Source organism: Heyndrickxia camelliae, from assembly GCF_002844575.1.
Classification (GTDB): domain Bacteria; phylum Bacillota; class Bacilli; order Bacillales; family Bacillaceae_C; genus Margalitia; species Margalitia camelliae.
In genome coordinates, this window is record NZ_PIQO01000003.1 from 57,672 (window position 1) to 288,357 (window position 230,686).

Annotated in this window: 252 protein-coding genes, 1 other RNA gene, 1 pseudogene, 2 riboswitches and 1 other annotated feature (2 of these 257 only partly in view); of the genes and pseudogenes, 48 read left to right on the forward strand and 206 right to left on the reverse strand. The window is 35.6% G+C overall.

What is annotated here, in order from left to right; all coding sequences use genetic code 11:
• Together CWO92_RS05375 and CWO92_RS05380 are read right to left on the reverse strand one after the other, a co-directional pair.
• Positions 1-198 carry the 5' portion of a hypothetical protein gene (locus tag CWO92_RS05375; RefSeq protein ID WP_101353181.1) on the reverse strand. The gene continues 567 nt to the left of window position 1, outside the view, so the window shows 198 of its 765 coding nt (coding positions 1-198); it begins with the start codon at positions 196-198; its stop codon lies beyond the left edge, outside the window.
• Positions 199-336: 138 nt separating this feature from the next.
• Positions 337-660 (reverse strand): DUF4870 domain-containing protein, encoded by a 324-nt coding sequence (locus CWO92_RS05380; protein ID WP_199256890.1) that lies wholly within the window; start codon positions 658-660, stop codon positions 337-339.
• A 165-nt stretch (positions 661-825) separates the two neighbouring features.
• On the opposite strand from CWO92_RS05380, the gene CWO92_RS05385 reads away from it, so the two are divergent.
• The 3 genes from CWO92_RS05385 (at position 826) to CWO92_RS05395 (ending at position 3,148) form a co-directional block, all read left to right on the forward strand.
• Entirely contained in the window at positions 826-1,608 is a 783-nt protein-coding gene (locus CWO92_RS05385) for an undecaprenyl-diphosphate phosphatase (protein WP_165786625.1), read from the forward strand.
• A 14-nt stretch (positions 1,609-1,622) separates the two neighbouring features.
• A complete protein-coding gene (gene uptA / locus CWO92_RS05390) occupies positions 1,623-2,219 on the forward strand; it encodes an undecaprenyl phosphate transporter UptA (protein ID WP_101353184.1) in 597 nt (198 codons plus the stop codon).
• A gap of 368 nt (positions 2,220-2,587) precedes the next feature.
• Positions 2,588-3,148, forward strand: a complete 561-nt coding sequence (locus CWO92_RS05395) for a GNAT family N-acetyltransferase (RefSeq protein ID WP_101353185.1) — start codon at positions 2,588-2,590, stop codon at positions 3,146-3,148.
• Between the two features lie 397 nt (positions 3,149-3,545).
• Here the strand turns inward: CWO92_RS05395 and CWO92_RS05400 are convergent, their stop codons facing one another.
• Both CWO92_RS05400 and CWO92_RS05405 read right to left on the reverse strand, forming a co-directional pair.
• Complete coding sequence (locus tag CWO92_RS05400) at positions 3,546-3,863, reverse strand: IS3 family transposase (protein ID WP_101353186.1); 318 nt, start codon at positions 3,861-3,863, stop codon at positions 3,546-3,548.
• A 109-nt stretch (positions 3,864-3,972) separates the two neighbouring features.
• Positions 3,973-4,116 (reverse strand): DUF2639 domain-containing protein, encoded by a 144-nt coding sequence (locus tag CWO92_RS05405; protein WP_101353187.1) that lies wholly within the window; start codon positions 4,114-4,116, stop codon positions 3,973-3,975.
• Positions 4,117-4,238: 122 nt separating this feature from the next.
• On the opposite strand from CWO92_RS05405, the gene CWO92_RS05410 reads away from it, so the two are divergent.
• The gene (locus CWO92_RS05410; RefSeq protein WP_101353504.1) at positions 4,239-5,603 is read left to right on the forward strand and encodes an MATE family efflux transporter; all 1,365 of its coding nucleotides are present in this window, start codon (positions 4,239-4,241) and stop codon (positions 5,601-5,603) included.
• Between the two features lie 43 nt (positions 5,604-5,646).
• Here CWO92_RS05410 and CWO92_RS05415 read toward each other — a convergent pair whose 3' ends face one another.
• Positions 5,647-6,324 carry a CAP domain-containing protein gene (locus tag CWO92_RS05415; protein WP_101353188.1) on the reverse strand — a complete coding sequence of 226 codons (678 nt, stop codon included), beginning with the start codon at positions 6,322-6,324 and terminating at the stop codon, positions 5,647-5,649.
• Positions 6,325-6,734: 410 nt separating this feature from the next.
• Between CWO92_RS05415 and CWO92_RS05420 the strand changes: the two genes are divergently transcribed.
• From CWO92_RS05420 to CWO92_RS05435, 4 genes are all read left to right on the forward strand, one after another.
• A complete protein-coding gene (locus tag CWO92_RS05420; RefSeq protein WP_101353189.1) occupies positions 6,735-6,989 on the forward strand; it encodes a DNA alkylation repair protein in 255 nt (84 codons plus the stop codon).
• 271 nt (positions 6,990-7,260) lie between these two features.
• On the forward strand, positions 7,261-7,476 hold the full coding sequence (locus CWO92_RS05425; protein ID WP_199256889.1) for a helix-turn-helix transcriptional regulator: 216 nt from the start codon (positions 7,261-7,263) through the stop codon (positions 7,474-7,476).
• A gap of 17 nt (positions 7,477-7,493) precedes the next feature.
• Positions 7,494-7,892, forward strand: a complete 399-nt coding sequence (locus CWO92_RS05430; RefSeq protein ID WP_101353190.1) for a hypothetical protein — start codon at positions 7,494-7,496, stop codon at positions 7,890-7,892.
• Positions 7,893-7,938: 46 nt separating this feature from the next.
• Positions 7,939-8,355, forward strand: a complete 417-nt coding sequence (locus CWO92_RS05435; protein ID WP_101353191.1) for a hypothetical protein — start codon at positions 7,939-7,941, stop codon at positions 8,353-8,355.
• A 147-nt stretch (positions 8,356-8,502) separates the two neighbouring features.
• Here CWO92_RS05435 and CWO92_RS05440 read toward each other — a convergent pair whose 3' ends face one another.
• The 4 genes from CWO92_RS05440 to deoD form a co-directional block, all read right to left on the reverse strand.
• Positions 8,503-9,984 carry a lmo1851 family serine protease gene (locus tag CWO92_RS05440; protein ID WP_199256888.1) on the reverse strand — a complete coding sequence of 494 codons (1,482 nt, stop codon included), beginning with the start codon at positions 9,982-9,984 and terminating at the stop codon, positions 8,503-8,505.
• A gap of 167 nt (positions 9,985-10,151) precedes the next feature.
• The gene (locus CWO92_RS05445) at positions 10,152-10,742 is read right to left on the reverse strand and encodes a YitT family protein (protein ID WP_101353193.1); all 591 of its coding nucleotides are present in this window, start codon (positions 10,740-10,742) and stop codon (positions 10,152-10,154) included.
• Between the two features lie 119 nt (positions 10,743-10,861).
• Positions 10,862-11,680 (reverse strand): M15 family metallopeptidase, encoded by an 819-nt coding sequence (locus CWO92_RS05450; RefSeq protein WP_101353506.1) that lies wholly within the window; start codon positions 11,678-11,680, stop codon positions 10,862-10,864.
• Positions 11,681-11,833: 153 nt separating this feature from the next.
• Complete coding sequence (gene deoD, locus CWO92_RS05455) at positions 11,834-12,535, reverse strand: purine-nucleoside phosphorylase (protein ID WP_101353194.1); 702 nt, start codon at positions 12,533-12,535, stop codon at positions 11,834-11,836.
• A 127-nt stretch (positions 12,536-12,662) separates the two neighbouring features.
• Between deoD and yoyE the strand changes: the two genes are divergently transcribed.
• Positions 12,663-12,788, forward strand: coding sequence for a protein YoyE (gene yoyE, locus CWO92_RS05460; protein ID WP_101353195.1), 126 nt, complete (start codon positions 12,663-12,665; stop codon positions 12,786-12,788).
• Positions 12,789-12,838: 50 nt separating this feature from the next.
• Here yoyE and CWO92_RS05465 read toward each other — a convergent pair whose 3' ends face one another.
• From CWO92_RS05465 to CWO92_RS05480, 4 genes are all read right to left on the reverse strand, one after another.
• The gene (locus CWO92_RS05465) at positions 12,839-13,159 is read right to left on the reverse strand and encodes a hypothetical protein (protein WP_101353196.1); all 321 of its coding nucleotides are present in this window, start codon (positions 13,157-13,159) and stop codon (positions 12,839-12,841) included.
• Between the two features lie 164 nt (positions 13,160-13,323).
• Entirely contained in the window at positions 13,324-13,491 is a 168-nt protein-coding gene (locus CWO92_RS05470; RefSeq protein WP_101353197.1) for a YozD family protein, read from the reverse strand.
• Between the two features lie 97 nt (positions 13,492-13,588).
• Positions 13,589-14,254, reverse strand: coding sequence for a germination protein YodN (yodN, locus tag CWO92_RS05475; protein WP_101353198.1), 666 nt, complete (start codon positions 14,252-14,254; stop codon positions 13,589-13,591).
• Between the two features lie 169 nt (positions 14,255-14,423).
• Complete coding sequence (locus CWO92_RS05480; protein ID WP_101353199.1) at positions 14,424-14,654, reverse strand: YozE family protein; 231 nt, start codon at positions 14,652-14,654, stop codon at positions 14,424-14,426.
• A 257-nt stretch (positions 14,655-14,911) separates the two neighbouring features.
• Here CWO92_RS05480 and CWO92_RS05485 point away from each other — a divergent pair, with 257 nt between their 5' ends.
• Entirely contained in the window at positions 14,912-16,711 is a 1,800-nt protein-coding gene (locus CWO92_RS05485) for a methyl-accepting chemotaxis protein (protein WP_101353200.1), read from the forward strand.
• Positions 16,712-16,974: 263 nt separating this feature from the next.
• On the opposite strand, the gene CWO92_RS05490 is transcribed toward CWO92_RS05485, so the two are convergent.
• From CWO92_RS05490 to msrA, 3 genes are all read right to left on the reverse strand, one after another.
• The gene (locus CWO92_RS05490) at positions 16,975-17,130 is read right to left on the reverse strand and encodes a YjcZ family sporulation protein (protein ID WP_101353201.1); all 156 of its coding nucleotides are present in this window, start codon (positions 17,128-17,130) and stop codon (positions 16,975-16,977) included.
• A 110-nt stretch (positions 17,131-17,240) separates the two neighbouring features.
• The gene (gene msrB, locus CWO92_RS05495) at positions 17,241-17,666 is read right to left on the reverse strand and encodes a peptide-methionine (R)-S-oxide reductase MsrB (RefSeq protein WP_199256886.1); all 426 of its coding nucleotides are present in this window, start codon (positions 17,664-17,666) and stop codon (positions 17,241-17,243) included.
• Positions 17,653-18,192, reverse strand: coding sequence for a peptide-methionine (S)-S-oxide reductase MsrA (msrA, locus tag CWO92_RS05500; RefSeq protein WP_101353202.1), 540 nt, complete (start codon positions 18,190-18,192; stop codon positions 17,653-17,655). Before msrA ends, msrB begins: the two co-directional genes overlap by 14 nt.
• A 135-nt stretch (positions 18,193-18,327) precedes the next feature.
• Between msrA and CWO92_RS05505 the strand changes: the two genes are divergently transcribed.
• A complete protein-coding gene (locus CWO92_RS05505; RefSeq protein WP_101353203.1) occupies positions 18,328-19,038 on the forward strand; it encodes a DUF4397 domain-containing protein in 711 nt (236 codons plus the stop codon).
• Positions 19,039-19,128: 90 nt separating this feature from the next.
• On the opposite strand, the gene CWO92_RS05510 is transcribed toward CWO92_RS05505, so the two are convergent.
• The 7 genes from CWO92_RS05510 to CWO92_RS05540 form a co-directional block, all read right to left on the reverse strand.
• Positions 19,129-19,722, reverse strand: a complete 594-nt coding sequence (locus tag CWO92_RS05510) for a YpmS family protein (protein WP_101353204.1) — start codon at positions 19,720-19,722, stop codon at positions 19,129-19,131.
• Positions 19,723-19,737: 15 nt separating this feature from the next.
• Positions 19,738-20,505 carry an SGNH/GDSL hydrolase family protein gene (locus CWO92_RS05515; protein ID WP_101353205.1) on the reverse strand — a complete coding sequence of 256 codons (768 nt, stop codon included), beginning with the start codon at positions 20,503-20,505 and terminating at the stop codon, positions 19,738-19,740.
• A 260-nt stretch (positions 20,506-20,765) separates the two neighbouring features.
• Positions 20,766-21,251 (reverse strand): dihydrofolate reductase, encoded by a 486-nt coding sequence (locus tag CWO92_RS05520; RefSeq protein WP_101353206.1) that lies wholly within the window; start codon positions 21,249-21,251, stop codon positions 20,766-20,768.
• A complete protein-coding gene (locus tag CWO92_RS05525) occupies positions 21,248-22,042 on the reverse strand; it encodes a thymidylate synthase (protein ID WP_101353207.1) in 795 nt (264 codons plus the stop codon). Before CWO92_RS05525 ends, CWO92_RS05520 begins: the two co-directional genes overlap by 4 nt.
• 18 nt (positions 22,043-22,060) lie before the next feature.
• Positions 22,061-22,750 (reverse strand): anthrax toxin lethal factor-related metalloendopeptidase, encoded by a 690-nt coding sequence (locus CWO92_RS05530; RefSeq protein WP_101353208.1) that lies wholly within the window; start codon positions 22,748-22,750, stop codon positions 22,061-22,063.
• Positions 22,751-22,981: 231 nt separating this feature from the next.
• Entirely contained in the window at positions 22,982-24,010 is a 1,029-nt protein-coding gene (locus tag CWO92_RS05535) for an ABC transporter permease (RefSeq protein WP_101353209.1), read from the reverse strand.
• Positions 24,010-24,741, reverse strand: coding sequence for an ABC transporter ATP-binding protein (locus CWO92_RS05540; RefSeq protein WP_235851564.1), 732 nt, complete (start codon positions 24,739-24,741; stop codon positions 24,010-24,012). Before CWO92_RS05540 ends, CWO92_RS05535 begins: the two co-directional genes overlap by 1 nt.
• A gap of 196 nt (positions 24,742-24,937) precedes the next feature.
• On the opposite strand from CWO92_RS05540, the gene CWO92_RS05545 reads away from it, so the two are divergent.
• Entirely contained in the window at positions 24,938-25,555 is a 618-nt protein-coding gene (locus CWO92_RS05545; RefSeq protein ID WP_101353210.1) for a TetR/AcrR family transcriptional regulator, read from the forward strand.
• A gap of 185 nt (positions 25,556-25,740) precedes the next feature.
• On the opposite strand, the gene CWO92_RS05550 is transcribed toward CWO92_RS05545, so the two are convergent.
• From CWO92_RS05550 to CWO92_RS05590, 9 genes are all read right to left on the reverse strand, one after another.
• The gene (locus tag CWO92_RS05550; RefSeq protein ID WP_101353211.1) at positions 25,741-26,328 is read right to left on the reverse strand and encodes a YpjP family protein; all 588 of its coding nucleotides are present in this window, start codon (positions 26,326-26,328) and stop codon (positions 25,741-25,743) included.
• A gap of 242 nt (positions 26,329-26,570) precedes the next feature.
• Positions 26,571-27,005 (reverse strand): BrxA/BrxB family bacilliredoxin, encoded by a 435-nt coding sequence (locus tag CWO92_RS05555; RefSeq protein WP_101353212.1) that lies wholly within the window; start codon positions 27,003-27,005, stop codon positions 26,571-26,573.
• Between the two features lie 24 nt (positions 27,006-27,029).
• Entirely contained in the window at positions 27,030-28,154 is a 1,125-nt protein-coding gene (locus tag CWO92_RS05560; RefSeq protein ID WP_101353213.1) for a conserved virulence factor C family protein, read from the reverse strand.
• A 35-nt stretch (positions 28,155-28,189) separates the two neighbouring features.
• The gene (locus CWO92_RS05565; RefSeq protein ID WP_101353214.1) at positions 28,190-30,064 is read right to left on the reverse strand and encodes an ABC-F family ATP-binding cassette domain-containing protein; all 1,875 of its coding nucleotides are present in this window, start codon (positions 30,062-30,064) and stop codon (positions 28,190-28,192) included.
• On the reverse strand, positions 30,045-30,659 hold the full coding sequence (locus tag CWO92_RS05570; protein ID WP_101353509.1) for an HD domain-containing protein: 615 nt from the start codon (positions 30,657-30,659) through the stop codon (positions 30,045-30,047). The genes CWO92_RS05565 and CWO92_RS05570 overlap by 20 nt, the downstream gene beginning before the upstream one ends.
• Before the next feature lie 174 nt (positions 30,660-30,833).
• Positions 30,834-31,688, reverse strand: a complete 855-nt coding sequence (locus CWO92_RS05575; RefSeq protein ID WP_101353215.1) for an amidohydrolase family protein — start codon at positions 31,686-31,688, stop codon at positions 30,834-30,836.
• A 41-nt stretch (positions 31,689-31,729) separates the two neighbouring features.
• Positions 31,730-33,418, reverse strand: a complete 1,689-nt coding sequence (locus CWO92_RS05580; protein WP_101353216.1) for a formate--tetrahydrofolate ligase — start codon at positions 33,416-33,418, stop codon at positions 31,730-31,732.
• 58 nt (positions 33,419-33,476) lie between these two features.
• Positions 33,477-34,181, reverse strand: a complete 705-nt coding sequence (locus CWO92_RS05585; protein WP_101353217.1) for an AIM24 family protein — start codon at positions 34,179-34,181, stop codon at positions 33,477-33,479.
• The gene (locus tag CWO92_RS05590) at positions 34,181-34,873 is read right to left on the reverse strand and encodes a class I SAM-dependent methyltransferase (protein WP_101353218.1); all 693 of its coding nucleotides are present in this window, start codon (positions 34,871-34,873) and stop codon (positions 34,181-34,183) included. The genes CWO92_RS05585 and CWO92_RS05590 overlap by 1 nt, the downstream gene beginning before the upstream one ends.
• Before the next feature lie 165 nt (positions 34,874-35,038).
• On the opposite strand from CWO92_RS05590, the gene CWO92_RS05595 reads away from it, so the two are divergent.
• Together CWO92_RS05595 and CWO92_RS05600 are read left to right on the forward strand one after the other, a co-directional pair.
• Positions 35,039-35,257 carry a DUF3892 domain-containing protein gene (locus CWO92_RS05595; RefSeq protein ID WP_101353219.1) on the forward strand — a complete coding sequence of 73 codons (219 nt, stop codon included), beginning with the start codon at positions 35,039-35,041 and terminating at the stop codon, positions 35,255-35,257.
• A gap of 159 nt (positions 35,258-35,416) precedes the next feature.
• Positions 35,417-36,720: pseudogene (locus tag CWO92_RS05600) on the forward strand (IS3 family transposase).
• Between the two features lie 61 nt (positions 36,721-36,781).
• Here the strand turns inward: CWO92_RS05600 and mntR are convergent.
• Positions 36,782-37,207 (reverse strand): transcriptional regulator MntR, encoded by a 426-nt coding sequence (gene mntR, locus CWO92_RS05605; protein ID WP_101353220.1) that lies wholly within the window; start codon positions 37,205-37,207, stop codon positions 36,782-36,784.
• A 466-nt stretch (positions 37,208-37,673) separates the two neighbouring features.
• On the opposite strand from mntR, the gene cspD reads away from it, so the two are divergent.
• Positions 37,674-37,877, forward strand: coding sequence for a cold-shock protein CspD (gene cspD, locus CWO92_RS05610; RefSeq protein ID WP_055739493.1), 204 nt, complete (start codon positions 37,674-37,676; stop codon positions 37,875-37,877).
• Between the two features lie 72 nt (positions 37,878-37,949).
• On the opposite strand, the gene CWO92_RS05615 is transcribed toward cspD, so the two are convergent.
• Together CWO92_RS05615 and CWO92_RS05620 are read right to left on the reverse strand one after the other, a co-directional pair.
• Positions 37,950-38,126, reverse strand: a complete 177-nt coding sequence (locus tag CWO92_RS05615; protein WP_101353221.1) for a zinc-finger domain-containing protein — start codon at positions 38,124-38,126, stop codon at positions 37,950-37,952.
• 87 nt (positions 38,127-38,213) lie between these two features.
• A complete protein-coding gene (locus tag CWO92_RS05620; protein ID WP_101353222.1) occupies positions 38,214-38,870 on the reverse strand; it encodes a reverse transcriptase-like protein in 657 nt (218 codons plus the stop codon).
• A 248-nt stretch (positions 38,871-39,118) separates the two neighbouring features.
• Here CWO92_RS05620 and CWO92_RS05625 point away from each other — a divergent pair, with 248 nt between their 5' ends.
• Together CWO92_RS05625 and CWO92_RS05630 are read left to right on the forward strand one after the other, a co-directional pair.
• Positions 39,119-39,529: a reverse transcriptase-like protein gene (locus CWO92_RS05625; protein WP_101353223.1), complete on the forward strand. Its 411-nt coding sequence runs from the start codon at positions 39,119-39,121 to the stop codon at positions 39,527-39,529.
• On the forward strand, positions 39,522-40,451 hold the full coding sequence (locus tag CWO92_RS05630; RefSeq protein WP_101353224.1) for a DMT family transporter: 930 nt from the start codon (positions 39,522-39,524) through the stop codon (positions 40,449-40,451). Before CWO92_RS05625 ends, CWO92_RS05630 begins: the two co-directional genes overlap by 8 nt.
• A 31-nt stretch (positions 40,452-40,482) precedes the next feature.
• Here the strand turns inward: CWO92_RS05630 and CWO92_RS05635 are convergent, their stop codons facing one another.
• A complete protein-coding gene (locus CWO92_RS05635; protein WP_101353225.1) occupies positions 40,483-40,764 on the reverse strand; it encodes a DUF6123 family protein in 282 nt (93 codons plus the stop codon).
• Between the two features lie 158 nt (positions 40,765-40,922).
• Between CWO92_RS05635 and sspL the strand changes: the two genes are divergently transcribed.
• Positions 40,923-41,075 carry a small, acid-soluble spore protein L gene (sspL, locus tag CWO92_RS05640; protein WP_101353226.1) on the forward strand — a complete coding sequence of 51 codons (153 nt, stop codon included), beginning with the start codon at positions 40,923-40,925 and terminating at the stop codon, positions 41,073-41,075.
• Positions 41,076-41,284: 209 nt separating this feature from the next.
• On the opposite strand, the gene CWO92_RS05645 is transcribed toward sspL, so the two are convergent.
• The 6 genes from CWO92_RS05645 to CWO92_RS05670 form a co-directional block, all read right to left on the reverse strand.
• Positions 41,285-42,187 carry a 5'-3' exonuclease gene (locus CWO92_RS05645; protein WP_101353227.1) on the reverse strand — a complete coding sequence of 301 codons (903 nt, stop codon included), beginning with the start codon at positions 42,185-42,187 and terminating at the stop codon, positions 41,285-41,287.
• A gap of 63 nt (positions 42,188-42,250) precedes the next feature.
• Positions 42,251-43,081, reverse strand: a complete 831-nt coding sequence (locus CWO92_RS05650; RefSeq protein ID WP_101353228.1) for a sulfurtransferase — start codon at positions 43,079-43,081, stop codon at positions 42,251-42,253.
• 41 nt (positions 43,082-43,122) lie between these two features.
• On the reverse strand, positions 43,123-43,347 hold the full coding sequence (locus tag CWO92_RS05655) for a hypothetical protein (protein ID WP_101353229.1): 225 nt from the start codon (positions 43,345-43,347) through the stop codon (positions 43,123-43,125).
• A 24-nt stretch (positions 43,348-43,371) separates the two neighbouring features.
• On the reverse strand, positions 43,372-46,983 hold the full coding sequence (locus tag CWO92_RS05660) for a dynamin family protein (RefSeq protein WP_101353230.1): 3,612 nt from the start codon (positions 46,981-46,983) through the stop codon (positions 43,372-43,374).
• Positions 46,984-47,099: 116 nt separating this feature from the next.
• Entirely contained in the window at positions 47,100-47,660 is a 561-nt protein-coding gene (locus CWO92_RS05665; RefSeq protein WP_101353231.1) for an isoprenylcysteine carboxyl methyltransferase family protein, read from the reverse strand.
• A 3-nt stretch (positions 47,661-47,663) separates the two neighbouring features.
• Complete coding sequence (locus tag CWO92_RS05670) at positions 47,664-48,734, reverse strand: type III polyketide synthase (RefSeq protein WP_101353232.1); 1,071 nt, start codon at positions 48,732-48,734, stop codon at positions 47,664-47,666.
• Between the two features lie 280 nt (positions 48,735-49,014).
• Here CWO92_RS05670 and CWO92_RS05675 point away from each other — a divergent pair, with 280 nt between their 5' ends.
• Positions 49,015-49,467, forward strand: coding sequence for a chemotaxis protein CheX (locus CWO92_RS05675; RefSeq protein WP_101353233.1), 453 nt, complete (start codon positions 49,015-49,017; stop codon positions 49,465-49,467).
• A gap of 32 nt (positions 49,468-49,499) precedes the next feature.
• Here CWO92_RS05675 and CWO92_RS05680 read toward each other — a convergent pair whose 3' ends face one another.
• The 10 genes from CWO92_RS05680 to CWO92_RS05720 all read right to left on the reverse strand — a co-directional run bounded on the left by CWO92_RS05680 (position 49,500) and on the right by CWO92_RS05720 (position 61,457).
• Positions 49,500-50,270, reverse strand: coding sequence for an SDR family NAD(P)-dependent oxidoreductase (locus CWO92_RS05680; protein ID WP_101353234.1), 771 nt, complete (start codon positions 50,268-50,270; stop codon positions 49,500-49,502).
• Between the two features lie 364 nt (positions 50,271-50,634).
• Positions 50,635-52,161 (reverse strand): carboxypeptidase M32, encoded by a 1,527-nt coding sequence (locus CWO92_RS05685; protein ID WP_101353235.1) that lies wholly within the window; start codon positions 52,159-52,161, stop codon positions 50,635-50,637.
• 212 nt (positions 52,162-52,373) lie between these two features.
• Positions 52,374-54,308, reverse strand: coding sequence for an ATP-dependent DNA helicase (locus CWO92_RS05690; RefSeq protein ID WP_101353236.1), 1,935 nt, complete (start codon positions 54,306-54,308; stop codon positions 52,374-52,376).
• Between the two features lie 87 nt (positions 54,309-54,395).
• Positions 54,396-54,569 (reverse strand): hypothetical protein, encoded by a 174-nt coding sequence (locus tag CWO92_RS25245; protein WP_158176025.1) that lies wholly within the window; start codon positions 54,567-54,569, stop codon positions 54,396-54,398.
• A gap of 72 nt (positions 54,570-54,641) precedes the next feature.
• Complete coding sequence (locus CWO92_RS05695; protein WP_101353510.1) at positions 54,642-55,781, reverse strand: THUMP domain-containing class I SAM-dependent RNA methyltransferase; 1,140 nt, start codon at positions 55,779-55,781, stop codon at positions 54,642-54,644.
• 111 nt (positions 55,782-55,892) lie between these two features.
• An RNA gene (gene rnpB, locus CWO92_RS05700) (RNase P RNA component class B) lies at positions 55,893-56,281 on the reverse strand.
• 77 nt (positions 56,282-56,358) lie between these two features.
• Positions 56,359-56,679, reverse strand: a complete 321-nt coding sequence (gene gpsB / locus CWO92_RS05705; protein WP_101353237.1) for a cell division regulator GpsB — start codon at positions 56,677-56,679, stop codon at positions 56,359-56,361.
• 79 nt (positions 56,680-56,758) lie between these two features.
• Positions 56,759-57,310: an SLOG family protein gene (locus CWO92_RS05710; RefSeq protein WP_133120533.1), complete on the reverse strand. Its 552-nt coding sequence runs from the start codon at positions 57,308-57,310 to the stop codon at positions 56,759-56,761.
• Positions 57,311-57,926: 616 nt separating this feature from the next.
• Positions 57,927-59,174 carry a ribonuclease H-like domain-containing protein gene (locus CWO92_RS05715; protein WP_165786607.1) on the reverse strand — a complete coding sequence of 416 codons (1,248 nt, stop codon included), beginning with the start codon at positions 59,172-59,174 and terminating at the stop codon, positions 57,927-57,929.
• 24 nt (positions 59,175-59,198) lie between these two features.
• The gene (locus CWO92_RS05720) at positions 59,199-61,457 is read right to left on the reverse strand and encodes a DEAD/DEAH box helicase (protein ID WP_101353239.1); all 2,259 of its coding nucleotides are present in this window, start codon (positions 61,455-61,457) and stop codon (positions 59,199-59,201) included.
• A 179-nt stretch (positions 61,458-61,636) separates the two neighbouring features.
• Here CWO92_RS05720 and CWO92_RS05725 point away from each other — a divergent pair, with 179 nt between their 5' ends.
• Positions 61,637-62,104 carry an Hsp20/alpha crystallin family protein gene (locus CWO92_RS05725; protein WP_101353240.1) on the forward strand — a complete coding sequence of 156 codons (468 nt, stop codon included), beginning with the start codon at positions 61,637-61,639 and terminating at the stop codon, positions 62,102-62,104.
• Positions 62,105-62,223: 119 nt separating this feature from the next.
• Here the strand turns inward: CWO92_RS05725 and CWO92_RS05730 are convergent, their stop codons facing one another.
• The 3 genes from CWO92_RS05730 to CWO92_RS05740 form a co-directional block, all read right to left on the reverse strand.
• Entirely contained in the window at positions 62,224-62,724 is a 501-nt protein-coding gene (locus CWO92_RS05730) for a YppG family protein (RefSeq protein WP_235851565.1), read from the reverse strand.
• A 119-nt stretch (positions 62,725-62,843) separates the two neighbouring features.
• The gene (locus CWO92_RS05735; RefSeq protein ID WP_101353241.1) at positions 62,844-63,221 is read right to left on the reverse strand and encodes a YppE family protein; all 378 of its coding nucleotides are present in this window, start codon (positions 63,219-63,221) and stop codon (positions 62,844-62,846) included.
• A 130-nt stretch (positions 63,222-63,351) separates the two neighbouring features.
• Entirely contained in the window at positions 63,352-63,567 is a 216-nt protein-coding gene (locus CWO92_RS05740; protein ID WP_101353242.1) for a hypothetical protein, read from the reverse strand.
• A 531-nt stretch (positions 63,568-64,098) separates the two neighbouring features.
• Here CWO92_RS05740 and recU point away from each other — a divergent pair.
• Both recU and CWO92_RS05750 read left to right on the forward strand, forming a co-directional pair.
• Positions 64,099-64,719, forward strand: a complete 621-nt coding sequence (recU, locus tag CWO92_RS05745; RefSeq protein WP_101353243.1) for a Holliday junction resolvase RecU — start codon at positions 64,099-64,101, stop codon at positions 64,717-64,719.
• A 130-nt stretch (positions 64,720-64,849) separates the two neighbouring features.
• Positions 64,850-67,534, forward strand: coding sequence for a transglycosylase domain-containing protein (locus tag CWO92_RS05750; protein ID WP_101353244.1), 2,685 nt, complete (start codon positions 64,850-64,852; stop codon positions 67,532-67,534).
• A 69-nt stretch (positions 67,535-67,603) separates the two neighbouring features.
• On the opposite strand, the gene CWO92_RS05755 is transcribed toward CWO92_RS05750, so the two are convergent.
• The 17 genes from CWO92_RS05755 to CWO92_RS05835 all read right to left on the reverse strand — a co-directional run bounded on the left by CWO92_RS05755 (position 67,604) and on the right by CWO92_RS05835 (position 82,887).
• On the reverse strand, positions 67,604-68,005 hold the full coding sequence (locus CWO92_RS05755) for a YpoC family protein (RefSeq protein ID WP_158177058.1): 402 nt from the start codon (positions 68,003-68,005) through the stop codon (positions 67,604-67,606).
• A gap of 87 nt (positions 68,006-68,092) precedes the next feature.
• Entirely contained in the window at positions 68,093-68,746 is a 654-nt protein-coding gene (gene nth / locus CWO92_RS05760) for an endonuclease III (RefSeq protein WP_101353246.1), read from the reverse strand.
• 80 nt (positions 68,747-68,826) lie between these two features.
• Positions 68,827-69,525, reverse strand: coding sequence for a DnaD domain-containing protein (locus tag CWO92_RS05765; RefSeq protein WP_101353247.1), 699 nt, complete (start codon positions 69,523-69,525; stop codon positions 68,827-68,829).
• A gap of 235 nt (positions 69,526-69,760) precedes the next feature.
• Positions 69,761-70,960, reverse strand: a complete 1,200-nt coding sequence (locus CWO92_RS05770) for a pyridoxal phosphate-dependent aminotransferase (RefSeq protein ID WP_101353248.1) — start codon at positions 70,958-70,960, stop codon at positions 69,761-69,763.
• Positions 70,961-70,989: 29 nt separating this feature from the next.
• On the reverse strand, positions 70,990-71,472 hold the full coding sequence (locus CWO92_RS05775) for a cell wall elongation regulator TseB-like domain-containing protein (RefSeq protein ID WP_101353249.1): 483 nt from the start codon (positions 71,470-71,472) through the stop codon (positions 70,990-70,992).
• Between the two features lie 10 nt (positions 71,473-71,482).
• Positions 71,483-71,653, reverse strand: a complete 171-nt coding sequence (locus CWO92_RS05780) for a YpmA family protein (protein ID WP_101353250.1) — start codon at positions 71,651-71,653, stop codon at positions 71,483-71,485.
• 200 nt (positions 71,654-71,853) lie between these two features.
• Positions 71,854-74,664, reverse strand: a complete 2,811-nt coding sequence (gene dinG, locus CWO92_RS05785; RefSeq protein ID WP_101353251.1) for an ATP-dependent DNA helicase DinG — start codon at positions 74,662-74,664, stop codon at positions 71,854-71,856.
• A gap of 234 nt (positions 74,665-74,898) precedes the next feature.
• Positions 74,899-75,285, reverse strand: a complete 387-nt coding sequence (gene panD, locus CWO92_RS05790; protein WP_101353252.1) for an aspartate 1-decarboxylase — start codon at positions 75,283-75,285, stop codon at positions 74,899-74,901.
• A 25-nt stretch (positions 75,286-75,310) separates the two neighbouring features.
• Positions 75,311-76,159 (reverse strand): pantoate--beta-alanine ligase, encoded by an 849-nt coding sequence (gene panC / locus CWO92_RS05795; RefSeq protein WP_101353253.1) that lies wholly within the window; start codon positions 76,157-76,159, stop codon positions 75,311-75,313.
• 3 nt (positions 76,160-76,162) lie between these two features.
• Entirely contained in the window at positions 76,163-76,996 is an 834-nt protein-coding gene (gene panB / locus CWO92_RS05800; RefSeq protein ID WP_101353254.1) for a 3-methyl-2-oxobutanoate hydroxymethyltransferase, read from the reverse strand.
• 288 nt (positions 76,997-77,284) lie between these two features.
• Positions 77,285-78,265, reverse strand: coding sequence for a biotin--[acetyl-CoA-carboxylase] ligase (locus tag CWO92_RS05805; RefSeq protein WP_101353255.1), 981 nt, complete (start codon positions 78,263-78,265; stop codon positions 77,285-77,287).
• Positions 78,238-79,443, reverse strand: a complete 1,206-nt coding sequence (locus CWO92_RS05810; RefSeq protein WP_101353256.1) for a CCA tRNA nucleotidyltransferase — start codon at positions 79,441-79,443, stop codon at positions 78,238-78,240. Before CWO92_RS05810 ends, CWO92_RS05805 begins: the two co-directional genes overlap by 28 nt.
• Complete coding sequence (gene bshA / locus CWO92_RS05815; RefSeq protein ID WP_101353257.1) at positions 79,440-80,591, reverse strand: N-acetyl-alpha-D-glucosaminyl L-malate synthase BshA; 1,152 nt, start codon at positions 80,589-80,591, stop codon at positions 79,440-79,442. Before bshA ends, CWO92_RS05810 begins: the two co-directional genes overlap by 4 nt.
• The gene (gene bshB1 / locus CWO92_RS05820; protein ID WP_101353258.1) at positions 80,576-81,295 is read right to left on the reverse strand and encodes a bacillithiol biosynthesis deacetylase BshB1; all 720 of its coding nucleotides are present in this window, start codon (positions 81,293-81,295) and stop codon (positions 80,576-80,578) included. Before bshB1 ends, bshA begins: the two co-directional genes overlap by 16 nt.
• Entirely contained in the window at positions 81,292-81,699 is a 408-nt protein-coding gene (gene mgsA / locus CWO92_RS05825; protein WP_101353259.1) for a methylglyoxal synthase, read from the reverse strand. Before mgsA ends, bshB1 begins: the two co-directional genes overlap by 4 nt.
• Before the next feature lie 19 nt (positions 81,700-81,718).
• Positions 81,719-82,519, reverse strand: coding sequence for a 4-hydroxy-tetrahydrodipicolinate reductase (gene dapB / locus CWO92_RS05830; RefSeq protein ID WP_101353260.1), 801 nt, complete (start codon positions 82,517-82,519; stop codon positions 81,719-81,721).
• Between the two features lie 41 nt (positions 82,520-82,560).
• Positions 82,561-82,887 (reverse strand): nucleotide pyrophosphohydrolase, encoded by a 327-nt coding sequence (locus CWO92_RS05835; RefSeq protein ID WP_101353261.1) that lies wholly within the window; start codon positions 82,885-82,887, stop codon positions 82,561-82,563.
• A gap of 187 nt (positions 82,888-83,074) precedes the next feature.
• Between CWO92_RS05835 and CWO92_RS05840 the strand changes: the two genes are divergently transcribed.
• Positions 83,075-83,947 (forward strand): YitT family protein, encoded by an 873-nt coding sequence (locus tag CWO92_RS05840; protein ID WP_101353262.1) that lies wholly within the window; start codon positions 83,075-83,077, stop codon positions 83,945-83,947.
• Positions 83,948-84,043: 96 nt separating this feature from the next.
• Here CWO92_RS05840 and CWO92_RS05845 read toward each other — a convergent pair whose 3' ends face one another.
• From CWO92_RS05845 to CWO92_RS05990, 30 genes are all read right to left on the reverse strand, one after another.
• Positions 84,044-84,727: a zinc metallopeptidase gene (locus tag CWO92_RS05845; protein ID WP_101353263.1), complete on the reverse strand. Its 684-nt coding sequence runs from the start codon at positions 84,725-84,727 to the stop codon at positions 84,044-84,046.
• 57 nt (positions 84,728-84,784) lie between these two features.
• The gene (gene ypjB / locus CWO92_RS05850) at positions 84,785-85,579 is read right to left on the reverse strand and encodes a sporulation protein YpjB (RefSeq protein WP_101353264.1); all 795 of its coding nucleotides are present in this window, start codon (positions 85,577-85,579) and stop codon (positions 84,785-84,787) included.
• A 66-nt stretch (positions 85,580-85,645) separates the two neighbouring features.
• Positions 85,646-86,251, reverse strand: coding sequence for a lipoprotein heptaprenylglyceryl N-acetyltransferase LhaT (gene lhaT / locus CWO92_RS05855; protein ID WP_101353265.1), 606 nt, complete (start codon positions 86,249-86,251; stop codon positions 85,646-85,648).
• Positions 86,252-86,343: 92 nt separating this feature from the next.
• The gene (locus CWO92_RS05860) at positions 86,344-87,117 is read right to left on the reverse strand and encodes a menaquinol-cytochrome c reductase cytochrome b/c subunit (RefSeq protein ID WP_101353266.1); all 774 of its coding nucleotides are present in this window, start codon (positions 87,115-87,117) and stop codon (positions 86,344-86,346) included.
• 51 nt (positions 87,118-87,168) lie between these two features.
• Entirely contained in the window at positions 87,169-87,843 is a 675-nt protein-coding gene (qcrB, locus tag CWO92_RS05865; RefSeq protein ID WP_101353267.1) for a menaquinol-cytochrome c reductase cytochrome b subunit, read from the reverse strand.
• Positions 87,844-87,857: 14 nt separating this feature from the next.
• Complete coding sequence (locus CWO92_RS05870; protein ID WP_101353268.1) at positions 87,858-88,367, reverse strand: QcrA and Rieske domain-containing protein; 510 nt, start codon at positions 88,365-88,367, stop codon at positions 87,858-87,860.
• Between the two features lie 229 nt (positions 88,368-88,596).
• Complete coding sequence (locus tag CWO92_RS05875; RefSeq protein ID WP_101353269.1) at positions 88,597-89,058, reverse strand: YpiF family protein; 462 nt, start codon at positions 89,056-89,058, stop codon at positions 88,597-88,599.
• A 118-nt stretch (positions 89,059-89,176) separates the two neighbouring features.
• On the reverse strand, positions 89,177-89,767 hold the full coding sequence (locus CWO92_RS05880) for a ReoY family proteolytic degradation factor (protein WP_101353270.1): 591 nt from the start codon (positions 89,765-89,767) through the stop codon (positions 89,177-89,179).
• A complete protein-coding gene (locus CWO92_RS05885; RefSeq protein WP_101353271.1) occupies positions 89,760-91,022 on the reverse strand; it encodes a tetratricopeptide repeat protein in 1,263 nt (420 codons plus the stop codon). The genes CWO92_RS05880 and CWO92_RS05885 overlap by 8 nt, the downstream gene beginning before the upstream one ends.
• Positions 91,023-91,048: 26 nt before the next feature.
• Positions 91,049-91,927, reverse strand: a complete 879-nt coding sequence (locus CWO92_RS05890) for a hypothetical protein (protein WP_101353272.1) — start codon at positions 91,925-91,927, stop codon at positions 91,049-91,051.
• 100 nt (positions 91,928-92,027) lie between these two features.
• Positions 92,028-93,317, reverse strand: a complete 1,290-nt coding sequence (gene aroA / locus CWO92_RS05895; RefSeq protein ID WP_101353273.1) for a 3-phosphoshikimate 1-carboxyvinyltransferase — start codon at positions 93,315-93,317, stop codon at positions 92,028-92,030.
• A gap of 30 nt (positions 93,318-93,347) precedes the next feature.
• Complete coding sequence (locus tag CWO92_RS05900; RefSeq protein ID WP_101353274.1) at positions 93,348-94,451, reverse strand: prephenate dehydrogenase; 1,104 nt, start codon at positions 94,449-94,451, stop codon at positions 93,348-93,350.
• Between the two features lie 31 nt (positions 94,452-94,482).
• The gene (hisC, locus tag CWO92_RS05905; protein ID WP_101353275.1) at positions 94,483-95,583 is read right to left on the reverse strand and encodes a histidinol-phosphate transaminase; all 1,101 of its coding nucleotides are present in this window, start codon (positions 95,581-95,583) and stop codon (positions 94,483-94,485) included.
• Positions 95,558-95,962 carry a chorismate mutase gene (gene aroH / locus CWO92_RS05910; RefSeq protein WP_101353276.1) on the reverse strand — a complete coding sequence of 135 codons (405 nt, stop codon included), beginning with the start codon at positions 95,960-95,962 and terminating at the stop codon, positions 95,558-95,560. Before aroH ends, hisC begins: the two co-directional genes overlap by 26 nt.
• A gap of 25 nt (positions 95,963-95,987) precedes the next feature.
• Complete coding sequence (gene aroB / locus CWO92_RS05915) at positions 95,988-97,052, reverse strand: 3-dehydroquinate synthase (RefSeq protein ID WP_101353513.1); 1,065 nt, start codon at positions 97,050-97,052, stop codon at positions 95,988-95,990.
• A gap of 4 nt (positions 97,053-97,056) precedes the next feature.
• Entirely contained in the window at positions 97,057-98,229 is a 1,173-nt protein-coding gene (aroC, locus tag CWO92_RS05920) for a chorismate synthase (protein WP_101353277.1), read from the reverse strand.
• A 149-nt stretch (positions 98,230-98,378) separates the two neighbouring features.
• The gene (locus CWO92_RS05925; protein ID WP_101353278.1) at positions 98,379-99,152 is read right to left on the reverse strand and encodes a CheR family methyltransferase; all 774 of its coding nucleotides are present in this window, start codon (positions 99,150-99,152) and stop codon (positions 98,379-98,381) included.
• 108 nt (positions 99,153-99,260) lie between these two features.
• Positions 99,261-99,707: a nucleoside-diphosphate kinase gene (gene ndk, locus CWO92_RS05930; protein ID WP_101353279.1), complete on the reverse strand. Its 447-nt coding sequence runs from the start codon at positions 99,705-99,707 to the stop codon at positions 99,261-99,263.
• Positions 99,708-99,884: 177 nt separating this feature from the next.
• Positions 99,885-100,847 (reverse strand): heptaprenyl diphosphate synthase component II, encoded by a 963-nt coding sequence (gene hepT / locus CWO92_RS05935; RefSeq protein ID WP_101353280.1) that lies wholly within the window; start codon positions 100,845-100,847, stop codon positions 99,885-99,887.
• Positions 100,848-100,863: 16 nt separating this feature from the next.
• Positions 100,864-101,565, reverse strand: a complete 702-nt coding sequence (locus tag CWO92_RS05940) for a demethylmenaquinone methyltransferase (RefSeq protein WP_101353281.1) — start codon at positions 101,563-101,565, stop codon at positions 100,864-100,866.
• 2 nt (positions 101,566-101,567) lie between these two features.
• The gene (locus tag CWO92_RS05945) at positions 101,568-102,386 is read right to left on the reverse strand and encodes a heptaprenyl diphosphate synthase component 1 (protein WP_165786608.1); all 819 of its coding nucleotides are present in this window, start codon (positions 102,384-102,386) and stop codon (positions 101,568-101,570) included.
• A gap of 144 nt (positions 102,387-102,530) precedes the next feature.
• On the reverse strand, positions 102,531-102,764 hold the full coding sequence (mtrB, locus tag CWO92_RS05950; RefSeq protein ID WP_101353283.1) for a trp RNA-binding attenuation protein MtrB: 234 nt from the start codon (positions 102,762-102,764) through the stop codon (positions 102,531-102,533).
• A 27-nt stretch (positions 102,765-102,791) separates the two neighbouring features.
• Complete coding sequence (gene folE, locus CWO92_RS05955) at positions 102,792-103,358, reverse strand: GTP cyclohydrolase I FolE (protein ID WP_101353284.1); 567 nt, start codon at positions 103,356-103,358, stop codon at positions 102,792-102,794.
• Between the two features lie 384 nt (positions 103,359-103,742).
• A complete protein-coding gene (locus CWO92_RS05960; protein WP_101353285.1) occupies positions 103,743-104,015 on the reverse strand; it encodes an HU family DNA-binding protein in 273 nt (90 codons plus the stop codon).
• A 446-nt stretch (positions 104,016-104,461) separates the two neighbouring features.
• The gene (spoIVA, locus tag CWO92_RS05965) at positions 104,462-105,940 is read right to left on the reverse strand and encodes a stage IV sporulation protein A (RefSeq protein ID WP_101353286.1); all 1,479 of its coding nucleotides are present in this window, start codon (positions 105,938-105,940) and stop codon (positions 104,462-104,464) included.
• Between the two features lie 275 nt (positions 105,941-106,215).
• Complete coding sequence (locus tag CWO92_RS05970) at positions 106,216-106,926, reverse strand: YphF family lipoprotein (protein WP_101353287.1); 711 nt, start codon at positions 106,924-106,926, stop codon at positions 106,216-106,218.
• A gap of 64 nt (positions 106,927-106,990) precedes the next feature.
• A complete protein-coding gene (locus tag CWO92_RS05975) occupies positions 106,991-107,194 on the reverse strand; it encodes a DUF2768 domain-containing protein (RefSeq protein WP_101353288.1) in 204 nt (67 codons plus the stop codon).
• Between the two features lie 513 nt (positions 107,195-107,707).
• Positions 107,708-108,748 carry an NAD(P)H-dependent glycerol-3-phosphate dehydrogenase gene (locus CWO92_RS05980; protein ID WP_101353289.1) on the reverse strand — a complete coding sequence of 347 codons (1,041 nt, stop codon included), beginning with the start codon at positions 108,746-108,748 and terminating at the stop codon, positions 107,708-107,710.
• Positions 108,749-108,768: 20 nt separating this feature from the next.
• Positions 108,769-110,079, reverse strand: coding sequence for a ribosome biogenesis GTPase Der (der, locus tag CWO92_RS05985; RefSeq protein ID WP_101353290.1), 1,311 nt, complete (start codon positions 110,077-110,079; stop codon positions 108,769-108,771).
• 262 nt (positions 110,080-110,341) lie between these two features.
• On the reverse strand, positions 110,342-110,944 hold the full coding sequence (locus CWO92_RS05990) for a YphA family membrane protein (protein ID WP_101353291.1): 603 nt from the start codon (positions 110,942-110,944) through the stop codon (positions 110,342-110,344).
• Between the two features lie 179 nt (positions 110,945-111,123).
• On the opposite strand from CWO92_RS05990, the gene CWO92_RS05995 reads away from it, so the two are divergent.
• A complete protein-coding gene (locus CWO92_RS05995; protein ID WP_101353292.1) occupies positions 111,124-111,258 on the forward strand; it encodes a YpzI family protein in 135 nt (44 codons plus the stop codon).
• Positions 111,259-111,390: 132 nt separating this feature from the next.
• Here CWO92_RS05995 and rpsA read toward each other — a convergent pair whose 3' ends face one another.
• From rpsA to prsW, 8 genes are all read right to left on the reverse strand, one after another.
• Complete coding sequence (gene rpsA, locus CWO92_RS06000; RefSeq protein ID WP_101353293.1) at positions 111,391-112,527, reverse strand: 30S ribosomal protein S1; 1,137 nt, start codon at positions 112,525-112,527, stop codon at positions 111,391-111,393.
• Positions 112,528-112,708: 181 nt separating this feature from the next.
• Positions 112,709-113,290 carry a lysophospholipid acyltransferase family protein gene (locus CWO92_RS06005; protein ID WP_101353294.1) on the reverse strand — a complete coding sequence of 194 codons (582 nt, stop codon included), beginning with the start codon at positions 113,288-113,290 and terminating at the stop codon, positions 112,709-112,711.
• Positions 113,291-113,295: 5 nt separating this feature from the next.
• Positions 113,296-113,964: a (d)CMP kinase gene (gene cmk, locus CWO92_RS06010; RefSeq protein WP_101353295.1), complete on the reverse strand. Its 669-nt coding sequence runs from the start codon at positions 113,962-113,964 to the stop codon at positions 113,296-113,298.
• 132 nt (positions 113,965-114,096) lie between these two features.
• Positions 114,097-114,282, reverse strand: coding sequence for a DUF5359 family protein (locus CWO92_RS06015; protein WP_101353296.1), 186 nt, complete (start codon positions 114,280-114,282; stop codon positions 114,097-114,099).
• A 78-nt stretch (positions 114,283-114,360) separates the two neighbouring features.
• Entirely contained in the window at positions 114,361-115,008 is a 648-nt protein-coding gene (locus CWO92_RS06020) for a flagellar brake protein (RefSeq protein WP_101353297.1), read from the reverse strand.
• Between the two features lie 344 nt (positions 115,009-115,352).
• The gene (ypeB, locus tag CWO92_RS06025; RefSeq protein ID WP_101353298.1) at positions 115,353-116,702 is read right to left on the reverse strand and encodes a germination protein YpeB; all 1,350 of its coding nucleotides are present in this window, start codon (positions 116,700-116,702) and stop codon (positions 115,353-115,355) included.
• Positions 116,703-116,715: 13 nt separating this feature from the next.
• Positions 116,716-117,546 (reverse strand): spore cortex-lytic enzyme, encoded by an 831-nt coding sequence (gene sleB, locus CWO92_RS06030; protein WP_101353299.1) that lies wholly within the window; start codon positions 117,544-117,546, stop codon positions 116,716-116,718.
• Between the two features lie 171 nt (positions 117,547-117,717).
• Positions 117,718-118,392: a glutamic-type intramembrane protease PrsW gene (gene prsW, locus CWO92_RS06035; RefSeq protein WP_101353300.1), complete on the reverse strand. Its 675-nt coding sequence runs from the start codon at positions 118,390-118,392 to the stop codon at positions 117,718-117,720.
• Positions 118,393-118,545: 153 nt separating this feature from the next.
• On the opposite strand from prsW, the gene CWO92_RS06040 reads away from it, so the two are divergent.
• Positions 118,546-119,520, forward strand: a complete 975-nt coding sequence (locus tag CWO92_RS06040) for an asparaginase (protein WP_101353301.1) — start codon at positions 118,546-118,548, stop codon at positions 119,518-119,520.
• A gap of 34 nt (positions 119,521-119,554) precedes the next feature.
• Here the strand turns inward: CWO92_RS06040 and CWO92_RS06045 are convergent, their stop codons facing one another.
• The 4 genes from CWO92_RS06045 to CWO92_RS06060 all read right to left on the reverse strand — a co-directional run bounded on the left by CWO92_RS06045 (position 119,555) and on the right by CWO92_RS06060 (position 123,606).
• Entirely contained in the window at positions 119,555-120,517 is a 963-nt protein-coding gene (locus CWO92_RS06045) for a YpdA family putative bacillithiol disulfide reductase (protein WP_101353302.1), read from the reverse strand.
• A 214-nt stretch (positions 120,518-120,731) separates the two neighbouring features.
• Entirely contained in the window at positions 120,732-122,009 is a 1,278-nt protein-coding gene (locus tag CWO92_RS06050; protein ID WP_101353303.1) for a Glu/Leu/Phe/Val family dehydrogenase, read from the reverse strand.
• A 185-nt stretch (positions 122,010-122,194) separates the two neighbouring features.
• Complete coding sequence (locus tag CWO92_RS06055; RefSeq protein WP_101353304.1) at positions 122,195-122,746, reverse strand: adaptor protein MecA; 552 nt, start codon at positions 122,744-122,746, stop codon at positions 122,195-122,197.
• Between the two features lie 95 nt (positions 122,747-122,841).
• On the reverse strand, positions 122,842-123,606 hold the full coding sequence (locus CWO92_RS06060; RefSeq protein ID WP_101353305.1) for a metallophosphoesterase: 765 nt from the start codon (positions 123,604-123,606) through the stop codon (positions 122,842-122,844).
• Positions 123,607-123,945: 339 nt separating this feature from the next.
• Here CWO92_RS06060 and CWO92_RS06065 point away from each other — a divergent pair, with 339 nt between their 5' ends.
• The 3 genes from CWO92_RS06065 to CWO92_RS06075 are packed head-to-tail and all read left to right on the forward strand — an operon-like array spanning position 123,946 to position 125,035.
• Positions 123,946-124,164, forward strand: a complete 219-nt coding sequence (locus tag CWO92_RS06065; RefSeq protein ID WP_101353306.1) for a spore coat associated protein CotJA — start codon at positions 123,946-123,948, stop codon at positions 124,162-124,164.
• Positions 124,165-124,171: 7 nt separating this feature from the next.
• Positions 124,172-124,432 (forward strand): spore coat protein CotJB, encoded by a 261-nt coding sequence (locus CWO92_RS06070; RefSeq protein ID WP_101353307.1) that lies wholly within the window; start codon positions 124,172-124,174, stop codon positions 124,430-124,432.
• 33 nt (positions 124,433-124,465) lie between these two features.
• Complete coding sequence (locus CWO92_RS06075; RefSeq protein ID WP_101353308.1) at positions 124,466-125,035, forward strand: manganese catalase family protein; 570 nt, start codon at positions 124,466-124,468, stop codon at positions 125,033-125,035.
• A 6-nt stretch (positions 125,036-125,041) separates the two neighbouring features.
• On the opposite strand, the gene CWO92_RS06080 is transcribed toward CWO92_RS06075, so the two are convergent.
• The 5 genes from CWO92_RS06080 to CWO92_RS06100 all read right to left on the reverse strand — a co-directional run bounded on the left by CWO92_RS06080 (position 125,042) and on the right by CWO92_RS06100 (position 129,409).
• A complete protein-coding gene (locus CWO92_RS06080; RefSeq protein ID WP_101353309.1) occupies positions 125,042-125,497 on the reverse strand; it encodes a DUF2663 family protein in 456 nt (151 codons plus the stop codon).
• 116 nt (positions 125,498-125,613) lie between these two features.
• On the reverse strand, positions 125,614-126,309 hold the full coding sequence (locus CWO92_RS06085; protein ID WP_101353310.1) for a LysM peptidoglycan-binding domain-containing protein: 696 nt from the start codon (positions 126,307-126,309) through the stop codon (positions 125,614-125,616).
• A gap of 13 nt (positions 126,310-126,322) precedes the next feature.
• Entirely contained in the window at positions 126,323-126,901 is a 579-nt protein-coding gene (locus CWO92_RS06090) for a CPBP family intramembrane glutamic endopeptidase (RefSeq protein WP_101353311.1), read from the reverse strand.
• Positions 126,902-126,911: 10 nt separating this feature from the next.
• Positions 126,912-128,369: a RecQ family ATP-dependent DNA helicase gene (locus CWO92_RS06095; protein WP_437177514.1), complete on the reverse strand. Its 1,458-nt coding sequence runs from the start codon at positions 128,367-128,369 to the stop codon at positions 126,912-126,914.
• Positions 128,366-129,409 carry a YpbB family protein gene (locus tag CWO92_RS06100; protein WP_101353313.1) on the reverse strand — a complete coding sequence of 348 codons (1,044 nt, stop codon included), beginning with the start codon at positions 129,407-129,409 and terminating at the stop codon, positions 128,366-128,368. The genes CWO92_RS06095 and CWO92_RS06100 overlap by 4 nt, the downstream gene beginning before the upstream one ends.
• A 208-nt stretch (positions 129,410-129,617) precedes the next feature.
• Between CWO92_RS06100 and CWO92_RS06105 the strand changes: the two genes are divergently transcribed.
• Positions 129,618-129,866 (forward strand): ferredoxin, encoded by a 249-nt coding sequence (locus CWO92_RS06105; protein WP_101353314.1) that lies wholly within the window; start codon positions 129,618-129,620, stop codon positions 129,864-129,866.
• 36 nt (positions 129,867-129,902) lie between these two features.
• On the opposite strand, the gene CWO92_RS06110 is transcribed toward CWO92_RS06105, so the two are convergent.
• From CWO92_RS06110 to CWO92_RS06180, 15 genes are all read right to left on the reverse strand, one after another.
• Positions 129,903-130,460, reverse strand: coding sequence for an ECF transporter S component (locus CWO92_RS06110; protein ID WP_101353315.1), 558 nt, complete (start codon positions 130,458-130,460; stop codon positions 129,903-129,905).
• A 153-nt stretch (positions 130,461-130,613) separates the two neighbouring features.
• Positions 130,614-130,748, reverse strand: a riboswitch (FMN riboswitch).
• A 95-nt stretch (positions 130,749-130,843) separates the two neighbouring features.
• Complete coding sequence (locus CWO92_RS06115; protein WP_207767784.1) at positions 130,844-131,710, reverse strand: peptidoglycan DD-metalloendopeptidase family protein; 867 nt, start codon at positions 131,708-131,710, stop codon at positions 130,844-130,846.
• A gap of 240 nt (positions 131,711-131,950) precedes the next feature.
• Complete coding sequence (locus CWO92_RS06120; protein WP_101353317.1) at positions 131,951-133,120, reverse strand: hypothetical protein; 1,170 nt, start codon at positions 133,118-133,120, stop codon at positions 131,951-131,953.
• Entirely contained in the window at positions 133,113-133,649 is a 537-nt protein-coding gene (gene sigX / locus CWO92_RS06125; protein WP_101353318.1) for an RNA polymerase sigma factor SigX, read from the reverse strand. The genes CWO92_RS06120 and sigX overlap by 8 nt, the downstream gene beginning before the upstream one ends.
• A gap of 261 nt (positions 133,650-133,910) precedes the next feature.
• A complete protein-coding gene (locus CWO92_RS06130) occupies positions 133,911-135,683 on the reverse strand; it encodes an ATP-binding protein (protein WP_101353319.1) in 1,773 nt (590 codons plus the stop codon).
• Positions 135,680-136,396 carry a response regulator transcription factor gene (locus tag CWO92_RS06135; protein ID WP_101353320.1) on the reverse strand — a complete coding sequence of 239 codons (717 nt, stop codon included), beginning with the start codon at positions 136,394-136,396 and terminating at the stop codon, positions 135,680-135,682. Before CWO92_RS06135 ends, CWO92_RS06130 begins: the two co-directional genes overlap by 4 nt.
• A gap of 101 nt (positions 136,397-136,497) precedes the next feature.
• Positions 136,498-137,700: a c-type cytochrome biogenesis protein CcsB gene (gene ccsB / locus CWO92_RS06140; protein WP_437177515.1), complete on the reverse strand. Its 1,203-nt coding sequence runs from the start codon at positions 137,698-137,700 to the stop codon at positions 136,498-136,500.
• A 15-nt stretch (positions 137,701-137,715) separates the two neighbouring features.
• Positions 137,716-139,359, reverse strand: a complete 1,644-nt coding sequence (gene resB / locus CWO92_RS06145) for a cytochrome c biogenesis protein ResB (RefSeq protein ID WP_101353322.1) — start codon at positions 139,357-139,359, stop codon at positions 137,716-137,718.
• 17 nt (positions 139,360-139,376) lie between these two features.
• Positions 139,377-139,916 carry a thiol-disulfide oxidoreductase ResA gene (gene resA, locus CWO92_RS06150; RefSeq protein ID WP_101353323.1) on the reverse strand — a complete coding sequence of 180 codons (540 nt, stop codon included), beginning with the start codon at positions 139,914-139,916 and terminating at the stop codon, positions 139,377-139,379.
• Positions 139,917-140,019: 103 nt separating this feature from the next.
• Entirely contained in the window at positions 140,020-140,751 is a 732-nt protein-coding gene (rluB, locus tag CWO92_RS06155; RefSeq protein WP_101353324.1) for a 23S rRNA pseudouridine(2605) synthase RluB, read from the reverse strand.
• A 293-nt stretch (positions 140,752-141,044) separates the two neighbouring features.
• The gene (locus CWO92_RS06160; protein ID WP_101353325.1) at positions 141,045-141,575 is read right to left on the reverse strand and encodes a spore maturation protein; all 531 of its coding nucleotides are present in this window, start codon (positions 141,573-141,575) and stop codon (positions 141,045-141,047) included.
• A 5-nt stretch (positions 141,576-141,580) separates the two neighbouring features.
• A complete protein-coding gene (locus tag CWO92_RS06165; RefSeq protein ID WP_101353326.1) occupies positions 141,581-142,168 on the reverse strand; it encodes a nucleoside recognition domain-containing protein in 588 nt (195 codons plus the stop codon).
• On the reverse strand, positions 142,161-143,279 hold the full coding sequence (locus CWO92_RS06170) for a D-alanyl-D-alanine carboxypeptidase family protein (protein ID WP_101353327.1): 1,119 nt from the start codon (positions 143,277-143,279) through the stop codon (positions 142,161-142,163). Before CWO92_RS06170 ends, CWO92_RS06165 begins: the two co-directional genes overlap by 8 nt.
• 189 nt (positions 143,280-143,468) lie before the next feature.
• A complete protein-coding gene (gene scpB, locus CWO92_RS06175) occupies positions 143,469-144,053 on the reverse strand; it encodes an SMC-Scp complex subunit ScpB (protein WP_101353328.1) in 585 nt (194 codons plus the stop codon).
• On the reverse strand, positions 144,054-144,803 hold the full coding sequence (locus CWO92_RS06180; RefSeq protein ID WP_101353329.1) for a segregation/condensation protein A: 750 nt from the start codon (positions 144,801-144,803) through the stop codon (positions 144,054-144,056).
• 255 nt (positions 144,804-145,058) lie between these two features.
• Here CWO92_RS06180 and CWO92_RS06185 point away from each other — a divergent pair, with 255 nt between their 5' ends.
• Positions 145,059-145,151 carry a YjcZ family sporulation protein gene (locus tag CWO92_RS06185; RefSeq protein WP_083489277.1) on the forward strand — a complete coding sequence of 31 codons (93 nt, stop codon included), beginning with the start codon at positions 145,059-145,061 and terminating at the stop codon, positions 145,149-145,151.
• 147 nt (positions 145,152-145,298) lie between these two features.
• Positions 145,299-145,778 carry a DUF309 domain-containing protein gene (locus CWO92_RS06190; protein WP_101353330.1) on the forward strand — a complete coding sequence of 160 codons (480 nt, stop codon included), beginning with the start codon at positions 145,299-145,301 and terminating at the stop codon, positions 145,776-145,778.
• A gap of 66 nt (positions 145,779-145,844) precedes the next feature.
• Here the strand turns inward: CWO92_RS06190 and CWO92_RS06195 are convergent, their stop codons facing one another.
• The 20 genes from CWO92_RS06195 to CWO92_RS06290 all read right to left on the reverse strand — a co-directional run bounded on the left by CWO92_RS06195 (position 145,845) and on the right by CWO92_RS06290 (position 163,911).
• A complete protein-coding gene (locus tag CWO92_RS06195) occupies positions 145,845-146,207 on the reverse strand; it encodes a GNAT family N-acetyltransferase (protein WP_101353331.1) in 363 nt (120 codons plus the stop codon).
• A gap of 336 nt (positions 146,208-146,543) precedes the next feature.
• Positions 146,544-147,872: a diaminopimelate decarboxylase gene (lysA, locus tag CWO92_RS06200; RefSeq protein ID WP_101353332.1), complete on the reverse strand. Its 1,329-nt coding sequence runs from the start codon at positions 147,870-147,872 to the stop codon at positions 146,544-146,546.
• 301 nt (positions 147,873-148,173) lie between these two features.
• Positions 148,174-149,655 (reverse strand): spore germination protein, encoded by a 1,482-nt coding sequence (locus tag CWO92_RS06205; RefSeq protein WP_101353333.1) that lies wholly within the window; start codon positions 149,653-149,655, stop codon positions 148,174-148,176.
• Positions 149,609-150,211 (reverse strand): stage V sporulation protein SpoVABEA, encoded by a 603-nt coding sequence (gene spoVAEA, locus CWO92_RS06210; RefSeq protein WP_101353514.1) that lies wholly within the window; start codon positions 150,209-150,211, stop codon positions 149,609-149,611. Before spoVAEA ends, CWO92_RS06205 begins: the two co-directional genes overlap by 47 nt.
• A gap of 30 nt (positions 150,212-150,241) precedes the next feature.
• Positions 150,242-150,664, reverse strand: coding sequence for a stage V sporulation protein AB (locus CWO92_RS06215; protein WP_101353334.1), 423 nt, complete (start codon positions 150,662-150,664; stop codon positions 150,242-150,244).
• Entirely contained in the window at positions 150,654-151,274 is a 621-nt protein-coding gene (locus CWO92_RS06220; protein ID WP_101353335.1) for a stage V sporulation protein AA, read from the reverse strand. Before CWO92_RS06220 ends, CWO92_RS06215 begins: the two co-directional genes overlap by 11 nt.
• A gap of 102 nt (positions 151,275-151,376) precedes the next feature.
• Positions 151,377-152,135 carry an RNA polymerase sporulation sigma factor SigF gene (sigF, locus tag CWO92_RS06225; protein WP_101353336.1) on the reverse strand — a complete coding sequence of 253 codons (759 nt, stop codon included), beginning with the start codon at positions 152,133-152,135 and terminating at the stop codon, positions 151,377-151,379.
• Between the two features lie 12 nt (positions 152,136-152,147).
• Positions 152,148-152,588, reverse strand: coding sequence for an anti-sigma F factor (spoIIAB, locus tag CWO92_RS06230; protein WP_101353337.1), 441 nt, complete (start codon positions 152,586-152,588; stop codon positions 152,148-152,150).
• A 2-nt stretch (positions 152,589-152,590) separates the two neighbouring features.
• The gene (gene spoIIAA, locus CWO92_RS06235) at positions 152,591-152,941 is read right to left on the reverse strand and encodes an anti-sigma F factor antagonist (protein ID WP_101353338.1); all 351 of its coding nucleotides are present in this window, start codon (positions 152,939-152,941) and stop codon (positions 152,591-152,593) included.
• Between the two features lie 149 nt (positions 152,942-153,090).
• Positions 153,091-154,260 carry a D-alanyl-D-alanine carboxypeptidase family protein gene (locus tag CWO92_RS06240; RefSeq protein WP_101353339.1) on the reverse strand — a complete coding sequence of 390 codons (1,170 nt, stop codon included), beginning with the start codon at positions 154,258-154,260 and terminating at the stop codon, positions 153,091-153,093.
• Between the two features lie 353 nt (positions 154,261-154,613).
• Positions 154,614-155,918: a pyrimidine-nucleoside phosphorylase gene (locus tag CWO92_RS06245; protein ID WP_101353340.1), complete on the reverse strand. Its 1,305-nt coding sequence runs from the start codon at positions 155,916-155,918 to the stop codon at positions 154,614-154,616.
• Positions 155,918-156,748, reverse strand: coding sequence for a purine-nucleoside phosphorylase (locus CWO92_RS06250; protein WP_101353341.1), 831 nt, complete (start codon positions 156,746-156,748; stop codon positions 155,918-155,920). The genes CWO92_RS06245 and CWO92_RS06250 overlap by 1 nt, the downstream gene beginning before the upstream one ends.
• An 11-nt stretch (positions 156,749-156,759) precedes the next feature.
• Positions 156,760-157,947, reverse strand: a complete 1,188-nt coding sequence (gene deoB / locus CWO92_RS06255; RefSeq protein ID WP_101353342.1) for a phosphopentomutase — start codon at positions 157,945-157,947, stop codon at positions 156,760-156,762.
• A gap of 345 nt (positions 157,948-158,292) precedes the next feature.
• Entirely contained in the window at positions 158,293-159,186 is an 894-nt protein-coding gene (gene xerD, locus CWO92_RS06260; protein WP_101353515.1) for a site-specific tyrosine recombinase XerD, read from the reverse strand.
• Between the two features lie 5 nt (positions 159,187-159,191).
• Entirely contained in the window at positions 159,192-159,413 is a 222-nt protein-coding gene (locus CWO92_RS06265; protein ID WP_101353343.1) for a YqzK family protein, read from the reverse strand.
• A 112-nt stretch (positions 159,414-159,525) separates the two neighbouring features.
• The gene (gene fur, locus CWO92_RS06270; protein ID WP_101353344.1) at positions 159,526-159,999 is read right to left on the reverse strand and encodes a ferric iron uptake transcriptional regulator; all 474 of its coding nucleotides are present in this window, start codon (positions 159,997-159,999) and stop codon (positions 159,526-159,528) included.
• A gap of 112 nt (positions 160,000-160,111) precedes the next feature.
• Positions 160,112-160,762 carry a stage II sporulation protein M gene (spoIIM, locus tag CWO92_RS06275; protein ID WP_101353345.1) on the reverse strand — a complete coding sequence of 217 codons (651 nt, stop codon included), beginning with the start codon at positions 160,760-160,762 and terminating at the stop codon, positions 160,112-160,114.
• A gap of 239 nt (positions 160,763-161,001) precedes the next feature.
• A complete protein-coding gene (locus tag CWO92_RS25930) occupies positions 161,002-162,183 on the reverse strand; it encodes a class I SAM-dependent methyltransferase (RefSeq protein ID WP_233270120.1) in 1,182 nt (393 codons plus the stop codon).
• 14 nt (positions 162,184-162,197) lie between these two features.
• The gene (locus tag CWO92_RS06285; protein WP_101353346.1) at positions 162,198-163,361 is read right to left on the reverse strand and encodes an endonuclease Q family protein; all 1,164 of its coding nucleotides are present in this window, start codon (positions 163,359-163,361) and stop codon (positions 162,198-162,200) included.
• Positions 163,354-163,911, reverse strand: coding sequence for an NUDIX hydrolase (locus CWO92_RS06290; RefSeq protein WP_101353347.1), 558 nt, complete (start codon positions 163,909-163,911; stop codon positions 163,354-163,356). Before CWO92_RS06290 ends, CWO92_RS06285 begins: the two co-directional genes overlap by 8 nt.
• Positions 163,912-164,014: 103 nt before the next feature.
• Here CWO92_RS06290 and mciZ point away from each other — a divergent pair, with 103 nt between their 5' ends.
• From mciZ to CWO92_RS06310, 4 genes are all read left to right on the forward strand, one after another.
• Positions 164,015-164,143 (forward strand): Z-ring formation inhibitor MciZ, encoded by a 129-nt coding sequence (gene mciZ, locus CWO92_RS06295; RefSeq protein ID WP_101353348.1) that lies wholly within the window; start codon positions 164,015-164,017, stop codon positions 164,141-164,143.
• A 70-nt stretch (positions 164,144-164,213) separates the two neighbouring features.
• Positions 164,214-165,125 (forward strand): aldo/keto reductase, encoded by a 912-nt coding sequence (locus CWO92_RS06300; protein WP_101353349.1) that lies wholly within the window; start codon positions 164,214-164,216, stop codon positions 165,123-165,125.
• 493 nt (positions 165,126-165,618) lie between these two features.
• Positions 165,619-165,702, forward strand: a riboswitch (cyclic di-GMP riboswitch).
• Between the two features lie 32 nt (positions 165,703-165,734).
• Positions 165,735-165,878, forward strand: coding sequence for an anti-repressor SinI family protein (locus tag CWO92_RS06305; RefSeq protein WP_101353517.1), 144 nt, complete (start codon positions 165,735-165,737; stop codon positions 165,876-165,878).
• Between the two features lie 143 nt (positions 165,879-166,021).
• Complete coding sequence (locus tag CWO92_RS06310; protein WP_101353350.1) at positions 166,022-166,351, forward strand: helix-turn-helix domain-containing protein; 330 nt, start codon at positions 166,022-166,024, stop codon at positions 166,349-166,351.
• Between the two features lie 45 nt (positions 166,352-166,396).
• Here the strand turns inward: CWO92_RS06310 and CWO92_RS06315 are convergent, their stop codons facing one another.
• The 4 genes from CWO92_RS06315 to CWO92_RS06330 all read right to left on the reverse strand — a co-directional run bounded on the left by CWO92_RS06315 (position 166,397) and on the right by CWO92_RS06330 (position 169,340).
• Positions 166,397-166,654, reverse strand: a complete 258-nt coding sequence (locus CWO92_RS06315; protein ID WP_321207809.1) for a DUF3886 domain-containing protein — start codon at positions 166,652-166,654, stop codon at positions 166,397-166,399.
• Positions 166,655-166,738: 84 nt separating this feature from the next.
• On the reverse strand, positions 166,739-167,407 hold the full coding sequence (locus tag CWO92_RS06320) for a CoA transferase subunit B (protein WP_101353351.1): 669 nt from the start codon (positions 167,405-167,407) through the stop codon (positions 166,739-166,741).
• A 30-nt stretch (positions 167,408-167,437) separates the two neighbouring features.
• Positions 167,438-168,127 (reverse strand): CoA transferase subunit A, encoded by a 690-nt coding sequence (locus CWO92_RS06325; RefSeq protein WP_101353352.1) that lies wholly within the window; start codon positions 168,125-168,127, stop codon positions 167,438-167,440.
• A gap of 25 nt (positions 168,128-168,152) precedes the next feature.
• A complete protein-coding gene (locus CWO92_RS06330) occupies positions 168,153-169,340 on the reverse strand; it encodes an acetyl-CoA C-acetyltransferase (RefSeq protein ID WP_101353353.1) in 1,188 nt (395 codons plus the stop codon).
• A 255-nt stretch (positions 169,341-169,595) separates the two neighbouring features.
• Here CWO92_RS06330 and CWO92_RS06335 point away from each other — a divergent pair, with 255 nt between their 5' ends.
• From CWO92_RS06335 to CWO92_RS06355, 6 genes are all read left to right on the forward strand, one after another.
• Complete coding sequence (locus CWO92_RS06335) at positions 169,596-170,255, forward strand: 5-bromo-4-chloroindolyl phosphate hydrolysis family protein (protein WP_321207808.1); 660 nt, start codon at positions 169,596-169,598, stop codon at positions 170,253-170,255.
• The gene (locus tag CWO92_RS06340) at positions 170,252-171,430 is read left to right on the forward strand and encodes a toxic anion resistance protein (protein WP_101353354.1); all 1,179 of its coding nucleotides are present in this window, start codon (positions 170,252-170,254) and stop codon (positions 171,428-171,430) included. The genes CWO92_RS06335 and CWO92_RS06340 overlap by 4 nt, the downstream gene beginning before the upstream one ends.
• A gap of 261 nt (positions 171,431-171,691) precedes the next feature.
• Positions 171,692-172,591: a hydroxymethylglutaryl-CoA lyase gene (locus CWO92_RS06345; RefSeq protein WP_101353355.1), complete on the forward strand. Its 900-nt coding sequence runs from the start codon at positions 171,692-171,694 to the stop codon at positions 172,589-172,591.
• Positions 172,592-172,658: 67 nt separating this feature from the next.
• Positions 172,659-172,790 carry a hypothetical protein gene (locus tag CWO92_RS26255; protein ID WP_268877577.1) on the forward strand — a complete coding sequence of 44 codons (132 nt, stop codon included), beginning with the start codon at positions 172,659-172,661 and terminating at the stop codon, positions 172,788-172,790.
• A gap of 89 nt (positions 172,791-172,879) precedes the next feature.
• Positions 172,880-173,806 carry an alpha/beta hydrolase gene (locus CWO92_RS06350; RefSeq protein WP_233270118.1) on the forward strand — a complete coding sequence of 309 codons (927 nt, stop codon included), beginning with the start codon at positions 172,880-172,882 and terminating at the stop codon, positions 173,804-173,806.
• A 74-nt stretch (positions 173,807-173,880) separates the two neighbouring features.
• Entirely contained in the window at positions 173,881-174,093 is a 213-nt protein-coding gene (locus CWO92_RS06355; RefSeq protein WP_101353356.1) for a CDGSH iron-sulfur domain-containing protein, read from the forward strand.
• Between the two features lie 36 nt (positions 174,094-174,129).
• On the opposite strand, the gene CWO92_RS06360 is transcribed toward CWO92_RS06355, so the two are convergent.
• The 7 genes from CWO92_RS06360 to CWO92_RS06390 all read right to left on the reverse strand — a co-directional run bounded on the left by CWO92_RS06360 (position 174,130) and on the right by CWO92_RS06390 (position 180,870).
• Positions 174,130-174,462, reverse strand: a complete 333-nt coding sequence (locus CWO92_RS06360; RefSeq protein WP_101353357.1) for a YolD-like family protein — start codon at positions 174,460-174,462, stop codon at positions 174,130-174,132.
• Positions 174,459-175,679, reverse strand: a complete 1,221-nt coding sequence (locus CWO92_RS06365; protein ID WP_101353521.1) for a Y-family DNA polymerase — start codon at positions 175,677-175,679, stop codon at positions 174,459-174,461. Before CWO92_RS06365 ends, CWO92_RS06360 begins: the two co-directional genes overlap by 4 nt.
• Positions 175,680-175,926: 247 nt before the next feature.
• On the reverse strand, positions 175,927-176,103 hold the full coding sequence (locus CWO92_RS06370) for a FeoB-associated Cys-rich membrane protein (RefSeq protein ID WP_101353358.1): 177 nt from the start codon (positions 176,101-176,103) through the stop codon (positions 175,927-175,929).
• A gap of 13 nt (positions 176,104-176,116) precedes the next feature.
• Complete coding sequence (gene feoB / locus CWO92_RS06375; RefSeq protein WP_101353359.1) at positions 176,117-178,126, reverse strand: ferrous iron transport protein B; 2,010 nt, start codon at positions 178,124-178,126, stop codon at positions 176,117-176,119.
• Positions 178,123-178,356 carry a FeoA family protein gene (locus CWO92_RS06380; protein WP_101353360.1) on the reverse strand — a complete coding sequence of 78 codons (234 nt, stop codon included), beginning with the start codon at positions 178,354-178,356 and terminating at the stop codon, positions 178,123-178,125. The genes feoB and CWO92_RS06380 overlap by 4 nt, the downstream gene beginning before the upstream one ends.
• Before the next feature lie 189 nt (positions 178,357-178,545).
• On the reverse strand, positions 178,546-179,343 hold the full coding sequence (locus CWO92_RS06385) for an SDR family NAD(P)-dependent oxidoreductase (protein WP_101353361.1): 798 nt from the start codon (positions 179,341-179,343) through the stop codon (positions 178,546-178,548).
• A 561-nt stretch (positions 179,344-179,904) separates the two neighbouring features.
• On the reverse strand, positions 179,905-180,870 hold the full coding sequence (locus CWO92_RS06390) for an MBL fold metallo-hydrolase (RefSeq protein WP_101353362.1): 966 nt from the start codon (positions 180,868-180,870) through the stop codon (positions 179,905-179,907).
• A 182-nt stretch (positions 180,871-181,052) separates the two neighbouring features.
• Positions 181,053-181,263, forward strand: a binding site (T-box leader).
• A gap of 45 nt (positions 181,264-181,308) precedes the next feature.
• Here CWO92_RS06390 and proC point away from each other — a divergent pair.
• Together proC and namA are read left to right on the forward strand one after the other, a co-directional pair.
• Positions 181,309-182,124, forward strand: a complete 816-nt coding sequence (gene proC / locus CWO92_RS06395) for a pyrroline-5-carboxylate reductase (protein ID WP_101353363.1) — start codon at positions 181,309-181,311, stop codon at positions 182,122-182,124.
• A gap of 79 nt (positions 182,125-182,203) precedes the next feature.
• On the forward strand, positions 182,204-183,223 hold the full coding sequence (namA, locus tag CWO92_RS06400) for an NADPH dehydrogenase NamA (RefSeq protein ID WP_101353364.1): 1,020 nt from the start codon (positions 182,204-182,206) through the stop codon (positions 183,221-183,223).
• Between the two features lie 58 nt (positions 183,224-183,281).
• On the opposite strand, the gene rnz is transcribed toward namA, so the two are convergent.
• A complete protein-coding gene (gene rnz / locus CWO92_RS06405) occupies positions 183,282-184,208 on the reverse strand; it encodes a ribonuclease Z (RefSeq protein ID WP_101353365.1) in 927 nt (308 codons plus the stop codon).
• 199 nt (positions 184,209-184,407) lie between these two features.
• On the opposite strand from rnz, the gene zwf reads away from it, so the two are divergent.
• Positions 184,408-185,910, forward strand: a complete 1,503-nt coding sequence (gene zwf, locus CWO92_RS06410) for a glucose-6-phosphate dehydrogenase (RefSeq protein WP_101353366.1) — start codon at positions 184,408-184,410, stop codon at positions 185,908-185,910.
• Between the two features lie 182 nt (positions 185,911-186,092).
• Positions 186,093-186,542, forward strand: a complete 450-nt coding sequence (locus CWO92_RS06415; protein WP_101353367.1) for a YueI family protein — start codon at positions 186,093-186,095, stop codon at positions 186,540-186,542.
• Here the strand turns inward: CWO92_RS06415 and CWO92_RS06420 are convergent.
• From CWO92_RS06420 to mce, 5 genes are all read right to left on the reverse strand, one after another.
• Positions 186,539-187,774, reverse strand: coding sequence for a DNA polymerase IV (locus CWO92_RS06420; protein WP_101353368.1), 1,236 nt, complete (start codon positions 187,772-187,774; stop codon positions 186,539-186,541). The two genes, CWO92_RS06415 and CWO92_RS06420, sit on opposite strands and share 4 nt — an antisense overlap.
• A gap of 239 nt (positions 187,775-188,013) precedes the next feature.
• Complete coding sequence (locus tag CWO92_RS06425; RefSeq protein WP_101353369.1) at positions 188,014-188,493, reverse strand: chemotaxis protein CheW; 480 nt, start codon at positions 188,491-188,493, stop codon at positions 188,014-188,016.
• A 49-nt stretch (positions 188,494-188,542) separates the two neighbouring features.
• A complete protein-coding gene (locus CWO92_RS06430) occupies positions 188,543-189,664 on the reverse strand; it encodes a tripeptidase T (protein ID WP_101353370.1) in 1,122 nt (373 codons plus the stop codon).
• A gap of 145 nt (positions 189,665-189,809) precedes the next feature.
• Positions 189,810-191,357: an acyl-CoA carboxylase subunit beta gene (locus tag CWO92_RS06435; RefSeq protein WP_101353371.1), complete on the reverse strand. Its 1,548-nt coding sequence runs from the start codon at positions 191,355-191,357 to the stop codon at positions 189,810-189,812.
• A 42-nt stretch (positions 191,358-191,399) separates the two neighbouring features.
• Positions 191,400-191,798 (reverse strand): methylmalonyl-CoA epimerase, encoded by a 399-nt coding sequence (gene mce / locus CWO92_RS06440; protein ID WP_101353372.1) that lies wholly within the window; start codon positions 191,796-191,798, stop codon positions 191,400-191,402.
• 179 nt (positions 191,799-191,977) lie between these two features.
• Between mce and prli42 the strand changes: the two genes are divergently transcribed.
• Entirely contained in the window at positions 191,978-192,070 is a 93-nt protein-coding gene (gene prli42 / locus CWO92_RS06445; protein ID WP_101353373.1) for a stressosome-associated protein Prli42, read from the forward strand.
• Positions 192,071-192,139: 69 nt separating this feature from the next.
• On the opposite strand, the gene CWO92_RS06450 is transcribed toward prli42, so the two are convergent.
• From CWO92_RS06450 to CWO92_RS06505, 12 genes are all read right to left on the reverse strand, one after another.
• Positions 192,140-192,577: a BrxA/BrxB family bacilliredoxin gene (locus CWO92_RS06450; RefSeq protein WP_101353522.1), complete on the reverse strand. Its 438-nt coding sequence runs from the start codon at positions 192,575-192,577 to the stop codon at positions 192,140-192,142.
• Positions 192,578-192,795: 218 nt separating this feature from the next.
• The gene (gene meaB / locus CWO92_RS06455; protein ID WP_101353374.1) at positions 192,796-193,920 is read right to left on the reverse strand and encodes a methylmalonyl Co-A mutase-associated GTPase MeaB; all 1,125 of its coding nucleotides are present in this window, start codon (positions 193,918-193,920) and stop codon (positions 192,796-192,798) included.
• Positions 193,921-196,092, reverse strand: a complete 2,172-nt coding sequence (gene scpA / locus CWO92_RS06460; RefSeq protein ID WP_101353375.1) for a methylmalonyl-CoA mutase — start codon at positions 196,090-196,092, stop codon at positions 193,921-193,923.
• 7 nt (positions 196,093-196,099) lie between these two features.
• Positions 196,100-197,944, reverse strand: a complete 1,845-nt coding sequence (locus tag CWO92_RS06465) for a methylmalonyl-CoA mutase family protein (protein ID WP_101353376.1) — start codon at positions 197,942-197,944, stop codon at positions 196,100-196,102.
• Between the two features lie 732 nt (positions 197,945-198,676).
• Complete coding sequence (locus CWO92_RS06470; protein ID WP_101353377.1) at positions 198,677-199,960, reverse strand: dihydrolipoamide acetyltransferase family protein; 1,284 nt, start codon at positions 199,958-199,960, stop codon at positions 198,677-198,679.
• 18 nt (positions 199,961-199,978) lie between these two features.
• The gene (locus CWO92_RS06475) at positions 199,979-200,962 is read right to left on the reverse strand and encodes an alpha-ketoacid dehydrogenase subunit beta (RefSeq protein WP_101353378.1); all 984 of its coding nucleotides are present in this window, start codon (positions 200,960-200,962) and stop codon (positions 199,979-199,981) included.
• A gap of 22 nt (positions 200,963-200,984) precedes the next feature.
• On the reverse strand, positions 200,985-201,929 hold the full coding sequence (locus CWO92_RS06480) for a thiamine pyrophosphate-dependent dehydrogenase E1 component subunit alpha (RefSeq protein ID WP_235851568.1): 945 nt from the start codon (positions 201,927-201,929) through the stop codon (positions 200,985-200,987).
• 249 nt (positions 201,930-202,178) lie between these two features.
• Positions 202,179-203,603 carry a dihydrolipoyl dehydrogenase gene (gene lpdA / locus CWO92_RS06485; RefSeq protein WP_101353380.1) on the reverse strand — a complete coding sequence of 475 codons (1,425 nt, stop codon included), beginning with the start codon at positions 203,601-203,603 and terminating at the stop codon, positions 202,179-202,181.
• Positions 203,604-203,617: 14 nt separating this feature from the next.
• Positions 203,618-204,727: a butyrate kinase gene (buk, locus tag CWO92_RS06490; RefSeq protein ID WP_101353381.1), complete on the reverse strand. Its 1,110-nt coding sequence runs from the start codon at positions 204,725-204,727 to the stop codon at positions 203,618-203,620.
• Between the two features lie 231 nt (positions 204,728-204,958).
• Positions 204,959-206,056: a branched-chain amino acid dehydrogenase gene (gene bcd, locus CWO92_RS06495; protein ID WP_101353382.1), complete on the reverse strand. Its 1,098-nt coding sequence runs from the start codon at positions 206,054-206,056 to the stop codon at positions 204,959-204,961.
• Between the two features lie 13 nt (positions 206,057-206,069).
• Positions 206,070-206,978: a phosphate butyryltransferase gene (gene yqiS, locus CWO92_RS06500; protein WP_101353383.1), complete on the reverse strand. Its 909-nt coding sequence runs from the start codon at positions 206,976-206,978 to the stop codon at positions 206,070-206,072.
• Positions 206,979-207,170: 192 nt separating this feature from the next.
• Positions 207,171-209,234, reverse strand: a complete 2,064-nt coding sequence (locus CWO92_RS06505; protein WP_101353384.1) for a sigma-54 interaction domain-containing protein — start codon at positions 209,232-209,234, stop codon at positions 207,171-207,173.
• Positions 209,235-209,354: 120 nt separating this feature from the next.
• On the opposite strand from CWO92_RS06505, the gene CWO92_RS06510 reads away from it, so the two are divergent.
• Entirely contained in the window at positions 209,355-209,594 is a 240-nt protein-coding gene (locus CWO92_RS06510) for a DUF2627 domain-containing protein (protein ID WP_101353385.1), read from the forward strand.
• A gap of 30 nt (positions 209,595-209,624) precedes the next feature.
• Here CWO92_RS06510 and CWO92_RS06515 read toward each other — a convergent pair whose 3' ends face one another.
• Positions 209,625-210,365, reverse strand: coding sequence for a glycerophosphodiester phosphodiesterase (locus tag CWO92_RS06515; RefSeq protein WP_101353386.1), 741 nt, complete (start codon positions 210,363-210,365; stop codon positions 209,625-209,627).
• Positions 210,366-210,651: 286 nt separating this feature from the next.
• Here CWO92_RS06515 and CWO92_RS06520 point away from each other — a divergent pair, with 286 nt between their 5' ends.
• Positions 210,652-210,852 (forward strand): cold-shock protein, encoded by a 201-nt coding sequence (locus CWO92_RS06520; RefSeq protein ID WP_101353387.1) that lies wholly within the window; start codon positions 210,652-210,654, stop codon positions 210,850-210,852.
• Positions 210,853-211,036: 184 nt separating this feature from the next.
• Here the strand turns inward: CWO92_RS06520 and spo0A are convergent, their stop codons facing one another.
• From spo0A to spoIIIAA, 22 genes are all read right to left on the reverse strand, one after another.
• A complete protein-coding gene (gene spo0A / locus CWO92_RS06525; RefSeq protein ID WP_101353388.1) occupies positions 211,037-211,825 on the reverse strand; it encodes a sporulation transcription factor Spo0A in 789 nt (262 codons plus the stop codon).
• A gap of 273 nt (positions 211,826-212,098) precedes the next feature.
• Positions 212,099-213,388 (reverse strand): SpoIVB peptidase, encoded by a 1,290-nt coding sequence (gene spoIVB, locus CWO92_RS06530; RefSeq protein ID WP_437177517.1) that lies wholly within the window; start codon positions 213,386-213,388, stop codon positions 212,099-212,101.
• A gap of 160 nt (positions 213,389-213,548) precedes the next feature.
• Complete coding sequence (recN, locus tag CWO92_RS06535) at positions 213,549-215,261, reverse strand: DNA repair protein RecN (protein WP_101353390.1); 1,713 nt, start codon at positions 215,259-215,261, stop codon at positions 213,549-213,551.
• A 21-nt stretch (positions 215,262-215,282) separates the two neighbouring features.
• Positions 215,283-215,732, reverse strand: coding sequence for a transcriptional regulator AhrC/ArgR (gene ahrC / locus CWO92_RS06540; protein ID WP_101353391.1), 450 nt, complete (start codon positions 215,730-215,732; stop codon positions 215,283-215,285).
• A 209-nt stretch (positions 215,733-215,941) separates the two neighbouring features.
• Positions 215,942-216,781 carry a TlyA family RNA methyltransferase gene (locus tag CWO92_RS06545; protein WP_101353392.1) on the reverse strand — a complete coding sequence of 280 codons (840 nt, stop codon included), beginning with the start codon at positions 216,779-216,781 and terminating at the stop codon, positions 215,942-215,944.
• Between the two features lie 2 nt (positions 216,782-216,783).
• A complete protein-coding gene (gene dxs / locus CWO92_RS06550; protein ID WP_101353393.1) occupies positions 216,784-218,676 on the reverse strand; it encodes a 1-deoxy-D-xylulose-5-phosphate synthase in 1,893 nt (630 codons plus the stop codon).
• A 240-nt stretch (positions 218,677-218,916) separates the two neighbouring features.
• Positions 218,917-219,777, reverse strand: a complete 861-nt coding sequence (locus tag CWO92_RS06555; RefSeq protein ID WP_101353523.1) for a polyprenyl synthetase family protein — start codon at positions 219,775-219,777, stop codon at positions 218,917-218,919.
• Positions 219,778-219,800: 23 nt separating this feature from the next.
• On the reverse strand, positions 219,801-220,028 hold the full coding sequence (xseB, locus tag CWO92_RS06560) for an exodeoxyribonuclease VII small subunit (protein ID WP_101353394.1): 228 nt from the start codon (positions 220,026-220,028) through the stop codon (positions 219,801-219,803).
• Positions 220,021-221,376: an exodeoxyribonuclease VII large subunit gene (gene xseA, locus CWO92_RS06565; RefSeq protein WP_101353395.1), complete on the reverse strand. Its 1,356-nt coding sequence runs from the start codon at positions 221,374-221,376 to the stop codon at positions 220,021-220,023. The genes xseB and xseA overlap by 8 nt, the downstream gene beginning before the upstream one ends.
• A gap of 329 nt (positions 221,377-221,705) precedes the next feature.
• A complete protein-coding gene (folD, locus tag CWO92_RS06570; RefSeq protein WP_101353396.1) occupies positions 221,706-222,566 on the reverse strand; it encodes a bifunctional methylenetetrahydrofolate dehydrogenase/methenyltetrahydrofolate cyclohydrolase FolD in 861 nt (286 codons plus the stop codon).
• Between the two features lie 60 nt (positions 222,567-222,626).
• On the reverse strand, positions 222,627-223,019 hold the full coding sequence (gene nusB / locus CWO92_RS06575; protein WP_165786626.1) for a transcription antitermination factor NusB: 393 nt from the start codon (positions 223,017-223,019) through the stop codon (positions 222,627-222,629).
• A 261-nt stretch (positions 223,020-223,280) separates the two neighbouring features.
• Positions 223,281-223,694 (reverse strand): Asp23/Gls24 family envelope stress response protein, encoded by a 414-nt coding sequence (locus CWO92_RS06580; protein WP_101353398.1) that lies wholly within the window; start codon positions 223,692-223,694, stop codon positions 223,281-223,283.
• A gap of 20 nt (positions 223,695-223,714) precedes the next feature.
• Complete coding sequence (accC, locus tag CWO92_RS06585) at positions 223,715-225,064, reverse strand: acetyl-CoA carboxylase biotin carboxylase subunit (protein ID WP_101353399.1); 1,350 nt, start codon at positions 225,062-225,064, stop codon at positions 223,715-223,717.
• 13 nt (positions 225,065-225,077) lie between these two features.
• Positions 225,078-225,578 carry an acetyl-CoA carboxylase biotin carboxyl carrier protein gene (accB, locus tag CWO92_RS06590; RefSeq protein ID WP_101353400.1) on the reverse strand — a complete coding sequence of 167 codons (501 nt, stop codon included), beginning with the start codon at positions 225,576-225,578 and terminating at the stop codon, positions 225,078-225,080.
• Between the two features lie 409 nt (positions 225,579-225,987).
• On the reverse strand, positions 225,988-226,536 hold the full coding sequence (locus CWO92_RS06595; protein ID WP_101353401.1) for a SpoIIIAH-like family protein: 549 nt from the start codon (positions 226,534-226,536) through the stop codon (positions 225,988-225,990).
• Between the two features lie 12 nt (positions 226,537-226,548).
• Positions 226,549-227,211, reverse strand: a complete 663-nt coding sequence (gene spoIIIAG, locus CWO92_RS06600; RefSeq protein WP_101353402.1) for a stage III sporulation protein AG — start codon at positions 227,209-227,211, stop codon at positions 226,549-226,551.
• 4 nt (positions 227,212-227,215) lie between these two features.
• A complete protein-coding gene (gene spoIIIAF / locus CWO92_RS06605; RefSeq protein ID WP_101353403.1) occupies positions 227,216-227,827 on the reverse strand; it encodes a stage III sporulation protein AF in 612 nt (203 codons plus the stop codon).
• 35 nt (positions 227,828-227,862) lie between these two features.
• The gene (spoIIIAE, locus tag CWO92_RS06610) at positions 227,863-229,050 is read right to left on the reverse strand and encodes a stage III sporulation protein AE (protein WP_101353404.1); all 1,188 of its coding nucleotides are present in this window, start codon (positions 229,048-229,050) and stop codon (positions 227,863-227,865) included.
• 32 nt (positions 229,051-229,082) lie between these two features.
• Positions 229,083-229,466 (reverse strand): stage III sporulation protein AD, encoded by a 384-nt coding sequence (gene spoIIIAD, locus CWO92_RS06615; RefSeq protein WP_101353405.1) that lies wholly within the window; start codon positions 229,464-229,466, stop codon positions 229,083-229,085.
• A gap of 50 nt (positions 229,467-229,516) precedes the next feature.
• The gene (gene spoIIIAC / locus CWO92_RS06620; RefSeq protein ID WP_101353406.1) at positions 229,517-229,720 is read right to left on the reverse strand and encodes a stage III sporulation protein AC; all 204 of its coding nucleotides are present in this window, start codon (positions 229,718-229,720) and stop codon (positions 229,517-229,519) included.
• Positions 229,721-229,739: 19 nt separating this feature from the next.
• Positions 229,740-230,255, reverse strand: a complete 516-nt coding sequence (gene spoIIIAB, locus CWO92_RS06625) for a stage III sporulation protein SpoIIIAB (protein ID WP_101353407.1) — start codon at positions 230,253-230,255, stop codon at positions 229,740-229,742.
• On the reverse strand, positions 230,252-230,686 hold the 3' portion of the coding sequence (gene spoIIIAA / locus CWO92_RS06630; RefSeq protein WP_101353408.1) for a stage III sporulation protein AA. The gene runs 492 nt beyond the window's last position; only the last 435 of its 927 coding nucleotides appear in the window; the start codon falls outside the window, past its right edge; the stop codon is at positions 230,252-230,254. Before spoIIIAA ends, spoIIIAB begins: the two co-directional genes overlap by 4 nt.

Below are 230,686 nucleotides of genomic sequence, written 5' to 3' on the forward strand. Positions count from 1 at the left end.
CCCTCTGAAACTGAAGTATGCATATCTAACAAAAAAATAGACTAATAGCATGATTACCCCTGTTGTAATCCATTTAAATAAAAAGGGAAACCCTACTGAGCCAAATAAAAATAAACATCCTATTAAAAATAATCCAACTAGAATAACCTGATTTAAATAGATCCTTGACATAACGGAATAATATTCTTTTATATTCATGTCTAATTCACCCTATTTGTAGATTCTCTCTAGTATATGTTTCTATCTATCTTTTCATGATTCCAGATTTTTAATTTAATATAATGAAAACGATATCATCCTGAACATAAAAAAACCTCTATTAATTAGAGGATTTTTTTATCTTAGGAAGCGAATAACCAATGGAATTTGGTACCGTTCTCCTTCGTATGATTTTACTGCTGCAATTATCGTAAAGAGGAAAACAAGAATGCCAATAATGCCTAGTAATATTCCACCAATTAAAATAATCACGAGCAATAGACTGATTAGACTATAAATAGAATAAGAAATAAGAAAGTTGAAATATTCCTTACCATGATAATCAATGAATGCGGACTCCTCTTTCTTAAGCAGCCAAATAATTAACGGTCCGATAAAAACAGTAAAAAAACTTGAAATATAAATTAATGTTGCCAAAAGCCTTTCATCTTTAGATGCCATTTTCATTCCCCCTGAATCTAATCATCTCTATAGCATATACGATGAGGAAAGAAAAAAGATACATAATTTATTCTTTTCTTTTTTTGGACATCCTCAAACATGTTTTGCATATCATTTAATATGTTGTCCTTTTAGGAAATTTTTCATTGAAGGAGTATGGATATGCTGTCGAATATACAAGCTTTTATCTTAGGAATCATTCAAGGACTTACAGAATTTCTGCCCATTTCAAGTACGGGACACTTATTTATCGGCCGGCATCTATTTGGCTTGGATGAAGCAGGCCTATTCTTAGATACGATGCTCCATGTTGGTACCTTACTCGCAGTTCTAGTTGTTTATAAGGATGATCTCTTTCATATTATAAGACACCCTTTTAGTAAACTTACCAAAATCATGATTGTTGGAACAATCCCAGCCGTTATTGCAGGATTTTTATTTAAAGATTTTTTTGATTCCATCTCCAAATCAGGAAGTACCATCGGATGGGAATTTTTAGCAACAGGTTGCATTTTATGGTGGGCCGAGAGTGCCAAGAAACAAGGTCATAAGAAACTCGAAAATATTAGTTATTCAGATGCCCTAGTAATTGGAACATTTCAAGCTGCCGCAATTTTCCCAGCCCTGTCCAGATCTGGGTTAACGATTGCAGCAGGTCTGTTGCGAAAATTGGACAGAGAAACGGCTGCTTATTTTTCTTTCTTATTATCCACTCCAGCTATTTTTGGGGGCATCATTTTACAGGGGAAAGATATTTTCACTGGACAAGCAGAAAGTATCACTCTCATGAGTCTTCTGTTTGGAACGATTGCATCTGCTATATTCGGTTATATTGCAATTGTGGGAATGATTAACTATCTGAAAAAGAAATCTCTAAAAATATTTGCCTATTATGTATGGTTTCTAGGTTTTGGTATCATTGCTCTCCAGACTATTGGAATTTTTTAGTGGAGTTGAGAAAGATGAATCATGAATGGATTGTAAATGCATTGGAACAGTTAGGAAACCTCGGATTTTTCGGAATTGCACTTGCCTTAATGATAGAAGTGATCCCGAGTGAACTTGTACTTGCTTATGGCGGCTTTTTAATTGCAAAAGGGGAGCTATCTTTTATTAGTGCCACGATTGCTGGAATAGTTGGCGGGACCATAGCACAAGTATTTTTATACTGGCTTGGATACTATGGCGGCAGACCTTTCTTTGAGAAATATGGAAAGTTCTTATTAATTAAGAAAAAGCATTTAGACGCATCGGAAAGATGGTTTCAAAAATATGGTACTATTGTGATTTTCACCGCAAGATTTATACCCATTGTTCGTCACGCGATTTCTATTCCAGCAGGAATAGCGAAAATGAAATTTTCCCAATTTATCCTTTACACAACTACTGCAATGCTCCCTTGGACAATCCTTTTTTTATTGCTTGGTATTCAATTAAATAATCATTGGGAACAAATTAGCGATGTTGCGGGTGATTACATAAAACCTATTATTATTATTGCCATAATTATATTAAGTTTGTATTTTTTGATTCATTACGCAAAAAGTAAAAAAAAATAAATGTCGAGGTTAGTAAAAATTGGTCATAAAATATTAATATTTATCCTATTTTCATTTGAGAAGTTTTATTGTAATATACAAAAAGAAAGTAAAAATTTATTATGTTTCATTAACTATGTTAAAGCAAAAGGAGTTTTTTCAAAGTAGATAATTACCTTAAGAATCATTCTTTAAGGTATTTAAAAGTAAAATATAACTTTTTGATGTTTTACATCAATTAGGGAAGGCAAATGGTGCGCCACCAGCTAACGTTTAGACTGGTTCTAGTGGGTTCGATTCCCACCCCGAAATTTTTTAGGCAATTTTAAAAAATTTCGAGGGTGGGTCTTCACTTCTTTAGGAGGACTGCCCTCTTTGGAGGGATATCGATGCTCAAGAAACGAGATCTAAACGGGCAAGAAAATTCTTGTTTATTTGAACTTATGACGCACCCTGATGTCTTCCCTTTCGTTCGCCACAAAGCATATTCACATGATGAATTCCTTTTTTTAACTAAGCAGACGATTGAGGCAGAAGAACGTGGAGAATTAATTTCCAGAACAATTTTAGATGAATGGGGAAGCCCGATAGGAACGATTAATTTATTTGATATAAAAGACAATGCAGGTTTTTTAGGAACATGGATTGGCAAACCATATCACGGAAAAGGCTATAATCAGCTCGCTAAAAATGATTTCTTTCAGGAATTATTTTATGAATTAGGGATTGAGACTATTTTTATGCGTATCCGAAAAGAGAATGTACGCTCCCTAAGGGCAGCTGAAAAACTTCCATATGTAGTCAAAGCAAATGAAACGAGAAAATGTATATTCAATCAATTAAATGATAAAGAATATATTTACGATTTATATGAAATATCTAAGGACCAATACTCCCTTTATTTAATGAGAAATGATGAATTACAAGAAGAACAAGCATTAGAAGCATAAAAACTCGCCTGTTAGTGAAGTGAACCAAAAGAGTTAGACAAATATATATTTTAAACAGCATATTAGACCTGAGTCCGGCATTTTACTGGACTCAGGTCTTTTAACTTTTTCTTTATACATACTTGATCTGAATGAAAGATTAACTCATCCTCTGGATTTAAAACCCCTAAAGCTTGTTCAAGCATATCTCCTTACTAAATCAAAAGTGGGGCGATATAAGAGATGACCTCACTATTGAACAAATCAAGAATAGGAGGTAGATAGAGTTTTTGCCCAAAATGGCTGAATTCTGTAACATCTGTTACCCATTTCCGTTTAGGTCTGTTGGCATGGAAATCCCTATTTAGAACATTAGGCGCAACTCTCCCTACATTTCCGCGATAGGACTTTTATTTCTTCATTCAGACCTGGCACTTAAAATCCCCCTCTGGTTCATTAGCTTAAGGACAGTCTTTGGGTCAAGAATCAATCCTTTTTTATCAAGCTCTTTTTTATTCTTCGGTGTCTTATAATGACCTTTATGTTGAGGATATATTTCTTGTATTACTTCTTTCACCTTTGTATATTTATCGGGGCAATCCATATGTTTTGTCCAATAATAATATGTGTTTCTTTTGATACGCGCCATCTTGATCAGCTCAGCGCTTCTATATTCATTCCTTAGTTCAAAAATTACTTGCGTTTTGAGTTTTGTTGTAATTTTTGCTGCTCTCAAACTAAGGCATTCAACTTTTTTATATCTAAATTTGCCATAAAAAAACTGCACCAAAATTGTTTAGTTTTGTGTCTAACAATTTTGGTACAGTTCATTAATTGGCGAGTTTTTATTTATTTACTTTTTCATTATAAAGATTTCTAATTACCCATGTTTTGTATTTCTCTAGCTTTTTTCGTTCAACAGGGTGGTAACGCACACCCATTTGTTTTAATTCTTGAACATACCAGCCTTTTGAATATTTGTATGCCATCCCCTATCTCCTCCTCATTAGCTTGTCCAATATCACTATATGAGCAAGAAAAAAATATATTACTTACATTTGCAAATGATTATGTTATAATGGATAAATTCATTTTATATGAGGTACAAACGATGAAACAGACATTTACGACAAAAGGAAAGCTTATCCAATTAATAACCATTCTTATACCGATTCTTTTCACGCAATTAGCTATGTACTCTATGAATTTCTTTGACACGATGATGTCAGGTAAGTATTCGAAGACTGATCTTGCAGGTGTTGCAATCGGCTCGTCTTTGTGGGTTCCAGTCTTTACTGGACTTAGTGGCATTTTACTTTCTATCACACCAATAATTGCTCATCTTGTTGGTGGCAAGAAAAATAAGGATGTCGCCTTTTCTGTTATTCAGGGTATTTACGCTGCTATATTCCTTGCCATTATCATTTTAGTTATCGGAAGCTTTGCACTTAAACCTATATTACAGCAAATGAATTTAGAAGCTCATGTTAGAAATGTGGCAAAGTATTATTTAGTAGCTCTTTCTTTCGGCATTATTCCTTTATTTATTTATAATGTTTTAAGATCCTTTATGGATGCATTAGGAATGACAAGAGTTACGATGATTATCACGTTGCTCTCTCTTCCCATCAATGTTGCATTGAATTTTTTATTTATTTTCGGAAATGCAGGCATGCCTAAGCTTGGTGGAGTTGGTTCTGGTGTCGCATCGGCTATTACATACTGGCTCATAATGTTTATAGCATTCGCTGTAATCCATTTTCAAAAACCATTCTCAAGTTTTATGATTTTTAAAAAATGGTATCCGGTATCTTTTAAAAAATGGAAAGAAATTTTTGTGTTAGGAATCCCAATTGGTCTCTCCACATTCTTTGAAACCAGTATTTTTGCGGCTGTTACATTAGTTATGGCGAAATATGGTACAAATATTATTGCAGCACATCAAATTGCGATTAATTTCTCTTCGCTTTTATATATGATTCCATTAAGCATTTCAATGGCAATGACCATCGTTATCGGGTATGAAGTTGGCGCAGAACGATTCGATGATGCTCGACAGTACAGTAAACTCGGTATTAGTATTGCGGTTGTAATGGCATTTATATTAGGAATACTATTACTTACAAACAATGAGCTCGTCGCTAAAGTATATAGCAATGATATAAAGGTTATTGCTTTAACGACTCATTTCTTATTATATGCAGTATTTTTTCAATTGTCAGATGCCATCCAAGCACCTGTCCAAGGAGCACTTAGAGGATATAAGGATGTTAACGTTACCTTTATTATGGCTTTCATTTCTTATTGGATAATAGGATTGCCTTTTGGGTATGTCATTGCAAACTATACAAACTTTGGGCCATACGGATATTGGCTCGGTCTTATCACAGGGCTAGCAGTAGGTGCTATTACCCTATCCTTACGATTATTTTATGTACTGAGAAAAAAAGGAAAAACTAGAATAGGATTACAATAAAACGTAAAGACCATGGAGCATACCATGGTCTTTTGTATATCATTTAATTTCCAATGAATTCTTGTGTCCAATAATTTCCGTTTGCAACAAATCCTACACCAATTGCCGTGTAATTTTTATTAAGAATATTTGCACGGTGACCTGGAGAATTCATCCATCCATTTACTACTTCCTGAGGTGTTTTTTGACCCATGGCAATATTTTCTCCCGCTGCCCGGTACGTAATACCGAATTTTTTCATCATATCAAACGGTGATCCATAAGTAGGACTTGTATGATCAAAATAGTGGTTAACTGCCATATCATTTGCCTTTGTATGTGCCATCTTACTTAATGTTGTGTTGATTTTTAAAGCAGGAAGTCCATTCTTTTTTCGCTCTTGATTTGTTAAGTCAACTACTTTCTTTTCATACGCACTTAATTGATAGTTTGTTTGATTAGTACTAGTTGTCTTATTTGATTTTTTGTTAGTATTCGTATTTTTAACTTTTTGTACATTTTGAGTTGGCTGCTTTACAGATTGAGCATGATTTTGTGTAGAATTTACATTGTACTGTTTCTTAATAGTGTTTAACCAAGCCTGTAAGTCTTGGATATTAGTTGTTTTAAATTCATATTTAACTTCATTCGTTTTTACTTCTGCCGCATCAGCTTTATGATGGAGCATTGGTCCTGCTAATAATGCTAAGGCAGTTGCTGTTATAATTAGTGGTTTCATCATCGAAATTTCCTCCTCACATAGTGAAAATCTATCACACAAAAATCTTACCATATGATTTTTGTAATATTTGAGGGGAAATCTACCATTATATTAATGTATGAATCATATTTTAATATCGGTCTAATAAATCCTACTATACCTGATATCGAGACTAACAGATGATATAGGAATAAAAGTAATTTTAGTAATATAAAGGTTATACATCCATTAATTATTATAAAAAATAGGCTTGACAGTTTTTTTAAATGACACTACATATAACTTTTTTTTCAATAGTATTTCAATATTCTCTTCTTTTTATCTAAATTTTCATCCTTTTATCAGCGCTAAAGTATAGATTTCACATTTACATATAATGAGAAAAGTGTGGAAAACTATATCTAGAACCTATCATGTAGGAGGTAGATAAAATGCATGGTCCATACTGTTGTCCTAATTGCAAAACAAATCGGTCCAGGTTCAATATTATACAGCAAGTACCTCAAGCGGTAAAAATGGATCCCAGGTCAGGAGATATAGTTGAAGAATATGATAATAATGCGGTTAATCCATTTCATATTCCGTATAAAGGACCTGAATACCGTGTTCAATGTGCAGCATGCGGACTTATTGAGGATGAAAGGACATTCCTTAAATTTGGTGAAAACACTGCACAAACATACTAATATTTAGAAATACTATGGCCCGATATAATCGGGCTTTTTATTATCATTTCCTTTATTGAAGAAAAAGAAATCGATATAAAAAATAAGAGTGTCTCTTTATAAACTTCATTGCATTACATTACATAATAAAAAAATGGAACCAATATTTTCGCACTTTTTTCTATTTTTTTAAGAAAGTATTAGTCTAACACCAAATGTAAAATAAACTTGACATTTTGTTAAATATACTTTACCCTTTTAGTAAGCTCACTTGAAAGGGGACTTAATTTTTGTGGATGTAAATAAACCCTTATTGTCAAGCCGAATTCATATATTAAGGGCGGAACATAAAATGACTCAAAAAGATCTCGCTGACAAAGTAGGCGTTAGTAGGCAAACAATAATTTCTATTGAAAAAGGAAATTACACCCCTTCGCTTTTGCTCGCCTATAGAATTGCGAAAACCTTTGGAAAAACAATTGAAGAAGTATTTATTTTTGAAGACTAGGAGAGGTGGAAATAAATTTGCGACACAGAACATTTTCATATGTAATTATCTTAATAGTCGGGGGGATGTTATTTGTTTTATCTGAAATATTAGGTCGCATTGATTCGTTTTGGGGAGGATTAGGGCTAGCATTGTTTATTCTTGCAACACTACGGTTGTTTCAAGTATTACGTTTAAAAACTAGTAAAGACTATGCTAAAAAATGGAATATTGATGTCAATGACGAGCGATATATATATATTTCAAAAGATGCTCGGTCTAAAGCCTTTTATTATTCTGTGATTATTGAAGCAATTTTAATGATTATTTTTACAACATTGGATATGACAGAATACACCAAGATTTTAAGCTGTCTGTTTGTAGGTCAACTGCTAATTTATTTCATTTTATACTTCGTACTAAGAAAAACGTCTTGAAGAACAAGATAATCATTCACCTTAAGGTGAAAAAGGAGGTACTTTCATGAAATCGTTCACACTAAATTATTACATTATTACTTGGTTGATTCTTTTAGTTATTTCCGTTAGCACTATAATAAAATTATTTGTCGACGACCACCCCTTACGTTTTATTTTTGTTTTATTATTTATTATTGGTTTATTTGTTGGATACTTCCGATACCTTATGCGTAAAAAGAGAGACTCAATAAAACAAAAAAGTAAGTATCAAGGTTTTGGATTACTTTTATTATTTATCTTAATCTATATGGGGATAAAAACAGGAATAAGAGAGTTTGTAAGCAGTAAAGTATCAAGTCAAGATTATGGTATCGTTTTTGCTTTCTTTATTTTGGGACTTTTCATATCTTATTATGCACTATACTCTTTTTATCTTTGGAATTTAAGAAAAAATGGAATGAATGGAGTAACGAGAAAATAGCAAAAAAATAATGCCGCCTCAAAAAAAAACGCATTTCCATGACATTTATATTTTTCAAAAAAAGTACGAAATCATTTTGATTTCGTACTCTTTTTGCTAGGTGATTTGTGGTTAAAGAGAACCATTTACAATTGTATCCGGAAACCCTTATTTTTCACTTAAGACCTCAACGGCTTTTTTTACCTGAGGATCATCTTTAATTATTTTTTCACGAAGCTTGTTCATTAACTCAACTGTAGTTTCTCCTTCAAGAATACCAGTCACCTTAAGATCTTCAGCCTTTTGAAATTCTTCCACAGCATTTACAGTTTGACTGTCGTATAATCCATCTACTTTACCTGGATTATAACCTATTGCCTTCAACATTTGTTCAGCTGTTTTTATAGTGCTGGAGACATCTGATTGCTTCCATTTCTTACTTGGATCAAGAATAGGTAGGCTGGCATATTTCGGCAAGTCTACTTTATAATCCGGTTGGATGCCTTTTTCATGAATCCATTCACCATTAGGAGTTAACCATTTAGCCACTGTAAATTTAACATCGGATCCATCTTTGAAGTTCGTAGCTGTTTGCACTGTTCCCTTTCCAAACGATTTATGACCGATCAATGGAATACTTGCCGATTCTTTAAGGGCTGCTGCTGTGATTTCAGATGCACTTGCACTCCCCTCATCTATAATGACTACCACAGGTACATCAATCTTCTTACCATCTTTTGCAACCTCTTGTCCACGTTTGCCATTACGGTCCTCCGTTTGAACAATTACTTTACCTTCTGGAACAAATAGATTACAAATTTTTATCGCTTGGTCTAATAATCCTCCTGGATTTTGACGCATATCAAGGATTAATGATTTCATCCCTTTTTTGCCCATATCATCTAAAGCTTTTTCCAGTTCACTATAAGTATTCTCTGAAAAGCTTGTAATTTGTACTTTAGCAATCCCATTTTTCATCATTTCAGCATAAACCGTGTTAATAGGAATGGTATCACGTACAATCGTCAATTCAGCTGTTTCTTTAGAGCCAACGGGTTGAATCGTCAGCTTCACACTTGTCCCTTTTTTCCCGCGAATTAGTAATACCGCTTCATTGGCAGACATTCCCCGAATACTTTTACCATCAACGGATAATATTTTATCATTCGGCTTAAGACCCGCTTTTTCAGCCGGAGAGCCTTTAATAGGTGATACAACAGTTATAAAACCGTCTTTTTCCTGAATTTCTGCGCCAATTCCTTCAAAGGATGAAGAGATGCTTTCGTTAAATTGTTTTGCCTCGTCCTCAGACATGTAATCAGAGTATGGATCCCCTAGAGCATCTACCATTCCATTAATGGCACCATTTATTAATGTTTTCTTGTCCACTTTTTTATAGTAATTACTTTCTAATTTGTCATACACGGCATACAACTTATCAAATTCCGGCCGATTGTTTGCAACTCCTACATTTACAGCTTTTTTATCCCCGAATGCCAGAACAAGCGTAGTTACACCTGCCGTAGCAAATACGAGTATAAAAATAAGCATCACAAAGGTAAATTTCTTCATTCGAATAAAGCCATTTATGTTTTCTGTTGAAGGCTCAACACCCTTCTTTTCTTCTTCCAAGACATTCACCACTTTCATTCCCATATACAAGACGCGGGTAAATCTGTATTTTATGTAAAAAATATTAACTTCTTTATTTTATCAGCTTTTATCGAATTACGAAAGAAAAGGTTTTTTAAACGTAAAAAAATCACAAACTTTGTTATATTTTATCTAATTATTCCTCCTTTTATTTGGCTATTCATCTACTCTATATACCTTATGGTTAAGATGGATGTAAATATCCCAACTGCAATAGTTGCTAATAGGGAAAATAAAAAAATATGAAGTCCCAAAAATTTCATACCCAATAAAAGTACAATGGTGTCCAATACGAAAATAATAATTCCAACATTGATATTTGAAAATCCCCCGACCATCTGTGCAAACAAATCCAGTCCATCCCCGGCAACACCTGTTTGAAGAATAAAGCCTGCCCCCAGCCCTATAAAGATTCCCCCAACAATTGCACTTGGAAATATTGGTAAGTTAATTCTATCGGATAAAAAGGCAAACAAATCTAAAAAAAAGGAACAGAAGATTAATCCTATAAGGCTGTTATAAAAATAACGACGATAATAAATAAAAGCAAATATATATAAAGGTATACTTAGGCATATCATGCTTACACTGGTGGGGATTTCGAAGAAGTAATAGATAATTAATGCAATTCCCATCAAACCTCCATCAATTAATTGATGGGGAATTAAAAATCCATTTACACCAATAGACAATAAAATACTTCCTAAAATGATTTGTCCAACTTTTTGTATTGTTCTCTCCTCCACCATTTTCATCTAGCCTGTCTATAAAAATAGTTTATGAGAAGAAATTATTTTCATGCCCAATTTAAAGGTGGCTTCTCCTGTCCTAGTAATTAGGATTAAAACTATACAAAAAAAGCGGGTGTCCCCGCTTATGCCTTTTTAACATGCTGAAAATATTCTTCTAATGTCCAATTGTTTTTATATATTACTTCCGCTGCTTTTTTCCCAACGTATCTAAAATGCCATGGCTCATATTCATATTTAGTTACATTTTCTTTGTCTTTCGGATACCTCAAAATAAAGCCAAACTCATGAGCATGATCATGAAGCCATCTTCCTTCCTTTTCATTTCCAAATTTCTCCGTAAGAAGATAATTTTCCTTTTGACTTGTTATATCCATTGCAAGACCAGTTTGGTGCTCACTTTCACCTGGAAATGCAACAGCCTGAGCTGCTTTTTCTTTCCCTACATTCGCAACCTCTGCATCAAATAATGTTTTTTGCCTTTTGTAAGATCGATAGCCGGAAGCAGCATAAAGAATAACATTATCCTGTTTAGCTGCAGAAAACATTTGTTCAAGAGCTGCAGCTGCTTCTTTTCTCATATAACTTTTTTCAATATCCTGATTGCCGAAAGAGAAAGCAACTTTCGGACGAACAAGATCATTAGGCGCATAATCCCCTAATGAATACTCTTTATTAACTAGGGCCAGAGTATTGGACGTATTCTGGATCATCTTTATTCCGTTTACAACCTTAACTTGATTGAAATATTCTGCATTCAACAATAAATCAGGATCAGTGTTGTCTGTATTCTTTTGCACTATTTCTTTACCTGTTGAATGACTATTTCCGTTTGATACTTTTTCTTGATTGTTTTTAGCATTGGTATCTGTAGCTTTATATTGACCCAAACTACATCCACCTAACAAAAAAATAACTGCTGTCAATATTAAAATGCGTTTCATCATGTCACCTTTCCTCTAAATCCCTAAAAAAATTTCCCACAGTTAAGAGTTTATCAAAGAAATGCAAGAAAAGAATAGGTAAAAATATGAATTTTTGATTAACCCTATCGATAAAAAACAAAAAGTCTCTTCATGAGACTTTTTGAAATGTCTTTATTTAATTGCGGATTCAAGAGCTACTTCAATCATATCATTAAAAGTTAATTGACGCTCTTCTGCTGAAGTTTCTTCTCCAGTGAGAATATGATCGCTAACCGTCAGAATAGAAAGCGCTTTTCGATTGTATTTTGCAGCGAGAGTATACAAAGCAGCTGTTTCCATTTCGATTGCAAGAATACCGTATTTTGCCCATTTCTCGTGATCAGCATTGTCATTATAAAACATATCTGCTGTAAATACACTACCCACTTTAAGGTTTAAACCTTTTTCTAAACCTCTGTCATAAGCTTTCTTCAATAATTCAAAATTAGCGGTCGGTGCATAATCAATGCCCCCAAATGTTAGTCGATTCATTTGTGAATCCGTTGACGCTGTCATTGCTATAATAACATCTCTAACCTTAACGTCCTTTTGGATAGCACCGCATGTTCCAACACGAATTAAATTTTGAACATTATAGCTCTGCATTAATTCGTTTACATAGATTGAAATAGATGGAACTCCCATCCCTGTTCCCTGAACAGATACTCGTTTACCTTTATACGTACCTGTATATCCAAACATATTTCGAACCTCATTATAGCATGTCACCTGTTCTAAAAACGTTTCAGCAATATATTTTGCTCGAAGTGGATCTCCAGGTAAAAGAACCGTCTCCGCAATTTCGTTTTCTTTAGCACCGATATGTACACTCATTATATAATCTCCTTTCCATTCATAGTACATTTTATATTTTTAAAGCATTTGTTGCAATCCTATTCGTGTAATGATAAAAGCATTTTTGGAAACGCTAAAAAAGAACATTGCAAGGAGGGAAAATACAATGGGCAAGAAACATCGAAATCGAATTAATGGTCAAAAGAAAAATAATCATATTCCTGAAGATGAGATTATCGCAGAACAAGAGGCACATGGAAAAGAATATTCTGCAAATAAGCGAAAAAAATAAAAGTGCTTGGCTTCCCCTTCTTTTGGAGTTGGAAGCCAAGCCTTTTTTATTCAGCTTATATGTATTCTATTGACTGTTTTCCATCCTCCAGATTTCAATTGGTAGTAATAATGCCCATTTCTCCCTTCATCGATAAAAACGATATCTCCTGTTCCTAAATATCGTGCATAGTAATCCTTTGGAAGGGAATCGATTGTATTAAATATGGCAAAGACTTTGTAAAGAACATCTTCATGGTTCTTTCCAGCTATTTTTAATTGATAAACATTTTTAAATCCTTTTTTCTGTCCAAATTTAGGCGTCTGAAATAGAGTAATATCATACTCCGTATCGCGACTTTGATTTCGTTTAAGCGTTTTTAACAATTGCATAGAACTGCTCCCTTCATTTCTCTCTTAATATATGTATTCAAAAATGAAAGGCGCGAATCCTCTTTCGAAATTCCACTTCTTTTGTCTATTTTTATCGCTTTATTAACTTTAAATGAAAACCACCTCTTTCAAAGAGGTGGTTGATGTCATTCCTATCTTCCATCTTAATCTAATTCTTCATCGATTATGCATTTTGCAATTAAGTAGTCAAATGTGATATCGGCGATTTCTTCCAGTTCTTCTTCTTTTGGTGCATAACCCCTTTTAACAAGCTCTTTGAAAAAGAACTCAGCAATTTCTTCCGTGTCAATAAACACTTCAATTTCCCGCATAAAAAATCGCCTCCTTCTGTTATAAAAGTATGTTCTTACAATACTTTTATGCAACATTTCATATGGATATGAATAAACATTGCAAGCTAAGAATATTTCATCCTGTATGCCTTCTAATCTTATTGTTGCTTTTATTTAAAAGGTCTGATAGTTGGTTCTTAATGGAATCCATCATCTCAATATAATAAGAATCTGAGAACATAATATACATCGTTTTATAATCATTATACATATCTAGTAATGCATCGATTTTATTAATAAATTGCTCCTTTGGTGAAGGAAGCAGCAAAGGCTTTTTTGCTTTTTTAACCGGATAAATGAATCCATACTTTTTCAAATAGCTTTCTGCAACATCTGATTCTGCTACTAATATCAACTCGTTTTCATCAGCTTCCAACCATTCCCCATCGGTAATTCTCGTTAACTCATAGATAATATCTTCCCAAGCATCTTCTTTATAACGCCAAATTTCTGTTCTAAAGCCTACCACTTTGAAAAGCTCGTCAAGATACCCTTTCACTTGCACTAAATCTCCGAAGAAGAACTTATACTCAATATCTATCTGTTCTTTTTCCATTATTTCCCCTTTAAAGTCAGATAATAACACTAATCCATTAAACTTAAACAAACCACCATTATCATTAACTTCATAATAATATTGTCCATCTATATACTTAATATCTGAAACCTTTCCAACCGTTCCATATTTAATAATAACAACAGTATCCCCTATCTTAAATTGTGGTTTTTCCTTATTGTCCATTGCCTCCCGTCTCCTTGAAATCTGTAAAGTAATTGCTAATAAATTATATGCAAGAAATGATTGAAACGATTGTTTGATTAAGCCTTTTTAAAATAGGGTAAAAGAAAAATTGCAAATGACTACATAAACTCATTCATGTTTTACCGGGCATTAATATTATCATCACACTTTATAAGTCCTTCTTTTCTTCGAATATATACAGTTCCCAAGCACGATCAAAAATCGACATGGAGTCTAAGTAGCTTCCATTCATCTCCAAGTATATGCTTAGTTCGTTATAATCTGTTGATTGTTTTGGAAATCCATGATCCTTATATGCAGAATTCGCAAAATGAGAAAGTTCATCCTTCGATTTCGCATCACGATATTTCATTAAGTAATGGTAAAAAGATTTGTTCATCATACATACGCCCTTTTATATTAAAATCTTGAGTTTACTATACAGGAAGATATAATGAGCGTAAAGTTTTCAATATTACTTGCATTTATATATTAAGCGAATGGTAATATAAGGGAATAAAATAAGTCTAATGTTACATATTAGCCAATTTTTCGACAAATAATCGCTAGAATAACTAGATTATTCAGATACATATTAGTAAAATAATCATTAGATAATTTGGCATACTGTATCTCTAAATCATAGGGGGGAACAAAATGGGAAAAAAAGATAGAAATATTCCTAAGCTGAAAAAGCCAAAAAAAATAAAGGTCCAAAAAGAAAGGATCCCAAAACAAAGAAAAATCTCATTTTCTTATTTACAAACCATCAGAGGGAAAATCACTATCTCTTTCGGAATTCTTACCATTCTTTTACTTGTATTAACCATTACATCATATATGAATATGAACAAGCTGGAAAATGAAATTAACCGAGTTATGGGACATGATCTAGTAATCCAAAAGAAAATACAGGGTGTTCTCCAATCAGCTTATAAAATGGAATCGGCTGAAAGAGGATATGCAATTACAGGAGATAAAAGTTTCTTAGATCCTTATTATACTAATAAAGATTCCATAGATAAAACTATTAAAGATCTTAAATCCCTTGTAAAAGGTGATAAAACAAGCCTTAATAAGCTAGGAGCAATCGAAGAGTCCTACTATTATTGGACAGGTTCAATCGATAATGTAATCCAAGCACGTCAATTTCAAAGTGAAAATGATGCAAGAGACTTAATTAAAGATGCAAATGGCAAAAATTACATGGGGAAAATGGAAGCAGATATTCAGGCATTTGATAATGGTCAAACAAAATCATCCCAAGCTCGAATTGACAGTTTACATACAATGGTTAAAATAATGGAAGCTGTTTCGATTCTCTTATCCTTATTAGCCGTCCTTCTTACTATTATTCTTTCCATTGCCTTATCAAGGGGCATTAAATCAAATGTGAAGAAAATAAGCAAATCCATCCTTGAAATCGCTAATGCTGGAGGAGATTTAACAAAGAGGATTCAAGTTAAATCGAATGATGAACTTTCCGGTCTTGCTAAAGATACAAATATACTTATTGATGGCATTGCAAGGCTTGTAAAAGATGTTGCAAAAATGGCTGAGAATGTTTCCGTAAGCAGTGAAGAATTGCTTGCTTCTGCTGAAGAAACGGCACGGACGATTATGTCTATAGCTGAAACCTCAAGTGAAATTGCTACAGGTAGCGAAAAGACTACCACACAGATGAATCAATCTTTAGAAAAAATGAATGCACTCAATGAAGTAGTAGAAGTTTTAGGCGAACTTGCAGATCGTGTAAAAGTGGCGGCATTAAATATGGAAGCCTCTGCGAAAACAGGAGAAGAATCAGTGAAAGAAGCATCCGTTAAAATTATGAGCATTGAAGAAACAATAGCAAACACTAGCTCTACCGTCGAATCCTTAGGAAAAAAATCGGATGAAATAACGAAAATCATTAATACTATAACTGGAATTGCTGGACAAACAAACTTGTTAGCATTAAATGCTGCAATAGAAGCTGCAAGAGCAGGCGAACACGGCCGCGGATTTGCTGTGGTTGCTGATGAGGTTAGAAAATTAGCAGAGCAATCTCAAAATGCTGCAAAAGAAGTTGCCACTATTGTCCATTCCATTCAAAATGAAGTAAATACAGTTATAGAGCAAAATAATGAAGGAGTTCAAGCAGTTATTTCTGGAGTTGAAATTTCAAATGAAACAACACAATCTTTACAAAAAATACTGAATCACACAAATGATACAACAGAAGTTATTGGGGAAATGGTTACGCAAATTAAACGTACCCTCCTTTTAAGCAGAGAAGTATCAAATGCCTTTGCTGCTGTTGGTCAAATTGCCGAGATTACTGCTTCTCATACAGAAACGACAGCAGCAGCTTCCGAGGAAGGTTCTGCAGCTATGGAAGAAGTAACAGCATCCGCTTCAGAATTATCAAAACAAGCTGAAAACTTACGTCAACTAGTATCTAATTTTAAAATGTAATAGACTTTCATTTAAGAGTTTGCATATAATTTTTAATTGTAAAAAAGTCTCCAATATTTTTGTGGCCACTGAAAAACTCTTTTTAATCTCAAGGGAATACAAAAAGGTCGTTTTCCGTCTGAGTTTTAGGCGAAAAATGGCCTTTTTCCTTTCTTTAATAAAGTAAAAGGCAATTGAAAATTCAAATAAATGAACTTTTCAACTGCCTTTTAAAATTTGCGGCTTTTTCAGTGGCCACATATTTTTAGGGGACTTTTTTCAATCTAATTTATCCAACACGCTCCAATTATTATGAGTAAAATAAACAAGACTACAATTAAGGCAAAGCTATTTCTATAGCCTCCGCCATACCCATACCCGCAGCATCCATCATAAACGGGATAGCAGCAACCGTATCCGCCATAACCTCCGTAGTGCATACCTGTCAACTCCTCAAATGAAATTTTTAATTTTTCATTTTAGGATATGATATAAACCTAAAAGTGGAATGTGCATTCGCCTATAAACAATGGTGAATTTAATCAAATAGCTACGAAAATAATTTGAGATATTTTCCATATCCCTCAGCTTCTAGTGCACTTTTGGGAATAAATTTTAAAGAGGCAGAATTAATGCAGTATCTTAATTTTGTTGGACCTGGTCCATCATCAAATACATGCCCCAAATGAGAATTCGCGGTTTTACTTCTAACTTCTGTCCTAATCATTCCATGACTCGTATCCAGCTTTTCGATAACTTCCTCTTCCTCTATTGGCTTTGTAAAGCTAGGCCAACCACAACCAGCATCATATTTATCCCTGGAACTAAATAATGGCTTACCAGAAACAACATCTACATATATTCCTTCTTCAAATTGATTCCAGTATTCATTTTGAAAAGGCGGTTCTGTTGCATTATTTTGTGTAACTTCAAATTGGATTGGACTTAACTTCTTTTTTAATTCATTTGGATTCAATTTGATCACCCCAATATTTTTTTATAAAGCCAGCTCTTCCAGACCCTTCGTGATAGGCATGATAATGAACAGGATTCTTTTGATAATAATGCTGATGATATTCCTCAGCAGGATAAAACGTAGAAGCTGGGACAATTTCCACCACAATTGGCTTTTTAAATTTACCGCTTTCTTGAAGCTCTTTTTTCGATTGCTCTGCCATTTGTCTTTGCTTTTCAGAATGATAAAATATGGCTGGTCTGTAAGATGAACCCCTATCATAAAATTGTCCTCCAGCATCTGTAGGATCTATTTGCTGCCAAAAAATTGATAATAGCTTGTCATATGGAAAGATACTTGAATCAAATGTTATCTGGACTGCTTCTATATGCCCTGTTAAACCGGAACAAACTTCTTCATAGGTCGGATTTTGCTTCGTTCCACCGGTATATCCAGAAATAACGCTTATGATCCCTGGCTGTTCATCAAATGGTTTTACCATACACCAAAAACATCCTCCTGCAAAGGTAGCCAATTCCTTAGACATCCACTTACCTCCTATCGATATGTAAACTATATATAAAATTATAAATCATCCTTTGCTTTAACACTAGAAACTCGTGTCACCACCCCATAGGCACCCGAATATAGTGTATCAACAATAAAAATGGAGCGATAGTTCATGAAAAATCAATCTTATTATCTTCAAAGGGCCGCTCAATATAACTTGCTAGCAGATTATTTTAAATATAAAGATCCTGCAGCTCATATCCAATATTATCAGAAACACTTGGAATACTTGAATAAAGCACTATGGTTAAGCAGAGCTAATAATGGTTTAAACCCCGTTTACGTACGATTTTTAAACGCAACAAAAGCTGTAGCCAATATTGACATATATACAAATGGCAAAATGTTAATAAAAGACCTTCCTTTTAAGAATATTACTCCATATTATACTTTACATGAAGGCAAACATCATCTAGACATATATCCGGCAGGAAATCAAATATCCACTATCATTAACAAAAATATTAGATTTGAAACCGGCCATGCCTATACTTTGGCGACCGTTGCCACAAATAATAAATTACAATTATTAACTTTTGAAGATTTCCCAGAGGTTTCTTCACAAGAAGCAAAAGTGAAGTTTATCCATTTAACATCAGAATATCCGTCCGTAAATGTTCTTATGAAAAACAAAGAAACACTTTTTAAAAACATAACATATAAAGCTTCAACAGAATATACAACAATGAAACCAACAGCAACCAATATTGAAGTGGTAGATAATGAAACAAGTAAAGTAATTCATAATCTAGAGGATATTGAAATTTCCTCTTCAAAATCTTTTACAATTTTCTTTGTAGATTCTCAATTAATGATTGTTTGAGTATAGTACAGGGTTCCTTGTACTTCGGTGATACTGAACTTAGAAAAGATTTAATAAGCAGGTGCCTATCCAAAGCACCTGCTTATTAGGTTAATTTTCAACTGGGAAAAGTAACGAAAAGGAAATATCATTTTCCCTTAAGTTAAATTTATCCAGCCTGGCTCTTATATCACTTTTACCGATATCCATCTTTTGTAACCCAACATAAACTGTTTTTTCATCAGGGTTAATACTAACCCAGTCGGGGAGTTTATAGGAATTCTTAATAAACTTCAGAACATAAGTAACTGGCAGATTTAGATGTCCAATAGAGATTGTTTTCTGCTTTAAAATTAAATCCCCATTATTAAGCGCCTTAGGCTGAAATGTCATTTTTAATAATACATTCTCTGAGAAGACTGGTAAAGAACCCGTCAACTCAACATCATTTTTCAAGTAAACATTATATTTTATCGGCCCGTCTAAACCCTCCTTCTCAATATAATGGTTAATAAGTTTATTAAGATCTGCTTTATTAGTTTTGATATGAAATTGCACAAATTTATCATTATTTATCGTTGTATTTGGCAGGGTTTCTTTTCCTGTGGGCAAAAAAGCAAAAAAACCGATAACGAAAATAAATAACACAATAATGATTAATAAAGTAAAGAAAGCTATTTTCCAGCGATTTTTAACATTGTTCATTTTAATACCTCACGGCTATTTTCTGAATTGATCGAGCTTATTTTCAGCTAATATTTTTCCTACACGTTCCGCTATTAACTTATACCCTTTATCATTAGGATGAAAATCATCGGAGTAAAATAAATCTTCATTTTGATTTTCAAAAATATCACTAACCGGTACAAATTGCGTGTTATCATACTGCATTATTGTTTTTTTACTTGCTTCATTCCAATTTTCTACAATCTGATCTAATTCCTTAATATCAGAAAACCATTTTGAAAAAGGATTATAAATGCCTATTAACACAATTCCAACATTTGGCTTATATTCCCGAATCGTTTTAAGAATTTCATTTAACCTTAATTGATACCCTTTAATGGCAGACTGAAACTTTGCTATCTTCAATTCTGTAAAATTGTCCCTGAAGACTTTCATTACATCATTACCGCCTATTGTTATCATAACAATATCACTGTTTTTTATATCACTTTTAACTTTTGGTTCCTTAAGTTTTTTTAATAATTGGTCGGTTCGGTTCCCTCTTACACCGAAATTATCATAAGTGAATTTACCTATTTCCTTTTTCGTTTCCATTATATCTTTCAAATATGGAATATATCCACCGCGTTTCGTACTATCTCCTACCCCTTCTGTAAGGGAGTCCCCAACGGCAACCATGTGCAGATTCTTAGGCACAGGCTTTTCTGTCATATTAGTCTGCTTCGGTTGATTGATTGTATGAACAGCACAGCCGGTCATTAGTATAACAATAGCGAAAAGGAAGGTGAGTTTTTTTATCATTTTATTCCCCCCGCTTAAAGAAATCCTTTCTATTGTAACATTTTCATGCGCTTATAACATCTATTTTAATATAATGCTAGTCTCCTTTATTTTAAAAAGGGATTTCCTATTTTTATACCTAATACTATTCATTATGTTATCTTTGAAGTTATCATGCGAAAAAAAAGGTCTCCTTTATTCAGGAGACACTTTTACGTTTATGATTATCGTGGACTGAAATTTAATGATAGTAGTCCGCCTAACTAATAACTTAATAACCATCATGCTCTTTCATATATTTGAAACTCGTAATCATAAGGGTTTGCTTCGTTCTTCAAGCCTTTTTCATTGGATATGAGCTTCCATTCCGACCAGTCAATAAGCGGAAAATATGTATCTCCTTCAAATTCCTCATCAATTTTGGTAACGTATAGCCGGTCAGCTTCTTCCATAAATAATCCGAAGATAGCTGCACCTCCAGTAATAAATACCTCATCATCAGTTTCATTCATCCAGTTTAATAACTCATTCTTTGTTTTAAAAATTAAACAACCATCTGCTTGAAAATGATCATCCTTCGTTAAGATAATGTTTGTTCTTCCAGGTAAAGGTTTTCCAATTGATTCGTAAGTCTTACGCCCCATAACAATGGGATGGCCCATAGTCGTTCTTTTAAAATACTTTAGATCTTCTGGTATATGCCAAGGCAATTGATTATTTTTTCCGATAACACCTTTTTTATCCTCTGCCCATAATAAAGAAATCATACACTGACAACTCCTTTGATATGTGGATGTGGATGATAGTCCTGCAGAGAAAAATCTTCATAACGAAAATCAAAAATAGATTTCACATCTGGATTTATCACCATTTTTGGCAAACTTTTAGGTTCTCTTGTTAGTTGAAGCTTAACTTGTTCCAGATGATTGGTATAAATATGGGCATCTCCTAATGTATGAATAAAATCACCAGGCTGTAATTCACATACTTGTGCGATCATCATGGTTAATAGAGCATAGGAGGCAATATTAAATGGAACTCCGAGAAAAATATCTGCAGAGCGTTGATACAGTTGGCAAGATAATTTTCCATCTGCCACATAAAACTGAAAAAAACAATGGCATGGAGGAAGTGCCATCTTATCAATTTCTCCAACATTCCAGGCATTAACAATCAGTCTACGTGAATTAGGATTAGTTTTGATTTGTTGGATAACATCTGATATTTGGTCAACGGTTTCCCCACTTGCGGATTCCCAAGATCTCCATTGGTGCCCGTATACAGGACCAAGCTCCCCAGCCTCATCTGCCCATTCATTCCAAATTCTAACACCATTTTCTTGGAGATACTTTACATTTGTGTCTCCTTTAAGCATCCACAGTAATTCATATATGATAGACTTTAAATGTAATTTCTTTGTTGTTAGCAGAGGAAAACCTTTTCCAAGATCGAATCTCATTTGATAGCCAAATGTGCTGATAGTGCCTGTGCCGGTTCGGTCTCCTTTTAACGTTCCATTTTCTAAAACATGTTTACATAAATCCAAATATTGTTTCATCTTAACACCCCTTTAACCCTATGATAATGAAGAAATGAATTGATATGTCATAGGGGCAAATTTTTTCAATTGCATTTTCGTCTCATTAGAATAGTAAAACATCGCAAAGCATTCAGCAAAGTATTCTTCCTGATAAGAAATAAAATAATCATTGCCTGGAAACAGTTTGGATGCTTCCGATTTCCAAATGGGGATAAACGCCTGCACCTTTTTACCATTGTACAGATAATGCTCCAATGAATGAGCAAGTTCATGAAGCTCCAGATTAACTGAACCGTGCCCTTTTCCTTTATCACTATAACCGATTTTCACCAGAACTATCTTAGAACCGCCAATTCCTGGTACATCATCCCATTTAATGGAATGGTTTTGATAACCTCTTGGTGTCTTTCCTTTTAAATAGGCTGCTGACGGATTATCTGTCAATTTGCCGACAAATAATTTAATTTTTATGCCTTTGTTATCCGCCTTTTCTAAAATGGATGGTGGCAAATAGTTTAACCTGGTAAGGATTTTTCTTACTTCTTCCTTATCATAATTAGATTGCTTTGGCAAAACAACCATATCCCCCAGTAATGCCTCAGAATGTAAATGAACAGATGAATAAAGAGCACTATTCATTAATAATATACCATCTAAAGATGGTTTTGATAGACCTAAAAGTAAAATCGCACATAAAACAAAAAGATATGCTATTTTTTTGCGCATATGAATGCACTTCCTATGTTAATTGCTTTGCAGTTTAGGAGTTTCATTATATCATAGAGTGAATTCATTATTTATCATTCATTGCTGGCATAATTAGTAAAAAAAGGAGACATGCTTAGTAAAGTTTTTTGAGTAGAATATATTAAATATAAGGATACTAATTCCATAAAAAATGATATTCATGCCGTTTTTTAAGCCATTTATTATCTATTGCAAAACTTGCGCAGAATTTCATAGCTGTCTAAATTTTTTCAATGCTAATGTATTTAGTAAAAATAATAGAAGTGCATAGGAGATTTGGCCAAGCAGATAACCCCAAATTTGAAAAAAACTGTCTCCATAAACCATGACAGCTTTAATCGCTGCTGCACCATAATAAATAGGCATAATATAGCACAGATCCCCAAGATGATATGGAATTAAGTCTAAAGGTATCAACCCCGAGAAAAACACTTGTGGAATGATGGTAAATGGAATCATCTGTACCAATTGCAGTTCTGTACTGGCAAATACAGAAATCATGGCACCATACGAAACTGCAGTCACGGCTAATAATACCATTGCAAGCAGAATCCAACCAATGTTCCCAACCGAACTTAATTTCAAGACAAAAATAGAATAGAATACAATAAGAACAGCTTGAATGACTGCAAACACACTATACCCTAGGGTATAACCAAGTATGACCTCGCTGCGTTTTATTGGCGTCATTAACAACCTTTCTAATGTCCCACCGCTTCGCTCTCTCACAAGTGCCATTCCTGAAATAATAAACACTAGGAAAAATGAGAACAACGCAAGAAAAACATAGCCAAGAGTATCAAATGTTGACGCTTCTTGTTTTCCATATACATAGGATATATTTATTTTTGCTGAAGGATTCAAGGCGGCCATCGCTTTCTGAATCTCAGAAGCTGCCTTCGCTCCTTTTTTTGAAGCCTCATACAACGTTATTTCCATTCCGGAATTTTTGTCTAGATTAAAAACTGCATCCACATGTTGATGATCCATCAAATAGTGTTTTGCATGTTGAACATGGTTGTTCGAAATATTTACAACTTTTAAGTCTTGCGCTTTCAACGAGGTTACAATAGAGGCTTTTATAGCATGTTGATTAATTCCAACTGTCGGCACATAATCGGAATCCCCTAATAGGAAATAAACCAAGGTCAAAATCAATAGTGGTGCAACTATGATCATCATCACACTACGTTTGTCATTCATTGTTTGACGGATCACACGTTTGGCTAAATATATCATTAATCATCACCGCCTCCGATTGTTCTGGAAGCAATGAAAAATAGTTCTTCGACTCGTCCGCTTTCTGTTTTTGCAAGCAGCAAATTCACAGCATCATATTGAATCAAAGAACCATTATAAATGAGTGCCGCTTTATCGCACTCTGTTACTTCATCCATTACATGTGTGGAAACGATGATAGTTGTTCCTGATTTTTTGAGTTGCTGAAATTGATTCCAAATCTTGCGACGTAGCACAGGATCGATTCCAACTGTCGGTTCATCTAAGAATAGTACTTCCGGTTGGTGGAAAATGGAAACTGCTAATGAAAGCCGCTTCTTCATTCCACCGGAAAAATTCTTCACTAGTTTCTTTCGATGCTCGGTTAAATCCACTATAGTAAGGACTTTATCTATTCGCTTTTCCAATTGACTTTTATTCAAATCGTAAAGACCTCCAAAAAAATGTAAATTGTCTTCAGCAGAAAGATCGTCGTACAATGCATCATTCTGCGGCATGAATCCTATCTTTTTTAACATATTCCGATTAGGCATTGGCACGTCCGCAAATTGAATAGTTCCTTTATCCGGTGTAATTGCTCCAATCATCAAACGAATCATTGTTGTTTTCCCCGAACCAGAAGGACCAAGCAAACAACATATTTCTCCCGTCGGTATTGTAAATGAGATATCTTTTATCACTTGTTTCTTTTCAAAGCTTTTACAGACATGAGAGACCTTAATATCCATCATGCTCCACCCCCACATTTGAAATTACAATTGTTTCAATTCCCTTCTTTTCGGTTAAAATAATAAACAACGTGTTGTTTTGTTTATCTAAAATTATAATTTTGGTTTAAAAGGTAAGCAATAATCAGAAATTGTGGATATGTCGGTTATCCAACACCTTTTGCAAATGTGTCTATAAAAAATTGGAGGAGGATACGGTATGATAGATAATAGTTCAGATTTACGAGTTATTCGTACAAGAGAAGCCATCAAGAATGCCTTGATAGAACTAATAGATGAAAAAGGTTTTGAGGCGATTACTGTTAAAGACATTACAACTAGGGCAAAGATCAATCGCGGAACTTTTTATAGTCATTATCAGGATAAGTATGATTTAATGACAAAATGTGAGGAAGAAGTGATGAATGAGTTAGCGGAAAAGATAGTAGAAAACTTTCCGAGTATCATTGAAAATTTAGGAGCTAACTCAACGAATTCAACGCCCTTTACTATTCTTCTTCCCTTTTTTGAATATTTATATCGTAACAAGGGACTTATGAAGGCACTGTTGGATCCAAAAGGTGACTTATCATTCCAAACAAGATTGAAAGAATTTATGTTAAAAACCCTATTCGAAAATAATAGAACCCCGATTCTTAAGGAAAAAAATCTGTTAGTTCCGCCTGAATATTTAATTTCCTATATTGGTTCAGCACATTTAGGTGTTATTCAACAATGGTTAAATAAGGATCAAAAGGAATCCCCACAAGAGATAGCTCGAATTATATCCACATTGTCGATAAATGGTCCATTTTTTGCGGCAGGTTTGAAAAAGTAATGGATAGATGGTTAGTAGCTACTTTTTGATACTTACCTATTTTTTACTTTTTGGTTCAATTTTAGGTATTCACTACTAATGCCACCACAAGTTTCCCAAAATGATAAACGCACAGATATCCAATTACTGTGCGTTTTCGGTGTATTTTACTATGATTTTCATTACCATTTAATGGGTATTTCAGATTAAGCACTCATCCATTTTGGCGGAGTGTTTTTATCCCAGTATATTGTACCGAGTGCATAATGTTTTTGATAATTATCATATTGCACATGGTAGTGAAAATTAAAATAATATCCATCCATTGGTGGATGGTCTCTTCTTACATGAAAGCGAATAATATCCTCATTGGTATCTGTGTTATAAATATGGAAAATTTTCTCTCCCACGCCCCCGCTTGGCGATTCAGAAACCGCCAAGGAGTCTAGCTTTTCTTCTGGATACTCAGCAATGGTCATTTCAATAGCATTTTGTATATTTGGTAAAATAACCTGTCTAAATTCATCTTCAATCACAGGTGCTATTTTCACGCCAAATTTCTCTATTGATTGTTTTTCCGCTTCCTGCATGACAGTGTTAATAAATCGTTCCTTATCATCCTTCGTTTCCTCTAATGTTGAATAATTTTGATTTTGTGACTGTTGATTATGCTTTTGCTGTTCTGATTTATCAACGTCCTGATTCCCATTCCAAAAAGCATGTGTGGGAGTAACCATTCCAAATGTAAAGATGGAAACGAGTACAACAATCGATTTTTTCATCCATTTCTTCACGGCTACCTCCCCTTTCCCACATATTGTTTTCGTTATTTATTTTGTATTATGCTTTCATTCTATTATGGAAAATGTTTATTAAATCAATCTTAATTTTTCATTATATATCTATTATTTTACACTGAAACGTTTTCTTTTTATAGGGAGATTTTGTCTAAATTGTTTCCATTTTTCGAAGTTTACCTTTTCCCCCCTAATTAGTAGCATATAAAAATAGGAGTGTTCAATACACCCCCATATTACTAACAATATTTTTGAAAAGAGTCTGTTAAATTATGAACAATTTCTTCTACTTCATGATCCTCAATATCATCACGCGGAATAAAATGTAAAACTTCCTTCCCTTTAAGAATAGCCATGGAAGGAGAAGACGGTTCATAATTTACAAAATACTCTCGCATTTTAGCAGTAGCTTCTTTGTCTTGACCAGCAAAAACTGTTACAAGATGGTCTGGTTTTTTGGAGCTTGTTTGAACAGCTTGCACTGCAGCAGGTCTTGCTAATCCTGCGGCACATCCACAAACGGAATTGACAACCACAAGAGTAGTGCCTTCCACAGATTCCATAAATGTTTCTACGTCTTGAGCAGTAGCAAGCTCTTTGAAATTCGCCTGAACAAGTTCTTCTCTCATCGGTTTTACTATTTGTTTCATATACTCTTCATATGCCATTGACATTTTCATTTCCTCCTAAAATTCTATTTAATTAGACTTTCTAGCTTCTGTCATCTGCTTCCAAACAGAACCTTGAGCAGCTTCCCCACCCTCGATCCTTTCAATCGCCATTTTTACTTGAAGCCGAACTTCAAACTCTGGATCATTCTCTGCTTCCTTTAAGGCTGGAAGTGCTGACTCATCTCCTTCTTCATAAAGAAACATAGCTGCCCGCCAACGGACTATTTTACTAGAATCTTTTAAAGCATCTGCCATTGGCATAATAGCTTCTTTAAAACCGAGATCCGACAATGCGTCTCCTGCTGTTCTTCTAACCGTGACTACCTTGTCTTTCAACCCTTTGTAAAGGTAAGGAAGCACCACTCTATCTTTAATCATGCCAAAATACACAACGGCCAATCTTCGAATTGATGCCTTTTCATCCTGAAGGGCTTTTTCAAGAACGGGTAGATCCTCGAGGGTTGGATCCTCCATTTGTTCTAATAGCTGATATCGTTTACGCCAATCCGGATCATCTAACATCTCAACTGTTACCTTTTGCATTTTCTTCTTTTCTAACTCTGCGGTTGGATTTTGAGCGACAGATACAATTTTATTTAGACGTTCGTCAGGATAGGCAGCAATGATTTCTTCTACCACTTCATTTCCAACTTGCTCTAAATCTCCGTATCGTACACCTTGTTCTTTCCATTTTCTTAAGAAAACATAATTATCTCCAGGAAGCTGTGCTTTTTGCATTGCCTCCAAAAAGTTTCCAGGTAAACCAAAACGTTTTTCTTGATCCCCTTCCACCAGTTTTACCTGCAAAGGTATTCCCTTAAACATTTGAATGAAGACATTTACTTCACCAAAGTGTTCATTTATTTTTTGGTCTTGTGTATTCTGCCTTAGATCCTCTTCACCAAATGCTAATCTAATTTTTGGTAAAATATCCTGCCAATCTACACGCCCATTCCGTTCTACTGCAAGGAAGTCCGCAACATGGTAAACCCCCTTCACACCTTCTATACCAAGGATAGTTTGAATAATTGACGGGGCATCTTCGGCATGCTCTGCTTTATAATTGGAACTTTTTCCAGCAGGCAATTCTTCATTTAAGATTATTTTCATTGTATTCGGACTTGGGGTAGGTTCTATCGTAACTATTTTCATTTGATTTTCACCTCTTTAATCTTTGCTATGGTTGATTACACTAATTCAGACAAATATGTCCATCTTTCAATTAACTTCTCTAACGTTTCATCTTGTACCGCAATTTCATCCATAATCTTTTGTGCTTTTTCAAAATCACTACCAATATTATTTAACTCTTCTTGAAGCGATTCTATTTTCTGCTCTGTCTGGGCTATTTTTTCATCGATTTCTTCCCATTCTTTTTTCTCCATGTAACTCATTTTTTTTGTTTTATTATTTACCCTTTTAGCTACACTAGGAGCAGTTTCCTTTATTTCTTTTCTGGCTTCTGCCTGTTTTATATCTAGATATTCACTGTACGTACCAAAAAAACGATTTATATTTCCATCACCATTAAAGATTAATAGCTGATCTGCCGTTTTGTCTAGATAATATCTATCATGTGAAACAGATATAACAACTCCCGGAAATTCCTCTAAATAGTCTTCTAATACGGTCAAGGTTTGCGTATCCAAATCATTAGTAGGCTCATCAAGCAGTAGTACATTTGGTTTCTCCATTAGAAGTCTTAATAAATATAATCTTCGTTTTTCTCCTCCGGATAATTTCCGAATCGGTGTTCCATGAGAATATAAGGGAAACAAAAATCTTTCTAGCATTTGCGCGGCTGATATCGTATCACCATCTTTAGTAATTACGGAATCTCCATATTCCCGAATATATTCAATCATTCTTTTCGATTCATCCATATCTTCGTTTTCTTGCTTATAATATGCGATTTTAACAGTCTGCCCTGTTATTATAGTTCCACCAGTTAAGGGAATGGATCCAGCTATGAGATTCATGAAAGTCGACTTCCCACTTCCATTTTTACCAATGATACCGATTCTGTCTCCAGGTTTTACAAGCCAGTTAAAGTCTTTTAAAATAACTCGTTCTCCAAAAGATTTGAAAGCATCTACGAATTCAAACACTTGCTTTCCAAGTCGGCTACCTTGAATAGCAAAATCAACATTCTCATTAGACTTAACTTTTCCTATAGAACCTTCTAGCTCTTCAAAACGATCGATTCTTGCTTTTTGCTTTGTAGATCTTGCCTTTGCACCACGTCTCATCCAGGCAAGTTCATTCCGGTAAAGATTCTTTCTTTTACTTTCTGCTGCTAGATTTTCTTCTTCTCTAATTGATTTTGCTTCGATGAAATCTTGATAATTACCTTTGTAAGAATAAAGCTTACCATGGTCTAATTCAAATATTCGATTAACCACAGAGTCTAAGAAATAACGGTCATGTGTTACAAGTAATACCGCACCAGGATATTTATTTAAATAATCCTCCAACCATTTAACGGATTCATAATCCAAATGATTGGTTGGTTCATCCAAAATTAGTAAATCAGGTGTTTCAATTAAAACCTGCGCTAAAGCAACTCGTTTTTTTTGACCCCCGGAAAGATTTCCAGTTTGTACGGAATAATCGAGTATCCCCAATTTGGTCAGAATTGTTTTGGCATTTGCATTTGCATCCCAAGCATTTTGAGCATCCATTTGTTTATGCAATGAGAATAATTGATCTTGCAAGTCTGCATTAGAAGGGTCCCTCTCCAATTTCATTAATAAAGTTTCATATGCTTTAAATAGTTGGATAATGGCTGCTTCTCCCTGGAAGACTTGCTCTAAGACCGTTAATTCAGGATTTAATTCCGGATTTTGTGATAAATATCCGATAGAATATTGATTTGGATGGATGATCTCTCCAGAATCAGTTTCATCCACTTTTGCTAAAATTTTAAGCAAACTTGATTTTCCTGTTCCGTTTACCCCAATAATTCCTATTCTTTCCTTTTCGCTTATGTGAAAAGAAATTTGGTTAAAAAGTTGTTTTTCACCATATGTTTTTGAAAGCCCTTCAACCGTTATTGACTTCATAATCACCGTTCCATTCTTTAAAAAACTGCTTTAAAAAGGTTTCTAAATATTGATGTCTTTCCAAAGCAATTTGTTTACCTGTATTTGTGAGCATTTTATCTTTTAATAATAACAATTTTTCATAAAAATGATGGACAGTCGAGGACTTACCTGTTCTATATTCTTGAATGGTCATATTTTCTCTGGAGTGTAAATTCGGATCGTAGAGAAGCTGCCCTTTTTTCCCACCATAAGCAAATGCCCTTGCAATTCCAATCGCACCGATGGCATCGAGACGATCCGCATCCCTTACGGCCATTTGTTCAAACGTATGTAATGTTGACTCATTACCGCCTTTAAAAGAAATGTTCTCAATTATATCAATTATTGCAGATGCTTGAGGAGTGGAAAGTGATAACGATTGTATGAAACTTCTTAATTTATTTTTCCCTTCCTCCAAAGAAGAATTTAATTTTTCATCTGATATATCATGAAGTAATGAGGCCATTTCAATCACAAAAAGATCCCCTTGGCCTTCACATTTTGCAATATATAAAGCCAACTTCCGAACTCGATCAATATGGTACCAATCATGTCCGGTTGAATCCATTCCCATTTCATGTTGAACAAAGCGTTCCGTTCTTTTAATAATTTGTTTCACTTGGTTCCTCTCCCCTTAACAACATTTTACCATGATTGTATATAAAAAAATATTTACGTGCTTTAAATTACAAATGCACCAAGCGCCTTGCATATCAGTGAACGGATATGCAAGGCGCCATGTGTTTTCTTACGATACATAATTTTTAATTTTCGGAAACACCTTTAATGCATTTTGAAAAAATACCTCTTCCCAATGTTCTTCTGGTATAAGTGACTTAATGAAATCAATATAGACTGCTATTGGAGCCAGTGGCCAGTCAGTGCCAAATAGCAATCTATCATAGTGATCGCAATAATCAAGTGCATGTTTCAAATGATTGAAAAATCGACTATTAAGTTTTGCTCTAAAATCGGCTTTCGTTCCTACTAACAGCCCTGATAAGTCAGCATACATATTGGAATTTTTGTAAACTACCTCTGCACCTGTCAATACCCAAGGATCTCCGAAATGAGCCATCATAAATCTTACATTACGATACCCTACAGCCACTTCATCTAGCGTTAGTGGGTGGGAATATTTCAAGAGACCTCTCTCCGAATACGTATCACCTGTATGGAACACAACTGGCAAATCATACTTTTCCGCCAACGCATAAACAGGATCATAAATTTTATCAAAAGCATAAAAAGGATAATATCCTAAATAAATTTTAATTCCTACTACATTCGACTTTTGAAGCTCTTTTTCCAAATTTATAAGTGATTTCTCATTTAATGTATAAGGATTAATACCCGCACAATACATAATGTTAGACGGAATGCTATCTTCTAGATCTAGCCCCATTGGAGTTCTTGCCTCAGGATTCGGAAAACCGGAACTCTCCGTTTCTGTTAAGCCCATCCCAACTCCTAAAATTACTCCTGTCTCTTCATATTCTTTGATAATTCCTTCATTGGAATAATCAACAAAGGAAAGTTTCTTTGCTGTATCACGGAATTCCTTTATATTCGATAAATGCATATGAGCGTCAATAATTTTCACATCTATGACTCCTAAAATTTTATTTTTCAAAAACATATGATTTAAAATAATCCGATTGCCCTTCCCTTATCATCAACATCCATGTTATAAGCTGCAGGACGTTTTGGAAGTCCAGGCATGGTCATAATGTCACCCGTGATGGCAACGATAAAGCCTGCACCAAGCTTTGGTTTTAATTCTCTAACATGGACAATAAAATCTCGCGGTCTTCCTAACTTACTTGGATCATCGGATAAAGAATATTGCGTCTTAGCCATACAAACAGGCAGTTTATCCCAGCCAAACTGTTTAAAATCATTTAATTGTTTTAATGCTTGTGCTGAAAAATCTACATCTTTTCCTCCATAAACCTGTTGGATAATAGTCCGTATTTTTTCCTCTAATGATGATTCCAATTTATATAACGGTTTAAATGCAGGATGACTATTCTCTATTACATCCAACACTTTTCGAGCCAACTCAATACCACCTTGCCCACCTTTCTCCCACACTTCCGTTAATGCCACAGAAATACCATTCTTTTCACACCAATTTTGCAAGAGAGAGATCTCTGATTTAGTATCAGAGGTGAAACGATTAATGGCAACCACAAAAGGCAAACCGAATCGTTCAACGGTTTCTACATGTTTTTTCAGATTTTCAAGGCCTGCTTCCAGCGCTGCCACATTTTCATCTGATAGCTCATTTTTAGCTACTCCCCCATGCATTTTTAGTGCTCTAATTGTTGCGACTATCACAACAGCGGAAGGTGTTAGCCCCGCTGATCTCGCCTTGATGTTTAAGAACTTTTCTGCTCCTAAATCTGCACCAAACCCTGATTCGGTAACAACATAATCTGCTAATTTCAGTGCTGTTTTTGTTGCCATAACACTGTTACACCCATGTGCAATATTTGCAAAAGGTCCACCGTGGACAAGTGCCGGAGTATGTTCAATCGTTTGTACTAAGTTTGGTTTAAGCGCTTCTTTTAATAATAAAGCCAGCGCTCCTTCCACTCCTAAATCACCGACGGTAACCGGCTGCTTATCATAATTATAAGCTATCACCATTTTTGATAATCGCAGCTTTAGATCTTGTAGGTCGCTTGCTAAACATAAGACCGCCATAATCTCAGAAGCTACCGTTATATCAAAACCATCTTCCCTCGGTACACCCTGACCTGGTCCACCAAGGCCAATCACAATCTCCCTCAAAGCACGATCATTCAAGTCTAAACATCTTTTCCAAACTATTCTTCTAGGGTCAATCTGCAGCTGATTTCCTTGTTGAATATGGTTATCCATTAACGCAGCAAGTGCATTGTTTGCCGTTGTTATGGCATGTATATCACCGGTAAAGTGAAGATTTATATCCTCCATTGGCAGTACCTGAGAATACCCCCCACCAGTAGCGCCACCTTTCATTCCCATAGTAGGACCTAAGGATGGCTCCCGAAGTGCTATCATTACTTTTTTGCCAATAGAATGCAAAGCATCACTTAGTCCTACGGTAACAGTAGATTTCCCTTCTCCAGCAGGAGTAGGATTAATGGAAGTGACGAGAATCAACTTCCCATCTGTATTCGTTTGTACATTATGTATTTTTTCAAAAGAAATCTTAGCTTTATACTTACCGTAAAAATCTAGGTCATCTTCTGTTAAACCAATTTTTTTCGCAATATCCTTAATAGGCAATAACGTGGATTGTTGAGCAATTTCAATATCCGATTTTACCATTTTGTTCGTACTCATTTTCTATTTTCCTCCAGTATACGATTTAATCGACTTTGTTTTATATTTACCCCTAGCGCTACCCCTTTGAATCATTCGAGAAATAAACTTCTTCATAAGGCTGTACAACTACAAATCCATTACCAGAAAATTTCATTTGTATAGATTCCCCGCTCCCACGTCCGAGAAATGTTTTAAATGACATATCGGTTATAAAGTCCGGTTTTAATTGTCCAGACCAAGCTACCGTCGCATTTGGATCCGTAAAAACTGGATTATCAGGTGTAACCAATAATGTTAAAGGCTCGTAATGAGAGGTAATAGCGATTCTACCTGACCCTTCCAGTCTCACATTAAAAATTCCACCCGCTAGCATTCCTGCAATCCGTTTCATTAGTTTTATATCCCATTCGATGCTTTGTTCAAAAGCTAATAAATTGTTCCCGTTCACAATGATAGCATCCTCTTTCAAATGGAGAATGGAAATTTTTTTGCCTTGATCTGCAATATACAATTTCCCATTTCCTGTTGCTTTCATTAATGATGTCCCTTCCCCTGTTAATGCCTTTTTAAACAGTCTGCCAAGACCATGTTCAAGAATTCCCTCACGTTCAAATTTGATATTGCCGCGATAAGAAACCATAGACCCAGCCTTTGCCCATACTTGACCATTTAAATTGATTTCAAGAAGCCTCGGTGTTTCTAGTTCAAATAAGCCTTGATGCTTATCCTCTTGCAATGTCTTTTGGATAAACTCTTCTATCGAATATCTTGAATCCTCCATTATTTATCACCTCTATTAGTTGTTTTTTTAAAAATAAATAGAGTGATAAAACTTAGTGCCTGCTTTAGCTCATTCGAAAGCTCCTTTAGATGATTTTCTGTAACGCCACGTTTATAAACCTTTGATTCGGCTACCTTTTCCCAACCATGTTTCATCGCTAGTTTTTCAAATTCCCAAGGCATCATTGTATTACATATCGCTTCCTTGCCTTCTAATCTTGGGAAACTATTCATTCTAGGCATTGCTGTCGGTCCTAAAATACCAAAACACCCATAGCCATCAATTGTTAATATTCTTTTCATTTCATCAAGTGCTTCTAGCGGTCTCTCTATCCATTCTAAAGAATTAATGGCCATTACACTGTTAAATTCACCGTCCTTAAATGGGGTTTTTAGTAAACTGCCTTGAACAAAGGTCACATCATCGTTTTCATAGTTTTTGGCTAGTGCAACCATTTTATCGGAAATATCCATTCCTACTACTTTATATCCTTTCTTACTCAATAAAAAAGAACCATATCCATCGCCACAGCCTAAATCAGCAACCCGTCCTTTAGGTATGTGTTTGGTGAAAAATGGAATAATTTCTCTTCTGCTGCCATGTAACCACATATTTTGAGATTTGGAATGCCAGTTTTCCGCATTTTGATCCCAACTTCTCTTGGTTTCTTGTTCCCATGAAAATGAATTCACTTAATTCCCCCCTTAATTCACAAATCTCTTATAAAATATTAAATATTTATGTTTGAATTCCCTCTAATTTAACCAAAATATTATTATCCTTTCATTTTCATCACATCTTTATCCTCTATCTTTGTGATGAATAAATGGAATATCATAAGCAAGGGAGTAATTTAAATGGAACACATTATCAAGGTTCAACGAAATTATAAAGGTGAAATTATTAGTTTCGAAACATCGGAGGGAAGAATCATTTCCTACCGAAAGGCACTTATGGAAACAGAAGATGGCATAATCGAAGGTACAAATATTGACTGGAATCATGATGGAAATGTCTATTTATATAATAGTGATGAAAATGATAAAAACTTCTCAAATTATCCTCCGATATATTAAAACCATATAAAAAAAGAACCATCAAAGTTTGAACTATACCCCCGGATACTGGACACTGATAAAAAAAGTGCCCAATATCCGGGGTTTTTATGTTTAAATAGATTTAATGAATATGGGCGGAGGATTACTATGAGTAAGAATATATAAAATGAATTTCAAATCAAAGAACTTGAGAAGAATCCTAATATTTCGAGTGTTTCCGACCGGTAAATCTCTTACAGTCCGGAATTTAAGATGAAAACAGTAACAGAGTATAAAAGTGGTAAAACTCTATCCCAAATCTTTATTGAACATGGTTTCGATTTAGAGATGATTGGGAAGGAACAGCCTAAGCGTTGCCTAAAACGCTGGCGAGATACTTTTCGGAAATTTGGAGAGGAAGGTTTCCTTACAGAACGTCGTGGCAAAGGGAGTACGGGACGCCCTTCTTCAAAAGAGCTTTCTATAGAAGATAAACTTAGAAAGGCAGAGCCAAGGATTAAGTTTCTTGAGGCAGAGAATGATTTCTTAAAAAAGCTAGAGGAGTTAGAAAGGCAGGCGGTGAAGAAAAAACAATCCTAACTACAGATGAGAAGTATACTTTAATCGAGAAAACTATTAGAACACATCAGTTAAAGAAGTCTGTATCCTACCTATGTGAACGGGCTGGTATAAGCAGAAGTGGCTACTATGATTGATTGAATGCTTCACCAATACGTGCACATCGTGACGAACAGGATGAAATGGACATAAAGTTAATCCAAGAAGTCTTCTTAAACAAAAAAGAAAAGATAGGCGCTCTCCAAATTAAAATGATTATGGAGAATGATTATTCAGTTGTCATGAATCATAAGAAAATTAGGCGTCTGATGGCAAAGTATAATCTTGAAACAAAGGTTAGAAAAGCAAATCCTTATCGAAAGATGGCAAAGGCAACTCAGGAACATTTAACTTGCCCTAATCTTCTTAGCCGGGAGTTCGTTCAAGAGGAGCCAGGGAAAGTCCTGCTTACAGACATTACATATCTCTATTATGGAAAAGGCCAAAAAGCATATCTCTCTTGTGTAAAGAACGGATCTACAAGAGAAATTGTTGCTTATCACCTGTCCACATCCTTAACAATGGATATCGTTTATGAGACTTTAAAAAAACTAAAACAAGCTATTGGCCATCATTTTCATCCAGAAGCCATATTACATTCTGATCAAGGCTTCCACTATACTCACCCCTTGTTCCAAAGTAAAGTAAAAAAGCTTGGTCTAACACAATCCATGTCCCGAAAGGGAAATTGTTGGTACAATGCACCGATGGAAAGCTTCTTTGGTCACTTTAAGGATTTGGCAGATTATAAATCACTTGATAATTTAAAAGATGTTAAAAGTGAAGTAGATCGAGTAATCGAGGAGTATAACAATTATCGTTACCAATGGGGATTGAATAAAATGACCCCGGTACAATACCGGAGTCATCAAATATCTGCTTAGCACTTTTTTTAAACTGTCCGTAAACTGGGTTACAGTTCAGTTTTGAAGGTTCTTTTCTTTTTTATAACTCTTCTTCATTTTTCTCTTGTAATACTTTTAATGCTGTAACCCGTTCTGGATTTTCCTCAAAAAACTGTACTAAATCACCGATTCTATCGATAGAATTCCAGCTTAAATGATGTTCAATTCCTTCAACGTCCTGATAAATGTTTTCCTCTTTAACACCGATTATTTGAAGAAATTTTTCTAATAGATCATGACGATCTACTAATCGTTTTCCAATTTTCTTACCTTTCGATGTTAATACTAAGCCACGGTATTTTTCATATACTAAATAATCATCTTTATCTAGCTTTTGTACCATTTTTGTTACCGAGGAGGGATGGACAGAAAGAGCTTCTGCAATATCTGATACACGTGCATAACCTTTACTTTCAATCAATAAATAAATTTGTTCTATATAATCTTCCATACTTGGTGTTGGCATCCCTAAACCCCCATTATGTAAGGCACTTTTCTTCAGCATTACTATTTTCAAAATGTAAACTATTTAATTCATCTTCCTACCAACTATATAATGAAACTTTATGAAAAGATGCCTAAAACTTAAACATATTAAAATTTTCCACTATGTGAAAAGCAAATGAATAAAACGAAGTGTGTACATTCTATTTAATAACTCATCATACAAATTTTACTATAGATATTTTAATTAAACAAGAAAACATCCAATTCTTAAACGAAGCAAGGAGTTTTGTTTCTTTTTCCTCCTATTCTGAAAAAATAAAAAATTTACCTAAACTTTCTTGACTCCCTAATTCTGTTGGTGTATATTTATTTTAACATTAAACTTATTATATCGCCTGATTCCATTAGATTATGCAATATATGCGTTTGATGTTACATTTTTTCTTGGCACTATGTGCTTTAAAGATTTAGGAGGATTAAGAAACATGCAAAACGGTAAAGTAAAATGGTTTAACAACGAAAAAGGCTTTGGATTTATTGAAGTTGAAGGCGGAGACGATGTATTCGTACACTTCACAGCTATTCAAGGTGAAGGTTTTAAAACGTTAGAAGAAGGCCAAGAAGTTTCTTTTGAAATCGTTGAAGGAAACCGCGGACCACAAGCTGCTAACGTAACTAAATTATCTTAATTATAAAATGAACAAGGCTGGCATTTTAATATGTCAGCCTTTTATTGTTCATTTACTTATGTTTACAAAAAACTAGGTCAGTCTTTTTCCAACTTCCTTTAATTTCTCACCTATCGTGCACTTTTCAATACAAAAACGATGGGCATATGTCTTACTATGTTCCTTTTGTAAGGTAGATTTTATAAAGCACCCTTCACAATAATATTCTATGATAGAATCAACTTCCTGCAAGAGTTTTTTCCTTTCCATTCAATCTCTTCCTTTTATAGCTATTTTCTATAATGGTGTTCTAATTTGGCAACTAACAACAATGTTTAAGAAAATAGCCTAAATAAATTAGTTTATCTTTAAATGACTAGAAATATCCTTCCCTTCCAGTGCTTGTGAGGCTAGCTGATCTGCCTCTTTATTATCCTTACGTGAAATTGGCATGTAAGTAGGTTTTATTCCAAGTACTTTTAACTTTTCCTCTATCCTATCTAGCCAATCATTTAATACCTTCTCAAAGCACGGCCACTCTCCAGATAATTGTTTTAGAACACCTTGAGAATCCCCTTTGATTATGCAGGGCACGTGATGAGCTTGTATTTCCTCCAATAAAGCAACAGCATTATACAATGCAATATACTCTGCTTCATTATTGGTTTGAATCGAATCGATTTTTGCATTTTGCCGATATCTAAATTTCTCTGTACCGATTTGGTAATAAAGAACCATGCCAATCCCCGCGGTTCCAGATTGTCGATCAAATCCTCCGTCAAAATATATCGTACAATTGCTGGGTTCTTTTTTTACTTGGTCTTTTAACTTTAAGTATTCTTTTTTAGTCCATTCCGTTCCCATTTCATCTATTATCATCAAGTCCTTTACACGTCCAGTATTATAAATATCATCCAAAGATCTATCCAATAATTCTTGGGATATCCAATCGGATTCAAAAGGTATTTCGGCTGTTTTTGCACCTCGGTACAGCCATTTAATTTTCACTTTCATATCATAGCACCTCATAAGATGAAATTAAAACGATTTACTTTTTAACATTCATTATACCAATAATCGTATACAGCAATTCCATGATATTGTAAGTTTTTTGCGGTAAATTTTCGTGTAAACTTTTATTATAAAATATAACAAGTTTATAAAAATTATGATATTCTAACTGATATGCACTGTATAAAAGGAAAAATTGATAACTATATATAATTAGTAGCTTTCACCCTTACAATGAAGGAGAATGACCATTGATTGAGGTATATATTGATGGAGCAAGTGCCGGCGATCCTGGTGACAGTGGTGCTGGTGTCTTTATTAAAGTAAATGGCAAGGTGGAACGATATGCTATTCCACTTGGGCAAAAAAACAATCATGAAGCAGAGTATTTAGCTTTAATTAAGAGTTTGGAAATTTGCATTAAAAATGGATTTAAAATAATTTCGGTCCGTTCTGATTCAAAGGCAGTCGTTCAAGCAGTTGAGAAAGAATTTGCTAAAAAAGAACCATATCGGTCACTGCTTGAAGAAGCACTGAAATTAACAAAACAATTAGATTTATTTTTTATCAAATGGGTTCCTAGTTCAGAAAATAAAACAGCTGATGAACTCGCAAGAAAAGCAATACGTTTGAATAAAAAAGAGGGATTACAGCATGAGTAAAAGATTTTGGGCAGAATTTGGCTTATTGCTTGTTGCATTCATTTGGGGCACTACTTTTGTAGTTGTTCAAAATGCTATAGAATTTTTGCCTCCGCTTACGTTCAATGCGGTACGTTTTTTTATCGCAGGCATTATCCTTTTTATTATCTATCTACTACAAGAAAAAGGGAAAATAACAGCTACAGGAAGACAACTACTTCCGGGGATTTTGCTTGGTATATGTTTATTTGTCGGTTATGCTTTTCAAACAATGGGACTTATGTATACTACCCCCTCAAAAGCTGGTTTTATCACGGGATTAAGTGTAGTCATGGTACCATTATTAACCTTTCTAATCTATAAAAACCATCCGACACCAAAAACAATAATGGGTTCTATTGGGGCTGCCTTGGGGCTATATTTACTAGCTGCCAAAAATAGCACTGGTCTTTCCATTGGGGATGGCTTGGTTCTTATTTGTGCCTTCGGATTTGCTTTTCATATTATTTTAACAGACCATGTTACAAAAAAAGTTCCTGTCTTGTTGTTAACAACTGTGCAAATTTTCACCGTAGCTCTATTATGTGCGATTAGTGCCATAGTATTTGAAAACTGGAAGGTGGTACTGCAATCCAGCCATATATTTTCCAACACAACCATAATGGCGATAATTATAACTGCGGTATTAGGAACAGCATTTGCCTTTTTTATGCAAATGAACGCACAAAGATTTACCTCTCCGACAAGAGTGGGGATTATTTTAACAATGGAACCTGTTTTCGCAGCTATCACATCCTTTATCACCATAAACGAAAGATTATCTTTTTATGGTATCATCGGTTGTATTTTAATCTTTTTCGGAATGATCATCAGCGAACTTCCTATTGAAAAAACAATTCCTTTTTCTTTCTTAAAGAAACGATTTTTAGACAGAAAATTGTAGAACAAAAAAAGAGGTGTTTTTTCACCTCTTTTTATATTGTCAATAAACCAATCTTCTCAGCATATTTAAATGCATGATTTCTGGAATGAATATTATTATGTTTTAACGATTCTAGTAATGAAATATAGAAGCTTCCATCAAATTCTTTTTGTGTTTTTAATGTAATTTCGATTGCGGCTTTTATGATGGAGTCACTTGCAGCTGTGTATTGTTTTCCAAAATAGATAAAGCCAATAACATCATCGGCAAATTTAAAGCCTTTTCTGCGAAGATCCAATAAAAAATCATCTAATGGTAATTCTTTTTTTTTCAAATACTCTCCCTCACTAACCTGTCACCTAGAAGTAATCCCCTTATTCACCTTTTTTATTTTACAATATTTTTATTTGCATGACTATATAGCTGATTATGAAAATCCTTTAAATTAATATAACTGAATAATTACATTAGAAAATTGGGGATTCTAGTAAAATGGAGGTGAGGGAAGTGACGAAAAAAAATAATAATCGTGGAACAAAGGCTCCAGGAGTTACCCCGCAAGGATATGGCCAGGATACAGAATTTGCAGCCAATGATCCAAAATCCAAGCTGGAAAATGCAGCGAAAAAGAGCAATACAAAATAAGTAAAAATGCACCAAAGTGCCTTGCCCATCAACGCACAAACTCGCAGGGGCTTCGATAAAGATAATGGAACCCCGTAAGGTTATTTCTCGAGTGAAATGGGCACTTTATTTTCTGCTGATGTTGACCCAAGACATGGAAGTCTCCTAGTCGATGTCCTGCTTGCGTTAGAAAAAATAAGAGCAATCGCATTTTGTGATTGCTCTTACCATTAGGCTTGTCTTGCAAGATTTGCCCACTTACTTTGAATTAGATGTCTTCGGATACTTTTTAATTCTAAATCATCAATATAGGATAGAAATTCGGGCGCTATATCCGTTATAACAGATTCCTCCAAGGAAAATGTTAATGGTACATCACATTTTATTTCAGCTAACTCTCGGGACATATGAAGCATCTCGAGATCCTCTTCAATTTTTTTCTTTTGAGTTGGGGTCAATTGTGAAAGATTTTGAAGCAACTCTTGAATTGTCCCATATTGTTGGATTAGCTTTAAGGCAGTTTTTTCACCAATTCCCTTAACCCCAGGATATCCATCACTTGTATCACCCATCAAAGCTTTTACATCAATGAATTGCAACGGTGAAATTCCATACTCTTCATAAAATATATTCGGCGAGTATGTTTTATAATTCCCAAATCCTTTTTGAATGATATTTACTTGTATTTGATGATCAACAAGCTGCAAGAGATCCTTATCTCCTGTTAAGATAGAGACCGGAATATCATTTTGCACCGATTTCGCAATCGTTCCAATGCAATCGTCCGCTTCAAAACCAACAACCCCAATATTAGGTATGTTGAAAGCCGTTACGACATCCTTCACTAAATCAAACTGAGGTATTAATTCAACAGGCGGTGCTTGCCTATTTGCTTTATACCCATCAAACTTTTCGTTTCGGAACGTTTTGCTACCCATGTCCCAACAAACAACTGCATGGGTGGGGGTCATTTCTTCTATAGCGGTAAGTAAATGTCTCATAAAGCCTTGTACGGCATTAGTAGGCATCCCTTTAGAATTAATCATATATTGACCAGTAACACTTGTAGCATAAAAAGCACGAAATAAAAGTGCCATGCCGTCTACCAGTAATAAATGTGATGAGTTTCTCAATTGATCACCTCAGGCTATTTTGTTTTCCTTTTCCATTATAACATGGATTCCTTTAGAAATATTCTATTCGCCTAATTCTACAGAATTTTCCTCGTATGAAATCCAATCCGAATAACTACCTGCATATAATTTTACATTCTTAAAGCCCGCCTCTTTTAAAGCAATGAAATTTGGGGTTGCGGTTATTCCTGACCCACAATAAACAATAATTGGTGTTTCCATTTTAATATGGGCGAATCTTTCTCTTTGTTTTTCAACTGACTTCCAGCAACCATTGGAAAACCCATCTTCCCATTCAATATTAATCGCACCAGGAATATGGCCAGGCTTTTTATCAATTGGTTCTTCTAGCCCTAAATAACGATTTCTTGCTCGTGAATCTATTAATATCGCAGTTTGACTTGAGATATTTTCTTTTACGTCTTCATAGGATGCCAATAAGTTATGTTGAATATTCATGGTGAAAGATGTTTTATTGAAAGTAGGCACTGCTTGAGAAACAATATTTCCATTTTGAATCCATTTTGTATAGCCGCCATCTAAAATAAAGATATTTGTATGTCCTAAATATGATAACAACCACCAAAAACGTCCTGCAAATGAACCTTCTCCATTGTCATATACAATAACCGTAGTGGTTGAATCGATACCAGCACTCTCTATTTTCTCTTGCAATTGAACTAAATCAGGAAGAGGATGCCTCCCCCCATGTTCGGATAGTTCTCCCGACAAATCATCTTCCAAATAAAAAAAAACAGCCCCGGGTATATGATTATTCTGATATGCTTCCCATCCAGCTTGTGGTTTTCCTAATGTAAACCGGCAATCTACTACCCTAACATTAGCATCTGTAAGATGTTCGACTAACCATTCCTGACTTTTAATGTATTTCATCCCATCCCACTCCTCTTTCACTCATTTACTACCAAGTTATTCTAAGATTCTTTATCTATGTTATTATCACTTTTTAACGGAGTTGCTTGTCGTCTTTCTTTTTCGATTAACCTAAGAACATGTTCCTTCGGAGTCCAGCAATTAAATTGATAACTAGGTTTAGTATCATACCCTAAACGTTCACACTTATATTTCATATTTCCATCCATCCTAAATGCGTGAAAATGAATGCAAGTTGCACAAGCATGAAATCTGCTGCCTTTCATCCCCATCCCCCCGTAACAACAATGTTACTTTGCAAGTTTTTCCCGTATAGCCGTCCATTCCTCTAGATCGATTTTTTCATGGAGAACAGCGAGCATTGCTTTAAATTGTTCATTTATGTCTTCATGTATATGGTGAAGCAATCCTGTAAATTCTTGCTCCACAAATGGATTAAAATATTCCTCCAGCCTTAATTTCTGCTCTTCTAAATAAAGGTCCGCAAGCGGTTTTAATAATTGCTGAAGTTCTTCCTCCATTAATTTCTTTTCATTTTTTTCAAAAAATGATTTTGCATTTTTAAAATACTTAAATGTCTTTTCTAATTGAGTGCGGTCTATATTGATAAAAGCAGATGGAAATTCCAATGTCGGGATAGAACCAATTTCATAATCTGATACCGTTATGGTTGATTGGAATTTGGCTATTTGTTCTTTAAATTGATCAAGTCTTTTTTGGAATAAATCTTTTAAATAATTTTCTATTCTTAATGATGTAGCACGCATTTCTTGTGCAAAATCATACCCTAAGCTTTCTAAAAGTTCACTCAGAGCTTTGTTCAATGATGATTTTTCATTATTTTGTAATGTTGCAGGGTTAAAGGATTCCTTAAAGAAGTCACTGAATCGATAAAATGTTCTTTGATTAACATAAAACAATAGCTCCTGCAGTTCTTGTTTTAGCTTGGTTAAAATGATTGTAGGTTTGGATTGTTTCAATTGCTCTTCGATTTTTTCCTGGTTTAACACTAATTGTTTTCTTCTGTTTTCCTTTTCTTCTTGACTTTCAAGAGCTGTTTCAATTAGCTGATCAATCATCTTTATTGCTCTTTGAACTTCATTGTATGCTGCTTGAATACTCATTCTCATAAGATCATTAGATAAGAATGCTTCAAAAGATTTTTTAAATTCTACAATCCCTGAGTCTTGCTTTTCTTTTTGTAGCGCAAGTAAACTGGAAACTCCAAATAGTTTAGGAAATCGGATACCATATTGGGTTAATTGATCATGAACATAGCTCTTGACATCATTTAATTCTTCTTCTGAGTCTGCAAGATCGATAGCATTTACAATAAAAAACATTTTATCTAGCTCGAAAGCATCTTTTACTCGCCCTAACTGAATTAAAAATTCCCTATCTGCTTTTGAAAAAGCATGATTATAGTAAGTTACGAACAGGACTGCATCGGAATTTTTGATATATTCAAAGGCTACACCTGTATGTCTAGCATTAATGGAATCTGCTCCAGGTGTATCTACCAGGGTTATCCCTTGTCTTGTCAGCTCACTATCAAAATATAGATCAATGGATTCTACAAAGCATGATTGTGACTCATTTGCCACAAATCCCTTGAATTCTTCCAAACCGACCATAATATCTTGACCCAGTTTATCTTGATAGACTTCATATCCTTTTAAGAAAGCGTGTAAAAATGATAGATGAATTTTCTGACGAGCTTCTTTTGTCTCGTGAATTTGAGAAATAATACTACCCGCTTCATCTAAACTTTCACATACAGCATTAAACTCCTTTAAGGATTTTTGAATATCGTCTAGTAAGTGTATTTTGCTTTTCAAATGGATTACTGCTGTTCCATGTAAGTGTTCCTGAGTAGGAGGACAAATTCGATTGATAGCCGCTGTCGTTGGATTTGGAGAAACCGGCAACACTTTTTCTCCAATAAGCGCATTAGCAAATGATGATTTCCCGGCACTGAATGCCCCAAATAACGCAATAGTAAACTGTTTATTTTCAATTCTTGCTTTCTTTGATAAGATATGATCGGTTATCCGTGCAAAACCTGGTTTATTTTTTAACAAATCTGCCGTTTGCTGCAATTTAGGAACAATTAATTCTGCTGAATAGCTATCTTCTTCACCTATTTTTGTATCATCCAACGTTGTGCTAATTTTTTGTTGTACTTTTTCTGATGTCTTTTCCTTCCCTTGTTCTTTATCATACACTCGGAACACCGTTTCCTCTTTTTTCCACTCCTGTTGAATATCCTGATATATCTCTCGAACATCAGCTATTGGTGTATAGACCTTCTCTTCTTTTACATTCCTCATTACCGATAATTCTCGAAGCCTTCTTATCGCATCTGTGTATTTTTTCACATTGCTCCACTCACCAGAAAGTGTATCACGTTCATTTTGAATGACATACTCCAATTGTTGTTGAACATTCAATTTAAACTTTTCCAATTCTTGATGTGCTAATTTTTTTAAAGAATCCGCAACTTCTTCACAATAATGGAGGACGTATTCACCTGACATTCTAGCCCCTTTTCTAACCAAATCTTTTAATAAACTAGTTTCAAAGTGAATGGATAAATTTTGAGCAGCTAACTGCAATTCATCATTCTCCAGTTTTGCTGTTTTTAAGATTCTTCCTGCGAATTCTCTTGTATGCCATACTAACCCTGATTCTACTTGTGTATTTAATTGCTTAAAAAACTCCTCTAATCTTTTTACCCTTTCTTCTTCCGTTTTTTTCTTACTAAATAATAGTCCCATTTTGAAATCAGGCTGGGCAGATTCTACGTATGCCTTCGCTAACTCCCTTATTTCAAACGGCATTAAATAGGCATTCTTAAGTATTTTGGTTCTCTCTTCATCAAATGATTTACTCCAACTTTCTAGCTGAGCATCCAATTCCTTCATTTTCTCATGGAGATTTTGTTCTTTAGCCAATAAAGACTGCTTTTCATTAATAGACAAGTCCTTTAAGAATTCTTTATCATTAGCTGCCTTTTCTTCCTCTTGTTCTTCCAACCATTTAAAATGTTCTTGAATTAATAGATTAACCGCTGATTGAATAGAAGATGAGAGGCGGCTTTCTTTTTGTTCCAATACCTCATTAACAAGCGACTTCACTTTTACATATTCATTGTGGTCGTTTTTTCCATCTTTTAGTGTTGTATAAAAAATTCCATTTGGATGAACATTCCATGCGGAAAAAGATTCTTCTACCGATCGTTTAAAATCGGCAAACGATAATTCCTCGTCCTTATGCTTATCAATTTGATTAATAATTAAATAAAGCTCTACTCCATGCTGCAGCAATTCTTTTGTATATAGAAAGTTCAATTCCGATTGTACATGGTTATAGTCCATCACATAAAAAACGATATCAGCTAAATGAATAGCAGACTCCGTTGATATACGATGTGCATCATCAGTGGAATCCACTCCCGGTGTATCCATGATAATCACTTGATCTGGAAGATCTGTTTGTTTCTTTCCAATTTCAATTTCTGTGACATTTCCATTTTTGCAAAATTCTTTCACTGTTTGAAAATTGTATGGAGCTTCGAATAAATATGGCGCTTCATCTTTATAAAAAACTTTTGCATAATCAGTAGCGGTTTTATGAATCTTAACTAAATTTGCGCTGGTTGGAATTGGGCTTGAGGGTAAAAGCTTTTCCCCAAGTAAAGTGTTGATCATCGTTGACTTACCTGCGGAAAAATGACCGCAAAATGCGATTATGAAATCATGGTTGTTTATTTTTTTCAATAATTTCTCCGATTTCTCAACTCTTTCACTATCACCATTTTCCTTAAAGCGTTCATATAAACTAACTAGTTGATTGATAGCTTCTGTGGTGTTGCCTATTTCGATTGTTTTTGTTTTTATCATGTTGGTACAAACTCCCCAAAAGTAATATATTTCAATACTTTTATTGTAACGGATTTTCTCTTGTTTCCCAATATAAAAAAACGTTTATCAGAAATAGATAAACGCCTGGCACAAGTTTATTTCTTTTTTATTCTAAATAATAATTGGCTTTCCACCTTTTGCTCTTCCAAATAATTCGTATATAAACCGAGCATTTTTTCTTCAGCAGGTATTCTTACAGCTAAAATAAACTGATTTAAAATAAAAAACGCACTTAATGTGTAATATGCTTGGAACATAAACGGAATAATAAATAACTCCAGGGTTACAATTATATAATTGGGATGCTTAAACCACCGATACGGACCTTTTTTGACTATAGTAGTATTCGGCAACACAAGTATTTTAGTATTCCAAAATCGCCCCAATGCTGTGATCACCCAAATTCTTCCGACCTGAGTTAGCCCAAATAGGACAAGGAATATCCACCAATTCGAAATCATTGTTCTTTTAAGCCCGTATACCTCTATTACTAAAGACAAGAAAAAGCAAGCATGAATAAACACCATGATTTTATAATGATTTCTTCCCGCTTCTATAGCTCCTTGCTTTTTAATCCAAATTTCATTTTTCTTGGCTATCCATAGTTCGACCAAACGCTGAATGATGACAATGCTAATAAAAATTATTAAAAACAATGACTAATCCCACCTTAATAGTAGTTGTTCTGAGCTAAATCCTGGGCCAAGAGCCATAGCGAGACCCCATTCCTGAGATTGAATTTCTCTTTCCAAGATTCTTTTTAAAACATAAAAGATGGTTACAGATGACATATTTCCATATTTTTTTAATACAAACCTAGTATCATTGGTTAACTCCTCTTCTAAACCCAGTGCTTGAACATATGCATCTATGACTTTCTTACCACCGGGATGTGCAATTAAATGTTGGATATTCTCTACCTTTAGTTGATAACCGGCTAGAAATTCTTGAACTTTTGGCTGCAACCATTTCCTTACAATCATTGGAATATCTTTTGAAAAAATAACATGTAATCCGTCGTTTTTAATATCCCAGCCCATGACATCTAACGAATCCTTAAACAGTATGGATTGTGTTCCAATTATGGAGGGAAGCGAGGAAACAGTTGGAAGTTGTACGTCTGCTTCATCCCCAACTAATAATGTACATGCAGCACCATCAGCAAATAATGAACTGCCAATTAAGTTACTTTTTGTAAGATCATTTTTTTGAAAAGTTAAACTGCAAAGTTCAATCGATAATAACAGAATCTTCGCTTTTGGAAATGCTAGACAATACTCGAATGCTCTTGATAGTCCTGCTGCACCTCCGACACATCCCAATCCCCAAATAGGAATTCGTTTTACATCCCACCGGAAAGGTAACTTATTCATTATTCTCGCTTCCAAGCTTGGCGTCGCTAGGCCTGTTGTGCATATAGTAAAAATTGCCTCTATTTCCTGATAGTCTATTCCTTTATTATGAAGACAATTTTCAATTGCTGCGATTCCCAATTTTTCTGCCATTTCAATAAAAAGGCTATTTTTTTCAGCAAATGAATGTTCTTCACCATACCAATCAATGTTTTTTACAAAATAGCGTGATTCAATTTCTGCATTTTGAAAAACGGATAATAATCGCTCTATATCTCGGAAACCACTTGAAAATAACTTTTTTGCAAAGAGCATGGCATCTTTTTGAGGAATAATGTTTTCAGGAATCCCAAGCCCTACAGAAAATATTTTTGGCATATCTAAAATTCTCCTTCTTTCTATATAAGGATATGTTTTCCATTAAATGAAATGTTATGTAGATACCCTATGAAGAAAAAGTAAGAGAAATAAAAAATGCTCCATATTAGGAGCAAAATTGTTTTGAAGGAGTTGCTGTGCATTTCCAATTATATACGCGATATTACCCAGTAAGAAAGACCTAAATTATTTCCAGCAAACTAATTTTTCGAAAAATTACTCTCTTCTAAAAACAAAATATGTTAGTATGTTTTTATGATAAAATTCAGGGGGTTACGGCATGACAAATAGTAAAAAAATAACAGCCGTATTAAATGGGACTATTGAATCTATTCATTCTGTCTTGCCAATCCAAGTGGAATTCCAACAACCAACACTGTTTAATTCTCCTTATAGCCAGCATACCATTGGGGTTTTGATTGGGGTTACGGGAGATATTAAAGGAAGAATCATTATAGATGGGGAAGTAGAAGTTTTCTCCAAAATTGGAGAAGTAATGTTTGGGATGCCGGTAATGGGAGAAATGCTTGAAAGCTTTGCCGGTGAGTTAGGTAATATGATAGCTGGAAATATTTCAACACAAATTTCGAATAAAGGATTTTTAATTGATATTACCCCTCCTACTGTAATTGTTGGGCATTCTAAGATTTCAAGTTTTTCCAAGGCGATACGCCTTCCGATACAAATGGGGGAAATTGGAGAAATCAACATCATTTTATTGATAGAGCAATAGAGAAAAGCGCCGCTTTTGGCGCCTTTCTTTGATTAAAATCCTTGAATGGTCATTCCGCCATCTACAAAGATTGTTTGTCCATTCATATATTTACTTGCTTCTGATGCCAAAAATACTGCTGGGCCAACTAACTCCTCTAATTCCCCAACTCTTTTCATCGGAGTAACAGCCAATATATCTTTTACATACTCTTTATCCTGCAACAATTTTTCCGTTAAGGGTGTTTTGAAATACCATGGACCAATTGCATTCACATTAATATTATATTTTCCCCATTCAAGAGCCAACACCTTGGTCATTTGAATTAATGCTGCCTTTGTAGCGGCATAAGCCACACCAGTTCTTAATGCTACATGCCCGCCTACTGAGGTAATGGTAATAATCTTACCTGCTTTCTTTTCTTTCATATGTCTTCCAACCTCTTGTGAAAACATAAAGGCTGATTTCAAGTTTGTATCCATAATTTGCTGCCATTCTTCATCTGTTACATCGAGTGCCTTCGACCTGATATTCATTCCTGCATTATTTACTAATATATCAATACTTCCTGTCTCATTAATAATTTGCTCAATTGCTGATTTTACTTGTTCCCTCTTTGTAACGTCTGCTTTCACAATATAAGATTTTTGGCCTAATTTCTCAATTTCTGCAGCAGTTGATTGTAAATCCGCTTCCGTGCGAGCAATCACCCCGACATCTGCACCAGCCTCTGCCATTCCGATTGCAATAGCCCGTCCTATTCCTCTTCCAGCACCAGTCACAATCACTGTTTTACCTTCAAGGCTAAAAGATGGTAAATACAATTCCTACACTTCCCTTCTGTTATAAGTAAATTATGTATTTTTTAATAATTTATAAGATGATTGTATCATAAAATAGCGCTAATCCTTAGAAAGTGTAACAATTCAGCCATTATTTTAATACAATAAAATAAATATGTTAAAGTGAGTGACAGCACAATGGAGAAATATTATTGCGATCATTGCAGAACACTATCTGACACAGCTGGAAAATGTGAAAGTTGCGGAAGGGATATAAATAAAAAGATTGAAATTGAGGTCCAGTACCAAACAAACGTATGGGCTTTGCCAAAAAGGCAGTGAACAAGTAAGATTTTCTAAGCTTGTATAGAAATTCAGTAAAAAAGAGACCTATTGGTCTCTTTTTTTACTGAATTTCTAAAGGTAAATCGTATACCTTTGTATATTTATCTTTTAAATAATCGATTAAATATTTTGCATTTAAACCTTCACCTGTAACATCTTGCAAAATTTCAAGTGGTTTCTTTAATTTTCCATACTGATGAATGTTTTTAGTAAGCCACTCGCGAATTGGCGATAAATTTCCTTCTGCTAATAATTCATCAAAGTTAGGTATAGCTTTTAGCATGCTATTCTTAAATTGTGCTGCGTACATATATCCAAGTGCATAGGAAGGAAAATACCCGAAATCTCCACCCGACCAATGCACGTCCTGAAGAACCCCTTCTCTGTCATTAGCAGGACGAATTCCTAAATATTCTTCGTATTTATCATTCCAAATTTGCGGTAAATCCTTTACTTCAATCTCATCATTAAACAAACCCTTTTCGATTTCGTAACGAATGATAATATGAAGTGGATATGTTAACATATCCGCTTCTATTCTAATAAAGGATGGTTTAGACTCATTAATAGCCCTATAAAAATCTTGCAGCGAAACGGTATCATATTCCCCATTAGCATATTCCTTCAATAAATCATAATTATGCTTCCAGAATGAAAAATCACGACCAACAAAATTTTCATAAAAAAGGGATTGTGATTCATGTATTCCCATAGAAGTTCCACTGCACAACGGAGTTCCAATCAAATCTTTGGATATATTTTGTTCATAAAGCGCATGACCACCTTCATGAATAGTGCCAAAAACCGCAGTTCTCCAGTCGTTTTCGTCATATCTTGTAGTAACCCGCACATCCCCCGGGTTTAAACCGGTTGCAAAGGGGTGTATTGTCTCGTCTAATCTTCCGGATTTAAAATTGTAACCCATTTGATCTAGTATTTTCAAGCTGAAATCCTTTTGTTTTTGCTTAGGAAAGGACTCAAATAAGAACGAAGTCTCCGGTTTATTTGGAGAGTCAGCAATCTTTTGTACCAGCGAGACAATAGCATCTCTCACTTCGCCAAATACTTTATCCAAGACCTCCACTGTTATCCCAGGTTCATACATATCTAATAATGTATTATATTTATTACCTTCGTATCCCCAATACTCAACAAATTTCTTCTTATATTCCACGATTTTCTCTAAATAAGGCTGAAACATTGCGAAATCAGCTTTTGCTCTTGCTTCCTCCCAAACACTTTCCGCCTTTGACTGTAATACAACATATTCCTGATATTCCTTTGCAGGAATCTTTTTATTTAAGTCGTAGTTTTTCTTGCATTCCTCTAATGTTTTCTTTGTAATTTCAGATAATTCTTCAGATACACCTGATAAACTAGCAATATAAGCAGCCATTTCTTCTGAAGTGGACATTTTAAATAGTTCAGATGAGAGTACCCCTATAACCTCTGAGCGTTGTTCCACTCCGTTTTTCGGTGCGCCAGTTCGTAAATCCCAAAAAATTAAACCTAGTGCTTCCCCGTATGCCTGCATTTTTTTTACATAATCCAAGAATTCCTTTTCAATTTCACTTATATGGTCACTCATGTATGTACCTCCAATTTAAAATTCCGGCTCTTTCATTTTATCATATTGTTCTGAAAAGGGAGAACAATTAGTTTCGCAAAAAAACTTTATATAAAATAGAGCAATCATTTTATATAAAGTTTTTTAAAGTAGAGTGACGATATGGATGATGTTTTCCAATAACAAAGTTAGTTGGTTGTATAAAATTTTCATCATAAAAAAAACCCTCCCCATTAATTGGAGAAGGTTGCTTCCACAGGCAAAATAGCCTTAATATATTCCATTATAATTTCATTTTCTGCTTTCTTTAACCACAGTTGGATGTTTCCGCTATCGCTGGAGCTACGGATTAGCCGTCCAATCCCCTGCTTTAATCGCAATAACATATAAGGAAGATCCACATCATAAAATGAGTTGTCACTATTTTTTCGCTTTGCTTCAAACACAGGATCATGCGGAGGAAAAGGTAATTCATTAATGATTACATTCGACAACGATGGTCCTGGTATGTCCAACCCTTCCCATAAGTGATACGAACATAGGACGGTTTCTTCATTATTCTGGAACTGTTCAACGAGCCTACTTATTTCTCCATCACCTTCAAAAATAATGGGGAAAGGAATATCATTTTTTTGTTGTATATATTTTTTAAACTCTAGCATGGTTTCATTTGTATTAAACAGAATTAATGTTTTACCATTTGCTATTTTAATAGAATTAACATATTCAGCCCATTTATGTACTTTAGGGTAATGATCCTCAATATGAATAGAAATATTCATTTGTTGAGAATAGTCAAATGGGGATTCTACCCTTAAAGATAAATATTCATTGATACCAAGACTTTTGCAAATATAAGAGAAGTCCCCTTCATTTGAAAGTGTCGCCGAAGAGAAAATATAAGGTATATTCTTAGAGAATACCTCTTCACGTAGGATTTCTTCTACTAATCTTGGCATTATAACTAGTGTATGGTAATTATCGGTCATTTCAAACCATGCAATCCCGTTTTTATCCTGAATAAATAATTTTAAAGAATATAATATTTGCTCCAGATACTCTTCCACAATTCGTAGGTCATATTCATTTAATACAAACAATTCACTTTCATATACAAATTGCTCTGTTAACTGATTAATTAAATGATACAGTGTTCTAGCACTATCCATTAATTCATCGGTTTTATTGATTTCGTATCTCTCTGATCCTCGTACCTTTATAGCTTTCCGGCTAATGAAATGAAATAATTTTTCACTTTCATATAAGACATTTTCCATCATATATAGAGTTTCCTCACGAACATCATTGCTCATCAATCTATTCAATAATGTTTCGAGAGTTTCTGAAGTAAATTTGTATGTTAACGCTTTTTGACATGCATATTCCAATAAATGTCCTTCATCAAAGATAACGCAGCTTACTTCCGGAAGCAGAGGTCTTTGCCCCTCTCGTTTCCTAGAATCTTTCGTCCATATATGCTCCATATAAAAATCATGCGAACAAACTATTATATCAGCGGCATCGCGATAATATTCTCTGTGCAATGTCTGTCCACAACGATGCCTCAACTCACAGGAAAGACAATCCTGAAGAGAATCCCATGCAATACTTTTCCATTCATCTTCCGTTAAGAAAGGATAGTCTTTTCGATCACCATACTTTTCAAACTTTTGCATGGATCCCTGGCTTTGCACAAAGCGAGGGAGAGTATCATAAACGGATGATATTCCTTCGGTAGCTTTTTTTCCTACCTCCAGATCTAATTTCTTCAGACATAAATATTGGTCCCTTGCTTTAGCTAGCCTCACATCGATTTCTAATTCAAGTGCATCTTCTATTTTTTTTATGTCTCCTTCTTTTTTAACAAGCTGCTCTATTAACGATTCATCCGCACATGCTATGAGGGCAGGCTTCCCTGTATATCTTGCATAGCATAAAGCATATAATAAATACACAATTGTCTTTCCTGTGCCTACACCAGCTTCTGCAAACATTATTTTTTTTTCTTTAAATGCCTTTTCTAATTGGAATGCCATATATATTTGCTCATCACGTAATTCAAAACCTTTTTCGGGGAGTAAATCATAAAAGACATCTCCAATCCAGTCCCCTAAACGATCATAAAACGAATCTGTTTTCGTAAGTAAAAATGGTAATGGTTGTTTCATCCTATCCTCCAACACCTTTATATGTTAATTGTCTATTATAAGCTTCCATCAGCAAATGAAAACGCAAGTGCAAACTTACACTCGCGTTCATAATGCTGGTCTGTCTTTTTCCAATGTGTACATAATTGCATCATTCAATGTTTCTTTTGCTTCCATTAAATGTTGTAACGCCAAACCAGACGGTGGTTCTTGAGCACTTACCGCATCATAGGTTTGCTTCAGTGCTTTTGAAATGGCTTCGAAGTCTAAAGTATCTTTCATCAACAATTCCTCACCCCAATTGGAAATATACGTACAGTATACTCTGGAAAGGAATGTATCATACCATCATTTTTATTGTTTTGGAGGTTTAGGGCCCCAGAATTGATATAAATCTGTTCGGATAAATCCATTAAATAATTTTCGTTTCTTGGTAGCCTTTTTGCCATATACTTCTTCAAATTGTTCATAAGAGGTTAATATATAAACGGACCAGGTATCTAATTTCGAAAACGTTCTACCCATTTCCTCATACATTTTTTCCACTTCTTTGCGGTCTCCTAAACGTTCGCCATATGGAGGATTCCCCACAATAACTCCAAACTCATCATTAGAAGTAAAGTCGGTTACCTGCATTTGTTTAAAATGAATCAGGTCACCAAGTCCAGCCTCCATTGCATTCCCTTTCGCAACATGAACCATTCGATGGTCAATGTCTGAACCGATAATATTTAAAGGCTGATCATACTTGGCTAGATCTTCTGCTTCAATTCTTGCATTATCCCATACAGATTGGTTCATCCACGACCAAGTTTCAGAAATAAATTCACGGTTAAATCCCGGAGCAATATTTTGGCCGATTAAAGCCGCCTCAATTGGAATCGTTCCAGATCCGCAAAAAGGGTCACAGAATGGTTTATCCGGCCGCCAATTTGTCAATTGAATTAAAGCTGCAGCAAGTGTCTCTTTTAGAGGTGCTTCCCCTTGATCCACACGGTAGCCCCGTTTATGAAGTCCTGCTCCACTAGTATCAATTGTAATTGTGGCAACATCCTTAAGTAGAGAAAGCTCCACTTTAAACAATGGGCCCGTTTCCTCTAACCATGATGATTTTTTATAATGCATCTTCAGTTTTTCCACTATAGCTTTTTTCACAATAGCTTGACAGTCAGGTACACTAAATAGTTTTGATTTGACTGATTTCCCTTGGACAGGAAATTCTGCATCAACAGGTAAATAATCCCCCCAATTTAACGCCTTGGTTTTCTCGAATAATTCATCAAAGGTATATGCTTTAAATTCGCCTACCATTATTTTAATGCGATCGGCGGTTCGCAGCCAAAGATTGCATCTGGCAATAGCAGATTCATCTCCTTGAAAAATTACTTTTCCATTCTCAACCTTTGTTTCATAGCCGAGTGCTTTTACTTCTTTCGCCACAATTGCTTCTAATCCCATTGCTGCTGTTGCGATGATTGTATATTGTTTTGACATATTTTCACCCTTATACGGTTCTCTCTTTACTTGATATGTAAATTTAAGCATAATAATAGCTCTCCTACAAGTGGAGAGCACAATTATATTCGTATTAATACCAAAATAACGTTCTGTAAGCCATGTTTTGTACCATTGTACTACAAGCGATTGGTATTATCTCGTACTCCGGTGGTAATCATCTATCTCCAAGCATATTTACTTGTCTCTTTCTTCGTTCATTTCCTCAGAAAGAGTGCCTCTACCATAATTTGAGTTTCTCGCTCGCGGGGTTTACCTCGTTCCACCCTTGAAATTTCTCTCAAGGCTACGTCACTGTGGCACTTTCAAGGTAGTCATTCCATATCCTAAAAGGACTTAGGAATTTTCCCTGCCGTCAGACTAAACATTAGCCTGCCCTAGCTTATGACTTCGCTAGGCACGATCACTACGGGCATCTCAGCACCGTGCGAGCATGGACTTTCCTCTACAACAAAAAGTTGCAGCGATTACCCGAACGTTATTTATCAGCTTAACGCCGCTTTACTATTATAATTAACTTTTCCCTGATTTTCAACTTGTAAAATTATCCAGTTGATTAATCATTTAATTTACTGCCAAATACATGCTTTTCCAAATTAGATAATCTTTTTAAAATATCAAAATTAGTAGTTCCTGTAGTTGGCTGCAATGGTTGTGATGGCTGCTGTCTCCGATATGATGAAGAATCATCAGCTTGTTTCTTAAGTCGCATAATTTCATGTTGTAGATCCTCTATTGTTTGATGGAATGTTTCATAATCTTTAATAATTAAGTCTAAAAATTTATCTACATCCTCAGGCTTATAGCCCCGAACAGAAGTTTTAAAATCTTTTTCCAATATATCTTTTGCAGTTAATTTTATTTTATCTGATAACATTTCAAACACCACCTCGTTTATGCACAAAGCTTTTATTTTATTTTTTCAAATATCGATTTGTTTGTCAATTTATATCGTACTAGTAAGAATTCCATTGCTCTTCTTCCATTATAGATTGCAAATCATTAAAATCAATGGTTCTTATATCATAAGAATTCTCTTGCTTATATTTTTTGGCTTCATCAAAAAGATACTTAGGTGATCCACTATTTTGCTCATCATAGACTATGAGTAGTCCATCACTTTTATGAAGAAATATTTTGTTTTTATTCTTAAATGCTTGTGGATTTTGATATGGTTGTTTAGAGATGGATTCCACAAAATCTGCTTGTGCCAGTACCATTTCATATATTTCCTTATTATTTTCATTCCATTTTTCTTCTTGGTTAAGGAAAGGGGTTAATACTGCTAACTTTAAGTCAGGGTATTCATTTTGGAGGTCCAAAGCTACTTCCGCTGCCCAAAGTTCAACCCCTAATTGACCGGAAATCAATATCCACTCTAAGCCGTCTTCCAAATATCGTATTATCTCTTTATTTAAAGCCATTTTTATATATTTTATAGCTTGATGGTTGGCGGAGAAAATTCCTAACTCAAATGGTTTATAACCCGAAATACATAGAACTTTCACCATATGTTTTCTCCTTCATTTATGTAATTGAAAACAAGGATGATGAATCATCCTTGTTTTGCACATTTTATAGGTTCTGACGCAATCATAACTCCATTCATGTTCATAATACATAAAAAAGTTATGATAAAACGCTGCTACATGACGCCTATTTTAAAGGGAATAATGATTATTCTCTTTATAAAAATGTATAAAAGCTATCTTTTAAACTAGAGAAGAGTACTGCCGTTAAACCAACAATAACAAAGAAAATAACCAGCAATGTCCGATACATTTGATTGATCCTAACCTCCACTTATTCATTGCAAACAATATGTGTATTACTAAAATCAAAAGAAAGAACCTTTTATAAGGTTCAAAAAGAAGTAGCTAAAATATTAATCTTATATTGTTTAAAGCAACTAAAATCCTGCTTTTTAATAGAGACGAATAAACGCTAATTTAAGTTTCACTTTATTTTACAATGAATAATATTTCGACACAATCTATCAAACTGAATAAAAATATGATTTTTTTATGACAACATTGTAGGATATTGTCATTTTTTAATCATAAAAATAAAACATCGGTCGAAATATGCGCTTCCCCAGGAAATAGAATATTAGAAATAATGCCATTACTTCTTCTTTAACCTGTTTAATCTTTTGTTTGCATCCTCGAGGAATGTATCTTCTTTCTTAACGGAGTTGCAACTTTCATGCAAGGCAATAGCTTTCCGAACATATTCTATGGCAAGCTGATAATCCTTAAATTGGTGCTCCATGAGTTTCGCTAATTCAATATACGCCTGCTGTTGAATATTATTACCATCCCCATAGAAAGCTACTTCTGTCCACAACTGTTTTGCCGATTCATATTCCCTGCGTCTTTTTAATTTATAAGCAAGCTCATATTTAGCCTCAAGATTATCCTCTTCAGCAATAAGTGAGTATGTTTCAATCGCTTTTTTTTCTTCTCCGATATAATCAAACCATTTCCCAATAAGCAGCTTTTCTTCATTGCTTTGCATAGGATCTGCCTGTAAAATTTGCAATGTTAAATGCGTGTATAAGGTGATCAGCGAAAGAATATCATTTTCATTATGCTTTAATATTTCAATCACACCTTCAGGATTTTTGCGGTCCACATAATCAAAATAAATCATCGGCGCCAAATATCCGGGGATATCATCCTGTCTCTCAAATTGGAGAATTTCCTTTTCTACATTCACTAATTTCACTTTATCCATCTTTGTCTTCCAAAGCCTTCTAGATGCATGATATAAATCAAAATGTCCGAATGATGGCAACTTAGGCAAATGATCGCGGATTAATGTATGCCTTGTTTTAACCTGTGGCCAGTCAAAAGCTTTCCCATTATATGTGACTAAAGTCGTATAATTAATATTTTCAAGAAAGCTATAGTATAATGGGACCTCCATTCCAGGTTCGGGCAAAAAATGCTGCTTTAAAATGACTTCATGATCGGTAACACTTGCATATCCTAAAATAAAAATCGTGTTCCCCGCTCCTCCCCCCAGTCCTGTTGTTTCTGTATCGAAGAAAAACAAATCAGACGGAAGAAAACCTTTAGCAGATAACGGATGATTCCCATCATATTGTTTCCAAAGTTCAACCGCTCTTAAAAATTCCCGAAATGAATATTTTCCATGAATATGATCAAGTGGATAATGAACCTCGCGTATTAGACAGTATTCATCATCTTTCATATACGGTCTTGCATTTGCAGTCTCCCATATATCTAAAAAGGGAATATCATAAGCAGTCGATACTGCCTCTTCTTTGTTATGGATCGGCGTCATTTTATCTTTTTCTTCGCGCACAATATGATGTTTCATTCGATTTAGTTTATTTAATAATGACATGATAACCGTCCCCAATTAAATTCATTATTTTTCCATATAGGTAAGTAAAGTAGATACCAACCGCTTTGCATTTTTGGTGGTGTGCTCTATCCCAATACAGGATGGACAGCCATTTTGGCATGGGCAACTCATTACTAATTCTTTCGCTCTGTTAATAATTTCCGTTATGTTCTCATATACCTTTTCACTTAAACCAATTCCACCAGGATATCGGTCGTATAAAAAGACTGTCGGCTTTTCATTATGCACAGCTTTTATTTGCGGCACTACATGAATATCATGCGGATCACACATGACAAAGAGCGGTACAATTGACTTGAATAAATTTGCCATGCCTACTAAACCAGCTTCCAACTCTTCCTTTTCTTCTTCCATTGGCAAGGAAATCCATGCTGCATTTGTATGAAGTTCCATTTCCGGTAAATGGATGGGGCCAGAACCGATATTTTCATGCGTATTAAATTTTATTTTCTTAAAAATGGTTGCCATTGCTTGTACGGAAACATCCCCATATCCTACTTCAAGCCTTTCCGCTTTCTTCATCTTATCCACTTCTAAAACACTTAGTTTTACTGCTAAATTTGCATCGGTATAGTAATCTACATCCACTTCGCGAACATAGGCTTTTTTTTCTTCCCAATCAAGCTCTTCCACCTGATATTGAATTCCTTGATGAAGATAAATTGCCTCATCATGCAGCAATGTTAATGCGCTAAATTGATCCATTTCTCCTATAACGTGAACATTCGCCTTCTCACTAATATCAATTATGACAACATTTTCCTGTGAAGCAGACCTGAGACTGATGTTATGTGCAGGAAAAGATTCATTCATCCAATACCATTTATCTCGATTAAAATGTAATACACGTTCATCTACTAAAAATTCTAGAATATCTTCAATATTAATATCTCCAAAACGCTCTCCTTGGTAAAATGGCAGTTCATATGCAGCACACTTAATATGGTCAATGAGAATCACTAGATTGTTCGGATTAATTCTAGCAGTCTCTGGATTTTGTTCAAAGAAATATTCTGGATGTTCAATAATAAATTGGTCTATTGGGGAGGAACTGGCAACCATTATGATAAGTGCTTCTCCATGTCTTCTTCCGGCACGCCCAGCTTGCTGCCAAGCACTAGCAATGGTACCAGGATATCCAGTCATTAAACATACTTGCAACCTTCCGATATCGACACCCAATTCCAACGCATTTGTACTAACAACACCGTAAATGTCTCCATGCCTTAGTCCTTTTTCAATTTCCCGCCTCTGTGTAGGTAAATACCCGCCGCGATAGCCACGAATGGACTTAGGCCCAAATTGATGTTTAACAGCCTCCTGTAGGTAAGTCAGGATAACCTCTACCCGGACACGGCTTTTTGCAAAGACAATCGTTTGGATTTTATTCTTTAAAAGCTCTTTTGCAATATTTCTAACTTCTAATGTTGCACTTCTACGAATATTTAAAGGTTTATTGACAATTGGAGGATTATAAAAAACAAAATGCTTTCTTCCTGAAGGTGCGCCATTATTGTTAATTAATTCCATCTTATTACCAGTTAGGTTTTCAGCTAATTCTCTCGGATTAGCAATTGTGGCTGATGTACAAATAAATATAGGATCACTGCCATAGTATTTGCAAATTCTTTTTAGCCGTCGAATCACATTAGCAACATGACTGCCAAAAACACCTCTGTAAATATGCAATTCATCAATAATAACATATTTTAGATTTTCAAAGAAGGAAACCCATTTTGTATGATGAGGCAAAATTGCCGAATGAAGCATATCCGGATTTGTGATTACTATATGCCCAGCTTTACGTACTTTTTGCCGAATATTAGAAGCAGTATCCCCGTCATATGTATAACTATTCACCTTAACTCCAGCATCTTCAATAATTTCATTTATTTCACTTTTTTGATCTTGTGCAAGTGCTTTTGTAGGAAACATATAAAGTGCACGTGAATTTTCGTCCTCAATAATAGATTGCAAAACAGGAAGATTATAGCATAATGTTTTCCCTGAAGCGGTAGGTGTTACCGCTACAAAACCCTTCTTTTGTTTTGCCAGCTCATACGCCGTCCCTTGATGTGTATAGAGTTCCGATATGCCCCTTTCTTGAAGTGCCTTTTTTAAATTCGGATGAATGGTGTCTGGCAATGGAACCGTTTTAGCTTCTTTTTCCTCTATTGTATGCCAATGTACAATTTGTTCTTTAAATTGTCTATCTTCTTTTAATAAATGAATAATCTCACTTAAATTCTTTTTTTTAAACACAACGTTCACCTCAATACTATCATTTTAGCGAATAAACGTTCGTTAAGAAAGCATTTTTTGCTGATTTACATATACTTCCTATAAAAGTGAAAACATCAGAAACAAATGCAAATAGCACCTTTTTTCTTTCTCCCTCATACACTGATTTTGAAAATCTCTGTTTGAAAGGAGCCTTTGGAATGACAGACAAACCGGATAAATTTGAAAAAAACTCTCTTCATGAACCTTTTCAAGGTTTGATGCGTTCGATGAATAATATTTTTCAGGAACCTCCTATTAAAGGATTCCTAGAAAGCATTGACGAGTTTTTTGCGGCACCGTTCCCATTTTCTGCTTTCCCAGTAGAGCTTAATGAAACCGATAAAGAATATATCATAACTGCAAAGCTTTCCGGTGTTAAAAAGGACCAAATCAATTTAGATATTTTCCAACAGTACATTACTATTACGGTAGAAAATGTAGAGTCAACCACACAAGAAAATCAAAACCAAAAATCAATTTTCAAGAAGAGCTCTATGCAACGATCTTCGAGAACTATCCCATTGGCAAAACCAATAAAAGAAGACAAGGTAAAGGCAAATTATGAGGATGGGTTACTCACTATATATGTACCTAAGGAAAATGGGAAACGGCTGAAAATTGAATGAATAGCAATAAAAAAGGAATCAGCATATTATCTGGTTCCTCATTTTTTATGCAATCTTTATTAATAAACAAAGGTGTTCATGTTTTAAAAACCAATTCTTTATAGTCTTGTAAAAAGTCTCTATGGCTTAAATAAACCACCAAGCCCTTTTACCATCGTGGACACTTGTGTAACAGCATTCATCATTTGACCAGCAGTATTCACCATTTTGTTAAAATCAATAGAACCATCCTGAGATTTAAAAGAATTGATGATAGAATTCATCCCGCCCGTTGGTGGCTTGACATTATAGTTGGACTTTGGATACGGATTAGAATATGGTTTATAGCTATTTAATTCATTTGGTTTAGCTGGTTGAAGTGGATTTTGAAAAAGCTGCTGTTGTATAGGAAATTCATTCCCTTGGGGATTGTACATGGACGATGGATTATATCCCCCATATGCTTGATAACCATTTGAAAATTGCTGTCCAGGATAAAGATATGGTTGATGGAAACCTTGGTGCACAAAAGGAACAGTCGGAAAATTCATGTGGTTATACATCGGCTGCGAAGGAATAGTATTTTGGTAATTTCTACCAGTTTCTGATGATCTATAGGCATTATATCCATTCATGTTCATATGCTTATCCTCCTAAACATCGGGTCATACTAATACAATTTATGAACATGAATAAAAAGGGTGATTTGTCTAAAAGCAGAAACCCATTAAATTCTTGAAATTATTTCTGCGATAAGTTCCTACATTCCATTGCGTTCAGATATCTCAATCTCATCTAATACTCTATTCAATACATAATCAACGGATTGAATATGTCCCTTAAATTTTTTAAGACTTGTTTCGGGATAAAACGCTCTTACTGACACCATTTGAATATTTTCGGTAAGAGTTTTTAATTGAATGGGATGCAGATGCTTTGGTCTTGTAATTTCCAACCAACTCTGCGCTTTTGGCAGCCATTCATCACATATGGTTTTTACACGATCTGCAAATGGCTTAACATCCTTAAAAAAATCACCAGCTTCGTTTGTTTCTCGTGCCTTTTCATATGCTTGTAAGGCAAATTGATTTAACTCTATTAGTAACTTGGTTTGTTTTTTTAATTGCTCAATGTCCATTTTATCCTCCGATGTGTCAGATTAAAATACAGAGAAAATGTAGCAGTAAAGCTACTAAATGCACATTAATTATATTTTTTTCCGTTTATATATGTCAAAATTAATGCAATGAAAAAAAACGTTAAGAATATTATGCTAACGACGGAATAATTGTATAAGAAGGATTTTTATATAACTTTTCTTCTATTGAAGCGATTTTTTTCTCTAATTGTTGATATCCAAGCTCTACTTGCCGAGCAGCATTACTTTTTTCTATGTCCATTCGACTTTCCATTTTCTTTTCTATTTCGAAAATCATCTGGTCTAATTCTTCCAGCATTTGTAACACTTCATTTTTTTCAATCATAATCAAGACCTCCAAACAAGTAGTTTTGCATTATATATTCTGTCTTCCTTTCCATCTCCCTTCCCACTTGACAAAACTAGAAGCATTTCGGCAAAGAAAGTGTTCTTAGCAAAAAAGCAGCGTCATTTCGACAACTGTGCATGATGTAAATGAATATTGAACACACTATCGAGTGGAGGTGGTTCTTACATGGATAGCAAAGAAAAGAAACAACAAGAAAGAACGGAGAAAAAACAAGATACTAAAGCTGGACATGGTAATCCTAAGCTTTCAGGACCGAATAGACCATCAATCTAATTTGTGAAATGTAAAAAGGAAAAGCGGTAATTGAGACATGCTTTTCCTTTTTACATTTCACAAAAAATATAAGAAATTTTAAATGCTATAAATTTGACACATTTTTTTCTGTTAGTGAAACAAACAACGTTTCATATTCGTTGTATAATGGTATACAAAAATTGAAGTAATTTTATTCACCATCAGCAGCATATTTTTGCTATGATATAATTTAGCTTGTGAGGTGATAAGCTAATGGATCTCCACTATCCAAATGGAAAAAAATATGTTCAGATGGAAACCGTCAAAAAGAAAGCAACATTTGCGAAAAATATATCGTATAGTAATAGAGGAATGACACTGGAATCAGATTTAAATGAAACCAATGTATATTATTTGGAACAAGGAATAGCCGTCATTCACAAAAAACCGACTCCTGTACAGATTGTTCAGGTAGATTACAAATCGCGCAGTACTGCGGTGATTAGAGAAGCTTATTTTAAACAGCCCTCGACGACTGATTATAATGGTGTATATCGTGGTAGATATATAGACTTTGAGGCAAAAGAAACCCAAAATGCAACTTCTTTTCCGCTGCAAAATTTTCACGCTCACCAAATAGAGCACATGAAAAGAATTGTAGATCAAAATGGTATTTGTTTTGTCATTCTTCGTTTTGCCAAGACAGAAGAAATTTTTCTATTAGAAAGCCAGTATCTTTTTATATTTTGGGATAGGATGATATTAGGCGGTCGAAAATCCATTAAAAAAGAAGAAATTGAAGAAGTAGGTCATAAGATTTTACTAGGAATGCAACCTCGAATCGATTATATTAATATAATTAATTCCTTATATCAATTTGAGGAAACTGAATAATGTTTTTGAACAACAACTTTAAATAAGATATTTTTCGTATTTAACGTTTTCGTTAATCTACACTCTAATAATTGGAGACTGCGAAAAAAGTCTAAATACCTTTTAAAGTTGGGAAGAGAGGAAATTTTTTATGGCAGATAAATATCAAACACGAGAGGAACGACGAAAACTGCAGCAGGGAAAACCTGCAAATAAAAAAGATAAACGTAAAAAGCGTTCTATATTCAAACGTTTGTTCCTTGCATTTTTTCTCATTTGTTTGATTGGATTGTTATCCGGAGTTGCTACCTTTGCATATTATGCAAGCAACGCCCCGAAATTAAACAAGAAAATGTTAACAGACCCTGTGGCTTCCACAATATATGACAAGTATAATAAACCAGTTGAAACAATAGGGTCAGTAAATCGTAATTATGTTAGATATGATGATCTTCCAAAATTAGTGGAAGATGCAGTATTAGCCACGGAGGATGATCGTTTTTATAAACACCATGGGATTGACCCAATTCGCTTAGGCGGTGCGATTTGGGCCAATGTAACTCGCGGATTTGGATCAGAAGGAGCTAGTACCATTACGCAACAAGTAGTAAAGATGTCTTTCTTAACCGATCAAAAGACATTAAAGCGTAAAGCCCAGGAGGCTTGGTTATCCCTGCAACTAGAAAGGCAATATACAAAACATGAAATATTAGAAATGTACTTAAACAAAATCTATATGGGAAATGGCGTTCATGGAATCGCTACTGCTGCAAAGTATTATTATAATAAAAGCTTAGATGAACTAAAGCTTCCGCAGGTGGCCGAACTTGCTGGAATTCAGCAAAGTCCAAATAACTACAATCCATTTGACAATCCTGAATTAGCTGAAAAAAGAAGAAATATTGTGCTTTCCCTGATGTATCAGCATCATAAAATCACAAAACAGGAAATGGAAGAAGCGAAAAAAGTTCCTATTACCTACGGATTAGTAAAAAAAGAAAAGCGTACAAAAGCGAAACAAAAATATGATGCTTTTGTGGATGCTGTGATTGATGAAGTAAATTCAATGGGTGATTATAATGTTTTCACAGATGGATTAAAAATCTATACTACATTAGATCCAAAAGCCCAAGAATATACAGAAAAAATGTTAAATACCAACCAAGTCATTAATTATCCAGATGATAAATTTCAAGCTGGTGTTACCTTGTTGGATACGAAAACCGGTGAGGTTCGTGCTATCGGTGGCTCTCGTAATCCAAAAGTCTTACGTGGAATCAATTATGCTATAGATACAAAACGTTCCTCAGGATCCACCATTAAACCAATTTTGGACTATGGTCCTGCTATTGAATATTTGAAATGGTCGACTTATCATCAGTTAATGGATACACCTACCAATTATCAACATGGGAATATCCCTTTACATGATTGGGACGGAAGATATGAAGGCCAAATGTCAATGCGTACGGCACTTTACAAATCAAGGAACATTCCTGCGTACAAGACTTTTATGGAAGTTGGTTTCGATAATGCGAAGAAATTTTCCTCTAATTTAGGATTTAACTTCCAAAACCTTGTGGAATCGTCTTCCATTGGTGAGGATGTTACTTCTATGCAAATGGCTGGTGCATACGCTGCATTTGGAAATAATGGTATATACAATAAACCGCATACAGTAAGAAAAATTGTCCTTCGCGATGGTGATACAGTTGTCAAAAATGAAATAAAACCAAAAATTGCGATGAGCGATTATACGGCATATATGATTACAGATATGTTAAAAGATGTTCTTACTGCTCCATCCGGTACTGGTAGAGATGCATATGTACCTGGTTTGAATCTTGCAGGAAAAACGGGTACGACTAACTATACTGATGATGAAATGCGAAAATGGAATATACCTACTTCAAGTGCTGTACCAGATGCATGGTTTGCTGGATACAACACAGATTATACATGTGCGATATGGACTGGATATCCTGAAAGGAAGAATTATATTGCACCAGGGCCAGATCAGCATATTGCACAGCTAATGTTCAAGCATTTAATAAGTTACGTAGAACAAGGAAAAAATCCTGAAGACTTTAAAATGCCAAACAGTGTTGTGAAATTACCGGTTGAAATCGGCACCAACCCAGCCCAAAAACCAAGTGCATCAACACCAAAGGATAAAATCACTTATGAATTATTTGTGAGGGGTCATGATGAACCATCTCAAATATCGCAAACATATAGTAAACTGGAGTCCCCTACAAATGTTAAAGGGAACTATAATAAAGATACAAATGAGATTAACCTTTCATGGAATCATCCTAAAGCGAATGTCACCTTTGAAATTACAAGTTCCCTTAATAAAGGGTCTAAAAAGAGTTTAGGTGCAACAAGCGATAAAACACTGACCATTGCCGATGTTAAACCAGGTACGTATACCTTTGAAATAACTGCCGTTCAAGATGGTGTACGCAGTAAGCCAGCTGTTATATCCATTACCGTTCCAGATCCAAACAAAACGGGTAATGAGCAAGATAATGGTGATACCGGAGACGGCAATACCAATAACAATAACAATGATAATGGAAACAATAATAATAATAATAATAATAATAATAATAATGGTAATGGAAACAAGGATACCGGTAATAATGGTAATACGGATAATACGGGTAATACCGATACCGGTAATAATGGTAATACGGATAATACGGGTAATAATGGCAATGGAAACAATAATGGTAATGATAATTCAAGCGGAAACGGAAATGTGAATGACAATAGTGGTGGAGATAATCAGACACAGCCTCCTACTTCGCCTGGTGATAATAATAACGGATAACAATATAGGAGTGTTTAATTAAACACTCCTATCAATAAGAAAACAAAAATAAGGCTTCTTCCAGAAGCCTTATTTTTGTTTATATTTTTCGATTGCAATCTTTTTGGCAAAGTGTTTTTGCTGTTCAATAAATAGCTCTGAGAGTTGGATATAGGCAGGATAAGAATTGCATTTTTTTAATATAAAGCTTAAACGTTCTTCGACGTTAACAGATTTACATACTAAAAATTCAACATGCTTTTGCCATTCAGATAGTCGAACTGGTACATTATTGCTCCAAAATAAAAGTGAGAAGTATAGTTCAATTCCTTTTAACATATATAATTTGATTTCCTTATTGCGAGCCTTTAAGACGGAAATCAATTCGTCTTTTATTTCTGTCCATTTTTTTACGATTAATGGAATTTGAATTTCCGAGCACAACCACGGTGTGTCTGCGCTATCCATAGTAAAGTATAACAATTCAGGCAAAAAGAAAACTCTCTCCCCTTTCGTGTCTACTATGGAATTAGGAAAAAATAAAGGATGTCGAAGTTCCTTAGGTACGATAATCTGCAATTATATCACTTTCTTTTTCATTCGTTTTTTTCCTTCACGGCATAACTCTAATAATGGGCAACTATCACATTGTGGGTTCTGCGCTTTACAATGATAGCGGCCAAAGAATATCATGCGATGATGAGTAATGGACCATTCTTCACGCGGTACTTTTCTCATCAGCGTTTTTTCTACCTCTAAAACACTGTCTTTATAACGGCAGAATCCAAGGCGCTTACTTACCCTTTCAACATGAGTATCAACAGCGATGGCAGGTTTACCAAATGCAACCGATACAACTACATTTGCCGTTTTTCTGCCAACTCCTGGTAACTTGGTTAATTCATCACGATCTCTTGGAACTACTCCATTAAAATCTGTAATAAGCATTTGACAGAGCTTTTGGATATTCTTCGCCTTATTTCTGTATAAACCTATCGACCTTATATCACTTTGCAGTTCTTCCAGAGAAACTGCCAAATAGTCTTCTGGTGTTTCATATTTTTGAAATAACTTTTTTGTTACCTTATTTACTAAAGCATCCGTACACTGAGCCGATAAAGAAACTGCAATAACTAATTCAAAGGGATTAGAATGAATTAATTCACAATGTGCTTCCGGGAACATCCTCCCCATTTCGTCCAGGCAAAATCGAATTTGTGCTTGGTTTAACATCTATATACCACCTTGCTATATGCATGTAATCCTGTCTAATCTAGCACAAGCATTCATCAAGGCGCTTGCGCTTCTCTTATTTATTGCTCCAACCAATTATAAAAAGGAACAGTATTTGAACTTTTTGGTGTAACATTCGTGGATTTGCGTTGTTGTCCACGAAACTTTTGACTATGTTTGTTGGCCTGTTCAACCGTTTTAACCCCATTCTTTTTCCATTCAAAGAGAATTCTGTCAATATATCTAAAATTTAATTTTCCGGATAAAACGGATTCTTTTAAAGCAGCTTTTATCACCTCAGGATTATGTTGATCCTGATCAAGCCACATCGCTAAAGTTTCACATTCTAATGGGGATAATGGCCTTCCGAATTCCATTTCAAATGTGGAATATAAATTCGTTTCTTGCATGAGATTCTGTTCCAGCTCGTCCTGCTTTTTATCGTAAATCAACTCTTCAACAAGCTTTTCCCATAAAGGTTTTAACGAGTATTTTTCATAGCGAATATTATTTTCTGCATAACGTTCTTCAATAGATATAAATTTGTTTTGCAGTAGTCTTCCAAGAATGGACGCACAAATACTGTCCGGAATCGTCATTCTATTTGCAAGTTCTTCAGGGGTTGGGAAATCTTTCCCTTTTTCCAAAAAGGAATGAACTTGTAATAGTAACACTAGCTCTGTTTCATTTAAGCCAATTTTCTTGTATTTTGAAAATAATAGTTGCGGAATTTGAAGATTACCTTCTTCTATCCACGTCATCATTAACTCTTTATCCATAATCGGACACCTCATGTTTAAGTATATCATGCTGCAAGGTTCTTGAGAATCGAAATAGATTTCCATTCTGCTACGTTTGCAAAAAGAAATCGGCAACATATGTTGCCGATAAATATAGGAAGGATATAATCGATTAAGAATGAATGGTTTTACGAATCATGCTCCAGTCCAGAAACATACACCGTTATTTCTAGCCTCAATCTCTCATTAGAGTGTGGCACAGACTTTGGAGTGCTTACTTTTGTAAAGCCCTTTTTTCCGTTATGAAAGATGAGATTCTGGTCAGAGCATTTTCGAAATTCTCCAATGATGTAGCGTAAGAAAGTCGAATATAATCTGGTGCACCAAATCCTGAACCCGGAATTACTGCAACATTTGCTTCTTCTAATAACCCTTTAGCAAACTCATCAACAGATTCATATCCAGTGATTTTCGCTGCTTCCAGTACATTTACGAAAAAGTAAAATGCTCCTTGAGGCTTTACACAACGAAATCCGGGAATACTTATTAACTTTGGATAGATTGTATTTAATCTTTCTTCAAATGCTTTTCTCATCTCTTCCACCGGTTCTTGTGTACCATTGTAAGCTGCAATGGTGCCATATTGAGAAGGTGTAGTTGGATTTGAGGTTGAATGGCTTGCCAAATCCGTCATTGCTTTTATAATTTTTTCATTACCTGCTGCATAGCCAATTCTCCAACCAGTCATGGAGTGTGATTTTGAAACTCCATTAATAATGATTGTTTGTTCTTTTATGGACGGTGATATCTGAGCAATAGATATATGATTATGACCATCATACACGAGTTTTTCATATATTTCATCGGAAACAATGATAATGCCATGTTCTACACAAATTTCTCCTAGTAACTTTAATTCTTCCTCTGTATAAATCATCCCAGTAGGATTGCTTGGAGAATTCAGGATAAATGCTTTCGTTTTATCTGTAATAGCTCCCTTTAATTGTTCTGGTGTTATCTTAAATTGATTTTCCTCTGAACCATTGATAAAAACAGATTTTCCGCCTGCAAGCTTTACCTGTTCCGGATAACTTACCCAGTATGGGATAGGAATAATTACCTCATCTTCCTCATCTAAGATAACTTGAAAAAGTGTATATAATGCGTGTTTAGCACCATTTGTAACAATAACCTCTGATGGCTTATAATCAATACCTTGATCACGAATAAATTTATCGATAATTGCTTTTTTTAAGGCAGGTAGGCCTCCTGTTGCAGTATATTTTGTTTTTCCTTCTCTCATTGAAAGTATTGCCGCCTCAATTATTTGTTGAGGTGTATTAAAATCCGGCTCACCTGCACCTAGACCGATTACGCTGATCCCTTCTGCCTTCATTTCATTTGCTTTTGCCGTAATGGCCAATGTTGATGATGGAGTTAATGCACTAACACGTTTTGCCAAAGAAAATTCCATTTTTTCTCCCTGCCTTTTCTATCCACATTTTAAATATTTTCAATTAAAGTTGAATGGTTACTTGTTTTTAGAAAATCAACATAAAAATAATTTAACTTTTTAGTTTTGTCTAAGAAAGAAATTTCCCAAACAGGTACATCGTCTTTCATTCCTAGACGAATGCCTAAAATTTTATTAGGTGTCTTTTTCTCCATAAGTTTATTAAGAGCTACTTTTTTTGATATACCATCTGCCCATTTTATAGTAGTTACTTTCTCTTTTTTGTCTAGCGGAATCCAGACGGCAACTTTACTACCACCCTTCTGTTTTCCCACAACAACTGAATAGGCGTGATTACCATTATACTGATAAAACTGATCTGTTGAAACTAAATTTGCTTTTTGTTTGGCATCACTTATGGCAGTCTTTTCTGCAGAGTTTAATGGTTTAACCGCTTGAAAGTATACATTTACAAAGAAACCGATTACTATTACTACAACAACTAAACTAATTCCTAATATCCATTTTTTCATAATTACCCTCTTATGTACGATATATCGTAAAAATTGCCTTATTATCGTCTTTTGAATCCAATCCAAGACCAAACATTAAATCATCCTCTTTTAACGTTCGATTTAGCGCGTCCACAATTTTATATAAATCAGGATGATGATCAATCTTTACAGATGATAATACTTTAATTTTACTGTCCATCTGCATCCCCCTTTTCACACAAATTTTGTTACTCATATTGAATTCAAATCAGGCAACAATAGTATTAATAACACTTCATCATTATAACAGTAAATCCACAGTAAATGATGATTAATTAATATTTAAAAAATACTTCTAGTCCACACTTATTTTCGCTGCAGAATTGCAGCATTTTTTTTGATCATTAGTATAATACATTTTTATAGCCATTTTTCAATACTGTCGATAATATCCGATAAATTGCCATGCTCAATTGGCACAGATGGAATTGATTTAATAAATGCCTTTCCGTAATTGGTTGTTTCAATTCTTCTGTCAAATACGATAATAACTCCTCTGTCGGTACTCCTTCTAATAAGGCGGCCAAAACCTTGCTTGAATCGAATAATGGCTTCCGGTAGCGAATGAGCTGTAAATGAATTGATTCCTCTTTGCTTGTAATATTCGTTGATGGCCTCTGTAATTGGATCATCTGGTGAAGAAAACGGCAATCGTACCATCACTAAACAAGATAAATCTTCTCCTGGTATATCAACACCCTCCCAAAAACTATTGGTGCCAAATAAAATCGCTTTTTCAAAGCGCTGGAAATTCTTTGTTAATCTTGTTCTGCTTCCAGAAGTGATGCCTTGAGCAATAAGGATGAATTCCTCTAATAAACCGCAAGATTTAATATAATCATGAACCAGCCTCAATAATTCATAAGATGTAAACAATACAAGCATTCGCCCTTTAGTTACTTGCGCAATTCCAATAAGATGATTGGTTATGACTTCCGCATATTCTTGTATCGACACTTGCTGAATTTCAGGTATATCATTTGGAATATATAATTTTGTCAGCTCTTGGTAAGGAAAGGGAGAAGGAATACTTCTTTCCGTTACTTTTAGACCGGTGTTAAGTCCAATCCCCTCTTTAAAATAATGAAAAGATTGATCTATCGTTAACGTAGCAGATGTAAGCACAACACTATTCATTTTTTTAAATAGCTTCTCATTCAGCTCCAACTGCACCGAGACCGGCTGCGCTTGTATAGATATACTATTTGGTAGGGCTCGTTTATCGCCTTCTATCCAATATACATGATGGTCAAGCGGCTGAATTACAAGAGCACCTATACTTAATTGAAGTTCTTTTAATTCTTGGCTATATCCATATATCTCTTCCAGTACAGCTTTTTCTTTGTTATTTAGCTGTTCACTCTTTTGATTTAAAGAATCTAATCTTTCTTGAATGCCTTTTCGAATATCTATTAATAATGCGACTATTTGCTCCGCACCCAATTTTATTTTATCCCAATTATATTTATTTCTGTTTTCCTTTGTTAATCTAATTCGAAATTTTGGAAGTGATTTTTCTTTTTTATGATGAGAATGCTGCATAAATTGGCCAATCATCATAAATAATTCATCTATTGCAAGATCGAGCTCATGAACCATAAAATCGAGTTCAAAAGCATGGGTCTTTACTGTGATATTTTGAGCTTCTGTTAATTTTTCAAGTTGGTAATTCAATTGTTTCTTTTCATATATACCTAAACGACTTAACAAAAACTTACTTTGATTATAGCTAACTTTAATGGATAAATGCTGACGTGCTGCCTGCTCTAAATGATGAGCCTCATCAATGATAAGATGTGAAAAGTCAGGAAATAATTTTATATCTTGGACCAGTTCTGTCAGAAGCATGGAATGATTAGTAATAATAACATCCGCATCTTGTGCCGTTTTTTTCGCTTGCAAGTAAAAATCACGAGAAATCCATGGATCCTTTTCCTTTGTTAAATGCCACCCATCATGCTTGATTCTATTCCAATAAACACTGCTTCCACTGGATAAATTTAATTCATCTACATCCCCTGTTGTTGTTTGAGTAAGCCATACTAAAATTTGCATCTTTGTTAAGAGAGAATCATATTGCCAATCTCTTTCACGAAGAGATTGTTCAAATTTAAACATATTGACATAATGACTTCTCCCCTTTAATAAAACGGTTTTAAAGGAAAAAGGCAGCAAATTAGATAAAGTTTTTATTTCCTTTTTCAATAGTTGTTCCTGCAGTTGCACTGTATAAGTACTTATCACAACAGGTGTTCGTTCTTTACACGCAAAATAAATGCTTGGGAGTAAATAGGCAATAGATTTTCCGATTCCAGTACCTGCTTCAATGACTGCATATTTCTTTTCTTGAAAGGAAGTATGGACAATATCCATCATTTCAAATTGTCCCATTCTGCGCTCGTAATATTCTATGAATGGAGTCAGTAATCTCTCTTTTTCCTCCGTTGTTTCAGGATATTCATACCTTTCCCTGTAATTATCGGTTTTTACTGAAGTTTGTTTTTTCTTTATTGCAATACCTCGAAAGACTTCCAAATCATCTGGTAAATCTTCTATATGCTTTCTTTTCTCCTCGATAATTTCATCAAGTAGGAGGTCAATATCACTCTTTACATGCATAGCAAGGTCTGCAAGCTTTTCAAGTGTAACAAGTGGAAGCTGCTTTGCTTTATCCATTAAATATAAAAGCAGTTCAGCTGTAACCAGTGCATCACTATCCGCCTGATGTGGTCTATCATGTGATAATGATAAGCTTTCTGCAAGTTCAATAAGCTTGAAACTATCTGAGGTAGGGAGCATTATTTTTGCCAATTCAACGGTATCAATCATATTTCCATCAAATTGAGGAACTCCCACTCTTTCAAATTCATTTTGAAGAAATTGCAGATCAAATAATACGTTATGAGCAACGAAAATACATCCTTGTATATAATCCCGGAGAAATGGGGCAATCTTATCAAAGGATGGAGCATCTTTCACCATTCCTTTATTGATTCCTGTCAATTCCTCAATAAAAGGAGGAATTGATATTCCAGGATTCACAAAGGTGGTGTATTGATCTATTATTTTTTCTTTATCCATTTTTACTGCAGAAAGTTGTATAATTCTTTCTCCTTTTTTTGGAGAATTTCCTGTTGTTTCAATATCTACAACAACAAATTGCTGATTCATAAAATCACCTAATTTTATTTATGTGCGTAATTCTAAGGGTTGTTTTAGCGCTTGGCGGTTATATTACACGGAATGCCCTGCTTAGTAAAGAGCTTTCTTCTATGTCCAAACTATTAAAAGGCCTAATAAACTGATACTCCTGCACTTTTCTAATAGTGTAGCATAATTTCTTATCGCAATACATAATTACAATGGAAAAAACCGTACCATTTATAGATACGGTTTTTTATCCATTTACCTAATTATAGTAGCTTCAGGTTCATATGAAATCATTTCTTTAATATGATTATGTTCATCCATTATTGCAATTTTGGGGATATGACTTGATAGATGTTCCTCAGGTATCAGGGCATAGGAAATAATAATAACAATATCTCCTACTTGGACTAATCTTGCAGCTGCCCCGTTTAAACAAATAACACCGCTGCCCCTTTTTCCTGCAATAATATATGTTTCAAGTCGTGCGCCATTATTATTATTTACTATTTGAACCTTTTCGTTTTCAACCATCCCTACGGCATCCAATATATCTTGATCTATGGTTATACTGCCAACATAATTTAAGTTTGCTTCGGTTACGGTTGCACGGTGTATTTTTCCATTCATCATTGTGCGAAACATGATGTATCCTCCTCATACTTTGCAATCAAGCTAATTCCATAATTAAATTATCGATGAGTCTTGCCTTTGAAAATTGAACTGCAATCGCAATAATAAATTTTCCTTTTAATTCGGTTATAGGCTTTAGGGACGGATATTGATATATTTCTATATATTCGATGGTTCCACTTGTAGTGGTATTGATATGATTTTCGATTTCTGAAATAATCTTATTGATATCCCTTTCCCCATTTTCAATCGAAGATCTTGCAGTCTGTAAACTTTTATGAAGTTGGGTAGCCTCTTTTCTTTCCTGTGCATTTAAATAGACATTTCGAGAGCTTTTCGCAAGTCCATCTTCTTCCCGAACAGTATCTACAGGCACTAATTCAATCGGAAAGAAAAAATCTTCTATTAGACTATCCACCACTGCTACCTGTTGAGCATCCTTTAACCCAAAATACACCCGATTTGGAGAAACAAGATGAAATAATTTGGTGAGAACAGTAACCACTCCATCGAAGTGACCTTCACGTTTTTTTCCACATAATACATTAACCCGATTGTAGACGGTCATCTGAATGGATAAAGAGTTTGGATACATTTCTTCCACTGATGGAACAAATAAATAATCTACGCCCGCATTTTCTGCTAACTGTTCATCTCTTTTCAGATCTCTCGGATACGTTTCGAAATCTTCATTTGGACCAAATTGAAGAGGATTTACAAAAATACTCATGATAACAATATCATTATTTTCACGAGCTTTACTTGCTAAAGTAAGATGTCCTTCATGAAGATACCCCATTGTGGGAACAAATCCAATTGTTCTTCCTTTTTGTTTATGATGCAATGATATATTTTGAATTTCTTGTCTCGTCGTTATTACCTTCATGATTTACTTTCCTCCGTAGATATGAATTAACTCTTCATTTTTCATGGAATAACTATGGCCTTCTTCTGGAAAGGTTCCGTTTTTAACATCGCGGATATATTGACCTATACTTTCCATAGCAACCCTGTTCACATCTCCATATTTTTTCACAAATTTCGGAACTCTGTTAACTCCAAAGGACAATAAATCATGAAATACTAAAACCTGTCCATCGGTATATACACCTGCGCCTATTCCAATAGTAGGAATAGTTAATTGTGTTGTTACTTGTTCCGCAATTTGTTTCGGAACACACTCTAACACAACAGCAAATGCACCCGCTTCTTCACACATTTTTGCGTCTATAATTAACTGTTTGGCAGCTTCAGCCGTCTTTCCTTGCACCTTATACCCTCCGAAAATTCCAACCATCTGCGGAGTTAACCCCAAATGTGCCATAACAGGTATGCCAGAAGCTGTTAGAGCACGTATCATAGAAATAACATCGCCGCTGCCTTCCACTTTTACAGCATGAGCACCGCCATCCTGTACAATTCTGGCAGCAGACTGCAAGGTTTGTTCGCGGCTTAAATGATAACTCATAAAAGGCATATCTGTTACAACAAAGGTATTTTTAGCACCTCGTTTTACCGCTTTAGTATGATGAATCATGTCATCTACAGTCACAGGTATAGTTGAATCATACCCAAGAACTACCATTCCTAAAGAATCTCCCACAAGAATCATATCAATGCCTGCTTCCTCAGCAAGTTTGGCACTTGGATAATCATAAGCCGTCAGCATTGAAATTTTTTCTCCATTTTCTTTCATTTTAAAAAAATCTGTTGTTTGTTTCATACAATTTCCCCTCTCATTTTGGTCAGGTGGTATGCCTTACCTGCCATTTCCTCTGGGAAGAAGGTGAAACATTAATTTATTAAAACAAAAAGAGTCCTTCGCAAGGCAGAAGGACTCCTGTAGTATTTATTGATTGTTTCGACCCTCTGTCCCCGTCCATTTTGGATCAAGGCAGAACATTATTTAGTTACGTTTGGATAAAATAAGGTGCAGTTCCTAAGGATACTACCCAATCAAAGTATAGCAAATTTGTATGTAAATGACTATTTCTTTTTTTATTCAAAAAGACTATTTAATTTCTATATCTGCTGAATATATCTCATGAATTTGTCCATTATAATCTTGAATTTTCAGGACACCTTCGTCTGTGATTCCTAGTGCCTTACCGGCTATATTACCGGAGATAGTTCTTGCTATAATATCTTTACCTAAAGAAACAGCATAGCTTTCCCAAAGAAGCTTTAATGGTGCAAAACCATTCTTCAAATAAATTAAATAGTATTTTTCAAGATTCTCCAAAAGTCTTTTTACAAGATTAGAGCGAGATATTTCCTTTCCAGTTTCAATCGCAAGAGAGGTTGCAATATCATGCAGCTCAATAGGGAAATCCGCTTCCTTTTGATTTACATTCATGCCTATTCCCATGATAATAGCATCTATCTTATCGGAGTCAGCTTGTAGTTCTGTTAATATTCCTGTAATTTTTTTACCATTTAATAATAAATCATTTGGCCACTTAATATCCGGACTAATCTTACAAACATCCTCAATAGCTTGTGCAACTGCTACAGCTGCTATTAACGTGAATTGCGGCGCCTTTGCAGGAGGGAGCTTCGGCCTTAAGACAAGGCTCATCCATATACCTGTGTATTTAGGAGAATGCCAGACACGCGCTAATCTTCCACGTCCATTTGTTTGTTCTTCAGCAATAACTAGGGTTCCATCCGGACACCCCTCTTGTGCAAGACGATGCGCGACTTTTTGAGTGGAATCTGTTGATTCTAAGTAATGAATGGTTTTGCCAAAGATAGTTGTTTTTAATCCTAATCTCAATTCATTTTCCGTCATATTTTTAGGAGTATTAATAATTCTGTATCCTTTATTTCGAATTGCCTCCAGCTCAAATCCTTCTTTTCGCAATTCCTCGATATGTTTCCAAATCGCTGTTCTGGAACAACCTAATATATCTGCTAATGCTTGGCCTGAAAGAAACTCTCCATTTGCATTAGAAAACGCTTCTATTAGTTTCGTTCTTGTCGGTGATTGCATTGATTCAAAATCCACCCCTTTATGGCATCCTTACTATTTTCAATCTTTTTAAGCAATACTGCTTCTTCTATATCTTTTAAAGCATTTTTTATCCAAGGTCCAGCAGGCCTATTTAACCAGTAGATTAAATCCTTGCCCGTAACCTGTAATTCTTCTCTGCTTTTAATCACTAAACTGTTATATTTATTAGTAATGTCATCATATACTTTTGTGATACTCTGTTTTTGCAAAGTCCGATAAACTGTTTCAATGTCAATAGCCATTTCTAGATTTAAAGGATATAAAGTCAACTCTGACCATTCCTTGAGTTCTCTACCTTTTAAAAACCGAAGACAAGTTGTTAAATATTTTATTTTATGATTAGGAAGACGCCATTTCTTTAAATAATCAACAGGTTCACCAGATTGAAAGTATAGAATGATTAACCACATTTGGTTTTCCGTTAATATATCTATTTGAAAATCGCTACATTTGGTTAAAGATATTTTTGTGTCGATAGGATTTGGCATAAACTCAACCAGGTTTGTATCCAGTAAGATAGATATAGCGGATGTTTTGGCAGTACCGCTCAGCAATTTTACAAATTCGTTTGTAATTCTTTCTACTGCAATAAAATTTAATAAATGTGCATGTTGAGTCAGTGCATTACGCGTGTTCTGATCAATAGAGAATTCAAGTTGACTAACAAATCGCACTGCTCTCATCATTCTTAAAGCATCTTCTCGAAATCGACTTTCCGCTGCACCTACTGTCCGGATGATTTTCTTTTCGATATCTTGTTTACCATCAAAGGGATCCTTTAAATTGCCGAACTGATCCATAGCAATGGCATTCATCGTAAAATCTCGTCTTTCTAAATCCATTTTTAGCGATCGAATAAATGACACCTTATCAGGATGACGATGATCTTTGTACTGCGATTCTGATCGAAAAGTAGTTACTTCATACTTTTTATCTTGGTATAATACTAAAACAGTGCCGTGTTCAATTCCAATGTCAACGGTTCGGTTAAATATATTTTTAATCTCTTCCGGGGTTGCGGATGTGGCAATATCAACATCTGAGATGGTACGTTTTAATAAAAGATCCCGTATTGATCCACCTACAAAATACGCTTCGAAACCGTATTTTTCTATTCTTTTTAAAATTGGTATTGCTTGCAGGAATGGTTCTTTCATTTAACTACCTTTTCCCCTTTTGAAATTAATTGGTAATAAATTTCTTCATACTGATTTACAATTTTCTTTGACATAAAATCTTCCCTAACGCTGGCTACAGCATTCGCAGAAAATACTTCATGAAGTATCGGATCTGTTAATAAATGCAAAGCTTTTTCAGCAATAGCATCAATATCTCCCACTTCACAAATATACCCATTTTTTCCATCTTGGATAACTTCAGGAATACCTCCAATATTTGTACCAATACAAGGAACTCCGCAAGCCATTGCTTCAAGGGCAACTAATCCAAAACTTTCCTTTTGCGAGAGCAATAATTTTAAATCACTAATAGAATATAATTCCTCTAAATTATCTTGCCTTCCTAAAAGCAGGACCTTGTCCTCTAATTTTAGTTCATTCACTAATTTGCATATGACTGTCATTTCGGGACCATCTCCAACCAATAATAACTTAGCAGGGATTGATTCACTGATTTTCGCAAATGCCCTGACGACGTCCTGGACTCTTTTGACAGCCCGAAAGTTTGATACATGAATAATAACCTTCTCATGCGGTAAAATGCCATATTCCTCACGTAAATGCTTAGAATCTACCTTTTTATAGACACGCTCATCAATAAAATTATAAACAGTTTGTATCTCTTTTTGCGGTTGAATTAGATCATAAGTTTGTTGAACAAGTGCCTTAGAAACCGCTGTGACATAATCAGATTTCTCGATGCCAAACCGAATAGCATCTGTTAATGAAGGATCATATCCTAACACTGTTATATCTGTTCCATGTAAAGTAGTCACAATTTCCACATTCGTCCCAGCCATTTGCTTTGCAAGGATAGCACATATAGCATGAGGAATTGCATAATGAACATGAAGTATCTGTAAATTTTCTCTTTTTACGACTTCTGCCATTTTACTAGCTAACGCAATATCATATGGGGGATATTGGAAGACAGCATATTGATTTACCTCTACCTGATGATAATAAATATTATGATACATTTTATTTAGTCTAAAAGGGATACTAGATGTTATAAAATGAATTTCATGTCCTCTTTCTGCAAGCAGCTTTCCTAATTCCGTTGCAATAACCCCAGATCCACCAACACTTGGATAACAAGTAATGCCAATCTTTAGTTTATTTTCCATTCTGTATTCACATCCAAATTGAGTAAAATAGGTTTCTTTGATTTAAACCCTTCTGCATATACTGTTCCAACCTCTTTACCAAATAGACGTTCACGGGCCTGAACGGTTTCGATATACCCATCTGTTAATGGGGTTTTTACTCCGTCACTTGTTTCGACAAATTGACTTTTATAAGCAAAAAGGCTTTCAACTTTTTTATCCATATAGTCTGTAATATCTACGGTAAAGTCAGGACGATGAAATCCATTAATCATATAGTGATACATACCATTTGGCTTATGTGCAGATAAGGGACTTGGAGTTGTAATTTTACGTATTCCAGCAGAAAAGTATGCTTCTTCCACTAGATGAGAACAATTTGCATGATCTGGATGGCGGTCCTCATAATATGGAGCAAATACTAAAGCTGGTCTATATGTACGGATGATTTCAACAATTTTTAGGATATTATCTTCGTTTTTATAAAGTCCGCGATCAGGCAGATTTAATGTAATCCGTTCATTAACACCTAATATTTCAGCAGCTTTCATTGCCTCAACTTGCCTCATTTCAACCGTTCCGTTCGAAGATAGTTCCGCTTTTGTTAAATCACATATAACTACTTTCTTTCCTTCATTGGTCCATTTCGCAATAGAACCGCCCATGCCGATTTCGACATCGTCTGCATGGGCACCAAATGCTAATATATCTATGTCGTTACTCATTGAATTTCACCTCTAGTAATCGATCTCCAATTAATATCTCCTTTTTCTAGGCCTCTAACCAACACTTCAGCCGTACCCATATTGGTAGCAAGTGGAACTGAATATACATCACATAGTCTCATTAATGCGGATACATCTGGTTCATGTGGCTGAGCGGTTAAAGGATCTCGAAAGAATATAACTAAATCAAGAAGATTCTTTGCAATCAATGCTCCTATTTCCTGATCTCCTCCATACGGACCGGATTGGAAACGATGCACCTTCATTCCAGTTGCCTCCATTATTCTTTTTCCAGTTGTTCCAGTAGCATATAAATGATGCTTCTGAAAAATATGCTGATATGCTAAAACAAACCTAACCATATCTTCTTTCTTTTTATCATGGGCAATCAAAGCTATCTCCATAACATCCATCCCCCCAATCTTAATCTAATATATTTTCTAAACCATACACGAGTGTAGCGATATTTAATACCGTATTAATAGAAACTTTAACACCTGACATAAACGATGCTCTATTATAGGAATCATGTCGGATTGTTAATGATTGACCATCCGCACCAAATAATACTTGCTGGTGAGCAATTAAACCTGGCAGCCTAACACTGTGAATATGCATCCCATCCATGTTTGCACCACGTGCTCCATTAAGGGTTTCCTTTTCATTCGGATGTCCTTGTTCTTTCTTTTCTCTGGATTCTGAAATCATTTGAGCTGTTTTTACAGCTGTTCCGGAAGGTGCATCCAGTTTTTGATCATGATGAAGTTCAATAATTTCAACATCTGGAAAAAATTTTGCGGCCATTTGTGAAAATTTCATCATAAGCACTGCACCGATAGCAAAATTCGGTGCAATGATACAACCAATTTGCTTTTCCTCTGCCAAATCAGAAAGTTCTTCCAATTGTTCCTTTGTAAAACCTGTGGTACCTACAACAGGTCTTACACCATTCAAAATCGCGGTTTTAGTATGTAAATATCCCGTTTCCGGTGTTGTTAAATCTACTAGAACATCTGCATGGCTCTTTTGTAAACATTCCTCAATATTTGTATAAATCGGTACATTGATATTCGAAAATCCAGGAATTTCAGAAAGCAGCTTTCCATCATTTTTATGATCAAGAACACTAACTAATTCAAATTCTTCAGTTTCCTGTATCATTTTAACTGCTTCTTTTCCCATCCGCCCTCTTGGTCCGGCAACAATTATTTTTACTGTTTTCATGTAAATCTTCCTTTACCATTTATTTATATCGAACAAAAAAATTACTTTCTCGTCCATCTATCCCTGTCTCTAGTATTAAACTTATGCATAACATGATTATGTGCTTCTTCTAAATCAATATGTAATGAATTTGCCAGACACATGACGACAAATTGTACATCTCCTAATTCTTCTTCAATTGTTCTTTCTTTTTCCGTACTCTTCTTTGGTTTCTCACCATAATAATGATTTACTTCCCGTGCAAGTTCGCCTAATTCTTCTGTCAACCTAGCAAGCATAGCTAATGGGCTGAAATAGCCTTCTTTAAATTGACTTATATATTGATCCACTTCTTCTTGCATTTCTTTCATTGTTTTATGATCGCTCATGTCTAGCACCCCTATCTTCTTTACATGTTCTCTGCAAATCGTCCCATTTCCATGTTAGCCAAATATCTTTTTATTTACAAATGTTTTAAATCAATTCATGAATGTATTTGATAGTTTTCTTCCCATTATATATAATAAGGACGCTAAGCATTGTAATGTTTTATACATATACAGGAGGAACTGCTGCATGGGTTTGGATTTGAAAATAAAGAACATCCTCTTTATATTGCTAGGATCTGCAATCTTTGGTTTTGGTATTGTCCATTTTAATATTGAAAACCATCTTGCAGAGGGTGGATTTACAGGTATTACTTTAATTCTACTTGCTAAATTAGGGATAAATCCATCTTATACAAACTTAGCTCTTAACATCCCAGTTTTTATTATCGGGTGGAGGATGCTTGGTAAGAAATCATTTTTATACACTATTATTGGTACGGTTGGAACTTCAGTGTTTTTATGGATTTTCCAGAGAGATCCTTTAAGTTTTCCTTTAACAGATGACTTATTTCTTGCTTCCCTGTTTGCAGGAGCTTTTATCGGTATTGGATTAGGTATTATCTTCCGATACGGAGGAACTTCCGGTGGGGTCGATATCATTGCAAGACTATTTTTTAAATATAAGGGCTGGGCAATGGGGAGAACCATGTTCATTTTTGACGCTTGTGTTATTACACTTTCCCTTATTACTTATTTGGATTATCGCCATGCAATGTATACTCTGGTAGCAGTATTCGTTGGAGCAAGAGTAATTGACTTTATGCAAGAAGGGGCATATACAGCAAGGGGAACCTTAATTATTTCAGAAAAATATAATGATATTGCTGACAAAATTATGAAAGAAATGGATAGAGGTGTAACCGTTCTAAGGGGGCATGGCTACTATTCGAAAGCTGACAAAGAAGTACTTTATTGTGTCGTTGGCAAAAATGAGATATCCCGTTTAAAAGGTATCATTAATTCTATCGACCCTCATGCCTTCGTATCTGTAACGATTGTCCATGATGTATTAGGTGAAGGCTTTACATTAGACGAGAATAAGGAACCAATTGAAAAATAAAAAAATGTAAGCCGATTTTAACTTAAAATGGACAGAGACAGAACTTAATCACATCATTTTGAAAGAGAAAGGACTATCCACATGATAGTCCTTTTCTTAATCCTCGTTTCGATTCATATTTGTAAAAATTAACACCATTCTGAGTAATTCTATTACCGCAACTGCTGCCGCTGCAACATAAGTTAATGCAGCTGCATTTAAAACTTTCCTTGCTTGCCGTTCTTCGATATTATTGATAATTCCCAATCCTACCATTTGATTCATTGCTCTTGAGGAAGCATTAAATTCAACAGGTAAAGTGACAAGCTGAAATAAAACTCCGGCAGCCATTAGAATGATTCCGAGCAATAGCATATTAGGAATACTTGCTATCAAACCAATCATTAAAAAAATCCAGGATGCATTTGAGCCTATGTTGGCAATCGGGACTAATGTATGACGAAACCGTAATGCAGCATAACGTTCTTTATCCTGTATAGCATGCCCCACTTCATGAGCCGCAACAGCAGCACCTGCAACGGAGTATCCATGATAATTATCTGAAGATAAGTGAACTGTTTTTGACATCGGATTGTAATGGTCACTTAAAAAACCTTGATGTTCTACTACTCTAACGTCATATAATCCATTTTCATCAAGAATTCTTCTTGCTACTTGAGCACCGGTCATACCTGCAGTAGACTCCACCCTAGAGTATTTACCCATCGTTCTTTTCACTCTAAGTTGTGCCCAAATCGGTATTAAGGCAATAATGATGAAGTAAATGAAAAATGCTCCCATTTTCAGCCTCCATTATCTTTATATTACTAATCATTCTATTCAATTTTGCTATAAAGGTCAATCATTATGCTCAGTACGTTTTCTGTCTTCTTTTTGTCCCATATATTTTCTCCATCCTACGTAAGAGAGGGTAAAAATAATAATGGATCCTGTTGTAAAAATAACCCACCAAAGGGATGGATCTGTTTCATCTTTGGACATATCCTCAAATACTTTCTGCAAGTCATTTCCCAAAACCTCCATTTGCGCTTGTTGAGACTGACTTTGCACCATACTGCCTCTATACTTGTCGATAAAAGATATTTTTGCATTAAGTTTTTCCAATTGATTATTAGGTAGATCTACCGCCAAGCTTGGCTCAATAATAGAATACTCTGATAAAAAATTGTTTAAATTCGCTTGAAATTGTTCAAACTCCCCTTGTTTCGCCGCATCTTTAGCATGATTAAATGCAGAGAGGATTGGCTGTCTCATATTAGTCCACAACGGCTGATAGTGAGAGTTCAAAGCATCTACTACGAGGCGAAAAGCCGTTACATCCTTTAATTTCTGCTCAGGTAAGGTATTCATGCTAGTCACAGACTTTAAAGCCTGATTTTGTGCATTCCTTAATGCCCTTACTTCGTCCAAAGAAAATAGAGCTTCCTTCTTAGTAAATTTGGATAATTGATTCGAAAAAGATTGTAGAAGTAGTGTTGCTTCCTTATAATGATTCATTTTCGTTACTTGCAATATTTCATCTGCAGTATCATCCATTTCTTTTAATGGCATCGATAACGGTGCAGTAGCTTTTGCATGATGAATGGATAAAAGAATGATAGATAATAGAAGGAATATCGTTTTAAGTTTCATTTCTTGTCCCCCCTCCAAACTACTACTATGTGTATGTGAGTTGGGACAAGAGTAGACCAAAAACAACTAGACAGGCTTACCATTCATGGATAGTTCCAAACGATTCTTTCTTATACACAAATAATAAGAAAGAACTAGTGATAAGATACTTAACCAAAATGTAAAATAACCAATTTCCCGAACATATATGTATAAATCTTGGTATTGTGGAAATTGCATAAATACATAGTCAATAATATCATTATGTAAGGTCCAAATTGCCGCAATTAACAAGTAACGTAATTTTATCCTATAAAATGGCGCATATAAAAGTCCTTCAATGGCCATCGCACCATGTGAAATGATAAGCATATAACCCTCCCATGGCAAATAGCCAGTTACCATCTTTGTAAGGATATTCATTACTACTGCCCAAATACCATATTTGAATAGCGTAACAATTGCAAGAGCTTCAAATAATGGCCAATTCTTCCGAAATAAAAATGCTATTAATACGAATACAAAAAATAAACTTGCAGTTGGACTATCAGGAACAAACGGTAGGAATTGTAATGGCGTCACATTTAGTTGTCCTCTGTACCAATAGTATCCATATACCGTTCCTATAATATTGATGATTAATAAAACCCATAAGATTCTTCGATCTGCTAAAAAAGGGTACAATAATCGCAAAAAGAGCACCTCAATTACAATATTGTAATTTTTAATAATTCAAATTTCTAAAAGTGAAATAAAAGCTGGCAAAAAGCCAGCTTTTGTTTTACTTATTTAGATTTCAAACTAGCAATAAATTCTGCAAGTTTTTTCAACTCATCTGGAGAACCTTTAAATTGATTTGGTGGCATTTTACCCATACCGTGCTGAGCAATTTTCTCAATTTCTGCTGGCTTTAATCCAGTATCAATCAGAGAAGGTGCTGCTGCACCACCTTTTAAGGTATCTCCATGACAAGTGATACATGTTTGTTTTGCGAAAATTTTATAGCCTTCAGCATTTTTATCAATATCCACTTGAGCTACAATCTTACCTTGTTCATGAACTTTAGCCCAATCTTCATGAGCTGCCGCTTCCCAAGTTAGATAAATGACAGAAGCTAGAGCAAGCAGCATAAAACCTGTTGCAAATGGACGCTTCATAGGACGGCGTTCTGGTCCGCGATCAATAAATGGAGCAAGCAATAAACCTCCAAATGCTAAACCAGGAATAGCGATAATACCGATGACACTATATGGGCCAGATGCATATGAATATTTTAGTAATTGATAAAGGAATAAGAAATACCAGTCAGGTAATGGAATGTAACCTGTATCCGTAGGATCCGCAATACGCTCTAACGGTGACGGATGCGCTACAGTAAGACATAAGAAACCGATTAAGAAAACGGCACCAACTAACCATTCTTTTAAAAGAAAATTTGGCCAAAAGGCTTCCGTTTTACCTGGATATTCCGAATAATCTTTCGGAATCATTTGTTTGCGATGAGACGGAGCAGCAACACGCGAGTCGCCGACAAACTTCATTCCTTTTCCACGATGCATTTAGTCCCCCTCCTTCGTTAAGTAGCTGTCAATTTTTAATTACTCTGAATTTTAAAGCGGTCCCGAAATACCTTGCTTACGAATCATTAAGAAATGAGCTGCCATTAAGGCCATTAAAATACCTGGTAAGAAAAATACGTGAATGGCAAAGAAACGAGTTAAAGTTTGTGCACCAACGATATCAGGGTGACCAGATAGTAAAATCTTTGCATAAGGACCGATTAATGGAACTGAATCAGCAATTTGCAGACCTACCTTTGTAGCGAATAACGCTTTCATATCCCAAGGCAGTAAATATCCTGTAAATCCCAGACCCATCATTACAAAGAAAATAAGTACCCCCACGATCCAGTTCAGTTCACGTGGTTTTTTGTATGCTCCTTGGAAAAATACACGTAACGTATGTAAGAAAATCATTACAATTACCAGACTAGCGCCCCAATGATGCATACCACGAACAATTTGCCCGAAAGCCACTTCATTTTGAAGATAATAAACAGATTGCCAAGCATTCTTTATATCCGGCACATAATACATGGTTAAAAACATACCAGATAATATTTGAATGACAGTAACAAAGAATGTTAATCCACCAAAACAATAGACAAATGCACTAAAATGATGTGCAGGGTTTACATGTTCTGGTACCTCATGATCAGCAATATCCCGCCACAAAGGCGTAATATCTAAACGCTCGTCAACCCAATCATATAGTTTATTAAGCATGAATTACGCCTCCTTTATTTAACGAAAACATTTGCTTCTGGTTTACCTAAATACAAATAACCGTCTTTTACTTTTGTTGGATAAGTATCCAACGGTTTGGCAGGTGGTGTGCCCGGTACATTTTTACCATTTTTCTCATAACGACCACCATGACAAGGACAATAGAATTGATTTGGATGGTCTTTATTTGCGTTCCAGTTTACTGTGCAACCCAAATGCTTACAAATAGGTGACAAAGCAACAATATCTCCCTTGCTGTCCTTATACACCCAAGCAGTTTGTGTTACATTTGACTTATACCATGCATCCACTTGTTCATATGTAAAGTCAATCTTTTTTGGCTGATCCGTTAAATCGCTTACTTTTAGCTTCGTAGCATGAAAATCGCCACCAGCCTCCGTCTTTAACACTGGATCAACTGCAAAACGCACCATCGGCATCAAAATTCCAGCAGCCATAAAGCCACCTACACCAGTAAGTGTATAGCTAAGAAACTGACGTCTTGAAACAGGATTCTTGCTCATCCCTTTTCCCCCCTCTAGCAGTAAGGTAAGTCCACTGGACATAAATATCGCACAAATACAAATCTAGGACATAATCATGATATATCAAACATAATAGAAGGTCAATAACCTCCCCTAGCAAAAGTTGACAACAATGTGACGGAAAATCGAATTTTTTCTTGCCAATTTTGTCCTATTTTACGCATTAGTGAGAAAGAAATAACCAAAATATCTCATCAATATTGCTACATTATATATTTTGCCATTTTTGCACTATAATATTTATTAATTGTTTCACTTGATCCTCTAATATCGAATGTTTAAATTGCTCCTCCATGTTTTCTAGAGGAATTGATGGAAGCCAAATCACATCATCAGAGAAGGACTCATTTTTATCTCTCCAAAAACTATCAGAGGTAATATAAAAGACATGTGCAAAATCACTCTCCTTAATTTTCTCCTCCCATTCGTGCAATAAATTTAACTTCCTTGCTTCATCTGTTTCTAATAGATACGTAATTGGAGGCAGCAAGAGCATTCTTCCCCTAAACTGTCTTTCAAGATGGAGTGTTAATAAACTAATGAACTCTCCTTGAGATGCTGATTGTTTCAAATTTTCTCCAAGTGAAACAGGAATAAGTGGAACAATGGCAGTATCAATAAATTGCTTTTCTTTCAAATAGAGTTCAATATCTTTTCCATTCCAATTCATAAAAACACTCCTATACTTATTAATTGACGCAATTTTATCATATCATGCAAAATATTTTTTTTTCAAACGTTAATAGGAAGCAATCCTCTTGTTATTGACACAAGAGGATTGCTTCCTATTATAATCCTTTTAGCTGTTCTGTTAGAGTTAAAAACGCTTCTCGATCGTTTCGATCCAAAGCATCATCAATCTCCTTCAAGATTTTTTCCTTTTGAAAGCTTTTAATGCTTCGTTGCAAGAATTTTTCAGCAAGTTTTCTATCTTCCTCATTAATCCTCAATAGTTTCGGCATAAACGGATTTTCTTCTAAAACAGCAGCATAATGATATGAAATATTCGCATCTTTAAAATTTAGTTGAATATAAATATCTTCGTCGCGATTTAGTCGAATGTCGTGAAATGATTTTTCCGCATCTGTTGTCATTATATTTTCTTTGTAAAAACGAAACGGAACAAGATCAACACAATGGGTTGACATTATAAGACCTCTTGGACAATACTGTGCTTCCTCTACGAAGTGAACCTTTTCCATCAATTGGTCATGACTCATAAGATAATTCAAGATCCAAACTGATTCTCTTCTCTTTAATTGATAATGATTTAAAAACCAGCGAATAAAATCCTTCTTCTCGTTGACAGATACAGGAGTTGCAGCCAAAGGAATCCCTCCTCTGCATAATGTTAGTATAGTCCATTCATTATTAATCATGTTCAAAACGTTCCAAAAGCGTAATCCACTCTTCATTGGTAGGGTCTTCTTTCAATAAGTACTGAAAAATTTGTGCCGCTTCATCTCTCTTTCCTTCTTCAATAAGGAAATATCCATATTCCTCAAGGAATTCAAGGTTATTCTTTAAATCATTATATGCGAGTTCATAATATTTTAATGCCTGTGAATATTGTTCTAAATGCTGATAAGCTACCGCCATATCCCAGTAAATAGTCGGATCTGACTCACCTTCATTTTCCATTTGTGAAGAAATATCTATTACATCTTCATATCGTTTTTGATGTAAAAATAATTTATTTAATGTAAGGGCTGCATCAATATATCCGGGATCAAGTGCTAACGCTTGGCGAAAATACTCTTCCGCTAATGATTCATTTCCGGATTTTAATGCGATTTTCCCTCCAAATTGATACAGTTCCTTATTAAATTCATCTACTTTTAACCCCGCTTGAACAATTTCTAATGCATTGTCCACTTCTTCCTCATGCTCATATGCTCTCCCTAAATATAAATAAAGTGAGTGGAATTCAGGATCTATTTCCTTGAGCTTTAGAAAGATTTCAATGGATTTTCGATAAAATCCCGCTTTATAAGCAGTTAAACCAAAACCGAAAAGTGTATTGATTTCCAAATGTTCATCAAGAGCCTGATCAAAGTGCGGCAATGCTTCCTCAAATTCTCCCGCCGCGCTAAGTACTTCTGCTAATCGGCTGTGGATATTATTTCCGGCAATCGTTTCATGCCCTTGATTTAGGATTGCTCTATAATATTGTATAGCACCGACATAGTTTCCACTGGCAGCGTATAGTTCACCTAATGCAAAATCAACTATCGGTTCTTCAGGGAGTATTTCCTTAGCTTCCAGTAATTTTCGTTCACTAACCTCTAGCAATCCTTGCATTTGATATAGATCTGCCAATAAAAGCAATGCCCTAGGATAATCGGGATCCGTCTCCATAATAGTATCGAGTTGAGCGATAGCTTCATCCTCTTGATCCAAATCCAAATAAACCTCTGATAATAATATCTTCAACTCTCCCTCATCGGGAAAGGTATGAATCAATTGTTCATATAACTCCTTCGCCTCTTGAAGAAAGCCAAGCTGGTGAAGCTCCTCCGCTGACATAAATAGTTCTTCATCCGCTCCTGTTTCTTTAATAATCCTGAAATACTTATCAGCTTGTTCCATATTACCTTCTTCTATATGCTTTAACATTTGCTGTACATTTGACATAATACTACCCTTTCCAAACGTAAAATTTATACAAACAGAGAAGTTCTTTCTATCCTAATTTCTTCTCCAAAACCCGGTCGATAAGTAACCTCATTACAAGTAGTTGTAATGAGCCCTTTATGAACCATTATAGCTAACCTATCTTTATCATAATGAAAAGGGACGTGTTCATCAACTTTATCGGCTTTGAAATATAAGTTATAGTTAATTTCGCTTCCAATACTTAAATCTCCTCTTTTCGGATACACACCAAATTTCTTCAAATATTTCACTGCAATTGGTGTTTTTTCAGGAATTTCATCGAATAAATGTGAAATCTTTTCTTTGCTTAGTATTTCATCCCAATTTTTCAACAGATTTTTCTTTGCTTTTTGCTCGCCTGAAAAAACTGGAACTAGTACTGGATTGTAAGGAAACATAGCTTCTTTTATCCAACCCCATGGCTTTTCATATAAATCCTCTATGTTTTTTAATTCGACAAAAATAATAGGGATTTTATTTCGTTTGCATTTTCGAATAATATTGGTGGAGAGTTTTTCCAGTGGAAGTTTTACAGCAATGACATAATCAATCGGACTGTTTAGGAAAGAGGTTCGCTTTTTTCGCAGTTCATCCTCAAACTGACTTTCATACTGAATAGTAAAAGCATTAATGATGGTACCAGTCCCTTTCAATAAAAAATTCTCGGTATAATACTTCTTCATCTCTTGAAATTCGGAAGGAAGGGAAGTAAGGTCAAGCATTACATGAGTAGGAGTCATAATGTACTCGGAAAGGTTCATTCTTACATAATTATTTCTCATAAAGGAATCCTTTATAGAATAGATTTTGTTATCTTTAATCAGTATGGAAGTAGTCTTCTCCATATTTTCCATTTCTATATTGGCTTTTTCAATGATATACATTTTTGTCCCTCCCATTTATTAATTCTATAGACAAGCTATGAATAAATGGGGAGGAAAATGACAAAAAAGAAACTAGCTTTTAGTTTCTTTTTTGTTAAATTTATTTAAGGAGCGCTTGTAAATCTTCAAAAAAATTAGGATAAGATACTTCAACCGCTTCATAATCTTCTAAGATTACTTTTTCCTTACAAATTAATGAAGCGACTCCTAACATCATGCCTATCCGATGATCGCCAAGACTGGAGACAGTCCCTCCGTGTAAGGTTGTTTTTCCTATGATTATCATCCCATCTTCGGTAGGTACAATATTAGCACCTAATTGTGACAGTTCTCTTGCAACAGCATCAATTCTATTTGTTTCCTTTACTTTTAATTCTTCGGCATTTTTTATAATGGTTGTTCCTTCTGCTTGTGTAGCTAATAATGCAATAATAGGGAGTTCATCTATTAACCTTGGAATTAAATCTCCTGATATTTCTATGCCTTTTAATATTGAAGTTCTGACTGTTATAGTACCTACAGGTTCATAGGAAGCGTCTTTATTCATCTCAATCGAAATATCGGCACCCATTTTAATTAATACATCAATAATACCTGTTCTTGTTGGATTTAATCCCACATTTTCTAATTTCACTTCACTATTTTCCATGATTGCAGCGGCAACCATAAAGAAAGCAGCTGAAGAAATATCTCCAGGCACATCTACTACTGTACCTGTTAACTGTTGATTTCCTTGAACCGAAATTTGGTTATTTCGAATAGAGATTTCACCACCAAAATGCTGAATCATTTTTTCCGTATGATCTCTCGTAGCTGCCGGTTCTATTATGGTAGTTTCCCCATTCGCTTGCAAACCCGCAAGTAATAAGCATGATTTCACTTGAGCACTTGCAACTGGAAGTTCATAAGTAATAGATGTTAATGGACTTCCTTGGATTGCAATCGGGGTATAATTCCCATTCTCACGTCCATTGATTTTTGCTCCCATCTGTCTTAAAGGCAGAACAACACGGTTCATTGGTCTTTTAGCAATCGAATCATCGCCTATTACCACGGAATGAAATGGACGTCCTGCAAGAATCCCCAACATTAGCCGGGTTGTCGTGCCGGAATTTCCCACATCAAGGACGGAGGCAGGTTCTTTCAATCCACTCCATCCTTCTCCATAAATCACTATTTCATTGTCCTCTTGAATAATATTAACGCCTAACTTTCGAAAACAAGAAATCGTGCTTAAGCAATCCGCTCCAAATAAAAAATTTCTTACTATTGTCTTACCGCTTGATATTGCTCCGAACATAATTGCCCGGTGGGAAATAGACTTATCCCCGGGCACCTTAATTGTTCCTTGTATACTGTGCCTGTTAAAATTAAGCTGTTTTACTTCCATTTGTATTCACCCTTTTCAAAAACAAACGAATTATTGGATAAATAAATCATAACTGGTTCTTTTTTCAAGGCATTCTTTTGCCCGACTTCTATCTCTCTCATTTTGAAAACTTATTCTTAAAACACCATAAATGTCTTCTCTTGTTTCTAATATCTTAATATTTGTTATACTGATTCTTTCCTCCGCTAAATAACCAGTAATTTCGGATATAATCCCCGGATAATCGGGAATATCGATAAACAAATCATAGAACGAATGGATAACACCAGTGGAATGAACAGGTAGTTCATCCCGAAATATTTTTGCTTCCAGAAAAAAGGTATAAAGCTTATCAAAATTTTCCGCTTGTATTAATTCAGTTACATAATTCATTTTTGCTATCCATTGTTTTAACAATCTTACTAATACATCTTTGTTCAATAAGCTAATACTTGCCCACATTGTTGGATCACTGGATGCAATTCTTGTTATATCACGGAAACCGCCCGCAGCAAGTCGTGAAAGTAAAGGAAAATTTTCTTGTGCATCCTTTGCTTGTTCTACTAAAGAAGAAGCAATAATATGCGGAAGATGGCTTAATATTCCTGTCATTTCATCATGATCATCTGCAGAAAGTTCAATAAATCTTGCTTTTGTTCCTTTAAACCATTCTTTTAATGTATTAACTTGTTCCGATCCTTGGTTAGAGCTTGGTGTAAATATATAAAACGCATTTTCAAAAAGTTGTTCTTTTGCAGCTGTAATACCGCTTTTATGGGAACCTGCCATCGGATGACCGCCAATAAACTGTATAGCTTTGTCATGAAAAATAGTTGCTTTTTCTACAATTGACTTTTTGGTACTTCCTGTATCTGTAATTAGAACATTTTCTCTAAGTGAAAAATTCACTAGTTGTTCCATCAACTTTTGCGTTTCCAAAACAGGAGTTGCTAATATAATTAAGTCAGCTAATTCTGACCCCTTCTGAAAAGATTCAGTTCCTTCATCAATAATTTTTAGAATAATTGCTTTTTCTATTTCTTCTTTATTCACATCATATCCATAAATAACAGCTTCCGGATGCTGTTTTTTTATATTTAAGGCAAGTGAACCTCCAATTAAACCAAGACCGACAATAAATACATTCCCGCGCATGAAAATCCTCCTGTAGAAAATACAATCAAGTCTATTTTATGAAAGAATTTAATTCTATACATTCCTTAATAGCGTTTCTAACTTGTTGGTTTTGTTCTTCTAAACCTAGGGTTATCCGTACACCCGTTGGGAATCCTAGCGCCTTTCCTGAACGAACAATGATTCCTTTTGTTAATAAAAACTGTGATACACTATCTCCATCTAACCCAAAGTCTATTAAAATGAAATTTCCTTGTGTTGGATAATAACCCAAATTATTTTCTTGGCAGAAATTATAATATTTTTGTTTTTCCACTTCGTTTTTGGAACGACAATTTTCAACGAATTTTTGATCCAATAAAGCTGTAGAAGCTGCCAACTGGCCAAGTACATTTGTATTAAAAGGAGGTCGGGTTGGTTCAATACTTTGAATATTGTCAATGGATGAGATTCCGTAACCTACACGAAAACTTGCCAAACCATATATTTTTGAAAAAGTTCTCATGATAATTAAATTTGGAAACTGGTCGATAAGCGCTAGCGAATCATATGCCACATCTTTGTCTACATATTCATAATAGGCCTCATCTAAAACTACCAATACATCGTTTGGAACTTGTTCCAAAAATGGTTGTAACGCTTCTTTGGGTATATAAGTACCTGTTGGATTATTTGGACTGCACACCCATACAATAGCTGTGTTTGCATCGATTTGAGAAAGCATCCCTCTTAAATCATGCTCACCATTGATGAGATCTACTTCCCGAACTTCCGCACCCTCGATAACGGCATTATGCTTATATTGTGAAAAAGTTGGATTTGCCATAACGGTATTCTTTCCAGGTTCAAGCAATGCCCTTGAAATAATTTGTATCAGTTCATCTGTTCCATTTGTAAAAATAAGCTGACGCGGATCTACTTTTAAATGCCCCGCCATTGTGTCACGAAGATTTGAGGCATTACCATCCGGATATAGAATAAAGGATGCTTGAAAATTCCTTAATGCTTGGTCCACTTTCGGTGAATATCCATATGGATTTTCATTGGATGCCAATTTTACAATGGTATCAAGTTGATATTGTTTTTTCACTTCATCTATTGTTTTCCCCGGCTTGTAAGCCTCTAGATTAAGAATTTGATTTTTCCATTTCATCTTCATTATCCTCCCTAGTTACGGCTAAATCTGGACGCAAAACAACTGCATTATTTAAATATATATGGTTGATTTCATCTTGAGGTTTGTTTGTATTAACGTGAAGCATCACTCTTATACAAAAAGGCAAGCTATTTATGACAGGAATTTCTTGCATGCACATAATCGGAACAAACTTCCAATCTGGAAATCTTCTTAATGCCTTTGAAGGAAAAGCGGCATTAATATCCGACGTTACAGATATGAAAACAGAAGCAACATCTGCTGCTTCTACTTCATTTGCTTCAATCATTTTACGCAATAATTCATCTGCGGCATCTATAACAAGATCTTCTTGATTATGAAAAACTGTTGTTGCACCTCTAATTCCGCGAATCATTTCCTTCTCCCCTTTATCATCTTTCTTATGTTTGCAATAAATGAAAGGTTTTCTGTAAAATTGCTTGATCAACTTTTTGCAAGATAGGTATTCCTATCTCTTGTAATAATACAAATGTCGGTGAGTTTGAAACAGATTTTTTATCCCTAACCATCCATTCATATACTGCATCATAATCCATGTTTGCTGGTATTCTCCATTTATATCCTAACCTTTCAAGCCATGAGACAAATTCCTTGATAGAAAACGGAAGTTGAAATACTTCCTTACTAAGCTGAAGAGCATAAACGATGCCAATCATTACAGCTTCCCCATGCGTTAAATTTCCATAGCCAGCATTTGCCTCTAACGCATGACCAAGGGTATGGCCAAAATTTAGATAGGCACGTATGTTTCGTTCCTTTTCGTCCAAATGAACAATATTAGCTTTTACTTCCATTCCCTTTCGTAAATACTTCTGCATGTCATGTATTGGAATAGATTCAAGGGAGTCTACCTTCTCCATTAATTCTTGTAAGAATCTTGAATCGGAAATTAATGCATGTTTAATAACTTCTGCAAACCCGCTTCTTTTTTCCCTGCTTGGTAGAGTCGTTAAAAATTGAACGTCATAAAGAACGAATTCAGGTTGATAAAAAGCACCAACCATATTTTTTCCTAACGAATGATTGATGGCAACCTTACCACCAATGGCACTGTCATGAGCCAATATCGTCGTAGGAATTTGAATAAAAGGAATCCCTCTCATATAAGTTGCAGCCACAAAACCTGCTAAATCTCCTATTGCTCCTCCTCCAAATGCTAATACGACCGACCTTCTATCAAATCCGTTTTGAAGGGCAAATGAAATACATTCCTCATAAACTGAAAAAGTTTTTGCATCTTCACCATTAGGGGCAATAAAGATATGCGTTTCCTTGTCAGGAAGATATTTCTGCAAAGTCTGCAAATACAATGATTCAATATGTTTATCCGTTATAATGTAAAGTTTTGAATAACCTTCTAATTTTTCGGTTAATTGATTTATAATTTCATTCCCTATATAGACGGGGTAATTTTTAGATGAAGTATAAATATCTAAGGTATCCATATTTTTAAAACTTCCTTGCATATTCTCTTTGTTCAGCAATGATTTTTTGTAAAGCATCAAAACGATCGCTAGAGAATTGTTCTAAAATAGCTGTGGCCAGTTCCCACGCAACTACTGCTTCTGCGACAACGCTTGCGGCAGGTACAGCACAGCTATCGGACCTTTCAATACTTGCAGTAAATGGTTCCTTTGTTTCAATATCCACACTCTGCAATGGCTTATACAAAGTTGGAATAGGTTTCATAACCCCTCTTACTACGATAGGCATACCTGTTGACATACCACCTTCAAAACCGCCGAGGTTGTTAGTTCTACGAGTATATCCATCATTCTCATCCCAAATAATTTCATCATGAACCTGGCTGCCTGGCTTTCTAGCCATTTCAAATCCTAATCCAAATTCTACACCTTTAAAGGCATTGATACTTACAATCGCTCTTGCAATACGAGCATCCAATTTCCGATCAAAGTGAACATAACTTCCAACACCAGCAGGCATTCCTTCCACAATGACCTCGACAATTCCTCCGATGGAATCCCCGTTTTTCTTTGCCAAATCAATTGCTTCCATCATTTGTTTTTCTGCCGATTCATCAAATACACGAACCGGAGAATCTTCTGTTTTTTGTTGTAATTGTTTTATGTTTTTATAGATAGGAGGGTTTGCCTTTACACCGCCAATTTCCAGAACATGTCCTGCTACTTCTATTCCTAGTAACGAAAGTAATTTTTTCGCTACCGCTCCAGCTGCGACCCTAACTGTCGTTTCTCTTGCGGACGATCGTTCCAGAACATTTCTCATGTCGCGATGTCCATATTTAATACCTCCAACTAAATCCGCATGTCCAGGTCGCGGTCTACTTACCTTTCGCTTAACTTCTTCTATTTCGGTATCTTCAATAGGCTCTATGCCCATTATTTTTGTCCAATGCTTCCAATCATTATTTTCCACTATTAATGCTAGCGGCGAACCAAGAGTATAACCGTGTCTTACACCGCTGGCAATATTTACTTTGTCCTTTTCAATTTGCATTCTTCTACCGCGACCATAACCTTTTTGCCTACGAGCAAGTTCTGCATTAATATCTTCTGCTGTTAAAGGCATTCCTGAAGGTAATCCTTCTATTATAGTGGTAAGCTGCGGCCCATGCGATTCACCGGCTGTTAAATATCTCATTATTATATACCCCCTTCATCACTTTAAAGGAATTATGTATCACTATATCATAAACCCATTGCACAACATAGTACATAATTAAAAAAATTAGAATTTTTTATCCTTTTAGCACTTTTAAATGACAAAAAACTGTTGCAGGCAACAGTTTTTTACACTTTTCTGTAGAAAAATGTATCTTCAATTTCAAACCCATACTTTATAGGGTTAAAGATTTGCTCTGTACTTCCTACAAAAAGTACACCACCCGGTTTTAACGCATCACTAAATTTTTGGTATAAGATTTCTTTCGCTTCCTCCGTAAAATAAATTAATACATTTCGACATACAATTAAATCAAAATTCTTCTCAAACTTATCTGCCAGTAAATTATGCTTTTTAAAACTTACTGTTCTTTTTACAGATTCTGCAATTTCATAATAGTCACCTTGTTTTTTAAAGTACTTTTCTATTATATTCATTGGCACTTCTTGTAGAGATCGTTTCGGATAAATACCTATCTTCGCCTTCTGTATTGCATTCGCATCAATATCAGTAGCCAGTACGGAAATATTACTTAAAGGCATGTAAGACGATAAAACAAGCGATAAAGTATAGGGCTCTTCTCCTGTTGATGATGCGGCACTCCATACTTTTAATGGCTGGCTATTTTTTATTAGTCTTGGCAAAATTTTATTTTCCAAAACATCCCATCTTTGTTTATTGCGGTAAAATTCCGATACATTGATTGTCATTCGATCTAAAAACTCATTAAATAAATCAATATCTAAGTTCAATCCTTTAAAAAAATCCTGAAAGGAAGAAAACCCTTTTTTTTCATAGAAAGTGGTAAGTCTTCTTTTCATTTGTGCCTCTTTATACAATGCTAAATCAATTCCTGTTTTTCCCTTCACTTGAAGGATAAATTCTTGATAATCACGATCCATAATGAACTCCCAAATATTATTTTCAATTTAATTATAGCGAAATTTATCCTATTTGGATAAAAAATTTTGCAAATGAAAAAGGATTGGTAGTTAACCAATCCAAAAGTTTTAATAAATCCAATCGTTAATTAGTTTTGTATACTCTACTAATTCTTCTTGTTTAAAGAACAAACCAATTTCTCTTTCAGCACTTTCAGGCGAATCAGAACCATGGATAACGTTCTTACTAACCGTGACACCAAAATCACCGCGTATTGTTCCCGGTAGTGCATCCTTAGGATTAGTAGATCCCATCATTTGACGAGCCGTAGCAATGACATTTTCACCTTCCCATACCATTGCAAATACTGGACTAGATGTAATAAACTGAACAAGTTCTCCAAAGAATGGGCGTTCTTTATGCTCACCATAGTGTTTTTCTGCTAGTTCTGTTGACACTTTCATTAATTTTGCACCAACCAAATGAAAACCCTTTCTCTCAAATCGAGAAATTATTTCACCGATTAATTGTCTCTGTACGCCATCTGGTTTCACCATTAAAAATGTTTTTTCCATTAATACCACTCCTAGTTATGTATCTTGGTTGATACGGGAAATACCCATGAAAATAGTAACATTAATAACGAATTTTGACAATAAATAAATTGATAACGCTTTCGAATCAATTACGTGTGTAAAAATTATAATTATTCCTTTTTTTGCATTATGAAAGTTACTGTTTCAATTAAAAATTTAATATTTACGTTTACCGACGAAATTTGCAATCTCTATTAATGATTTTTTAGTGCGATTATCAGGAAGTTCTTTTAAAACAGATAAAGCCTTTTGTAGATAACGCTGACTTAGCTGATGGGCTTTCTCAATTGCACCCGTTTCTTTAATAGCAGCAATGATATCGTTCATCTCATCTTTACTCATATTCTCGTGTACGGTTAAGATTTTATTTTTGGCATTCCTATCATTCATGGCATAAAGAACCGGCAGTGTTATATTCCCTTGGAGAAGATCGCCACCCGCAGGCTTTCCAAGCACTTTTTCGGTACCGGTAAAATCAAGAATATCATCGGTAATCTGATAGGACATTCCAACAAGATATCCAAATTGAAAAAGTTTTTTATGTATATCTTCGCTTGTTCCAGAAACAATAGCCCCTAATTGGCAACTAGTAGCAATAAGTAAGGCTGTTTTTCTTTTAATACGTCTTAAATAATCTCTTAAAGTTTGATTAAAACGATACTTGTCTTTTATTTGCTCAATTTCGCCAAAACATACTTCGGCAATCGTATTAGCCAAAATCCGATGTGCCTCTACATTATCAATTTTGGTCATATACTCTAGTGAACATGCTAATATATAGTCACCAGTATACATTGCAACACGGTTATCCCATTTTGCATTGACCGTAAGTTTTCCCCTTCTTAGTTCCGCATTATCAATAACATCGTCATGAACCAGGGAGGCCATATGAATCAGTTCTAACGCAACCGCAACATTTTTTATTGCTTGGATGTCATATTTCCCAAATTTTGCAGAAAGCAATACAAAGATTGGCCGCAATCTTTTTCCACCAGCGTCAATTAAATTAAGCGATGCTTTTTGGATCAAATCCGAATCAGAGGTAATGGCTTTATGAAGCTCTTTTTCAATTAGATCTATATCCGCTTTCATGAACGAATACATCATTTGTAATTTCATATTATATCCACCCAGCTTATTGTCTCTCTTTATACCCTATATGCGATGCAGCCACACCTCCGCTGTATGGCTTATATTGAATATTAATAAACCCAGCTTTTTCAAACATTACTGCTAATTCCTTCATACCCGGAAAATCTCTTGCTGATTCTTGTAACCAAGAATACTCTGAATAGCTTTTTGCCAATAATTTCCCCAGAACAGGCATTATATAGCGAAAATAAAAATAATAACCTTGTTTAAAGCCAAACATTGTAGGCTGAGAAGTCTCCAAGCAAACCGCCATTCCACCAGGCTTTACTACTCGAAACATTTCTTTTAATACATGCATATAATCCGGAACGTTTCTAAGGCCGAATCCGATTGTAACATAATCAAAAGTATTATCATCAAATGGGAGTTCCATTGCATTCCCGTGGATCAGCTCAACTTGTGGTAATCCAGATACTTTTTCCTGACCAATTTTTAGCATATTTTCGCTAAAATCCAGTCCGTAAACTTTCCCATTTGGTCCTACTGCATTTGCGAGCGCTATTGTCCAGTCTGCAGTTCCACAGCATACATCAAGAGCTTTTGCACCTTCTTGCACATTCATTTTCTTCATCGTATCTCTTCGCCATTTTACATGCTGTTGAAAGCTGATAACTGAATTCATTTTATCGTAATTATCATATATTTTTTCAAATACGGTATGGACACGTTCTTCCTTTGTTGACATGTTTACCCTTCCTCCAATTGTATATTTAACACTGTATTCCGTTCCATCACCAGAAACTTCATCCTTTGACCTAATAAGAGACTTGGATTTTTTAAATCTTTTATATACTCCTTTAATCGGTTTTTCGATAATGTAATGTATTGATCACAAGTATTCACAATTTTTCTTTTTAATTCTGCGGACAATTCATGAAATGCCAATTGTTTTGTAGGGAATAGGCACTTCACAAGCGCCTCAAACATTTCAGATGTATGGCCGATATTCACCTTTTCTTTTTCACTTAATAGCCGATTTAAAAATAAAAAATCTTCTACAATAGGAGTTAAATGACTATTTCCGAAATAGCTGCAAAACTTTGTTACAATGGAAGATTCTGCCCTTATTAGGTTTTTCATATATGTATCAATGTCTATACCTTCATTTCGATAAAGAACAATTTTAGATTCATTAACAATTTTAATTCCTTCTGCTAATGCTTTAATTAAAGGGATATTATCCACTTCAGCCAAAATTTTATAATACAATCCACTATAGTAATCTCCAGATAAAACTAGAAGCTGTCGTTTTTTTAAATCTTCACCGAAGTTAGTTACTTTGCCATGGGTATCAAGGGCAATTTGAATAAGCATCGCACTAGTGACAACCTTTGCCATGTCATTCTTCGAAATATTGCTATCCATCATACTATTTAACAAAAGAATGATGCGATCCTCATCAATGAAAGGAAGCTCAATATATTTATATAAATAATAATGCTTAATCTTTTGTTGGATGTTCTCCTTAATGGAGGCCACTAGTTTTAATGATTCCTGCAATGACATAACCCTTAATCCCCATTTCTTTCCTGGATAAATATCCTTTTTCTCTTTGTTCAAGAAAATAGAACAAAATATATTATAACATAAAAACATTTAAACTGTATGTATTTGTGATATATTTCACTAGTTTCCTTTCCTACAAACTCTTTATTTATTCGATTCACTGTTTAATTCGGCAATACTTGTATATATTTTAGCATTCCCTCTAATTTTTATCGCCGATGTATGCTCTGTAAATTGAGCTATCATTACTTCGCCGCTATCTAATTTTTCCGTATGATGGAATCTAGTGTCACTTCCCCTAGTCAATCCAATTACACTTACACCATCATCTATTGCCTTAATAACAATAAAATCATTATTTCCATTCGACGGTTTCATCGCTTCTTCCTCCTTACATATGAAAAATTAATTCTTCATTAATAAAAGAACCTCGGACCTAATGGAATCATTCGTTTTGAAAATCCCTCGTGCTCCAGTAGTAATAGTTTTTGTTCCAGGCTTTTTTATACCGCGCATGGTCATGCATAATTGTTCTGCTTCCAACATAATGAATACACCTAGTGGATTAAGCTTATTCATCAATAAATCGGCAAGGGCTGCAGTCATTCTTTCTTGCAATTGCGGCCTACTAGCAATAGACTCAACCGCTCTAGCTAATTTGCTTAAACCGGCAACCTTCCCTTCTTGCGGAATGTATGCAATATGTGCCTTCCCAAAGAAGGGAATAAGATGATGCTCACACATAGAATAAAAAGATATATCTTTTACTAGTACAAGTTCTTCATGATCTTCACTATAGATTGTATCAAAAAATTCACTAGGGTCCTGCTCTAATCCTGAGAATATTTCCTTATACATTTTTGCAACTCGTTCTGGAGTATCCACTAAACCTTCTCGTTCAGGATTTTCACCAATGGCCTCTAGAATCATCCGAACACCTTGTTCAATCTTCTTTAAGCTCACCTCGTCCATTGCTTACTCTCCTCAATAATATTTTATATTATGGCTTTTTTCTCTTAATTTGTATCTTTTGTAAAAGAAAATCTTCATTTCTTCGTTTATCTTATAAATAGTATCCTTTTTAAGAAAAGATACCCCAAAGTGCAGTCTAGTTTGGGGTTTATCCCAAATTACAAAAAACAATTTATACAAAAACAGCCTTTATAATATATAAATCCTTTCATGCTTTTCAATAAACAAAATAAAGTGATAACTTTTTTATATTAGCACACACTTTGGTAGTCAGCAAAATTCAATTTCTTATTCATATGATGAATGAGATGAAAAAAAGTTGGGAAAATAAAAAGGACTGCAAAATGCAGTCCTTTTATTCATACGCTCAAAGTTAATATGTACTTATTTAACAGCGTCTTTAAGCGCTTTACCAGGTTTGAATGCAGGTACTTTGCTAGCTGCGATTTCAATTTCTTCACCAGTTTGTGGATTACGTCCTTTACGTGCCGCACGTTCACGAACCTCGAAGTTACCGAATCCGATTAATTGTACTTTATCACCATTAGCTAATGCATTTTGAATTGTATCGAAAATAGCATCAACAGCTTTTGTAGCGTCTTTTTTTGATAATTCTGTGCTTTCAGCAACAGCATTGATAAGTTCTGTTTTGTTCATGCCATTCACCTCCTCCCAAAAAGGAACATTTTTTTGTTAATTATTACATTTGTAAACAAATTCAACGGTTTCTATACATAAATAGTGAAAAAACCGTATTGAACGTTGTTGATTCCTGTAACAACAACAATTCTGATAAAAGATTATCATATTAAAATAGGCTTAGCAAGAATAATTATTGATTTAATGGGAAACTTTTCATAAAAAAATTGTAAAAGTGAAGCTCCACAAGCCTAGCTTACTAATTTCGCAGTCTTTTATTGAGATAATCAATACAGCGATAAGAGACAAGTCGATATTGACTTATCGTGCAAAAAAATGCGGAAATCCGCTATCTAATAGGCTCTCTGGTGCTAGAAATTAAGCCAGTAATATATTTATGTGAAATGAATAAAATGTGAACCAAAAAAAAGAAGTGTCATTTTTTAATGACACCTCTTTTTGCTTTATAAAATAATAGCGATTAGGCCGCCAGATCCCTCATTGATGATTCTTTCAAGTGTTTCTTTTAATTTATAGCGTGCATTCTCCGGCATAAGGGAAAGTTTTGCATGAATACCCTCACGGACAATGGAGCTTAAATTTCGCCCAAATATATCAGAATTCCAAATGGACAGTGGATCATCTTCAAAATCCTGCATCAAGTACCTCACTAGTTCCTCGCTTTGCTTTTCTGTACCAATGATTGGTGCGAATTCAGATTCTACATCTACTTTAATCATATGGATGGATGGCGCTACGGCTTTTAAACGAACCCCGAATCTTGATCCCTGGCGGATAATTTCCGGTTCATCTAAACTCATGTCTTGAAGAGACGGCGAAGCAATTCCATAACCAGTTTGTTTCACCATTTTTAATGCATCAGAAATTTGATCATATTCCCTTTTTGCATGGGCAAAATCCTGCATTAATTCCAGTAGATGATCTTTTCCGCGTATCTCTACTCCTACAATTTCTTTTAACACCTGGTCATACAGTTCATCCGGTGCAAACAAGTCAATTTCTGCTACACCTTGCCCCATTTCGATTCCTGCTAATCCCGCATTTTCAATAAAATCATACTCATTGAAATATTGAACAACGCGATCAACATCTCTTAATCTTTTAATATCTTTTACCGTTTCTTTCACGGCTTCCTGATAATTTTCCCTTAACCAATGGTTCTCTTTTAAGACCATTACCCAACTAGGAAGATTAACATTGACTTCAAGTACTGGGAATTCATATAATGCTTCACGAAGTACGTTTAATACATCCCCTTCGCGCATGCTTTCAACAGACATTGCCACCACTGGAATATCATATTTTTCCGCAAGTGACACTCTAAGTGATTCTGTTTCCGGATGATGCGGTCTAGCAGAGTTGATAACCATAATAAACGGCTTACCTACTTCTTTTAATTCAGCAATCACCCGTTCCTCTGCATCAACATAGTCATAGCGAGGAATTTCTCCAATTGAACCATCTGTTGTAATCACAACGCCTATTACAGAATGTTCTTGAATAACTTTTCTTGTTCCAATTTCGGCTGCCTCATGAAAGGATATAGGTTCCTCATACCAAGGTGTATGAATCATTCGTGGACCATTTTCGTCTTCGTAGCCTTTTGCACCTGGTACTGTGTATCCTACACAATCAACAAGACGAATATTGACATCAAGACCTTCGCCCACATGTACCGAAACGGCTTGGTTAGGTACAAATTTCGGCTCTGTTGTCATGATTGTTTTTCCTGCCGCACTTTGCGGTAACTCATCTTGTGCTCTATTTCTGTCTGCTTCATTTGAGATATTGGGTAAAACAACCAGTTCCATAAACTTTTTAATAAATGTAGACTTGCCGGTACGAACTGCTCCCACCACTCCTAAGTAAATGTCTCCACCAGTTCTTTCAGCGATATCTTTAAAAATATCTACCTTTTCCAAGAGATTCCCTCCCCACATTAAGTTACCGGGACATTACATCCGTTAAATATGATTGGACAATATATGTGTATGATGTTGTCCTATTATGTTATGACTAAAAAAGAGTAATTTTTTTATAGATTTAATTATAATTAGCGTTCAAAAAGATAGAAAAATAATAAACGTCTCATGGATTTAGGAGACAAATGCTAGTTTCTTTTCGCTTTTTGAACAACTGCTTATAATAAATAAAAACCCTTCCTCTACAATATATATTGTCTGAGAAAGGGTTATGACTATTTTGTCAAAAAGACTGGTTCATTTTTTTTATTAATGGTATATGGTAGTGAATACGCTGGAACAAAGGAAGAATCCTTTGTTAAAATGGATCTGATATCATCACCTTGTTTGTATGTAGCATGACCTTTTTTTAGGGCTTGATATAAATCCATTCGATAATCCACAAAAATATCTCCTGAACCATTAATAACAAAAGGAAGATTGTTATTTGTATATGGCGATACAACATAAGGCTCATCTTTATATCCTAATTTCTTAAAGTTAATGGTGTAAACATTATATGCAACTTGTTTACCAAAAGGAGGATACCCTTGGGCAGTAATACGTATCTTAATTTCACGTATTTTTTCGGCGATACGTAAATCAAATATTTTTACTGTAGGGTTCTTCTCTGCGTCAATAATGACATATTGAAAGATCCCGCCGTTTTCATAGGAATTCCCCGGCGATTCGGACATATATCTACTCTGAATTAATTTATTAAAATCTACAGGATACTTTTCATAGATTGAAGCACTTTTTTCCTCCGTTTTGATTGGGAGGATTCCATCGTTATCTTTTTTAAATTTCTCAACAGCTGTTTGGACCGTTTGAATTTGATCATCAAATGGAACTTGATTTTTTGATAACTTATCTTGAGGATATAAACATCCGCTCAACAATGATATAGAAGTAATCAGAATAATGCTAAGTACTATATTTTTCAAACCTATGGGACATCCTTTCTTGGTCAATACTAGACATATTTAAATGAAGTAAAATCCTTACATGTTAACCATTTGTCGGTCCGCTTAAAACAACGTAAAACATCATTAATCCTCCAACTATTAAACATATGTACGCTACTAATGCAGTAATAAATTTAAATGCCTTTGACTTTAATTTGTATCTGCTTACATAAATGGTTATCATCGCTATCGCCATGATTCCCATGGCAGCAATAGAGATCCACATTTTGAGCATGGACAGTGACATCCATCAAACCACCTTTATAAAATATATTAATATAAAATAAGAATGCATACTCGCACAATATTATATCATAAGGCAATGAAAATTGAATAAAATGACTTTGTCGAAAATAGAAAAATATAAGAACAGAAACGCAAAACTCCTCCATCATCGGCGTACGGATGAATTAAATTCAAAGTGTGATTTTACATATGTGGACTTAGCTAGAGAGACGGAGTAATCCCAGCAGATAAACCTATATCAACATGAAGATAAGTAAAAAAAAGTTACCCAGAAGGCTGAATTTTATCATTTCCTTTAAAGTAAAAAAAACAGAAGTAAGGGAGCGTTTCCTTACTTCTGTCTAAAAAATAGACAAATACCCATACCTTTGGCTCAAAGCTAATTACTTCATAGCATTTTATGCTACAAACTGTTGGTTGGTATCCTCGAATGCCCATATAATAAAATTCTTGTCTAAAGAAATTCTAAAATATCAATGGACTATAACGTATGAAACAGTGTTTTTATCAGTGACTATACACCTAAGCCATTCGTTAAATCTTCCATTTCATTGGTTTTTAATCGTCCCATTAATATATCAACCGCTTCCTTCGGGTTTTTATCATCGAATAGAACTTGATATAGTGCTTTGGTTATTGGCATCTTCACATTATATTTTTCCGAAAGCTGGTAGGCCGCTTTTGTCGTCCTGACACCTTCTACAACCATCCCCATACTTTCCAGAACTTCATCTAAATTTTTACCTTTTCCAAGCATGTTTCCCGCACGCCAGTTTCTAGAATGTACACTTGTACAAGTTACTATTAAATCTCCTATACCAGATAATCCTAAAAAGGTTAAAGGGTTTGCCCCCATCTTTGTTCCAAGCCGGGCAATCTCCGTTAAACCTCTAGTTATCAAGGCAGCTTTCGCATTATCACCATAGCCCAATCCATCAGAAATACCAGCAGCAAGAGCAATAATATTTTTTAATGCTCCACCTATCTCTACACCAATTACATCAGGATTTGTATAAACACGGAAATGTTGATTCATAAAAAGATCTTGTACCATATTGGCTGCATCCATGTTTTCCGAAGAAACCGTTACGGTCGTTGGATGTCTTAAACTAACTTCTTCAGCGTGACTTGGTCCTGACAGGACAACAATATCTTTAAGGATTTCCGATGGGAATTCCTGCTTGATCATTTCAGAAATTCGGAGCAACGAATCTGGTTCTATCCCCTTGCTTACATGTACAATGGTCAATGGACTTTTTTGAAAGCCACGAATTTCTCCAAGAACTTCCCTTATAGCCTTTGTAGGAACAGCAAGAATCATGGTCTCTATATTTTCTAAAGCTGCAGACAATGAGCTTATACCGATAATGGAATCCGGAAGATTTAAATTAGGTAAATACTTAACATTTGTGTGCCGGCTATTAATTTCATCAATCTGTTCTTGCTTATGCCCCCACAATCGTACTTCATGTCCATTATCTGCCAAAACCAATGCTAATGCAGTTCCCCAGCTTCCTGCCCCAATAACTGCTATTTTTTCTTTTTTATTAGACAATGATATCACCTGCTCAAATGTTATTTTCTTTGACGTGACAAAATTCGAATCGGTGTTCCCTCAAAATCAAATGCATCTCGAATTCGATTTTCCAAAAATCTCTCATACGAAAAATGCATTAATTCGGGATTATTCACAAAAACAACAAAAGTTGGCGGTTTTACCGATACTTGTGTGGAATAATAAATTCGTAGCCTTTGTCCCTTATCCGTCGGTGTTGGATTCATCGCTACTGCATCCATAATAACCTCATTTAAGATGCTAGATTGCACCCTTAATGAATGGTTTTCACTAACCCTTCTTATTACAGGGATTAAATTATTCACCCTTTTCTTAGTCTTAGCTGACACAAAGACAATTGGTGCATAGCTTAAAAAGAGAAAATGTTCTCGTATCTTTTCTTCAAATTTCTTCATCGTTTTCTCATCTTTTTCTACCGCATCCCATTTGTTAACAACTATTACTATTGCCCTTCCAGCTTCATGCGCATATCCAGCAATACGTTTATCCTGTTCTCTAATGCCTTCCTCACCGTTTATGACAACACAAACAACATCTGACCGTTCAATAGCTCTTAATGCACGCAACACACTATATTTTTCTGTACTTTCATAAACTTTTCCTTTTTTTCGCATCCCAGCCGTATCAATAATGACATATTCCTGATCTTCAAATGTATAAGATGAATCTATTGCATCACGTGTAGTGCCCTCAATATCACTTACAATCACACGTTCTTCCCCTAGTATAGCATTTACGAGTGAAGATTTTCCAACATTTGGACGACCGATAAAGCTGAATTTAATTACATCATCATCATAGACTATTTCATCCTGCTTAGGAAAATGCTTTGCGGCCTCATCTAGTAAATCCCCTAAGCCGATACCGTGTGCACCAGAAATCGGAAACGGCTCTCCAAAACCGAGGGCGTAGAAATCATATATTTGATCCCTCATTTCGGGATTATCAATTTTATTTACTCCTAACACAACAGGTTTTTGCGACCGATATAATATTTTTGCTACCATCTCATCAGCTGTCGTTACACCTTCACGGCCACTTACGATAAAAATGATGACATCCGCTTCATCAATGGCGATTTCAGCTTGAGCGCGGATTTGTTCTAAAAAGGGTTCATCCCCTATATCAATACCGCCAGTATCAATAATATTAAAATCATGTGTAAGCCACTCCGCAGAACTATATATACGGTCCCTAGTAACACCAGGAATATCCTCTACAATCGAAATACGTTCTCCAACGATTCGATTAAATATTGTGGATTTCCCCACATTTGGACGACCTACGATAGCGACAACAGGCTTTGCCACTTCTATCACCCTTTCATCTATTTCTATTCATTTTCATGCGTCATTTACTAATCCACTATTATTTTATACTACTTTAAATTAAATACTTTCGGAATTGATATGTATTATCACTATAATCAACTAAAGATCTGGAAATACAATCTATTTTGCAAATATTATATTTTTAATAGGCACTAGCTATAATAGTTTAACAATAATATGGTCTGCAATCAATGAAAGATTCCATTACTATTCACCAATCAATCATTTTCTTTACCGCATCTCATCCATGTTTTTGTTTTCCAACGGAGTTTTTTAATGACATATTGGAAGATATATGTTGGATAAAAAACCATGTTAATGTAATAAAAAAGTAAATGGCGCAAATATCTAAGTAATCTCCGGAACAAGCATTATACGTAAATTCCCATTTAGACAATATAACCCCATAGACTATTTCTCCTTGTATTGTGCCCAGAACGGAGCAAACTAAATGAGAAAATAGACTTTTTGGATAAAGAATTTGTGCAATAAGAAAGATCAAGATTGCGGTCATAACATGGTAATCAAGAATCAACCAAACTGGATCATATAAAATCATTAATAAATAACCTGTATAGCCGGTTATCATAATAATAATGGCAATCATCATAAAGATTCTTTTGGAAAAAGCAAGAAATGCAATATACACATATCCGATAATTAGAAATATTATGGCAGGAACTTGAATGCTCAAAGGTGCGATATGAACTTTATATGGAAATACAATAATGAAGACTAATGAAAGAAATGCTAACGGAAAGCGAAACTTATTTTGCTTGTGCATAAGAAAAGTGGCAACAATCCATGTCCCCCACAAGAATCCAATAAATATCGAGCCTGGCACTTTTTTCTCTCCCTTCTTTAACCATTATTCATTATGGGAAAATAAAAAAATTTCTAATCGTGAATAGCAAATATTTATGGAGATATCCTTATGATAGAAGCGGTTCAACTATTAGGGGTATTCCCTAAATGGTAATTATCAGGTTGATCCTTTCTACTTTTATTTAAGGGGGTGTTTCGATGGGAAAAGATAGACAAGAGAAAAAATTAAGAAAGAGCAAAAAAGTGGAGTCAGATAGAGACCAGGCATTACATTATGATGGTGCAACCAGATTAGAAGGACCTGAGGAAGCCCGAAAGAGACAGCGTGGATAAGATAGGTAGGCAAATTTTATGATAGCAAAAGAAAAAGGGACATAAGAAATATGCGCCCCTTTTCTTTTGCTAATACTAAGAAATTAGCCAGTATTAAATTCGTATTACTTTACAATGCATGTTTACTTTCTCTTACTTTAAATTTTTTAATTTATCTCCGATCACTTCACCAAGCTGAAATCCTTTGGTTTCTTCTGGCAATTCATATTCAATATGATTGTCAGCATCTTTTTCCTCTAATTCCTTTATGCTTAGGGAAAGTCTTTGTTCCTTTTCATTAACATCTAGAACTTTTACTTGGACTTGTTGTCCTTCTTTTAACACTTCATGAGGAGTTCCAATATGTTTGTGGGAAATTTGCGAAATATGCACAAGACCTTCTACCCCTGGATATACTTCGACAAATGCCCCAAATGATACAATTCGTTTTACTACACCTGTTAAAATCGAATCAACTGCAGCTTTTTCTTCAATATTCGTCCAAGGTCCCGGTTGTGTTTCTTTAATGGATAATGAAATTCTTTCATTATCTAAATCCACAGAAAGCACCTTGACTTGGACCTTTTCACCCTCATGTACAACATCTGATGGCATTGAAACATGGTTATGAGATAGCTGGGATATATGAACTAATCCGTCCACTCCTCCTATATCAACAAATGCACCAAAATTAGTAATTCGTTGTACCACGCCTTCTAATATTTGGCCGGCACTAATGTTTTTTAATACTTGTTTTTTCTTTTGTTCCTTTTCTGTTTCAATGACAGCACGGTGAGAGAGAATAAGACGATTTTTCTCCTGATCTAGTTCAACAATTTTAAATGAAATTGTTTTGCCTTTATAATCCGAGAAATCTTCCACGTAATGATCCTCTACCAATGATGCTGGTACAAATCCCCGAACTCCGAGGTCTACTACCAGACCACCTTTTACAACATCGTTTACAACCGCATCGAAAACATCACCATTTTCAAAACGACGTTTCATTTCTTCCCATGCTTTCTCTGCATCCGCTTTTCGCTTAGACACAACTAATGCATCTTCTTCTACCTTTGTTACCACTAATTCGAGTTCGTCTCCTACTTTCACCACATCAGAAGCATGTTCCACATGCAGACTTGATAGTTCGCTTATTGGAATAATACCATCAAGTTTACTTCCATCAATTGAAACAAGCACTTGCTTTTCTTCAATTTTGGTTACAGTTCCTTTAACTTTATCATTCTCAGAAAAAGTTTTGACTTCCACTTGACTCATATCTTCTGTCATATGTACTCCTCCTTAATCGAACTGCTGAAAACTTTCGCCCTTCCTTAATAGTGGAATAAAGACAAGAGTTCAGTTAAATGAAAAGCTTTGTAGCTAATCGTCTAATATCTAATAATTCAAAAAAGATATTCTCTCTACTAACTTCTTACAAATATGAAAATTTGTCAAGTAAAGTAGTCCCTTATCGATGTTTTTCTATAAGCGTACGAATATTATTCATAATTACTTCCGTAACCTCATCCGCACTTGCTTTATTCTCCCTGTAATAGGACATATCAATAGGTTCCCCATAAATAACTTTAAGCTTTTTAAAAGGTTTATATGGTCCAATAATCGCACAAGGTACAACATGTGCATTGGATCTTAATGCAAAGAAACCTGCACCAGCAAGTCCCTTTCCGAGTTCTCCCGTCTTACTTCGATGGCCTTCAGGAAATAATCCTAATACTTTATTTTCTTTGAGTGCACCCAAGCCTTTTCTAAGAGCCTCACGATCACTCATTCCCCTTTTAACGGGAAATGCATTTAATTTTGTGACTAGCGTTTTAATAACTGGTGTATTAAACAGCTCTTCTTTTGCCATAAAGACAACTGGACGGGGACATGTAATACCGACAACAGGAGGATCTAAGTTATCTATATGATTGGAACATAAAAGAACACCGCCGTCTTTTGGAAATGATTCCAAGCCAATAACCTCCATACGATATAGAGGCTTAAGTATCGAATGAACGACAACCTTAGCAAATGAATAAAATGTCACGACTATCAAATCCTTTCAAGGACAAGATGCATGATTTTATCCACCACTTCACCAATGCTTAAGGAAGTAGTGTCTAACTCGATAGCATCTTCTGCCTTACGCAATGGAGCAACTTCTCTTTCAGAATCTAATTTGTCCCTTAACTCAATTTCTTCTTTTAGTTTATTTAAATCAGAAGGAAAGCCTTTGGAAATATTTTCTGCGTGCCTTCTTTCCGCTCGTTCATCCACACTAGCTAATAAAAATATTTTCAATTCTGCATTTGGTATGACATGAGTGCCTATATCTCTGCCATCCATTACAATGCCACCGTTTTTAGCAAAATCCTTTTGACGTCGGACCATTTCTTCTCGTACAGAACGGTATTTTGACACAATGGAAACAGAATTTGTCACTTCCGCTTCACGGATTGCATTTGTCACATTCATTCCATCAACAAATACTGATTGACCATTTTCACTAGCCACCAACTTAATTTCGGTATCAAGCAAAAGTTCTGCCAGAGCATGTTCATTATCTAAACTAACGCGATTTTGAAGGGCTTTGTAAGTTAATGATCGATACATCGCTCCTGTATCAATATAAATATATGATAATTTTTCTGCGATAATCTTCGCTACGGTACTTTTCCCGGCAGCGGCGGGTCCATCAATTGCAATTCTAATTTTTTTCAATGCTTCTTCACCTACTAATCCTAATCCTATGTAATTATCTTTCTTATATTAACACAAAAATGGTAATTTAGTGATACATCATAAATGTTTTTCAGTTATAAATAGAAAAAAAGACAGGATATTCTTCTGTCTTTATGGATTACTTTTCCATGTTTCCATGATGGGTGTTTCGTTTTGTTGATTGACTCCTTCATAATAAGTGATTCTTTGTAAATCTTTTAAATTCTGAAAGTGTTGGAAAATAAATTGAAAAAAAACTAGTAATAGAAAATGGAAAATAACTATTTTAAGGATCCATCTTTCTATAGTTTTCATCATTTCACACCCCCTGTAAATAATGATATCATTGTTTACATTATTGGGATTTTAAAAACGTTCTATACTTTCATACCGTATTTAAGATAGTCCTTTTTTTCTAAGCTCTAATTGCCTTTCAAAGCAGAATCTTAATAACACTTGTTTTTCTTTAGCACTAATGTCTTTAAATTTAAGCGATGCTATATGTTTACCGTCTTTTTCCCACATGCGGATTACATAGAATGGCAATCTTAGATACATATGTCCTGATTGTAAAGGCAAGACAAATAATCCTTCCCCCTCTTCATTTTGATCGACTTTTATATTCATTGGAAGAAGAACTGCACATCCTCCAGCACTAATATCCTCCGTAATAGTAGGAATTTGCTGATTTGATTGAGGTAATGATACTGAAACATCCACAGCTGTTTCAATACGAACAAATTGCCTTCGCTGTATTTTAATTAATTGATCATCTCCGGGAAAATGAAGAATAATTAGCGGGATGTTTTTTTTCACTTTTCCAATTACTTGAGTCCTAAATTTATAGGCAACATTATTTTCCGAAATAAGCACCGCATCGAATGATATTGAATTTGCTAAGAAAGTAGTTCTATTAGTTTTTAAATTTTTAGGATAATCAATATAAATCCGATCTTCTTCAATATCTGCAATTTTACACCTATATTTTTCATCTAAATCATTATCTAACGGTTCCAGTGTTAAAGACATTCCAATTTTCAGCATCTGTAATTTACACTTCCCTACGACTTTTCTCAATACTATAACTATTTTACCAATAATGATAAAAATATTAAATTAGCTCAGTAGTATATTTTCTGTTTATATTTAAAAAGTCTCTTTACTTAACCTTTGTATAAAATCTAAGAGCAGATTTTAATCTGTTGCAATTTACATATAGTAAAAATCGGCAGTAGGATTTTCACAGTAATTTTCTACAATTAAATGAAAAACGGAATGTAGAAAAGAGCTCGAATCCTATCCATTTCAAAGATTATATACTTATACGAAAAGTAAACAATTTTTGTGAAAGTAGCCTATAAAAAAAAGAAAAGCCTAAACAGCTTTTCTTATAAAGCATTTTTATATATTGCTTCAGCATTTTTAAATTTTTCTACTTTTTCTTCGACACCAGTAGTCGCATTAATATATATACGGTATGTGTCGTTTCCTAAAGTTCCTAAAAATTCATAGCAAAGAACTTCCTCATTAAGATCATTCACAATAAGCGCTAATCGATCTTCCATAATCTTAAGTTTCGGATTTATATATCCTTTCGCTTCCGTCAAGCTTAATGTTGGCTTGGGTATGTTGCGCTTATAGTGACTTTGCAAATAATCCTCTATCGTAAAGCCAATCACCTGACCATTATCGAGGGCAATTTTCATTTTAATGGTTTCGGGATAAATTCTTATTCCGTTTTGAACTGTTACAAAGGAATAAACGCCGACAGTATCATATTGAGAACTTTCAAAACTTTGCATCCCCTCAAAATGATGGCTCTTTAAAAAACTTAAGGCCATTCTCTCTCCATCATTTAAGCTTATTTTTTGTTTTCCGATTTTACGCTGGTTCATATACCATATCGGATGGCCGCCTTTTTTGCTTATATCCATTACTTCTTCTATATTATTTTTCCCTTTTAAGGTCACACTGTAAAAGCCAAATTTAGCTCCTTTCTTACTTTCAGTCACTTTCACTACATCGGCATCCTTCATAGCTGAATACCCTTTTGCAATCTTTTCTACCTCTGCCTTTGACATGATTTTCCCCTGTACATGCTGGTAATTCTCGTCCCTTTTGCTGTAGCTTACAAAGGAAGGATTATCCATATTTGCCTCGTCATACCCTTTGGCTGTTTTTTCAACAGTCTTAAAACCATCAATAATCGTGTTGTCTGACGCTTCTTTTCCAGTTGCAAGCGCTAATTCAACATCCATCCATCGTAAGTTATTTTTTAGAACCAGATGTTGAACATGACGAAGCTCTCCTTGAATATCCTCACTCTGACTGTAAAGTTTTTTCAATGTACTATATTCTTGGTCTGTTAATGGTTTTTTATCTAAATCTCTTATAGCTGTTTGGTAACTAAAACTTCCTATCTTCGTCAGGAATTCCTCTGTTTTGTTAAATGGTAATAATGATAGAGGCAGCTGTCCCACACTATTATGTGCTTCCGATGTTAATCTCCAAACTTCTGCCAATCCAGGGGATAAAGATTTTCTAGAATTCATAGCAAGTGTTGTACCGATTTTATCGTGCAGAAGGTCCATCTGAAAGGCTAAATTATGGAAGGCACGTTGATAGTTATTCTCTGAGTTAATTAAAATCGCATTCTTTTCACGATGTTCTTGATATCCCCAGACAGCTGTACCCACTACTCCGAGTGACAAAATCGTAATTATTATTCCTCTGATCAACTTTCATCACCCCTTATTTACAAAAAATATGTTTACCAATTTGCTTGATTTGCGGTCTACTCCAAATCCATTTACTCGTGGCGGTTGCAGGGTTAAAATAATATAATGCATTGCCTGTTGGATCCCACCCATTAATCGCATCCATCACTGCATTCTCGGCGGTTTTGTTTGGAGTCAACCAAATTTGTCCGTCTGCTACAGCAGTAAATGCGCCCGGCTGAAAAATAACCCCTGACACAGTATTAGGAAAAGAAGAACTTTCAACACGATTTAAAATAACAGCGGCTACTGCAACCTGCCCTTCATAAGGCTCTCCTCTCGATTCTCCGTATACTGCATTCGACATCAGCTTAATATCATTTTGAGAATAGCCATTTGGCACATTAGTAGCCGTTACATTGGATGTATTATTTGGCTTTGTGGAATTGGCATTGGTGGAGGAGGATTTTGGCTTAATTTGTTTATCGATATCTACTCCACCATAATACGTAAAATCATTGCCTTTTCGTATTTGTTCCATGACAAAATCCCTATTATAATTTGAAGCCGATACTAATTTTGCTTTTGTGCTTGCTCCTGCCAATCCATCAATAGGAAGTCCAAATTTCTCTTGAAAATTTCTCAATGCCCAATATGTACCCCAACCAAAAACACCATCAATCTTCCCTTTATAGTAACCAATATTTTGTAAACGTGCCTGCAATTCTATTACATCGTCACCTGTAGCACCGCGCTGAATTATCTGATTTGAAAAAGCTTTTACACTATGCTGCACGTTTGTAATCGATACTAAGGGTACTATCACTACAATGAAGAAAACTTTCAATAAGGAGCTATACTTCATGAATCTAACCCTCCAAGAATAATGTTGAATTATCACTAGTTTTTGAAATTGGAGGTATTTTATTCAAAAAAAATATAAATGGTGGAATGCTATTGGGTAGGGGGGGATTATTTGAATTTACCTTTTTTAATCAGCGGGTTTGAATAAAACCCACTGATTAAGAAAGCTGCTTTATTTTTCTATTGCCTTTTGATGAAGTTTTTCTGTTAATATATGGGCATGCTTTACTTTTCTTAAACCATACCACCAGAGGAATAACATAAAAGGAATCATACAATAAATCCAATTTTTAACCGAAATCAGGATATAATCATAAATTCCATGAAGCAAGAAGGAGATAAAAAAGGATAAAAATAACCATTTTATATAATTTTTATCGCTGGAGAATTTCCCTTTTCCCAAATAATATCCCATTACAACACCAAATAAAGCGTGGCTTGAAACAGGAAGCAATGCACGTCCAATTGCAACTTCAATACCGCTGCTAATCAGTGATAAAATATTTTCCACTGTTGCAAAACCAAGGGAAACACTAACACCATATACAATTCCATCATATGGTTCATTAAAATCTCCATGCGTATATACGGTAAAAAATAAAATAAACCATTTAAAAAACTCCTCGAGCAAGGCAGTACTTATAAATGCATTTTCTATTTTCCCTTGCATAATATGTTCGGTTATTAAAACATGTTGTATAAACATAATCGGAAAAGTTAAAATTGCCCCATACATAAAAGATTTAAAAACGAGCAAAATCGGTTCTTGTTCATATTGATCCTTTAAATAAAAGTAACTCAGTAGTGCAAGTCCTGGTGCTATACCCGCTGATATAATAACCAGCATGAAACGCCCTCTTTTCTTTCTGTTTTCTTAATCGTATCATGTATATATACGGATGGAAACAACATAATCAAAAAGTACTATTTTAAACAATATTTACCATCCACTTAAACAGAAGCATGTTTACTATTATTTCACAGCTTTGGAGGAAATCATATGAAAAAAAATATATTAGTTATTCATACTGGCGGGACAATATCTATGTTTGAAGATCATGAGACTGGAGCAGTGAAACCAGGAGAAGAAAATCCATTAACATCACAAACTTCGACTCTTTCTGATCTCGCTAATTTAATCATTAAGGAACCTTTTAATCTTCCTTCACCACATATTACTACCAATGAAATGTTATTTTTAAAGGATATGATTATGGAGGAATATCAAAATAATCAAATAGATGGAGTTGTGATTACCCATGGAACAGACACATTAGAAGAAACCGCATATTTTCTTGATTTGACAATTCCTCATGATTTTCCGATTGTAGTTACAGGTGCAATGCGATCAAGCAATGAAATTGGTTCTGATGGATTATATAACTTGATATCATCCATTCGTGTTGCTGAATGTGATGGTGCAAAAGGAAAAGGCGTCCTAGTTGTATTAAATGATGAAATTCATACAGCAAAAAATGTTACAAAAACCCATACTAGTAATGTCTCAACCTTTCAAAGTCCTCAATATGGACCAATTGGCATCGTTGCTAAACAAGGAATCATTTTCCATCATCAGCCTACTGATAGAGAATTTTACAGCATAAACAATATTTCAAAGAAAGTGGCATTAATAAAGGCACATGCTGGAATGGATTCTTCTCTACTTTTCGCTATAAAAGATATGCAATATGATGGAGTTGTGATTGAAGCCTTAGGACAAGGGAATTTACCTCCTGCTACAGTTGAAGGAGTCCAATCGCTGATAGATGAAAATATTCCTGTTGTTGTTGTATCTCGCTGTTTTAATGGAATTGTACAAGATGTTTATGGGTATGAAGGCGGAGGAAAAAGGTTGAAAGAAATGGGTGCCATTTTTTCAAACGGCCTCAATGGCCAAAAAGCAAGGATTAAACTCCTCATAACACTATCCTACACACAAAATATTAAAGAGATTGAAGAAATTTTTCATCATTAAAAAATAAAAACTCCCGCTTATGGGAGTTTCATTTTTATTCACGATTTTTTATTGCATTGGCAATGAGTCCACCATGGAACCGTCCATTTTCAATAAAGATTTCATTTGCATTATTACCCGCAGCTATAACACCCGCGATAAAAATTCCTGGGATATTAGTTTCCATTGTTTCTTCATCAAAATTTGGTTTTCCGGTTTCTTGATCTATAGTAACACCCATATTTTGGATAAAATGATGATCTGGATGGTAACCGGTCATCGCAAATACAAAATCATTTTTAATTTCCTTTTTTATTCCATTTACTTCATAAATCAAACTTTTATCTTTTATTTCTACCACATTTGCCTTAAATTCCATTCGAATCGCCCCGTTACGGATAAGGGAGTCAAACTCTGGCAAAATCCATGGCTTTACACTTTGGGAATACTCACTTCCTCGATATAAAACGGTAACTCTTGCTCCCGCCTTATTTAATTCAATGGCTGCATCAACTGCAGAATTCTTTCCACCAATAACGGTTACATCCATGTCGAAGAAAGGATGTGGCTCCTTAAAATAATGTAAGACCTTATCTAAATCTTCTCCAGGGATATTCATATAATTTGGGTGATCATAATAACCGGTTGCTACAATTACATACGGTGTGCAATATTGACCTTTTGAGGTATTTACAATAAATATATTGTTTTCCTTTTCTACATTCATTACCATTTCGTAACGATTTACTCTAATATTTTTTCTTTTCGTTACTTCCCGATAATAAGTTAATGCTTGATTCCGCTTTGGTTTTAAGTTTTCTGTAATAAAAGGAACTTCCCCAATCTCTAATTTTTCGCTTGAACTAAAAAAGGTTTGGTGTGTTGGATAATGGTAAATAGAATTTACTATATTCCCCTTTTCGATAATCAGCGGATTCTTTCCGATGTCTTGCAGTGCAATTGCTGCTGCTAAACCACACGGACCGCCACCTACAATAATACAATCCTCTTGTTGCATAAGTTTCACCTCTATAATTACACTAAAAATCAGTACTAATTTAATAATTACGATTTCTAATTAATTCGCCCTCAGGCGCATGTAAACAGTATTTATCATAAATGAAAAGAAATCCCCTATCAACATGATAGGAGATTTCCTTTTTTCCTGCAATGAAATTGATTGGAAAAGATAATTAAAATAAGTCCGGCAATAATGTAAAGGTTAGAATAAATTAAATCCAACCTCTAAAACGTGAGGCTTCCGCTGCTTTTCGAACTCCAACCATATATGCCGCAAGTCTCATATCTACTCTTCTAGTTTGTGCTGTATTATAAACATTTTCAAAAGAATGCACTAATACTTTTTCAAGTTTCTCATCAATTTCTTCTTCTGACCAATAATAACCTTGATTATTTTGTACCCACTCGAAGTAAGAAACGGTAACTCCACCTGAAGAGGCTAAAACATCAGGAACTAATAATATACCTCGTTCTGTTAAAATACGCGTCGCTTCAAGAGTCGTTGGGCCATTTGCAGCCTCTACAACAATTTGTGCACGAATATTATGTGCATTTTCTTCTGTGATTTGGTTTTCAATCGCTGCTGGAACGAGAATATCACAATCTAATTCCAATAATTCTTTATTTGTTATTGTATTATCAAAAAGTTTTGTAACTGTCCCAAAACTATCTCTTCGATCAAGTAAATAATCTATATCTAGCCCGTCTGGATCATAAAGTGCACCATAAGCATCAGATATTCCGATGACTTTTGCACCCTCGTCATGCATGAATTTGGATAAAAAGCTTCCTGCGTTACCGAATCCTTGAACAACTACACGTGCGCCTTTGAGGTTTATGCCTTTGCGTTTTGCAGCTTCATGAATACAAATCGTAACACCTTTTGCAGTTGCAGATTCACGGCCATGAGATCCACCCAGTACTAATGGCTTTCCAGTAATAAATCCAGGAGAATTAAATTCATCGATACGGCTGTACTCGTCCATCATCCATGCCATAATTTGTGAATTCGTGAATACATCAGGTGCTGGGATATCCTTGGTAGGACCAACAATTTGACTGATAGCCCGAACATATCCGCGACTCAAAGCCTCAAGCTCTCGGAAAGACATTTCACGAGGATCACAAATAATGCCTCCCTTTCCTCCTCCATACGGCAGATTCACAATTCCACACTTTAATGTCATCCAGATGGATAGTGCCTTTACTTCATTTTCTGTTACATTTGGATGAAAGCGAATTCCGCCTTTTGTAGGACCCACGGCATCATTATGCTGTGCACGATATCCGGTAAATATTTTGGTGGTACCATCATCCATTCGAACCGGTATCTTAACTGTTAACATTCTCATAGGTTCTTTTAACAATTCGTACACTTCTTCAGGATATCCGAGTTTTTCTAATGCCTCATGGATAACTGTTTGTGTTGATTTTAAAACATCATGTTTTTCTTCTAATGCTTTTTGTTCTGCACCCTTCTCGGCTGCCATTATTGCAAACCTCCTAAATATTCACTCTGTAATAAAAGTATCAGCCTTTCAGACATAGTATACACTTTTAGTACATGATTGCAATATATAAAATAATACTTTTTAATATTTTGTAACCGTTGCCATTCTAACCATAACAAAAAAGGAAGTTCATTTGCATGAGACCTCCTTGAGTAATTTTTTTATTATTTTGAAAAATAGCTCACGATAACATCTAATGCATACTGAGAAATAATCGGCAATCCGTACTCTTCCAAAAATTCAGCCGAGATGTTCGTTTGTGTTCCATATTCTTCACATAAAAACGTTAACGACTGCAAATCATTTGAGTGAATTATTAAGTAATATTGATTTTCAAATTGTAGAAGCTTACTATCTATATTTAACTTTAAATTTTCTACACACAAGGACAGCAAAATAACGTCTTCAATGGACTCAAAACAATATATACCATATTGGTTGGTATGATTATTGGCAGTATCCTCTTCCACTACATCAGTTATTTCGTCCATCGTTAATATTAATACAATTTCCTTTGGGTTCAGAGAAAAAATTTCAATGGAGATGGAATCTGTCATCTCAAAATGATATTCTTCCTTCGCAACCTCCACCATTTCATCAAATAAATCATGCCAAATAAAGGATTCCAATCCTTCTTCCAGGAACCCTTTTTTTACTAGTTCCTCAAACGTAATCGAGTACTTTAATTTGTTTTGTGATAAACGTTCTAACTTCATTTAACTTCGCCCCCTGAACTTTGGCTCTTATCACCATAGTATGAAAAGGGCGTTAGATGGTTCATTTCAATTCCATTTATGAAAAGCTGTTCGTTTTATTCCTTTTTTATCGTGATGAAATGTGCTTCAGGCTTTGCACCAAGTCTTAAAGGCAGCATACTTGTTCCATAGCCATTGCTTACAAATAATGTAGTAACAGCTGATTTATATATCCCGCCCTTTCGATATGGGGTAAACCCCAAAACCTGGATTTGACCGCCATGTGTATGCCCGCTCATAACAAAAGAAATATTATCTTCTTCACTCATTTTCGCTATAATATCGGGGTTATGACTTATCAGCAATTTAAAATCTGCAAACTCTGTACCATGTAAAGCTAAATCTAACCGATCATTTTCCTGTGATAAGTCATCAATTCCTAATATAGCGATGGAGTCTCCATTCGGTGCCCGAAAAATGACTGATTCATTTCTCAACACTCTTACCTGGTATTCCTTTAAAATTTTCAGTAATTTAGACTCCTCTACTTCATAATCATTATTTCCCCAAACAAAAAAAAGCGGGCCTATTCTTTTAAGTAATTGTAAATTATACTCCACTCTGCTTACTGGTACTCCTTTTTCTAGCAAATCTCCTCCTATTATAACAAGATCCGCTTGTTTTTCGAGGTTACTTATCATTGCTTCCTGAACTTTTCGGCGATGAATATCAGAAATAAAAAATATTTTCATATCTTTAAATCCAGCTGGATAATCCGGAAAAGTAATTGTCTGATGTAATACTTGATTTAAAGATGCTTCTTTAAACATGTAAAATATTAACAGTAAAATAAGAATTAAGATAACCAATATTTGTACCATCCATTACCTCCAAAATATGGAACAATCAAATCATAAAAATTAAAGTAGATATTCCAGTTTAATATTTATATACATGATAATAAAAATCCTCCCTGGCGTGAGAGGAGTCCATAAACAATCTTTCGTACATAATTTTAGTCGTGATGGAAGCGTGCTAGTTTTTTCCACTATTTCAGATTCACTCCCCCGACTGTTTATCAATTCATTTTTAATACCTCAATAAATTCAAATAATTTCTTTAATCTAAAATTACAATTTAGTCTGTCCCCTAAAATTAAAGACATTTTATATATTCATTTCCCATACACTTAAATAGGTAATGCATAAGGAGGGGAAAAAATGTCTTCAAATTATAAAAGCTATAAACCATTTGTTAGTCCATTCGATCCATGTCCACCAATTTTAGAAAAAACCTATTCTACCCCACCCCAATTATATATGGGATTTCAACCGCCAAATTTACCACAATTTTCACCGCTTGAAGCTTTAAAAACAGGGACATTATGGAAACCATTTTATGATCCTTATTATAGTCCATACGAAAGAGCGAGGGAGTGATTAATTCATGAAAGAATTACCGCCTGAATATTATCAAATGCTGGAAGAAATCCAAGCACTTGATTTTGTTATTGTGGAATTAACCTTATATTTAGATACCCATCCAGATGATCATGAAGCCATTCAACAATATAATATGCTAATTAAGCAAAGAAAACCGTTAAGAAAGGAGTTTGAAAAACGCTTCGGTTCACTAACAAGTTTTGGCTATAGTTATTCTCATTATCCGTGGGAATGGAAAGAAGCACCGTGGCCATGGCAAGTATAAATATTTCATTTCAAAAGGAGTGATCAGAAGAATATGTGGGTATATGAAAAAAAGCTTCAATATCCAGTAAGAGTTAGCACATGTAATCCTATGCTTGCAAAATTCCTTATTGAACAATATGGCGGTGCAGATGGGGAACTAGCAGCAGCTTTGCGCTATCTAAATCAGCGCTACACCATTCCTGATAAAGTAATCGGACTTTTGAATGATATTGGAACCGAAGAATTTGCTCATTTAGAAATGATCGCTACGATGGTCTATAAGCTAACAAAAGACGCGACACCAGACCAATTAAAACAAGCTGGACTGGCATCACATTATGTTGACCATGATTCAGCTTTATTTTATCACAATGCTGCTGGTGTACCGTGGACAGCTACGTATATTCAAGCAAAAGGTGATCCGATAGCAGATCTATATGAAGATATTGCTGCAGAAGAAAAGGCAAGAGCTACGTATCAATGGATAATCAATATGAGTGATGATCCTGATTTAAATGATGGATTAAGATTTTTACGTGAAAGAGAAATTGTCCATTCCCAGCGCTTTCGTGAGGCAGTAGAAATTATCAAAGAAGATAGGGAGAAAAGGAAATTTTTTTAGAACTCCCTATTTAGCTTCATGATATAAATTAATATCATATTGTTTTTTCATCATTTCAAATATCTCATGACGTGTTTTCCATGCTTCTTCTTTCCAAAGATCTTTGCTTCTATCGATGATTTCACATCGCAATTCATGGTACTCTTTTTCATATTTTTCTTTTTTGTCATAAAGAACCTTCGTTGCTCCTAAAAAAAAGACGGCAAGAAATAAGAAAAACATATGATTTTGGTTGTTAAAGATGATGGAAAAAATCTCAAAAAAAGAATAGGAATAAGGCTGTAAAACTATATGGTACATGAGATATAAGATGGTAAAACAGTAAAAAACACTTATCCACAAAAGATAAAAATGGTAACTTTTGTATCTATCGAATTTTCTTTTTTTATTCACAACATTTTGCAGCATTTGTTTTGTTGCTTTATCCGTCCTATCACTTAAATTTAAAATGGAAGAGTCCATTCATCATCACCTCCCGGCCTTAACACTCTTAGTATATTTTATGAGGCTGTCCTATAACTATGTCAGGGAAAAGAAAAAGAGCAGCAATTTTTTGTGAAAAATAGCTGCTCTTTTTCTTATTTTGGTAATGGTATTTGCAAGGTTTGGCCAACTTGTATTTCATTATTGACAATATGATTCTGCTCAATAATTTTTGCTATGCCATCCTTTGAATGGTAATATTTCATAGCGATACTAAACAATGTTTCCTTCGGCTGAACAACATGATTTATCATTTGGATATCGGAAGTATCATTTGTTTGCACACTTGTTGCTTGTTCTCTATTATCTGACACCTTTTGCTCCTGGTTTACTTCCTCCACCTTATTTTTCGTATTTTGGACTGTAGTTGTTCCATTCTTGGTAATGTTGTGAGTTGAATCAGAATTGTGATCATTTATGATTGCATCTTCATTTGACTTTTTATCCGTATTCGCCACTATTTTTTTATCTTGAGAAGAATCATGATTATCTGTTTCATATAAAACTTCCTCCCCGCCTGGAGATTCCAAAGAGCCTGTTTTTAACGGCGATTGGTGATGAGAAAAATATGTATAGGCAACAATAGTACTGATGGGTAATAGAATAAAAAATGTTAAAAGTACCTTTAATAAAGGGAAGTTTCTTTTTTTCTTTTTCTTCCGCTTCTTAGAATGATGGAGTTCCATCCGCGAAAGAATTACTTCTTCTCCATCGTTATCAACTATATTATTTACCTTCTCCAGCCTTTGTTTCTTCTTTTCAACCTGGTCGATATATGTTTCAGAATACATATAATCCCCCTATTCATTTCTTCCTTAGCTTAATTGCAATGCCTAAAAACAAATCAATGATGAAATGCATAGTGATAGTTGTAAGCAAATGATGATCGGAAAACTCATAAACAGCACCGATCCAAAAACTAAGAATGACGATGTTAATAATAAGAAACCAATGTCCCCAATACCTAATATGAACTAATGCAAAGATGATACTACCGACAATTATTCCGAAATGGGTTTGTATAATTCCGCGAAACAATACTTCTTCACAAAACGCAATTAATAGGGTTAAACCGATAATCTCAAAAACAGATCGACTTTGAAATATCTTTTCATTAATCCCACCATCATCGTAATAACTCTGCGGTAACACTTTCATTAGAAATAAATCTAGAATCACTACCAATATCCCATTTGGGATTCCTATTACATATATAGACGAATCAAATCGAAAAAGGTTGAAAAATGAAGATATATCTTTTATAAAAAATATACCTAAAATAATAGAAATCGTTAATAGGACTATTTGAGTAGCAATGATATGAAATGTTAATTCTTTTTTGGAAAGCTGCCCGATGATTTCCGCCTGATTCATTTTTTTCATGTAAATAACATCACTTTCTTAATAATAAATTTTGAAGCAACACTTCCCATGGTTCATTAACTTTTTTGGTTTCAGTCGTTTCATGCGCTTCATAATCACTCAAATTAATCCCACAATTGTCACAGCATCTTTCCACTTCAACTGCTGCTTTTGCTTCATTAAAATATGATAATATCCCCAGTCTCCTACACATATTGGATTTAATCCACTTGTCCATTTGTGCAATTTTCACTTGTTTATATTGAAGCCGCTCATCCCTTATTTGTTTTATTTGTTCGACTTGTTGTCTAGTAGGTACTTTGGACGGTAGATAGAATTCAAGAAACCGTTTCTGTGTGTCTGTCAGTTCTAAGCCATTAGAGGCGGACGGTTGATTAAGATTGTCTACATATATATCAATTTGATAGTCGGAAGGTAACTCATTTTCCATCAATTGAGTAGGGAGCTGTATATCACCAGGACTATCCAATAAAATTGCAATACTTTTGCTACCGTCTCTGCCTGCCCTTCCTATTTCCTGCAAATAGGATTCTAGGCTCTGGGGCATATGAAAATGGAGCACAAATCGAATATTCGTTTTATTAATTCCCATACCAAACGCACTTGTAGCACATATTATGTCTAATTCATCAAATAGAAATTGCTGCTGGATCAACATTCTTTGTTCCTGTTCCATTCCACCATGGTATGCTGCTGTATTCAAAAGACCATCTTCTTTCAAAATGTGTACCATTTCTTCACAAACTTTTTTACTAGAAAAATATATAATTCCGGGTTTTTCAAGTTTCTTGACTAACCATCGCATTTCTTTTATCTTTTCTTCATAGTTTTGAACACGATGGACGACCATGGAAATATTAGGACGATCTACAGAAAATATACACTCCTCTACTGCAGGGAGCTCTAACAACTGAACGATATCCTTCCGAACTTCCTCTGTTGCAGTTGCTGTTAATGCAAGAGATGTTGGAGCCCCTAACTGCTTTCTTATCTCACCTAACCGTAAATAATCGGGACGAAAATCATATCCCCATTGTGATATACAGTGAGCTTCATCAATCACAAATAATGAAATAGACACCTTTTTGCAGTATTCTAAAACAGCTGGAATAGAAAGCATTTCAGGAGAGATATAGATGAACTTATACTGATGAAGAGACTTTAATATCTGATATCGTTCATTTGCTGACAGAAAGGAATTTATCGCCACCACTTTCTTCTCACCCATCATTCTCATTTGCTCTACTTGGTCTTGCATTAATGAGATTAGTGGAGATACAATAAGGACCGTTCCTTGCAATAAATAACCAGGAAGCTGATAACATAACGATTTGCCAGTTCCTGTTGGAAGCATAGCCATAGTATGCTTGCCTTTTAAAACCGAATGAATGACTTCTTCCTGCCCAGGTCGAAATGATTGAAAATGAAAATACTTTTGTAATGCCTCATATATATTCAACTTAATCACCTATTTTTAGCTAGAGCCAATCTAATGTGAAAGTAAGAGACCCCCTCCAGCTGTTCTTTAATTAGTTTGAGTTTTTGTTTTCCCATCCTCTTCGCTATTCTCATAATTTTTTCTTCTGTATCGGAGTCTATAAAAGTCCTTATACTAAATTCTGGATTATTTAATGCTATTTCAATAATATGGTCCTGAATCGTGCTTTCTTTTAAATTTCTTATCTTTGAAATTTCGGAAATCGTATAGTTTTTTAATAGAAGCTTATACGTCTCGACAGTAGATTTTGTCATTGGAAATGGTTCATCTATGTCTTGCATAATCGAAAATAATATAGGATAACTATGCCTATTACCCAATACTTGTTCCACTACATAATGAAGTAAATGTAAAAATCGGAACCAGTATTCCGTCGTTTCCATTGACAGTTTGTCTGCTGTTTGTTCGACTGTTTTCCCAATTTGGTTATATCCAGTTAATCGATAAACGAACATTTCAGGGCTTTCAGGTGGATTCTTTGAAAAAATAGTATAAAGTTCATTGTAAATTGCTTCACCTAATTGATGCTTTGTCATTTTTTGAGACAATATAAATTGTCTTACCCATCTTAATAACTTCGTATCTCGAGTAATAGGGTAATAAAGACGACTGTCATGGACTAAGTTTGATAATACCTGAATTAGAATACATAGCCTGTTCCAAATAATAAACGGTTGCTCCTGATATTTCATGCCATTAAGAAAAGACGGAAAAGAATAGTTCGAAAAAAAAGCATTGATTTGTTCTACACCTTTATTTGTCAGGAAATACTGATTATTTTCTTTCACTTCTAATAATCCCTTGTTAATAAGCGATTGAATACATTCATCAAAGTCTGACCGCTTTAAATATGGGAATGTATAAAATAAAGCCTTTATCTGATAAAGATAAGCGTCTTGAATCGTTTGACTTGATTTTTTCCCTTTTATTAAGTGAAACACTGCATAGACAGAACGCTCACTTTTCAATTTTTTTAAAATCCATAATATTAATGCTTCCAAAAAAGTCATGAGAAACACCTATTGTCTTTTTATGTCTAATTTTAGCATATTTTTGCCGGATAACAGCATTATTTACGAACAAAATTAGAAGAATTTCCTATACTGAACCTTTTTATTGAAATGTATAAGAGGGAGACTTAGAATTAGATGTGGGGAAAATTTTATTTGTGTTTAAAAAGGAAGTAACTATAGATATGTTCCGGGAGGTTTAGCATTTATGCCTAAATATACAATTGTTGATAGAGATACATGTATTGCTTGTGGTGCTTGCGGGGCAGCTGCACCAGATATATTCGATTATGATGATGAGGGGCTTTCCTTTAACATTCTGGATGATAATCAAGGAACCGAGGAAATTCCAGAAATACTTGAAGAGGACTTAATGGATGCTTTTGAAGGATGTCCCACTGAATCCATAAAAATTGCTGAAGAGCCTTTTGATGGGGATCCTTTAAAATATGAATAATAAATAAGCATGCAGCGATTGCTGCATGCTTATTTTTTACTTTACAAGTGTATTTTTTTCTATCCATTTTTGAAGTCTTATAAATAGAAGCATGAAAAGGACGGTTACCGCTAAGCCTTTTACAAGATTAAATGGCAAGACAGCCGAAATTACATATGCTTTAGGAAGCTCATAATGCATTAGTGCAAGATAGGCAGGCAAAATGACAAAATAGTTTAAAATACTCATTAATATCGCTAAGGAAATGGTTCCAATAATCAAACCAATTGTCATGCCTTTTTTTGTTTTATTATGTTTATAAACGAAATATGTCGGAAGAACGAAGAAAATTCCTGACAAAATATTAGCAAAATGACCAATGGGAATACCTGATTCACTTCCCCATGTAAAATAATCAAGAAGATTTTTAATAAGCTCCACTATTATAGCAGCCACAGGCCCGAATAAAATGGCAGCAACCAATGCTGGAATATCACTAAAATCAATTGTTAAAAAGTTGGAAAATGGTGTTGGGATTTTGATTGCCATCAATACATAAGCCAAGCTGCTCAGCAACGCAATGCTTACATACGTCTTTAATTTCATTTTTTTCAAAGTTCCTCTCTCCTTTTGAGATTCACCTCAGCTTGAAGAAAGGTTGCCACATACCAACAAATAAAATACCCCCAAAGAATATTTTCTTTGAGGGAGAATTTAAGGCATGCATAAATAGGTATTCAAATGTAAGCTATTTGAATACTGGCCAACCTTCACCTTCTCCCATCCAGACTTTACTGTCGGCTTTGGAATCACACCAAATCCTGCCCTTAACAGGCTCGCGGGCTTAGAAGCAAACGCTTCATTACCGCCGGTCGGGAATTTCACCCAGCCCCGAAGATGAATCATATTCTTTTATTCGTTACTATTATAACGCAATTAAGATTCTTTGTGAAGATATTAATATCACACATAAACTAAACTTTATCTGCTGTATCCTGTTATTTAGAAATAATTCTACTATTGAATATGTTTAAATGCTGTGGTTCTAATACAATCCGCTGATTTGGAAAAATAAGATTTTTATTTTTTATATGATTTAAAGATGTTAATGTTTCAATAGGAATATCTAGTTTTTTTGAGATATCAAAAAGGGTGTCCCCTTTTTTTACCACATAGATGATTTGTTTATCGAAAGTATTTTGGACATCAGCTGCATTATATGTTACTTGTACCTTTTGATCGATAAGACCAACTGGTAATTCTTCTGCTTTTGCTAATGGTTTTAAAACTTCATTTGACGATTCTTCCTCCGATGACTTAGTTACTTCAGCCGCACCATACGGATTATGCTTTAGTGCAGACACAAGCTTACCAATTTCACCATTTCCATAGACAATAAAAGGATCTATTGCATTCTTTTTATCTAGTGTCCATTTACCATCATGAATTTCAAAATGTAGATGCGTTCCTGTCGATTCACCTGTATTCCCCATTAACCCTACTGTTTCTCCTTGTTGAACTTTGTCTCCTTCTGACACAGTTCGTTTAGCTAAATGCGCATATACTGTTTCAAATCCGTTTTTATGGTGAAGAAAAACTACATTTCCGTATGTATAAGAATAATAAGATTTAACTACTTTTCCAGCAGCTGCAGCATATACCGGGGATTTATATGTACCGGCTATATCTATTCCCTTATGGTCCCCTCCTCTAGAGTCAAATATATCGGATATTTCTCCTTTTGCAGGAAAAAACCATTGTTCTGTACTAGTTTTAATATTTATATCAGAAGCCTGAACATTTCCGGTATTTATGATAAACATTACACAAATAGCCATTAACAATTGGATTATGACCTTATTCATCATCTTCTCCTCCTTGGACTACTCTTGCTTTACCATATGAGCGTGTATTCCATATTAGAACATAATGACAGAATTGAGTTTACTAGAGCAAAATTTAGTGTATACGGAACGGGAAAATATATACATAAAATAGTAAAATCTATCCAATCATGTTTAAAAAATGGAGAAAAAGATAATAAAAAGAAGCCAATATAGCATTGGCTTCTACTACTTTTCCTAAAATGAATTAAATACATTATATTATTCCATACTAATCTTATTTGGTGCAATTGGAACTTCCACCGGTTTAGAAAAATCGAATCCATCCCATTGGACCGGTTTCACATTTTCAAATTGTACCGATTTAAATCCAAAATTCTTTGCGGTAAGCAAAATTGCTTCTATCATATCCATTGGATTTTCTTCTTTGTCTATTTGTACACTATTTGTAAATTGTACAATTGCCTGATTCTTATTTTCTTCACGGACCTTCATATTTATGTCCTGCCCAATAACGGGTTGGTGAAAATCATCAGGCATAGTCTTCATAGCATCCAGCGCAGATTGATAACTCGAAAACGTTTCATCTGTTGGCAATAAATAATCTTTTCCATCGCTGGATGTATATAAATAGTATGCAGTTTGCGGAGTTTTATTTATTTCTTGACTTTCTATTTCCCCTAACTCTCCGATTTCAATCGGTCTGCCATTTTCGTCTGAAAAATCAACTAACTTTACATCTTGATAGGCAAAAGAATATTGAACCATTCTATTCAAATTAAGTTGAATTGATTCGTTAATCGAAGGAACATCCTTTTTGGCAATGGTAATATGTAATATTTTGGTATCTGCATCATACGCTAAACCCCCATGTATCAGCAGAAAATTATCTAAAGCCGGTGTTTTTTGAGCAAGGGTTTTTCCTATTGTTTTGTATTGATTTACCCAGTCTGAATTATCCTTTTTTGGCGCTAGCACACTTACTGGCACTACAACTGCATCATTAGTTAAAACTGCATAAGTAAATACATTGTTTTCTTTTAAGTCTTCATGATAAACTGCAGTTTTGCTAATTAGATCCTTGTCGCTTCGATTAGCATTAACATCCGGTTTATCCTGTTCGGTTTTCTTTAATTCTGCCTTTTGCTTACTAGCTGTCATTGCTACAGCTTCTTTATGGTCAGATCTATCTAAGGAACTACTTTGTTTTTCCTCTTGGCTGAAAAAAATAGGAGAAATTACAACCATTAAAATAACAACGGCAAGAAGAGACAATGCTGGTATAAAAAGCATTTTCTTACTTTTTGTTTTTTTAATCATTTGCTTTTGAACACTATAATATATATCATCAATATTTCGATTATCTTTTATTTTTGGCATATTACGAAGTAGCTCTTCTACATGATTTTCATCAAAAGGATGATTAGCCATATTGCTGCATTCCTCCTTCATGACCCTTTTCATTCATCAGTTTTCTTAGGATAATTAATGCACGGTGTTGGGTTGTTTTGACCTTACTTTCGCTCCACCCCAATATTTCAGCTGTTTCAGAAATACTGAAATTATTTATGTAACGGAAAATAATTACTGTCTTTTGATCCTTTGTACACAGATTCAAGCAATAATATAAGAGACGTATATGTTCGTTTTTGACCACAATTTCCTCTGGTAATGGTCCTATATCGCTCACCTGATTATGCTTCCATTCGAAAGTTTCCATTATTCTGTTTTTTAAGCTTTTTTGTTTGCGAAAATAGTCAATTGCAACATTTCTGGCTATCGAAAAAAGCCATGTTTTTTCTGAACTTTTCCCTTCGAAATTATGATAAGATTTTAAGACTCTGATATAGACATCCTGTGTCAAATCTTCTGCCACATCTCGATTTTTTACCATATAAACTAAAAATTGAAATATGTCTTGATGATATTTGTTATATATTTCTTGAAAGACGGAGTCCATTTTCCCCCTCCTTCGCTATTAATATAGTCGTAAATAACAATAAAAAAGTTACAAAATACATAAAATTTTTACTTGTCTTATTCTACCAAAAAACAAAAAGAAATGCGCTATTTTTTCGCATTTCTTTTTTTAAACAAAAAAGTTATAACTGCTATCCTTTGCCTTACTGAAGCGCCTATCGGCCAGTGGATGAATAGAAACACAGGAGCTTTTCTTGTTTCTCATGAAACAAGATTTCTCGTCAGTTTTTTTGCATAATAATTACGATGAGTATGGCAAAAAGAAGGAAAATGTCGTCCCTTGACCGATTTTGCTCTTTACCGAAATATGTCCATTATGTGCATCCACTATATTTTTAGCAATAGCAAGTCCTAATCCTGTACCTGATTTGCCGCGTGTTCGTGCTTTATCGGCTTTGTAAAAGCGTTCAAACACAAATGGCAAATCCTCCTCAGGAATTCCCGATCCATTATCTTCCACATGGACGATAATCCCATTATTCTTACTATCTACTATGACTTTTACAGTACCATGTTGTTGTGTATGTCGAATCGCATTATCTATTAGATTTGTTAATACTTGTTCAATTCGATCTGGATCTAAATCAATAGGTGGGTACTCATCTGATGTAAAATCATAAGAAAGCTGGACGTTTTGATCGCGGGCAAGACCTTGAAATTTATTTGTAACCCGCTCAATAAATGGTTTGATTTCTGTTTCTTCACTATACAAGGATATATGCCCAGCTTCCATTCTAGCTAAATCAAGCAATTCATTGACAAGTCTGCCAATCCTCAATGTCTCATCATAGATAATCTTGGCAAATTCTTTCTTTTCCTCATCCGTAGCAGCAATATCATCGATAATTGCCTCACTATATCCCTGTAGCATTGCAATAGGTGTCCGTAATTCATGTGACACATTGGCAATAAAATCATCCCGAAGTTTATCCAATTTTCGTTCTTCCGTCATATCCCGCAAAACAGCAACTGCTCCACGAACATCTCTTTGATTATATAATGGGCTGACAATTACCACATAAGAATGTCCCAGTATTTTCAATTCGTCTGTTTGTTCTTTTTCGGTATCAATTACTTTTTGAAGTAAATCCAATATTTCTTCGGGGGCAGAAAGATTTAGATTTTGATTGGGATCATTTAACCATTGCTGCAAGAACTTTTCACCAGGGGGATTGGTAATTAAAATGGTCCCATCTCGGTCAAACGTTAATACTCCATCAGCCATACTGCTTAAAATGGATGTTAATTGCTCTTTTTCTTGTTGGAGATCATTCATATTATTTTCTAATTGCCTTCCCATTTGATTAAATGCGGTTGCCAATTCCCCGATTTCATCATGTGTTAATATTGGCACCTTGGTATCAAATTTTCCTTTTGCCACTTCAAACGCGGCTAGCCTCATTCTTCTTAAAGGCGCAGCAATTCTTGTCGACAAGAAAAAAGCAAAGAAAGTCGTTAGAATGATGGCAATACCAGCAGAAAGCAAAATAATTTTTGTTGTTTGCTGTGTCGTATCCTTCAATACATTTAATGATTGATAGATAAAGATTGCTCCATTATCACCATTTTCAACTTGTAAAGGTACACCAACTACTAATGTATTATCATAGCGGTTTCGAGATTTATCATTCGGAGGTTCAACCTCTTTATTCACCGTCTTTGCACCACGAAAAACCTTTGAAAGCTGTGAATCATTTAAGATTTTTTCTGGGGTGATATTTTTATCTCTTCTTGAAGATGAGTAAAAAACATTTCTTTTATTGTAAGCAATTATCACTTGAGTCGGCTTATCCACTATCTCTAGTGCCATTTGAATTCCTTCATTATCATTTGGATGTTCTTCTACAATATGTGCAATTTTATTCGCTGTTGTTTCTAGTTCCTGCTTAATTTGCGTAACATGATAACTTTCAAAAAACTCCAGGAGTAAAATTGTAAGAATAAAAAGGACAAAAGACACTAAAAGCAAGATAGTTAGCCATAGTTTGCCTACAACACTTTTCCAAATCTTCATTCAGTCGTAACCTCAAATTTATACCCAACACCCCATACAGTAATAATCATTTTCGCGGCATTTTCCGACACACGATTTAACTTTTCTCTGAGTCTTTTCACGTGAGTATCGACAGTCCTTAAATCACCAAAAAACTCATAATGCCAGACTTCTTTTAATAAATGTTCCCGATCAAATACCTTATCCGGTGATTTTGCAAGGAAATATAGTAATTCATACTCTTTTGGAGTGAGGTTCACTTCTACCCCATCTGCTGTCACACGATGTGCATCATTGTCGATAGACAAATGCGGAAAAACAATTACATCTTTCGCCTTTGTATCCGTATTTAGAAAACTTGTAGTGGACGATCTTCTTAACAAAGCCTTAACCCTTAAAACAACCTCACGTGGACTAAAAGGTTTAACGATATAGTCATCAGTTCCGACTTCGAATCCTTCCACACGGTTTGCCTCTTCGCCTTTTGCTGTCAACATGATAACAGGAGTAGATTTTACAGCACGAAGTTCCTTACAAACCTCAATTCCATTTTTTCCAGGCATCATTAAGTCAAGTAAAATACAATCATAATCATTTTGGAGCGCTTTTAGTAGAGCAGTTTCTCCATCTTCTGCTTCTTCAATGAAATAATTTTCTCTTTCCAGATACATTTTTAATAATCTTCTAATTCGATCCTCATCATCTACTACTAAAATTCTTGCTTCATATTCCATCAAAATGACCCCCTACTATCCTTTTTGAAAAAAGCCTCCACATGAGTGAAGGCTAAATATTTTTCTGACGAAGCTTCGTCACCATTCATCTAGTTAAGTATTTACGCATAAGAATGCAAGCCTGCAATCACTAAATTGACTGCTATAAGGTTAAACATAATAATGGCAAATCCAATTACGGCAAGCCAAGCGGATTTACTGCCATGCCATCCTTTTGAAAGTCGCAAGTGTAAAAACGCCGCATAGAATAACCATGTAATAAGCGCCCACACTTCTTTCGGATCCCAGCTCCAGGCCTTACTCCACGCTACTTGCGCCCATATCATGGCAAAGATTAGCGCTCCTAATGTAAAAACCGGAAATCCAATTAACACTGAGCGATAACTAATCTCATCTACTAAGTCTAGTTTAATATTCTTTACCAAAGGCTGCAACATAGCGCCAATTCGTTTGCGACCAATTAAGCGAATGAGAATATATAACACAAGACCTGTAATAGCAGACCAAATAACTGTATTTAATTTCACCGCATTTATAAGGGCAGGAACATTAAATAATGGCTTAAATTGATCTTGATTTTGCAATTTCCCTTCATGAGGACCAACAATTGCCGGAAGATCGAAAGTCAAACCTTGTTTACCCACTTGTTCTACGCCATCCTTGTCAACCCAATCAAATCTCTGTGTATAATTTGCTGCATGGAATATGGATGTAATAATAATGAAACCAACTACGGATATTAGAATATACATGACAAATTCCAGCCAAAATGTACTTTTGCTTTTCCTTGATTGGTTTATAGACTTTACCAGATAAATTAATCCCGCTGCAAAACTAATAGCAAGAATAGCTTCACCCGCTGCAGCAGTCGTAACATGAATATGCAGCCAATAACTTCTTAATGATGGCACCAGCGGATTAACTTCTCTTGGAAACATGCTTGCATAAGCAATGATTAGAAGTGCTACAGGCAAGGCAAATACTCCCAATACAGCTGTCCGATAGATAAAGAATATAATAATAAAAGCAGCAACTAGCATCATTCCGAAGAAGGTGGTGAATTCGAACATATTACTAACAGGTGCATGTCCAGAGACAACCCAACGCAATATAAAATATCCTAGTTGACAAACAAATCCAACAATAGAAATGGTAATACCTATTAATCCCCAACGATTCATTGATGCGCCTTCAGCTTTTTTGGATTTGCTTCGAATGGCACCGCCAAAAAAGAACGTCCCAATTAAATATAAAATGAAAGCAACAAACAATAAATTACTGCTTATATTTAATAGATGATTCATTTCCATCCCTCCTTATTATACCTCTTTCTCTTTTTCTTTCTCTTTCTTTCCCTCTTGTTGATCCTTTGGCACTGGAAGGCCAGTACCATCTAATATCGCCGCTAACTCTTTTTTAATTCCGTAATAATTTTTGTTTGTATGAGCTGCTATTAGAACATTTCCTTCTTTTCTTTGCAGCCAAATCCTTCGGTGATTCCAATAAGCCCCTTGAATAACTCCTATCATAAAGATAGCACCACCAACTGCCAAAATCCATAAAGTTAAATCTTTATGAACCGTTAAAGCGGAAACATTTCTTGTCTCGATACCAGCAAACGACATCTTATAATCATTATTACCGAGTGGCTCTACATTTTGTCTGATTGCAACAAAGCTTACTTCGCCTTTTGGATGTTCTGGTGAATACATTCTAAATAAAAACGCTGGGTTATCTGGAATTGGTGAACTTGATTGCGGTTCTCCATCCTTTGCAAAGCCTGTAAAATTAGGATAATACCCGATTAATTTTACTTTATATCCTTTTTGAAGATCATAAACATCTTTTGGATTGAACAGATCTATTTTCACTTGACCAAATGTCTTTTTGGTCTTTTTATTCTCTAATTGCAAGGTCATGGTCTTTAACTCATTGGGTTTATAGTCCATTTGATAAACCGAATAATGCGCAAATTCCAATGGATGATTCACTTTTATTTCATCATCTTTTACCTTCGCTAATTTACCTGATTCCCCAGGGAGTGCACCTTCTTTACGTTTATACAATGTGACATTTGTTTGAAAGTTTTTGGCTACAGTCCCAACTCTGTCTAGTGCTTGATTAAAGGCTTCATTATCTTTTCCCTTTTGATATGTATCCAAAATAAATTTGTTGTTTTTCAATAAGTACTTTTCATGTGTACCAGGAATTACCTTCGTTTCACCCTCACGTATCCATAGCAGTTCATCCACATACATTCCTGGAACAAAGCGAAGCATAGCCCCAATTAGAAATATAATAAGTCCAATGTGATTTACGTATGGACCCCATCTGGAAAAACGATTCTTTTCCGCGAATAAATTCCCGTTTTCTTCTTTAACACGGTAATGTTTCTCTTTTAATCTTTCCTTAACCTTTGCAAACGATTGATCTCCCGTTATGGCAGCATCAATATAAAGCCGTTGACGCTTCATAAAGCCCTCATGCCTTGTAACACGCTGATTTTTCAAAGCTCTGTGAAGCGGAATAAATCGATCCAAACTACATATAACCAGCGAAACACCGATTGCTGCTATTAGTAATAAATACCACCAAGAGCCGTATAAATCCTCAAACCCTAATTTATACCATAGCTGGCCAACCCATCCGTACTCCTTATGATAATATTCTTCAGGAGTAAGGTTTGTAGGCAGCATATCCTTTTGCGGAAAGATGGTTCCTAAAGAGGAAGCAACTAATGTAAGGACTATTAGCCACACTCCAACTTTTACAGAAGAAAAGAAATTCCATATTTTATCTATAATTGTTTTATTATAAGTTTGGGAACGTCTTGCACTTCCTTCATAGCGCATATCGTGCAGCTTTTCCTTTTGCGCATTCTCCGTTAGCGCTTTCCCACAGGATTCACAAAGAATAGTGCCAACTGGATTGACGTGTCCGCACTCACATTTCATGTCATTCATATGTAAAACTCCTTAGGTTAAGGTTTAATACTTTCCATAAACCCTTTAAAATCATTTTTCGTTAAATTTGCGTTACCAACAATCACTTTTTTTACCTTTCCATCAGGACCAATCAGAACGGAATGCGGCAAATCATCTACTCCATAAACACTTTGCACATCCCTGTCCTTATCGATTAAGATTGGAAAAGATAATTTATATTGCTTGACAAATTTGTTAACGATAAATTTTGCTTCCCCTACATCTACTGCCAGTATTTCAACGCCTTTGTTCTTGTATGATTTATAGACATCATCCATGTAGGGCATTTCTGATTTACATGGCGGGCAATAAGTTCCCCAGAAGTTTAAAAATACACCCTTCCCCTTATAATCCGAAAGTCGATGTGTATTGCCCTGCATATCCTTTAGCACAAAATCTGGGGCTTTATCTCCAACATTAATCTTTCCTTGATTATCTTTGTTCAGATTTGCATACAATGTATAGCCAACCGCTGCTAATAAAATAATTAAAATTGCTGTCCGTATGTATAATCTTTGCTTTTTTTTCTGAGACACTCTTGCAACCTCCAATCTGTAAAACGGTCACATACTATGCCCTTCATTATATCATTTTCTGAACAATAGCTAAAAAACATATTTGAAGGTTATGTGAACCTTTTTAAATACCGCTTCCGCTCTCTGCCATGGCCCGCAATTGTTTCACCTCATGCGGAGTTAATTCGCGAATTTCACCGGCATTTATTCCGCTTAAGGTTAAAAATGCAAACCTTTCACGCCTTAACTTCATTACTGGATGCCCTATAGCTTCAAGCATTCTCCTCACTTGACGATTCCTTCCCTCATGTATTGTTAATTCAATAATCGATTTTTGCTTTTTCTTATCAAATGAGAGCATCTTTACTTTTGCTGGGGCGGTTTTCCCATCTTCAAGATGGATCCCTTTTTCTAATTGCTTCAATGCCATTTTCGTTGGAATCCCCTGTACTTTTGCTACATACGTCTTATTTATTTCATAGCGTGGGTGCATAAGCAAATTAGCAAATTCCCCATCGTTCGTTAATAATAACAAACCCGATGTGTCATAATCCAAACGCCCGATTGGATAGACCCTTTCCTTAATGGCAGGGAGAAAATCTGTCACTACCTTTCTGCCTTTATCGTCTGATACTGCCGAAATTACACCCCTTGGTTTATAAAATAGTAAATAAACCTTTTCCTCTTTTTCTAGTGGTATCCCTTCCACCTCAATTTTATCGGTTGCAGATACCTTTGTGCCAAGCTCTGTTACCACTTTTCCATTTACTTTCACTTTTCCCTCTATAATTAATCCTTCAGCCTTACGGCGGGACGCAACACCTGCTTGTGCAATTACCTTTTGCAGCCTTTCCATTATCTTCACCTCAAATTATTTACTTATCAATGGCTTTTTCCTTCTACTTTGTTGCTAATTCAACCAAACATCCTTGCAGCCCCTTGAATGGAATACTATCTTATGAAAGCTGCACCGACACTTGATTGATAAGCTTTTTTACACAAAGTTTGAAAAGGAACAATGAATACGAAAACAGCCATGTCCTTTATGAATTATTACATATGAACAGAAAAAAGCAAAGAAACTATTCTTTTTCAGTCTACCCTTTTCAGACAAAATAAAAAACTAGCTGTAAAATAGCTAGTTTGTTTTTATCCGAACATTAAAGAAACGATAATAATAGCTGCAGCAATTCCAACTAAGTCGGCCAGAAGCCCAACTTTTAATGCATCCCCCATTTTCTTAATCCCGACCGCTCCAAAATAGACTGTTAACACATATAGAGTTGTATCCGTACTTCCCTGGATTGTAGAGGCAAGTCTTCCGATATATGAATCAGGATGATGAACAGATAAGATATCACTCATTAATCCTAATGCAGCATTTCCGGATATCGGTCTTATCAATGCAAGTGGAACAATTTCTGTTGGCACACCCAACCAATCAAGCAGCGGCCGCAAAAATTGGACAAAAAAATCAAGTGCACCAGATTCTCGGAAAACGGTAATGGCTACAAGCATCCCTACCAAAAAAGGGATGATGGATACGGCGATTTTAATTCCTTCCTTGCCACCTTCCACAAAAGCTTCATATGCAGGAATCTTCTTCCAAACGCTATATAGTAAAATGAACCCTATTAATAAAGGGATGATCCATATCGAAACTAGCGATATCCATTGCATTTTTTTCACCCCTTACGCGTTCTTTTATAATGATAGTAACGATCAATTAATATAGCAGCGATTGTCGCAATGAATGTAGCGATTAAAGTGGGACCTACAATTTCTGTTGGAGATGCAGATCGATAGTTCATTCTAATGGCAATAACCGTAGTCGGCACAAGCGTCAGCCCAGAGGTATTCAAGGCTAAAAAAGTAATCATCGATCTGCTTGCCACTGGTTTTCCGCCATTTAATTCCTTCAACTGTTCCATCGCTTTTATCCCTAATGGAGTAGCTGCATTTCCAAGCCCAAACATATTTGCCATAATATTAGATACAATATACCCTAGGGCAGGATGGTCTTCCGGAACTTCTGGAAATAACTTTTTAATAATAGGATGAAACAACCGAGACAACTTATCTAATAATCCGGATTCTTGAGCAATCCTCATAATTCCTAACCAAAATACTAAAATACTTATAAGTCCGATACATAATGTTACCGCCTCGTTCGCAGAATGAAAAATCGCCTCATTGACAGCCTTCATTTTCCCATTCACAGCTGCAAAAATTAGTCCGATGATGGTCATTCCTATCCAAATATAATTAACCATTTGTTTTCACACCCATTTGGATTAAAAATACGTGCAAGAATTCTTTAATCCAACCTTCTTTCGCTTTTTTATTTGAAGCATGATAATAAATTGGCACCGTACGTATCTGGGTATTATTTAAATAAATAACAGCCTTTCCAACTATGTCAGGAATTTTTTCATTATCCTTCCAGCTTTTACTCGGTTTCATTAATTTATATTCAATCTCTACTGCGTTTCTTTCTTGCTTCGTTAATGGATAATCTACCTCATGTTTAATATATACATTGTTTTTTAAGTATTTATTTTTAATAGCAGAAATTTTACCTTGCTTCAAAATGACAGTAGAATCAAAATTCTTAAATCCGTATTCGAACATGGATATATGGTCATTCCAGTCGTCTGGATCATTCAAAGTAACGGCGATAAGATTTTCACCGTTCTTTGAGGCAGTTGTAACAAGTGTACGTTTGGCAAGTTTCGTAAAACCAGTTTTACCTCCGGTACAGTATTTGTATTTTTCTGTTAGAAGGCGGTTTTTATTTCTCCAGCCTTTATAAAATTTTGTTCCGGATATTTTTTGATAGGTTTTATTTTGCATGGCATATCTTGTCAGCAAAGCCATATCATAAGCAGTGGAAAAATGATCCATCTTGCTGTTATCCAGACCATTAGGATTGGAAAAATGTGTATTATTCATTCCGATTTCCTTTGCCTTTTGATTCATTAAAAATACAAAACCTTCTATACTTCCACCAACAGTTTCAGCAATAGCATTCGCTGCATCATTGCCTGATCTGAGCATCAAACCATAAACTAAATCCTCAAGCTTGATTTTATCTCCCGGCTTTAAATAAATCGAAGAACCTTCCGTACGGACAGCTCTATCGCTAACGGTGACTGTTTTATTTAATTTACCTGATTCTATCGCTAGTATAGCTGTCATGATTTTTGTGATAGAGGCAATTCTGCTAACCTCATTCGCATTTTTTTCATACAGGATTCTTCCGCTGTCTTGATCCATTAATATAGCACTCCTAGCACCTGCTGCTCCTGTAACGGCGGAAGTGCGCGGAGGAAAAACGGTTAAAATAAGGACAATAACAACAAGAAGGAATATGACTCTTTTCATGAATGTGCCCCTCTTCCTATAATCTTTAATACCATTCCAGATAACTCTTGTAAAAAAATTCTTTGTACAAGTCTATGCTGGACAAGGAAGATTATGATATGAAATTAAGGTCATGGAAAAGTGGCAAAAAAAAGATGCCTTATAAGCATAGCGGCACTTATAAAGCATCTTTGCAACGTTGAACCATTATTAATCTAATGTTTCTTGAAACTTTTCAAAAAATAAATCAGCATCCTCTTGTGGAAAATCATCCTCTACTTTTTCCGGAAGGGGAGGTAGTTCTTTTAAATCCTTTAAACCAAAGTAATCTAAAAATTCCTTTGTCGTTCCATATAAAATGGCTCTGCCAGTTCCATTTGCACGCCCCACATCTTTTATCAAACCTTTGGAAAGCAGTGTTTGCAATGGGCGTTCTGTTTTAACGCCCCGTATATCCTCAATTTCCAGCCTAGTAATCGGCTGTTTGTAGGATATGATTGCTAAAGTCTCCAAAGCGGCTTGTGATAGTGTATGCATTCCAGGAGACTCCACAAGTCTTTTTAAATAGATAGAATGTTCTTTTTTAGTTGCCAATTGAAAGGTATCGGCAACCTCTATTAATGTAATCCCACGATTAGGATTTTGCTCATACTCCTCTTTCAACATTTCTATTAATTCAACCGCTTGAAAGTCTTCAATTTCCAAAACAGTCTTAATTTGTTTTAACGAAAGTCCTTCATCACCAGCAGCAAATAGCAAGCTTTCAAGAATCCCGAGCCAATTTACGATTTCCATTCAGTTCACTCCTTTTTGCCGTGATATAAAAATTTCTTGGAAATTTCCTTCCTGTTCAACAAATACTTCATTTCGTTTCATAAGTTCAAGGATAGCCAGAAAGGTAACAACAATATGATCTTTATTGGGAAATGGAAATAAAGAAGTGAAGCTTCTTTTACCAGAAGAAATAGACACTTCTCTTAAGATTTCATCCATTCGCTTCTCAATGGATATTTCTTGGCGCGTTATTTTTGTTGATAATGGCTTTTGCAATTTTTTTCTTCTTAATAGCTTATTTAAAGCACCAATCATATCATATACAGATATATCCATGTCCAATTTATCCGGCTGGATATCTTTCATATATTCCGTTAAATCGATCGGAGGTTTCGTAAACATCTGACTCCGATCTTCTTCCAAATGTTTCAACTCCAATGCCGCTTCTTTATATTTCTTATATTCAATAAGTTTTTCTACCAGATCGTCACGAGGATCCTGTTCTTCAAATTCAAAATCCTCTTCCAGTAATTCTTCATTCTGTTGAGGAAGCAACATTCTACTCTTGATTGCCAAGAGTGTTGCGGCCATTACTAAATATTCGCTTGCTACATCAAGCTCCAATACTTTCATTGCATGAACATATATTAAGTATTGCTCTGTTATTTCCGCCATAGGAATATCATAAATATCTATTTCCAAACGATTAATTAAATGGAGTAGAAGATCTAAAGGACCTTCAAAAGCCTCTATTTTCACATTGTATTCCATCAAATCACCAATTCCGATTTCTCCAAAACTTTATCATATCTTCATTTTTGAACATTATTTATAAGGTTTCTGCTTTTTAAGTATAGAGGATATTGGCTTCTAGGGAAACAAAAAATTATTTTCTGACAATTACTATTCCCACGTATGTGAAATTGTCCCAATATAATTCTCCTTCAAATTAGGCTTAGGCCTATACAAACCATACTATGCAATCATAGTATACATCGAACAAAACTATTTTAGGAGGTTATATAAATGGCCGATGGATTCGGATACGGCGGCGGCTTTGCGTTAATTGTTGTTTTATTTATTTTGTTAATAATTGTTGGTAGTGCTTATATCTACTAGGCCTTTAAAGTTTTAAAAAGAGAAAGAGAAATTGGTTCTAAACCGATTTCTCTTTTTGTTAATACGCAATTCTCTCCCCTCCTTCAAACAAATACATTTACTTTATGCTAAAATTTATCTAGTTTGAATTAGAGAGGAGTACCTTTTTTGAAAGTTCCAAAAGCATATATAGATTTTTTAATACATTTTCACGGAGACCGAGACTATTTCGAGTGTCATGAGATTTTGGAGCACTATTGGAAACAAACAGAACCTGATAATCGAAGTTCTGTTTGGGTTGGATTTATTCAATTAGCAGTTGCACAATACCATTATAGACGCAAAAATGATATTGGAGCTAAAAAATTAGTAAAAAAATCCATAGAAATTCTTAAACAAAGAAGCATAGAACTAACGAATCTTGGAATCGATACAATTAAATTTTATATGTTATTAGAAGGCTTACAAACTTCATATGAAAATGGCGATGTATATAAAAATATTAATTTGCCTATAACCAATCCACATATATTAAGTATGTGCAAAAAAGAATGTGGTAATTTAGGTTTAGAATGGTGCAGTGACGATGAGATTATTCCTGATTTCATACTCCATCGTCATCTTCATAAAAACCATAAAAAAAATTAACATTCAATTGCTTCTGCAATAAATGAACAAGACTGACATATATTTATACATAGAAAAAGACTCTGACTATTCGTCAGAGCCTTCTTCATGAAAGTCGCATTTATCAAAAAAGCTTTCCGTTTGTTCATTAGGTATTAATTTTTTCTCTTCGTAAATATGCTTTAGTGCTCTCAGCATATTACTGCCGATACCTTCATGCCGGTGTGAAGGATTTACCGAAATATGCTGGATTTCAACCGTATCGCCTTTTAAAACAACTCCTACAAGTCCTATAACATCATCTTCTTTCCACAAGAAAAGCTGCCAGTCTTCATCGGTTTCGTACTGCTTCATCGTTTGCTGCAACTTTTTTAAATCCTTTTCATTTGGCATAAATGATAAGAGTCCCATAGCAATTTTCTCAAAGGCCTTCTTATACCTAATTAACATAAAATATCCCTCGATTATTGTTCTTTTACTTTTTTACCATTATGAACAAATTGTCATAAAAGTAAACCTACCAGAGTTACTGTACATTATAAACGATTCCTATCATACTAGAATCCTATAAAATATTCAAGACAGTTCGTTACTTATTTACCAGAAAAAACCAATAGTACAATCCCCATCCTAATGCAATTATGCAAATGATGATGAATAACAATATGTTATTTTTCTTCAAATTATTACACTCCCAACACCATATTAGCACTATTAATGAACATAATTTATTATGATTCACTTGTCAATATAGTGTATGGTGTTAATGCAATAGATAAATTACAATTAAAGAGTTTCTACAATGGAACGCTCTTTTAAAGGAAGATCTAAGCGAATGATATCTTCATATGTTTCTCTTTTGATAACTAATTGATCCTTTCCCCCCTCTACAAATACAACAGGTGGTCTAGGAATGCGATTATAGTTATTCGCCATGGAATAGCCGTATGCTCCTGTACAGAAGACTGCAAGCAAATCGGAACTGTCCGTTTTTGGCAATGGCAAATCCCATATAAGCATATCTCCAGATTCACAGCATTTTCCAGCTATTGATACGGTTTCCTCTACTTTATCATTCGGTCGATTTGCAAGGACGGCTTCATATTTCGCCTCATATAGTGCAGGACGTATATTATCGCTCATTCCTCCATCAACAGCTATATACTTTCTAACATTCGGTACTTCCTTACTTGATCCGACACTGTACAAGGTTGTTCCCGCTTCTCCAACAAGTGATCTGCCGGGTTCAATCCATATTTCTGGCATTTGTAAACCAAGTTGACGAGTCTGTTCCTGTACTTCACGAATAATTTCATTGACATAAACTGAAGGAGATAAAGGTGCATCATCATCTGTATATCGGATACCAAAGCCGCCACCTAAATTTAATACTTTAGGGAAATAAGAAAGGTTTTCATTCCATTCTGCTAATTTTTGTATAATCTTCTTTGCAGCTAATACAAATCCTGTTGTTTCAAAGATTTGCGACCCAATATGACAATGAATCCCTAAAACCTCTAAGTATTCAGAAGATAGTGCTCTTTGTAATGCAGCATCCGCCTGACCATTTTGTAAATCAAAACCGAACTTTGAATCTTCTTGCCCAGTTAGGATATAGTCATGGGTATGTGCCTCAATACCAGGTGTAACCCTTAATAGTATGGAAATATTCTGTTTCTTCCCCTTACACAACTGTTCCAGCATCTCAAGTTCGTAAAAATTGTCCACTACAATACAACCTATTTTATAATGTAGGGCCATTTCTAATTCTTCCTTACTTTTGTTATTGCCGTGAAAATGAATTCTTTCGGTAGGAAAATTAGCTGCTATTGCAGTATATAACTCTCCTCCTGAAACAACATCCAGCGATAAGCCTTCTTCATTAACCAGATTTAACATTGCTATTGATGAAAAAGCTTTACTGGCATACGCTACTTGTGCCTTAACAGCTAATTTTTCAAAAGTGTTTTTAAATCCTCTTGCCCGATTTCTGATCAATTCAACATCATATACATATAAAGGGGTACCATACTTTTCTACTAATTCGATGGTATCAACCCCACCAATTTCAAGATGGCCTTTTTTATTCACTTTTGATGTTCCATGAAAATACATACCTTTCCCTCTTCCCTTAGCAATATCACAAATCACTTTATACCTTAACTGTTATAAGAAAAGGGACAGCCCGTCCAATGACAAACTGTCCGTAATATCCTTTGTAAATAAGATTAATTTATCACATTAAAGCGTTATTTGCAAAGGCTCTTTTCTTATTCTTTTGTTTTAATCTTCGAATTAATTTCTACTTGCTACTTTTGATCATAAGTGGGCATGCTGTTTAACCCAAAAAAGCTTTTATAGATAGTAAAACAATGGTAAAAAGATATTATTTATGCGAAAAGATTTTCCAAGTTTTTTAAGAATTAGGCGGCTGCCTAAATCGATCTCTCGGCTGTACGATGCTTGGACGAACAGCCGAGCCAGGAACGGTACGTCTAATTATTATTTGTGTAAATGCTTGTGGGTTAAATGGAATGAATGGCCACAAATAAGGAGCATTTAATGTTTTAATTTGTGTCAAAAACAATAAAAATATGGTGCTGCCAATTACAAAACCCGGAACTTTAAACAATGCTACGGCCAACAATAGAAAAACTCGTACCATTTTATTGGCCACACTTAACTCATAACTAGGTGTTGCAAATGTACCAATTGCCGCAACGGATACATATAAAATAACCTCTGCTGTAAATAACCCAACTTCAACTGCAATTTGCCCAATTAAAACTGCAGCAATTAAGCCCATAGCAGTGGCTAGTGGCGTTGGAGTATGGATAGCTGCTATTCTAAGAAATTCAATTCCCATATCCGCTAACAGAATTTGAATAAGGATTGGAATATGGGTATGTTTGTTTGGTCCAATAAATTCTAATTTATCAGGAAGTAATGATGGCTCAACTACAAATAAAAACCATAATGGCAATAAAAATATCGATGTAAGTATACCTAAATAACGTACCCAGCGAATAAAGGTCCCTACCGCAGGAGCATTTCTATATTCTTCCGCATGCTGAGAATGATGAAAAAAGGTGGCAGGTGTTATCATTACACTTGGCGAAGTGTCAATAAATATCAATACATGACCTTCTAAAAGATGGACCGATCCAACATCCGCTCTTTCTGTATACCTTACTAGAGGATAAGGATTATATCTTTGTTTTAATAAAAATTCCTCTACCGTCTTGTCTGCCATTGTGATTCCATCGACATCAATCGTTTTTAGTTCTTTCCTAATCGTTTCTACGAGATCAGCATTTGCAACACCTTCAATATACGCAATGGAAACATCTGTTTTTGATCGCTCTCCAATTTTCATCATTTCAAATCGCAGCCTTTCATCACGAATTCGGCGTCTTGTCAAGGCTGTATTAATGATGATATTTTCAACGTACCCATCGCGTGAACCTCGAACTACTTTTTCTGTATCGGGTTCTTGCGGTTGACGTCCTGGATAGCTTCTTACATCCACAATAATTGCTTCTCCGGAACCCTCAACCACGATACCGATTAAGCCTGATAAAACTTGAATAACCATTTCATCTATTGTTTTGACTATTTGTACCTGCTGATGTACAATCCTATTTTTTACAAGATCATATACTTTTGAAGAAAGTCGTTCTGTATCATTTAATGTTACTAAATACTCTAGTATTTCAATAATAAAACTCGTGTCTGCTAATCCATTCACATAATAAAAATGAATATTCTTTTTGAGGACGGTAATCTTTCTGACTCCTAAATCAAAGCTAGTACCTAAACCTACCCTTTTCTTATAAAAGTCCTCCAGATCCTCAAGACTCTTCGGAATTGGTTCCTTTGTTAAATCTGATTCGGTCATTAAAACCACTCCTCTCTAGAATTAATTTGACTGCTTCCATCGTAACTGGGGAGCCATTCGCATAGTGATCTATTTTTCCCATCTTGCCGATATCCCCTATCCCGACAATGATGGGAACATTTAATTGATCCAGACAGTATACCGTATCGCCATTAATTCTTTGCAGCTCCAGATCTGGTTCTCCGAACTTATCAACACCGTATGGCGTTAAAGTCCCGTTTCGATCAATGCTCACATCTACTTTTGACCATTCTCTATGATGAGTATTTGATGAAACAGCCAGTATACCTAACACCTCAATATCCTTATGGTTTGCAACATACATTAAAGCTTGTTCCCCCCTGCCCTCTCCTACATAGCCACTATCATCAAACATCACAAACACAGGGTCACTATGTGCACTTTTAATCATTTTTACAATCTCTTCGCCACTAAGCTGGGACGGATTTCCCGCTGATTGCGAAATGCATCTGCCTCCAACTTCTCTTGCAACCAGCTCTATTGCATGTTTTGCATATTCATCACCATCTGTAATTAATATCACCTGACGCTTCATATTCATGCAAAAAATTCCTTTCAGGTCAAATTAACGGTCGACGAAGTAAAACCAATGAAACAATGATCCACAAACCTTTCCAAAAACAATTGCCATTAGAGCAACAATTAAATGCCCATCTACACCAATACGTTTGGTTAAAATGGGAATAACATTTACTACCTCCGTTAATGCAGCAGCTAACATCCCTACAAACACTCCACAAAATAAACCAATCGGGATTAGAAATATAGGTGAAAGATAAAAGGTAGTATCTTGTAAGCTAACCCAATTTCCAAAGATAGTTCCTAATACAATGGACCATTCGTACTGATAAATTTTTTGATGTGTTTTTGTTAATTGAGTCAGTCTAGGGACAATGCCTAGTACCGTTAAAAAGGCAACAAAGCCACACCCAACTATTAAGCCACCAGCAAATCCAATAAAAACCAATATAATAGTATTAATGATCATCTAAATGCCTAATTGCTTCCTTATTTTCATTTACAATCACATATTGATCTAAATCTTGCTGGTAGTTAAAAATCTCTACTTCTAACGGACTAGGTTCTTCATTAAAACGTTTCTTGAAAATATGGTTAAAAAAAATGATCATCCCAAGTCCAAGACCGATGGAATATGGAATTTGTAAAATTAATGGTTTGCTAACGTACTCTCCTGTAATCATTTTATAGATTTTTTGATGAACTTCTTGCATACTTACATCTTCGTGAAAGTTCATGATAGCAAGGGCAGAACCAATGAAAAGCAGCAGCCAAATTAAAATAAAAAAGGGGAAGGAGACTTTTCGTTTTTTGTAAATTACCTCTACAATGGTCTGCGAGGGACCAATTAGTTGAATATCCAACCCACTCCATTTCTGAGTAAGGGCATCAATAATTTTCATCACATCTATTACTACTGTATTTTTATCCTCTTTTGTTACTTGATAAATAAAGAGCTGTTTTAGTTGATGCAAATATTTCTCAGGCGCAATGATTTGGGCAATATCACTTAAAGTAATTTTGCTATTTTGATTTACCTCCACTTTATTTCTCATTCGTATGTAAATGGAATCTTCCATTTTATTTCATCCCCTGCTATTTTTATTTCTGTATACTGTAGTATGTGGAAAGTACAATACAATCATTCATCGTTAAAATGGTGTAACAAAAAACCGCAGGAATTATAATTCCATACGGTCCTTCATTTGTTCCAGTATTTTCTTCTCCAGTCTCGATACTTGGACTTGAGATATTCCAAGTCTTTCCGCAACCTCCGATTGAGTTTGATCTTTATAATATCTTAAATAAACAATCAGCCGTTCGCGGTCATCAAGACCTCTTATAGCCTCTTTTAACGCTATTTTATCAAACCATTTTTGATCATTTTGATCAGCAATCTGGTCTAATAATGTAATCGGATCTCCATCATTTTCATATACTGTTTCATGTATTGAAGATGGCGCTCGGCTTGCTTCCTGTGCCATGATAACGTCTTCAACCGGAATATCCAAATGAAGAGCAATTTCATTAACAGTTGGAATTCTGCCATTGGTTTTCGACAACTCGTCCTTCGCTTTTCGAATGCGGTTACCAATTTCTTTTAAGGATCTGCTTACCTTTACAGTCCCGTCGTCACGTATAAAACGTTGAATTTCTCCAATGATCATCGGAACTGCATAGGTCGAAAACTTTACATCATAGGATAAATCAAATTTGTCTACCGATTTTAATAGACCAATACATCCTATTTGAAATAAATCATCCGGTTCATAGCCTCGATTTAAGAAGCGTTGAACTACCGACCATACAAGCCGCATGTTTTTTTCCACAATTTGATTACGTGCTTCCTGATCTCCTTCTTGGCTTTTATGGATCAAATCCTTTACTTCTTGATCCTTTAAAAAAGTCTGTTTATTCTCCTTCTTTACCTCCACATCCATTGGCACGACTCCTTAATTACATAAGGCATTTTTTAAAGCCAAATGCTTTTTTAAACGAACAATGGTGCCTAATCCTGGTTGTGATTCAATCTCAATATTGTCCATGAAGTTTTCCATAATTGTAAAGCCCATTCCTGACCTTTCCATTTCAGGTTTTGTTGTAAAAAGGGGCTGACGTGCTTCTTCAATATCTGAAATCCCGACTCCTTCATCCCGAATTGTTAAGTCAATATAGCCGTCCTCGATTGCTACATTAATATAGACAATGCCTGACGGATCACCCTCATATCCATGGATAATCGCATTCGTTACGGCCTCAGATACTACCGTCTTAATTTCAGTAAGTTCGTCCAAGGTTGGATCTAACTGCGCTATAAAAGCAGCTACAGTTACTCTGGCAAAGGATTCATTCTGGCTTAGTGCATAAAACTGCAATTGCATTTCATTTCTCATTGCTACGCAACCCCCAATCTTTGCAGTGCATATTGTTCAGATTCATCCAAACGAATAATTTTAAACAAACCGGACATTTCAAATAACCGTTTGACTGCAGGAGAGATTGCGCAAACAACCATTTCACCATTTTTTTGTTTTACTTGTTTATATCTGCCAAGGATTACCCCTAAGCCGGAACTGTCCATAAAAGTTAAATGCTCTAAATTTAATACAAGATGCTGAATATCATATTTCTCAATAGCATTTGTTACTTCACTGCGAAGTGTTTCCGCTGTATGGTGATCTAATTCTCCTTTTAATCGTATACACAATACATCTTGCTTCACTTCTAAATCAATTGTAAGACTCACTTTTTCACACAGCCTCCTTAATTCTGTTATAGTGAGTCAATTCGATATTTTCCCTTCGTTTTCCTTCTTGTTGACAAAACTAGAAGCAAGTCGCTAAAATTTGCGAATGTTCGACGTTTATACGATTTAAGAAGATTGGAGAATGTTTTTTAACTTTTTGTAAATAAACCGAAGGAACGTTTAAAGAGCTTCCACCATCCGGCACTCTTCACATTTTCCTTTGCAACTAAATTAGACTTAACAATCACTTTCCCACCTTTTTGGACGGTTAATGTCCCAACAATATCCCCTTTATGAATTGGCGCTTTTAAATTCTTTTTAAAGGCCTTTTCTTTTACGAGATTATCCATTTTTTCGCCTTTTTTCGTTAAAACCGATATCGGTTCACTCGTGACGGCGTGGACGAATTTTTCTTCACCCTTACTTACTTTAACTTTTCCCAGAGTTTGACCACTTTTATATAATGGATGAGTAGCATATTGAGAGAATGCAAAATCAAGCATTTTGGAAACCTGTGCATTTCTTACTTTTGTGGATGGAGCACCAAAAACCACTGCAATAACTCTCATGTTGTCTTTCTTTGCCGTTGCTGTTAAACAGAATTTTGCTTCATTGGTAAAGCCGGTTTTCAAACCATCTACTCCTGGATAAAATTTAACAAGTTTATTGGTATTGACTAACCAGAATTTTTTATCGGTATTTTCTCGTAAGTAATCTTCATATGTACCGGTAAATTTTGTGATCTTTTCATATTTCAGTAGTTCCTTTGCCATCATTGCCATATCATAAGCAGAGCTGTAATGGTCTTTTACAGGCAAACCGGTAGTATTTTGAAAATGGGTATTTTTTAATCCAAGTGCTTTTGCTTCTTTATTCATCATTTCAACAAAGGCATCTTCACTTCCAGCAATTTTCTCAGCCATCGCAACCGCTGCATCATTTGCAGATCCAATCGCAATTCCTTTTAGCATTTGTTCTACAGTCATTTCCTCACCTGGCTCAAGGAAAATTTGCGAACCACCCATGGATGCTGCATATTCACTAGTCCGAACTTTTTCATTCCATGAAAGAGTTCCTTTGTCGATAGCCTTCATAATTAGAAGCATCGTCATTATTTTCGTCATGGATGCTGGCGCAAGTTTTTCATGACTATTCTTGTCATATAAAATAGTTCCTGTATCTCTCTCAATTAAAATTGCCGACTTTGCCTCCGGCGCTAAATCTGTTTTGCTTTCTGCTGCATAGGAATGGCCATTACCGATTCCTATACTGGAAAAAATAATGAAAGAACAAAGGATGAAACTACCTATCTTTTTCATAAAGACCCCTCCAAAATTTCCTGTTAGTTGTTTAAAAAATTACTAACTTATGATTGTATTCATTACCATCAAGGGTACTACCAGGTGTGATGGAAATTCACAATATGCATAACCACATTTTTTCCAATTTAAGCATTTTTATTCAAGCGTTTCCTTTGAAAAATAAAGAAAATCTAAGGTGAAAAGCGAAATGGGTCTTGCGATAATCGCAGTGAATGCAAGAAAATTCTCTGCTAACAAATAAGGAAATAGTAGAATTTTTACACAAAAATAAAGAAAGGTGAATTTGAGAGTACTCAAATTCACCTTTCTCACTATTTGAAGCTAGTTATGTCCCAGCCCTCATAATTTAATTATAGTGTTATTTCTTCTTGAATTAATTTTGGTGCTGCTACTTTTTGGCTTGAAATTTTGATATTTTGATATAATTTTTCTTTTACTTCATCTATATTTTCCTGATTGGAGTAAATGGTCACAAGTGACTCTCCTTTTTTCACTTGATCCCCTATTTTTTTCTGTAATACAAGGCCGACTGCGAGATCAATTTCTGATTCTTTCGTCGCTCTTCCTGCACCTAGCATCATCGCGGCAGTACCAATCTCATCCGCAACGATTTCAGAAATATAACCATCCTCTAAAGATGGTAATTCCACTTGGTATTCAGCCTGTGGAAGTTTAGAAGGATCATCTACGACCGATGCATCTCCACCTTGTGATTGTAGGAATGTCTTGAAGGTTTCAAGTGCCTTTCCGTTCGCTATTACTTCTTTTAGTTTTTCTCTAGCTTCGTCAGTAGATGATGCTTTCCCTCCAAGATAAACCATATAACTGCCTAATGTTAAGCATAATTCTGTTAAATCTTCCGGCCCATGCCCTCTTAGTGTGTCAACTGCTTCTTTTACCTCAAGCGCATTCCCGATGGCGAAACCTAGTGGTTGACTCATATCCGATATAATCGCCATTGTTTTTCTTCCAACATTATTTCCAATATTGACCATAGCCTTAGCAAGCTCTCTGGCGTCGTCCAATGTTTTCATAAAGGCTCCAGAACCAGTCTTAACATCTAAACAAATTGCATCTGCACCTGCTGCAATTTTTTTACTCATAATGGAACTTGCGATTAAAGGAATGCTGTCCACCGTTGCTGTCACATCGCGCAGCGCATAAAGTTTCTTATCAGCTGGTGTAAGGTTTCCACTTTGACCAATGACAGCAATTTTATTTTCATTCACTAAACGAATAAACTCATCATTTTCTATTTCAACATGAAATCCAGAAACCGATTCCAATTTATCTATAGTTCCACCAGTATGACCTAATCCGCGTCCACTCATCTTTGCGACAGGTACACCAAGTGATGCTACAAGCGGACCCAATACAAGAGTCGTAGTATCCCCTACTCCGCCTGTTGAATGCTTATCTACCTTAATGCCTTGAATTCCAGACAGATCAATCGTATCACCAGAGTGCACCATTGCCATCGTTAAGTCGGCACGTTCCCGCTCATTCATCCCTTGGAAGAAAATAGCCATTGTCAGTGCACTAATTTGATAATCTGGAATCGTATTATTGGTGTATCCCTCTATAATAAATTTAATTTCATCCGTCGATAATTCTTGTCCATCACGTTTTTTCTCAATTAAATCAACCATTCTCATCATTCTTCACCCATCTTTATCGTTTTTATGACTTCTTTTACATATGCCAAAAATTGAGATCGGACTTTATTCGTCGTTTCTATTACTTCATCATGTGTTAATGGCTGATCTAAGATACCGGCTGCCATATTAGAAATACAAGAAATACCAAGAACCTTAAGATCTGCATGACGTGCCACAATTACTTCTGGAACAGTAGACATTCCTACTGCATCTCCACCCAGATTACGAAGCATCTTCACTTCTGCAGGTGTTTCATATGTCGGACCAGTATTTCCTACATATACACCTTCCTGGATGGATATCTGCAATTTGTCAGCTACTTCTTTAGCAGTCCTTCGTAATTCCTTGTTATAAGCTTCGGACATATCAGGGAAGCGCGGTCCTAATCTGCCATCATTTTGACCGATTAACGGGTTATACCCCATGTTATTAATATGGTCGGATATAATCATTAAATCACCGGGCTGGAAGTTTTCATTTATACCGCCTGCTGCATTAGTTACGATAAGAATTTCAACCCCAAGCTGTTTCATAACACGGACTGGAAAAGTAACTTGATCCAAACTATAACCTTCATAATAATGAAACCGCCCCTGCATGGCTACGACTTCTTTTTCACTTAATGAACCAAACACTAGCTGGCCAGCATGTCCGGCAACTGTCGAAACAGGAAAATCTGGAATCTCATTATAGGGAATTTTGATCGGATTTTTGATTTCATCTGCCAGAACCCCTAATCCAGACCCTAAAATTAATCCTATTTTTGGCTTTCCAGTATATTTATTTTGTAAAAATTGTGTGGCCCTTTCAATTTGAGTATACTCCACTTGGTTTCCCCCTAATTTTTTAATTCTTTTAAAAACGTGGTTCCATACTGCGGCATCTTAACATGGAAGTTGTCAGCAACCATTGCACCAATATCTGCAAATGTTTCTCTTAAAGGCAATTCCTTTCCACCTTGAAAACGTTTGGAATAAACAATTAATGGCACGAATTCTCGCGTATGGTCTGTACCATGATGGATTGGGTCATTCCCGTGATCAGCCGTAATAATTAATAAGTCGTCATCTGTCATTTTTTCAAATACCTCGGGCAGCCTTGCATCAAATTCCTCCAAAGCTTTTCCATACCCAATCGGATCTCTGCGATGCCCAAACATCGCATCAAAATCAACAAGATTAACAAAACTTAAACCTGTAAAATCTTTGTCAAAGGTTTGTATAAATTTATCCATTCCGTCCATATTGGAAGTTGTTCTAATCGCTTCTGTAACCCCTTCCCCATCATATATATCAGAAATTTTCCCGATTGCAATAACATCGAAATGACTGTCCTTTAATTCATTCATAACGGTACGATCAAAAGGCTTTAATGCATAATCATGGCGATTAGGTGTTCTTGTAAAATTACCTGGCTCCCCTACAAACGGACGTGCTATTACACGACCAACCATATATTTTTCGTCTAGGGTTAATTCCCTTGCAATTTCACAAATTTTATATAATTCATCCAAAGGTACAATATCTTCATGGGCAGCTATTTGTAATACAGAATCAGCGGATGTATATACAATAATAGCTCCTGTCTCCATATGTTCTTTGCCAAGCTCTACTAATATTTCAGTTCCACTAGCAGGTTTATTTCCGATTACCTTTCTCCCTGTTTTTTCCTCTAATTCATGAATTAATTCAGCAGGAAATCCTTCAGGAAATACCTGAAATGGAGTTTTAATATTCAACCCCATAATTTCCCAATGCCCGGTCATCGTGTCTTTACCATTCGAAGCTTCCTGCATTTTAGTATAATATGCCAATGGTTTTTCTTCCTTCTTAATTCCTTGTATCTCTCTAATATTCGATAGACCTAATTTCCCCATATTCGGCATATGGAGACCATTCATTTTCTCTGCAATATGGCCTAATGTATCTGCACCCTTGTCATTAAATTTTTCTGCATCAGGTGCTTCACCAATTCCTACAGAATCCATTACAATTAAATGAATTCTTTTATATGTATAATCAGACATTTTAAAACCTCCGTTTCAAAAATTTAAGCGCTTTAATTTTTCTTTAAATGATATCATTCCCACTACTTCCGCCGATAACCTTGCAGCTTTACTTGTAAGAGGTCTGACTTCTCTATTTCATTTTACAAATTAAATACCCATTAGACAAGAAAAACCGCTAATATATTTAGCGGAAAAAAATAAATGCGGAAGCGACTTGCCCATCTGCGTACGATGAGTGAAATTTGAAATGTAATTTTACTAATGTTGACTTTTTTGTAGGAAGGAGACGGAGAAATCCGCTGACCTATATACAGTAATCATTCAAATTTCTTCTTTGAAAGAAGCTACTTATCTATCAATTTATTATGCGCGTGGGTGATGTTTGGAATAGACATCCTTAAGTCTAATTTTTGATACATGGGTATATATCTGAGTAGTAGAAATATCAGCATGCCCCAACATTTCCTGCACTGCACGTAAATCAGCACCATTTTCTAATAAATGAGTGGCAAAAGAATGTCTTAATGTATGCGGTGTTAAATCTTTTTCAATATTAGCCTTTTGGGCAAGTCCCTTTAGGATTTTCCAAAACCCTTGCCTGGTTAAACGTTTACCGTGATGATTTAAAAATAACGCTTCTGTTGAATTATGCTTGGACTTAAGCTTCGGACGACCATCCTTTATGTATTTATCAATTACACTGCTTGCTGTTTTCCCGATAGGAATAATTCTTTCTTTATTCCCCTTTCCTATACATCTTATAAATCCCATTGTCAGATGAAGATCATCCAAATTGAGTTGAATTAATTCACTTACACGAATACCAGTTGCATATAGCAGTTCTAGCATTGCACGATCACGTATTCCTAAGGGAGTATCTTCATCAGGAGACTCTAATAATGCCTCCACTTCGGATAAATTTAAAACCTTTGGAAGTGTTTTTTCAATTTGGGGAGATTCAATATGCACAGATGGGTCTTGTTCTGTAGCTTTTTCACGTAATAAAAATTGGTGAAAGGATCGTACAGAAGCCACATGCCGCGCTAATGTTTTTGATGATTTCCCCTGTTGCTTCAAATGATGCAGAAAATGAACTATATGCACCCTTGTAATATCATTTAAAGAAGTAATTTGTTCTACTTTTTGAATATATAATAAATAACTTTTTAGATCCCTTTCATAGGACATAATGGTATTCTTCGATAATCCTTTTTCGACCACCATAAAGTGGATAAAATCCTTCAATCGGTCTTCCATTTGCATTACTCCCCATCCAAATAAAAAAGTAACAGTCGATCTACCCAACTAGAATCCTTCGTATTAGTAGAATCCACTTTAATTGCTGTCCCTTTTGGCTCGTCATATCGATGATAATTTTCGTATTCTTGATTTACCCACATAATACCATAGTAGAAAAGTAAAGTGCACCCGGTAAATAAGATAAATACTTTTAGTGTTTTAAAAAAAAGTCTTATTCCAGACATGTATATTTCGTCCTTCCCTCAGCATTTTCATATACTTAATACAAGCTATGACAGACTTGAGGGATTTTATACCTCTATCTATGAATAATATAAAAGAAAAGACTGACTTCTATTATTTAGAGTCAGCCTCACCTTCTTGATTTTCTAGTTTATCATGGCATCGCCAACAAATTCCATGAAACGTCAGACGATGATCCTTAATTTTAAAATTCCAGCGTTTTTCAACAATTGCCTCAACATCTTCAAGCAAATCTTCTTGTATTTCATCCACTGCACCACATTCAATACATACTAGGTGATGATGAAAATGGGCTGCGCCTTCCTGGCGTAAATCATAGCGAGAAACTCCGTCACCAAAATTAATTTTATCGACAACTTTTAATTCTGTAAGCAATTCTAAAGTGCGATAAACAGTAGCTAACCCAATTTCTGGTGATTTTTCTTTTACAAGGAGGTAAACATCTTCAGCACTTAAATGGTCTTCTTCATTTTCAAGCAATACCCGTACGGTTGCCTCGCGCTGCGGAGTTAACTTATAACTTGCTGAGTGTAATTGCTTTTTTATTCTCTCGATACGACTTTCCATCTAAAAGGATCCTCCCTTGCCCACTATCACACTAATTATAGCAGAAGGAGTTCATTTTTCAAAATAAAATTATTCTCATTTGGAAAGTATACTTCTTATCAAATAATAATGATTATTTTTGAATATAGGTAACAACCGATTTCATTAATGACGGAGATATATAGGCTTCAATTCCTGCAGCTATCGCGATAGCACCAACCGCTATCAGCATCGAAACTACATACCCTGAAAAAAGCGAAAAAAATGGAAAGGCTAATGTTTGTTTGACAAAAATCTTACGTATTAGCTGAAAGGAAAAGCATACCGACACGACGGCGATAAAAATAAACATGGGAATAATAAAAAGATTTTGCGGTAATACGGATACAAACGAAAGCAGAAATCCACTCCAGCCCATTTGATTCACTAAAAAGCCAACGGAAAATCCTACAACGACTCCTTTTAAAAACAATAAGATAAGGATTAGAGGAAGTCCAATGATAGAGATTCCTAGTAGCCACATAAACCCCAAGAATTTTATATTATGAAGGAAGCTTAGTCTAAATAAATCAGATGAAGCGGCAACCTTATTATTCGAAACTACTCCAAAGAATTGATTTAAATAATAATATAAATCATCCTTTTGCGTAGCAGAAAGGCTATTAACAATAATTGCTCCGAAAACGATACCCATTAAAAACAAGACAATAACAAACCAATAAATTGAGGAGTATTCATGGACATGATTAATGATAGGATTAGACTGCAACTTTTTTTTCCTCATTTTCTATCCTCCTGATTTTCTTTTACTAGAAACCTGCTAGCTTTTCGCTTTTTTAGTTTTCTATTAAAATTTATGCAGCTATTTGCTAGGTTATGCCTAATTGCAAATAAGCTTCAAAATCCATAATGGAGGAAAAATAAACATGGCCACCATTTCTGGTGACCAATATCCGTAAGACGAGCAGACGCTGTTGCTAAACCTAAACTATATTTAAAAGGTTTAAATTTATAAACTGAATACTATATCTTTCTAGCAACTAATGTAAATGTCTTCGGCAAACCAATATCATGAATTTTATGATTTGGTTCTTCTTCAAGAACCTCAATCAGCATTCCGGACTGCCCTATAGTCGTAATCAATTCTCCTAAAGTCCATTTTCTTTGTAAAACCTCTTCCGTACCTTCATTGATCTCTTGCGGCATATGCTTGCTAAATGCGACTTCTCGCTTAAAAAGAGCAGGATCAAAATAATTACCTGTTACTTTATGTTTTTTTCCAGAAGAAGTGATTAGTTTTGTAGATATTGGATGGAATTCATGCAAGATAAATTTACCATCCTTCCGAAGCAAATTGGAGATTATTTCTGCTAAAGGAAAAAGGTCAATAAAATAGTGTAATACACCAAGTTCCATCAAAACATAATCGTATTTCTCCTTATGCTCTTCTATATGCAGCGATAAGATATCGGAAACAATATAATCGAGTGATACTTTGGCCGCACTTGCTACTTCCCGGGCAAACGCTTGATTTTCTTTGGAAAAATCAACGATAGTCACTTGAGCTCCCAGTAAAGATAGTGCAACACCTTTAATTCCGTTTGACCCCATTACATGCATTACCTTCTTACCTGAAAGATGGCTGAAGTATTTATAAAAAGGATGCAGTCTCCAGCTCGGATTTTGCTTTACTTTTTCTGCCACAACAGCGGGGTCTCCATGTCGGTTTAATAATGCTTCATAATTATGCTGGTTCCAAGCTTCTTCATTGTGAATCGTCATTGCCTGCTGTTGTTTTTTCAGAAACTCACTTATTAGTCTAGTCTCCACTGCATGATTACCATTATAAAGATAGTGATAGAAAGAGATACACCAAAACGAAGTGTTATCCTTTACAATTTCCACACGATATGGATTCGTTCGAATGGTTGTATTAAAAAAACACTGGAAATATAACGTATATCCGTTATATTTTGCTTGATAAGAAGCGAAAACTTGATTCCTTTTCAGCTCTGAAATCGATTCATATGGGAAAAGAGCATAGATTTTTTCCAATACATCCCATTGTACCTCAAGAAATACCTCGTTTAAAGGATCTAATTCTACACCCTGTATCCAGAGGGAAGTCGATTCCACAAATTGATACGGAATGTCTTCATTATCCAATCTCTTAGCTAATTCGCTTAATAGTTGAAAATAATTCATTTCTCTCCACCGTATTATTTAGTATTTTCCACTTTTCCATACTGCCCGCCTCCGCCAGCTGTTAACTGCAATGTTCCTTGTCTAGCATGCATAATCATATCAGCTAAATCAGGCTTTACTACTTTTTTTATTTCATCTATTGGAACATTGTGCAAAATATTCATCTCTGTTCCGAAAAAATCTAATAGTTTTTGCAATGTTTTTGGGCCCAGTCCGGGTAAAAAATCAAGTGGAACCTGATGGACATATGGAGGCCGCTTTGGACGTGGTTGATCTTTTGCAAGTTCTTTAATCCGTTCTGACACTCCCTTCGTAAAATGAGTGGAGCCACAATGTGGACAAATGTCGGCTACTTTAGGCTCAAAGCATTTTGCACATGTTGTTCGATAATATTTACCTAGGTATGGGTTCAGCCCATAGTTTGCAATTATTTCATTACCATCTTTACCATGTAAAGCTTTTTTTAATGCAGTGAATGTAGGAGACTCCAGCTTCATCACCTGATATTCACGAGCAATTTTTCCTAATGAATGAGCGTCTGAGTCACTTACAAAAGTAAAATGGTGCAACTCTTGGATTTGGTCTGCCATCTCTGTGTTGGAGCTTAGACCTAATTCAATTCCGTCAATCAAATCGGGATCAAGAATTTCCGAAAGAGATTTCTCTACTCCTTTTCCATATAAGCTTTTAAATGGAGTGAAGACATGCGCAGGAATAAATATACCGCCTAATGATTTAATTTTCTTCTGTAATGGTTTTGCACCCTCATGAATCCTCTGTGTGCTTAGTTGAACATTTTTTACTTTTGTTTGATACCACATCGAAAAGTCCTTTAAGGCGGTTAAAGTAGGAAAAAAACCAAGGACATGAATCGGTCCTTTACAATTCTCATCGTTTACTTCTATTTCAACACCAGGAATTAGCGTGACTGTTTCTTGAAAGAGGAACCCCCCCTCTTCCATTTCTCGTAATTCACCGCTATGCATCAAATCTTCTATTTCAGCAATGACCTCCGGAGAATGACAGTCAATGATTCCTACTATATCCAATCCTTTAGGAAATTTCGCCGTCTTTAAGATATTCGTTAGTGTTAATGTTTTTGATGCCGTAATTTTTACAGGTTTTCCGGTTTTGGTCCTGCCGATATGAATGTGGAGGTCGACAAAATAATTATTCATGTGTCTTCAGAGCCTCTTTCAATTGTAGATACTGAATCGCATATAGAGTTTTGGCATCATAGATTTTCTTTTCCTGGATTAATTGGATAGCTTCATCCAGTGTAACTTCTAATAATTCCACGAATTCATCTTCATCCGCACTTTTCGGATGGTCTAATTTCTTTAAACCTTTTGCCAAATACAAATGAATTAGTTCATCAGCAAAGCCTGGCGATGTATAGAAGGAATTTATTAGCTCCAGTTCTTCACATGCATAACCAGTTTCCTCTTCCAGCTCCCTTATTGCTGTTATTTCTGGCTTTTCTCCTGGCTCTAATTTGCCAGCAGGAATTTCGACTAATGCCCTATCCATCGGTTTACGAAATTGATCTACCAAAATAATTTTATTATCTGGTGTAATAGCTAAAATTGCCACTGCTCCAGGATGTTTTATAATTTCCCGCTTGGCAGACTTACCATTTGGTAGCTCCACTTCATCTATCTGCAATCGAACTACCTTTCCCTCAAAAATTTTCTCTGACTTGATGGTTTTTTCTTCAAATTTATGCATCGCTAACGCTCCTTGTTCTATTCCATGGATTACTCTTCATACATTTTAACAAATAAAAAAAGCAGAGGCGAATGTAAAATCCGTTAAATAAAGGAGATATAATATGAAAATATATGTGCATTCAAAAGGAATTACTATGTGCGGTAAGGCGTGGGAAATAAGAGAGCAATTAAAGCTTTATAGAAAACAGTATTACTATGTACTTGATTGGATTAAGTTAGTTAATCGCTAGCAAATATTTTGTTAAACTGAGACATTATTCGCTAAAATAGAGAAAAAGAAGTGAAAGGAAGCTTTATTATATGAAAAAAAATAGATTAGGAAGCTCTGATTTATACGTCTCTGCACTTGGTTTAGGATGCATGTCTCTCGGAACGGATGAAAAGCATGCACAAGCGTTGATAACTGCAGCATTAGAGGAAGGAATCAATTATTTTGATACGGCCGATTTATATGATCATGGAGTAAATGAAGAGATTGTTGGAAAAGCATTAAAAGAAGTCCGCGATCAAGTTATTATTGCAACAAAAGTGGGAAATCGTTGGAATAAGGATCATTCTGGCTGGAGCTGGGATCCTTCCAAAAAATATATCAAGGAAGCAGTAAAACAAAGTCTTAAAAGATTGCAAACAGATTATATCGATTTATATCAGCTCCACGGCGGTACCATTGAGGATAATTTAGAGGAAACCATTGAAGCGTTTGAGGAATTAAAATCGGATGGATTTATTCGGTATTATGGAATATCCTCTATTCGTCCTAATGTCATTCGTCAATATATAGAAAAGTCTTCTATTATAAGTATTATGATGCAATATAGCCTTTTGGATAGACGACCAGAGGAAATTTCACCATTGATTAAAGAGCATGGGGTCAGTGTTGTTACCAGGGGGCCGCTTGCAAAGGGGTTATTAAGCGAAAAATGGCCGGACAAGCTTACTGAAAAGGGATATTTAGATTATTCCTATGAGGAGCTAACCGAATTACTTACAAGCATACAAGAAAAGTTAGTATCTGAGAATAGATCTATGACAGAATTAGCCCTACAGTTTAATTTAGCAAATGAAACTGTATCTTCTATTGTTGCTGGAGCTAGTTCCGTTAAACAAATACGAATAAATGCACAGGCAGTACGCTCCAATCCTTTAAATGATAATGAAAAAAAGATCCTACGGACATTGTCAAAGCAAAACATTTATAAAGATCATCGATAAGTAAAAATCGTCATGGCCTTATTTTTCGGCTTATAGATTATTCACGAACTGATGAAACTGGCACTTCAATTTTCACTTAGTGAAAAAAGGCACCCCCTTTTTACTGAGTAAAAACTACTAGACAGAGACTAGGTTTGGTAAAAAGTTAATACATGCCCCCTTTGATATGAAGGTCTTGTAATCAAGGCCCTTTTTCTTTTTGGGGGTACAAGTTCAAAAAACTTTCAACAATTTCTTCTCCCCTTTTACAAATAATTGTATGTTTTCCTATATTTTTTCAGAAGAAAAACGAGACACCAAGTACCTTTAAAGTTCTTTTTTACCAAAATGCGACAAATCCATTTAATTTGCCCAGAAATTCACGCTTCTAAACTAATCCTTCAATCTATTATTTCAACTTTTCGACATCGACATTTTTTTCGAGTATCGCTATAGTAATTTCTTTATACTCAAAATATAGAGAGAAAATAATAGATACTTAGTATGAATAATTATCAGAAAAGGGCAAACTTATTGAAAAGTAAGGACGCAAAGTCACAGGTCTAATGTTTGATACGATGACGGCTGGGCTACCTGAAATACATTGTATTTTAGGAGGTAAAAATGAAAATGGAAAAGAATTTATTGCCTGGTGCACAAAAACTGGATCAAGAATGGGTTGATTTAATTTTAGCTGCACTTGATATGGGAATTTCTGTTCAAGAGATCAAGGACTTCTTTCAACAAAAATCTAGTGAGTTAGATGTAATGTAATGGATGTTTTTACCTGTTAGTGACTATACTTACTTTTATCCGTTGCACATTTTAATTATTATAATTTTTTTGCAAATCCGTTCTAAATATGGAACCTTAATTTCGTTATATGTTATAATTAAGCGAAGGATGGTGACATACTTATGATTGGACAACGCATAAAAAATATTCGATTACAAAAGAAACTATCATTATCAGAACTTGCAGAGAGAGCAGGCATTGCAAAATCTTATCTTAGTTCCATCGAACGAAATATACAATCAAATCCTTCTGTTCAATTTCTAGAAAAAGTATCAGCCGTTTTGGGAGTTTCCGTACATACTCTACTCCATGATGAAGAAGAAGGACTAAACAATGCAGAACTAGATTCTGAATGGGAACAGCTAGTACGCGAAGCAATGAATTCTGGTGTTTCCAAAAATGAATTTCGAGAATTTCTAGAATTTAATAAATGGAAAATCAATAATAAATAAAGCGTTCATAGACAACAAGAACGCTTTACTGTTTTTATCCTATTTCTATTTAAACTTTTTCCAATCCATCGGATTTTCATTTAATAATTCTTCAAAGGATTTATTCTTTTCTTTTTGTCTTCTTTCTTTTCTCTTCCGTTCTTCCTCTTGAAGCTTTTGCTGTTCTTCTTCTTGCTTTAATTGTTGCTGAGCCTGTTTTAATTTCAACAATATATCTTGATTCAAAGAATCTCCTAATGTTAATTTTTCATCTTGTTTTTCTTTTTTAGGTTGATGCTTTTGCTGTTTTTTCATTTTGGTCATTTTTAATTCTCCCTTAATTGTTAAATGAAGAAAGGAGAATAGGTGGTTCTTTTCCCTACTCTCCTAATCATTTTACTATAATGACTAATAAGCTTCTAGTTGTACATCTTTTGGAACTATTACATTTGGTTCTGTAGAAGCTAGTACATCCTCTACTGTATATCCTTTTGCAACTTCCCTTAATATGAGTCCTTGACTGGACACATCCATTACGGCTCTATCAGTAATAATTCGATTAACTACACCTTTCCCTGTTAAAGGAAGACTGCATTTTTTGAGAATTTTAGGCTCGCCATTTTTATTTACATGGTCCATGATGACAATGATTTTTTGCGCACCGTGGACTAAATCCATCGCTCCGCCCATTCCCTTTATCATTTTTCCAGGGATCATCCAATTAGCTAAATCACCTGTCTCGGATACTTCCATTCCTCCCAATATGGCTATGTTTATATGGCCTCCGCGAATCATTGCAAACGATTCTGCACTATCAAAATATGCTGCACCAGCAATGGCAGTAACTGTTTCTTTTCCGGCATTTATTAAATCAGCATCTACCTCTTCCTCTGTAGGATAAGGGCCTATACCTAATAAACCATTTTCTGATTGCAGCACCACCTGCTTATTTTCAGATATATAATTTGCTACTAAAGTCGGCATCCCAATTCCCAGATTTACATAGTGACCATCTTCAATTTCCTTTTCCGCCCTTTTGGCAATCTTTTCCCGCACTAAACCTTTATCTGCTGACATGCTCCTCTCTCCTCCCTCTCCAGTGATAGATTATTTGCTGATGGTTCTTCTCTCAATGCGTTTTACCTGATTTCCTTGAATGACTCTTTGCACATATATGCTTGGAGTATGTATAAAGTTTGCATCCAGATCGCCTATTTCATAAAGTTCCTCTACTTCTGCAATCGTGACCTTTCCAGCAGCCGCAATCATTGGGTTAAAATTCCGTGCTGTTTTGTTGTATACTAAATTCCCCATTTTGTCGCCTTTCCAAGCACGAATTAAACTAAAATCTGCCGTTAAGGCCGCTTCCAAAACATATTCTTTTCCATTAAACATCCTAGTTTCTTTTCCATCTGCAATCGGGGTACCAACTCCTGCAGGCGTATAAAATGCCGGAATACCCGCTCCGCCTGCACGGATTTTTTCTGCTAAAGTACCTTGCGGAGTTAATTCCACTTCCAATTCGCCTGCTAATACTTGCCGCTCGAATTCTTTATTCTCACCAACATATGAACCTATCATTTTTTTAATCTGTTTATTCTGTAAAAGCGGCCCTAATCCCCAATCATCTACCCCACAGTTATTGGAAATCACCGTTAAATCTTTTACACCTTTTTCGACAAGTGCAAGAATTAAATTTTCCGGAATTCCGCAAAGGCCAAAACCGCCAACCATTAAAGTTGCACCATCGTGTATATCTGCTACAGCTTCCTGAAAGGATGTATATACCTGTTTCATTTATTCCCTCTCCCCTCTTGATTTCTTAAGCTAATTCAACAACCGTGGCTACCCCTTGCCCGCCGCCAATACAGAGCGTAGCCAAACCGTTTTTGACCTGTCTTCTTTGCATTTCATGAATAAGTGTGACAAGGATTCTTGCCCCACTTGCTCCAATTGGATGTCCAAGAGCAATTGCCCCGCCATTAACATTCAAAATCTCTTTATTAAAATTCAATTCTCTATCAACAGCCAAAGATTGCGCAGCGAATGCTTCGTTTGCTTCAATGAGCCCCATTTCTTCTAAGGACATGTTTGCCTTTTCCAAAGCCTTTTTGACAGCTATCACTGGGCCAATACCCATTACACTAGGATCCACCCCTGCATTTGCGTTTGCTTTTATGGTTACAAGCGGTTTAATCCCTAACTCATTTGCCTTTTTTCTTGACATGACGACAACCGCTGCTGCTCCATCATTTATTCCAGAGGCATTTCCTGCAGTCACCGAACCGTCTTTTTTGAAAGCAGGTCTTAATGAGCTTAATTTCTCGACTGTTGTCCCTTTCTTAGGATATTCATCTGTATCAAAAAGAATCGGATCGCCTTTTCTTTGTGGAATTTCCACCGCTACGATTTCATCCTTGAACTTGCCTTCTTCGATTGCTTTTATCGCTTTTCTTTGGCTTTCAGCAGAGAATTGGTCTTGTTCCTCTCGAGAAATTTGATAGCGTTCACACAAATTTTCAGCCGTGATTCCCATATGATAATCATTAAACGCACACCATAATCCATCTGTAATCATACTATCCACTAGTTTTTGGTCTCCCATTTTAAAGCCATCCCGTGCACCCTTTAATAAATATGGCGCCTGACTCATGTTTTCCATTCCGCCGGCAATAATTATATCTGCATCCCCTGCAATGATTGATTGGGCTGCAAGATGAACAGCTTTTAGCCCTGAACCGCAAACTTTATTTATAGTCATAGAAGAAACACTTTCTGGAACCCCTGCTTTAATAGCAGCTTGACGTGCTGGATTTTGTCCCAGCCCTGCTTGAAGAACATTTCCCATAATGACTTCGTCCACCTGATCTCCTTGTAATCCAGCTCTCTCCAGTGCCTGTTTGATTACAATTCCACCAAGATCTGGAGCAGATATATTTTTCAACGATCCATTGAAACTTCCTATTGCTGTTCTCACAGCGCTTACTATTACGACTTCCTGTTTTTCCATTCTTCAAACCCCCTCATTTATATATAAACATTGTAAACGTTATCATTACCTTCCCTCTACATTTTCGATAAAAATTTTGATTTTCCTGCTGAAAATATAGGTCATTATTTGCCGTTAATGTACTTAAGATGTATAGTACAATACTACTAGAGATGTATTTCTTTCCTTCACGATATTTTTTATAATAGAGGTTAGTGAAACCTTTTTACTTATCATTCGTATTTGAGTTGTAGTGCTCTAGATTGGAGTCGATTTATGATGAAATCATTATTTTCCTTTATTACCCGTATAATTATTGCAATCCCTGTTGCAGTACTTGTTTGGGTGATTAGCTATTTTGGGTTTGAGCAGGCCTTTTTCCCATCATCGATTTTCGCCATATTAGGTGGCGCAATCATATACTTAATAATTAAATGGATTAGTACAAGAAAGTTTTTGAAAAGGCATCAACTAACTCGAAAAGAATTGACATATATTGTCCAAAATCTTAAAGAAGCAAAAAAGAAAATTCACCGCCTTCAAAAAGTATTCTTTAATGTTCGAAACATTGGTGCATTTAAGCAAATGCTTGATTTAATTCGGCTTGTGAAAAGAATTTATTCAATTATAAAAAAAGAGCCAAGAAGATTTTATCAGGCGGAGAAATTCTTTTTCTATCATTTAGATTCTATTGTGGAATTGTCCGAAAAATACGCATTTTTAGCTGCGCAGCCTGTAAAAAATAATGAATTATACTTTTCTTTAAAAGATACACGCAATACTTTAAAGGAGTTAAAAAGGACGATAGAGAATGATTTATATGAAGTATTATCGAAAGATATTGATCATCTCGAGTTTGAACTAAATGTAGCAAAGCATTCCTTGAAAACACCAATAGACCCTCTTATAGATGAAGAAAGGAGATCGACAAAATGAGTGAGTCAAAAGAAAGCTTGTGGCAAGAAGATATAAGTGATGGATTGGATGATTTACTTTCCAATCCATTTGGAGAAAAAGAACTTGTAATTCAAGAATCTCCTACAGTTACCCAAGCGGAAAAGCCACAGAGGCTAATTGATGTTTTGCCGGAAGCAAATCGCGAAAAGGCAAGGCAGTTAGCAGAACAAATTGATCCAAAAAATCATCAGGCAATTATTATGTACGGAACACAAGCACAATCAAAGCTTTTAAATTTCTCCCATTCCATGCTAGATCATGTTCAAAAAAAGGATATAGGAGAAATTGGTGAAATATTAGGCGATTTAATGAGGAAATTACAACAGGTTAATCCTGAAGAATTATCTCCTGAAAAGAAAGGGCTATTTTCAAGAATGTTTGGGAAAATCTCCAGTTCTGTTCAAGAGGTGTTATCAAAGTACCAAAAAACAGGTGCACAAATCGATAGAATTAGCGTTAAATTGGAGCTTTCAAAAAAAACACTTTTATCTGATATAAATATGCTCGAGCAACTCTATGAGAAGAATAAAGACTATTTTCATGCTCTAAATATTTATATTGCTGCAGGCGAACTAAAGGTAGAAGAATTATACACAAAGACTATTCCAGAATTAAAGAAAAAAGCGGAAGAAACCGGCGATCAAATGGCCTTTCAAGATGTGAATGACATGATTCAATTTGCAGATCGTCTGGAAAAGCGACTACATGATTTAAAATTGAGCAGACAAATCACGATTCAAAGTGCGCCGCAAATCAGATTAATCCAAAATACAAATCAAGCATTAGCGGAAAAAATTCAATCATCCATAATGACGGCCATTCCACTTTGGAAGAATCAAATTGCGATTGCATTAACGCTCATACGTCAACGAAGTGCGGTTGAGGCTCAAAAACAAGTTTCTAAAACAACCAATGACCTGCTACTTAAAAATGCGGAAATGCTCAAATCAAATACAATCGAATCTGCAAAAGAAAATGAACGCGGACTTGTTGATATTGAAACATTAAAAAAGACACAAGAAAATCTTGTTTCTACTTTAGAAGAAACACTTCGCATCCAACAAGAAGGACGTGCAAAACGCTATCAAGCTGAACAAGAACTGATCACCATGGAGAACGAACTGAAGCAAAAATTATTGAATCTAAAATCTTGACAACGAATGCAAAAACTCCTTGCTCATCGATATACGGATGAATGCAATTTCAAGTGTAACGGATGTTGACTTATCCTAGAAAGGGACGGAGAAGTTATAGACTATTTTTTTAATAGGTTATCCATATTATTAATTTATGTTTTACTTAAAGTTAACAAAGGCAATGTCCTATTTTATGACATTGCTCTTTTTTATGAAAAATCATTATTGCAATTCTACGTCCCCTCTTTTTACAATAGATATATAGGCAAAGGGGGAGAAATGATGGATTTACCTACAAAAGTTACAATTATCGAGGTTGGGCCTCGCGATGGGCTTCAAAATGAGAAATACTTTGTTCCAACGGATGTTAAAAATAAATTTATTGGGCAGTTAAAATCTGCCGGACTAATAGAAATGGAATTAACCTCATTTGTGTCACCAAAATGGGTTCCACAAATGCAAGATGCTGCAGAGATTGTTTCAGCTAATTCCACAGATACATATCGAAATATTGTACTAGCCCCTAACCGTAAGGGAGTTGACCGTGCTATAGAATCAGGATGCAAGGCAATCGCGGTATTTGTTGGGGTTAGCAATAGCTTTAATAAGAAAAATATTAATAAAACAACCAAGGAAAGTATGGCGGAATTGAAACCAATTATTGCTGAACTGAAAGCCAATAATGTGTTTGTCCGGGCATGTATTTCCACTGCTTTTTATTGTCCATTTGAAGGAAAAATAGCCGAAGAAGATACCATTGCACTTTGCAAAGAGTTTGCGGAATCAGGAGTCGATGAATTAAGTGTTGCGGACACTATTGGAATGGCAGTCCCTACGGAATCGTATTCCCTCTTCTCACGTTTGAGGCAACAACTTCCGGAAATTTTGCTAACCGCTCATTTCCACGATACAAGAAAGTTGGCGCTCACCAACATTTATGCTGCTCTCGAAGCGGGCATTCATCGCTTTGATGCATCGGCAGGTGGTCTCGGCGGCTGCCCATTTGCTCCAGGTGCAACCGGTAATGTGGCAACAGAGGATGTTGTATATATGATGGAGAGAATGGGGATTGATACTGGCATTCAATTAGATGAACTCGTCAAAGCCATTGATATTATCGTTCCTTCCATTTCCCGAAAAATCGAAACCGGATATTATCAATTAGCGAAAACAATGTAAAGGTATAGTTTTCATCTATAATGCTTATTTTAATGATATCGTCTATTTTAAGGAGGTATCATGAACGATGACGAAGCAACGTGAAAAAGGCTATAGTCAAAAAGGAAAACCTACTGCGGACACAACTAAAAACGTGTTAGCTGCTGAAGAACTTGATAAAGCAATTCATCCAACTAAAAGACAAAATTCTAAGCAATAATAAGTGACACTGCCAATATGGGCAGTGTCATCTTTTTTTGTTTTCATATGGTAAAATAAAGGAAAGAATGGAATTTGGAGGTGCTATGATTGAAGAAGTTTCTTTCGGTTCTGGGAGGCACTACTTTACTGGCAGCAGGTTTGGGATTGTATATGTCACAGCGAATTGTCTATATGATGAGAAAGGACGAAAAACTAATTTATGATCGTGAAGTGAAGGCAAAAAGAATCGATCCAGTCCGTTATGAAGAATTGCCAAAACAAGAAGTTTGGATCAACTCTCCTTTTGGCTACTTAATAAAAGCAGTTGTGGTTCGTCCTTATCCTGATAGAAAAAAATACATGATTTTTTCACACGGTGTAACGGAAAACAAAACGAACTCCATTAAGTATATGGACCTTTTTCTTAAAAGAGGCTTTAATGCGATTATTTACGATCATCGCCGTCATGGGGAGTCAGAAGGAAAAACAACAAGCTACGGATATTTCGAAAAGTACGATTTAAAAGCAGTTGTTGACTACCTGCTTTCTACCGAAGGAGAAGATGTGTTTTTTGGAATTCACGGTGAGTCAATGGGAGCAGCTACGACTATTCTGTATGCTGGAAGCCTTGAAGATCGGGCTGATTTTTATATCGTTGACTGCCCTTTTTCCGATTTTCGTGAACAACTAGCCTACCTATTTTCAAAAGAGATGAAGCTACCTGGAAAATGGTTTTTGCCTCTGGCTGACCTTTTTGTACGTATACGCGGAGGTTTTCGCCTTAAAACAGTCTCCCCTATTCAGGTGATCCAAAACATTCATAAACCTGTTTTGTTTATACATAGCACAAAGGATGATTATATTCTGCCTGAAATGACAAAAACTTTATACGACAGAAAAAAAGATCTTAAGATGTTGTTCATGGCAACAAATGGTGGACATGCACAATCCTTTAATGAGAATAAGGAAGAGTATGAGCAAGCAATTGATGAGTTTTTTAATATTTATGTGAATAGAGAATTCGTGCAACATTAGATTTATGTTGCATTTTTCTTCTTTTCTTTATACCATCTAATAAGACATGATAATTTTAGAAAGGGTGGTTACATATGGCAAAGGCACAAATTAAAGTGAATGATAACGGATCCTATCGTATATCTGGTGACGTTGAACTTATCGATGCCGAAGGAAATGTATTCGAAACGAAGCCTTCTTTTTCATTATGCCGCTGTGGATTATCTAAAAATAAACCGTTCTGTGATGGTTCACATAAAGGGCATTTCGAATCCTGTGTCCGCGCAGAGAAAAAAGAAGAAGAATAACGCTTATTTTGAAAAATAACCGTCCAAAAGGGCGGTTTAATCTTTTATTTGTACATTTATTATTTCATTGAAATGCACAAATTCTACATTATCATTCATGGTTTTAATCTTGATTTTTTTTTCTAAAGGATCCATTTTCATTACTCTGCCAACAATATTCTTTATAAAGCCATTTTCAAAAAGAGAAAATTCCAAAGGTAGCTTAAATTCCTGAGCATACTTTATCCTCTCTTCAAACTCCTGAATTTGGTATTCATCCAATATTGGTTTGTTCTGTCGTTTTAAATCTATCGACATATCTCTTAACATTTTTACATGCTCCGGCAGCATTAAAGAGACCCATTTTTTATTCCCTCTATCACGAATCATGCTTTATGTCCTCCCACAAGCGCTGAGCGTTTTAAAGATGTTCCAGCTTCAGTAAAAGATACAGCCCTCAATATCGATGCCGAACCGAATTTATCTCTAATTTTATCTACAACATATCCTAAATCGTGTAATTTTGCTTTATTAGGTTCAAATAAATTTAACTGCAAATTACTATCATTAACAATATTGGAGAGAGTGATGGTTATTTGACGAACATTTTTGCCTGAATAAAATTTATCAAATAATTTTAAGCATACCTGATAAATCGTCATGGTTACATTGGTCGCCTCTTCCATTGTATAAGAGCGATGAAAGCCTCCTCCAAAATCAGAATCACTATATCCAATTCCTAAACTAATCGTCCTTCCCGATTTTTTTGAAGCACGTGCTCTGCGTGCTACTTCCTCACACATTTCTAATATGACTATTTTGATTTCATGCTCTTCTTTATAATCACGCAGTAATATTTGACCTTTCCCAAAACTAATCTGCCCCTCTATGATAGGAGCTCCCAACTCGGATAAATCTACACCCCAAGCGTGATGGTACAGTTGGTTTCCCATAATACCAAATTCTTTCTCTAATAATTTCAGGTCATATTTTGCCAAAGCACCTACAGAGAAAATTCCCATTCCATTTAGCCTTTTTTCCAACCTTCTTCCTATCCCCCACATTTCTCGTAATGGAGATACAGGCCATAATTTAGTTGGGACATCCTCATAGGTCCATTCCGCTATTCCATTCTTTGCTTTTTTAGATTCCAAATCCAATGCTAATTTTGCCATCAGCATATTGGGACCAATACCGATAGTGCAAGGCAGTCCGAAGTTTTCAAAAATCTCATTTTTAATCATATGTGCAATGGTTTTCGTGTCACCAAATATATGTTTCAAGCCATCTACTTTAATAAACGATTCGTCCACACTGTAGACATGTATATCCTCCATAGGTGCATACTTATTAAAAATTTTTATTAATTCCGTGGAAATTTGCAAATAAGTCGACATTTGTGCTTCAACAACGTGAATCCTGTGGTCGTTAGGAATATTAAACAATCGAGAAGATGCTGATTTAATGCCAAATTCCTTTTTTAATTTCGGAGAAGCGGCGAGAACAATACTTCCCGGTTGCTCTTTGTTTCCAACCACAGCTAAATAGCATTCCATCGGGTCAAGTCCGCGCATAACAGCACTACAGCTTGCATAAAAACTCTTCATATCGATGCATAAAATCTTATGATGCGGGAGTTTGCTGTAATCAATGGTCACTTTTCTTCACCTTCATTAGGTTTTATTTATATTTCCATAAACGAACTTATGTTCTTATTATATTCTATATTTTATTCGAATATACGTTCGATTTCAATTTATATTTTTTGGAAAATGCATGTACCTAATAAATGTGAATAAAGCTGTATACCTTATTTATATCTATTTAACTCCATAAAAAAAAAAGTAAAACCCCTTATGATGAAAAGGGGTTTACTTTTTTATCTTTAAGCACTGTATTGCATGCTGACTGACAATTATTTTTCAAAGAGCAATGGGCACAAACACCTTGTTTACTCTTCTTCACAAATTTATATAATGTAAAGGCTGCATATCCGAAAATTAAAGCCCCAATAATAATGCTTGCCAACATCGGTCACCACTCCCTATATTCCAAGAATAAGCTTTCCACCATGATAAACGATTAGCGCTAGTACATATGCAATGACAAGTGCATAACCAATGCTAAACACCGTCCATTTCCATGAAGACGATTCATTTCGAATCGCTGCCACTGTCGCTACACATGGTATATAAAGCAAAACAAAGACTAAGAAGCTATAAGCTGATAAAGGGGTGAAATAATGCGACAACAACCCTTGAAGAGCTGTTGAGTCCGGCGTATGGTAAATAATCCCCATCGTCGAAACAACCACTTCTTTTGCTAAAAATCCTGTAATTAAAGCAGCACCTGCCTGCCAAATTCCGAATCCAAGCGGAGCTAATAGTGGAGCAAACCAACCGCCAACGATTGCTAAAAAGCTATGGTCTAAATCCACTCCCATACCTCCTGGTCCAAAATACGATAAAAGCCAAATGGCAACAGACCCGCCAAAAATAAAGGTACCTGCCTTTCGAACAAAACCTTTTCCTTTATCCCAAGTGCTTCTCCATAATGTTAAAGCATGTGGAACGCGATATGGAGGAAGCTCGATGACAAACATAGAAGGCTCATTTTTCATTAGCACTTTTGAAAACAGCTTTGCCAGAACAAGCGCCACCACAATACCCAATACATATAATGAAAAGACGACAATTGCTTGATGCTTATCAAAAAAAGCACCGACAAACAAAGCATAGATAGATAATCTTGCGGAACAAGACATCAAAGGAGTTAAAAGAACCGTTAATAATCGCTCTTTCGGCTGTTCAATCGTTCTCGCAGCCATAACGCCGGGAACATTACAGCCAAAACCAATTACCATTGGAATGAATGCTTTTCCGTTTAATCCTACCTTTTCTAACACACGGTCCATAACAAGTGCTGCTCTAGCCATATAACCGGAATCCTCAAGAAGTGATATAAACAGAAACAGCACAAAAATTTGCGGAACGAAAACAAGAACACCGCCAACTCCTGCCACTATTCCATCAGTAACAAGATCCTGAATAAACGAACTAGCCCCAACAGCATTTAAGCCTGCATCAATCCAGTTACTTAATGGTCCCGAAATAAAGGAATCCAATAAATCAGATAAAGGTGTCCCTATCCAATCAAAGGTAACGGTAAACATAAGAAACATAAAGAATAAAAAGATTGGAATTCCTAACCAGCGATTCGTAACAATTTTATCGATTCGCTCCGTCCAATTTTTCTTCTGTTCTGACTGTGTATTGATACTATCTTGTATAACCTCGTCAATCCAAATTCGACGTTTTTCAAAGATAAGTCTTGAAGCAGATGAAAAGGAAGTCTTCTCCTTTACTTCTCTTTCTACAAAATCGATTATCTTTTGCACACTGTCTTTAGATACCCACTGCTCTATGTATATACGAGCATCAGGGTTCCCTTCCAGCACTTGAAGAGCAAGCCAACGAGTGGGAAGATTCAACTCTTTTTCTTTTAATATTTCGGTGATTTTTGTAATCCCCAGTTCGATAGCATCACCGTATTGTATATTTGGAATATTGCCTTTTACACCATTAATGGATGTAAGCTGCTGTGTAAGCTCATGACACCCTTTCCCGCTTCTTGCCGTAATCGGAACGACGGGAAGACCTAGCTTTCTAGACAAGGTTGCAGCATTAATATGAATGCCTCTTCTTTCCGCAACATCAATCATATTTAAGCCGATTATAACTGGGCTCCCAAATTCAAGGAGCTGAACAGTGAGCTGTAAATTCCTTTCAAGCTGTGATGCATCCACTATATTAATGATATTTTCAAATGTTTCATTCAAGAAAAATTGAATAACAACAGATTCGTCTTTTGAAAATGGATAAAGGGAATAAACACCAGGCAAATCGATGAGATCGCCTTTTATTTCCTTTAATCTACCTATCTTTTTCTCAACCGTCACACCGCTCCAGTTTCCAACATACTCATAGGAACCAGTTAAATGATTAAATAAGGATGTTTTTCCGGTGTTCGGATTTCCAACTAGAGCCGTAATCATGATTCACATTCAACCTTAATCTTTTGTGCATCACACCGACGAATTCCTAACAACTGACCTTGGCATTCGACCATACAAGGTCCGCCAAACGGCATTACACATTTTAATTTAATTGGACAACCTTCAAAAACTCCTACATGGAGTAAACGGTGTTTTAATGCCTCATCCACTTGAGAAAGATCAGAAATACTTCCTGCTTTGCCTTCAAGTAATTCTAGTAAAGTCGACATGATGATTTCTCCGTTCCATTCAAATAATTGAGAATGATAAATCTTCTCATTTACTAAAGTTATTTTATCACGAAGTTGGGCGATAAGGAACTATGAATTTAATGAAAATGATAATTTTTATCAATTGTTTAGACATCCATATATAAATAAAAAGAACCGAAAGCATTCGGTTCAAACAGACATCTATACTTATTTTTGATAAAATGCTTTTCCCCCAACCTTTTCCACCAGACGGGGGAACAATGTATAGAGAACACTCCCAGCGTTCATCCAACGCGGCAAATTAATTTCTCTCCTTTTGGTAAAAATACTTTGCACAATAATATTTGCAAGTTTTTCTGGATTCAACATATACCGCTCAATATTTTTTATGTATGTACCCGATTTATCGGCTATATCAAAAAATTGCGTTGCAATTGGCCCCGGATTGACCGTTGTAACAAATACATTATACGGTGCTAATTCCATGCGCAAACTGTTAGAAAATCCAATAACAGCATGCTTTGTCGCAGCATACGCACTGGATTTTGGTGTTGCAAGTTTTCCAGCTTGTGAGGCAATATTGATAATGTGGCCGGATTTTCTGTTTCTCATAAAAATAAGTACTTCTTTTGTACATGCTATTAATCCAATTACGTTTACGTTAAACATTCCTTGGACATCCTCAATCGATGCCTCATGGGCTTCCTCGAAAATTCCAAATCCAGCATTGTTAATAAGCACATCAATGGAACCAATCTCAGCATTAATTTTTTTAAAAACGCTTGGTATATCCTCCACTCTGGAGACATCAAGTCTATCGACCATACATTTTACTGAGTAAGTTTTTTCAATTGATTCCTTTATTTTTTCCAGCTTTTCAAGTTTTCGCGCAAGTAATACAACATTGGCTCCGCTTTTTGCAGCAGCGTATGCGATCTGCTCGCCAAGTCCTCCGGACGCCCCCGTAATTACAATTGTTTTTCCTTTTAATCTTCCATTAACCATAGGTACCTCCATTTATAATAGACGGAATCCTAAAAGATATGTAACTCCGAATTTTTGGCCACATTGGTCTTTTGAAGTGTTCTAAAAGACATTTTCCCTCACTTTTTTCCGTCACGTTGGTCTTTTGAGTCGTTCTAAAGGACATTTCCCTCGCTTTTTTCCGTCACGTTGGTCTTTTGAGTCGTTCTAAAGGACATTTCCCTCACTTTTTTCATTCACGTTGGTCTTTTGAGTCGTTCTAAAGGACATTTCCTTCGCTTTTTTCCGTCACGTTGGTCTTTTGCAGTGGTTCTAAAGGACATTTCCCTTGCTTTTTTCCGTCACGTTGGTCTTTTGAGTCGTTCTAAAGGACATTTCCCTCGCTTTTTTCCATCATATTGTCCTTTTGAGACGCTCTAAAAGACATTTCCCTCGCTTTTTTCCATCACGTTGGTCTTTTGAAACGCTCTAAAAGACGATTCATTTAAAATCTCTATTAAAAGTAAACCTCGCAAATAATATTACTGGCGCTCACAACAGGTTTATTTATCTAAAAATTATGTTGGACTACGGTAGTGTTAATCAGCTAACAGAAAAATAAGCTACTCCTTTCGCGTCCATTCTTTTTTGAATTTCCCCCATAGATAATAAGAAGTCTAGCTGAGCGGTGGTTTCAGATAATGTCAGTCCAAGTTCCTTTTCATAAACAGCCGGAAATAGTCTTTTACATATTTCGTAAGTTGATAAAGGTCTATCTTTTAACATCTCTTTAACTTGCATTGCTCGATCATGTTGTCTTTGTAATCGGCGTTCAATCAATGGATGCACTTTTATTACATCCGCTCCGTGCCCTGTATAAGTTATTGAAATATTGTATTTCAATAATTTTTTTAGAGATGCGTTATATTGTAATTGCGGCATTGGGCGTTCCGCACCGGAAACTAGTGGTGGTTCCAATAAAGGATTGGAAGATATGGTTGCCAGCACATGATCACCGGCTATTAAAGTGCCATCTTTTTCACGATAAAAGGATAAGTGACTTTGAGCATGACCTGGTGTTTCGATTACAGACCAATTATCCAAACCAGGGATAGAATCATTCTCCTGTATCGTATTCGTAATTGGGCGATATGCACCATATTTTAAAGGTGCCTTCCATTTCTTTAATAATAGTGGAAAATCACCATCAAGACCGAATTCCTGAAACAGTTGATGATAAAACCGATCATGATTGGCAAAGAATTCCTCCTCTTTCTTTAACCATGGCACACAATATGAATGACCATATAGATTTAAATCATCAGGCAGCCACTCTAAGAAGCCGACATGATCTGGGTGATGATGTGTTAAAACAACTTGCTCAATATCCTCAGGCGTATAGCCTAATTGAGAAAGCTGAAAGGTAAAGAGCTCCCAAGCTTCCTTTGTTTTCACCCCTGCATCCACCAAGGTTAAAACATCCCCTTTTATAAGATAAACATTAACATCTCCTACCGCAAATGGTGTAGGTACAGTTATTTTCGCAATATCCCCATTCCACGAAACCATTCTCTAACCTCCAATTTAAATGTATATACAGACTAACTAACTTTTCAAGAAAATGATAATTTCATTGTAGTATTTAAATAGGAGAATGTCATTATATTAGTATAGAATAAACAGAAAATTTTCAAAAAACTGTTGACAGACGGGCTGCTTCTTTAGCATAATCTATAATAATTTAATCTTTAAAACGAGCAATGACCAAGGCTATTAGATGAAAAATGATGAAAGAGAGTGAGGTTCATTGGCTGAGAGACTTCACCATCCACTTTTTCACTCGAACCTACCTTGCGAGCTGATTGGAAAACCAATACGTATTTCGGCGTTAACGACTCAGAGATGAATGCTTGGTGCATTCAAATTAAGGTGGTACCGCGAAATAAACCCTTCGTCCTTTGGATGGAGGGTTTTTGGTCTTTATAAAATCTTCAGGAGGAATGAGTGATGAAAATATCTTTCATAGGTGCTGGATCCATGGCTGAAGCAATGATTAGCGGGTTAGTGAACAAAAATGTTGTAAAGGGAGAACAAATTCACGTCACGAATCGCTCCGAAAACACAAGGCTTCACTTTTTACGTCAAAAATATGGAGTGCAAACAACCTATAATCTCCAGGAACTATTCCATCAATCTAAAATCGTTATTTTAGCAGTAAAGCCAAAGGATGCTGATGAAGCATTGTTAAAGGTTAGTCCCTATATCCAACGAGATACCCTTATTATTTCTGTTATTGCTGGAGTATCAATATCAACAATCGAGAACATATTAAACATACATGTGCCAATTATTAGAGCAATGCCAAACACTTCAGCAGCAATCGGACAATCGGCTACCGCTATTGCAAAAAATGCCTTTGTTCAAGACTGCCATTTAGAATTGGCAGAAGCCCTACTATCCGCTATCGGTATGACAATGATAGTAGAAGAGGAAAAGCTTGATGCAGTTACTGGCTTATCTGGAAGCGGACCAGCTTATATCTATTACATTGTGGAAGCAATGGAGAACAGTGCGCAGGAAATAGGATTAGAATCAGAATTAGCAAAAAAGTTGATTGTTCAAACTCTTTTAGGAGCCGCCGGTATGCTTAACCATTCTAATGAGAAGGCTGAAAATCTAAGAATAGCGGTAACCAGTCCTGGAGGAACAACGGAGGCAGGCATTCGCGTACTAGACCGCCACAATGTAAAGGATGCTCTTATCAACTGCATTAAAGAAGCAACACTGCAATCAAAGCGTCTTTCCACACAATATCACCGGTAATAATTTGTAAGCAAGTTTCTGTAATACAGGAGACGTGGTTGATATAATAATCATAATTCAGAAAAGGAGGTTAATTTGATTGACAGTTAAATTATTTGAACCCTATAAGCTTAAAAATGTGACACTAAAGAACCGAATCGTGATGGCTCCGATGTGTATGTATTCTTGCTATAAAGAAGATGGAAAAGTTACAGATTGGCATTATACACATTATACTAGCCGAGCAGTGGGGCAAGTTGGCTTAATTATTTTGGAAGCAACAGCTGTAACGGCTCAAGGAAGGATTTCGCCTCAGGATTTAGGAATTTGGAGCGATGATCATATTGAAGGTCTTTCAAAATTAGTTGGAATGATGAAAGAGCATGGTGCTGTTACAGGGATACAAATCGCCCATGCAGGAAGAAAAGCAGAACTTGATCAAGAAATCATCGCACCTTCCGCTATTGCTTTTAATGAAAAAATGAAAACGCCGAAAGAAATGAGCCTAGAGGAAATCAAAGATACGATTGAAGCCTTTAAACAAGCTGCTGTGCGTGCGAAAAAGGCTGGCTTTGATGTGATCGAGCTTCATGGCGCTCATGGTTATTTAATCAACGAGTTTCTTTCCCCTCTTTCCAATCATCGTAAAGATGAGTATGGTGGTTCTGCGGAAAATCGTTATCGGTTCTTAAAAGAAGTGATTGATGCTGTAAAAACTGTTTGGGATGGTCCTTTATTAGTTCGCGTATCTGCAAATGACTATCATCCAGAAGGACTTGATATTGATGATTATGTACAATTTTGCAGTTGGATGAAGGAACAGAATGTTGATTTAATTGATGTAAGTTCAGGTGCTCTCGTACCTGCGAAAATCAATGTATATCCTGGCTATCAAGTAAAATATGCGGAAGCTATCAAAAATGGCTCCAATATTGACACAGGAGCAGTCGGACTTATCACATCACCAAAGCACGCGGAAGAAATTTTACAAAATGAGCGCGCTGATTTAATCATTCTTGCACGAGAGTTGTTAAGAGATCCATATTGGCCACGAACAGCGGCGAAAGAACTTGGTGCGGAAATCAAAGCACCCGTACAATATGAGCGCGGATGGTATTAATTTTACCAAAAAGGACCTTTGCAGAAACAAAGGTCCTTTGCTTTAATATTACCATTCTCTACTTAGATGTAGGAATTGGGATTTCAAAAAAATCATGGGCGATATAAGTATTTTTAAAAATACTTTTTGCTTCTTCTACTAAATGTTTAGAATCTTCCAGCCCATATCGAGAGCTTATATGTGTTAAACATAACATCTTTGCATTTGCTTGTAATGCAGTCTTGGCAGCTTGTGTTGTAGTAGAATGAAAATATTCGTAAGCCATCTCCTCATTATCGGCGGAAAAGGTAGATTCATGGACAAGAACGTCTGCATTTGCAGCTAATTTCAATGCATTTGCGCAAGTTCGAGTATCACCTAATATTGTTATGATTCTTCCTTTGATGGTTGGACCAAGATAGTCTTTCCCATGAATAATTTTTTGGTTGTCTAGTTCCACTGATTCGCCGTTTTTTAATTTTGCATAAATCGGTCCGGGAGGTATCCCATCATCACGAAGTTTCTTAGCATTTAAAGTGCCTGGTTTGTCCTTTTCTATTATACGATATCCAAATGATTCCACTGCGTGGTCCAATTTTGCAGCCTCTACAAGAAATTGATCATCTTCGAAAATAATACCATCCTCTATCTCGACAATTTTCAGAGGATATTGAAGATGTGTATCACTAATTTGCAAGGAAACAGTTATGAATTGACGCAGGCCTTTAGGGCCAAATACTGTTAATTCTGAGTCTCCGCTTTGAAAAGAACGGCTCCCTAATAAACCAGGAAGACCAAAAATATGATCTCCATGCAAGTGGGTAATAAAAATTTTTTCAATTCTTCTCGGTTTTAAGCTTGTATGTAAAATTTGATGCTGAGTGGCTTCACCACAATCAAAAAGCCACACAGCTTTTCGTTCTTCCAGAAGTTTCAACGCAATGGAAGTAACATTTCTAAGTTTGGCAGGTATTCCTGCACCTGTTCCTAAAAACAATAATTCCAAACATTAGCCCTCCCATTCTTTTCTAAATAATACCATAACAATAGAGACATTGCCTATTTTTATGGTTGTATTGCAAATTTATTGCTATTCGTGTTTTCAAGCGATAGAATTATGAACTTGTAAGGACTTTTTATTATAGTAATTACTTAAATTTTTGGCATCCTATTAATAGGAATATGAAAAAGGAGAGGTAGCCATTATGAAATCGAAAGAAACTCCATCGTCATTGATTATGATTTTCGGTGCAACTGGCGATTTAGCAAAAAGAAAACTCTTCCCTTCCCTTTACCATTTATATAGAAAAGGAAGATTAGGAAATAATTTCGCTGTTATTGGAACAGCCAGACGTCCTTGGACACATGAAGAATTAAAGGAAAATGTAAAGGATTCTGTTCTTACTTCTATTGGAAAAAGTGAAAACATCGATGAGTTTGTATCTCATTTCTACTATCAAGCACATGATGTTAAAAACACAGAATCATACATAGAATTAAAAAAATTGGCCGATAAGCTTGATGAACAATATTCCTTAAATGGAAATCGAATTTTTTACTTAGCTATGGCACCTGAGTTCTTTGGAACCATTGCCGAACATTTAAAAACTGATGGTTTAAATGATACTAAAGGATTCAAACGATTGGTCATCGAAAAACCTTTCGGACATGATTTAGAATCAGCCAAAACCCTGAATGCCCAAATTAGAAAGGCATTTAATGAGGAAGAAATCTATCGTATAGACCATTATTTAGGAAAAGCAATGGTGCAAAATATTGAGGTAATTCGCTTCGCAAATGCTTTATTTGAACCACTATGGAATAACCGATATATCTCTAATATTCAAATTACATCCAGTGAGGTTCTTGGTGTTGAAGAGCGTGCTAGATATTATGAAACAAGTGGAGCACTTCGTGATATGGTTCAAAACCATATGCTCCAGATGGTTGCACTGCTTGCTATGGAGCCGCCAATCAAATTATCCACAGATGAAATACGCAGTGAAAAGGTGCGTGTATTTCGAGCACTGCGCCCTATTGAAGGTGATCATGTAAAAGAATATTTTGTTCGTGGTCAATACGGTTCTGGACAAATTGATGGAAAAGATGTACCAGCTTATCGTAATGAATTGAATGTGGATCCTGCCTCTAACACAGAAACCTTTGTTGCAGGAAAATTGATGATAGATAATTTTAGATGGGCAGGCGTACCATTCTATATTCGAACAGGAAAAAGAATGGAAACAAAGTCAACCAAAATTGTCATTCAATTTAAGGACATACCAATGAACTTGTATTACAATACAGACCATCAATTAGCACCGAATCTATTGGTTATTCATATTCAGCCTGAAGAGGGCATTACACTGCATCTTAATGCAAAAAAATCGGGACAGCATATGGAAACAACCCCTGTTAAATTGAACTTTTCAAATACCAGTACTCATGGTATAAACACACCGGAAGCATATGAAAAGCTTTTGGATGATTGTTTACGCGGGGATGCAACTAATTTTGCTCATTGGGATGAAGTAGCCCTATCATGGAATTTCGTAGATAAGATTTCCGAGGTTTGGGAAAACAAAACACAAACAGAATTTCCTAATTATGCATCTGGGACAATGGGACCAAAAGCATCCGATCAACTTTTAGAAAAAGATGGATTTTTCTGGTGGCCAGTAACAGATTTAGATATTGATAATTGTTAATTAGAAAAGCTCGAGGTAACTAGCTAATCCGTTAGATGCCTCGAGCAAGATAATAAATGAACCCTTTACTAAGCTCCTCTTTTTAAGAGGGCTTTTATTTTGACAAAATTGGAACCGATTTTTCCCTCATGCTTATGTTGTATATAGAGGAATTATCACAAGGAAATAGGAGGTATATTCTCTTGAGAAACCCTAGCCTCGAAGATTATTTAGAAAAAGGGATTTACGGAGAAAAGCAAATAAAGCCTGCTGAGAAGAAAAAATTTCTCGGTACATTCAGAGAAAGAATTATCATTGCTTTAACGAAGAGTCAAGTAATGGAAAAGGATGTATATCCAGAAGTAACGGACTCTATAAAAAAATACTCGAAAGCGATATTGTTAGTAAATGGAGACATTCCTTACTCAGCTATTTCCAAGTATATCCAAATAGCAAAAACAAACGGAATATCCTTTTCCATTGTCAACCATCACACAAGCTCAACCAATATCGGTTTAGTATTAGCACTTGATGAAGCCATTGATAAGGAAGAAATTTTTATTCAAAAAGCAAACATTAGTCCTAAGGAATCCAATAAAAAAAAGGAAGGATTATGGTCCTCCCTAAAAGGAAAGTTTAGAAAAAAGCATTAAATCGAATCAATATCATCTTTTATACTAGGTCTATGACTGCTCCCTTTTAGGGAAACCCCTTTCGTTACCGCATGTTTACCAAACTTCTTTCGAAGCATTTCCATCGCATTATAAAGGGGTTCTTTCTTTGCTTCCTTTTCGTAGGAGAATAAATCCAATTGTTCCACAGCTTGAAAACGTTCCACTAAATCCTGCCCAGTAACCCCCAACAATCTTACAGGATTTCCATTCCAATGCTTTAAAAATAGATCTTTTGCAGCCGCAAATATGTCCTGCATTTTATAAATTGGATTTTGCAATTTTCGACTGCGGGTTATCGTTTGCCGATTCTTATAGCGAATGGTTATGGAGACATTTGTGGTATAATACTCTTTCTTTTTAAGTCTATTGGCAGTCTCTTCCGATAACTTTTTTAGATAAGCTAACAGCTCATGCTGATTTGCAATATCTTTCGGCAATGTCAAAGAACTTCCAACACTTTTAAATTCATTTGCAGAATCCGGGTCTACCTTTCTCTTATCTTCTCCATTAGCCCTTTCCTTTAATTGCAGTCCCCTTACACCTAACAGATGCCGCAATTGAATATCATCCGCTTTAGCCAAATCGCAAATTTTTCTGATGCCGATAGAAGATAATTTTTCGGCAGTTTTCTTCCCAATCCCATGCATTTCTATTAATGGCAACGGCCATAGTTTATCGGGAACATCTCTTTTTCGTAAAATAGTTATTCCCATGGGCTTCTTCATATCAGATGCCATCTTTGCCAAGAACTTATTCGGCGCAATTCCAATACTACAAGGCAAATCCAATTCCTGTACTAACTGCTTTTGAATTTTTTCAGCAATCTGTATTGGAGTTCCCAATTCACTGCTTTCCGTTATATCTATATATCCTTCATCAATAGAAACCGGTTCGACCAGATTAGAATATTGTCTTAGAATGGAGAACATAGCCGTTGATGCTTCGCGATAACGCTGAAAATTAGGTCGCATAATAATGATTTGTGGGCAAAGCTTTTTAGCTTCCCAAACCGTCATCGTTGTTTTTACTCCAAATTTTCTTGCCTCATAGCTACATGTAACAACAATCCCTTTTCTCTCATCAGGGTTTCCTGCAATTGCAAGCGGTTTTCCTTTTAGGGATGAATCATAAGCCATTTCCACTGCTGCAAAAAAACTATTCATATCAACATGAAGGATAACCCTTCCATTTTTAGGATAATATTGTTTCATAATTGACACTTCCTAAGAACAAATGCGCTAGGCGCTGTGCCTAGACGTAGACAACTTCAACAAGTTATCCACAAGATTAAATTTTATAATTTCATAGACAATGAAAAAACTATAGCGCCGTGCATTAAGCATTTTCACGAGACATAGATCAGGAAGCTTGCTTATCGCCAGGCGCTATAATGGTACAAGTACATTAATATCATTTGCTAAAATACTAATGTAAGTCATTAGTATACGTATTATTGGACTTCTTGCGTATTTTCCTTCATGTATTCTTTTATTTCTTTTATTCCTTCAAGAGATGCAATTAAAATATTCGGATCAATCATTGTAATTAATCGTTCTTCAATATTGGCAATACTTGTAAAATAAGCAGTTTTTGAATACGCTAGTAAGCCGACTTGTTGTAGGGATTCGTTGGCAATATCAAGAATCTCCTTCGCTTCCTTTACAAGTAATCCTACCGATAATTCATCAGTGTGCAACACAATCATTCGCACATCATCATTTACTTCCAATGCTTTTTGATAAAGAACCAATTCAAAATCAATAACAGGAATTAATTCTCCTCGTGATTTTACAATTCCCTTAACAAATGAGGGTAAATGCGGTATGGGTGTAACTTCCTCATATTTATCAATTGATATAACATATTCCACAGGAATTCCATATTCCTCATTTCCAACTAAAAAAATGACTGATTTACTGCTCAATGACAAAAGTATTCCTCCTAAAAGAGCAGACTTAGATAAGTCTGCTCAAGCTTCATTATTCTCCAGCAACCTCTTGCACAATTGCAACAACCATTTCTGAAAGTTTCACCAATTCCTCAATTGGCATTCTTTCATTTGTTGTATGAATTTCTTCATATCCAACGGCAAGATTGACTGTTGGAATTCCAAAACCAGCAATTACGTTGGCATCGCTGCCTCCACCGCTTTGTTCTAACTTACAATCACGACCGATTTTTGCAGCAGCTCTCTTTGCCACTTCAACTACTTGGTCTCCATCGGAAAATTTAAAGCCTGGATACATTACTTGAACTTCGACATCAGCCTTGCCGCCCATTTCTTTAGCTGCTGCTTCAAATGCCTCTTTCATTTTCGCAACTTGGGCTTCCATTTTTTCAGGGACTAAAGAACGTGCTTCTGCAAGAATATCAACACGGTCACATACAATATTTGTTGCTTGTCCGCCTTCAAATCGGCCGATATTCGCTGTTGTTTCCTCATCAATCCTGCCTAATGGCATTCTGGATACAGCTTTTGCCGCAATGGAGATTGCGGAAATTCCTTTTTCAGGTGCAACCCCAGCATGTGCAGTTTTCCCATATAAGACAGCTTTAATTTTCGCTTGTGTTGGTGCAGCTACTACTACATTTCCAACTTTGCCGTCGCTATCTAAAGCGAAGCCATATTTCGCTTTCAATAAAGATGAGTCTAATGCTTTTGCCCCTACTAATCCAGATTCCTCACCTACCGTGATAATGAATTGAATAGTGCCATGTTCAATGTTTTGTTCTTTTAAAACACGGATTGATTCAAACATTGCTGCAAGACCTGCTTTATCATCTGCACCTAAAATAGTTGTACCGTCCGTTACAACATAGCCATCCTTAATGGAAGGTTTCACACCATTACCAGGTACTACCGTATCCATATGGGAAGTGAAGTAAATTATATCTGCAGAAGTGTTCGTACCTTTTAATGTACAGATTAAATTTCCGGCACCATGTCCTGTTTGAGAAGTGGTATCATCTTCAAATACTTCTACTCCAAGGTCTGTAAATTTCTTCTTCAGAACCTTTGCAATTTCTGCTTCATTTTTTGTTTCGGAATCAATTTGGACTAATTCCAAAAATTCATTTAGTAAACGCTCTTGATTAACCATTGAGTTACCTCCAACTATGTAATAAAATCTCGATATAAATATAGAAGCTTTAGTTAATTACTCCAATAGTATATCGCTAATTTCTCACATGGACAAATATTCTTTGCCGTAATCTTGCAATAGTTAAGCATGCATTCTTATCATATTATAAAGGAATATTTCCATGTTTCTTAAATGGTCTTTCCTCTTGTTTGTTGCGAAGCATTTCTAATGCTTGAACAAGTTTTATCCTTGTTTCGCGTGGATCTATTACATCATCTACCATCCCTTGTGAAGCAGCAATATACGGGTTGGCGAATTTCTCACGATACTCATTAATTTTCTGTTTTCTCGTTTCCTCAGGATTTTCACTGGCAGCAATTTCCTTAGCGAATATAATATTTGCTGCGCCCTCTGGCCCCATTACGGCAATTTCCGCGTTTGGCCATGCATATACGATATCTGCCCCAATCGATTTACTATTAAGTGCTACGTATGCCCCACCATATGCTTTTCTTAAAATAACCGTAATTTTTGGTACCGTTGCTTCTGAATAGGCATATAGAATCTTGGCACCGTGACGAATAATTCCTCCGTGTTCCTGTTTAATCCCTGGAAAAAATCCCGTTACATCCTCAAAGGTAATAATTGGTATATTGAATGAATCACAAAAACGAATAAAGCGCGATGCTTTATCAGATGAATCAATATCCAACCCCCCTGCCATAAATTTAGGCTGATTGCATACTAATCCAACTACTTCCCCTCGGATTCGTGCAAATCCTACCACGATATTTTTAGCAAATTCCCTATGCACTTCAAAGAAGGAATCTTCATCTACTACCTGATTAATGACAATACGCACATCATATGGACGAACGGCATCAAATGGTATCGAGTCCGTTAAATCAGGGCGATAGTCATCCCCTTCCCAAGAATGTTTATTCGCCTTCTCTTTACTATTTTGCGGTAAATAGCTTAACAATTTTCTTACCATCTGCAGTACATCTTCCTCCGAGCCGGCTCGAAAATGTGCGTTTCCGCTAATTGTGTTGTGTACCTTTGATCCCCCTAAATCCTCTGATGAAATTTTTTCACCCGTTACAGTTTCAATTACCTTCGGCCCTGTAATAAACATTTGACTTGTTTCATCCACCATAAATACAAAATCAGTAATCGCAGGGGAATAGACGGCTCCTCCAGCACAAGGCCCCATAATGACGGAAATTTGCGGGATTACTCCTGAGTAAATTGCATTTCGATAAAACACATGTCCATATCCATCCAGTGACACGACACCTTCTTGAATACGTGCCCCGCCTGAATCATTTAATCCGATAAATGGAGCACCGTTTTGGGCAGCTAAATCCATTACATTTGCAATTTTTTTGGCATGCATTTCCCCTAAAGCACCGCCAAAAACGGTAAAGTCCTGCGAAAACAAATAGATAGGACGACCATTAACTTTTGCATAGCCGGTCACCACACCATCTCCCGGACCTTTTACATCTTCAAGACCAAAATCATGTCCTCTATGTTCAATAAAGGCATTTAATTCTACAAAGGTACCAGGGTCGACCAATAACTCTATTCTCTCTCTGGCCGTTAATTTACCTTTTTGGTGTTGTTTATCAATCTTGTCATCTCCTCCCCCGAGTTCAATCTCTCTTTTCCGATCGTACAGCTGATTAATTTTCTCATATATATCCGGCATTGTTCTTCCCCCTTGTTGTGTTTCTAAAATCGATTATTTTCCTTAGTTCTTATCATAAAGTTCATATAAAACACCATGCCCCGATTTTGGATGCAGGAATGCAACCTTTGCTCCATGTGCGCCAGGTTTCGGTATATCTTGTATCATTTTCACACCATTTTCCTTTAATTCTCGAATTCGTAATTCAATATTACTAACACCGAATGCAATATGGTGTATCCCTTGACCCCGCGTTTCGAGAAATTTCGCTATTGCACTTGATTGACTCAAGGGTTCCAGTAATTCTAATCTTACATTTCCGACATCAATAAATGCTACTTTCACTTGTTCAGATTCAACATCCTCGATACCAAGACATTTCAATGAAAGCGTTTCCGTATAAAATGGCAGAATTTCCTCAATGGATTTAACCGCGATTCCAATATGATCTACATTCTTCATTTATTTACCCCCTTGCTGTAAACCATCTACCTTATATACTTAAACAGTAATTATCGAAAATCCTGCTGACTAAAGGATTTTCATAAAACTGCCCCATTTCGCTTCGAATAATGCTTGTCAGTTATTAATTTGCCCCCTAAAATAGTTATAAGGACGACAATAACAAGGAGTGATTTGAAATGCCAAAAAAGACTCAAAAGTTTGTAGTCTATTTGATGCTAATTGTTATAATTGCCTCCACGCTGTTAACAGGATTAGCTTACCTACTTTAGATAGATAAAAGACTCATGTTTTCGCATGAGTCTTTTTTGTAGTAAAAAACCCGGAAAAATCCGGGTTTTTTACACTTCTTCACAATATTTTTCAAATGTTTCTTGTAATTTATTCACAACAGACATTGGATCATGACCTTCAATTTCATGTCGTTCTACCATAGTACATAATTTACCATCTTTCAGTAAAGCGAAGGATGGTGAGGATGGTGGATATCCCACAAAGTAACTGCGTGCTTTTTCAGTAGCTTCCTTATCTTGACCTGCAAATACTGTTACCAAGTGGTCTGGTCGTTTATCATAATGTACAGCATGTGCTGCAGCAGGACGTGCAATACCGCCTGCACAACCGCAAACAGAATTTACTAAAACAAGAGTAGTGCCTTTTTGATTGAATGCTTCCTCTACTTCATCTGCTGTTTTTAATTCTTTATAGCCTGCAGTGACCGCTTCATCACGTGCTTGGCGTACAACATCATTCATAAATATATTAAAGTCCATGCTCACGCTTTTCGCTTCCTTTCCTATCATAACTCACCTTAATAATAACAGTTTTTTTATACGATTATCAAATGTTCTATCTTATTTTTGTTTTTTAAATGTTTAAGTTTTGCTAATAGGGGTATGATAATAATACATCTAGATCCATACCCCTAAACTCCCTAGATGTTTTTTTGGATAGCGTAAAAAGCGCTATCCCTTTTTATATTTCTGCAGTAAACAAATTATCTATTTTCAAAACTTGATTCATATTTTTGAAACAAAGCATCGACTGCATTTGATACGGTGATCGTTTCTTTCGCCACTGCATCTTGAATGAAAGGCAGATACTGCTTTATTTCATTATGCTGGAAAAAGGAATTTTCTAAGCGCTCACGTATCATAGCAAACAACCATTCTATTATTTGCGATTGCCGTCTTTCTGTAAAGGCCCCATTATTTTTTGTCTTCTCAATGAAGAGTGTTATTGTATTCCATACTTCCTGTATACCATCACCATATAAAGCTGAACAAGTATATGCCTTTGTTTCCCAACCCCTTGTTGCAGGCATTAAAAAGTGAAGAATTTGATTGTACTCCCGTTTCGTTTTTTCAGCCAATTTTTTGTTTTCTCCATCTGCTTTATTCACCACAATCGCATCCGCAAGCTCCATAATTCCTTTTTTCATTCCTTGCAGCTCATCACCTGCACCGGTGATAGCAAGGAGCAAAAAGAAATCAACCATTCCACGAACAATGACTTCGCTTTGCCCTACTCCAACTGTTTCCACGATGATAATATCATAGCCTGCTGCTTCACATGCAATGATGCTCTCCCTTGTTTTTCGATGAACTCCACCAAGTGTCCCGGTGGAAGGAGATGGCCTTATAAAAGCATTAGGATGTCTAGCTAATCTTTCCATCCTTGTTTTATCTCCTAAGATGCTTCCGCCACTAACCGTTGAGCTGGGATCTACAGCAAGTACGGCTACTTTATAACCTTTTTCACATAAAGAGAAGCCAAACTCTTCAATGAATGTGCTTTTTCCAGCACCAGGAACCCCCGTAATTCCTATTCTTATAGAAGGACATATATTGGGTAATAAGAGATGTAATAATTCCTGAGCTTTTTGATAATGCTGTCTGGCATTGCTTTCGATTAGGGTAATAGCTTTCGACAGCATTATCCGGTCACCGCTCATTACCTTGTCAGCCAAAACCTCTGTAGATATATCTGTGTCCATCACCTTTTGAAATTTCTTTTTTTTGTAAGATTGAAGACCATCATGCATCGAATGGACTCCCGGCATATACGAAGAAGAAAACGACTGATTATTTTCTGACCATTCTGGGCGATTTGTCCCTTCCATTTACTCCATCACTTCCTCATATCCCAAACGACGATATATCTCTTCAATAACTTTTTGTGCTGCAACTGGAATAACTGTTCCCGGGCCAAAAATAGCTACCGCTCCGTTTTCCTTTAAGAATGGATAATCCTGTGCAGGAATAACCCCCCCAATAACCACAATAATATCCTCTCTCCCGATTGCTTTCAGCTCTTTTATTAACTCTGGTAATAATGTCTTATGTCCTGCTGCTAAAGAGCTTACTCCAATAACATGAACATCATTTTCTGCTGCCTGTCTCGCTGTTTCTTCAGGTGTTTGGAACAAAGGACCGATATCAACATCAAATCCTAGATCCGCAAAAGCAGTAGCAATTATTTTCGCCCCACGGTCATGTCCATCCTGTCCCATCTTTGCAATTAAGATTCGTGGTCTTCTTCCTTCGTTTTCAAGAAATTGCTGAGTCATTTCCACAACCTCTTGAATTTCCTCTTCATTGGAATAATTCGAACCATAAACCCCTGAAACCGAACGAATTACAGCTTTATGCCTTCCCGATACCTTTTCAATTGCATCAGAAATTTCACCTAGAGTTGCACGTGCTCTTGCAGCAGCAACAGCCGCCTCCAATAAATTTTCTTTTCCATTTTTAACTGCTTCCGTAATAAATTGCAGTGTTCTTTGAACTTCCATTTCATTACGTGCAGCTTTTACACGCTCCAGCCTTTCAATCTGCTTTTGTCGAACGACTGCATTATCAATATTAAGAATATCAATCGGTTCTTCTTGCTCTAAACGATAACGATTCACTCCGATTATCGCCTCTTTTTTTGAATCAATAAAAGCTTGCCTTCTGGCGGCTGCTTCTTCAATCTTCATCTTCGGAAGCCCTGTTTCAATCGCCTTTGTCATCCCGCCTAGCGCTTCTATTTCATCAATATGCTGCCATGCTTTTTTCATCAGTTCATCTGTAAGAGATTCCACATAATAAGAACCTCCCCAAGGGTCAATTGTCTTTGTAATACCTGTTTCTTCTTGTAAATACAGCTGGGTATTTCGGGCAATACGCGCCGAAAAATCAGTTGGAAGAGCAATTGCTTCATCAAGTGCATTTGTATGAAGAGACTGGGTATGACCCATCGCAGCTGCGTGTGCCTCGACTAACGTACGAATGACATTGTTATAAGGATCTTGTTCTGTAAGACTCCACCCTGATGTTTGAGAGTGTGTTCTCAATGCAAGTGATTTAGGATTCTTCGGATCAAATTGTTTCATTAAATGTGCCCAGATTCTCCTAGCTGCCCTCATTTTTGCTACTTCCATAAAATAATTCATGCCAATTGCCCAAAAAAAGGATAATCTTGGAGCAAAGGAATCAATATCGATACCTGCTTTCAATCCTGTTCGTACATATTCAAGACCATCTGCAAGTGTGTAAGCTAATTCAATATCAGCAGGTGCACCTGCTTCCTGCATGTGATAACCGGAAATAGATATACTATTAAATTTTGGCATTTTTTGCGATGTATACTGAAAAATATCGGCGATAATCCTCATCGACATTTCAGGGGGATAAATATACGTGTTACGAACCATATATTCTTTTAAAATATCATTTTGGATGGTACCTGACAGTTGTTCTGTACTTACACCCTGTTCCTCAGCTGTAACGATATAAAAAGCCATAATTGGTAAAACTGCACCATTCATAGTCATGGATACAGACATTTGCTCTAATGGAATACCCTCAAATAATATCTTCATATCTTCTACAGAATCAATGGCAACACCAGCCTTTCCAACATCCCCCGTTACCCTTGGGTGATCAGAATCATAACCGCGGTGAGTTGCTAAATCAAAGGCTACAGATAATCCTTTTTGTCCCATTGCCAAGTTTCTGCGATAAAAGGCATTACTTTCCTCCGCTGTAGAAAAACCAGCATATTGTCTTACTGTCCACGGCCGATTTATATACATGGTTGGGTATGGGCCTCTTGTAAAAGGTTCAAGTCCTGGAAGATCTTGAAGATGGGTATATCCTTTTAAATCTTCGTTTGTATATATAGGTTTAATCTTAATTTTTTCATTTGTCATATATTCATGAGAATGGTAATTTGTTTGTGAATTGTTTTCTTTTGTTTCCACATCTTTTAAACTATGGAAAGGATGGATATCCTGAAAATTTGGCTTCATCGCTGGGTTACACCTCCCATAAATTCAATAATGAAGTGATTTTTTGTACCATATTTTGATGTAAGTAAATGGAATCTGAGATTCCTCTTTTACAGTAGCTATCCATCTGCTCCCTAGTGAATTTTCCAGAAATATCTATCTTAATAGCGGGATAATTTTCTTGAACCCATTCTCCTATTTTCATTGCGTAGTCTTTGTACATATCATCAGTACCGCAAATACAATAGTACGGAAACTTTGTAGTCGAAATAAATTCCTTTATCTCTTCGAAACTTCTGAAATTATGGCCCCAATCTGTTGTGATTCCGCCAGTAGCCAAAACACCTGTAACAAAATCTGCTCTTGATTTATAATCCTTTAATTCACCTAAACAAATTAACCCTGCACATAATTTTTTTCCTTGTAATTTCATCTCATGCGCTCGTTCGCGCAAATTTTCGAAAGCTTGAGCTATTCTAACCGAAGTAATAGGAATAATAGTACCACCTGTTTTTTCATTCTTTGTGTTAGTATACGAAATTTGTTCTGATGGATTCGCATATACATTGGCCCCAATAACGGAATGCTTTCTAGTTTCTACATCCAAAAGTCGTTTATTTAATACTTGATTGATGTCATTTTGAATCCAACCTGATTTCAACCCTTCTACTATTCCACCTAATGCATCAATTTTTTGAAATAGTTCCCATGCCTTTTCTACTAATTCGTTTGTCAATGACTCTATATAATAGGATCCGCCTGCCGGATCTACGATTCTTTTTAAATGTGCTTCCTCTTGTAATATAAGTTGAGTATTTCTTGCAATCCGTGCCGAAAACTCTCCATTCTCATGGAATATTTCATCATATGGTGAAACATGCAAATAATCAATTCCTCCTATAATAGCAGAAAAGGCTTCATTTCCAGAACGAAGCATATTCACATAAGGATCTAACACCGTTTTCGTAAAAGTTGAGGTTTCCGCGCTTACAACTACACGATCCTCATAAGGAGATATTCCATATGCCCTTGCCACCGTTGTCCATAATGCTCGAAAAGCCCTTAATTTTGCAACTTCCATAAAAAAATTTCCGCCAATTCCAAAATGGAAAACGAGCTTTTTAGCCACTTGACTTGGCTCCCAATCTTTATTTCTCATATGCTCGATATAAAATATAGCCTCTGCTAATGCAAGTGCTAATTCTTGCACGGCATTTGCTCCACCATTATGAAACGGGGTTGTATCTATTAAAATAGTTTTGATATTGGGTAATTCACGGTGTGCCCGTAATACTTGTAAACTCCAGTTTTCTAATATTGGGGGACTATCTGCTTCAAGTTTTCCTTGATGCAGATTACATGAAATCAAATCCATAGCAATAATTCCAAAAGAATGAGACTGTTCCACTTCTAATGCCTTCTTCAGCAGTAAGTGGAAATGATGTTTTGTTAATAAAAAATAGGGAACATTTTGATTATTTAGTTCAGAGAAATTCACATCGTCTACATTTTCCAAATAATCAACGTCAAATGAAAGCGAATCCTGGCCATTTTCCAACGCCCTTTTTAATATTTTTTTTACCTCTGCCCAATCCTGTCTCTTGATTTTCTGTGCAATCCTCCATGTTTTAGGTTGATCTCCTGGTGAGTCAAAACCACGTATTCGTAATCGGGAACCTGAATATTGATCAATATTAGTGAAATCTAAGTCTTCACTGGAATACAAAGGTTTTAACCTTATATTTTCATATGTGTTGCTATAGAGTGCATCCATTGATTTGTTTTTCAATGAATTATTTACCGCAGTCATCCATTCATCCATCGAGTAAGTTGGGAATGATTGCTGCTTGAGATCTTTATGGTTGGTTGACAAGCTGTTATACCCCCTTAACCAGGTCGGTTATGTAACCGATTTCAATTACCTGAATATAAAATTCAGTTAGAATATACCTAATATTATTTTAGTATATAAATGCAATAGATTCCATCCACATCCAAGAAAATTTTAAATAATAATGGATGTTTATAAAAAACCGCTGTTTATACTAACGGGTTCTGTTCGCACTATTCGTTGATAAAGTCAACGACAACTCGGTTAATTTACAAACAAAGAAAATAAAAATGCATGAAAAAACAAAATCGACTCAAATTTTAAATCGAGTCGGTTTCCTATTTTATTCTCTTTAATTGAAGCTTGTTTAATTAAAAGCACAGTTTACTCCACAATCACGCCAAATTGCTTAGTTTTTTTATTTAAGAATTAACTCCTGGCAGATGTTGTTGTTTCTCCCACTTTTCCTTCTTGCCCATTCAAAAACCTTCGAATCGGAATATTTGTGTATATGAATAAACCGAAAATCAAAATATTGAAAAACCACCTGACCTGTTAGATTAAGTGTAAACCGTCACAGACTCTTTATTTCTACTTTAACACCTATTTAAACAGAACAGTAAAAAATTCAAATCATTCAATAAAAAAGCACAGTGAATCAATCACTGTGCTTTTTTTTAATGAAATTTCAAAGTTATTTAACGTGAGAAATAAAGTGCGAATTTTGTTTTTGTACTTCAAAACAGAACCCGTTATGTTTAGACAGTTTTTCCATTAGTATACGGATGTATTTTCTTTTGATATGTTTTCTAATATGGCTTTTACCCTTTGCAGGAAACGGCCGCATACTAATCCGTCTAGCACCCGATGGTCTAGTGACATACAAAGATTTACCATATCGCGTACTGCAATCATCCCATTATTCATCACAACAGGGCGTTTCACAATGGATTCGACTTGGAGAATCGCTGCCTGCGGATAATTGATGATTCCCATTGATTGGACAGATCCAAAAGAACCAGTGTTATTTACAGTAAATGTTCCGCCTTGCATATCCTCTGATTTTAGAGTACCAGTTCGAACTTTATTTGCTAAATCAACTATTTCACGTGCAATACCCTTGATAGACTTATCATCTGCATTTTTGATAACTGGAACAAATAGTGCATCGTCTGTTGCAACCGCAATGGAGATATTAATATCTTTCTTTTGAATAATTTTATCCCCAGCCCACATAGAATTAATTTGCGGAAATTCTTTTAGAGCTTGTGCCACTGCTTTTACAAAGAAAGCAAAATAAGTGATATTAAATCCTTCACGTTTTTTGAATTCGTTCTTAATAGAATCACGATATTCCACGAGATTTGTTGCATCCACTTCCATCATAGTCCATGCATGTGGAGCTTCATGTTTACTACGCAGCATATTTGCAGCAATTGCTTTTCTAACACCTGTTACTGGGATTTCAATATCTCCAGGAATTACAGGAATATTTGGAGCAGAAGCTGGTGCAGCAGGTTTTCCAGACTGTACAACTGGTTCAGGTTTTACTGCTGCTGGCTCTGGCGCATTTTGCGCTTTCTCTTCAGGAATAGACCCCGATTCGATGATGTTCAATAAGTCCTTTCTGGTGATGCGTCCTTCCTTCCCAGTTCCTTTTACTTGTGAAAGGTCAATATTATGCTCTTGTGATAATTTTAAAACGGCAGGAGAATATCGTATTTTCCCTGATGAATTAGCTGGATTCTCCATTGCTGGGGCAGATGCCTCTTCTTTTTTTGGAGTCTCCATTGCTGGCGTACCCTTATCTTCTGCGCCTTCCACTTCCATGGTACAAATAATCTCTCCTACAGCTAATGTATCCCCTTCTGAAGCGATCAATTCTTTGATAACACCGGTAAAAGAAGATGGAACTTCCGCATTCACTTTATCGGTCATTACCTCAGCAATAGGATCATATTTATTCACTTTATCACCAGGAGATACAAGCCATTTGCTTATGGTACCTTCCGTTACACTTTCCCCTAATTGAGGCATTGTAATGTTTTCGATTGCCATATAGTTGACCTCCTTCTATTAAAATTCCGCAAGCTCACGCATTGCTTTTTCAACCTTATCAGGATTTACCATAAAATATTTCTCCATTGTAGGAGCATATGGCATAGCAGGTACGTCCGGACCAGCAAGGCGCATAATTGGCGCATCAAGGTCAAATAAACAATTTTCTGCAATAATAGCAGAAACCTCACTCATTATACTTCCTTCCTTTGTATCTTCCGTTAAAAGAAGAACTTTACCTGTTTTCGAAGCAGCTTCGATAATTGCTTCCTTATCAAGCGGATAGACAGTACGTAAATCTAAAATATGTGCTTCTATCCCATCCTGAGCTAGACGTTCCGCCGCCTGCAGGGCAAAATGTACACAAAGCCCATATGTAATAACCGTAATATCCTCGCCTTTTCGTTTTACATCTGCTTTGCCAATTGGCAACACATAATCATCTTCGGGAACTTCTCCTTTGATAAGACGATAAGCCCTCTTATGTTCAAAGAATAGGACCGGGTCCTCGTCACGAATAGCAGCTTTTAGCAAGCCTTTTACATCATATGGTGTAGATGGCATCACAATTTTCAACCCTGGTTGATTTGCAAACACAGCCTCAACAGATTGTGAATGATAGAGAGCACCATGGACTCCACCGCCATATGGAGCCCGAATTACGATAGGACAGTTCCAATCATTATTGGAACGATAACGTATTTTCGCGGCTTCTGATATAATTTGGTTAACGGCGGGCATAATAAAATCAGCAAATTGCATTTCAGCAATTGGTCTCATGCCATACATAGCAGCACCAATTCCAACCCCAGCGATTGCAGATTCAGCTAAAGGTGTATCAAGAACCCGATCCTCTCCAAATTGTTCATACAAGCCTTGTGTCGCCTTAAATACACCACCTTTTTTACCTACATCCTCACCTAATACAAATACTTTAGGATCGCGTTCCATTTCTTCGCGAATAGCCATTGTTACTGCATCAATATATGAAATTACTGGCATTCCATTTCCCTCCAGTTCAGCCTTATTTATTTTGAGCGTAAACGAATTTCAAAGCTGTTTCCGGATCAGCATAAGGTGCATTTTCCGCATAATCCGTTGCTTCATTTACGATTTTCATGACACGATTATTAATTTCTTTTTCTAACTCTTCATTCATAACGCCAACTTCTTTTAAATAGGCTGCAAAAGTGAAGATAGAATCTTTTTCTTTAGCCGCATCCACCTCTTCTTTCGAGCGATAAGCACGATCATCATCATCCGAGGAATGAGCTGTAAGTCTATAAGATACCGTTTCGATTAAAGTTGGTCCTTCCCCTCTTCTGCCACGGTCTGCAGCTTCCTTAACTGCTTTATATACTTCTAAAGGATCATTCCCATCCACTGTTACACCCGGCATACCATAACCAATAGCACGATCCGAAACCTTTTCACAAGCTAATTGCTTTTCAATCGGAACAGAAATTGCGTATTTATTATTCTCACACATAAAGATTACTGGTAATTTATGAACCCCTGCGAAATTGGCACCCTCATGAAAATCACCTTGATTGGATGATCCTTCTCCAAATGTTACAAAGGTCACAAGATCTTTATTCTCCATTTTACCAGCTAATGCAATTCCAACAGCATGTGGAACTTGTGTTGTAACCGGTGATGATCCTGTTACGATTCGATTTTTCTTTTGACCGAAGTGCCCAGGCATTTGTCTTCCGCCCGAATTTGGATCCTCTGCTTTCGCAAAACCAGATAACATTACTTCGGTTGGGGTCATTCCAAATGTTAAAACAACCCCTAGATCACGATAATACGGCAAAACATAATCCTTCTCACGATCCAATGCGAATGCTGCTCCAACTTGTGCTGCTTCTTGCCCTTGGCAAGAAATAACAAAAGGGATTTTTCCAGAACGATTTAATAACCACATACGTTCGTCAATACGTCTTGCCATAAGCATTGTCTCATACATTTCTAACACCTTTTCATCACTTAACCCTAGTGCTTGATGACGATTTTCAGCCACTTTGCTACCTCCTATTTATAAAAAATTTAGTCTTTATTCTTTATATTAGCTCCAGCGCCTATCGGCTAGCTGATTTCTCCGTCTCCTCCCTACGATAAGTCAACATCAGCTCGTGTACTTCCTCGCTGTGTTTCCTTTATCTCAGTCGAAGACTACGAAATCCGTACGCCGATAATCAAGGCGCATTCGCTTTTCTTAACCATGTATTGCTTTTCCATCAACTGCTAAGGCAGCCTCTCCAATTGCCTCACTTAATGTAGGATGAGGATGGATGGTATGTGCAATCTCCCATGGTGTTGCATCGAGAACACGGGCCAGCCCTGCCTCAGAAATCATATCTGTTACATGTGGACCTATCATATGTACACCTAGGACATCATTTGTGTTCTTATCAGCAATGATTTTCACGAAGCCATCCGCTTCCCCATAGACAAGAGCTTTTCCAATAGCTCTAAAAGAAAATTTCCCAACCTTCACATTATATCCTTTTTGTGTTGCTTCATCTTCTGTTATGCCTACGCTAGCGATTTCGGGGTTACTATAAATACACTTTGAAATAAGTGTGTAATCAATTGGTGAAGGTTTTTTACCGGCAATATGCTCAACAGCTACAATCCCCTCATGGGAAGCAACATGTGCAAGCTGTAAACCGCCGATAACATCACCAATTGCATAAATATGAGATTCCTTTGTTTGATAATATTCATTTACTTGGATAAATCCTTTTTCAACAACTATTTCCGTATTTTGCAATCCAATATTTTCTGTATTTGCTGCACGTCCTACAGAAACAAGAAGTTTTTCAGCAGTAAATTCCTTCTTTTCCCCATTCCATTCAGCACTAATCGTTACCATATCATTTTCCTTTTGAAGTGTTTCAGAAAGAACTTTTGCACCAGTAACAATATTAACTCCTTTTTTCTTCATTAAACGCTGAATTTCCTTGGATATATCTTTATCTTCTGTTGGAACTATTCGATCTGCATATTCAATTACTGTTACATCAACACCAAAATCGGAAAGCATAGAAGCCCACTCAATTCCAATCACTCCACCGCCTACAATTACAATAGACTTCGGCAATTTCTTAAGTTCTAACGCCTCATCCGAAGATAGAACAAACTCTCCGTCAATATCTAAGCCTGGTAAAGATTTTGGTCTTGATCCTGTTGCAATAATGACATTTTTCGGAATCAGCATTTCATTTTCTTCACCTGTTTTCAATTCAACTGAGATAGTTCCAGGCATCGGAGAAAAAATAGATGGTCCTAATATTGTTCCTGTTCCCTCAAATACATCTATCTTTCCTTGCTTCATTAAATGTTGGACACCTTTATGAAGAGTTTCCACTATTCCATTTTTTCTCTCTTGAACACGATTGAAGTTTAGCGAAACATCGCTGGTCACTACTCCGAACTCGTCGCCGCGTTTCGTTGTTTTATATACCTCAGCACTTCTAAGCAATGCTTTACTCGGGATACATCCACGATGAAGGCATGTACCTCCGAGTTTACCTTTTTCTACTATCGCTGTCTTTAAACCTAATTGTGAAGCTCGGATTGCCGCTACATAGCCGCCAGTTCCGCCTCCTAATATGACTAAATCATATTCTCTTGCCAATATGGTGAACCTCCTTATCGTATGGTTTTCTCTAATACTCCTGGGTATTCTTTTGCACTTTCTTCTCCAATAAGAACCCTTAAAGCCCCTTCTGCAAGTGCTTGAAGCTCATTTTCTCCAGGATAAATTATAACATCTGCAATCCAGCTAACATAATCACTAATAGATTGTACAAAAGATTTCCCATATGCTAAACCGCCAGTAAGTACGATTGCATCAACTTTCCCCTTTAATACTGCACTTGCTGACCCAATTTCTTTCGCCACTTGATATGCCATCGCATCATAAATGAGCTTTGCATATTCGTCGCCTTCTGCAATCATTTCTTCCACCTTAACAGCATCGTTTGTACCCAAATATCCAACTAGACCACCTTGGCCAACTAATTTCTTCGTCAATTCATTGCGATAATACTCACCAGAATAACAAAGGTCAATAAGATCTCCTGCTGGAACTGTACCTGCTCTTTCCGGACTAAACGGACCTTCGCCATTAAGTCCGTTGTTAACATCGATTACCCTTCCATTTTTATGGACGCCTACAGTAATTCCACCACCCATATGGACAATAATCAAATGGAGCTGATCATACCTTTTCCCCAGTTGTTTAGCCACTTTTCTAGCGACTGCCTTTTGATTTAAAGCATGAAAGATACTTTTTCTTTCAATAAGAGAAAAGCCAGATATTCTAGCCAGGGGTTCCAATTCATCTACTACAACTGGATCCACTATAAAGGATGGGATGTTTAATCCTTTAGCTATTTCGAAAGCAATAATTCCCCCAAGATTAGAAGCATGTTGTCCCGAATATCCAATCCGCAAGTCTTCAAGCATTGCCTCATTTACAGAATAGGTACCGCCTTCAATAGGACGAAGTAATCCTCCTCGTCCACATACAGCACTCAGTTTTGAAATATTAATGCCTTCTTCATCTAATGTCTCTAATATTGTCTGTTTGCGGAATTCATATTGATCAATTACATTTTCAAACTGTTGAATTTCCTCTGTTTTATGCCGGATTGTTTTTTCTAAAATAGGATGTTCATTCTCGAAAATACCTATTTTAGTGGAAGTAGATCCTGGGTTTATAACAAGTATTCTAAAATTGGCAACTAATAACGACATTGTTACCTCCAATTGATGTGCTTTCTAGTATTTAGAAGTTAACGGTTAGATTATAAAAATACAGAGTAGGTCTGATTCTTTCTATATAGATCTCCATTCAACATCAGATTAAAAACTAACATATATCCTTATGCTAGGAACGAAACGCCTCACTTATAGCCATTAAAGGTCTCAAGGCTTTTATGCCAAAACCACGAAGAGAAGCTAGAAGTGAGGCGCTTTATCTACTAATTATGCACGATTACTTAAGATATGGCGGTTATTCAATAAGAACTGGCTTCTAGACTTGGAAACTTTTGCAATTCTTTCCTCAGCCATGCGATCTGCAGCTACATAGGTTGGAATTCCATCGCGCTTAGAAATTTCGATTATTTTTTCAATGCTATTATAAATACCTTCAACCTTTTTCATTGCACGGTCACGGTTATATCCATAAAGTTCGTCTGCGACATTGATAACTCCACCAGCATTGATAACAAAATCCGGTGCATAGACGATACCCATTTCATGAATTAAATCACCGTGGCGAGTCTCCTTTAATTGATTATTAGCAGATCCTGCAATAACTTTAGCCTTTAATTGTGGAATTGTATCATCATTTATAATTGCTCCAAGTGCACAAGGTGCAAAAATATCACAATCCACACTGTAAATATCGTTAGGGTCCACTGCTACAGCACCAAACTGTTCTACTGCACGACTTACTGCTTCCTTATTAATGTCGGTCACAATTAATTTTGCACCTTCCTCATGTAAATAACGGCACATTTCAAAAGCAACGTTTCCTACACCTTGTACTGCCACAGTAAGTCCTTCTAGTGAGTCATTTCCAAATGCTTCTTTAGCTGCAGCCTTCATTCCAACATAGCAGCCATAAGCTGTAACCGGTGAAGGATTTCCAGAAGAACCAAATGCAGGTGAAATACCAGTAACGAAATTTGTTTCTTCATGAATTAGGTCCATATCTGCTACGGTTGTACCAACATCTTCAGCTGTTATATATCGTCCATTTAAACCTTGAATAAAACGTCCAAATGCACGGAACATTTCTTCGTTTTTGTCTTTTTTTGGATCACCGATAATTACTGTCTTGCCTCCACCAAGGTTTAACCCAGCAGCAGCATTTTTATATGTCATTCCGCGCGCTAACCGAAGCGCATCCTCGATTGCAGCCTCTTCAGACTCATACGTCCACATTCTAGTACCACCAAGAGCTGGTCCAAGTGTTGTATCATGAATGGCAATAATTGCTTTTAATCCTGATTGTTCATCTTGACAGAATAATAATTGCTCATAATCATATTTTCCCATGTATTCAAAAATTTTCATTGTTCATTCCCCTTTACAAATTTTTAGTTGTACAAATGGCCAACGCAAGTGAATAAAGTTTGCTTTTTGCACTATCAGACCGTGATGTTAACACGATTGGTGCAGTCGCTCCTGCTATCATAGCACCTACTTGCGCCTTCGCAAAATAAATTAATGACTTATAAAGTACATTACCTGTTTCAATATTAGGAACGAGAAGTATGTCAGCTAATCCTGCCACATCATTTTCAATCCCTTTATGTCTGGCAGCTTCTTCTGAGATTGCAATATCAAGTGCCAGCGGTCCTTCAATCCGACAACCGCTTATCTTTCCATTTCTATTCATTTCACTTAATGCAGCTGCATCAACCGTTGCTTGCATACTTGGATTGACCAATTCCACCGCAGCTAAAGCGGCTACCTTTGGACAATGAATCCCGATAGCATGTGCAAGCTGTACTGCATTTTGAACGATTTGTTCCTTCTGATCGAGATTTGGTGCAATATTCATAGCAGCATCCGTTAAAAGAATAAACCGTTCATAGCTTGGAACTTTAAAAACAGCAATATGTGATAGAACTTTATCCGTCCTTAATCCATACTCTCTATTTAATACTGCTTTTAATATTGTAGCTGTCGCAACATTTCCTTTCATTAATACGGTAGCCTCATTATTTTTGACTGCCTTGACAGCTTGTGTACATGCCTCCTCAGGCGAATGGACATGTTTTATAATAATATCGTTATTCTCCAAAAGATGGGGTTCGTACTCACTTAAAAGTAAATGAATTTGATTTGAGTCACCAAACAAGATAAACTTCCCTAATTTTTTTTGGTGGGCTAATGAAACTGCCTCCAGCACCTCGATATCTTCAGCGACTGCCACTGCCACTGTGGCCTTTCCATTTTGGGTTGCTGTATTTACTAATTGGTCTAAATCCATTCCTGCTGCTTCAACCCCTTTTTGTTCATTTTTAACAACACTTATTATAATGCAATTATCGTACCAACTTCATTTTTTTATGTCTATTCTAAATAAATTCCTTTTAACATCAGGTTCTTCTGAAAAAAATTCCATAAATAGAACACTAACTACCCTTCTTAAAACCACGCAATAATTTTCATACCATGCAAATTATTGCGTGCTATTGTTTGCAAGGTCATATTTATCTAATTTGTAGTAAAGATTTCTTAGTGAAATACCTAATTGTTTTGCAGTTGCAGTCTTGTTTCCATGATTGTTTTCCAGTGTTTCTTTTATAACTTGGCTTTCAAAATCCTCGACCATCCTTGTCAAATCCTTATTTTTTACGTGAATATTGGAAGAGGATGTATGTATACTTGATTCAGAAGATAAAAACCCTAAATGTTTCACATCAATATTAATTTCGCTATAATCCATGAAAATAATAGCACGTCCCAAAATATTCTCCAGTTCTCGCACATTACCTGGCCAATTATAATTCATTAAAACCTTCATAGCCGCTGAAGTAACGCCTTCTACATTTCTCCCGTAATCACGATTAATTTTTTGGATGAGACGCTCACATAAAAAAGGAATTTCCTTCTTTCTATTTCTTAATGGCGGTATTTGAATAGGCATACGATTTAGACGATAATATAAATCTTCTCGGAAAGAGCCATTCGCAATCGCTTTTTCTAAATTAACATGTGTGGCAGCGATGATTCTTACATTTATTGGTATAGGTTTTGTCCCGCCAACGCGTATTATCTCATTTTCTTGTAAAACACGTAACAATTTTGCTTGAGTGTTAATACTCAGCTCACCTATTTCATCCAAAAAGATGCTGCCGTTATTAGCTTCTTCGAACAACCCTTTTTTACCGCCTCTTTTGGCTCCAGAAAAAGCACCTTCCTCATACCCAAATAATTCGCTCTCCAACAACGATTCTGAAATTGCTGCACAGTTCACCCGAACAAACTTATTGTATCTTCGGTCACTGGCATTATGTATGGCATGTGCAAACAGTTCTTTCCCTGTCCCAGACTCCCCTCGCAAAAGAATGGTAACTGGGGTCTTTGCTGCTAACTTTGCTTGTTCCACAGAAATATTCATTTCTTCCGAATGGCTAATAATATCCACAAAAGTATATTTCGCTTCTAACGTTCGAATAATTTGCCTTGCAAGGTGAAGCTCTTTCGTCAATGATTGTATTTCTGTAACATCGTGAATAACACCTACACTGCCTTTCAATTTCCCATTCACGATAATAGGGGCTACATTGACAATCACTTCTTTTTTCATTGGACCTACCAACATTTTAACACCGCGTACAGGTCTTCTTGTTTGGAGAACCTTAAAATGCATGCTTTCCCCTTCCGAGATATCAGCCGTTGCAGGTTGACCAATTACTTGATCTTCTGTTAATCCTGTAATGCGTGTGTATGCAGGATTAATTAAAATCCCCCTGCCATACTCATCCACAACAGAAATGGCATCATCACTAGACTGTATAATTGCTTCGAGCATGGTTTGAATCTCTTTTAAATTCGTAATTTCTTCTGCAAGCGATACAACTTCGGAAACATCTTTAAAAACGGCAATAGCTCCAATTACCTCATTAGTTTCCGTAATCATTGGAATTCGGGTCGTGATTATTTTTTTTCCATTCTTTAACTCTGTTTCCTGATTTGCTTCCATTCTTCTCGTTTGAATAACTCGTAACAGCTTACTATTAGGAATAATTTCGAGGATATGGCTGCCAACTGCTTCTGTTATTGGCGCTTCAGTCATTCGTTCTGCACTGCGATTAAAGAAAATGATGGTTCCTTCATTATCAATCACAACCATTGCTTCATCTGTTGAATTCAATATCAATTGATGTTTATAGGACTCTTCTTTCAATTGCTTTATTAAATTTTCTTTTTCATCTAGTAGCTTTGCAATAAGGAATGCAATACTTCCTGGAATAAGTATTGTTTCTTTTTTACATTTTTCAAGGATTTCCCGATAGACCCCCTCATCACCCGTCACTTCCACAATAAGATCAACAGGATCGTTTATAAAGGTTTTCCAGTCCTTCCCGACTGCAATTCCGTACTCTTTTGCAAGCTTTATACCAAGAGCATCTTCATTAGGGTCTGTAACCGCAATAACATTAAAATCATGACTATTTTTGAATATTTTTAAAATGGCGGTTCCACCCTTTCCACCACCGACCACTAATACATTTTGCAATTTTTTTCCTCCTGAAATTGCAATTTTTTTCATGTTTATATTGTAAGGAAAAAGTGTATGCTTGACAAATTTAATGGGTAAGATATCATTTTCTTAAGTGAAAAATAAGGAGTTTTTAAGATGATACGATTAATCGCATTGCTCATCATGGTGATTCCCGGTATTCTTGCAGCGATTGGAATAAAATTAATGAGGGATATGCTGTTCGGAATATTACAACATCCCTTCCCCTATTTATGGCTTCAATTCTTAGTTGGTTTTATTTTCTTTGCCGGCGGGCTTGGTTTTATTGCTGGGTTTATCTTTCATCGCGATCGGAAGCGTAATAAAGTTCAGAAGAAGTTTAGTAAAAGGGCATAAAAAAATCTGCATATTCCTTTGCAGATTTTTTTATTTTATATATGCATTTCTTAATTCAACAGCTTCTTTGGGGAAGTCCGTAATGATAGCAGAACAGGAAAGAGCTAGTAATCTTTTTATATCCTTTTCTTTGTTGACTGTATAGGGACGAACTTGAATTCCATATTCCATTGCTGAGTTTATAATATCATCCGGTGCTATTTTATAATTTGGATGAATTCCTTTTGCGTGAATGGAGGCAGCATATACCCATGGCATAAAAAGTCCATCAGAATAAAGTGGTGCAATTTCAATTTCCGGCGCTAAACGATAGCAGTGAATAATAGAATAATGATTAAAAGAAGAAATAATTATTCTCTCCTCGAATCCGTACTCTCGAATTAATTGAATAACCTTCTCCTCAATATAGGGATATTCGATTTTCCCTGTTTTGAATTCAATATTGCATAGAAGGTCATTCGTTTTCATCCAGTCGAAGACCTCTCTTAAAGAAGGAATATGCGGAACTTTAAAAAAAGTTTTTACCGATTTTGAATGATAGCTGGCATTTAATTTTTGTAAATCTTTGATATTAAAATCTTTCACGAAGCCTTTTCCATTGGTCGTTCTATTAACTGTTTCATCATGTATCACAACGATCTCACCATCTTTGGAAAGTTGAACATCCAGTTCAATTCCATCCGCACCGCATTTTTCTGCTGCAATAAATGCATCCATCGTATTTTCTGGATATGTACCAGCTGCACCACGGTGAGCAAAAATGAGTGTCATGCTGTCACTTCCTTTAACATTAAAATCCTTTACTACATTCTATTATATGGTTTAATAAAAGAATATAAAGAAATTGAAAATTATTGGTTAAATAAAATCCTTTCCAAAATAAAATTTATTTATATTCTATATCCTACTTGCTTATTATCGCATAAATTGTTATGCTTAAAGAGGAATTATTTTTGTTCGGTATGTAAGGAAAGAAAGTGTTTAAATACTTATCGCCTATATCACTTGAGCAAGGATAGTAATACATTGTGTGCGAACACAATTAGGAGGAAATAGCATGTCACAAGGTACAGTTAAATGGTTTAACAATGAAAAAGGTTTCGGCTTCATTGAAGTTGAAGGCGGAGACGATGTATTCGTTCACTTCTCAGCGATTCAAGGCGACGGTTTTAAATCACTTGAAGAAGGTCAAAAAGTAACATTTGATATTGAACAAGGCGCTCGTGGACCTCAAGCAGCTAACGTTCAAAAAAACTAATCAGCTAAAAAGCGATTAAAAGGCATGTGTCTATTATGGACCCATGCCTTTTATTTTTCCTATTTTATAAAAAATACAGCGATATTCTTTGCATGAAATATATACAAACTTAAATAATTGAATAGCTTAATCACATTCATAACGGCACCCTGTATGTATCAGGGTGCCGTTTCCTACACTTTACTTAACTAGCCTTATGTTCCAAACGCAATTTATCAGCCACCATTGCAATGAATTCACTGTTCGTAGGTTTTGCTTTAGACATACTTACCGTATAGCCAAATAACGAAGAAATGGAGTCGATATTTCCACGGCTCCACGCAACTTCTATTGCATGACGAATAGCCCTTTCCACACGGCTGGCAGTTGTATTGTATTTTTTTGCGATATCTGGATAGAGAACTTTCGTTATCGATCCTAATAATTCAATATCATTGTATACCATGGAAATCGCTTCACGTAAATAAAGATATCCTTTGATATGAGCAGGAACTCCAATTTCATGAATAATACTCGTGATACTAGCATCTAAATTTTTGGTTTTTGGTTCTACATTATTTCGAACAGTTGAAGAAGTTCTTTTAATAACCGAGCTACCTTTTCCACTAACTTGACGAATTTGATTTGCCAAATTGTCCATATCAAATGGTTTTAAAATAAAATATGATGCCCCAAGTTCAACTGCCTTTTTCGTTACATCTTCTTGTCCAAAGGCGGTTAACATAATCACATTCGGCATAGGATTAAGATTTAACTCTCTTAGTTTTTCCAATACTCCAAGTCCATCCAGATGCGGCATGATAATATCTAGTATAAGTACATCTGGAGCAGCTTCTTCCATTAATTCTAAGCATTCTTGTCCATTATACGCCGCACCAGCTATTTCCATATCATCTTGAGAGGAAATAAATTCCTCTAATAATGATACTAATTCACGATTATCATCCACGACAAAAACTTTAATTTTCTTCACTAGCAGTTTCCTCCTCAGTTTATCCCTTTACAATTTTGTACTATAAACATTTTCGACAATTCAATTTAAATTCCTTCTATTTATTGAAATTTTCCCGAAAAAATAAGTTTTTCTTCTGTTTTCTTTAAAATTCTCTTGTTTTCGACCGTTTTCGATATACATTAGTGCATTTGTCGAAAAATCTTTATTTTATAATAACATATTTCGAAATAATTCACTATTACGTCCCTGCGTCCTTTCTAATAAAAAAGCAAGCCGAAGAGAGAGGCTCTTTCAGCTTGCTTTTTCTTTATCATTATATATGTTGATGCCAGCTTTGTTTAACATCCACTCTATATGAACTCCGTATCCGGAAGTTGGATCATTTACAAAAACATGTGTTACGGCACCTATCAATTTCCCATCTTGAATAATTGGACTTCCACTCATTCCCTGTACAATTCCCCCAGTTTTCTCAAGGAGTTTAGGATCTGTCACTTTGATGATCATTCCTTTTGTAGCAGGAAATTTTTGTGGGATCGTGCTTACCACTTCTATATCGAATGCTTCTACCTTATCCCCATCTACGACTGTTAGTATTTTTGCTGGGCCTTCTTTTACCTGATCAGATAAAGCAATCGGTAATGGTTTATCATATTTGCCGTTCTTAATCACTTTGTGTAAATTGCCAAATATCCCAAATGGACTATTCTGTTTTATATCACCAATTACCTCTCGATCCGTCGAAAAACGTGCTAATTTTTCACCAGGATTTCCATTACTTCCTTTTTCTATGGATGTAACAGTCGATTTAACAATTTGACCATCTTCTACCACTATTGGTTTTTTTGTGTCCATATCCGAAATAACATGTCCTAACGCACCATATTTTTTTGATTTCGGATCAATGAATGTCATCGTTCCTATACCGGCTGCTGAATCTCTAATATACAATCCCAATTTATAAATCTTTTCCGATTCATCTTTTTGCGGCTTAATTTCTGTGTTGAATTTTCCAGTATCACGTTGGATGGTTACTTTCAAGGGTGTTCCTTTTTCACCTGCTTCTTGAACAAATGGAGCCACATCAGACATTTTTTCAATCGTCTGTCCATTTAATTTAGTGATAATGTCGCCTACCTTTATACCTGCTTGATCTCCCGGAGAAACTTTACCATTTATTGTTTCGACCAAATGATGTCCTACTACAAGCACACCTTTTGAATTTAATTTTACCCCAATGGATTGTCCACCTGGTATAACTCGAAAGTTTTTTAATACTTTTACATCTACTTTTTTAATTGGCAGACCTGCTAATTCGAGAAGTATTTCATCTTGCCCAACTTTTTTTCCTTTTATGGCAAGCGATTGTTTTTCGTCATGTACGCTTACACGATCTTGATTTATATTCGCTGAAACTTCTGCTGCTTTTGCAAAGTTTATCTCATCACCTTGTAAAATGGTGATGCTTTTTGGAATGTGGAGATAGTCTTGAAAAGGTTTAGAAAACCCTATTAAACAAAGTGAAACAAGGAGAAATCCGCCTAACATTTTTCTAAGAAGTTCCCATTTCAAACTTTTCACTCTCCTCGCTTCTAGTCCACACTTATTTTATCTCTTGTCTTTTATTTGTCGTAGCGAAACTGGGCCTTTGCTTTTCTTTGCTACAGTTTTAATTTAGCCTTGAAACGCTCGAAATATAACAAGAGCTAATGAAAAAAAGCTACCCATTATGGATAGCTTTTCATGTAGTTTTTATAGTATAAGCTAATTCAATTAATTCTTTGGCATGTTCCTTGGTCACATCGGTTATTTCTACCCCAGAAATCATCCGGCCAATTTCTGTAATTTTTTCCTCAGGCGATAATTGCTGTACACTTGTTCTTGTCCTGCCTCCTGCTGTTTCCTTTTTAATAAATAAGTGAGTATCAGCCATTGCAGCAACCTGAGGAAGATGTGAAATACAAAAGACTTGTGAATCTACTGAAATTTGTTGAATTTTCTCAGCAATTGCTTGTGCAACACGACCACTTACACCTGTATCAACTTCATCAAAAATAATGGAAGTAATTCCTTGATGTTTTGAAAAAATGGTTTTTAATGCCAGCATTATTCTGGACAGTTCACCGCCCGAAGCTACCTTTACCAATGGCTTTAATGGCTCTCCTGGGTTTGTTGAAATATAAAATTCAACTGAATCCAGGCCATCTTTTCTAAAAGGAATATCTTGCATATCTAAATAATTTTCAGTACTTTGATGAAATTTAACCTCAAAAATGGTTTTATCCATGTAGAGTTGCTTTAGTTCATTCGAAATTGCATCTGTCAGTCTTTTTGCCCATCTCCGCCGCAAATCGCTAAGCTGTTTGCCTTCGAGAAACAAATCCTTTTGTAAGGTTGATAAGCGCTTTTGTAATTTTTCAATATGACTTTCACGGTTTGTAATGGTTTCAATTTCTTCTTCTATTTTTGCCCCATATTCAAGTATGCCTTGAATGGACTGGCCATATTTACGCTTCAATTGATTTATTTCGTTTAATCGATTTTCAATCTCATTTAAGCGGTCAGGTTCAAATTCTAAATGATCTAATGCATCACTTAAATTTCTTGTAATATCCTCAAGCGTATAAAAACAGTTAGAAACGGACTCCAGCATCGGTTCATATTCTTTATTCAACTCAGCTGCAGTTTCCATCTGGGTCATTAACAAACTAATCCAGTCTAACCCTCGTTGTTCTCCTTGCAGCGCTTCAAAACTTGTTTTTAAAGAATCGAATAATCTTTCAAAGTTCATCAACTTTCTTTTTTCATCTAATAGCTGCTCATCTTCATTCAACTGAAGATCGGCATTTTGAATTTCCCGTAATTGAAACTGAATTAAATCCAGTCGATGAGCCATTTGCTGTTCGTTCTCACTAAGCTTCTTTAAGCGGGATAAGGTTTGTTCATAATTCTTATAAATTTCGCTGTAATTTTCAATAGCCTTCTCAATTTCCGACTTTCCAAATTGATCAAGCAACTGTAGATGCAAGGATTCATTCATTAATTCTTGATGCTCGTGCTGGCCGTGAATATCTACTAATGTGCTCCCAAACTCACGTAAAACGGAAATGGTGACGAGTTTACCGTTGATTCTGCACACATTTTTACCGTTTACGGAAATATCCCGATGCAGTACAATCATCCCATCTTCCATTTCGATGCCGAATTCACGGGCACGTTCCACACATGGATGCTCATTGTTTTTTATCGTAAACAAACCTTCAATTTCTGCCTTTTTTTCTCCATGACGAATAAATTCTACTGATCCCCTGCCTCCAACAAGTAAATGGATAGCATCAATAATAATGGATTTACCAGCACCTGTTTCCCCTGTTAATGCGGTTAACCCTTTTTCAAACGATAAATTCAATTCATCAATAATCGCAAAGTTTCTAATAGTTAATTCTTGTAACAAGGCAAAGTCACCTCAATATTTTTAAAGCATATCTAAAATTTTATCGGATATAATTCTTGATTTTTCCTCGTCTCTGCAAATAATTAAACATGTATCGTCTCCGCAAAGCGTGCCAACAATTTCATCCCAATCGAGAATATCAATCAAAGCGCCTATTGAATGTGCATTTCCAGGCAATGTTTTTAAAACAATTAAATGACCTGCATGATCGATGCTAATAAATGCATCTGTTAAATTTCTTTTTAATTTTTGCAAAGGATTAAATCTTTGGTCAGCAGGAAGACTATATTTATATCGACCATCGTTTAATGGAATTTTCACAAGGTGAAGTTCTTTAATATCGCGTGAAATAGTCGCTTGAGTTACATTAAACCCTGCATTTTTCAAGCGATCTACCAATTCATCCTGTGTTTCAATATCATACGTGGTAATTAATTCTCTTATTTTAATTAATCGTTGACCCTTACTCATCCTAACCACCTCATACTGAAGCATAAAAATTTTCTCTATTTAATCAACATGTTAGCCTATTTCTTTAAAATTGTATACAAATAACAAAAACTAAGCGTCCTTAATCATACGTTAACTGACAGTAGCTTGTACTGACAAAAAACAGATTAGCGATATTTTTGAGATACAATTTCAAAAAAAGAAATATTTATACCAGAAAAAAGAAGCACTCAGTGTGATGCTCCTTTTGATAATTCCATATGTGCTTCTTCCACTAGCTCCTTAATATCACCAGGTATAAGGTTATGTCCTTTTTCTCGAGAATCTCCGCACCATTTTAAATGGATTAAAAACTCTATATTTCCTTCTCCTCCTGTTATCGGGGAATAAGAGACATTCTCCGTGTTATACCCAAGTTCTAATGCTAAATCTACAATTTTTTCCACTACTTGTACATGTACCCTTTTATCGCGAACAATTCCTTTCTTGCCCACTTGGTCTTTTCCTGCCTCAAATTGCGGTTTTATTAAAGCAATAATATCACTATCAGGAACTAATAGTGTTCTTAATACAGGTAAAATTAAAGATAGCGAAATAAAAGAGACATCAATGGTTGCAAAATTTGGCATGTCCCCTATTAAATCTGCTGGAGTTACATAGCGAAAATTGGTTCTTTCCATGACCACTACCCGTTCATCTTGCCGCAGTTTCCATGCAAGCTGATTATAGCCAACATCTAATGCATAGGACATTTTTGCACCGTTCTGTAATGCGCAATCCGTAAATCCGCCTGTTGATGCACCAATATCTAATAAAATTTTATCTTGTACTTTCACATCGAAAACCTTTAATGCTTTCTCAAGCTTTAATCCGCCACGGCTAACATACGGAAGAGCGTTCCCTTTTATCTGTAAGGGTATATCTTCATTTACTTTTTCTCCTGGTTTATCTAAACGATTTTCATTGGAGAAAACGAGACCTGCCATAATCGCCCGCTTCGCTTTCTCCCTCGTCTCGATAAGCCCTCTTTCCACAAGAAGTATATCTAATCGTTGCTTTTTCATTTTCATCATTATGCCCTTTTTTGTTTTTTGGGAGAAATTGAGATAATTTTATTTACTGCATTTTCGGCCGTAAACCCAATTTCTTCTAATAATTTATCTACATTGCCATGTTCAATAAATTGATCTGGTATCCCCATTCTGTCAATCACACTATGATAATAGCCATGATTATGTGCAAACTCCATTACAAAGCTTCCAAAACCGCCTTGTAACACTGCCTCTTCTATCGTTAAAATTGGCATATTTTGATCCAATATGCCTTTTAGCATTTTTTCATCTAATGGCTTAATAAACCTAGCATTAACCACTTTAACAGAATATCCTTGTTTTTGCAGACGGTTTGCTGCTTCCATTGCCATTGGTATAGACGTTCCAAACGTTAGAATCGCAGCATCCGTACCTTCTCTTAACACTTCCCATGTGCCTATTGGAATTTGTCTCAGGTCTTCATCCAACGGAACGCCAATCCCATTCCCTCGTGGATATCTCATAGCAATTGGGCCACCATCATATTTAATTGCCGTATTTACCATATGCTGACCTTCATTTTCATCTTTCGGCATCATAATAACTATATTCGGAATATGGCGCAAAAAGGCGATGTCAAAAACACCTTGATGTGTTTCTCCATCAGCACCAACTAATCCTGCACGGTCAATGCCAATAAAAACATTTAGATTTTGGCGGCAAATATCATGAACAACCTGATCATAGGCGCGTTGTAGGAATGTTGAGTATATGGCAAGGAAGGGTTTCATTTTTTGTGTAGCCAATCCTGCTGCAACGGTTGCAGCATGCTGTTCAGCAATTCCTACATCATACATTCTGTCCGGCAGCTGCTCTGCAAATTTTTCCAGTTTGGAACCTACAGGCATTGCCGGTGTAATTGCCACTATTCTTTTATCTTTTTTAGCAAGCTTTAATACTGTATCACTCACTAATTTACTCCATGCAGGGGGAGCATTTACAGGTTTAATAAAATCTCCTGTTTCGATTTTGTATTGGCCAGTACCATGCCATGTTCCAATCGTATCATTCTCAGCAGGTTTATACCCTTTACCTTTTTTGGTGATAACGTGTAAGAGAATAGGCCCTTTTGTTTTTTTCGCATATTGAAAGTTCTCAAATAATGCTTCAAAATTATGACCATCTACAGGACCTAAATAAGTAAAACCTAATTCCTCAAAAAATATGCCGGAAACAACTAAATATTTTAAGCTATCCTTGATTCTCTCGGCAGTAGCTGCAAGTTTTCCGCCAACTGCGGGGATTTTTTTAAGGAAACTTTCTAGCTCGTCTTTAGCCCAGCGGTACTTTCCGGCAGTTCTAAGTCTCCCTAATACATTGTGAAGAGCACCAACATTTGGCGCTATTGACATTTCATTATCATTTAATACGACTATTATATCTTTTTGTTCATGCCCAATATGATTCAAAGCCTCAAGTGCCATTCCGCCCGTTAATGCACCATCACCAATTACAGGAACTATAAAGGATTTTTCCCCCTTTATATCTCTTGCAATTGCCATTCCCATCGCAGCAGATAAAGAAGTAGAACTATGTCCCGTTTCCCACACGTCATGTTCACTTTCTGCCATCTTAGGAAATCCACTAAGTCCTTTAAATTGTCTTAGCGTATCAAATTGATCTGCACGTCCAGTTAATATTTTATGAACATATGATTGATGTCCAACATCCCATAAAATTTTATCAGTGGGACTGTTAAAGCATTTGTGAAGTGCTATCGTTAATTCGACAACTCCTAAATTCGGCCCAATATGCCCACCTGTTTTCGAGATCTTTTCAATTAAGAAATGTCGAATCTCTTCACTAAAATCTTTTAATTGGTCTATATTCATATTTTTTAAAAATGCAGGGTCTTTAATGGATAATAGATCCAAAATGGATCACTCACTTTCCTATATATATTCCTCTATATCTGATTATAATAATAATCTCATTTTCTACAATAAAAGGCTATATTATTTATTCCTAATGGAAAAAGTGCCGCTAACACATATGTGATAACGGCAACATTCACACAAATAAATAATCATTAGGATATGTAAAATTGATTATATAAGCACGTTAAGTATAACATAACATCCAATTCTTCTCAATTTGAACCCGCGAGTGAATCTTTACCGATCTCTTACAGCTATTAAATCCGTCATCTGGAAAAGAAGCTCTGTTCGCAACCCTGTTTGCTCTAGAATTTTCTTTGCCTGGTTAATATGATAATGCAGCCGTTCCTTTGCTCCCTCCAGAGACAGAAGGGAAGGATATGTGCTTTTATGATTGGTTATGTCACTTCCAACCGGTTTACCGATAATTGCTTGATCCCCTTCAATATCTAGAACATCATCTCTTATTTGAAAAGCTATTCCAATATGATTGGCAAATTTACTGAACAATTCTTGCTGTTTTTGAGTTGCACCACCAATTATTGCTCCAGCCACAACCGAAAAGGTAATTAATTTTCCAGTTTTATTTGCATGAATATATTCTAACTGGTCAATGGACAAAGTTGTGTTTTCTCCTTCCATATCTGCTACTTGTCCACCTACCATTCCCTCAGCGCCAGCCGCCATTGCTAACAGCTTGATAAGTTCTACTTTTTCTTGAGCTGTAAGTTGTTGATCTTCTGCAATGCGTTGAAAACTGTAAGTTAACAAACCATCACCAGCAAGTATGGCCATTGCTTCTCCGAAAACTTTGTGATTTGTAGGTTTCCCTCTTCGTAAATCATCATTATCCATTGCAGGAAGATCATCATGAATAAGTGAATATGTATGAATCATTTCAACCGCGCAAGCACAAGACAAGCCTCTATTAATTTCTTGATTTAACGCGTGTAATGTAGATAACAGTAATATTGGCCGAATTCTTTTTCCACCGGCTTGCAGGGAATAATCCATCGCTTTTTTTATGATGGATGGAGCATTTAAAACATCAATTTGCTTTGATAATTCCTTTTCAATTTGAACAATGTATTCCTTCATAAACACGTTCAACTCAGTTGTACTCAATCTTCTTCCTCCTTGATGATAAACTCCTCTTCCCCATCATCTGTAATTACTTTTGCTAATTGCTCTTCGACATTCTTTAATTTATCGTGGCAAAGCTTAGATAGCTCCATTCCCTGCTTATAAATATTTAAAGCCTCTTCCAAAGGGACATCCCCCTCTTCTAACCGCTGTACAATTACTTCTAATTTTTCCATAGCCTCTTCAAATGAAATGGTTTCACTCATTATCTAAACTCCTTTCTATCTTATCGACTGTACAATTTAAAGTACCGTCTGAAACTCTTACTAAAATGGAATCGCCGGTGTTTGTTTGTGAAATACTTTTTAAGAGAGAATTTTCTTTCGTATAAGTAACGCTATATCCTCTATCCATTATTTTTAAAGGACTTAAAGCTTGTAAAGTACCTACCATTTGAGAGAAATCCTTTTCTTTATTTCGCAAAATAATTTGTACATTTTTTTTCAGTGCCTTTTCCAAGCGTTCGCAAGCTTCCTTCTCCCTGATTAATTGTTCGGAAGGACGATTTCGATAAAGTCGCTGTTTTAAAAACTGTAATTCTGATTTTGCACGTTGATATAAAAGTTGATTTTCACGAGTTAATCTTTCAGTAAGTCGATCAATATGTTCCATTTTTTGCTGATAAAGCAAATGAGGATTCTTCAAAATATAGGATCTATCTATATAGTCCAGACGCTTCTTTTCATGGCGATATTTATCTGCCATCCCTCTAATTAATCTGGATTTCTTATTTAATAATCTTTCCATCAATTCTTCAATATGAGGAACTGCCAATTCAGCTGCACCAGTTGGCGTTGGCGCTCTTAAATCAGCAACAAAATCGGCGATGGTGAAATCCGTTTCGTGGCCAACTGCAGATATTACTGGAATATCGGATGAAAAGATTGCTCTTGCAACAATTTCCTCGTTAAAAGCCCATAATTCCTCTATGGATCCGCCACCGCGACCGATAATTAATACATCCGCCCTCTTTAATTCATTCGCTTTTTGAATTGCTTTAACAATAGACTTTGCAGCATTTTCGCCTTGGACAAGTGCAGGATGTAAATTTATAGCCCCAATTGGATACCGCCTTCTTATTGTCGTGATAATATCTCTAACCGCTGCACCAGTTGGTGAGGTAATAACACCGATTACTTTAGGATAAGAAGGAATCTTACGTTTTCTTTCTAGAGAAAAAAGTCCCTCCTTTTCAAGTTTTTCTTTGAGCTGCTCGTACGCCAAATATAGACTGCCTATTCCGTCTGGCTGCATTTCCTTTACATATATTTGATATTGACCACTTGATTCGTAAACAGAAATAGAGCCTCTTATTAAAACATTCATCCCATTTTCCGGTTCAAATTTCAAAGCATTCGCTGATGAAGAAAACATAACGGATAATATCCTTGCTTTTGCATCTTTCAATGTAAAATAAATATGACCACTTGAATGCCGTTTGCAATTCGAAATTTCCCCCTTAACATAAATATCTGTTAAATAAGGGTCTGCATCAAATTTTCTTTTTATATATTTAGTTAGAGCTTGAACGCTTAAGTATTTTTGATTTGACATGATAACACCTACAATTATGGTTAAGAAAAGCGTATGCTCCGTAGCTCCAGCGTAAGGACTTAGTCTTTTGACTGAGATAAAGGAAACTGTCCTAGAGGTAGCTTGCGAAATATGGGAAATACTACCATTTTAACCTGACGTTGACTTATCGTCGGAGAAGACGAGAAGACGTACACATTCGCAAGCCGAAAGGCGCTGTAGCTAAACAGAGATAAACTCGTTATAAATTAAATTTCATAAATATAATATTTCTTATTATTTGAAGAAAAGCTGCTTCCTGCATTTTTTTGGAAGACAGCTTTTTCTTTTAATTATACACTTTTTTGTCATCAATTGCGACTTTGTAAAACCTTCTGCGCAGATTTTAAGGTGTTGAATAGCAACATGGTTATCGTCATTGGTCCGACTCCACCAGGAACAGGTGTAATGTACGAGGCTTTACTTTTAACATGTTCAAAGTCAACATCACCACATAATTTTCCGGTCTGATCTCTATTCATCCCTACATCAATTACGACTGCATCTTCCTTCACCATATCCTCTGTTACAAATTTTGCCTTTCCAATAGCCGCAATAAGAATATCTGCCTGTTTAGTGTATAGGGACAGATTCTTTGTTTTAGAATGACAATAAGTAACCGTAGCATTTTCGTTCAAAAATAATTGACCAGCAGGCTTGCCAACGATATTACTTCTGCCAATAACGACTACATGTTTTCCTTCAATGTCAATTTTTTCGTGTTTGATCATTTCCATAATGCCAAATGGTGTGCAAGGCAAAAATGTATCTTGGCCTGTCATCATTTTACCGATATTAATGGGATGAAAACCATCCACATCTTTTTCCGGATGAATCTTTTCGATTACATTTTTTTTATTAATATGGGCTGGCAAAGGCAACTGCACCAAAATACCGTGGATTGATTTATCTTCATTTAGTTCTTCGATTTTATGAAGTAAATCATTTTCTGTAATTTCTGTGCTTAATTCGATTAACACTGATTTCATTCCTAATGCATGACAACTTTTTTGCTTATTTGTTACATACGTCCTTGAAGCAGGGTTATTCCCAACTAAGATAACTGCAAGCCCAGGAATAACTCCTTTTTTCGATAAATCTGTCACTTCTTTTTTTATTTCCTCACGAATTTCTTCTGCAATTCTTTTACCATCCATAATTTTCGCTGGCATTCGACCCATCCCCTTATTGGATGATGTTCTGTGCGAAAAGGACTGAATAAGAATTCTTCTTTACTTACTCATGGAATCTTTTATTTTCGCAAGAACACCGTTAATAAATTTACTGGACTTCTCATCTCCAAAACGCTTTGAAATCTCCAATGCTTCATTGATTACTACATTCGCTGGAACATCAGAGACATAATTCAATTCATATACTGCCAACCGTAAAATATTCAATTCCACTTTAGCTAGTCGATTAACAGACCAATTTTCTAAGTGATTGGATATGATTTCATCAATTTCCTTTAAATTTTTGGAAGTTCCATGAACCAATTCAGAAAGATATGGATCTACGGGTGCACCTTGCAGGATATTATTCATAGCATCCTCTGGACTCGCTTCATTCATATCTATTTGAAATAATGCTTGAAGAGCTTTTTCTCTTGCTGTTCTTCTTTTCATCATTATGTATTTCTCCTTTTGATTGTAAAAATATTAGGTATATCTTTTTATGCGCAAATTTATTGTATTACATTCAAAGTGTTACCATAAAAGATAATATCATAAAAAGGAGAACCTCCGAATGTTTTGTAAAAAATCAATAAATAATTTATGTTTTTCGAAAAAACAATAAGTGCCTGACACCAACATCAATAATAGAATGTATCATCCTAAGTATTGAGTAACTATGGTGCCAGACACTTAAAGGAAAACCTCATTTAATTATGAAAGCTCTGCATCGATTTCGCTTTCATGCTTCAGATTCTCAAATTGAATCCCAACAATATGAATATTTACTTCATCTGCAACTAAAGCTGTCATATTCACTAAAGCTTGTCGTATATTATCTTGAATTTTTTGTGCAACAGTCGGAATCGAGACACCGAAATTCATAATACAGTATACATCCACTTTAATGCCATCTTCCGCTAAATCGACTTTTACACCTTTGCCATGATTTTTTCTGCCTAGACGCTCTGCCACACCACTTGCAAAGTTTCCGCGCATTTGTGCAACACCTTCTACTTCTGACGCTGCAATACCGGCAATAACCTCAATGACTTCTGGAGCGATTTCTACCTTGCCAAGCTCATTATTTACTGTTTCCATCTCTAACATTGGATTTGTTTCTACCATGTCAACACCTCCATAGAGCATTATTTCATTACATCATATTTCTCGAGAAACTTCGTGTTAAAATCTCCGGATACAAATACTTCATTTTCTAATAACTTCAAATGAAAAGGAATAGTTGTTTTAACACCCTCAACCGCAAATTCGCTTAAAGCACGTTTCATTCGAGCAATAGCTTCTTCCCGAGTAGCACCATATGAGATCACTTTTGCAATCATAGAATCATAATAAGGTGGGATAGTATAACCAGGATATGCTGCAGAATCCACACGAATTCCTAAACCACCAGGCGGTAAATACATATTAATTTTTCCCGCAGACGGCATAAAGTTTTTCTCGGGATTTTCTGCATTAATACGACATTCAATCGCCCATCCATTGAATGTTACATCCTCCTGTTTCAGGGATAAAGGCTTACCGGAAGCAACGAAAATCATTTCTTTAATTAAATCTACGCCAGTTACAAGTTCAGTTACAGGATGCTCCACTTGAATACGAGTATTCATTTCCATAAAGTAGAACTTTTGATGATTGTAATCATATATAAATTCTACTGTACCCGCACCGGAATAATCAACCGCTTTCGCGGCTTTTACCGCTGCTTCACCCATTTTTTCACGGATTTCGCTATTTAATGCCGGTGATGGCGTTTCTTCCAATAATTTTTGTAGACGTCTTTGGATTGAACAATCCCTTTCTCCAAGGTGAATCACATTTCCATGTTGGTCTGCCATTATTTGAATTTCCACATGACGGAAGTCTTCAATATACTTTTCAATATATACGCCTGGATTTCCAAATGCAGTGGCGGCTTCTTGTTGTGTAATATTAATACCCTTTTTGAGTTCCTCTTCTGTTCTAGCGACACGAATTCCTTTTCCGCCACCGCCGGCAGTCGCCTTAATAATGACAGGATATCCAATTTCATTCGCGAGTTCCGTAGCTTCCTCGATACTCTCGATGATTCCTTGTGATCCAGGGACAATCGGAACACCGGCAGCCTTCATTGTCTCTCTCGCAACGTCTTTCGTACCCATTTTAGAAATTGCTTCAGGGCTAGGTCCTATAAAAGTAATGTTGCAAGCGCGGCAAAGCTCTGCAAAGTCAGCGTTTTCCGCAAGAAATCCATAACCCGGATGAATAGCATCACAACCAGTCAATTTGGCTACGCTAATAATATTTGTAAAATTTAAGTAACTGTCCTTTGAAGCTTTTGGACCGATACAATAAGCTTCATCTGCCATTTGAACATGAAGAGCTTCTTTATCCGCCTCCGAATAAACTGATACAGCCTCTATTCCTAAATCACGGCATGCACGAATTATTCGGACAGCAATCTCTCCTCGATTGGCAATTAAAATTTTCTTTATCACTCGTGATCGCTCCTTACTTCGTCTTTACCAAGAATAGTGGTTGTCCGTATTCAACAAGCTGACCGTCTTTAACTAGGATTTCCACGATTTCTCCTTCTACTTCTGCTTCAATCTCATTAAATAGCTTCATTGCCTCTACGATACATACAATAGTATCGTTTTTTACTTGGGATCCTACTTTTACATAAGCATCCTTATCAGGTGATGGGGATTGATAGAAAGTACCTACCATCGGAGAAACAATTTTATGTAAGTTTGCATCTTGCGCTGGAGCTGGCTCAACATTGCTCTCTACTCGATTTGTAATTGCATTTTCAACAGGAGCTGCTACTGCAGCTTGTGGTACGCTTTGAACCAATTGTTGCTGAACTGGTTGTACTTGCGCTTCTACTACAGCAACTCCAGAGCGTTTTTTCATTTTTAATGAAGCGCCTTCCGCCTCGAATTCAAATTCATCAATACTTGATCCATCAACAAGTTTAATAATTTCACGTATTTCTTGAATTTTAAACATATTACACCTCTTCTAAAATTTATGGAATCATCAATAGTCTTTCCATGTTTATTTTGATATAGCTGTTACCCTGTTTCCTATTATTATAAACTTTCTCTATTAAAAAAGGATAACAGTAATTAGGACTAACTACTAATATCATACGTAACATGGATTAAAAATTCAACTGTCCCGAGTAAGTGTAATATTAATTTATAAAAAGAACAAATACTCTAGCACCTTGCACATCGGCGTACGGATGTGTAAAATTTGAAATGTAATTTTACCGATACAGTCTTATCGCAGTAAGGACTATTAGAAAGCCGCTAGTCGTTAGGCGCTGAAACTAAAAGGAGACAACTATTAAAAGTTGTCTACGGGTTTCGAGTTAATAAGTTCCTAGGCAACAAAAAAAGGGAATTTGCTTCCCTTATTTTTGAAACTCTACTGCAACTTGTGGAGAACTACCTATTTGTTGTTCTACAAGTTTAATGATTTCGTTTGCTGCAGCTGTGCTTTTCTCCTTAGATTTTACGGTAATATTAATATTTGTACCGTCAGATTGTACTAGTGCATCTTGGTAACCATGTGATTTAATAAGAGTTTCCAGTACTTGTTCCTGCTGAGCAGTGTCCTGGAGTTTTTTCATTTCATCATATGCTTTATTTTTTTCTTCAGCAGATAGATTGGAAGTGGCTAATTTATTCGTTAATTGTTCTTTTAATTTACTTCTTTCATCATCTCTTGACAGACGCATTGCCTCAAATGCTTGATCACCGGCTACTTGAGTAGAAATATTCACCTTCTCACCTTTTTTCGATGTGGAAGAATTTGCTTTATCATTTGTTTTTTCGCCGTTTTTATCTACCATCGCAAGATCATTTGTTGATTTAGGCTCCGAAGTAACATAATAGACTGATAGAACTACGACAAGACTAAGCATTGTTAATAACCAAACAGTTTGTTTTTTAAGTAACATGGTAATTCCCCCTTAATTTTTTTTCGGTAATACGGTTACCTTATAATCCGGAACATCAAATGTTCTGGCTACTGCTTCTTTCACCCATCTTTGAATGGTTATATTTTTTGCTCCTTCTGCTACAACTAGAACGCCTTCGATATTAGGTTTCTTTGTTTCTGTAACAATAGGAGTCTCATTTTCTCCATTGCGGATGATCACTAATTTTTCATCCTGCGAAAGGTCTTCTACCTTTCGTTCACCGCCATTTTGATCTGTTTCCGTTGTAGTTTGATTTTGAGTAGTAGTATTTTTTTCGTATACTTTGCTTTCCGTTGATCCAACATTGACCACTACTTTTACCTTTCCTACACCGTCTATTTGTTCCAATGCATCTTTTAGTTCACTTTCATAATGTTCCTCATAGTCTTTCATCGTTTTTGCCTGTTTCTTTGATGAACCAGTTCCAAAAGTGGCTACATCTTTCTGTTCATTGGGCTGATTTAAGACAGGTGTGGAAGAAGTATCGTTTTGGTTTTTACTCCAAATATTACTAATCAGCATGATGGCAACCCCAAAGAGCAGCAGAATTAAAAAGTATTGAAGCTTTGTATTTTTTTTTCCGCCTCCCGATTGTTCCTGTGAGGCAAACAACTTTTCCTTTATCCAGTCGAAGGGCCCTTTCTTTTCGCTCATTTAGCTACTTGTCCCCCCTTTCAAAATGTAGCTCTATCGATTGGTCCGTTATGTTCCACTTACTAGTTAGAAATGTGATTATGCTATCTGCTTCTGCGGAATTTTGATTATCAACTGGTTTTTGTGTATCAATTTTGATAGGTTCAATGGCTGCTACTGCGTTGTCATCCTCTTCATCCTTTAGATAAAGAACGATTTTATCAATATTATCTACCGAAACCTTTCCCTGATCTTTCAATGTTATGGAGATATCACCATCTATGCTTTTTCCAAAACGGTCTATCAACTCCTTATTCACTTCTTTTTTCATTTGGACAGCCACTTGTTTTAATTTATATGCATCTTGGGATGCTTGTATTTCTTTTTTTTTCATTTCTATTAAATTTTCTACTTTATTTTTGTTTACAATCGATTTTGCAGATACTTGATCCATTAAACTATCAAAGTCTTGAGAAAAAATCTTTAAAACTGGTGTTAAAATGATGGCGATTAATAGCAACCCAGTAACTAATTTTGTGTATTTTTTCATCGCGGAACTTGGAAGCAGCATGTCCACAATCATAGCTAAAAGGATAAACACAATAATATTCATGATCCATTCTGTTAAGAAATGCATGGAGTTACCTCCATTCTGGTAAATTTATTGTTTTTTTATCTCATCATCATGGTTATATTTCCAGCGGTAATAATGATGGTAAGACTCAGAAAAAACATAATTGCGACAATGGCTAGAGCGGCAAATACATAGATCATATTTTTGCTGATTGTATCTAAGCAAGCAATGACAGGACCATTTCCAACAGGCTGTAGGATGGCAGCAGTAAATTTAAACATAAAAGCTAAGGCAAGAATTTTTATAGCCGGAAAGGCTGCAATAATTAAAACGATGGCGACACCGGCAATTCCCAATGTATTTTTCAATAGTACGGAAGCGCTGATTACCGTATCGGCCGCATCCGTAAACATTCTTCCTATTACAGGAATGAAATTTCCTGTGACAAATTTTGCTGTTCTAATAGATATGCCATCGGTTACAGCAGTTGCAGTCCCTTGTACGGAAATGACCCCTAAGAAAATCGTCATAAAGATACCTAATAAACCGATAGAGCAATTTCTTAGAAGCTGTGCTAATTGTGTTGCTTTATATTGCTCGGAAAGCGTACTGACTATGCTTAATAATGTTGATAATAAAAGTAGGGGCAAAACAACATATTGAACGAGTATGCCGCTTGTATTCATGAGGAAAATAATCACAGGATGGAAAAACGCAGCAGATGTAATGCCTCCAGAGGTGGATATTAAAGCCAATAGAAGTGGTATCAGCGCCAGTATAAAATTAATCATTGTACTTACAGCATCTTTTGTATAATTTATAGCAACATGAAAGCTATTGAGAGCAATGATAATTAATACCATAAATACGATTGAATAGGCTACCTTACTGATAGTCCCTTGTTCAAATGCATTATGCAAAGATTGTAGAAATAAACTAAAGATTGTTAAAATGATTAAGGACCCTAGTAACTTCCCATTCGTAACGATTTCCTGAAACATAAATTTTAGAATCCCATGTAACCATTGATTTAAAGAAAAACTCTTATCCCCTTTTATAAATTCTACTAAGCTCCCTTTTTGACTATCTGGTAAAAAACCTCCATATTCATCCACAATCTTTTCCCAATATCCCGTAAGTTCGTCTATTCCTAAATCATTCATTTGTTCATTAACAAGCTTCTCCTGTAACGCATCACCATTGTTTTCATCCGTTGCTGCCATCACCGTGTTTTGTCCGATTGAAAATAGAAATAATACAATTAATAACTGCTTCCATTGCCGCAAATTCCTTTCACCTCTTTACTCCATCTTTTGGATTATCCCTTTGGAATAAGATTGATGACAGTCTCAATAAGTACACTTAATATGGGAATCGACATCGCTAAAATAATAATTTTTCCTGCTAATTCTACCTTTGCTGCCATTGCACCTTGGCCGGCATCCTTTGAAATATGGGATGCGAACTCTGCAATATAGGCAACTCCGATTATTTTTAATATGGTTTCGACATAAATTGTATTAACATTTGCATTTGAAGCAATTCTTTGTACCATTTGTACGATTTCTCTTAATTGATCTACTAAAAACAAAAAGATGGCACATCCAACAAATAAAACTAATAAAAATGCAAAATTTGGTTTTTGTTCTTTAATAATCAAAGCTAAAAAGGTTGTAATAAGGGAAATTCCCACTATTTGAATAATTTCAATCCTTAAGCCCTCCTTTTTTCAAAAAGATAAGAACAATTCCTCTATTGAAATAAGAACACGGATTTAATTTTTCCAAATAAATCACTAACAATAGATGCAACCATAAACAAAATATATATAAATCCAAATAGTGTTACCCATTGGGCGTACTCTTTTTTGCCGACTTGATCCAAAATGGTATGCAGAAATGCGACTACAATTCCTACTCCCGCTATTTTAAATATAATATCAACATCAATCCCCACTATTTCTCCTCCATTCTTGCTACATCAATAAAATGACAATTAATAAACCTGACAAGAACCCCATGCTTTTCACCATTTTTTCATAACGCTGCTGTCTGTCGTATGCATCCGCCTCTTCCCTTTCCAAATGTGTAATAGTGAGATTTATATTTTTTTGTTCCGTAAAACGGTCATGCTTCCCTAAATTTTCTCCAAATTGAGCTAATATCTCATACTCATTTTGCTTCAGAGATGTCATCTTCCAGATTTCTTGTAAACTTGCTTCCCATGCATTTTTCACAGTAGTTTCAACGGTGAGCAATTTGCTAGCAAAGGAAGAAAAAAAAATAGAAAGTGGTTTTGGAAATTGAGTTGAAAGCTTTCTTGCTGCTTCATGAAGTGGAGTATGGCCATACATAATTTCTGCTTCAAGCGATTGCAATGCTGATTTAAACCATCGTAATTGCTTTGGTCGCTCTGTTAGATGTCTAGAAATTTCAAACCCTGCCCAAGTTGTTGATAAGATAATAAAAAGGGCACCTATAATTTTTATCATGAGGAAACACCTGCTTTTATTCTGAGTGCATTTCCATGTCCATCCTTAATGGATTTAATGGTTCCAGGACCGTTTGAACGTGATAATTCAATAAACCTCTCAAATACTTGGAGCTGCAAAATATCTTTCACAATAGGTCTTTTTTGAATTTCTTCTAATGACTTTCCATGAGTAGTCATCACTAATGTTATTCCTGCATTTATTGCTTCCATAATCGCTTTACTGTCTTCTTCTCTACCGATTTCATCTACTATTAACACATCGGGACTCATGGAACGTATCATCATCATCATTCCCTCTGCCTTCGGACAAGCATCCAGTATGTCTACTCTTGGACCAAATTGTAATTGCGGAACCCCTCTTACACATCCTGCGATTTCTGATCTTTCATCCACAATCCCAACCTTCATTGGCGGTATATGCTTGTCCTT

Bases quoted from the DNA above. Each gene is read 5' to 3' on its own strand.
- CWO92_RS05380 (WP_199256890.1), bottom strand. From the start codon at position 660: ATGGCATCTAAAGATGAAAGGCTTTTGGCAACATTAATTTATATTTCA.
- uptA (WP_101353184.1), top strand. From the start codon at position 1,623: ATGAATCATGAATGGATTGTAAATGCATTGGAACAGTTAGGAAACCTC.
- CWO92_RS05395 (WP_101353185.1), top strand. From the start codon at position 2,588: ATGCTCAAGAAACGAGATCTAAACGGGCAAGAAAATTCTTGTTTATTT.
- CWO92_RS05405 (WP_101353187.1), bottom strand. From the start codon at position 4,116: ATGGCATACAAATATTCAAAAGGCTGGTATGTTCAAGAATTAAAACAA.
- CWO92_RS05410 (WP_101353504.1), top strand. From the start codon at position 4,239: ATGAAACAGACATTTACGACAAAAGGAAAGCTTATCCAATTAATAACC.
- CWO92_RS05415 (WP_101353188.1), bottom strand. From the start codon at position 6,324: ATGATGAAACCACTAATTATAACAGCAACTGCCTTAGCATTATTAGCA.
- CWO92_RS05420 (WP_101353189.1), top strand. From the start codon at position 6,735: ATGCATGGTCCATACTGTTGTCCTAATTGCAAAACAAATCGGTCCAGG.
- CWO92_RS05435 (WP_101353191.1), top strand. From the start codon at position 7,939: ATGAAATCGTTCACACTAAATTATTACATTATTACTTGGTTGATTCTT.
- CWO92_RS05440 (WP_199256888.1), bottom strand. From the start codon at position 9,984: ATGAAAGTGGTGAATGTCTTGGAAGAAGAAAAGAAGGGTGTTGAGCCT.
- CWO92_RS05445 (WP_101353193.1), bottom strand. From the start codon at position 10,742: ATGAAAATGGTGGAGGAGAGAACAATACAAAAAGTTGGACAAATCATT.
- CWO92_RS05450 (WP_101353506.1), bottom strand. From the start codon at position 11,680: ATGAAACGCATTTTAATATTGACAGCAGTTATTTTTTTGTTAGGTGGA.
- deoD (WP_101353194.1), bottom strand. From the start codon at position 12,535: ATGAGTGTACATATCGGTGCTAAAGAAAACGAAATTGCGGAGACGGTT.
- yoyE (WP_101353195.1), top strand. From the start codon at position 12,663: ATGGGCAAGAAACATCGAAATCGAATTAATGGTCAAAAGAAAAATAAT.
- CWO92_RS05465 (WP_101353196.1), bottom strand. From the start codon at position 13,159: ATGCAATTGTTAAAAACGCTTAAACGAAATCAAAGTCGCGATACGGAG.
- CWO92_RS05470 (WP_101353197.1), bottom strand. From the start codon at position 13,491: ATGCGGGAAATTGAAGTGTTTATTGACACGGAAGAAATTGCTGAGTTC.
- yodN (WP_101353198.1), bottom strand. From the start codon at position 14,254: ATGGACAATAAGGAAAAACCACAATTTAAGATAGGGGATACTGTTGTT.
- CWO92_RS05480 (WP_101353199.1), bottom strand. From the start codon at position 14,654: ATGAACAAATCTTTTTACCATTACTTAATGAAATATCGTGATGCGAAA.
- CWO92_RS05485 (WP_101353200.1), top strand. From the start codon at position 14,912: ATGGGAAAAAAAGATAGAAATATTCCTAAGCTGAAAAAGCCAAAAAAA.
- CWO92_RS05490 (WP_101353201.1), bottom strand. From the start codon at position 17,130: ATGCACTACGGAGGTTATGGCGGATACGGTTGCTGCTATCCCGTTTAT.
- msrA (WP_101353202.1), bottom strand. From the start codon at position 18,192: ATGTCTAAGGAATTGGCTACCTTTGCAGGAGGATGTTTTTGGTGTATG.
- CWO92_RS05505 (WP_101353203.1), top strand. From the start codon at position 18,328: ATGAAAAATCAATCTTATTATCTTCAAAGGGCCGCTCAATATAACTTG.
- CWO92_RS05510 (WP_101353204.1), bottom strand. From the start codon at position 19,722: ATGAACAATGTTAAAAATCGCTGGAAAATAGCTTTCTTTACTTTATTA.
- CWO92_RS05515 (WP_101353205.1), bottom strand. From the start codon at position 20,505: ATGATAAAAAAACTCACCTTCCTTTTCGCTATTGTTATACTAATGACC.
- CWO92_RS05520 (WP_101353206.1), bottom strand. From the start codon at position 21,251: ATGATTTCTTTATTATGGGCAGAGGATAAAAAAGGTGTTATCGGAAAA.
- CWO92_RS05525 (WP_101353207.1), bottom strand. From the start codon at position 22,042: ATGAAACAATATTTGGATTTATGTAAACATGTTTTAGAAAATGGAACG.
- CWO92_RS05530 (WP_101353208.1), bottom strand. From the start codon at position 22,750: ATGCGCAAAAAAATAGCATATCTTTTTGTTTTATGTGCGATTTTACTT.
- CWO92_RS05535 (WP_101353209.1), bottom strand. From the start codon at position 24,010: ATGATATATTTAGCCAAACGTGTGATCCGTCAAACAATGAATGACAAA.
- CWO92_RS05540 (WP_235851564.1), bottom strand. From the start codon at position 24,741: ATGATGGATATTAAGGTCTCTCATGTCTGTAAAAGCTTTGAAAAGAAA.
- CWO92_RS05545 (WP_101353210.1), top strand. From the start codon at position 24,938: ATGATAGATAATAGTTCAGATTTACGAGTTATTCGTACAAGAGAAGCC.
- CWO92_RS05555 (WP_101353212.1), bottom strand. From the start codon at position 27,005: ATGTCAATGGCATATGAAGAGTATATGAAACAAATAGTAAAACCGATG.
- CWO92_RS05560 (WP_101353213.1), bottom strand. From the start codon at position 28,154: ATGAAAATAGTTACGATAGAACCTACCCCAAGTCCGAATACAATGAAA.
- CWO92_RS05565 (WP_101353214.1), bottom strand. From the start codon at position 30,064: ATGAAGTCAATAACGGTTGAAGGGCTTTCAAAAACATATGGTGAAAAA.
- CWO92_RS05570 (WP_101353509.1), bottom strand. From the start codon at position 30,659: ATGGGAATGGATTCAACCGGACATGATTGGTACCATATTGATCGAGTT.
- CWO92_RS05580 (WP_101353216.1), bottom strand. From the start codon at position 33,418: ATGAGTACGAACAAAATGGTAAAATCGGATATTGAAATTGCTCAACAA.
- CWO92_RS05585 (WP_101353217.1), bottom strand. From the start codon at position 34,181: ATGGAGGATTCAAGATATTCGATAGAAGAGTTTATCCAAAAGACATTG.
- CWO92_RS05595 (WP_101353219.1), top strand. From the start codon at position 35,039: ATGGAACACATTATCAAGGTTCAACGAAATTATAAAGGTGAAATTATT.
- mntR (WP_101353220.1), bottom strand. From the start codon at position 37,207: ATGCCAACACCAAGTATGGAAGATTATATAGAACAAATTTATTTATTG.
- cspD (WP_055739493.1), top strand. From the start codon at position 37,674: ATGCAAAACGGTAAAGTAAAATGGTTTAACAACGAAAAAGGCTTTGGA.
- CWO92_RS05615 (WP_101353221.1), bottom strand. From the start codon at position 38,126: ATGGAAAGGAAAAAACTCTTGCAGGAAGTTGATTCTATCATAGAATAT.
- CWO92_RS05620 (WP_101353222.1), bottom strand. From the start codon at position 38,870: ATGAAAGTGAAAATTAAATGGCTGTACCGAGGTGCAAAAACAGCCGAA.
- CWO92_RS05630 (WP_101353224.1), top strand. From the start codon at position 39,522: ATGAGTAAAAGATTTTGGGCAGAATTTGGCTTATTGCTTGTTGCATTC.
- sspL (WP_101353226.1), top strand. From the start codon at position 40,923: ATGGAGGTGAGGGAAGTGACGAAAAAAAATAATAATCGTGGAACAAAG.
- CWO92_RS05650 (WP_101353228.1), bottom strand. From the start codon at position 43,081: ATGAAATACATTAAAAGTCAGGAATGGTTAGTCGAACATCTTACAGAT.
- CWO92_RS05655 (WP_101353229.1), bottom strand. From the start codon at position 43,347: ATGAAAGGCAGCAGATTTCATGCTTGTGCAACTTGCATTCATTTTCAC.
- CWO92_RS05660 (WP_101353230.1), bottom strand. From the start codon at position 46,983: ATGATAAAAACAAAAACAATCGAAATAGGCAACACCACAGAAGCTATC.
- CWO92_RS05670 (WP_101353232.1), bottom strand. From the start codon at position 48,734: ATGCCAAAAATATTTTCTGTAGGGCTTGGGATTCCTGAAAACATTATT.
- CWO92_RS05675 (WP_101353233.1), top strand. From the start codon at position 49,015: ATGACAAATAGTAAAAAAATAACAGCCGTATTAAATGGGACTATTGAA.
- CWO92_RS05685 (WP_101353235.1), bottom strand. From the start codon at position 52,161: ATGAGTGACCATATAAGTGAAATTGAAAAGGAATTCTTGGATTATGTA.
- CWO92_RS05690 (WP_101353236.1), bottom strand. From the start codon at position 54,308: ATGAAACAACCATTACCATTTTTACTTACGAAAACAGATTCGTTTTAT.
- CWO92_RS25245 (WP_158176025.1), bottom strand. From the start codon at position 54,569: ATGAAAGATACTTTAGACTTCGAAGCCATTTCAAAAGCACTGAAGCAA.
- CWO92_RS05695 (WP_101353510.1), bottom strand. From the start codon at position 55,781: ATGTCAAAACAATATACAATCATCGCAACAGCAGCAATGGGATTAGAA.
- gpsB (WP_101353237.1), bottom strand. From the start codon at position 56,679: ATGTTATCAGATAAAATAAAATTAACTGCAAAAGATATATTGGAAAAA.
- CWO92_RS05715 (WP_165786607.1), bottom strand. From the start codon at position 59,174: ATGTCATTATTAAATAAACTAAATCGAATGAAACATCATATTGTGCGC.
- CWO92_RS05725 (WP_101353240.1), top strand. From the start codon at position 61,637: ATGACAGACAAACCGGATAAATTTGAAAAAAACTCTCTTCATGAACCT.
- CWO92_RS05730 (WP_235851565.1), bottom strand. From the start codon at position 62,724: ATGAACATGAATGGATATAATGCCTATAGATCATCAGAAACTGGTAGA.
- CWO92_RS05735 (WP_101353241.1), bottom strand. From the start codon at position 63,221: ATGGACATTGAGCAATTAAAAAAACAAACCAAGTTACTAATAGAGTTA.
- CWO92_RS05740 (WP_101353242.1), bottom strand. From the start codon at position 63,567: ATGATTGAAAAAAATGAAGTGTTACAAATGCTGGAAGAATTAGACCAG.
- recU (WP_101353243.1), top strand. From the start codon at position 64,099: ATGGATCTCCACTATCCAAATGGAAAAAAATATGTTCAGATGGAAACC.
- CWO92_RS05750 (WP_101353244.1), top strand. From the start codon at position 64,850: ATGGCAGATAAATATCAAACACGAGAGGAACGACGAAAACTGCAGCAG.
- nth (WP_101353246.1), bottom strand. From the start codon at position 68,746: ATGTTAAACCAAGCACAAATTCGATTTTGCCTGGACGAAATGGGGAGG.
- CWO92_RS05765 (WP_101353247.1), bottom strand. From the start codon at position 69,525: ATGGATAAAGAGTTAATGATGACGTGGATAGAAGAAGGTAATCTTCAA.
- CWO92_RS05770 (WP_101353248.1), bottom strand. From the start codon at position 70,960: ATGGAATTTTCTTTGGCAAAACGTGTTAGTGCATTAACTCCATCATCA.
- CWO92_RS05775 (WP_101353249.1), bottom strand. From the start codon at position 71,472: ATGAAAAAATGGATATTAGGAATTAGTTTAGTTGTTGTAGTAATAGTA.
- CWO92_RS05780 (WP_101353250.1), bottom strand. From the start codon at position 71,653: ATGGACAGTAAAATTAAAGTATTATCATCTGTAAAGATTGATCATCAT.
- dinG (WP_101353251.1), bottom strand. From the start codon at position 74,664: ATGAATCAGCAATTTGTTGTTGTAGATATTGAAACAACAGGAAATTCT.
- panD (WP_101353252.1), bottom strand. From the start codon at position 75,285: ATGTTTCGCACAATGATGAATGGAAAAATACACCGTGCAACCGTAACC.
- panC (WP_101353253.1), bottom strand. From the start codon at position 76,159: ATGAAGGTAATAACGACGAGACAAGAAATTCAAAATATATCATTGCAT.
- panB (WP_101353254.1), bottom strand. From the start codon at position 76,996: ATGAAACAAACAACAGATTTTTTTAAAATGAAAGAAAATGGAGAAAAA.
- CWO92_RS05805 (WP_101353255.1), bottom strand. From the start codon at position 78,265: ATGCAATCACCGACAAGAACGAAACTAATAGAAGCGTTTTCTAATGCA.
- CWO92_RS05810 (WP_101353256.1), bottom strand. From the start codon at position 79,443: ATGAAAGAACCATTCCTGCAAGCAATACCAATTTTAAAAAGAATAGAA.
- bshA (WP_101353257.1), bottom strand. From the start codon at position 80,591: ATGGAAAATAAACTAAAGATTGGCATTACTTGTTATCCAAGTGTTGGT.
- bshB1 (WP_101353258.1), bottom strand. From the start codon at position 81,295: ATGAGTAACGACATAGATATATTAGCATTTGGTGCCCATGCAGACGAT.
- mgsA (WP_101353259.1), bottom strand. From the start codon at position 81,699: ATGGAGATAGCTTTGATTGCCCATGATAAAAAGAAAGAAGATATGGTT.
- dapB (WP_101353260.1), bottom strand. From the start codon at position 82,519: ATGAAAACAGTAAAAATAATTGTTGCCGGACCAAGAGGGCGGATGGGA.
- CWO92_RS05835 (WP_101353261.1), bottom strand. From the start codon at position 82,887: ATGAGCGATCATAAAACAATGAAAGAAATGCAAGAAGAAGTGGATCAA.
- CWO92_RS05840 (WP_101353262.1), top strand. From the start codon at position 83,075: ATGGGTTTGGATTTGAAAATAAAGAACATCCTCTTTATATTGCTAGGA.
- CWO92_RS05845 (WP_101353263.1), bottom strand. From the start codon at position 84,727: ATGGGAGCATTTTTCATTTACTTCATCATTATTGCCTTAATACCGATT.
- ypjB (WP_101353264.1), bottom strand. From the start codon at position 85,579: ATGAAACTTAAAACGATATTCCTTCTATTATCTATCATTCTTTTATCC.
- CWO92_RS05860 (WP_101353266.1), bottom strand. From the start codon at position 87,117: ATGCATCGTGGAAAAGGAATGAAGTTTGTCGGCGACTCGCGTGTTGCT.
- qcrB (WP_101353267.1), bottom strand. From the start codon at position 87,843: ATGCTTAATAAACTATATGATTGGGTTGACGAGCGTTTAGATATTACG.
- CWO92_RS05870 (WP_101353268.1), bottom strand. From the start codon at position 88,367: ATGAGCAAGAATCCTGTTTCAAGACGTCAGTTTCTTAGCTATACACTT.
- CWO92_RS05875 (WP_101353269.1), bottom strand. From the start codon at position 89,058: ATGAATTGGAATGGAAAAGATATTGAACTCTATTTGAAAGAAAAGCAA.
- CWO92_RS05880 (WP_101353270.1), bottom strand. From the start codon at position 89,767: ATGATTAATAATGAATGGACTATACTAACATTATGCAGAGGAGGGATT.
- CWO92_RS05885 (WP_101353271.1), bottom strand. From the start codon at position 91,022: ATGTCAAATGTACAGCAAATGTTAAAGCATATAGAAGAAGGTAATATG.
- CWO92_RS05890 (WP_101353272.1), bottom strand. From the start codon at position 91,927: ATGTATATCATTGAAAAAGCCAATATAGAAATGGAAAATATGGAGAAG.
- aroA (WP_101353273.1), bottom strand. From the start codon at position 93,317: ATGGAAGTAAAACAGCTTAATTTTAACAGGCACAGTATACAAGGAACA.
- CWO92_RS05900 (WP_101353274.1), bottom strand. From the start codon at position 94,451: ATGCGCGGGAATGTATTTATTGTCGGTCTTGGTTTAATTGGAGGTTCA.
- hisC (WP_101353275.1), bottom strand. From the start codon at position 95,583: ATGAAATGGAAAAATCAAATTCTTAATCTAGAGGCTTACAAGCCGGGG.
- aroH (WP_101353276.1), bottom strand. From the start codon at position 95,962: ATGATTCGCGGAATTAGAGGTGCAACAACAGTTTTTCATAATCAAGAA.
- aroB (WP_101353513.1), bottom strand. From the start codon at position 97,052: ATGGATACCTTAGATATTTATACTTCATCTAAAAATTACCCCGTCTAT.
- aroC (WP_101353277.1), bottom strand. From the start codon at position 98,229: ATGAGATATTTAACAGCCGGTGAATCGCATGGGCCGCAGCTTACCACT.
- CWO92_RS05925 (WP_101353278.1), bottom strand. From the start codon at position 99,152: ATGGATCGTGATTATCAAGAATTTATCCTTCAAGTGAAGGGAAAAACA.
- ndk (WP_101353279.1), bottom strand. From the start codon at position 99,707: ATGGAAAAAACATTTTTAATGGTGAAACCAGATGGCGTACAGAGACAA.
- hepT (WP_101353280.1), bottom strand. From the start codon at position 100,847: ATGAAATTACAAATGATGTATTCGTTCATGAAAGCGGATATAGATCTA.
- CWO92_RS05940 (WP_101353281.1), bottom strand. From the start codon at position 101,565: ATGTCAACAAAGGAAGAACGTGTCCATACCGTATTTGAAAAAATATAT.
- CWO92_RS05945 (WP_165786608.1), bottom strand. From the start codon at position 102,386: ATGTCATTGCAGGAATCATTAAAACTAGTGGCCTCCATTAAGGAGAAC.
- mtrB (WP_101353283.1), bottom strand. From the start codon at position 102,764: ATGAAACCGTCGAATGGAAATAATGATTTTATTGTTATTAAGGCAATA.
- folE (WP_101353284.1), bottom strand. From the start codon at position 103,358: ATGGACGAGGTGAGCTTAAAGAAGATTGAACAAGGTGTTCGGATGATT.
- CWO92_RS05960 (WP_101353285.1), bottom strand. From the start codon at position 104,015: ATGAACAAAACAGAACTTATCAATGCTGTTGCTGAAAGCACAGAATTA.
- CWO92_RS05975 (WP_101353288.1), bottom strand. From the start codon at position 107,194: ATGTCACTGTCCATGCTCAAAATGTGGATCTCTATTGCTGCCATGGGA.
- CWO92_RS05995 (WP_101353292.1), top strand. From the start codon at position 111,124: ATGGGAAAAGATAGACAAGAGAAAAAATTAAGAAAGAGCAAAAAAGTG.
- rpsA (WP_101353293.1), bottom strand. From the start codon at position 112,527: ATGACAGAAGATATGAGTCAAGTGGAAGTCAAAACTTTTTCTGAGAAT.
- CWO92_RS06015 (WP_101353296.1), bottom strand. From the start codon at position 114,282: ATGATGAAAACTATAGAAAGATGGATCCTTAAAATAGTTATTTTCCAT.
- CWO92_RS06020 (WP_101353297.1), bottom strand. From the start codon at position 115,008: ATGCTGAAAATTGGAATGTCTTTAACACTGGAACCGTTAGATAATGAT.
- sleB (WP_101353299.1), bottom strand. From the start codon at position 117,546: ATGAAGTATAGCTCCTTATTGAAAGTTTTCTTCATTGTAGTGATAGTA.
- prsW (WP_101353300.1), bottom strand. From the start codon at position 118,392: ATGCTGGTTATTATATCAGCGGGTATAGCACCAGGACTTGCACTACTG.
- CWO92_RS06040 (WP_101353301.1), top strand. From the start codon at position 118,546: ATGAAAAAAAATATATTAGTTATTCATACTGGCGGGACAATATCTATG.
- CWO92_RS06045 (WP_101353302.1), bottom strand. From the start codon at position 120,517: ATGCAACAAGAGGATTGTATTATTGTAGGTGGCGGTCCGTGTGGTTTA.
- CWO92_RS06050 (WP_101353303.1), bottom strand. From the start codon at position 122,009: ATGGCAGCCGAGAAGGGTGCAGAACAAAAAGCATTAGAAGAAAAACAT.
- CWO92_RS06055 (WP_101353304.1), bottom strand. From the start codon at position 122,746: ATGAAGTTAGAACGTTTATCACAAAACAAATTAAAGTACTCGATTACG.
- CWO92_RS06060 (WP_101353305.1), bottom strand. From the start codon at position 123,606: ATGGTACAAATATTGGTTATCTTAATTCTTATTTTACTGTTAATATTT.
- CWO92_RS06065 (WP_101353306.1), top strand. From the start codon at position 123,946: ATGTCTTCAAATTATAAAAGCTATAAACCATTTGTTAGTCCATTCGAT.
- CWO92_RS06070 (WP_101353307.1), top strand. From the start codon at position 124,172: ATGAAAGAATTACCGCCTGAATATTATCAAATGCTGGAAGAAATCCAA.
- CWO92_RS06075 (WP_101353308.1), top strand. From the start codon at position 124,466: ATGTGGGTATATGAAAAAAAGCTTCAATATCCAGTAAGAGTTAGCACA.
- CWO92_RS06080 (WP_101353309.1), bottom strand. From the start codon at position 125,497: ATGGACTCTTCCATTTTAAATTTAAGTGATAGGACGGATAAAGCAACA.
- CWO92_RS06085 (WP_101353310.1), bottom strand. From the start codon at position 126,309: ATGTATTCTGAAACATATATCGACCAGGTTGAAAAGAAGAAACAAAGG.
- CWO92_RS06090 (WP_101353311.1), bottom strand. From the start codon at position 126,901: ATGAAAAAAATGAATCAGGCGGAAATCATCGGGCAGCTTTCCAAAAAA.
- CWO92_RS06100 (WP_101353313.1), bottom strand. From the start codon at position 129,409: ATGACTTTTTTGGAAGCATTAATATTATGGATTTTAAAAAAATTGAAA.
- CWO92_RS06105 (WP_101353314.1), top strand. From the start codon at position 129,618: ATGCCTAAATATACAATTGTTGATAGAGATACATGTATTGCTTGTGGT.
- CWO92_RS06115 (WP_207767784.1), bottom strand. From the start codon at position 131,710: ATGAATAAGGTCATAATCCAATTGTTAATGGCTATTTGTGTAATGTTT.
- CWO92_RS06120 (WP_101353317.1), bottom strand. From the start codon at position 133,120: ATGGCTAATCATCCTTTTGATGAAAATCATGTAGAAGAGCTACTTCGT.
- sigX (WP_101353318.1), bottom strand. From the start codon at position 133,649: ATGGACTCCGTCTTTCAAGAAATATATAACAAATATCATCAAGACATA.
- CWO92_RS06130 (WP_101353319.1), bottom strand. From the start codon at position 135,683: ATGAAGATTTGGAAAAGTGTTGTAGGCAAACTATGGCTAACTATCTTG.
- CWO92_RS06135 (WP_101353320.1), bottom strand. From the start codon at position 136,396: ATGGAATATGAAGCAAGAATTTTAGTAGTAGATGATGAGGATCGAATT.
- ccsB (WP_437177515.1), bottom strand. From the start codon at position 137,700: ATGAATCATCTATTAAATATAAGCAGTAATTTATTGTTTGTTGCTTTC.
- resB (WP_101353322.1), bottom strand. From the start codon at position 139,359: ATGAATGACATGAAATGTGAGTGCGGACACGTCAATCCAGTTGGCACT.
- rluB (WP_101353324.1), bottom strand. From the start codon at position 140,751: ATGGAAAGGCTGCAAAAGGTAATTGCACAAGCAGGTGTTGCGTCCCGC.
- CWO92_RS06160 (WP_101353325.1), bottom strand. From the start codon at position 141,575: ATGCAATGGATATCGCTAGTTTCGATATGGATCATCCCTTTATTAATA.
- CWO92_RS06165 (WP_101353326.1), bottom strand. From the start codon at position 142,168: ATGGTTAATTATATTTGGATAGGAATGACCATCATCGGACTAATTTTT.
- CWO92_RS06170 (WP_101353327.1), bottom strand. From the start codon at position 143,279: ATGAAAAGAGTCATATTCCTTCTTGTTGTTATTGTCCTTATTTTAACC.
- scpB (WP_101353328.1), bottom strand. From the start codon at position 144,053: ATGGAAATCGTAAATTGGCTCGGGATTCTTGAAAGCTTGCTATTTGCT.
- CWO92_RS06180 (WP_101353329.1), bottom strand. From the start codon at position 144,803: ATGGAATACAATGTGAAAATAGAGGCTTTTGAAGGTCCTTTAGATCTT.
- CWO92_RS06185 (WP_083489277.1), top strand. From the start codon at position 145,059: ATGGCCGATGGATTCGGATACGGCGGCGGCTTTGCGTTAATTGTTGTT.
- CWO92_RS06195 (WP_101353331.1), bottom strand. From the start codon at position 146,207: ATGTTAATTAGGTATAAGAAGGCCTTTGAGAAAATTGCTATGGGACTC.
- lysA (WP_101353332.1), bottom strand. From the start codon at position 147,872: ATGTATTTTCATGGAACATCAAAAGTGAATAAAAAAGGCCATCTTGAA.
- CWO92_RS06205 (WP_101353333.1), bottom strand. From the start codon at position 149,655: ATGACCGAATCAGATTTAACAAAGGAACCAATTCCGAAGAGTCTTGAG.
- spoVAEA (WP_101353514.1), bottom strand. From the start codon at position 150,211: ATGAAGCGTCAGGTGATATTAATTACAGATGGTGATGAATATGCAAAA.
- CWO92_RS06215 (WP_101353334.1), bottom strand. From the start codon at position 150,664: ATGATCATTAATACTATTATATTGGTTTTTATTGGATTTGCTGGTGGC.
- CWO92_RS06220 (WP_101353335.1), bottom strand. From the start codon at position 151,274: ATGGAAGATTCCATTTACATACGAATGAGAAATAAAGTGGAGGTAAAT.
- sigF (WP_101353336.1), bottom strand. From the start codon at position 152,135: ATGGATGTGGAGGTAAAGAAGGAGAATAAACAGACTTTTTTAAAGGAT.
- spoIIAB (WP_101353337.1), bottom strand. From the start codon at position 152,588: ATGAGAAATGAAATGCAATTGCAGTTTTATGCACTAAGCCAGAATGAA.
- CWO92_RS06240 (WP_101353339.1), bottom strand. From the start codon at position 154,260: ATGAAAAAGATAGGTAGTTTCATCCTTTGTTCTTTCATTATTTTTTCC.
- CWO92_RS06245 (WP_101353340.1), bottom strand. From the start codon at position 155,918: ATGAGAATGGTTGATTTAATTGAGAAAAAACGTGATGGACAAGAATTA.
- deoB (WP_101353342.1), bottom strand. From the start codon at position 157,947: ATGTCTGATTATACATATAAAAGAATTCATTTAATTGTAATGGATTCT.
- xerD (WP_101353515.1), bottom strand. From the start codon at position 159,186: ATGGAAGACCGATTGAAGGATTTTATCCACTTTATGGTGGTCGAAAAA.
- CWO92_RS06265 (WP_101353343.1), bottom strand. From the start codon at position 159,413: ATGTCTGGAATAAGACTTTTTTTTAAAACACTAAAAGTATTTATCTTA.
- fur (WP_101353344.1), bottom strand. From the start codon at position 159,999: ATGGAAAGTCGTATCGAGAGAATAAAAAAGCAATTACACTCAGCAAGT.
- spoIIM (WP_101353345.1), bottom strand. From the start codon at position 160,762: ATGAGGAAAAAAAAGTTGCAGTCTAATCCTATCATTAATCATGTCCAT.
- CWO92_RS25930 (WP_233270120.1), bottom strand. From the start codon at position 162,183: ATGAATTATTTTCAACTATTAAGCGAATTAGCTAAGAGATTGGATAAT.
- CWO92_RS06285 (WP_101353346.1), bottom strand. From the start codon at position 163,361: ATGAATAATTATTTTGTCGACCTCCACATTCATATCGGCAGGACCAAA.
- CWO92_RS06290 (WP_101353347.1), bottom strand. From the start codon at position 163,911: ATGCATAAATTTGAAGAAAAAACCATCAAGTCAGAGAAAATTTTTGAG.
- mciZ (WP_101353348.1), top strand. From the start codon at position 164,015: ATGAAAATATATGTGCATTCAAAAGGAATTACTATGTGCGGTAAGGCG.
- CWO92_RS06300 (WP_101353349.1), top strand. From the start codon at position 164,214: ATGAAAAAAAATAGATTAGGAAGCTCTGATTTATACGTCTCTGCACTT.
- CWO92_RS06305 (WP_101353517.1), top strand. From the start codon at position 165,735: ATGGAAAAGAATTTATTGCCTGGTGCACAAAAACTGGATCAAGAATGG.
- CWO92_RS06310 (WP_101353350.1), top strand. From the start codon at position 166,022: ATGATTGGACAACGCATAAAAAATATTCGATTACAAAAGAAACTATCA.
- CWO92_RS06315 (WP_321207809.1), bottom strand. From the start codon at position 166,654: ATGACCAAAATGAAAAAACAGCAAAAGCATCAACCTAAAAAAGAAAAA.
- CWO92_RS06320 (WP_101353351.1), bottom strand. From the start codon at position 167,407: ATGTCAGCAGATAAAGGTTTAGTGCGGGAAAAGATTGCCAAAAGGGCG.
- CWO92_RS06325 (WP_101353352.1), bottom strand. From the start codon at position 168,127: ATGAAACAGGTATATACATCCTTTCAGGAAGCTGTAGCAGATATACAC.
- CWO92_RS06330 (WP_101353353.1), bottom strand. From the start codon at position 169,340: ATGGAAAAACAGGAAGTCGTAATAGTAAGCGCTGTGAGAACAGCAATA.
- CWO92_RS06335 (WP_321207808.1), top strand. From the start codon at position 169,596: ATGATGAAATCATTATTTTCCTTTATTACCCGTATAATTATTGCAATC.
- CWO92_RS06340 (WP_101353354.1), top strand. From the start codon at position 170,252: ATGAGTGAGTCAAAAGAAAGCTTGTGGCAAGAAGATATAAGTGATGGA.
- CWO92_RS06345 (WP_101353355.1), top strand. From the start codon at position 171,692: ATGATGGATTTACCTACAAAAGTTACAATTATCGAGGTTGGGCCTCGC.
- CWO92_RS26255 (WP_268877577.1), top strand. From the start codon at position 172,659: ATGACGAAGCAACGTGAAAAAGGCTATAGTCAAAAAGGAAAACCTACT.
- CWO92_RS06355 (WP_101353356.1), top strand. From the start codon at position 173,881: ATGGCAAAGGCACAAATTAAAGTGAATGATAACGGATCCTATCGTATA.
- CWO92_RS06360 (WP_101353357.1), bottom strand. From the start codon at position 174,462: ATGATTCGTGATAGAGGGAATAAAAAATGGGTCTCTTTAATGCTGCCG.
- CWO92_RS06365 (WP_101353521.1), bottom strand. From the start codon at position 175,679: ATGAAGAGTTTTTATGCAAGCTGTAGTGCTGTTATGCGCGGACTTGAC.
- CWO92_RS06370 (WP_101353358.1), bottom strand. From the start codon at position 176,103: ATGTTGGCAAGCATTATTATTGGGGCTTTAATTTTCGGATATGCAGCC.
- feoB (WP_101353359.1), bottom strand. From the start codon at position 178,126: ATGATTACGGCTCTAGTTGGAAATCCGAACACCGGAAAAACATCCTTA.
- CWO92_RS06380 (WP_101353360.1), bottom strand. From the start codon at position 178,356: ATGTCGACTTTACTAGAATTACTTGAAGGCAAAGCAGGAAGTATTTCT.
- CWO92_RS06385 (WP_101353361.1), bottom strand. From the start codon at position 179,343: ATGGTTAATGGAAGATTAAAAGGAAAAACAATTGTAATTACGGGGGCG.
- CWO92_RS06390 (WP_101353362.1), bottom strand. From the start codon at position 180,870: ATGGTTTCGTGGAATGGGGATATTGCGAAAATAACTGTACCTACACCA.
- proC (WP_101353363.1), top strand. From the start codon at position 181,309: ATGAAAATATCTTTCATAGGTGCTGGATCCATGGCTGAAGCAATGATT.
- zwf (WP_101353366.1), top strand. From the start codon at position 184,408: ATGAAATCGAAAGAAACTCCATCGTCATTGATTATGATTTTCGGTGCA.
- CWO92_RS06420 (WP_101353368.1), bottom strand. From the start codon at position 187,774: ATGAAACAATATTATCCTAAAAATGGAAGGGTTATCCTTCATGTTGAT.
- CWO92_RS06430 (WP_101353370.1), bottom strand. From the start codon at position 189,664: ATGGTTAATCAAGAGCGTTTACTAAATGAATTTTTGGAATTAGTCCAA.
- CWO92_RS06435 (WP_101353371.1), bottom strand. From the start codon at position 191,357: ATGCCGGATATATATGAGAAAATTAATCAGCTGTACGATCGGAAAAGA.
- mce (WP_101353372.1), bottom strand. From the start codon at position 191,798: ATGAAGAATGTAGATCATATTGGAATCGCGGTTAAATCCATTGAGGAA.
- prli42 (WP_101353373.1), top strand. From the start codon at position 191,978: ATGCCAAAAAAGACTCAAAAGTTTGTAGTCTATTTGATGCTAATTGTT.
- meaB (WP_101353374.1), bottom strand. From the start codon at position 193,920: ATGGAAGGGACAAATCGCCCAGAATGGTCAGAAAATAATCAGTCGTTT.
- scpA (WP_101353375.1), bottom strand. From the start codon at position 196,092: ATGAAGCCAAATTTTCAGGATATCCATCCTTTCCATAGTTTAAAAGAT.
- CWO92_RS06470 (WP_101353377.1), bottom strand. From the start codon at position 199,960: ATGGCAATCGAAAACATTACAATGCCTCAATTAGGGGAAAGTGTAACG.
- CWO92_RS06475 (WP_101353378.1), bottom strand. From the start codon at position 200,962: ATGCCAGTAATTTCATATATTGATGCAGTAACAATGGCTATTCGCGAA.
- CWO92_RS06480 (WP_235851568.1), bottom strand. From the start codon at position 201,929: ATGTATGAGACAATGCTTATGGCAAGACGTATTGACGAACGTATGTGG.
- buk (WP_101353381.1), bottom strand. From the start codon at position 204,727: ATGTCGTTATTAGTTGCCAATTTTAGAATACTTGTTATAAACCCAGGA.
- bcd (WP_101353382.1), bottom strand. From the start codon at position 206,056: ATGAAAATTTTTGAATACATGGGAAAATATGATTATGAGCAATTATTA.
- yqiS (WP_101353383.1), bottom strand. From the start codon at position 206,978: ATGGATTTAGACCAATTAGTAAATACAGCAACCCAAAATGGAAAGGCC.
- CWO92_RS06510 (WP_101353385.1), top strand. From the start codon at position 209,355: ATGATACGATTAATCGCATTGCTCATCATGGTGATTCCCGGTATTCTT.
- CWO92_RS06515 (WP_101353386.1), bottom strand. From the start codon at position 210,365: ATGACACTCATTTTTGCTCACCGTGGTGCAGCTGGTACATATCCAGAA.
- CWO92_RS06520 (WP_101353387.1), top strand. From the start codon at position 210,652: ATGTCACAAGGTACAGTTAAATGGTTTAACAATGAAAAAGGTTTCGGC.
- ahrC (WP_101353391.1), bottom strand. From the start codon at position 215,732: ATGAGTAAGGGTCAACGATTAATTAAAATAAGAGAATTAATTACCACG.
- CWO92_RS06545 (WP_101353392.1), bottom strand. From the start codon at position 216,781: ATGAAAATGAAAAAGCAACGATTAGATATACTTCTTGTGGAAAGAGGG.
- CWO92_RS06555 (WP_101353523.1), bottom strand. From the start codon at position 219,777: ATGAAGGAATACATTGTTCAAATTGAAAAGGAATTATCAAAGCAAATT.
- xseB (WP_101353394.1), bottom strand. From the start codon at position 220,028: ATGAGTGAAACCATTTCATTTGAAGAGGCTATGGAAAAATTAGAAGTA.
- xseA (WP_101353395.1), bottom strand. From the start codon at position 221,376: ATGTCAAATCAAAAATACTTAAGCGTTCAAGCTCTAACTAAATATATA.
- folD (WP_101353396.1), bottom strand. From the start codon at position 222,566: ATGCCAGCGAAAATTATGGATGGTAAAAGAATTGCAGAAGAAATTCGT.
- nusB (WP_165786626.1), bottom strand. From the start codon at position 223,019: ATGAAAAGAAGAACAGCAAGAGAAAAAGCTCTTCAAGCATTATTTCAA.
- CWO92_RS06580 (WP_101353398.1), bottom strand. From the start codon at position 223,694: ATGGTAGAAACAAATCCAATGTTAGAGATGGAAACAGTAAATAATGAG.
- accB (WP_101353400.1), bottom strand. From the start codon at position 225,578: ATGTTTAAAATTCAAGAAATACGTGAAATTATTAAACTTGTTGATGGA.
- CWO92_RS06595 (WP_101353401.1), bottom strand. From the start codon at position 226,536: ATGTTACTTAAAAAACAAACTGTTTGGTTATTAACAATGCTTAGTCTT.
- spoIIIAG (WP_101353402.1), bottom strand. From the start codon at position 227,211: ATGAGCGAAAAGAAAGGGCCCTTCGACTGGATAAAGGAAAAGTTGTTT.
- spoIIIAF (WP_101353403.1), bottom strand. From the start codon at position 227,827: ATGCATTTCTTAACAGAATGGATCATGAATATTATTGTGTTTATCCTT.
- spoIIIAB (WP_101353407.1), bottom strand. From the start codon at position 230,255: ATGATAAAAATTATAGGTGCCCTTTTTATTATCTTATCAACAACTTGG.